This is a genomic window from Paenibacillus sp. AGC31 (assembly GCF_057334655.1).
On sequence record NZ_JBHFJH010000025.1, the window covers coordinates 1 to 215,313 of the forward strand.

The 215,313-nt window shown below is 47.2% G+C and carries 186 protein-coding genes, 17 tRNA genes, 1 rRNA gene, 1 pseudogene and 3 riboswitches; of the genes and pseudogenes, 142 read left to right on the forward strand and 63 right to left on the reverse strand.

Annotated features, from left to right (window positions below; genetic code table 11):
* From rrf to ACE04G_RS10245, 18 genes are all read left to right on the forward strand, one after another.
* Positions 1–94 (forward strand): 5S ribosomal RNA (gene rrf / locus ACE04G_RS10160); the annotation flags it as partial.
* Between the two features lie 59 nt (positions 95–153).
* Positions 154–227, forward strand: a tRNA-Ile gene (locus ACE04G_RS10165).
* A 33-nt stretch (positions 228–260) separates the two neighbouring features.
* Positions 261–336, forward strand: a tRNA-Ala gene (locus tag ACE04G_RS10170).
* Between the two features lies 1 nt (position 337).
* A tRNA-Asn gene (locus ACE04G_RS10175) sits at positions 338–413 on the forward strand.
* A gap of 3 nt (positions 414–416) precedes the next feature.
* Positions 417–508 (forward strand) — tRNA-Ser (locus ACE04G_RS10180).
* Positions 509–525: 17 nt separating this feature from the next.
* Positions 526–597, forward strand: a tRNA-Glu gene (locus tag ACE04G_RS10185).
* A gap of 6 nt (positions 598–603) precedes the next feature.
* A tRNA-Val gene (locus tag ACE04G_RS10190) sits at positions 604–679 on the forward strand.
* Positions 680–696: 17 nt separating this feature from the next.
* A tRNA-Met gene (locus ACE04G_RS10195) sits at positions 697–770 on the forward strand.
* 27 nt (positions 771–797) lie between these two features.
* Positions 798–875 (forward strand) — tRNA-Asp (locus tag ACE04G_RS10200).
* Between the two features lie 22 nt (positions 876–897).
* Positions 898–973 (forward strand) — tRNA-Thr (locus tag ACE04G_RS10205).
* A gap of 97 nt (positions 974–1,070) precedes the next feature.
* Positions 1,071–1,146, forward strand: a tRNA-His gene (locus ACE04G_RS10210).
* Between the two features lie 11 nt (positions 1,147–1,157).
* Positions 1,158–1,232 (forward strand) — tRNA-Gln (locus tag ACE04G_RS10215).
* A gap of 9 nt (positions 1,233–1,241) precedes the next feature.
* Positions 1,242–1,317 (forward strand) — tRNA-Lys (locus ACE04G_RS10220).
* Between the two features lie 9 nt (positions 1,318–1,326).
* A tRNA-Leu gene (locus ACE04G_RS10225) sits at positions 1,327–1,413 on the forward strand.
* Positions 1,414–1,421: 8 nt separating this feature from the next.
* Positions 1,422–1,496, forward strand: a tRNA-Gly gene (locus tag ACE04G_RS10230).
* A 6-nt stretch (positions 1,497–1,502) separates the two neighbouring features.
* Positions 1,503–1,579: transfer RNA gene (locus tag ACE04G_RS10235), tRNA-Arg, on the forward strand.
* A gap of 15 nt (positions 1,580–1,594) precedes the next feature.
* Positions 1,595–1,668, forward strand: a tRNA-Pro gene (locus ACE04G_RS10240).
* Positions 1,669–1,680: 12 nt separating this feature from the next.
* Positions 1,681–1,751, forward strand: a tRNA-Gly gene (locus tag ACE04G_RS10245).
* 383 nt (positions 1,752–2,134) lie between these two features.
* On the opposite strand, the gene ACE04G_RS10250 is transcribed toward ACE04G_RS10245, so the two are convergent.
* Complete coding sequence (locus ACE04G_RS10250) at positions 2,135–3,184, reverse strand: ABC transporter substrate-binding protein (RefSeq protein WP_449004289.1); 1,050 nt, start codon at positions 3,182–3,184, stop codon at positions 2,135–2,137.
* 95 nt (positions 3,185–3,279) lie between these two features.
* A complete protein-coding gene (locus tag ACE04G_RS10255; protein ID WP_339306514.1) occupies positions 3,280–4,962 on the reverse strand; it encodes a helix-turn-helix domain-containing protein in 1,683 nt (560 codons plus the stop codon).
* A 147-nt stretch (positions 4,963–5,109) separates the two neighbouring features.
* Between ACE04G_RS10255 and ACE04G_RS10260 the strand changes: the two genes are divergently transcribed.
* Positions 5,110–5,535, forward strand: a complete 426-nt coding sequence (locus ACE04G_RS10260) for a hypothetical protein (protein ID WP_339306516.1) — start codon at positions 5,110–5,112, stop codon at positions 5,533–5,535.
* A 249-nt stretch (positions 5,536–5,784) separates the two neighbouring features.
* Here the strand turns inward: ACE04G_RS10260 and ACE04G_RS10265 are convergent, their stop codons facing one another.
* Both ACE04G_RS10265 and ACE04G_RS10270 read right to left on the reverse strand, forming a co-directional pair.
* Positions 5,785–6,645, reverse strand: coding sequence for a hypothetical protein (locus ACE04G_RS10265; RefSeq protein WP_449004290.1), 861 nt, complete (start codon positions 6,643–6,645; stop codon positions 5,785–5,787).
* 147 nt (positions 6,646–6,792) lie between these two features.
* On the reverse strand, positions 6,793–7,701 hold the full coding sequence (locus tag ACE04G_RS10270) for a LysR family transcriptional regulator (protein WP_076216600.1): 909 nt from the start codon (positions 7,699–7,701) through the stop codon (positions 6,793–6,795).
* A gap of 407 nt (positions 7,702–8,108) precedes the next feature.
* Between ACE04G_RS10270 and ACE04G_RS10275 the strand changes: the two genes are divergently transcribed.
* The 4 genes from ACE04G_RS10275 to ACE04G_RS10290 all read left to right on the forward strand — a co-directional run bounded on the left by ACE04G_RS10275 (position 8,109) and on the right by ACE04G_RS10290 (position 13,607).
* Complete coding sequence (locus tag ACE04G_RS10275) at positions 8,109–9,125, forward strand: ABC transporter ATP-binding protein (protein ID WP_221823770.1); 1,017 nt, start codon at positions 8,109–8,111, stop codon at positions 9,123–9,125.
* Positions 9,126–9,195: 70 nt separating this feature from the next.
* Positions 9,196–10,269, forward strand: a complete 1,074-nt coding sequence (locus ACE04G_RS10280; RefSeq protein WP_339306521.1) for an ABC transporter substrate-binding protein — start codon at positions 9,196–9,198, stop codon at positions 10,267–10,269.
* Between the two features lie 81 nt (positions 10,270–10,350).
* Positions 10,351–12,021 carry an ABC transporter permease gene (locus tag ACE04G_RS10285; RefSeq protein WP_221823952.1) on the forward strand — a complete coding sequence of 557 codons (1,671 nt, stop codon included), beginning with the start codon at positions 10,351–10,353 and terminating at the stop codon, positions 12,019–12,021.
* The gene (locus tag ACE04G_RS10290; RefSeq protein WP_405131223.1) at positions 12,018–13,607 is read left to right on the forward strand and encodes an MBL fold metallo-hydrolase; all 1,590 of its coding nucleotides are present in this window, start codon (positions 12,018–12,020) and stop codon (positions 13,605–13,607) included. Before ACE04G_RS10285 ends, ACE04G_RS10290 begins: the two co-directional genes overlap by 4 nt.
* A 76-nt stretch (positions 13,608–13,683) precedes the next feature.
* Here the strand turns inward: ACE04G_RS10290 and ACE04G_RS10295 are convergent, their stop codons facing one another.
* The 3 genes from ACE04G_RS10295 to ACE04G_RS10305 form a co-directional block, all read right to left on the reverse strand.
* Positions 13,684–14,244, reverse strand: a complete 561-nt coding sequence (locus tag ACE04G_RS10295) for a GerMN domain-containing protein (RefSeq protein ID WP_339181333.1) — start codon at positions 14,242–14,244, stop codon at positions 13,684–13,686.
* A 34-nt stretch (positions 14,245–14,278) separates the two neighbouring features.
* Complete coding sequence (locus ACE04G_RS10300) at positions 14,279–15,691, reverse strand: N-acetylmuramoyl-L-alanine amidase family protein (RefSeq protein WP_339181336.1); 1,413 nt, start codon at positions 15,689–15,691, stop codon at positions 14,279–14,281.
* Positions 15,692–15,947: 256 nt separating this feature from the next.
* The gene (locus ACE04G_RS10305; RefSeq protein ID WP_339306527.1) at positions 15,948–17,348 is read right to left on the reverse strand and encodes a serine hydrolase domain-containing protein; all 1,401 of its coding nucleotides are present in this window, start codon (positions 17,346–17,348) and stop codon (positions 15,948–15,950) included.
* 268 nt (positions 17,349–17,616) lie between these two features.
* On the opposite strand from ACE04G_RS10305, the gene ACE04G_RS10310 reads away from it, so the two are divergent.
* Both ACE04G_RS10310 and ACE04G_RS10315 read left to right on the forward strand, forming a co-directional pair.
* Complete coding sequence (locus ACE04G_RS10310; protein WP_449004291.1) at positions 17,617–19,590, forward strand: methyl-accepting chemotaxis protein; 1,974 nt, start codon at positions 17,617–17,619, stop codon at positions 19,588–19,590.
* Between the two features lie 219 nt (positions 19,591–19,809).
* Positions 19,810–21,006 carry a DUF2087 domain-containing protein gene (locus tag ACE04G_RS10315; RefSeq protein ID WP_449004292.1) on the forward strand — a complete coding sequence of 399 codons (1,197 nt, stop codon included), beginning with the start codon at positions 19,810–19,812 and terminating at the stop codon, positions 21,004–21,006.
* Between the two features lie 203 nt (positions 21,007–21,209).
* Here the strand turns inward: ACE04G_RS10315 and ACE04G_RS10320 are convergent, their stop codons facing one another.
* On the reverse strand, positions 21,210–23,210 hold the full coding sequence (locus ACE04G_RS10320) for a methyl-accepting chemotaxis protein (RefSeq protein ID WP_221823781.1): 2,001 nt from the start codon (positions 23,208–23,210) through the stop codon (positions 21,210–21,212).
* 373 nt (positions 23,211–23,583) lie between these two features.
* Here ACE04G_RS10320 and ACE04G_RS10325 point away from each other — a divergent pair, with 373 nt between their 5' ends.
* The 7 genes from ACE04G_RS10325 to ACE04G_RS10355 all read left to right on the forward strand — a co-directional run bounded on the left by ACE04G_RS10325 (position 23,584) and on the right by ACE04G_RS10355 (position 31,815).
* Positions 23,584–24,288, forward strand: coding sequence for an AzlC family ABC transporter permease (locus ACE04G_RS10325; protein WP_036616527.1), 705 nt, complete (start codon positions 23,584–23,586; stop codon positions 24,286–24,288).
* Positions 24,279–24,608 (forward strand): AzlD domain-containing protein, encoded by a 330-nt coding sequence (locus ACE04G_RS10330; RefSeq protein ID WP_339181346.1) that lies wholly within the window; start codon positions 24,279–24,281, stop codon positions 24,606–24,608. The genes ACE04G_RS10325 and ACE04G_RS10330 overlap by 10 nt, the downstream gene beginning before the upstream one ends.
* A gap of 109 nt (positions 24,609–24,717) precedes the next feature.
* Positions 24,718–25,515, forward strand: coding sequence for an NAD-dependent epimerase/dehydratase family protein (locus ACE04G_RS10335; protein ID WP_449004349.1), 798 nt, complete (start codon positions 24,718–24,720; stop codon positions 25,513–25,515).
* Between the two features lie 115 nt (positions 25,516–25,630).
* The gene (locus ACE04G_RS10340; RefSeq protein ID WP_449004293.1) at positions 25,631–26,287 is read left to right on the forward strand and encodes an SGNH/GDSL hydrolase family protein; all 657 of its coding nucleotides are present in this window, start codon (positions 25,631–25,633) and stop codon (positions 26,285–26,287) included.
* Positions 26,288–26,551: 264 nt separating this feature from the next.
* Positions 26,552–28,543 carry a heparinase II/III domain-containing protein gene (locus ACE04G_RS10345; protein WP_486094413.1) on the forward strand — a complete coding sequence of 664 codons (1,992 nt, stop codon included), beginning with the start codon at positions 26,552–26,554 and terminating at the stop codon, positions 28,541–28,543.
* On the forward strand, positions 28,536–30,488 hold the full coding sequence (locus ACE04G_RS10350; protein WP_449004295.1) for a glycosyl hydrolase: 1,953 nt from the start codon (positions 28,536–28,538) through the stop codon (positions 30,486–30,488). Before ACE04G_RS10345 ends, ACE04G_RS10350 begins: the two co-directional genes overlap by 8 nt.
* A 190-nt stretch (positions 30,489–30,678) precedes the next feature.
* Complete coding sequence (locus ACE04G_RS10355; protein WP_076216561.1) at positions 30,679–31,815, forward strand: glycoside hydrolase family 88 protein; 1,137 nt, start codon at positions 30,679–30,681, stop codon at positions 31,813–31,815.
* 323 nt (positions 31,816–32,138) lie between these two features.
* Here ACE04G_RS10355 and ACE04G_RS10360 read toward each other — a convergent pair whose 3' ends face one another.
* Complete coding sequence (locus ACE04G_RS10360) at positions 32,139–32,744, reverse strand: methyltransferase (protein ID WP_221823787.1); 606 nt, start codon at positions 32,742–32,744, stop codon at positions 32,139–32,141.
* A 211-nt stretch (positions 32,745–32,955) separates the two neighbouring features.
* On the opposite strand from ACE04G_RS10360, the gene ACE04G_RS10365 reads away from it, so the two are divergent.
* Positions 32,956–35,328: an Ig-like domain-containing protein gene (locus tag ACE04G_RS10365; protein ID WP_221823789.1), complete on the forward strand. Its 2,373-nt coding sequence runs from the start codon at positions 32,956–32,958 to the stop codon at positions 35,326–35,328.
* Between the two features lie 158 nt (positions 35,329–35,486).
* On the opposite strand, the gene chrA is transcribed toward ACE04G_RS10365, so the two are convergent.
* The 6 genes from chrA to ACE04G_RS10395 all read right to left on the reverse strand — a co-directional run bounded on the left by chrA (position 35,487) and on the right by ACE04G_RS10395 (position 39,699).
* Positions 35,487–36,032, reverse strand: coding sequence for a chromate efflux transporter ChrA (chrA, locus tag ACE04G_RS10370; protein WP_221823791.1), 546 nt, complete (start codon positions 36,030–36,032; stop codon positions 35,487–35,489).
* A gap of 2 nt (positions 36,033–36,034) precedes the next feature.
* Positions 36,035–36,622, reverse strand: a complete 588-nt coding sequence (chrB, locus tag ACE04G_RS10375) for a chromate efflux transporter ChrB (RefSeq protein WP_221823793.1) — start codon at positions 36,620–36,622, stop codon at positions 36,035–36,037.
* 12 nt (positions 36,623–36,634) lie between these two features.
* A complete protein-coding gene (gene chrS, locus ACE04G_RS10380) occupies positions 36,635–37,129 on the reverse strand; it encodes a chromate efflux transcriptional regulator ChrS (RefSeq protein ID WP_221823795.1) in 495 nt (164 codons plus the stop codon).
* Between the two features lie 270 nt (positions 37,130–37,399).
* Positions 37,400–38,515, reverse strand: a complete 1,116-nt coding sequence (locus ACE04G_RS10385; protein ID WP_221823797.1) for a PAS domain-containing sensor histidine kinase — start codon at positions 38,513–38,515, stop codon at positions 37,400–37,402.
* Complete coding sequence (locus ACE04G_RS10390; RefSeq protein WP_017691068.1) at positions 38,508–39,158, reverse strand: response regulator; 651 nt, start codon at positions 39,156–39,158, stop codon at positions 38,508–38,510. The genes ACE04G_RS10385 and ACE04G_RS10390 overlap by 8 nt, the downstream gene beginning before the upstream one ends.
* A 109-nt stretch (positions 39,159–39,267) precedes the next feature.
* Entirely contained in the window at positions 39,268–39,699 is a 432-nt protein-coding gene (locus ACE04G_RS10395) for a GAF domain-containing protein (RefSeq protein ID WP_221823799.1), read from the reverse strand.
* A gap of 376 nt (positions 39,700–40,075) precedes the next feature.
* Here ACE04G_RS10395 and ACE04G_RS10400 point away from each other — a divergent pair, with 376 nt between their 5' ends.
* Positions 40,076–40,852, forward strand: a complete 777-nt coding sequence (locus tag ACE04G_RS10400) for a Crp/Fnr family transcriptional regulator (protein ID WP_260632941.1) — start codon at positions 40,076–40,078, stop codon at positions 40,850–40,852.
* Between the two features lie 113 nt (positions 40,853–40,965).
* Here ACE04G_RS10400 and ACE04G_RS10405 read toward each other — a convergent pair whose 3' ends face one another.
* Together ACE04G_RS10405 and ACE04G_RS10410 are read right to left on the reverse strand one after the other, a co-directional pair.
* Positions 40,966–41,523, reverse strand: a complete 558-nt coding sequence (locus ACE04G_RS10405) for a GNAT family N-acetyltransferase (RefSeq protein WP_221823801.1) — start codon at positions 41,521–41,523, stop codon at positions 40,966–40,968.
* Between the two features lie 277 nt (positions 41,524–41,800).
* Positions 41,801–41,956 carry a hypothetical protein gene (locus tag ACE04G_RS10410; protein WP_017691064.1) on the reverse strand — a complete coding sequence of 52 codons (156 nt, stop codon included), beginning with the start codon at positions 41,954–41,956 and terminating at the stop codon, positions 41,801–41,803.
* 388 nt (positions 41,957–42,344) lie between these two features.
* Here ACE04G_RS10410 and ACE04G_RS10415 point away from each other — a divergent pair, with 388 nt between their 5' ends.
* From ACE04G_RS10415 to ACE04G_RS10430, 4 genes are all read left to right on the forward strand, one after another.
* Positions 42,345–43,859 (forward strand): DUF6359 domain-containing protein, encoded by a 1,515-nt coding sequence (locus ACE04G_RS10415; protein WP_260632945.1) that lies wholly within the window; start codon positions 42,345–42,347, stop codon positions 43,857–43,859.
* Between the two features lie 201 nt (positions 43,860–44,060).
* Positions 44,061–44,690 carry a sporulation-specific diadenylate cyclase CdaS gene (gene cdaS / locus ACE04G_RS10420; protein ID WP_221823805.1) on the forward strand — a complete coding sequence of 210 codons (630 nt, stop codon included), beginning with the start codon at positions 44,061–44,063 and terminating at the stop codon, positions 44,688–44,690.
* Positions 44,691–44,977: 287 nt separating this feature from the next.
* The gene (locus tag ACE04G_RS10425) at positions 44,978–46,084 is read left to right on the forward strand and encodes a Glu/Leu/Phe/Val family dehydrogenase (RefSeq protein WP_221823807.1); all 1,107 of its coding nucleotides are present in this window, start codon (positions 44,978–44,980) and stop codon (positions 46,082–46,084) included.
* A gap of 226 nt (positions 46,085–46,310) precedes the next feature.
* A complete protein-coding gene (locus tag ACE04G_RS10430) occupies positions 46,311–48,386 on the forward strand; it encodes a methyl-accepting chemotaxis protein (RefSeq protein WP_449004296.1) in 2,076 nt (691 codons plus the stop codon).
* A 154-nt stretch (positions 48,387–48,540) separates the two neighbouring features.
* Here ACE04G_RS10430 and ACE04G_RS10435 read toward each other — a convergent pair whose 3' ends face one another.
* Complete coding sequence (locus ACE04G_RS10435; protein WP_221823811.1) at positions 48,541–49,404, reverse strand: LysR family transcriptional regulator; 864 nt, start codon at positions 49,402–49,404, stop codon at positions 48,541–48,543.
* Between the two features lie 156 nt (positions 49,405–49,560).
* On the opposite strand from ACE04G_RS10435, the gene ACE04G_RS10440 reads away from it, so the two are divergent.
* A complete protein-coding gene (locus tag ACE04G_RS10440) occupies positions 49,561–50,625 on the forward strand; it encodes an alkene reductase (RefSeq protein WP_221823813.1) in 1,065 nt (354 codons plus the stop codon).
* A 46-nt stretch (positions 50,626–50,671) separates the two neighbouring features.
* Here the strand turns inward: ACE04G_RS10440 and ACE04G_RS10445 are convergent, their stop codons facing one another.
* Positions 50,672–51,958: an MFS transporter gene (locus ACE04G_RS10445; RefSeq protein WP_221823815.1), complete on the reverse strand. Its 1,287-nt coding sequence runs from the start codon at positions 51,956–51,958 to the stop codon at positions 50,672–50,674.
* 66 nt (positions 51,959–52,024) lie between these two features.
* Positions 52,025–53,266, reverse strand: coding sequence for an ATP-grasp domain-containing protein (locus ACE04G_RS10450; RefSeq protein WP_221823817.1), 1,242 nt, complete (start codon positions 53,264–53,266; stop codon positions 52,025–52,027).
* 217 nt (positions 53,267–53,483) lie between these two features.
* Between ACE04G_RS10450 and ACE04G_RS10455 the strand changes: the two genes are divergently transcribed.
* Positions 53,484–54,047, forward strand: a complete 564-nt coding sequence (locus tag ACE04G_RS10455) for a type 2 periplasmic-binding domain-containing protein (RefSeq protein WP_221823819.1) — start codon at positions 53,484–53,486, stop codon at positions 54,045–54,047.
* Positions 54,044–54,454, forward strand: coding sequence for a DUF2000 family protein (locus tag ACE04G_RS10460; protein ID WP_339306548.1), 411 nt, complete (start codon positions 54,044–54,046; stop codon positions 54,452–54,454). The genes ACE04G_RS10455 and ACE04G_RS10460 overlap by 4 nt, the downstream gene beginning before the upstream one ends.
* Before the next feature lie 111 nt (positions 54,455–54,565).
* On the opposite strand, the gene ACE04G_RS10465 is transcribed toward ACE04G_RS10460, so the two are convergent.
* Positions 54,566–55,774, reverse strand: coding sequence for an MFS transporter (locus tag ACE04G_RS10465; protein ID WP_221823821.1), 1,209 nt, complete (start codon positions 55,772–55,774; stop codon positions 54,566–54,568).
* Between the two features lie 305 nt (positions 55,775–56,079).
* On the opposite strand from ACE04G_RS10465, the gene ACE04G_RS10470 reads away from it, so the two are divergent.
* Entirely contained in the window at positions 56,080–56,655 is a 576-nt protein-coding gene (locus ACE04G_RS10470; protein WP_221823956.1) for a TetR/AcrR family transcriptional regulator, read from the forward strand.
* Positions 56,656–56,764: 109 nt separating this feature from the next.
* Here ACE04G_RS10470 and ACE04G_RS10475 read toward each other — a convergent pair whose 3' ends face one another.
* Positions 56,765–57,889, reverse strand: coding sequence for an LLM class flavin-dependent oxidoreductase (locus ACE04G_RS10475; RefSeq protein WP_449004297.1), 1,125 nt, complete (start codon positions 57,887–57,889; stop codon positions 56,765–56,767).
* A gap of 264 nt (positions 57,890–58,153) precedes the next feature.
* On the opposite strand from ACE04G_RS10475, the gene ACE04G_RS10480 reads away from it, so the two are divergent.
* From ACE04G_RS10480 to ACE04G_RS10525, 10 genes are all read left to right on the forward strand, one after another.
* Positions 58,154–59,545, forward strand: a complete 1,392-nt coding sequence (locus ACE04G_RS10480) for a helix-turn-helix domain-containing protein (RefSeq protein ID WP_449004298.1) — start codon at positions 58,154–58,156, stop codon at positions 59,543–59,545.
* 211 nt (positions 59,546–59,756) lie between these two features.
* A complete protein-coding gene (locus tag ACE04G_RS10485) occupies positions 59,757–60,281 on the forward strand; it encodes a pyruvate kinase (RefSeq protein ID WP_449004299.1) in 525 nt (174 codons plus the stop codon).
* Positions 60,282–60,593: 312 nt separating this feature from the next.
* Positions 60,594–60,782 carry an aspartyl-phosphate phosphatase Spo0E family protein gene (locus ACE04G_RS10490; RefSeq protein ID WP_036616818.1) on the forward strand — a complete coding sequence of 63 codons (189 nt, stop codon included), beginning with the start codon at positions 60,594–60,596 and terminating at the stop codon, positions 60,780–60,782.
* A gap of 241 nt (positions 60,783–61,023) precedes the next feature.
* Positions 61,024–62,847, forward strand: coding sequence for a sensor histidine kinase (locus ACE04G_RS10495; protein ID WP_449004300.1), 1,824 nt, complete (start codon positions 61,024–61,026; stop codon positions 62,845–62,847).
* A 5-nt stretch (positions 62,848–62,852) separates the two neighbouring features.
* Positions 62,853–63,620, forward strand: a complete 768-nt coding sequence (locus ACE04G_RS10500; protein ID WP_449004301.1) for a response regulator transcription factor — start codon at positions 62,853–62,855, stop codon at positions 63,618–63,620.
* Positions 63,621–63,723: 103 nt separating this feature from the next.
* Positions 63,724–65,019, forward strand: a complete 1,296-nt coding sequence (locus tag ACE04G_RS10505) for an ABC transporter substrate-binding protein (protein ID WP_449004302.1) — start codon at positions 63,724–63,726, stop codon at positions 65,017–65,019.
* A gap of 32 nt (positions 65,020–65,051) precedes the next feature.
* Entirely contained in the window at positions 65,052–65,762 is a 711-nt protein-coding gene (locus ACE04G_RS10510) for a hypothetical protein (protein WP_449004303.1), read from the forward strand.
* Between the two features lie 236 nt (positions 65,763–65,998).
* Positions 65,999–66,913 (forward strand): carbohydrate ABC transporter permease, encoded by a 915-nt coding sequence (locus ACE04G_RS10515; protein ID WP_449004304.1) that lies wholly within the window; start codon positions 65,999–66,001, stop codon positions 66,911–66,913.
* Positions 66,897–67,751, forward strand: a complete 855-nt coding sequence (locus ACE04G_RS10520; RefSeq protein ID WP_036616638.1) for a carbohydrate ABC transporter permease — start codon at positions 66,897–66,899, stop codon at positions 67,749–67,751. Before ACE04G_RS10515 ends, ACE04G_RS10520 begins: the two co-directional genes overlap by 17 nt.
* 59 nt (positions 67,752–67,810) lie before the next feature.
* A complete protein-coding gene (locus ACE04G_RS10525) occupies positions 67,811–69,148 on the forward strand; it encodes an FAD-dependent oxidoreductase (protein ID WP_449004350.1) in 1,338 nt (445 codons plus the stop codon).
* A 474-nt stretch (positions 69,149–69,622) separates the two neighbouring features.
* Here ACE04G_RS10525 and ACE04G_RS10530 read toward each other — a convergent pair whose 3' ends face one another.
* The 4 genes from ACE04G_RS10530 to ACE04G_RS10545 all read right to left on the reverse strand — a co-directional run bounded on the left by ACE04G_RS10530 (position 69,623) and on the right by ACE04G_RS10545 (position 72,807).
* Positions 69,623–70,273, reverse strand: a complete 651-nt coding sequence (locus tag ACE04G_RS10530; protein ID WP_339190173.1) for an amino acid ABC transporter permease — start codon at positions 70,271–70,273, stop codon at positions 69,623–69,625.
* A gap of 111 nt (positions 70,274–70,384) precedes the next feature.
* Positions 70,385–71,107 carry an amino acid ABC transporter permease gene (locus ACE04G_RS10535; RefSeq protein WP_449004305.1) on the reverse strand — a complete coding sequence of 241 codons (723 nt, stop codon included), beginning with the start codon at positions 71,105–71,107 and terminating at the stop codon, positions 70,385–70,387.
* A gap of 101 nt (positions 71,108–71,208) precedes the next feature.
* The gene (locus ACE04G_RS10540) at positions 71,209–72,039 is read right to left on the reverse strand and encodes a transporter substrate-binding domain-containing protein (RefSeq protein ID WP_047840395.1); all 831 of its coding nucleotides are present in this window, start codon (positions 72,037–72,039) and stop codon (positions 71,209–71,211) included.
* 39 nt (positions 72,040–72,078) lie between these two features.
* Positions 72,079–72,807 (reverse strand): amino acid ABC transporter ATP-binding protein, encoded by a 729-nt coding sequence (locus ACE04G_RS10545; RefSeq protein ID WP_051449904.1) that lies wholly within the window; start codon positions 72,805–72,807, stop codon positions 72,079–72,081.
* A gap of 487 nt (positions 72,808–73,294) precedes the next feature.
* Here ACE04G_RS10545 and ACE04G_RS10550 point away from each other — a divergent pair, with 487 nt between their 5' ends.
* On the forward strand, positions 73,295–74,908 hold the full coding sequence (locus ACE04G_RS10550; RefSeq protein WP_449004306.1) for a glycoside hydrolase family 28 protein: 1,614 nt from the start codon (positions 73,295–73,297) through the stop codon (positions 74,906–74,908).
* 152 nt (positions 74,909–75,060) lie between these two features.
* On the opposite strand, the gene ACE04G_RS10555 is transcribed toward ACE04G_RS10550, so the two are convergent.
* The gene (locus ACE04G_RS10555; RefSeq protein ID WP_449004307.1) at positions 75,061–75,912 is read right to left on the reverse strand and encodes an AraC family transcriptional regulator; all 852 of its coding nucleotides are present in this window, start codon (positions 75,910–75,912) and stop codon (positions 75,061–75,063) included.
* Between the two features lie 257 nt (positions 75,913–76,169).
* Between ACE04G_RS10555 and ACE04G_RS10560 the strand changes: the two genes are divergently transcribed.
* Positions 76,170–76,628 (forward strand): cupin domain-containing protein, encoded by a 459-nt coding sequence (locus ACE04G_RS10560; protein WP_076216501.1) that lies wholly within the window; start codon positions 76,170–76,172, stop codon positions 76,626–76,628.
* A gap of 152 nt (positions 76,629–76,780) precedes the next feature.
* Here ACE04G_RS10560 and ACE04G_RS10565 read toward each other — a convergent pair whose 3' ends face one another.
* The 3 genes from ACE04G_RS10565 to ACE04G_RS10575 all read right to left on the reverse strand — a co-directional run bounded on the left by ACE04G_RS10565 (position 76,781) and on the right by ACE04G_RS10575 (position 79,249).
* Complete coding sequence (locus tag ACE04G_RS10565) at positions 76,781–77,632, reverse strand: hypothetical protein (protein ID WP_449004308.1); 852 nt, start codon at positions 77,630–77,632, stop codon at positions 76,781–76,783.
* Positions 77,629–78,147: a sigma-70 family RNA polymerase sigma factor gene (locus ACE04G_RS10570; protein WP_405131248.1), complete on the reverse strand. Its 519-nt coding sequence runs from the start codon at positions 78,145–78,147 to the stop codon at positions 77,629–77,631. Before ACE04G_RS10570 ends, ACE04G_RS10565 begins: the two co-directional genes overlap by 4 nt.
* Positions 78,148–78,421: 274 nt before the next feature.
* Complete coding sequence (locus ACE04G_RS10575) at positions 78,422–79,249, reverse strand: aldo/keto reductase (RefSeq protein ID WP_221823867.1); 828 nt, start codon at positions 79,247–79,249, stop codon at positions 78,422–78,424.
* A gap of 333 nt (positions 79,250–79,582) precedes the next feature.
* Here ACE04G_RS10575 and ACE04G_RS10580 point away from each other — a divergent pair, with 333 nt between their 5' ends.
* The 4 genes from ACE04G_RS10580 to ACE04G_RS10595 all read left to right on the forward strand — a co-directional run bounded on the left by ACE04G_RS10580 (position 79,583) and on the right by ACE04G_RS10595 (position 83,154).
* Positions 79,583–80,839: a DUF445 domain-containing protein gene (locus ACE04G_RS10580; protein WP_449004309.1), complete on the forward strand. Its 1,257-nt coding sequence runs from the start codon at positions 79,583–79,585 to the stop codon at positions 80,837–80,839.
* Positions 80,840–81,192: 353 nt separating this feature from the next.
* Complete coding sequence (locus ACE04G_RS10585) at positions 81,193–81,474, forward strand: hypothetical protein (protein WP_100527832.1); 282 nt, start codon at positions 81,193–81,195, stop codon at positions 81,472–81,474.
* A gap of 15 nt (positions 81,475–81,489) precedes the next feature.
* Entirely contained in the window at positions 81,490–82,830 is a 1,341-nt protein-coding gene (locus ACE04G_RS10590) for a Tle-like phospholipase domain-containing protein (RefSeq protein ID WP_449004310.1), read from the forward strand.
* A gap of 45 nt (positions 82,831–82,875) precedes the next feature.
* Positions 82,876–83,154, forward strand: coding sequence for a hypothetical protein (locus ACE04G_RS10595; protein WP_237177562.1), 279 nt, complete (start codon positions 82,876–82,878; stop codon positions 83,152–83,154).
* A gap of 218 nt (positions 83,155–83,372) precedes the next feature.
* Here the strand turns inward: ACE04G_RS10595 and ACE04G_RS10600 are convergent, their stop codons facing one another.
* From ACE04G_RS10600 to ACE04G_RS10615, 4 genes are all read right to left on the reverse strand, one after another.
* Entirely contained in the window at positions 83,373–84,149 is a 777-nt protein-coding gene (locus ACE04G_RS10600; RefSeq protein WP_449004311.1) for a YcnI family copper-binding membrane protein, read from the reverse strand.
* 463 nt (positions 84,150–84,612) lie between these two features.
* Positions 84,613–86,328: a copper resistance CopC/CopD family protein gene (locus ACE04G_RS10605; protein WP_449004312.1), complete on the reverse strand. Its 1,716-nt coding sequence runs from the start codon at positions 86,326–86,328 to the stop codon at positions 84,613–84,615.
* A gap of 250 nt (positions 86,329–86,578) precedes the next feature.
* Entirely contained in the window at positions 86,579–87,235 is a 657-nt protein-coding gene (locus ACE04G_RS10610; protein WP_449004313.1) for a response regulator, read from the reverse strand.
* Position 87,236: 1 nt separating this feature from the next.
* Positions 87,237–88,067 (reverse strand): sensor histidine kinase, encoded by an 831-nt coding sequence (locus tag ACE04G_RS10615; RefSeq protein ID WP_221823874.1) that lies wholly within the window; start codon positions 88,065–88,067, stop codon positions 87,237–87,239.
* A gap of 304 nt (positions 88,068–88,371) precedes the next feature.
* Between ACE04G_RS10615 and ACE04G_RS10620 the strand changes: the two genes are divergently transcribed.
* Positions 88,372–88,539, forward strand: coding sequence for a hypothetical protein (locus tag ACE04G_RS10620; RefSeq protein ID WP_017691019.1), 168 nt, complete (start codon positions 88,372–88,374; stop codon positions 88,537–88,539).
* Positions 88,540–88,673: 134 nt separating this feature from the next.
* On the opposite strand, the gene ACE04G_RS10625 is transcribed toward ACE04G_RS10620, so the two are convergent.
* From ACE04G_RS10625 to ACE04G_RS10635, 3 genes are all read right to left on the reverse strand, one after another.
* Positions 88,674–90,506 (reverse strand): bifunctional diguanylate cyclase/phosphohydrolase, encoded by a 1,833-nt coding sequence (locus ACE04G_RS10625; protein ID WP_221823876.1) that lies wholly within the window; start codon positions 90,504–90,506, stop codon positions 88,674–88,676.
* A gap of 308 nt (positions 90,507–90,814) precedes the next feature.
* Entirely contained in the window at positions 90,815–91,405 is a 591-nt protein-coding gene (locus ACE04G_RS10630) for a DUF5317 domain-containing protein (protein ID WP_221823878.1), read from the reverse strand.
* 243 nt (positions 91,406–91,648) lie between these two features.
* Positions 91,649–93,070: a hypothetical protein gene (locus tag ACE04G_RS10635; protein WP_221823880.1), complete on the reverse strand. Its 1,422-nt coding sequence runs from the start codon at positions 93,068–93,070 to the stop codon at positions 91,649–91,651.
* Between the two features lie 276 nt (positions 93,071–93,346).
* Between ACE04G_RS10635 and ACE04G_RS10640 the strand changes: the two genes are divergently transcribed.
* The 7 genes from ACE04G_RS10640 (at position 93,347) to ACE04G_RS10670 (ending at position 100,440) form a co-directional block, all read left to right on the forward strand.
* Positions 93,347–94,378: a BMP family lipoprotein gene (locus tag ACE04G_RS10640; protein WP_221823881.1), complete on the forward strand. Its 1,032-nt coding sequence runs from the start codon at positions 93,347–93,349 to the stop codon at positions 94,376–94,378.
* Between the two features lie 293 nt (positions 94,379–94,671).
* Positions 94,672–96,171 (forward strand): ABC transporter ATP-binding protein, encoded by a 1,500-nt coding sequence (locus ACE04G_RS10645; protein ID WP_221823883.1) that lies wholly within the window; start codon positions 94,672–94,674, stop codon positions 96,169–96,171.
* The gene (locus tag ACE04G_RS10650; protein ID WP_221823884.1) at positions 96,168–97,235 is read left to right on the forward strand and encodes an ABC transporter permease; all 1,068 of its coding nucleotides are present in this window, start codon (positions 96,168–96,170) and stop codon (positions 97,233–97,235) included. Before ACE04G_RS10645 ends, ACE04G_RS10650 begins: the two co-directional genes overlap by 4 nt.
* Positions 97,219–98,142, forward strand: a complete 924-nt coding sequence (locus tag ACE04G_RS10655) for an ABC transporter permease (protein WP_017691011.1) — start codon at positions 97,219–97,221, stop codon at positions 98,140–98,142. The genes ACE04G_RS10650 and ACE04G_RS10655 overlap by 17 nt, the downstream gene beginning before the upstream one ends.
* A 47-nt stretch (positions 98,143–98,189) precedes the next feature.
* Positions 98,190–98,861 carry a sulfite oxidase-like oxidoreductase gene (locus ACE04G_RS10660; protein WP_221823885.1) on the forward strand — a complete coding sequence of 224 codons (672 nt, stop codon included), beginning with the start codon at positions 98,190–98,192 and terminating at the stop codon, positions 98,859–98,861.
* A 1-nt stretch (position 98,862) separates the two neighbouring features.
* Positions 98,863–99,621, forward strand: coding sequence for a nucleoside phosphorylase (locus tag ACE04G_RS10665; protein ID WP_221823886.1), 759 nt, complete (start codon positions 98,863–98,865; stop codon positions 99,619–99,621).
* Between the two features lie 207 nt (positions 99,622–99,828).
* Complete coding sequence (locus ACE04G_RS10670; RefSeq protein ID WP_221823887.1) at positions 99,829–100,440, forward strand: hypothetical protein; 612 nt, start codon at positions 99,829–99,831, stop codon at positions 100,438–100,440.
* 65 nt (positions 100,441–100,505) lie between these two features.
* On the opposite strand, the gene ACE04G_RS10675 is transcribed toward ACE04G_RS10670, so the two are convergent.
* A complete protein-coding gene (locus ACE04G_RS10675) occupies positions 100,506–100,691 on the reverse strand; it encodes a hypothetical protein (RefSeq protein ID WP_076319539.1) in 186 nt (61 codons plus the stop codon).
* Between the two features lie 135 nt (positions 100,692–100,826).
* Here ACE04G_RS10675 and ACE04G_RS10680 point away from each other — a divergent pair, with 135 nt between their 5' ends.
* From ACE04G_RS10680 to nfsA, 9 genes are all read left to right on the forward strand, one after another.
* A complete protein-coding gene (locus ACE04G_RS10680) occupies positions 100,827–101,114 on the forward strand; it encodes a hypothetical protein (protein ID WP_101314873.1) in 288 nt (95 codons plus the stop codon).
* Positions 101,115–101,218: 104 nt separating this feature from the next.
* Positions 101,219–101,404, forward strand: coding sequence for a hypothetical protein (locus ACE04G_RS10685; protein ID WP_017691007.1), 186 nt, complete (start codon positions 101,219–101,221; stop codon positions 101,402–101,404).
* 123 nt (positions 101,405–101,527) lie between these two features.
* Entirely contained in the window at positions 101,528–102,016 is a 489-nt protein-coding gene (locus ACE04G_RS10690; protein WP_486094422.1) for a GNAT family N-acetyltransferase, read from the forward strand.
* Between the two features lie 122 nt (positions 102,017–102,138).
* Positions 102,139–102,537, forward strand: a complete 399-nt coding sequence (locus ACE04G_RS10695) for a metal-sensitive transcriptional regulator (RefSeq protein ID WP_313771497.1) — start codon at positions 102,139–102,141, stop codon at positions 102,535–102,537.
* Between the two features lie 76 nt (positions 102,538–102,613).
* Positions 102,614–102,814 (forward strand): copper ion binding protein, encoded by a 201-nt coding sequence (locus tag ACE04G_RS10700; protein ID WP_221823889.1) that lies wholly within the window; start codon positions 102,614–102,616, stop codon positions 102,812–102,814.
* 223 nt (positions 102,815–103,037) lie between these two features.
* Entirely contained in the window at positions 103,038–105,515 is a 2,478-nt protein-coding gene (locus ACE04G_RS10705) for a heavy metal translocating P-type ATPase (RefSeq protein ID WP_449004351.1), read from the forward strand.
* Between the two features lie 351 nt (positions 105,516–105,866).
* On the forward strand, positions 105,867–107,027 hold the full coding sequence (locus ACE04G_RS10710; protein ID WP_221823891.1) for a YhgE/Pip domain-containing protein: 1,161 nt from the start codon (positions 105,867–105,869) through the stop codon (positions 107,025–107,027).
* 155 nt (positions 107,028–107,182) lie between these two features.
* On the forward strand, positions 107,183–107,782 hold the full coding sequence (locus ACE04G_RS10715) for a TetR family transcriptional regulator (protein ID WP_076216037.1): 600 nt from the start codon (positions 107,183–107,185) through the stop codon (positions 107,780–107,782).
* The gene (nfsA, locus tag ACE04G_RS10720) at positions 107,775–108,518 is read left to right on the forward strand and encodes an oxygen-insensitive NADPH nitroreductase (protein ID WP_221823893.1); all 744 of its coding nucleotides are present in this window, start codon (positions 107,775–107,777) and stop codon (positions 108,516–108,518) included. The genes ACE04G_RS10715 and nfsA overlap by 8 nt, the downstream gene beginning before the upstream one ends.
* Before the next feature lie 321 nt (positions 108,519–108,839).
* Here the strand turns inward: nfsA and ACE04G_RS10725 are convergent, their stop codons facing one another.
* The 5 genes from ACE04G_RS10725 to ACE04G_RS10745 form a co-directional block, all read right to left on the reverse strand.
* Positions 108,840–109,670 (reverse strand): TatD family hydrolase, encoded by an 831-nt coding sequence (locus ACE04G_RS10725; protein WP_221823895.1) that lies wholly within the window; start codon positions 109,668–109,670, stop codon positions 108,840–108,842.
* An 81-nt stretch (positions 109,671–109,751) separates the two neighbouring features.
* Positions 109,752–110,660: an ABC transporter ATP-binding protein gene (locus ACE04G_RS10730; RefSeq protein ID WP_221823897.1), complete on the reverse strand. Its 909-nt coding sequence runs from the start codon at positions 110,658–110,660 to the stop codon at positions 109,752–109,754.
* A gap of 37 nt (positions 110,661–110,697) precedes the next feature.
* Positions 110,698–111,456 carry an ABC transporter permease gene (locus ACE04G_RS10735; protein ID WP_221823899.1) on the reverse strand — a complete coding sequence of 253 codons (759 nt, stop codon included), beginning with the start codon at positions 111,454–111,456 and terminating at the stop codon, positions 110,698–110,700.
* On the reverse strand, positions 111,456–111,746 hold the full coding sequence (locus ACE04G_RS10740) for an MTH1187 family thiamine-binding protein (RefSeq protein WP_105601532.1): 291 nt from the start codon (positions 111,744–111,746) through the stop codon (positions 111,456–111,458). Before ACE04G_RS10740 ends, ACE04G_RS10735 begins: the two co-directional genes overlap by 1 nt.
* 254 nt (positions 111,747–112,000) lie before the next feature.
* Positions 112,001–113,041 carry an ABC transporter substrate-binding protein gene (locus ACE04G_RS10745; RefSeq protein ID WP_449004314.1) on the reverse strand — a complete coding sequence of 347 codons (1,041 nt, stop codon included), beginning with the start codon at positions 113,039–113,041 and terminating at the stop codon, positions 112,001–112,003.
* A 221-nt stretch (positions 113,042–113,262) separates the two neighbouring features.
* Positions 113,263–113,375: riboswitch (TPP riboswitch) on the reverse strand.
* A gap of 435 nt (positions 113,376–113,810) precedes the next feature.
* Between ACE04G_RS10745 and ACE04G_RS10750 the strand changes: the two genes are divergently transcribed.
* Positions 113,811–115,211 (forward strand): phospholipase D-like domain-containing protein, encoded by a 1,401-nt coding sequence (locus ACE04G_RS10750; protein WP_449004315.1) that lies wholly within the window; start codon positions 113,811–113,813, stop codon positions 115,209–115,211.
* Between the two features lie 137 nt (positions 115,212–115,348).
* Complete coding sequence (locus ACE04G_RS10755) at positions 115,349–115,849, forward strand: DUF2798 domain-containing protein (protein ID WP_445253531.1); 501 nt, start codon at positions 115,349–115,351, stop codon at positions 115,847–115,849.
* 420 nt (positions 115,850–116,269) lie between these two features.
* Here ACE04G_RS10755 and ACE04G_RS10760 read toward each other — a convergent pair whose 3' ends face one another.
* A complete protein-coding gene (locus ACE04G_RS10760; RefSeq protein WP_449004316.1) occupies positions 116,270–117,505 on the reverse strand; it encodes an MFS transporter in 1,236 nt (411 codons plus the stop codon).
* Positions 117,506–117,891: 386 nt separating this feature from the next.
* Between ACE04G_RS10760 and serS the strand changes: the two genes are divergently transcribed.
* The gene (serS, locus tag ACE04G_RS10765; protein WP_449004317.1) at positions 117,892–119,190 is read left to right on the forward strand and encodes a serine--tRNA ligase; all 1,299 of its coding nucleotides are present in this window, start codon (positions 117,892–117,894) and stop codon (positions 119,188–119,190) included.
* Between the two features lie 224 nt (positions 119,191–119,414).
* Here serS and ACE04G_RS10770 read toward each other — a convergent pair whose 3' ends face one another.
* Positions 119,415–119,618, reverse strand: coding sequence for a hypothetical protein (locus tag ACE04G_RS10770; RefSeq protein ID WP_076253873.1), 204 nt, complete (start codon positions 119,616–119,618; stop codon positions 119,415–119,417).
* 166 nt (positions 119,619–119,784) lie between these two features.
* Between ACE04G_RS10770 and ACE04G_RS10775 the strand changes: the two genes are divergently transcribed.
* From ACE04G_RS10775 to sdaAA, 29 genes are all read left to right on the forward strand, one after another.
* Positions 119,785–120,891, forward strand: a complete 1,107-nt coding sequence (locus ACE04G_RS10775; protein ID WP_339306598.1) for an Ig-like domain-containing protein — start codon at positions 119,785–119,787, stop codon at positions 120,889–120,891.
* Between the two features lie 376 nt (positions 120,892–121,267).
* The gene (locus ACE04G_RS10780) at positions 121,268–121,819 is read left to right on the forward strand and encodes a GrpB family protein (RefSeq protein ID WP_221823915.1); all 552 of its coding nucleotides are present in this window, start codon (positions 121,268–121,270) and stop codon (positions 121,817–121,819) included.
* A 4-nt stretch (positions 121,820–121,823) separates the two neighbouring features.
* Positions 121,824–122,231, forward strand: coding sequence for a ribosomal maturation YjgA family protein (locus tag ACE04G_RS10785; protein ID WP_221823917.1), 408 nt, complete (start codon positions 121,824–121,826; stop codon positions 122,229–122,231).
* A gap of 28 nt (positions 122,232–122,259) precedes the next feature.
* On the forward strand, positions 122,260–122,817 hold the full coding sequence (locus ACE04G_RS10790) for a GNAT family N-acetyltransferase (RefSeq protein WP_221823919.1): 558 nt from the start codon (positions 122,260–122,262) through the stop codon (positions 122,815–122,817).
* 52 nt (positions 122,818–122,869) lie between these two features.
* On the forward strand, positions 122,870–123,199 hold the full coding sequence (locus ACE04G_RS10795; protein ID WP_221823921.1) for a DUF952 domain-containing protein: 330 nt from the start codon (positions 122,870–122,872) through the stop codon (positions 123,197–123,199).
* Between the two features lie 68 nt (positions 123,200–123,267).
* Positions 123,268–123,858, forward strand: a complete 591-nt coding sequence (locus ACE04G_RS10800; protein WP_221823923.1) for a DUF1572 family protein — start codon at positions 123,268–123,270, stop codon at positions 123,856–123,858.
* Positions 123,855–124,445, forward strand: coding sequence for a histidine phosphatase family protein (locus ACE04G_RS10805; RefSeq protein WP_221823925.1), 591 nt, complete (start codon positions 123,855–123,857; stop codon positions 124,443–124,445). The genes ACE04G_RS10800 and ACE04G_RS10805 overlap by 4 nt, the downstream gene beginning before the upstream one ends.
* A gap of 3 nt (positions 124,446–124,448) precedes the next feature.
* Entirely contained in the window at positions 124,449–125,282 is an 834-nt protein-coding gene (locus tag ACE04G_RS10810) for a DUF2785 domain-containing protein (RefSeq protein WP_339306602.1), read from the forward strand.
* Positions 125,283–125,327: 45 nt separating this feature from the next.
* On the forward strand, positions 125,328–126,044 hold the full coding sequence (gene pxpB, locus ACE04G_RS10815) for a 5-oxoprolinase subunit PxpB (RefSeq protein ID WP_449004318.1): 717 nt from the start codon (positions 125,328–125,330) through the stop codon (positions 126,042–126,044).
* Positions 126,041–127,072: a 5-oxoprolinase subunit C family protein gene (locus ACE04G_RS10820; protein WP_449004319.1), complete on the forward strand. Its 1,032-nt coding sequence runs from the start codon at positions 126,041–126,043 to the stop codon at positions 127,070–127,072. The genes pxpB and ACE04G_RS10820 overlap by 4 nt, the downstream gene beginning before the upstream one ends.
* Positions 127,072–127,845 carry a LamB/YcsF family protein gene (locus ACE04G_RS10825; RefSeq protein ID WP_449004320.1) on the forward strand — a complete coding sequence of 258 codons (774 nt, stop codon included), beginning with the start codon at positions 127,072–127,074 and terminating at the stop codon, positions 127,843–127,845. Before ACE04G_RS10820 ends, ACE04G_RS10825 begins: the two co-directional genes overlap by 1 nt.
* Positions 127,846–127,933: 88 nt before the next feature.
* Positions 127,934–128,392: an NUDIX domain-containing protein gene (locus ACE04G_RS10830; RefSeq protein ID WP_449004321.1), complete on the forward strand. Its 459-nt coding sequence runs from the start codon at positions 127,934–127,936 to the stop codon at positions 128,390–128,392.
* 648 nt (positions 128,393–129,040) lie between these two features.
* A complete protein-coding gene (locus ACE04G_RS10835) occupies positions 129,041–129,457 on the forward strand; it encodes a pyridoxamine 5'-phosphate oxidase family protein (protein WP_074093246.1) in 417 nt (138 codons plus the stop codon).
* A gap of 477 nt (positions 129,458–129,934) precedes the next feature.
* Entirely contained in the window at positions 129,935–132,208 is a 2,274-nt protein-coding gene (locus tag ACE04G_RS10840) for a bifunctional 2',3'-cyclic-nucleotide 2'-phosphodiesterase/3'-nucleotidase (RefSeq protein WP_449004322.1), read from the forward strand.
* Positions 132,209–132,419: 211 nt separating this feature from the next.
* Complete coding sequence (locus tag ACE04G_RS10845; protein ID WP_449004323.1) at positions 132,420–133,478, forward strand: EAL domain-containing protein; 1,059 nt, start codon at positions 132,420–132,422, stop codon at positions 133,476–133,478.
* A gap of 173 nt (positions 133,479–133,651) precedes the next feature.
* Positions 133,652–135,739 carry a methyl-accepting chemotaxis protein gene (locus tag ACE04G_RS10850; protein ID WP_449004324.1) on the forward strand — a complete coding sequence of 696 codons (2,088 nt, stop codon included), beginning with the start codon at positions 133,652–133,654 and terminating at the stop codon, positions 135,737–135,739.
* A 151-nt stretch (positions 135,740–135,890) separates the two neighbouring features.
* A complete protein-coding gene (locus ACE04G_RS10855) occupies positions 135,891–137,183 on the forward strand; it encodes an arsenic transporter (RefSeq protein WP_339306608.1) in 1,293 nt (430 codons plus the stop codon).
* Positions 137,184–137,417: 234 nt separating this feature from the next.
* Positions 137,418–137,639, forward strand: a complete 222-nt coding sequence (locus tag ACE04G_RS10860) for a hypothetical protein (protein ID WP_339306610.1) — start codon at positions 137,418–137,420, stop codon at positions 137,637–137,639.
* A 237-nt stretch (positions 137,640–137,876) separates the two neighbouring features.
* Positions 137,877–138,803, forward strand: coding sequence for a phosphate ABC transporter substrate-binding protein PstS family protein (locus ACE04G_RS10865; RefSeq protein WP_237177637.1), 927 nt, complete (start codon positions 137,877–137,879; stop codon positions 138,801–138,803).
* 115 nt (positions 138,804–138,918) lie between these two features.
* On the forward strand, positions 138,919–139,854 hold the full coding sequence (pstC, locus tag ACE04G_RS10870) for a phosphate ABC transporter permease subunit PstC (protein WP_017690972.1): 936 nt from the start codon (positions 138,919–138,921) through the stop codon (positions 139,852–139,854).
* Positions 139,855–139,856: 2 nt separating this feature from the next.
* Positions 139,857–140,744: a phosphate ABC transporter permease PstA gene (pstA, locus tag ACE04G_RS10875; protein ID WP_026081329.1), complete on the forward strand. Its 888-nt coding sequence runs from the start codon at positions 139,857–139,859 to the stop codon at positions 140,742–140,744.
* Positions 140,745–140,756: 12 nt separating this feature from the next.
* Positions 140,757–141,512, forward strand: coding sequence for a phosphate ABC transporter ATP-binding protein PstB (gene pstB / locus ACE04G_RS10880; RefSeq protein ID WP_145152038.1), 756 nt, complete (start codon positions 140,757–140,759; stop codon positions 141,510–141,512).
* 194 nt (positions 141,513–141,706) lie between these two features.
* A complete protein-coding gene (locus tag ACE04G_RS10885; RefSeq protein WP_449004352.1) occupies positions 141,707–142,723 on the forward strand; it encodes a phosphotransferase enzyme family protein in 1,017 nt (338 codons plus the stop codon).
* A gap of 192 nt (positions 142,724–142,915) precedes the next feature.
* The gene (locus tag ACE04G_RS10890; RefSeq protein WP_047840351.1) at positions 142,916–143,626 is read left to right on the forward strand and encodes a response regulator transcription factor; all 711 of its coding nucleotides are present in this window, start codon (positions 142,916–142,918) and stop codon (positions 143,624–143,626) included.
* Entirely contained in the window at positions 143,623–145,113 is a 1,491-nt protein-coding gene (locus ACE04G_RS10895; RefSeq protein WP_221823948.1) for a sensor histidine kinase, read from the forward strand. Before ACE04G_RS10890 ends, ACE04G_RS10895 begins: the two co-directional genes overlap by 4 nt.
* Position 145,114: 1 nt before the next feature.
* A complete protein-coding gene (locus ACE04G_RS10900; RefSeq protein ID WP_486094424.1) occupies positions 145,115–146,209 on the forward strand; it encodes a LolA family protein in 1,095 nt (364 codons plus the stop codon).
* A gap of 178 nt (positions 146,210–146,387) precedes the next feature.
* On the forward strand, positions 146,388–148,262 hold the full coding sequence (locus ACE04G_RS10905; RefSeq protein ID WP_449004326.1) for a collagen-like triple helix repeat-containing protein: 1,875 nt from the start codon (positions 146,388–146,390) through the stop codon (positions 148,260–148,262).
* Between the two features lie 135 nt (positions 148,263–148,397).
* Positions 148,398–148,522, forward strand: a riboswitch (glycine riboswitch).
* Positions 148,523–148,526: 4 nt separating this feature from the next.
* A riboswitch (glycine riboswitch) is annotated at positions 148,527–148,662 on the forward strand.
* Positions 148,663–148,800: 138 nt separating this feature from the next.
* Positions 148,801–149,490 carry an L-serine ammonia-lyase, iron-sulfur-dependent subunit beta gene (sdaAB, locus tag ACE04G_RS10910; RefSeq protein WP_036607511.1) on the forward strand — a complete coding sequence of 230 codons (690 nt, stop codon included), beginning with the start codon at positions 148,801–148,803 and terminating at the stop codon, positions 149,488–149,490.
* Positions 149,480–150,457, forward strand: a complete 978-nt coding sequence (gene sdaAA / locus ACE04G_RS10915) for an L-serine ammonia-lyase, iron-sulfur-dependent, subunit alpha (RefSeq protein WP_449004327.1) — start codon at positions 149,480–149,482, stop codon at positions 150,455–150,457. The genes sdaAB and sdaAA overlap by 11 nt, the downstream gene beginning before the upstream one ends.
* Positions 150,458–150,638: 181 nt before the next feature.
* Here sdaAA and ACE04G_RS10920 read toward each other — a convergent pair whose 3' ends face one another.
* Entirely contained in the window at positions 150,639–152,399 is a 1,761-nt protein-coding gene (locus ACE04G_RS10920; protein ID WP_449004328.1) for an alpha-glycosidase, read from the reverse strand.
* Between the two features lie 228 nt (positions 152,400–152,627).
* Between ACE04G_RS10920 and ACE04G_RS10925 the strand changes: the two genes are divergently transcribed.
* The 6 genes from ACE04G_RS10925 to ACE04G_RS10950 all read left to right on the forward strand — a co-directional run bounded on the left by ACE04G_RS10925 (position 152,628) and on the right by ACE04G_RS10950 (position 160,654).
* On the forward strand, positions 152,628–153,311 hold the full coding sequence (locus tag ACE04G_RS10925; protein ID WP_339298980.1) for a response regulator transcription factor: 684 nt from the start codon (positions 152,628–152,630) through the stop codon (positions 153,309–153,311).
* 44 nt (positions 153,312–153,355) lie between these two features.
* The gene (locus ACE04G_RS10930) at positions 153,356–154,867 is read left to right on the forward strand and encodes a HAMP domain-containing sensor histidine kinase (protein ID WP_449004329.1); all 1,512 of its coding nucleotides are present in this window, start codon (positions 153,356–153,358) and stop codon (positions 154,865–154,867) included.
* A gap of 85 nt (positions 154,868–154,952) precedes the next feature.
* On the forward strand, positions 154,953–155,867 hold the full coding sequence (locus ACE04G_RS10935; RefSeq protein ID WP_036672188.1) for an ABC transporter ATP-binding protein: 915 nt from the start codon (positions 154,953–154,955) through the stop codon (positions 155,865–155,867).
* A complete protein-coding gene (locus ACE04G_RS10940) occupies positions 155,864–156,580 on the forward strand; it encodes an ABC transporter permease (RefSeq protein WP_047840344.1) in 717 nt (238 codons plus the stop codon). Before ACE04G_RS10935 ends, ACE04G_RS10940 begins: the two co-directional genes overlap by 4 nt.
* A gap of 1 nt (position 156,581) precedes the next feature.
* Positions 156,582–157,316, forward strand: a complete 735-nt coding sequence (locus tag ACE04G_RS10945) for an ABC transporter permease (protein ID WP_339181512.1) — start codon at positions 156,582–156,584, stop codon at positions 157,314–157,316.
* Positions 157,317–157,945: 629 nt separating this feature from the next.
* Entirely contained in the window at positions 157,946–160,654 is a 2,709-nt protein-coding gene (locus ACE04G_RS10950; RefSeq protein WP_449004330.1) for a PAS domain-containing hybrid sensor histidine kinase/response regulator, read from the forward strand.
* Positions 160,655–160,791: 137 nt separating this feature from the next.
* Here ACE04G_RS10950 and ACE04G_RS10955 read toward each other — a convergent pair whose 3' ends face one another.
* Complete coding sequence (locus ACE04G_RS10955) at positions 160,792–161,745, reverse strand: L-lactate dehydrogenase (RefSeq protein ID WP_449004331.1); 954 nt, start codon at positions 161,743–161,745, stop codon at positions 160,792–160,794.
* Positions 161,746–162,291: 546 nt separating this feature from the next.
* Between ACE04G_RS10955 and ACE04G_RS10960 the strand changes: the two genes are divergently transcribed.
* Together ACE04G_RS10960 and ACE04G_RS10965 are read left to right on the forward strand one after the other, a co-directional pair.
* Positions 162,292–162,978: a MerR family transcriptional regulator gene (locus tag ACE04G_RS10960; protein WP_449004332.1), complete on the forward strand. Its 687-nt coding sequence runs from the start codon at positions 162,292–162,294 to the stop codon at positions 162,976–162,978.
* Between the two features lie 135 nt (positions 162,979–163,113).
* The gene (locus ACE04G_RS10965) at positions 163,114–163,935 is read left to right on the forward strand and encodes a serine/threonine protein kinase (RefSeq protein WP_449004333.1); all 822 of its coding nucleotides are present in this window, start codon (positions 163,114–163,116) and stop codon (positions 163,933–163,935) included.
* A gap of 216 nt (positions 163,936–164,151) precedes the next feature.
* Here ACE04G_RS10965 and ACE04G_RS10970 read toward each other — a convergent pair whose 3' ends face one another.
* Positions 164,152–164,361, reverse strand: a complete 210-nt coding sequence (locus ACE04G_RS10970; protein ID WP_449004334.1) for a hypothetical protein — start codon at positions 164,359–164,361, stop codon at positions 164,152–164,154.
* Positions 164,362–164,568: 207 nt separating this feature from the next.
* On the opposite strand from ACE04G_RS10970, the gene map reads away from it, so the two are divergent.
* On the forward strand, positions 164,569–165,315 hold the full coding sequence (gene map / locus ACE04G_RS10975; protein ID WP_449004335.1) for a type I methionyl aminopeptidase: 747 nt from the start codon (positions 164,569–164,571) through the stop codon (positions 165,313–165,315).
* 174 nt (positions 165,316–165,489) lie between these two features.
* Positions 165,490–166,503: an NADP-dependent oxidoreductase gene (locus ACE04G_RS10980; protein ID WP_076215938.1), complete on the forward strand. Its 1,014-nt coding sequence runs from the start codon at positions 165,490–165,492 to the stop codon at positions 166,501–166,503.
* Positions 166,504–166,624: 121 nt separating this feature from the next.
* Here ACE04G_RS10980 and ACE04G_RS10985 read toward each other — a convergent pair whose 3' ends face one another.
* Positions 166,625–167,110, reverse strand: a complete 486-nt coding sequence (locus ACE04G_RS10985) for a CcdC family protein (protein ID WP_179088578.1) — start codon at positions 167,108–167,110, stop codon at positions 166,625–166,627.
* Positions 167,111–167,331: 221 nt separating this feature from the next.
* Between ACE04G_RS10985 and ACE04G_RS10990 the strand changes: the two genes are divergently transcribed.
* Positions 167,332–168,621, forward strand: coding sequence for a glycosyltransferase family 2 protein (locus tag ACE04G_RS10990; protein ID WP_449004336.1), 1,290 nt, complete (start codon positions 167,332–167,334; stop codon positions 168,619–168,621).
* Between the two features lie 33 nt (positions 168,622–168,654).
* A complete protein-coding gene (locus ACE04G_RS10995; RefSeq protein WP_221823733.1) occupies positions 168,655–169,785 on the forward strand; it encodes a hypothetical protein in 1,131 nt (376 codons plus the stop codon).
* A gap of 777 nt (positions 169,786–170,562) precedes the next feature.
* Here ACE04G_RS10995 and ACE04G_RS11000 read toward each other — a convergent pair.
* Positions 170,563–171,135 carry a TetR/AcrR family transcriptional regulator gene (locus ACE04G_RS11000; protein ID WP_221823731.1) on the reverse strand — a complete coding sequence of 191 codons (573 nt, stop codon included), beginning with the start codon at positions 171,133–171,135 and terminating at the stop codon, positions 170,563–170,565.
* On the reverse strand, positions 171,132–171,863 hold the full coding sequence (locus ACE04G_RS11005) for an MBL fold metallo-hydrolase (RefSeq protein WP_221823729.1): 732 nt from the start codon (positions 171,861–171,863) through the stop codon (positions 171,132–171,134). The genes ACE04G_RS11000 and ACE04G_RS11005 overlap by 4 nt, the downstream gene beginning before the upstream one ends.
* Before the next feature lie 430 nt (positions 171,864–172,293).
* Between ACE04G_RS11005 and ACE04G_RS11010 the strand changes: the two genes are divergently transcribed.
* The 3 genes from ACE04G_RS11010 (at position 172,294) to ACE04G_RS11020 (ending at position 173,649) form a co-directional block, all read left to right on the forward strand.
* Positions 172,294–172,758 (forward strand): RrF2 family transcriptional regulator, encoded by a 465-nt coding sequence (locus ACE04G_RS11010; protein WP_076215926.1) that lies wholly within the window; start codon positions 172,294–172,296, stop codon positions 172,756–172,758.
* Between the two features lie 65 nt (positions 172,759–172,823).
* Positions 172,824–172,955 carry a hypothetical protein gene (locus tag ACE04G_RS11015; RefSeq protein WP_260632933.1) on the forward strand — a complete coding sequence of 44 codons (132 nt, stop codon included), beginning with the start codon at positions 172,824–172,826 and terminating at the stop codon, positions 172,953–172,955.
* 67 nt (positions 172,956–173,022) lie between these two features.
* The gene (locus tag ACE04G_RS11020) at positions 173,023–173,649 is read left to right on the forward strand and encodes a nitroreductase family protein (RefSeq protein ID WP_076215923.1); all 627 of its coding nucleotides are present in this window, start codon (positions 173,023–173,025) and stop codon (positions 173,647–173,649) included.
* A 127-nt stretch (positions 173,650–173,776) separates the two neighbouring features.
* On the opposite strand, the gene ACE04G_RS11025 is transcribed toward ACE04G_RS11020, so the two are convergent.
* The gene (locus ACE04G_RS11025) at positions 173,777–174,460 is read right to left on the reverse strand and encodes an S-layer homology domain-containing protein (protein ID WP_221823728.1); all 684 of its coding nucleotides are present in this window, start codon (positions 174,458–174,460) and stop codon (positions 173,777–173,779) included.
* Positions 174,461–174,605: 145 nt separating this feature from the next.
* Positions 174,606–175,466 (reverse strand): AraC family transcriptional regulator, encoded by an 861-nt coding sequence (locus ACE04G_RS11030; RefSeq protein ID WP_221823726.1) that lies wholly within the window; start codon positions 175,464–175,466, stop codon positions 174,606–174,608.
* 240 nt (positions 175,467–175,706) lie between these two features.
* On the opposite strand from ACE04G_RS11030, the gene ACE04G_RS11035 reads away from it, so the two are divergent.
* From ACE04G_RS11035 to ACE04G_RS11065, 7 genes are all read left to right on the forward strand, one after another.
* Positions 175,707–176,762, forward strand: a complete 1,056-nt coding sequence (locus tag ACE04G_RS11035) for a lactonase family protein (RefSeq protein ID WP_221823724.1) — start codon at positions 175,707–175,709, stop codon at positions 176,760–176,762.
* Positions 176,763–177,046: 284 nt separating this feature from the next.
* The gene (locus ACE04G_RS11040) at positions 177,047–178,324 is read left to right on the forward strand and encodes a transcriptional regulator (protein ID WP_449004337.1); all 1,278 of its coding nucleotides are present in this window, start codon (positions 177,047–177,049) and stop codon (positions 178,322–178,324) included.
* A gap of 245 nt (positions 178,325–178,569) precedes the next feature.
* Complete coding sequence (locus ACE04G_RS11045) at positions 178,570–180,447, forward strand: rhamnogalacturonan lyase (protein WP_449004338.1); 1,878 nt, start codon at positions 178,570–178,572, stop codon at positions 180,445–180,447.
* 482 nt (positions 180,448–180,929) lie between these two features.
* On the forward strand, positions 180,930–182,009 hold the full coding sequence (locus ACE04G_RS11050) for a sulfate ABC transporter substrate-binding protein (RefSeq protein ID WP_449004339.1): 1,080 nt from the start codon (positions 180,930–180,932) through the stop codon (positions 182,007–182,009).
* A gap of 87 nt (positions 182,010–182,096) precedes the next feature.
* Positions 182,097–182,933, forward strand: a complete 837-nt coding sequence (cysT, locus tag ACE04G_RS11055; protein WP_017690928.1) for a sulfate ABC transporter permease subunit CysT — start codon at positions 182,097–182,099, stop codon at positions 182,931–182,933.
* A gap of 67 nt (positions 182,934–183,000) precedes the next feature.
* A complete protein-coding gene (gene cysW, locus ACE04G_RS11060) occupies positions 183,001–183,876 on the forward strand; it encodes a sulfate ABC transporter permease subunit CysW (RefSeq protein ID WP_449004340.1) in 876 nt (291 codons plus the stop codon).
* 156 nt (positions 183,877–184,032) lie between these two features.
* A complete protein-coding gene (locus tag ACE04G_RS11065) occupies positions 184,033–184,272 on the forward strand; it encodes a YezD family protein (protein ID WP_036607453.1) in 240 nt (79 codons plus the stop codon).
* Between the two features lie 98 nt (positions 184,273–184,370).
* On the opposite strand, the gene ACE04G_RS11070 is transcribed toward ACE04G_RS11065, so the two are convergent.
* Entirely contained in the window at positions 184,371–186,011 is a 1,641-nt protein-coding gene (locus ACE04G_RS11070) for an extracellular solute-binding protein (RefSeq protein WP_486094435.1), read from the reverse strand.
* A gap of 30 nt (positions 186,012–186,041) precedes the next feature.
* Positions 186,042–188,363, reverse strand: a complete 2,322-nt coding sequence (locus ACE04G_RS11075; RefSeq protein ID WP_221823714.1) for a helix-turn-helix domain-containing protein — start codon at positions 188,361–188,363, stop codon at positions 186,042–186,044.
* Positions 188,364–188,725: 362 nt separating this feature from the next.
* On the opposite strand from ACE04G_RS11075, the gene ACE04G_RS11080 reads away from it, so the two are divergent.
* Entirely contained in the window at positions 188,726–191,437 is a 2,712-nt protein-coding gene (locus ACE04G_RS11080; protein WP_260632932.1) for an S-layer homology domain-containing protein, read from the forward strand.
* Positions 191,438–192,064: 627 nt separating this feature from the next.
* Here the strand turns inward: ACE04G_RS11080 and ACE04G_RS11085 are convergent.
* Entirely contained in the window at positions 192,065–192,952 is an 888-nt protein-coding gene (locus ACE04G_RS11085) for a hypothetical protein (protein ID WP_221823710.1), read from the reverse strand.
* 111 nt (positions 192,953–193,063) lie between these two features.
* On the opposite strand from ACE04G_RS11085, the gene ACE04G_RS11090 reads away from it, so the two are divergent.
* The 5 genes from ACE04G_RS11090 to ACE04G_RS11110 all read left to right on the forward strand — a co-directional run bounded on the left by ACE04G_RS11090 (position 193,064) and on the right by ACE04G_RS11110 (position 199,349).
* Positions 193,064–193,492 (forward strand): GNAT family N-acetyltransferase, encoded by a 429-nt coding sequence (locus ACE04G_RS11090; RefSeq protein ID WP_237177682.1) that lies wholly within the window; start codon positions 193,064–193,066, stop codon positions 193,490–193,492.
* A 319-nt stretch (positions 193,493–193,811) separates the two neighbouring features.
* Positions 193,812–194,444 carry an NAD(P)-dependent oxidoreductase gene (locus tag ACE04G_RS11095; RefSeq protein ID WP_449004342.1) on the forward strand — a complete coding sequence of 211 codons (633 nt, stop codon included), beginning with the start codon at positions 193,812–193,814 and terminating at the stop codon, positions 194,442–194,444.
* 202 nt (positions 194,445–194,646) lie between these two features.
* Entirely contained in the window at positions 194,647–196,326 is a 1,680-nt protein-coding gene (locus tag ACE04G_RS11100) for an NAD(P)H-hydrate dehydratase (protein ID WP_449004343.1), read from the forward strand.
* Positions 196,327–196,827: 501 nt separating this feature from the next.
* Positions 196,828–197,886, forward strand: a complete 1,059-nt coding sequence (locus ACE04G_RS11105; RefSeq protein WP_449004344.1) for an SAVED domain-containing protein — start codon at positions 196,828–196,830, stop codon at positions 197,884–197,886.
* Between the two features lie 62 nt (positions 197,887–197,948).
* Positions 197,949–199,349, forward strand: coding sequence for a nucleotide-binding domain-containing protein (locus ACE04G_RS11110; RefSeq protein WP_449004353.1), 1,401 nt, complete (start codon positions 197,949–197,951; stop codon positions 199,347–199,349).
* Positions 199,350–199,903: 554 nt separating this feature from the next.
* On the opposite strand, the gene ACE04G_RS11115 is transcribed toward ACE04G_RS11110, so the two are convergent.
* Positions 199,904–201,514, reverse strand: coding sequence for a gamma-glutamyltransferase family protein (locus ACE04G_RS11115; protein WP_449004354.1), 1,611 nt, complete (start codon positions 201,512–201,514; stop codon positions 199,904–199,906).
* A gap of 124 nt (positions 201,515–201,638) precedes the next feature.
* Positions 201,639–202,538 (reverse strand): glucose 1-dehydrogenase, encoded by a 900-nt coding sequence (locus ACE04G_RS11120; protein WP_036607429.1) that lies wholly within the window; start codon positions 202,536–202,538, stop codon positions 201,639–201,641.
* A 154-nt stretch (positions 202,539–202,692) separates the two neighbouring features.
* On the opposite strand from ACE04G_RS11120, the gene fosB reads away from it, so the two are divergent.
* Together fosB and ACE04G_RS11130 are read left to right on the forward strand one after the other, a co-directional pair.
* Entirely contained in the window at positions 202,693–203,112 is a 420-nt protein-coding gene (gene fosB, locus ACE04G_RS11125) for a metallothiol transferase FosB (RefSeq protein WP_221823698.1), read from the forward strand.
* A gap of 140 nt (positions 203,113–203,252) precedes the next feature.
* Positions 203,253–205,064 (forward strand): S9 family peptidase, encoded by a 1,812-nt coding sequence (locus ACE04G_RS11130; protein ID WP_449004345.1) that lies wholly within the window; start codon positions 203,253–203,255, stop codon positions 205,062–205,064.
* Positions 205,065–205,248: 184 nt separating this feature from the next.
* Here the strand turns inward: ACE04G_RS11130 and ACE04G_RS11135 are convergent, their stop codons facing one another.
* Both ACE04G_RS11135 and ACE04G_RS11140 read right to left on the reverse strand, forming a co-directional pair.
* Positions 205,249–206,283, reverse strand: a complete 1,035-nt coding sequence (locus tag ACE04G_RS11135; RefSeq protein WP_405131302.1) for a phosphotransferase family protein — start codon at positions 206,281–206,283, stop codon at positions 205,249–205,251.
* Between the two features lie 21 nt (positions 206,284–206,304).
* Positions 206,305–207,279 carry an SMI1/KNR4 family protein gene (locus ACE04G_RS11140; RefSeq protein ID WP_221823692.1) on the reverse strand — a complete coding sequence of 325 codons (975 nt, stop codon included), beginning with the start codon at positions 207,277–207,279 and terminating at the stop codon, positions 206,305–206,307.
* A 192-nt stretch (positions 207,280–207,471) separates the two neighbouring features.
* Between ACE04G_RS11140 and ACE04G_RS11145 the strand changes: the two genes are divergently transcribed.
* Together ACE04G_RS11145 and ACE04G_RS11150 are read left to right on the forward strand one after the other, a co-directional pair.
* Complete coding sequence (locus ACE04G_RS11145) at positions 207,472–208,179, forward strand: helix-turn-helix domain-containing protein (protein WP_221823690.1); 708 nt, start codon at positions 207,472–207,474, stop codon at positions 208,177–208,179.
* Positions 208,154–208,531, forward strand: a complete 378-nt coding sequence (locus ACE04G_RS11150) for a toxin-antitoxin system TumE family protein (RefSeq protein WP_449004346.1) — start codon at positions 208,154–208,156, stop codon at positions 208,529–208,531. The genes ACE04G_RS11145 and ACE04G_RS11150 overlap by 26 nt, the downstream gene beginning before the upstream one ends.
* A 139-nt stretch (positions 208,532–208,670) precedes the next feature.
* Here ACE04G_RS11150 and ACE04G_RS11155 read toward each other — a convergent pair whose 3' ends face one another.
* Both ACE04G_RS11155 and ACE04G_RS11160 read right to left on the reverse strand, forming a co-directional pair.
* Positions 208,671–209,702 carry a ribonucleotide-diphosphate reductase subunit beta gene (locus ACE04G_RS11155; RefSeq protein WP_091018583.1) on the reverse strand — a complete coding sequence of 344 codons (1,032 nt, stop codon included), beginning with the start codon at positions 209,700–209,702 and terminating at the stop codon, positions 208,671–208,673.
* Positions 209,703–210,068: 366 nt separating this feature from the next.
* The gene (locus ACE04G_RS11160) at positions 210,069–212,387 is read right to left on the reverse strand and encodes a ribonucleoside-diphosphate reductase subunit alpha (RefSeq protein ID WP_221823685.1); all 2,319 of its coding nucleotides are present in this window, start codon (positions 212,385–212,387) and stop codon (positions 210,069–210,071) included.
* A 774-nt stretch (positions 212,388–213,161) separates the two neighbouring features.
* On the opposite strand from ACE04G_RS11160, the gene ACE04G_RS11165 reads away from it, so the two are divergent.
* Positions 213,162–213,488, forward strand: a complete 327-nt coding sequence (locus ACE04G_RS11165) for an MTH1187 family thiamine-binding protein (protein ID WP_221823684.1) — start codon at positions 213,162–213,164, stop codon at positions 213,486–213,488.
* Between the two features lie 135 nt (positions 213,489–213,623).
* Here ACE04G_RS11165 and ACE04G_RS11170 read toward each other — a convergent pair whose 3' ends face one another.
* Entirely contained in the window at positions 213,624–214,151 is a 528-nt protein-coding gene (locus tag ACE04G_RS11170; protein WP_221823682.1) for a stalk domain-containing protein, read from the reverse strand.
* 241 nt (positions 214,152–214,392) lie between these two features.
* Between ACE04G_RS11170 and ACE04G_RS11175 the strand changes: the two are divergent.
* Both ACE04G_RS11175 and ACE04G_RS11180 read left to right on the forward strand, forming a co-directional pair.
* Positions 214,393–214,563 (forward strand): annotated as a pseudogene (locus tag ACE04G_RS11175) (thiamine-binding protein); the annotation flags it as partial.
* A gap of 223 nt (positions 214,564–214,786) precedes the next feature.
* Positions 214,787–215,107, forward strand: a complete 321-nt coding sequence (locus ACE04G_RS11180) for a transposase (RefSeq protein ID WP_449004347.1) — start codon at positions 214,787–214,789, stop codon at positions 215,105–215,107.
* The last annotated feature ends 206 nt before the right edge of the window (positions 215,108–215,313 follow it).

Consider the following 215,313-nt stretch of genomic DNA (forward strand, 5'->3'; position numbering starts at 1 on the left):
TCCACACGTACCCATCCCGAACACGACCGTTAAGCCCTCTAGCGCCGATGGTACTTGGACCGCAGGGTCCTGGGAGAGTAGGACGCCGCCAAGCGATTTCCCTTTGGGGTATTTTTTTTGCCCCCCTTGCAAAGGAATAAGGGATATATATTAGGGCCCTTAGCTCAGTTGGTTAGAGCGCACCTCTGATAAGGGTGAGGCCGGTGGTTCGAGTCCACCAGGGCCCATAGCAAGACCACAACAAGAAATACACAGAGTATGGGGCCATAGCTCAGCTGGGAGAGCGCCTGCCTTGCAAGCAGGAGGTCAGCGGTTCGATCCCGCTTGGCTCCACCATTCCCTGATAGCTCAGTTGGTAGAGCACTCGACTGTTAATCGAGTTGTCACAGGTTCGAGCCCTGTTCGGGGAGCCATATGGAGAGGTGTCCGAGCTGGCCGAAGGAGCACGATTGGAAATCGTGTAGGCGTCACAAGCGTCTCGAGGGTTCGAATCCCTCTCTCTCCGCCAGATAATTTTTTTAGCACGGCCCGTTGGTCAAGGGGTTAAGACACCTCCCTTTCACGGAGGTAACAGGGGTTCGAATCCCCTACGGGTCATATTATGGAGGCTTAGCTCAGCTGGGAGAGCATCTGCCTTACAAGCAGAGGGTCGGGGGTTCGATCCCCTCAGCCTCCACCATATAAACTTTATAACGACGCGGGGTGGAGCAGCCCGGTAGCTCGTCGGGCTCATAACCCGAAGGCCGCAGGTTCAAATCCTGCCCCCGCAATTATACTTTCCTTTGAGAAAGTGATCTGGAACCGTGGTGTAGTTGGCCTAACATGCCTGCCTGTCACGCAGGAGATCGCGGGTTCGAATCCCGTCGGTTCCGCCATTTTTAATTAAATATACACCGTGCCGGTGTAGCTCAACTGGTAGAGCAACTGACTTGTAATCAGTAGGTTGGGGGTTCAAGTCCTCTCGCCGGCACCATTTTTAGTATTTACATCTGAATTTGTGATAGAATGTATATTATAGATGCAGTTGTTAATACTAAGATACTCTTAGTGGATGAATGGCTTACTCTATGGCGGTCGTGGCGAAGTGGTTAACGCACCGGTTTGTGGATCCGGCATTCGGGGGTTCAATTCCCCTCGATCGCCCCATGATTTTTTATTGGGGATTAGCCAAGCGGTAAGGCAACGGACTTTGACTCCGTCATGCATAGGTTCAAATCCTATATCCCCAGCCATTTCATTACGAGTCATTAGCTCAGTTGGTAGAGCACCTGACTTTTAATCAGGGTGTCGAAGGTTCGAGCCCTTCATGACTCACCATTATATTTTGCGGTCGTGGCGGAATTGGCAGACGCGCACGGTTCAGGTCCGTGTGGGCTAACCCCCGTGGAGGTTCGAGTCCTCTCGACCGCACCATATGTTTTGCGGAAGTGGCTCAGCGGTAGAGCATCGCCTTGCCAAGGCGAGGGTCGCGGGTTCGATTCCCGTCTTCCGCTCCAATATTTGCGCCCTTAGCTCAGCTGGATAGAGCGTTTGACTACGAATCAAAAGGCCGGGAGTTCGAATCTCTCAGGGCGCGCCATTTTCTCATAAGTATCGGGATGTAGCTCAGCTTGGTAGAGCACCTGGTTTGGGACCAGGGGGTCGCATGTTCAAATCGTGTCATCCCGATTTTTTTTATTTGCGGGTGTAGTTCAATGGTAGAACTTTAGCCTTCCAAGCTAATAGCGTGGGTTCGATTCCCATCACCCGCTTCCTAGTAACATATAGAAGAGCCTTTGCTTATAGCAAGGGCTTTTTTTGTGTTAAAAAGAATCAAGTGTGATCTATTTAAAATAGGGCCAATTGTCATTTGATTAAGGATGAAGCGGAAAAATATAAGGATTTCTTTATTGGATTTAATCCTGTACCTGTAGAGAAAGTGGCTAATACGTTTATCCAGAGTGCACTTGGGATCGAAACAGCCCAAAACTTTAAAATATATTAAAAGCCTGATGTGAATGAAGAATTAAAGAATTACTGGAATGAAGAATTGCTGAATGAGACCATTTGGAATATTAAATATAAAGGAGATTCACCGAAAATTCGGTGGATCTCCTTTTGTTTGTTGTGGATGAAACAGACGGTACGTTTACTATTATGGAGCAGGTAGTCCAAGAACTTCGAGCATTTCATTACGTTTGAGCGATTCGGCAATGGGGCCGTCAATAAGCCATTTCTTAGCATTGAGGACATAGACATGACCATTTTGGACAGCGGGTAGGCTTTTCCATACTTGGAGTTGCTGGATTTCGTTGAGTTCATCTTTTGTTTTTTGCAACGCTTCAGCTGACCCATCTGAGCTAATGGACACGATAAACAGATAGTCTGCTTTGATTTCAGGCAAAAGCTCAACCGAGATACTGGCATTCATCCGATCCGGATTCTCGGCCTCAAGTTTGGTAACGAGAGCGTCGGGAGTGAATCCAATTTCATAACCCGCTCCTACATAACTGGAAGCTGGGAATGGCGTGGATGGAATGGACGAGAAGAACAAACGCATATCTTTCTCTTCCAGGCGCAGGAATGCAGCTGTAGGTTGGGTCTTGGTGATATTCGCTGCGAGCTTCTGGGCTTCAGTTACCTGATCTTTATTTTTTTGTAAAAGCTGTTCAGCCCGCTCTTCAATATCCAGTGCAGTAGCTACCTGCACGATAGATTCCTGCCAATTACGGCGATCATAAGTGACCGTTGGCGCGATCTTCTCGAGTTGTTCGAGAATTTTGGCATCCAAACTGGCATTGGCAATAATGAGGTCCGGATTGGCGCTGACTACAGCTTCAAAATTGACATTTTCATTTATGGGTTCGATAGCCACGCCTTGGGTTTCAAGTTGCTCGTTCAGGTAATCTTGCCGGCCAATAGGTGTTGCAAGTACCAGTGGTACCTCCAAGGAGAGGAGAATATCCTCCATATTAATGGACACAATCCGTTCAGGATGTGCCGGGATTTCTTTGCTGCCATTGGCGCTCTTCACAGTCTTAGTAGCTGATTCAGTGGATGAGCCTCCATCTGTCCCCGCAGCTGATTTCACGCCATCCGCAGATTGCTTCGAAGTGCTTGCAGGTGTCTGTCCACACGCAACAAGTAACATGGCGAGTATGAACAGGATCCCCGTTATTTTGACATAATGCTGTTTGTACATCATAAATCCCCCTGTGTTTCTATTGATATTGATTCTCAGTACACTTTATATTGTAGCGGTCTCATGTTGGGGGAGACATAGCCTTCTGTGCTATCCGGTCATGGATTAATGTGCTGAGTTCCACCAAAAAGTTTGATTGTTTCATCGATGATCTGATCGTGGGCATACGGCGAATAATCCAACCACGGCATTTCATCTAGCAGATATACATACTGGTTTTTCACGGGCATCAAATCTTGCCATAGCTGAGTCTGTTGTAGTTTATGCCAGCGTTGCTGGGATTCTGAGTCCGGGTCCACAATCAGTAACATGCGATCTCCAACCATTTGAGGCAACTCCTGTTCATCCAGTGCACGATAGACTTGCCCTGGAAGCAGATCGTGTGAAGGGGACCCCCCCAGGTCGTTATATAGAACAGCGCCCCCATTGCGTCGCCCGTAGATTAACAGGTGGCCCATCATGATATGAATGATGGAGACCGTATCCTTACCTATAAGATGACTAAGCTGCTCTTTGGCATGGGCTACTTTGTCATCATACTGTTCCAACCATAGCTGAGCTTCTTGTTGCTGTCCCACAATGGAGGCAACTTGTACGAAGTGTTCCCGCCAGCTCAATCCTTTCCATGGGATAACGATGGTAGGAGCAATTCGCTGCAGCGTTCTTTTTAACGTATGGGCTTCGTACTCATTACAGAGTATGAGGTCCGGGCTCGCTTGCATCAACAACTCAACGTTGGTTTGCCAGATACGAGGATTCATTCGTTTGCTACGTCCCAGATGATAAGGGATATTGGAGAAAAAAAGATTCCTGTGTTGATCCCGTCGGTTATCGATTAATGCCGCATGGGGTATGATCTGTAATGCCAGCAGATGGCCGGTGGTTCCAAAGGAAAGGGCAGCGATTTTACTGCGTTTCTGCCGTTGATAGGTGGATGGAGACACGCCAACATATTTTTTGAATTTGCGACTAAAGTAAAACTCGTCCTGATAACCAACCTGTGAGGCGATATGTTTGATAGTCTGGCCGGGAACGAGCAGCATCTCTTTGGCCCTATCCATGCGGATACTATTCACATATTCCATGGGACTGATGCCAGTCCGGTTTTTGAATACCCTCGAATAGTGCCATACACTCATACCTGCCACTCCGGCAAGAACTTCCCGAGAAAGATGCTCAGCATATCCAAGCTCAATAAGTTCAAGCGTTTGATCCAAAGCAGAGGTGTGTTCGGAATCTCCTATTGCACTCTCTTTGGGAGGAGCATACACATGGGTCAACAATTCATGCATCAAAGTCTGAATACGAAATGGACGATTTTCTTGAGGTACAGAGATGCATTCATGGAGCTGTGAGGCAATTCTGGTACATTCCTGAAAAAGTTCGTGCGGTAACTCATCGGCATAAGCCGAACGAAGTAACCCTATTTGGTATACCTCCATTACAGTAGATCCAGAAGTGGTTTTGTTCATATCTGAAATGGGCTTTAACAGATCAAAATATATCGCGAGTCCCTGTAAAGGATGAACTTCATCCGTTGTATATTCTATCGCTGTTCCTGGCAGGATCAGATACATTTTGCCGAGTGTGGCATGATTCAGCCTGTGCCCAATACGAATATCGGCTTCACCGCCAGTACAGATGAGCAGAAGATGTGAGTCCGTTAATACGAATGGGGGAAGAAAAGACGCTTGATTGAGAACTTCGGATGTTTTGAATCTTGCATATAGGTCACGGGTATGGTCACCGTTAGATATCAGTGGAAAGACTTGCAAAGTCACCAGAATCCCTCCTTAACTTACAATAGTAACATTACATAGGATGTATTTGAGAATAATTATCAATTATCGCATATTGTCATTCAAATAAGAAGTCCATATGATAATATGAAATGATATACAGAAGAGAAAGCGAGGGGGGTATATAGAATGTGGTTTATACTTGGTTTTATTATCTTAGTTTCGATATTTGGTATTCGAACGACGAGTCGATCCAATAAACTAAAACAGCAGTTCGGATCAAGGTTACATGCAGTAGGGATTCATCAGTCAGGGCTTCCACAAGTTGCGGAAGGCAGGCGGGTGGATGTGCTGATAGGTAATGGGAACTTATATATTCAAAGTGGTCAGCAAACGTTTGAACTCTCATTAAGAAAAATCGGGAGTGCAGGATATCCAAAAAGAACAGGCAGCTCAAATTCGAGAAATTATCTCGTAATACACTACGAGATGAATGGTAGGGTACGTCCGATAGTATTAAGATTTATGAAGCCTGCGCACGCTAAAGCATTTCTATGGGAAATCGAGGGTCAGCTATTCACGCAAAACTCAAGTGATGGATTTATAAGACTGTAGAAATTCTGATCATTGAACCACGTAACCCTCCACTATAAATTGAATTGAAACAGGTTACCGAGTTGGAAAATAGCCAATACATATTTACCTTGATCCAAACCGTTGAGCGAATAACCAGTAAAATCTCAACTGATGTTAATCGTAGAATTACTTAAATAACAGATCATTTAATTCACTACGCAAAAACAAGCTCCTCTCCTACGATGTACGCAGGAAGAGGAGCTTGTTTTTTTAGCCAAGAGCTAGCGATTAATATCTTTCCAGAATGGTTTGTGTTTTCAAGCCATCAGCCGGAATCAGCCAGTTGTTGTTCTCCAGCAATTGCAGCAGTTGGGTACGCAGTCCGGATACGGCTACAGCATCATCAGTTTTGAACGAAACCTCTACGATATTCTCAATACCTGTACCTGCTGCGTCACGAATCGGCCATACTTCGAGTGTAAGCTCTTGACCATTCCATGTACCTTCATAACGTTGGAATGTGATTGGACCATATGCACGGGATTGAGTCAATTGCTGCTTGCCCCAGTTGGAGGAAGTCCAGCTTTTCAATTTGCCTGGAAGCTTGTCGAGTAACATGTTCAAGGCTTCTTGCTGCGAAGGAAGTTGGACTCCTGTCGCTTTGGTATCGACTTTTTTGGTATTGGAGAAGCTTAAGGTTTGTTTGCCATATCCCCAATCAATCTCAGCCTCGTAATTATCATCTGATTTATCAAAACCCTCTTGATTAGCCAGAGTCAGTGCTGCATTGATGTCGCCATTGATCACAGGGTAGCGTTTTTTATAAGTCAATTCGTAGTTATTCTTGTCATCTTTTTTGCGAAAACGTACGTTCCATCCTTGTTGATCCAATCCGAGCGCATTGGTATCGAAGTACTCCACGTTAATGTTTCTTGGCGTGGAACTCAGGCCGAGTGTCTGAATCACTTCACTGCGTGGAGTCCCATCTGTATTCAATACAAGCTCCGGCTTGGCCAGAAACTTCACTTCATAAGCAGGAACGGCATTGGCAGCAGCTGAAGCCTGGGATGCTCCCAGGAATGTCATTCCACTTCCCAATGTTACGATGCTCAGCATCAATGAGGCGGTTACCTTTTTCCACTTTTTCAAAACCAATCACTCTCCTAATCTGGATTAGCGTACAGACTCAACTTTATCGCCCGAGTATCTGAAAGCGATTAAAGGGAAGCGCGCATTGCGTTAACCCTGCATAGATTTGATGAATGGCAAACGATAGTTTATAGCGGATCAGGGCAATCAGCCATGGAAAATGGGGAAGCCATGACTCACCTCTCGCAGCACTTCTTTGAAACGGTTTACCTGAACGGAAGGGTGGCGGTCCTTGTTATGTACGGTGTATATATGGCGCGGTGCCTGCTCTCCCGGAATGGGAAGAACTTGAATGAGCCCGTGCTGTTCCTCCCACTGTACCGCCATCCGAGACATGAATGAGACATGCCCCCCGATTAACACGAGCTGTTTGATCGCTTCCAGGGAATCCATCTCCACGGTGCTCCGCAAACGAATGTCATGTTGCGTGAGCCATTGGTTGGTTAACCGTCTAGTACTGGATTCATCGCCATGTAGGGCAAAAGGAATCTGAGCAATATGATCAGGTGTTAATGCATCCTTCTGGGCCAACCCATGTTGTGGAGAACAGATCAATACCAGATCGTCTTCACACAGCGTCTCAGCTTGCAGGGCGGGTCCAACAAATGGCTCGGAAGAGATCACCCCCAGATCAATCTGATGCCGAATTAACATCTCGCGAATAACAGGTGATGGTTTGACGGATAGGACGATACGAATGCCCGGGAATTCCTGAGAAAAGGTATTGAGTATGGTGGGCAGCAAATATGTGGCCGGTACATAGCTTGCTCCAATGTGCAGGGTGCCCCGATAGAGACTGTCATATTCCTTCACTACCCGCCTTGCCTCTTGGGTCAGAGCATTGATTTTGACGGAATAGTGAAGCAAAGCCTGTCCGGCTTCGGTTAAAAAGGTCTTTCCACTGCGCGATTCGAATAATCGCACACCCATCTCTTCCTCCAATGACTTCATATGAAATGTAACGGTAGGTTGTTTGATCCCCAGTAACTCGGCCACGCTTGTCATGTGATGATGCTTGTCGATCAGCTCAACAATTTGTAATTTGATCAGATTCAATACCCTAACACTCCTCTCACTTCTACTAGCCCCAATATATAAGATGATCTAATGTTTTTCATAAAGACGGAGAGTACAGAACCAATCTGAAGAAGCGAAGCCAAAAGCTTTCTGGAAGAAAGCTGCTTCGGAAGCATAAGCTTCGCCTTTATCCCCGGATTTCTCCCTTCATAAAGGGAATATAAGAAATCTGGGGATAACAGCGATCGGAAGATGGTGCTGTAATCGGAGCGACAACATGAAAATTTATTTAGTTCACCTACTATAGATTTAATCTATGAACATCAACAGAATTCATCTAAAAAGTTAATTCCAATTTTACATACAAGACATACAACTCGCGAAAGCGGACGTTAGACTGAGAACAGTGCAAGAGATCAAGTAACAGAAGACAGGCAGGGATGCTTATGAAATTAGAGATAACGGGAATTCAAAAATCATTTAATCAAACACCCGCACTGCTGCCGACAGATCTAACGCTTGAACATGGAAAGTTCACGACCCTGCTCGGCCCATCGGGCTGTGGCAAAACAACATTGCTGCGCATGTTGGCCGGGCTGGAACAGCCGGACGCGGGGGAGATTCGGGCAGATGGTCAGTGTATCTACTCTGCGGCGAAGCGGATTGATATACCAACACACAAGCGTAATCTGGGCATGGTGTTTCAGGATTTTGCATTATGGCCGCATATGACCGTATACGAAAATGTAGCGTTTGGCCTGAAGGCCGGAAAACAGAAATCTGATCTGCGGCAAAAGGTGAACGAAGCACTTGGCATGGTTCGCCTGCAAGGCATGGAAGATCGATATCCTCATCAGTTGTCTGGTGGACAGCAGCAACGGGTTGCTTTTGCCAGAGCCGTAGCCGTCAGACCTGGTGTGATCCTGTTCGATGAGCCACTGAGTGCACTGGATGCTGTACTTCGGGAAGAGATGCGGATTGAGATGATGTCTTTGGTACGAGACATGGGACTGACTGCGCTGTACGTCACACATGATCAGATTGAAGCGATGTCGATGTCGGATGAGATTGTGGTGATGCAGAAGGGGCGGATATTGCAAAAGGGAAGCCCGGAAACGATCTACTCGGCGCCAAGTGATCCGTATGTCGCTTCGTTTATCGGAAAGTCCAACTGGCTCACGCCTAATCAATCGATGGTGCGACCAGAGCATGTCACCTGGAACAAAACAGGTCATGATGATCTGTGTTATCCGGGGACGGTACTTAGTGTCAGCTATGTAGGTGAGCGTTATGAAGTACGAGTGCAGATGGAAGGGCTGGGCGTATGGACAGCCTATATGAACCAAAGGGTGCGCGTCGGGGAGCGGGTGCAGCTCTATGTAACCCCTGAGCAGATATGCCGAATGGACGGTTATGACCACCCGAGTGTGAAGCAGAACGAAGCAATCGCAGTGGCATACTAAATTATTGAACGAGCACGCAGTTGGAAGCAGGAGTACACATTTTATAAGAAACCAAGGGAGATGGACGAATATGTTGGGTATGAAAACACGGAAAAAGAGCGCAATGCTGTTATTAACAGCGGTAATGAGTATCAGTTTGTTCGGATGTAGCACAGGGAACTCGACCACAGGCAACGCGGCACAACCTGCAGGTGAAGGAAACACAGCAGCGGCGGCGGAAACAACGAAACCGGCTGGCGGCAAGTTGGTATTGTACAGTGCTGGCCCACAGAAGCTGGCGGATAATATCGTGAGCGGATTTACAGACAAAACAGGGATCGAAGTTGAGATGTTCCAGGGAACGACAGGCAAAATTTTGGCTCGTATGGAAGCAGAGAAATCCAATCCGGTTGCAGACGTTGTGATCCTGGCCTCTTTACCTTCAGCACAGGCTCTGAAAGCCGATGGACTGACTATGCCATACCCTGAAGCAGCCAATGCAGACAAGCTGAACAAGGATTGGTCGGATGCAGAGGGCAACTATTTTAGCAGCAGTGCTTCTGCACTGGGTATTGTATATAACACCAAACTGGTATCTACACCACCAACAAGTTGGGCAGAGCTCGCAACGCCTGCGTGGAAAGATGCAGTGAACATTCCCGACCCTACATTATCAGGTTCAGCACTCGACTTCATCACAGGATACCTGAGTGTGAATGGTGAAAAAGGATGGGATCTGCTGAGTGCCTATAAAGCGAATGGTGTAGCGATGGCAGGCGCCAATCAGGAAGCATTGGATCCGGTCATTACGGGTGCTAAAAGCATCGTAGCGGCAGGTGTGGACTACATGGCGTATTCCTCCAAGGCAAAAGGCGAACCACTGGATATCGTATATCCTGAGGAAGGCACGGTAATCAGCCCAAGACCGGCAGCGATTCTGAAATCCAGCCCAAATGTAGAGAACGCCAAAGCGTTCATTGATTACCTGTTATCCGATGAAGCACAGAAGCTCGTTGCAGATGCCTATCTGATTCCGGGCCGTGAAGACATTGAAGCGACTAACCGTGCCAATGTGAAGGATATCCCACAACTCAAAGTGGATTGGAACTGGATGAGCGAACATGGCGAAGAGACAGCGGCGCGTTTTTCCGAGACTTTTAAATAATAGGATAGAGACAACTAGGCAAAAGGAATACCTGCTGTCTGTGGAAAGTCATGTGAGGTGAACGTAGTGAAACCTGTTGGAATGGACAACAACCGAATTTTTCGGAGAGTGGGCGTAATTCTGGCCCTCTTTCTGCTGACCATAAGCATTGGTGTGCCGCTCTTGCTGATCTTCTGGCAAAGTGTGTATCCGGACGGACAATGGGACTGGATGGCTCCGATTCGCACGATTACAGGTCATCATCTATCAGGTGTATTGTTGAACTCCGTCTGGCTTGGTATCTGCGTTGTAGCGGTAACCACGCTGCTGGCGCTGCCGCTGGCCTGGATGATGGCGAAGACTCGGATGGGCGAGCATCGCTGGGTGGATGTAATCCTGATGATTCCGTTCATGACCCCGCCGTATATCGGCTCGATGGGCTGGATTCTGTTTATGCAAAAAGGGGGATATCTCCAGCAATGGGTGCCCTCATCTGCGGGCTGGAGTGAGCTGTTCTTCAGCTTCTGGGGCATGGTGCTCATCATGAGCTTGCACCTGTTCCCGTTCTTGTATCTGCTGCTTCGAGATGCATTGATCCGCATCGGTGGCAATCTGGAAGAAGCGGGAGCCGTGCACGGTGCACGAGCAGGATACCGTTTCAGACGCATTATTTTACCCCTGTTGTTGTCGTCTTACGGCATGGGGATCATGTTGGTCTTTGTCAAAACGATTGCGGAATTCGGAACACCGGCAACCTTTGGGCGAAAGATTGGCTATTATGTCATGACCTCCGAAATTCATAAGTACATCTCCAGTTGGCCGATTGACTTCGGTAAGGCGACTTCGCTGGCATCGGTACTGCTATCCGTCTGTCTGGTGATGTGGTATATGCAGTCTGCCATGAGCCGGAAGTTCACGTATCGTCTGGTGGGTGGCAAAGGGCAACGTTCGAAGCGATATTCCCTTCGTGGCGGAGCAGGATGGTTGTGTGGGGCGTATCTTGCAATTCTGTTGATCCTGTCGATAGGTATCCCATATTTCTCCATCATTGCCGCTTCGACCATGAAGTTACGGGGATCGGGGATTGCTTTTGATAATCTGACCTTGGATCATTACAAGGAGCTGTTATCTTGGGGTTCGGTGAGTATGAAGGCGATCGGGAATAGTCTGGGATTATCCCTCGCGGCTTCAACCGTTGCTGTTATTATCGGTACTGGGTTTGCACTCGCGATCGGCAAATCATCTTCATTCATGCAGCGTGTGATTGACTTGTTCAGTCTGTTGCCTAATACAGTGCCGGGCATCGTGATGGTGGTGGGACTGATTCTGTTCTGGAACTCACCCTGGATGCCAGTCACGTTGTATAACACCTACGGCATGGTTGTGCTCACGTACGTTGTTCTCTTCTTGCCTTACACCGTGCAGTATGTAAAATCGAGCTTTACCCAGATTGACGGAACGTTGTTCCAGGCTGGGCAAGTGTTTGGCGGGAAGCCGCTGTATATTCTGCGGCGCATCCTGATCCCACTGATCCTGCCCGGCATGTTGGCGGGCTGGATGATGACCTTTACGATTGCAACAAGGGAACTGGTCGGATCGTTGTTGATTCTTCCACCGTCGATGCAGACGTCGGCTACGTATATTTTTGCGCAGTTTGAACAAGGTCAGGTATCACTTGGCATGGCGATGGCCGTTGTAACTGTAGGTATGACGGTGCTGATGCTGCTTGGAATCGAACTGCTGAATTCAAAGAGAAAGTGGAATGCATCATGATCAAACTGAACGTATGGGGCGGTGCAGGGGAACATGGACGTTCCGCCTATCTCCTGAGCGGGAGCCGGTTTCGCCTTTTGCTGGATTGTGGTGTGAAAAAAGAAGGCACAGGCCAGTATCCGCTTATTGACCCGGAGATTGTCCCGCAACTGGACGCGGTCCTGTTATCTCACGCCCATGAGGATCATTCGGTCGCCATCCCTTTGTTGTATAAGATGGGCTACCAGGGTGAAGTGTGGACGACGAGAGAGACGAGGGCGCAGCTGCGTACGTATTTTGCCAACTGGCGAAGGTTTGCAGAACGTGTCGGAGAGAAGCTCCCATACGATGAAGCAGATGAGCAGGCTATTCGTTATCGGTATCTGGAAGATGAGGTCGTATCCCAAACCTGGTTCCAACCGATTCCCGAAGTAAAAGTGATGTGGGGACGGAGTGGACATCTGGCTGGATCGGTGTGGTTTGGGGTTGAAATGGAAGGTAAGCGGATTTTCTATTCCGGGGACTACACGTCCGAATCAATGCTTTTACAGGAGGATTGTCCAGCGGAGTCGTTCTGGCAGAAAAGCATGCTTCGTGAGAATCCTGTGTCCGATGCTCCGAGCAGCGAGCGGTGGGGTACGGAGCAACTAATCGTTATAAACAGTGGGCAAAAGGCTGGAGAATTCATAACGTCACAAGATCAGACATCTGTTGCATCAGAAGCGTCGTCAAGAACACTTGTATCCATGGAGATACCCATGAAGCAGAGGAATTTCTCATCCAATGGAGCAGATGGAGCAGTCAGAGCAGGCAGAGCAAACGTAGCAGACGCTGCGCCAATATCTTCCGTCGGACTGGTGGATCTGGCAATCGTTGATGCGGCCTACGGTACGGACCAGGATACACAGGCCGACAAACTGGAACAGCTTGAACGAGCCATTCGCCAGACGATTGCTCAAGGTGGAAAGGTGCTCTTACCCATGCCTGTCGTAGGGCGTGGACAGGAGATCATACTGTGGGCACAGCAACAATTCCCGGCTATTCCAATCGTAGTGGAACAAGGGCTGGTGGACGGTATGAAGCAGCTTATGCATGTTCCGTATTGGTTGAGGGAGAAGGGAGAGCATGTCATCGGAAGTTCGTTGAAAGACGAAATCGATTGCTTTCTGACCGGACGAGGATGGGATCTACCTACAACCACCCAAGAGCGGGAACAACTGTTGGAACATCATGCTGCTTCGCTATGGTTCATTCCGGACGGCATGATGCAGTCCTCGCTTGCCCGTTGGTACTATAGTCAATTATCGGACAGGGAGGAGAATCTGATTCTGCTCACTGGGCATGTTGCTCATGATACATTTGCTGATAAGCTGCTACGGGTTCCTGAAAAGTATGGAGCATGTGAAGTGCGGAAAATACGTTATAAAGTGCATCAGGGCTGGAAGGATGTTGAACGGATGCTGCATCAGGTTCCAGCAAGACATACGGTCCTTGTACATGCTGACCGGGCAGAGACGGACCGATTAAAAGAAGGTTTGCTCAGAAATAGCCCGTCACCGGGAACAGTTATACATTCACTGTCTGCTGGTGACGAGCTATATGTGTGAATAGTGCATGAATCGAATTGATGCGTCAGATTGGAACGTCCCTGGGGACGTTCTTTTTCCATTGTTGTTTGATCAGTTAGGATTCGCGATGAATGGGGTGTTCCAGTTCGGCATGACCCATCAAACTATCAACGGCTTCACCGTCCACCAGTATATCCAGGCTCTTCACTTCATCAAACTGAAACATCGTTGTTGTTAAAGCTTCCAATGCGAGCATTTCTCCACTGGTACCGAGATTGGCTTCAGCGGGGATATGAACATCCAAAGTCACCGTACCCTCAGCATATTGGACAGAGAGCAGTTCCACCTGCTCCCAGAGGGAAACAAGATCTGAATCGGTGTTCGTTTGCAACGCTGCGAATGTTTTTTCATATTTTTCGGAATCATCCTTGTATTCAATTTTCTGTTCTGTTTTCTCCAGCTCAAGGACCTGAGAATCTGCCAAATATACATCGATGACTTGTGTATTCATTGTGCCCAGATCCACCTCCGGTTCGGATGGGTTTGGTGACTGCGCCTGTCCTCCCTGAACAGCAGGTTCATTCGAACCGGATTCGTTCACTGGCTTCTGGGCACATCCAACTCCGATAAGGATCAAGCATGTTAATATAAGTGCACAACCTAGCTTCTTATTCAAAAAATCACTTCCTTCATCTGATTTATTTGATGATTTATAGGCCCAAATACTCCTTGATTCCATCGGCTATCGCTTGAGCGGCTTTCGTCTGAACAACTTCGGACGACATCAGTTCTTCATCGAGCACATTACTTAAGAATCCCACTTCCAAAAGCACTGCAGGCATGGTCGTGTCTCGGATTACTTCCAAGTTGCCATTTTTCACACCACGATCTCTGAGACCCATGGCTTTCACCAAACGTTGATGAATGATATTGGCTAATTCCTTGCTGTTACTGCGTTGATAATAATATGTCTCCGTACCTGTCGCTTGGGGGGCAGACTTCACACTATTGCCGTGGATAGATACGAATACATCCGCATTTAATTGATTGGCGAGTTGAACACGCTCAGGGCGGGTCGGATAGGTATCACCTTCACGAGTCATCACCAATTCGATATTGGGCTCATTGAGCAACAGGGCTTGTACTTTGTGAGCCAATGCCAGGTTGTATTCTTTTTCGGGTTTGTTCGTGATGCTGATCGTCCCCGGGTCACTGCCACCGTGTCCTGGATCGATCACAACGACCTTGCGTCCTGAATCGCCTACTGGAGTGACAGGAGCAGGTGCGATGTTGTCTCCCGCAACATTCAGATCAATAATCAGTTTGTCGGCAATCACATTCTGGCTGTACTGGACATCCATCACATTATTCAATTCTACGACAATTCGAACTTGTCCTGGATCTCGTTTGAAAAGCGAATATCTCACTTCCGTCACATTGGGATAACCGCTCACATCCAACTTGCCATTGAGTCCTTGATCCAGTGGTTGGGAGATATCACCAAAGGTGGCTCCAGGCAAGTCCACAACCAGACGATCAGGGTACTTGAGGGTCGTTACTACCGGCTGAACGGTCCCATCCGTGGATAAGACGAGCTGATTGTTGGCAAATTGGATATCGGTAACCTGAGCGACAGAAGAGGAGTCCCCTTTCCCTGAACTGTTGCCAGGGTCGACAGCAGGTTCTTTGCTGGTGTTTGTTAAGTATACGATCTTGTCTTGATTGTTCCATTTTACCGTAAGCCCCATTTGTTCACTGACAAATCGAATGGGCACCACCAGCGTTTTATTCAAAATTTGCGGTGCTGTGTTCAAGGTGACCTGCTTGTCAGCAACCATGGCTTGTTTTTGGTCCACGGTTAGAGAGATGATCTGTTGATCTTGCTGGATTTTTACAGTGTGTGCTTGCTGGTTCCAATCGACTTTGAATTTCAAATTTTCGGCAACGACACGAATCGGGATCATCACGTTTTTATTGATAATCTTCACCTGTACATCATTTGGGAGGACTAATTCCTCTCCATCCATAAAGATTTTCGACGTGCTTGCAGCGGCATTTCCCTGATGAGGGAGCAAAACGAGTAAGAACAGGCTCAAAAACAGTAGTAAAATGGTTTTCTTCATTATGCACCTCGACTAGTATTAGATCTATAGCTTACTTCCAAAATATACCTATATAGTATGAACGGTAAAAATGTAAAAATGTTTCTTTTTTGATCTTAAATTATCTAATTTATTTATAGATGAGCACGTATTCTTTTGGACATTGATGGGATTTCTAGTAGATGTATGTATTCGAAGTCGGAATTGAGGATGTATCTAGAACAAAGAGACGATCCTGTTGAAGGACCGTCTCCAATTACTCTTTATGACAATAAAATTATTGCAATTGCAGTGCTTTGGCTGTTTTTGCCTCAACTTCATCCAAAAGTGAAGTCATGTCCATACCTGCGTGGTTGCCGAGCAGGATAATCGTGATATCATCGGACAGATTACGTGAAAAAGCTGTGGCAAACCCGCCGCCACTCCCGTTATGGAAGACGGTACGATTCGTGCCGTTTTCTTTAAGAATCCAGGCGTAGCCGTAGTTCTTATCGGAATAAGGCTCATACATCTGCTCAATCGTATCCTGGCTTAGAATCTGGTCTGTATAAAGCGCACGATCCCATTTCAGCATATCGTCCACCGTGGAATAGATGGTTCCTGACCCGGATTGAGACACATAGTAAGGCGCAGTTACCCATGCGTTATTTTTTTGAACAAAACCACTAATGGTATGCACTTTACGGGAAGCCTCTCCTGAATTTTTCATGCCAAGCGGTTTCAGTATCGTCTGTTGCACGTAATCGGCATAACTCATGCCAGATACCTGTTCAACGACATATGCAAGCAAAACATAACCGCTGTTGCTGTACAGATAGGCACTCCCCGGTTCAAACTTCAGCGTTTTGTGACGAATCTCTTCTACCGTCTCTTCCATAGAAGTTCCTTCACCCCGACCAAATGCGGATGGCAGACCTGAAGTCTGGGATAACAGCATATGAAGCGTGATCTGATCTCCCTTCGGTATACCAGAGATATACTTGGAGATTGGATCTTGCACATTAATCTTACCATTCTCCACGAGACTCAGAATGGACGCGGCCGTTAAGGATTTGCTTAGTGATGCGATTCGTGTCTTCTGATCCGGGCGATTCAGCGTCTGTTCATCGGCAAGTCCGTAGCCTTGCTTTAGAAGTACTTCACCATCGCGGGCGATCAGAGCCATACCTGGATAGTTGATCTCGCGCAGATATGTATCCACGCTGGCAACCTCGCTATTCAGCAAGCTGACTTGATCAGTGACCATATTTACACTCATCTGCCCCGTGGCTGTGCGTTGGACCTTGATGTCTGCCTTGATTGCATTAGCCATTGCCCGGACAGGTACCATCAACGTACCGTTAACGGTACGTGAATTCACACCTGTAGCCAGATCGACCTTATTTACTTTAATGGAATTGCTGCCAGCCTGATGGATCAGCTTGTCTCTGCCAATGGTAATGGTAGCCGTCTTGGTACGATTATCCCATTTCAACGTGCCTTTAACCGATGTGGCCACATCCCGCAGTGGAACAAACGTTGAACCTTTGATTATAAGTGGTGCGTTCTTCCAGGATTGTTGCTCACCATTCACTTCAATGTGAACTGCTTGCGTTGCCTGCGCTGCGGATGCCGTAATACCAGATTGTCCCAGAATCGGTCCTGTGCACAGGATGAGCGCTAACAGAATGCGGAACATGGATGAATATACTGTGGAAATACGTTGTCTTTCATTTGACTTGCGTAAGATTTGAATCCTCTCCTTCCAATCGTTTCATGAATAACCAGCTTATGAGCATTGTAAACGATCTCGGGTAGAGGGTCAAAACGATGAAGCGGATATAATCCATAACATCTGATCAGATCATTTAAATTAAATTTGTACTAATTTAGTATCTATACATAATATTTTTACAGCGATTGTCCGATAAAAGGATGGGTGAAGATTATGATGGGGGATAGTTAAAATGAAGAAAAGGATTCGAAATTGGTTTACTTTAACCGTAAAAAAACGCCTGATTGCTGCATTGCTCCTGTTCCTGATAGTACCGAGCATTACCGTGGGATGGTTGTCTTATCAAAAAGCTGCTGATCAGGTTAAAATGGAGATTATTCGTTCCGCACAGGCCAAAACAGAAATGCTTAGTCTGCAGATAAATCAAATGCTCGATATGGAGAAGGATAACGCAGCTCAGATGGCTGCGGGTATGACTTCAAACGATATTATTACTAAATCCCCTGCACTGCAAAGGCAGATGGATCGGATGTCTCAGAATCATAAGGAACTGGGTGTACTTACTGCAGGTGCTGAAGATGGCAGCTGGATGAAGTCCCCTGAATCCGAGGAACAGAATTATGATCCTCGAGAACGTTCATGGTATACGATGGGCATGTCCCAGGATGAACCGGTAATCTCGGATACGTTTCAGTCGGCTTCGACGGGCGAATGGGTTGTGACCGCAGCGGTCAAGCTGGCTGACGGCAAAGGGGTATTCGGAGCCAATGTCAGTCTCAATCATCTGAAAGAATCCGTTGATCAGATACGTATTGGTAAAGAGGGAAAACTGTACATGCTGGATAACGGGGGTAAATTCCTGTTCCACTACAATATTGAATCCGGTACACAGTCGGATGAAAGCTACATTAATGAGATGTATACGAAGGAAAGTGGAACGCTGAAGTATACATATGATGGTCGCGAAGTGGAAGCTGTGTATTTTACTAATCCGGTGACAGGTTGGAAAATTGTTGGTGAGATGGTTCCTTCGGAAGCAACGGAAGCTGTAATGCCTATTTTGATCCGTTCAATTACGATTGTGGCATCTGCATTGGTTATTGGGTTGATTCTGCTTATATTCATTATCCGCAGCATTCACCGGCCATTGCTGCAGTTAACGCAGGCAGCATCCAAAGTAAGCGCTGGGGACCTCACCGTTCGGGTAGGTTTACAGCGGCGGGATGAGTTCGGACAGCTCGGGGAAAGCTTCGACACGATGACGACTTCCCTGCGTAGTGTGCTTGGAGAGGTGCATGATACGTCCAGCCAGCTGGCGGCATCTTCTGAAGAACTGATGGCAAGTTCCGAGCAGACATCCAAAGCCACGGAACAGGTGGCAGAACTGATGCAGGATGCAGCAGCGGGAACTAATTTGCAGAACAATAGTCTTGCTGCTACAGGCCAACTCGTGGGCGAAATGTCCATTGGAGTGAAAGAAATCTCATCAAGTGCTGAAGAAACCGCTCGTATCGCTCTGGATGCTTCCACGAAGTCGGAAGCGGGCATGGTTACCGTGGAAGAAGCGGTTACCCATATTCAGCAGGTGAATGACGAGAGCAAAGCCATGTCTGTGGTCATTGAGGATCTACGCGCGAAAAATGAAGAGATTCTTGTGATTGTGGCCGAGATTACGGCCATTGCCAAGCAGACGAACATTCTTGCTTTGAATGCATCCATTGAAGCTTCAAGAGCTGGCGAGCAAGGGCGCGGATTCGCGGTTGTAGCCAACGAAGTGAAGACACTGGCTCACAGTTCAGGCGCTTCAGCCGAGAGGATCAATGAGCTTATGCATGAGATGCAGGAGAAAACCAATGCGGTACAATCCACTTTTGCCCGTACGGGAGAAGGCATGGTGAAGAGTTCGCAGATGGTTACAGAAGCGGGCGAAGCATTCAATAACATTCGTACTGCGGTACAGTTGGTGGCTGCACAAGCTGGAGAAGTATCCACGGCTTCCCGTCAAATTGATGGTGGCATGAGTCATGTCAACAAGGCAGTAAGTGATACCATGGTTCTGTCGGACAGAATTGCCTCTGGAACGGAAGATGGATCAGCGGCGGCTCAAGAGCAGTTGGCTACAATGGAAGAGGTTGCAGCTTCTTCGGCAGCATTGTCACGTATGGCTGAAGATCTGCAAAGCATGATTGAACGTTTTAAGTTGTAACAGGTATTGAGATGAGACTGCAGGGTTGCGACCCTGCGGTCTTTTTTCTGTTGAACAAAGGGGTATCCGTTGTGTCTTCAAACACAGTATCCTTTTCCATTATGTTGACATGTTATAAACTAAATTATATTATATCTATAAATGAACAAACAAAAATATAATATGTTTGATTAATATACGTTTGGAATGACCATAACAATGATAAAAAGGAGCTTTTACATGAAATCATCGGAATCCTGGTTGCAAACAGCTTCATTGGAAGAGATCAAGCGTGGTTATACGGAGGAGGGTCCCGCCTATATATGTGTCTGCTGCGGATACAGGACGGAAGCCGGGATTATCTATCCTGAAGAAGGAGTGCTCTATGAGGCAGCCCGTTATATGCGAGTGCATATTGAAAAGGTTCATGGATCGGTATTTGAATATTTGCTGGAGCTGGATAAAAGCGTAACCGGATTGTCTGATGTCCAGCGTGGATTGCTGGCCCAGTTTCATGAAGGAAAGAAGGATGCTGAAGTACAAAAGGCCCTTGGTATCGGGAGTGCCTCCACGATTCGGAATCATCGGTTTGTATTAAAGGAAAAGGAACGGCAGGCCAAAATATTCCTGGCATTAATGGAACTTCTCAAAAGTAAGGATACCCAGGCTCCAGCCGAATGGGTGTCACCGGTGACAAGACATGGACATACAATCCATCGTGATTCATTTGATATCACAGAACAGGATCGGGAAAAGGTGCTAAACAAGTATTTTCCAGAGGGTACTGGCGGTCGGCTGACGACGTTTCATATGCAGCAAAAGCATAAATATATTGTGCTCACCGAAATTGCCAAACGATTCGAGACAGAGCGCAAATATTCCGAGAAACAGGTCAATGAGCTGCTGAAGGAAGTTCATGATGATTACGTGGAAGTACGGAGGTATCTCGTCGACTATGGTTTGCTGGAACGTGAGCCAGACGGCAGTCAGTATTGGCTGGGAAGCCACGCAGATCAACAGAGCGCCGAAGTTGGAAAACCGGAGCGCAAAGCAAAGGGGGAGCAGGAGAAGATGGATCGTCGCAAAGAATTACAGGAACAGGCCAAAGAAGTCAAGACGGAAGCGGGCGTCTACCAGATTCGGAATGAACGTAACGGAAAAGTTTATATCGACAGCACACTTAACCTGAAAACCATTAACGGACAACGGTTTATGTTACAGATGGGTAGCCATCTGAATCGAAGATTGCAGGCTGAATGGAATAAATATGGAGAGAATGCGTTTGTGATCGAGGTGCTGGAGACATTGAAACAAGACGATAACCCGTATAACGATTCCAAAGATGCACTCGCCAAATGTCTGAATCGCTGGTTTGAACAGTTAGAGCCCTACGGAGATCAAGGATACCACGGAGATAAAAAGCAATCTGCTGAATAGGAGGGATATTTCCTTTCTAGAATTCCCGTTCCTTATAACTCAAATATAACCCAAAAGCCCCTTTGCCAATATGATGGCAAAGGGGCTTTTGGTACTACAGACTACTTAATTTTATAAGTCGAACTAATCGTTTGCACGATAACAGCGATTGGAAGGTTATTCTGTCATCGTAGTGTTAGTGTAAACAATCTTTAGTTCAACGACTACAGCTTGAATTGTTCCACCAGCTTCTGCAGCTTGTGAGCCAGATGGGCAAGTGAATCAGCAGAGGATGATATCTCCTGCATGGAAGCCACTTGCTCCTCCGTAGCAGCAGAGATGTTCTCCGTTCCATCGGCATTGGTTTCAGATATCGCGTGGATCTGATCAATGGATTGCACCACTTCTGCTGTACTTGCAGACATCTGTTGTGAGGCGGCTGCAATGTTCTCAAGCTGATGATTAACGACCCCGACAGCCTCACTAATCTGGGCAAAAGCTTCATCTGCAAACTGAACGGCACGAATGCCGTTGCTTACATCCTGTTGCCCGATCTGTACACTGTGATTGGCCATTGAAATCTCCTGTTGAATCGCTCCGACCATCTCTACAATCTTCTGGCCGGACAGGCTGGATTGTTCCGCGAGCTTGCGGACTTCGCTGGCAACAACGGAGAAGCCACGTCCATGCTCACCTGCACGTGCTGCTTCTATAGAAGCATTGAGAGCAAGCAAATTGGTCTGTGCAGCGATATCTGTAATGACAGATACCATCTCACCAATGGATGTGGAATGCTGTTCAAGTCGTCCGGCAGTATCTGCCATACCTTGCACAAAGCGACTGACGGAACTCATCTCGGATACGGCCGTCTGCATGGTAGCATTCCCTTTATCCGCGAGCTCACTTGCTTGCATGGCAGCTTCGGATACTTGCTGTGTGCTGTTCGTTACCTGTCCCACACCTCCAGCAAGCTCATTCATCTGCAGTGCCGTATGTTTCAGGCTGCTTGCTTGTTTCTCAAGTCCAGCTGCGGATTCTTCTGTGATCAAGGCGACTTGCTCAGTTGCTTTGGTTGTCTCGGATGAATTGACTGCCAATTGTGTGGATGAGGCGGTTAATTCATCAGCCGTGTGTCGCACGTCCTGAATAACGGTTCGCAGGGATTCGCTCATCTTATTGAAGCTGGTGCTCAGCTTGCCGAATTCATCCTGTCCTAATACCGCAACCTCGATAGTCAGATTACCATTACTAATTTCGTCAGATGCCTTCACCAAGCGGTTCAGTGGTTTGGTGATGGATTGCACAATCCAGAAAATAATGATGGAGCTTACCGCAATTGCAATCGCTACAACAATAAGTGTGGTGTATAGGATCGGACGGACAGATGCTGTCACTTCCCCACTGTCGATGACACCAACCACGGTCCAGCCCGTCGTTTCATTGGTAGAGAAAAAGGCGTGTTCCTGGTTTCCATTTAGTGTATAGGTCAGACTTCCGTTTTTCTGTGCAAAAATATCTTTATAGGGTGCCATGGTTCCTTCGGTCCCCGGTTTCTCGGTAGGATGTACAATGATTTTATTGGCATTATCAATGATATAGATATAACCCTTCTCGCCGATCTTCGTGGAGTTAACCGTCTTCGAGAGGGCTTCAAGCGACAGGCTGACAGAGACGACACCATGGCCATCCGCTGAGGTCTGAGCTACCGAAGCAACAACATTGCCGGTATTGCTTGATAAGTAGGGGGTGATTACGGTAGGGACATCTTTGTTCTGCGTAGCAGCCTGATACCACGGGCGTTCGCGCGGGTCATATCCTTCTTTGTTCACCGCAGTTACAGGGGAGTTAATATACACGCCCTGATCGGTACCGATGGAGGCAAGTTCCACGTCATCATGTGTTTCCTTATACGCGTCGAGCAAGGTACGGATGGTATCTGTTTCGTCACCCTGATTGGGTCCGACATTGCCTGCATCCAGCTGACTTGCCAGGAAATCAACATTTTTGCGTGTTGCACCAATGATCTGGTCAATGGTCTGGTTGAGCACAGTAACACTACTGATCGCGTTCTCATACATTTTCTCTTCAACCTTGGCATCGGCTGTTTGGAACGAGATAATGCCAAGACTAATGGTTGGAATGAGCAATACAATGGCAAATGACAAAATCAGTTTCTCTCTCATCTGCATTGTTCTTTTGACCCCTTGTTTACGAATTTTTTTCATACACATTCCCCCTCTGTGTAACCCATCCCCATGTCTAGTGGACAAGCCCATCTGATAAAAGATATTCATTCCATCCTTTCCAGAAGTTTCTGGTGCTATCGTATGACAAATTTCGCGTTTATTCAACATGATTTATGAGTTATGCGAAAATATTTTTCGATTTTGTAGGTATTTAGGATTACATCTGTTCTATAAAAAGTAATCTGTCTCTCCCTTAGTGCACATCTTGTGGTATATTTCTGAATTAATGTGGTACGAAAAATGCACCTGAATTAATACTCATCCATATATATCGGTTTATGGGGACAGAAATTGGAGAGGGGTTGTACGGCAGTTGGACCAAAGTACACTACAGATATCTGGACAGGAGAACATGGAAGAGGTCCAGGATCAGGCTACATTCATGCAGGGGGTCAAAGATTGTATCCCAACCCTGCTTGGTTATTTAAGTATTGGCTTTGCGGCGGGTGTCATTGAAATGACCGCAGGTCTGAGTCTGGCGGAAACAGCTCTGCTCAGCCTGATTTTATATGCAGGATCGGCTCAGTTCATTGCAGCAGGCATGCTCGCATCGAATGGGTCAGCAGTAGCAATCATGTTCACCATATTTTTTGTGAATCTTCGCCATTTGCTGCTCAGTGCAGCTGTATCACCATATTTTCGGCATCTGACCCCGCTTAAAAATATGTGGATTGGTTCATTGCTTACCGATGAATCTTTTGGCGTCGCGATGACACGTGCAATTGGCAGGGAAAGGCTGAGTGAACGCTGGATGCACGGTCTGAATATTACCGCATATCTGAACTGGTTCGTGGCTAATATGGCTGGAGCGTACTTTGGACGCTGGATCACCAATCCGGAACGACTGGGTCTCGATTATGCTCTGCCAGCCATGTTTATTGGACTAGTTGTACTCCAGTTGGTGCATCGCAAAAACAAAAAAATACACATTAATGTGGCGATTATCGCCGTTGTCTGTGTAATCTTCGCCAGCATGGCTTCACTTGGCAGTATGAGTGTCATTGTGGCTGCGGTCATTGCGGCAACGATGGGAGTGTTCATGGAACGATGGAAGTAAGATGGGATGTATTCTGGATTATTATGGGTTCGGCACTGTTAACATTTATCCCGCGTGTACTGCCACTGATGCTGTTCAGCAAGATACAGATTCCAATGTGGTTGTTACGCTGGCTGGAGTATGTACCTGTAGCGGTCATGGCAGCGCTAATTGGTCAGGAACTGTTCATGTCAGACAACCAGTTAGTGCCGATTACGCACAATGCAGCTCTGTGGGCATCCCTGCCTACGGTTGCAGTGGCTATCTGGACACGCAGTCTGCTTGGAACCGTATTGGTTGGTATTGTGGCTATGATGATACTGCGATATTGGATTGGATAGTTGCAGGTTGTATTGTAAAATCCGGTAATTCCTTCGCCTGATCGGTTAATACTGTTCTATAGAGGATAGATAACCTATCTAAGCGAAGGGAGCTGGATTCATGAGTGAACTGAAGCGAAAACTGTTAATTACGGGAGCTGCCGGAGTCATTGGTCGCAGTCTGCTGGAGGGGCTGAGAGCCAAGGGTGCGTATGACATCGTTGCAGCTGATCTGCGTGAAGACGAGGAAGCTGGCATTGTAGCCATGGATGTGACCGATGGGGAACACCTGAAGGAACTAATGCAGGGGGTTCACACCGTTCTGCACATTGCATGGGCTAAGGATGAGGAAGATTTTCTGGGCAAAGTTCTGCCGATCAACGTAACCGGAGCCTACCATGTGTATGAAGCTGCACGGTTAAACGGTGTTCAGCGGGTGATTTTTGCAAGTTCCAACCATGCGACAGGCTTCTATCCTACAGGTGAGGATATTGAAGTGGATGACCCGTACCGGCCGGACAGCTTCTATGGACTTAGCAAATGTTATATTGAACTGCTGGGACGTTATTACGTTGACAAATATGACCTGTCCTCATTCAACATTCGGATTGGAAACTTCTCAGGTGATACATACCCGCACTCGGAGCGCTCGGCTCATATTTGGATATCACCAAGGGACATGGTCCAGCTCGCTGAGTGCTGTATTGAAGCCGATTCAGATATGAAGTATCTGAATCTGTACGGGACTTCAGCGAATACAGATAATTACTATGATATTGGCTATCTGGCGCAGAAGATTGGATACCGCCCACAGGATGATGCAGCCGAGTTGTGGGAAGAGGCAAAGCTTAGAGGCGTACCTGATAAACAGGACGAGACAGCCTATCAGGGCGGAGGCCATGTGGAGAAAGAACCAAAAGATTCATAAGATGGCGACACTCAGTGATGAAAACGCTATTTTCTATTGTGGCCGAAAGGGATAAAATGGAGACTGAGGTGTTCAGTGTTTCCATTTTGCACAAGAGGAAGGAACGATTTCAATCATGAGTACTAGTCCATCCGTTATATTGTTTCAGGGAGACTCGATTACAGATGGGGGAAGATCACGCAATGATGATCCGAATCATTTTCTCGGACACGGATATGCGTATCTGATCTCCAGCAAACTGGGTATGGAACTGGCGGGCAAGCAAAAGACCTTCTATAACAGAGGCATCAGCGGGGATCGGGCATCCGATCTGTACGCACGCTGGAATGAGGATACCATTAGTCTAAAACCGGATCTGATCAGCATCCTGATTGGGGTTAATGATGCCTGGCGCACGATGAATGGTGAACCTAGCGGAGTAACGGATCGTTTCGGACGGGCGTATCGCCATTTGGTCGAAGAAACTCGGGAAGTGATGCCGGATACGGGACTGATTTTGATGGAGCCGTTTATTCTGAGAACCGGAGCGACCGCGGAGAAATGGGAAGCCTGGGAAGAGCATATTGGTCAGTATCAGAAGCTGGCGCAAGGTCTCTCTGAAGAATTCGGAGCTGTGTGGGTACCATTGCAGCAAACGTTCAATGATGCTCTGAAGCAGGCGGACGCAGCATACTGGTTGTGGGATGGCGTGCATCCAACCGCAGCAGGTCATGAGCTGATTGCACGTCAGTGGTTATCTGTTGTGCAAAATTCTCCACTTGCGATTGTGTAACAACAACGGAACAGTTGTGATATGGGCAGTTGGAATGGGTATTCAGGATTAAGATAGCCATAAAAGCCTGTGGTGACAGGCAGAATGTAACGGAGAACCTGACAAAGGTTCTTCGTTTTTTTGTGTTGGGAAGGAGAAGGAAGTAACGTCGTGGAAAGAGTTTTAATGGATAATTCTTCAAAAGTGCTATCATATCCGGTAAAATGAAATCGATTACATTATAATGTGGGTATGACAATCCATTAACGAAGAGTGGTGAATCCAGTGGAAGATTCCATTCATGAAGTCGAAAATGAAAATATCAACCAACGTGGAACTGAGAACAGAGTATGGGGTTCCTTAAGTGCCGACAGACTCTTGGAGAAGTTATCCCGGCCTGAATTGGCTACCTTATACACAGACTTGAAGGCTTACGGTGAACGTGCCTTGAATGAACCCATGCCTTCCTTGTCATTCCGTTTATATCGACAGTTCAGCGATACGGGTGAGCGGAAAGGCTATGAGGAGGCTTATTTCGATCGAAGGGGCAGGCTGGCTGCTGTGGCGATGCTCGCATTGGACCTGTCTAGGCCGAATGCAATGCAAGTGTTGGAAGATATGTTGTGGGACATATGTGGTGAGTATACGTGGTGTTTGACAGCGCATCTGGGTACGGGAGAAGTCGATCAGGTAGATGGAAACATCGATCTGTTCGCCGCAGAGACGGTACATATGTTGGCCGAAGTTGTAACGATTCACGCCGAGCGCCTGGATCGCCTTGTCATAGAGCGTATCAGATTCGAAGCCGAGCGGCGAATCTTCACTCCGCTTTACCGGGATCAACGGAAGTTCCACTGGCAGACAGCGGATCACAACTGGTCGGCAGTCTGTGGTGGCTGCTGTGGCATGGCTGCATTGTTGCTGTTGGAAGATGAGCCAACACTACGGGAATCGATCTGCCAAACAGTCAGTTGTATGGACGCCTTCCTGAGCGGTTATGGCGAGGATGGCGGCTGTGCCGAAGGCATTGGATATTGGGTATATGGCTTCGGTTATTTCACCTATTATGCCGAGATGCTTCGTGAGTACAGTAAGGGCGAACTAGATCTGCTGACGGGTTCCAAAATAACAGCCATCGCAGCCTTCCCGCTGCGAGTGCATCTGTCGGGCGGCACATATGTGAATTATTCGGACAGTGCCGAGAAGGAAGAGATCCCTTCCGGATTGCTTTCCCTGCTCGCGTCCCGGGTTGGGTTGCAGGTGGATTTGCCACTTCATATTCCACTGTTTACCGAAGATCCCTGTCATCGCTGGGCTCATCTATTGCGGAACGTGATGTGGAGCGACCCGAAAATGTATGGTGATGAAGGTGCCTCTTCACAGGCTGAACGGGGATTTATTTTTCAAAATTTGGGTTGGATGATTGCAAAAGGCTCGCTTGATTCTCCAGATACAAAACGTACAAACGGCGGACCTCTTCATGTGGCTATTTCCGTTAAAGGTGGACATAACGATGAACCTCACAACCATAATGATCTGGGGCAGTTCATTATCCATTGCGGTGGTGAGAATATTCTGTGTGATCCAGGAGCAGGGTTGTATACCCAAGCGTATTTTGCACCAGACAGAGAGCAGTTGTTACACATCTCGTCATCCGGGCATAACGTTCCGCTCATTGAAGGCCAGGAGCAAAGTTCGGGCCGACAAGCGCAAGCCCATGTGTTAGAGGCAAAGCTGGCAGAGGGTGGCGGTGAGCTGAATACAACATTGGATCTGACATCCGCTTACTCTGGAGCTGCTTCACTGGCTCGTTATACGCGCCAATTTCATTGGAAGATGGCTTCTGGCGGTAGCAGGAATGGAGCAGAATTGCATCTGATTGACCATTTTCATTGGAAGAGCAGGATGGTGTCTTCGGCAGAACGATTCTCTTCGGTGGACGATTCAGATGCAGGATGTTCGAGTGTTGTGGAGCGATGGATGAGCAGAGTACAACCTGAGGTGGTGAAGAGCGGTAATCTTCGCTGGCAAGGTGTACATGGAATGGTTCATATGACGTATGATGCGGACCAGTGGCAGGTCTTCACGGAGGCTATGAAAACAGTTGATCATGACAATGTTCCAGTCACATTCTATCGGACGTCACTATCATGGATAGGTGTGATTGATGAGACGGATGTTCGGATAGAAAGTTCTAATCCGCTTGAAACGGTATGTGAGGTGCGCTTCATTATTGAACCGAAAATGGGAGAAACCGAGGTGAGCATGCGTGAGTAAATATACATCTGCGTCCACGTATCCATGGAAAGATGAACTCGAACGTTACCGTACATTGGCAGAACAAGCGGGCCCTGCTCCGGCAGACGGCTGGAATCGGGAGCGCAAGTTGGCACTTGTTGAAAGTGTTGTTCGTGCTTACACACCATATCAGGACAGTCAGGGTTCAATTATCGACCCGTTCTCGGGTGTGGAGAGATATTATGCTACACCAGCCTATGCGATGGCGGCAGCAGTTCTGGTTGACTCGGGGCGTACAGGTCTGCTTGATTCCGCAGCGGCAGCCCTGTCACAGAGCATTGATGCCGTGGTGAAAGGTAGCGTACCTGACAATCATCCTGATTTTTATCCAGTGCTCATGATGCGAGCTTACATGTTGTTGAAGTCATATCTGCCGGAACAAGCAAAGATCTGGGCTGAGGCACTCAAAACGATCAGTCCTGAACAGGATTATGTATTTACGATGAGCAAGATGAACAATCCAAATCGCATGATTAACTGGAACGCTATCATGATCTCTGGCGAATATCTGCGGTGGCGTGAACAGCTGGCAAGTGAGGATACAACTTGGATGGATCGTTATCTGGAAGCCTATCATCTGCCACGGTTTACGGCACTTGGGTTGTATCAGGATGGACCGCTGGACCGTCCGAATTGTCCATTTTCCTATGATATTGCCACCCGGTATCACCTTGGGGTGATGCTTGAAGCTGGTTACGAGGGAACTACTGCCGATACGTTACGTGAGCAGCTGCGCCATGGTGCCTTCAGCTCGTTACTGTCGCTCTCGCCGCTAGGTGAGATTCCACCACGTGGTCGCAGCTCCCAGCATCAGTGGAATGAAGCTGCCGCAGCTTATGTATGTTCTACACATGCAACGCAGGCTCTGGAGGCGGGAGATCCGGTGATGGCGGGTGCTTTTGCACGTGCGGCCAATCGGTGTTTTGCTGCTGTTGAGCGCTGGAAGATGGATGATGGACGCTTGAAAATTGTACGCAATGAATACGCGCCAGAAGATCGGCATGGATATGAAATCTATACCAACCATACCTGTTACAACCTGTGGACTGCGGCAGCGCTGGCTCACGCTTGTCTGAGTGATCCGGGAGACGATGTGAGCGAAGTGTACCTTCCTTCCGAGTTAGGCAGCAGGGTATTGCAGACCGATGGGTGGTTCGAAACCGTGATTGCTTCCATACCTGGTCAGCAACTGGTATTACACACGGCGATGAATGACCCGTATACGATCCCTGGTTTGGTACGGATTCAGCAGATGAGGTTACCTGGTCTGATTGGCCCGTCCGCCGCCAGCCATGTGCAGGCTGGATTCACGGAATTTGTCGAAGGGGCGGTCCGACCGCTCAGCTACTGTCCTGCGTGGAAGACACTAGATGGGGTATGGCATAGCCTTGCAGAGGGGATTCCATCCGGTGATGCATATGATCGGGATGTTGGATTGGACCCTGCACAGGGAGGAGGGTCCATTGTGTACGAGAAGGTGGACCATGGTACGCGGAATAAAGTAGAGAAGCATCTGGTGGAAAAAGCGTCAGAAGATGGTGTGAATGCCTTGGAGAATTCTTTTGCCGTGACATGGGTCGGTCCATTACCCGGAATTGAAACATTGCGTACTCATTATGTGCAACAGGCAGACTTGCTGACCATAACGTATGAATTCGAAGGTGAGATCGCGGCAGCAGGGGCACTCATTCCGTTGATGTTCCATGATGGCCGTGAACAGGCGGTAATTACCCATACGGATCATAGCGTGCGAACGGAGTATCGGGGGGCCTATGTAGAATCTACAGCGCTGGATCAGGGGGCCAATATTCATCTGGAAGAGCAGGCCGTGGCCTCCCGTAATGGGTTGCTGAAGGAAGCACGGATTGAAGTGAACGGAGCACGTAGGTTGTCATTTGCAATCCGATTGGGCGAGGTTAACTGAAGGTGTTCAGGTTGAGGATCATTAGATCTCTGAACATCTCGAATGATAGTTAAAAGTGTTATTCGTGGATGATTAGTGATATTTAACTGATAGCTATTGCAGTTATGGCATACGACGCTATAGATAAGTTGAGGATGAGCTGGAGCATCAAGCATAGATGTCTGGTATTGAATCGAGGAGGGATATGTTCATGAACACATCAACGTCGGTAAAATGGCTCGAGGAAGCGTGGCAACAGGGGGCTGCCAAGACAATTCGGAATGCAAAGCGGATCAAGGATACTTTTCCACACATTGCACCGCAAGGGACATATGACCGGAATGATCCGGAATGGTGGACAGCAGGTTTCTGGCCTGGATTATTATGGCTGGTCTATGGGGATGCGCCGGAAAGTGAAGCGGCGGCTTCGCTACATCGCATTGCCGAAAGCTGTGAGCGGCAACTGGAGGGTTGTCTACGTGATCCCGAATCGGTGGATCACGATCTGGGGTTCATCTGGCTGCTTAGTGGCGTAGCCAACTACCGCCAGACGGGCAGCATGGATGGACGGCGGCGTGGCATGCTTGCCGCCAACCTGCTCGCTGCCCGTTTCCACGTGCGCGGTGAGTTCATCCGCGCCTGGAATTTCAGCTCGTCAGCAATGGATACGCGCGGCGTAGCCATCATTGACAGCATGATGAACCTGCCGCTGCTCTATTGGGCATCCGAGCAGAGCGGCGATCCTCGCTTCCGCTGGCTGGCGGAAGCACATGCGGACACCGTGGCGCGCGAATTCATCCGCGCTGACGGGTCCATCTGCCACGTGGTGGAGTTTGATCCACACACGGGGCAGAAGCTGCGAGAGCATGGCGGACAGGGCCATGCTCCAGGTTCCGCCTGGGCGCGGGGCACCGCCTGGGCGTTGCACGGGTTTGCGCTGTCTTTCCGGTATACGGGCGAAGCCCGATATCTGGAGACAGCGGAGCGTGCGGCCGATTTCTTCCTCGCCATGCTTGGCGAAGAGATCGTGCCGGTGTGGGATTTCCGCGCACCTGCGGAGCATCAGGTGGCGTGGGACTCGTCCGCTGCGGCGATTGCCGCGAGCGGGTTGCTTGAGCTGGCGAAGCTGTCGCCACGCGGTGAAACCTATGCTGCCGCGGGAGAGCGTATTGTCCGCGGGTTGCATGAGCATTATAGCTCCGGCGACTCGGCAGCGGAAGAAGGTCTGATCATGCAGGGAACGGTGCATTACCCGGAAGGGCGAGGGTTGAATGTGCCGATTATATACGGCGATTATTTCTATATGGAAGCGCTGGCGAAGCTGCGTGGACATGCGGGGTTATTTTAAAAGAAGAATCGAGAACTACGGGCTGGAAGAACTGAAGGTGAGAACAGATTAGTAAGGTCGTAGTGTTATGAGTCTTCGAGTTGTTAGCAAACCATCATCACCTGTCCGCATAAGGCTGTCTCCAGTATTAGGAACGATATTCCTACTATTGGAGACGGAGTACACCTAAGTTTGAGCTTTGAATAGACGAATCAAGGTGAGCGGACAGGCGGATGGTTTACATAATCGAAGGAAGACAAAAGAATATCTGGCATATGAATATTCATTCTTACAGGTCCAGTTGGGGTGCAGACTTAGCTATGCTTTACTGAAAGAATCGATTTTCACTTCGAAGGCGTACGTCTCAGAATGACAAAGTCGGCAGAAGATTGATCTGGATAGCGCTGCGGAATAATCTCATGAACTTTGAAATCAGGGTAGTCGAAGAGATATTCAAACAGATTACGGTCCTGGATTGTATCAATCCCCGGGTTGCCGTTTTCTTTCAAGCGGGTGTAAAGCACCACCCATGCTGTTGAGGAGTGCAGAATATCATAGAGGGTGTTGCGAAAATCCGTTTCATCCGTGATGTGATATAACACATCCAGACAGACCGTCAGATCGGCTTGCAGGAAACCATGGTTAATCCATAGGCCTGGTGTATACAGCATGAAGCTCTTGGATGAATCCTTGGCAAATTGGGCAGCACAACGCTTTACTGAAGAAGCCGCTACATCCACGCCCAGGTAGTCCTCATAATTCATGTATTGCAACTGGTTGCCATCTCCACATCCAAACTCAATGACACGATGAATCCCTTCACGTTGAATCAGTCCGTTTACGACCTCGGCCTTGAATTCAGCCAAAACCCCGTATGAACCCCTGCCAGAAGTTTCACCCGAACGATATGTTTTCTCCCAATACCCGATGTAATCAAAAGGCTGACTCATTATGTTTCCTCCAATCCTGTTAAAAGAAGTTCAAGACAGTCAATATACATAGGTATGCGCTATATTCGCAGGTATGATCGGTTGAAACAGGAATAGAAGATAAATTAACTTCCATAGAATTCCCTGAAAATTTCCTGAAAGTCTAAACATCTGGAAAGGACTTGCCGACATTAAAGATAAGGAAAAAAATGATGATAATCGGGGGGAAATGATGTTAAAGCCAAGATTGACCAAGTACATGGTGATGATGCTGGTGTTGATGCTGAGTATTTCCAACGTAGGCTTGGCCGCTGCGGCAGACAAAGAACTGTCCAAAATTGTGGTTTCCAAGAATGAGATGTCGCTCGAAGTTGGTGATTCTGGGTCTGTTACGGTGACAGGGGTATATTCAGATAATACCTCGGCTAATGTAACGATTAGTACAACCTGGAGTAGCGAAGATACTTCGATAGCAACTGTATATAATGGTGCAATCACGGCCAAAAAGGAAGGTAAAGCGACGATTACCGCAGCTTACCAGGGTCAGAGTCAGACCGTTCAAGTGAAAGTGACGAAGAAGGTCAAAGCCCTTTCGAAAAACGTGCAAAGTCTGGATTTGCGCACGGGAGATACAAAAGAAATTATTTTGACAGCAACGTATAGTGACAATGAAACAAATAATGCAGCAGCAAGTACTGCAGAATGGTCTACCAGTGATGAGAAGGTTGCTACCGTTGTGAATGGTAAAGTGACTGGACAAAGTGCGGGTACGGCCGTTATCACAGCCAAAGTTGGCAGCCAAAGCGTGACGGTGGATGTTAACGTTGAAGTGGTTAAACGTGTAGATGTAGATAAACAACAAGTTAATCTGTTGTTGAACAAAAGTGAAAGTGTGAAAGTGACGGCTACGTATCCAGATGGCACAACCAAAGATGTAACCGATCTGGCGGAGTGGACATCCAGCAATGAGAAGGTTGCAGACGTACTCAAAGGCGAAATTACAGGATACTCGGCAGGTTCTGCCAAGATCACAGCCAAATACGGTACGAAATCAGTATCCGTTGACGTGGATGTAGATCTGACCAGCAAGCTGAGTGTGGAGAAACAAAGTATTTTCTTCCGTTTGAGCGACACAACTAAAACGGCTAATGTCGTTGTAACGGCTTCTTATCCAAACAGCAGCGATGTGAATGTAACGGATCAAGCAACATGGACATCCAGCAACGAGAAGGTTGCAACGGTATTCAAGGGACAGATCACAGCCATTAGTGCAGGTTCAACAACGATCAAAGCCACTTATAGTGGCAAAACCGTAGAAGTTGCTGTGGATGTAGATACGGCAAGATATTTGGATATCAAAGATGTAGATGACAAACTCGCCATGAGTGTTACGGGTGATAACAAGTCTAAAAAATTGGTAGCCAATGCAGAGTATATTGATGCAAGTAAAGAAGATGTAACTTCCAAAGCAACATGGACTTCAAGCAATGCAGATGTTGTATATGTATCCAACGGCGATCTGATTGCATACAAATCCGGTACGGCTACGATTACTGTAGCTTATGGCGGTAAAACGGTTAAATTCACAGTGAATGTAGACGTAGCAGACAAGTATGAGATGGATAAGAAAAAAGCATCAGTAGCTGTTGGTGGAACGACTTCTGCCAAAGTACTGGCTTTGTATGGTGAAACATCCAAGGATATATCCGAAGATGCAACCTGGAGCAGCAGCAGCGACAAAATCGCTGAGGTAGATAGCAAAGGGGTTATCACAGGTGTTGCCACAGGTAAGGCAACCATCACAGCGAAGATTGAAGGTAAAACACTTACTCTGCCTGTTGAAGTAGGTATGGCTAGTGGACTGGAAGCAGATGTGAACTTCGTTGTTCTGTCTGCCAAAGAAACTCAGACGATCCTTCTAACAGGTACTGATGAGGACGGCAACACGCTGGATGTAACATCCGAAGCAACTTGGAAATCCAGCAATGCACGTGTAGCGGATGTGAAAAAAGGCGTGATCACGGGTAACAGCAGTGGTAAAGCCAACATCACAGCCGAATATGGCTCCAAAAAAGTGACTATCCAAGTTGAAGTGGATGTCATCACACGTATTGAAGCTTCCGAGCCGGTTCTTTCCCTGAAATCAGGCGATACAGCTGATTTGACGGTAACTGCCTTCTTGAGCGACGGTAGCGAGCGTGATGTTTCTGACAAAGCTGAATGGAAAACGAACAGCTACAAAGTAGCTCAAGTGACCAAAGGTAAAGTCAAAGCTACAGGTTCAGGTAAAGCCAAAATCACAGCAAAATACGGTAGCAAGTCTGTAACCATTGCTGTAGATGTGGATACACTGAAATATTTGCAGACGGATAAAGTAACGTTGACCATGAAACCTGGTGAAAAGGTAACCGTGGCTGCAACTGCAACGTATGCCGATGGCAGTGAAGCTAATGTATCCAAGCCGGCTCTCTGGAAATCTTCCCGTATTGCAACAGCATCGGTGAAAGATGGAATTATTCAGGCGAACGGCAAAGGTAAAGCAACAATTACGGTGACATTTGCAGGTGTGAAAACAAAAGTAACGGTAGTGGTTGAAGCGAAGTAATTGCTTTTTCAAATGTGAGTTGAAACGCGCAAATAAAAACGGTGATGCCAGCGAATAACTGGTATCACCGTTTTTGGTCTATAAACTAGAACGTGTCTCCAAGCGCTAACGAATCTGAAACGTCTTATTAAGGGATCGTTCCCTGTACGTTTGTATAACTACATCGTGTGAGACAGTACCAGCGCACCATAGGCAAAAGCGATCACGATCAGAATGGCTGGATGCAGCTTGGTCTTGGTCATGACCCAGAGCGAGATGCCTGCTATGATTAACGTCTGCCAGATGCCGATGGAATCAGTGGATAGCTGCCCGAATTCCCATGTAAGCAGAATCATGAGTACAGCGATAACAGGTTGCACGAGTAGGGTCATGCCTTTGACTTTGGGTGACGTGCGATGTTTGTTCAACAGACGAAGTAATATAATAAGTGCGGTTGCGGAAGGGACGATTGTAGCAAAACTTGCGATAAATGCCCCAAACCAGCCTGCCACGTGGTACCCGACAAATGCAGCAATTTTGGTTGCAATCGGGCCAGGAAGGGCGTTACCAATCGCTAGTACATCCCCAAATTGCTCTGTAGTCATCCAATGGTAGTGGTTCACAATCTCTTCCTGCATGAGCGGAATGGAGGCCGGACCACCCCCATATCCCAAGATGTTTGCTACGAAAAATCCCCAAAATAATTCCCACCAAGTCTGGAGCATCCTTAGGACACCTCCTTATCGGACTTGCCTTTGGATTTGAAGCGCTGTACTAGCTCCAGATGGAAGACACCATATCCAAGGAAAACCGCGATCACAATCCCCGGATGGATATCCAGTAGCTGCAACAGTACAAAGGCAATTACGCCGAATAGGGCGGCAAAAACTTTGCCGAGTCCCTTCCAGGCTTTCATGGCAAACTCATAAGCCATCATGCCCAGCATGACAAAAATGACCGGCCGCACGGCGGCTACCATGCCTGCTACCACTTTCGACTCGCGGAGTGCGTACATGGAACCGAGCAGAGCAATAATGGCAATACTGGTCGGTAAGATGTGAGCGAGTACGGACACAATCGCGCCCAGTACACCTTTGGTTTTGTATCCCAGATATGCGGCCATCTTGGTCGCAATAGGACCGGGCAGGGCATTAGCGATAGCCAAAATCTCGCCGAACTCCTCATCACTGACCCATTTGTAACGCGTAACAGCTTCATAACGGATCAATGGAATAACCGAAGGTCCACCGCCATATCCGAGAATTCCGGTTCGGACCATTCCGATGACGAGACCTTTGTAATCTTTCCAACCCATGCTGATTTCCTCCTAGAGTCTCATGCCCATCCGGCTTTTATAACGTTTCAACAACAGCTGTGATTCCACTTTGACGATGCCTGGCATCTTATATAGCTTCTCGAGCAAGAACTGCTCCATCTCTTCCATATCCGCAAAAATACCGTGCATGTGCAGGGTACTCGGGCCTGTCATATGATAGAGGCTAGTGACGGCCGGTTCTTCGTCCAGTTTCTCCGCGACTTCATCCAGGAAGGGCGGTTCAACATCGACATTGAAAAAGGCCGAGACCTGGAGCCCAACTTTGCCAGGGTTGATCACAACGGTGAAGCGTTCGATGATTCCTTTTTCGGATAACGCATTAATGCGCGCCTGGACTGCTACACGTGACAATCCGATCTGTGTCCCCAGATCCGTATAGGATATTCGGCTGTTGTGGTGAAGCGCGGCGATGATTTTGCGATCCATCTCGTCCAGATTGTACATTTGCGGAATTTCTCCTCCTTTGGAGGAGTGTTTCTCTGACATGTTGATCATCCTTTTCCTTCGCTATATGAAATGAACAATGAAATTTTACTAATCATACAATGTGTATGTGGCATTCATAGTTTAATGACGAATCGTAACTGGAGTCAATCTATTTATCATGATTATTGAATTTAACCGATTTTGAGCCTTCATTTTGTCATTTCGACCAATCGGAAATAAAAAGACCACTCGCACAGTCCAATAGCGAGCAGCCGTTAAATAATAGATAAGCTGGAGTAAAGCGCAAAGTGTGATACGAAGCATGACCGGTTATCCCTGTGCTGTCTTGGGCAGTAAAAGGGTAACGGTTGTCCCTTCGCCAGGCTCGGAAGACACTCTTAACGTTCCTCCTGCGCCACGGGCACGCTCTTCCATACTGAACAATCCAACACCATTGCCAGCGGTTACTTCGCTGAATCCCGCGCCATGGTCTTCAATAATAACCATCGTCATGTCCTCAACATCTTCAATAGTAACACGTGCCTCGGCAACATCGGCATACTTCGCGACATTGGTTAAGGCTTCCTGAATAATCCGGTAGATGGCTATCTCCCGATTCATCTCCAATCGTTTGCGCAAATTACATTCCAGATCAACTTCGATTCCGTAGTGACGGGTGTAATTCTCGATATACGTACGAATCGCCGGAACAACACCCAGGTCATCCAGAACGGATGGTCTCAGCTCCCATGCCATACCGCGTACATCTTCCATGATACCCGTGACCTGCTTACGAAGTGCTTCAACCCCGGGTTGTGGCTGGTCTGCCAGCAGTCGGTCCATCTGAATCACCAGAGAGAAGAGACTCTGTCCAATCCCGTCATGCAGTTCACGCGAGATCCGGCGTCGTTCCTCTTCCTGAATATTCATCACTTGGGACATCATCTTTTGCAATTCGGCTTCGACGGATTTCAGCTTGGTGACCTCACTACGTACAGCCAGATATTGATATGGCTCGCCGTCGTTATCAAGGAAAGGCACGATGGTGGTGTTCACCCAATAATGACTGCCATCTCTGGCACGATTGAGAATTTCCCCGTTCCATACCTTACCTGAGGATATCGTGTCCCACAGGTTTTTCATAAAGCTTTTGCCATGGTATCCGGAGTTAATGATTCGATGATCCTTACCGATCAGTTCCTCCCGCTCATACTGCGAGATTTCACAGAATTTATCATTCACATATTGGATTTTTCCTTTGCGGTCCGTGAGGGCAACGATGGAGGACTCATCCAGAGCAAACTTTAGATCACTCAGTTGATGCAGGGAACCCTTCAATCTGCTGCGGAATTCATTATCCGTAATGTGATTATCGATTTCGTTCAGCAGGAGGCGTACGGGCTGGTCTGCGAGTCCACTTAATCTGTTCTTGCGTGCACTACTCAAAGTTCAGCAACCCCTTTTTCATGGCGAACTTCACCAGTTCCGGTCGTGTACGCAGGCCAAGTTTCTCCATCAGATTACTTTTGTGGGATTCGACCGTTTTGACACTGATGATCAGATGTTCGGCGATTTCCTTGTTGGCGTAACCTTTGGCAATCCAGGACAAAATCTCTTTCTCCCGCTCGGATAACGTGTCATACGGTCCGGCGTTTTCCTGTTTGGCTTTGTCCAGGTATTCACTCATCAGCCGCTTGGTCGCACTTGGGTACAGATAGGCGCTACCTTCTGCTACGGAACGAATCGCGGCAAGCAATTCTTCATGCGGTGCACTTTTGAGGATATATCCGGATGCTCCCGCGTGGATGGCGCGGAACAGATATTCTTCATCGTCATGCATGGTCAGTATCAAAATGGAGACATCCGGCATCAATTTCTTCAATTCAGCGGTAGCGGTCAGACCGTCTTTGCCTGGCGGCATGCTGAAATCCATCAAGACCACATCTGGTTTCAACTCTTGAGCCTTGGCAATGGCTTCATCGCCATCTGCGGCATCTCCAACGATATGTATATCATTCTTTCCTTCAAGTAAGGCGATCAGCCCGGAACGCACGACAACATGGTCGTCTACAACTAATAGTTGAATCACATGATTTCCCCCTGTCCGCTTCCTTAGTTCTATCTATATCATAACAAAAAAAGAAGCCATTCAGAGCTTTAATCTCCGAATAACTTCTCTCACTCTCCAGTTCAAACTATTATCCAAACACCTTCGGCTGAAGATGTAGAGCGATTTGCTCCGTCTGCCGGATCATATCGGGGGAGAAGGTGCAAGGCAGTCTGCTGCCAACGAGCAGCACGGCGCCAGGCACGCTTCCTTCCTGGAACACAGGTACCGCTATGGCACATACCAGCCGCTCAGCGAGCATTAACGGGCAACGACCGGGTGTATGCTCCCCGGTGGATTGTGCATCAGATCGGGTTGTGCGTCCAGTCCGAAGGGCTGTGCCCACCAGATCTTGTCCGGGGCGCATTTCCATGCGTTTCACCCGTTCATTACTAGCCCCAGAGGTATACTTCCAGCGTAGCATCGTCCCGTTCAGACAGGCAAGTCCACAGAAGTCGCTGTATGTGTTCAGGCGCAGGCCGTCGATCATCTCCTGAATGCCAGATGGCAGTTCATCATGCATGAGAGGACACTTCCTTTTCCGAAATTATAAGGTACGTAACGTTTAATTATTATCATTAACCTTTGAACAGGATCATCTTAAAGTAAGGGTATTACAATGTTAGTTCTATTGTAGACCCATTCTCGTACGTTGTAATTCAGGGAAAACCCCTATTTCCGTTCCGTAATCTACTGAACTTGGGCAGTAGAGGACTCTTGACTCAGGTACACCAAGGGATTGAAGAAATGCGAAGGATGAGGCATATCGGTGAAATGTGACTTTTCTCACAGCAAATTCAGGGAGTTTCTTGTCAATGATCAGGTAATCCCCCGATAACCCTGAAGCTACTTTCGCGATATGATGTATACATAAGGAATCACCGAGGGGGACGAAGGTAATGGGTACAGTATTTGTGGAAAGAACAACCCAAAGAACAGAGCAGAAACAAACGGAGGCAGGCAAAATGACACGAGAAACAGGCGGAATCCTTTCGTTCGTTACACCTGAGCAATGGGACCTGATTGAAGCGAAAATGCAACCCAAACGGGTAAAGTCGGGGTATAGTCTCTTTCTCGAAGGCGATGAAGCCGGATATCTGTACTACATTCGTTCGGGACGAGTGAAAATGACCAAGTCGACGGAGGATGGGAAGGAAATTATTTTATCCATTCAGCAAAGCGGCGATCTCATCGGTGAATTCGGCGGCATCGGCGGATTTAATCATAGCTACAGTGCAGAGATGGCGGAAAAAGGGGAGCTGGCGATTATCTCGCTTAGCGATCTGGAAAGCATACTCAGCAAACATGGCGACCTTGCCTTGAAATTCTTGCAATGGATGGCGCTGTCGCAGCGGATTACCCAGTCGAGATTCCGTGATTTGTTGCTCTATGGCAAGGCGGGTGCGCTCGCTTCGACACTGATCCGTGCCAGCAATTCGTATGGCAGGGTGACACCGGATGGTATTGTGCTGGACATGAAGCTGAACCATACCGATCTTGCTGAGATGATTGGAGCGACCCGAGAGAGCGTAACGCGGATGCTGGGGGCATGGAAGGAACAAGGTACGCTGGATATGATGGACGGAAAACTGATGATTCGGGATCTGGCAGCCTTGCGTTGCATGTGCGGATGTCCGACATTCCCAAGTTGCCCCGTAGAGTTGTGCCGGTTGTAACATAGCTTGTTCCGGGGGTGTATCTCCATTGGCGATTGGGGTCGTTACGGAGAATAATAAAAAGAGCTGACATCCGTATAATCGGTGTCAGCTTTTTTGATGTATGCGGAAAATTACATATGTAGAATTGGATCTCCATTGGCCGTGCCATATTCACTGGAGAGAATCGAATAGAGCACCGAGTCATGAAAGGAACCTTTGTAGAACCAGTGCTCGCGTAATAGCCCTTCTCGCTGCATGCCGATCTTCTTCATGACATTCTCCGAAGCTGTGTTGTGCGGACGGCATTTGGCGTAAATCCGGTGCATGCCCAGTTCATTGAAACCAAAACCTATTAGAGCACGGGCTGCTTCGGCGGCATAACCTTTTCCTTGATAGGCGGGATTAAGGACGTAACCGATCTCTGCATTGGTTTTCTCCATCACGTGAATACCTACTCCACCAAGGAGAGTTCCATCACTTTTCAAACATATCGCCAGTTCAAAGCCTTCTCGTGGTTGTGTCTGCTGCATGTCCAACACAAACTGCACGTATGCTCGCGTATCTTCTTCCGTATTCGGTCCCCATGCCGTATGCTGAGTAACTTCTGTCATGGATGTGTAGCTATGTATACTTTTCCAGTCTGTTTCCAGAATATCCCTGATGATGAGTCGTTCGGTCTCCAATTGCATCGTTGTTCCCCTCCTATATAAATTGAACTAAAGAATATTACACTTGCCACTCCGATGACAGAACAACCTTCCGATCGCTGTTATCCCAGATTTATTGGATTCCCGTTTTCAAAGGAGAAAATCCGGGAATAAAGGCGAACGCTCCGCTTCTTCAGGTTATTTCTGTCCTCTCCGTTTCTCGTGTAAATGTTTAGTTCAATTATATAATAAAACAAAAATAGCCCAATAACCGATTCATGTAAAGAATGGGTTATGAGCTATGTAAGTATAAGGCATATTATTGTGGTTGTTTACATTGAACTGCGGGATAAGTATACGCCAGCTTACGGATAATTTCCTTTTGCCATCTCGTATCACCCAGGTTGGTTGCCAGGTTCAGAAGATCCAAATAATCGTCAAGCTGCAGATCAGCCTTTTGCAGAGTTGTATTCATTCGATGTTCGTTCCCCTTATCTATAAATTCGTAAAATCATATGCAGTAGAAAGTTACAAAGAGACAAGTTCAAGAATGATAATCATTATCACGTTTATATATTCATTATGCAATGAACGCTGGCAAAATGCAATCCCAAGTCCGCATCGAATTTAACTTTTTTCTGAAAATAGGCTCATTAAAATGTAATTCTAATGATCATCAGTATGGGCCAATAGACTCAACTTCTAAACTTTTTCAATAATTTTACAAAAAGAAAGAGGAATTCAGCATATGAACCATTAAATTAAAAGGAGGATAACCATTATCAGGTAATTTGGAGGAGGAGAAAGGGAATATGAAGAAGGCGTTATGGCAGCACTGGATCGGGGCATTCCTGGTCTTTATCATGATGGCAACCGCACTGCTGGGGCCGGGTTCGCAAAGTCCGGTACAAGCTGCAGCACCACTTACGGTATCTCAGGCCATCGCTGCCCAGAGCGGTGGAGGAACAGCAACGGTTGAAGGAATCATTGTTGGACATGCTACCGGGTCACTTACCGCGAAGTTTACATCTCCGTACGCCAATGATTTTAATGTTCTGATTGCAGATTCAGCGTCAGAGCGAACTAACGCCAGATTATTGGATGTACAGATTCCCTCATCTTTCCGTTCGCAATATGGATTGGCGTCCAATCCCAGTCTTGTAGGCAAAAAGATTATCGTAACCGGAACCCTCGGTGCCTACAACAGCTATGCAGGAGTCAAAAACCCAACGTCCATCACACTTTCCTCCGGAACAACCAATCCTGATCCAGAACCGAACCCGGGTACAACACTACCGGACGGTACCGGCAAGAAAGTATTATTTGATAATACCCACGCCCAGACAGCAGGTGCTGCCGACTGGATTATTGACGGGGCATTTTCGGATTTTGCCAATGGTTTGCGAAACGCAGGCTTTGCCGTGGATCAGCTGGAACGCAGCATCCCGTATACATTTGGTGAGCAAGCCATCACCTATAATAAATTGAAAGACTACCACGTCTTTGTCATTGGCGAAGCCAACGTGCCGTTCAAAGCGACTGAACAGGCTGCGCTGGTGCAGTACGTGCAGAACGGAGGGAGTATTTTCTTCATCTCCGACCACTATAATGCAGACCGCAACAAAAACCGCTGGGATTCTTCCGAAGTATTCAACGGTTATCGCCGCGGTGCTTTCCTGAATCCGGCCAAAGGCATGTCTTCGGCTGAAGCGGGATCACCAGCAATGCAGAGTGTGACGAGTTCAGACTGGCTCGCGACGAACTTTGGTGTCCGTTTCCGCTACAATGCCCTTGGAGATGTAAATGCATCGGATATCGTTGCACCAGCACAATCCTTCGGCATTACGGCTGGTGTTAATTCTGTAGCCATGCATGCGGGATCGACCGTTGCGATTATAGACCCGAACAAGGCCAAAGGTTTGGTGTATGTACCAAGTGGTGTGTCCAAGTGGGGCAATGCCGTGGATCAGGGCGTATATAACGGTGGTGGACGAGCTGAAGGAGCCTATGCTGCCATTGCAAAGGTTGGTGCAGGCAAAGCCGCATTTATCGGCGACTCTTCACCTGTGGAAGATGCGACTCCGAAATATTTGCGTGAAGAGACCGGTGCTACCAAGAAGACCTATGATGGATTCAAAGAAGTGGATGATGCAACGTTCCTTGTGAATACCGTGAAATGGCTCGCGGTCAAAGAGAGCTACACCAGTCTGGCACAAGTGCCAGGACTGACATTGGATACGGCAACAAGCCTGCTTCCTATCGAAGCTCCGGCCGCATCAACCGAGCCGCAACTTGAGCCATGGGCTGCACCAGCGGCAGGGTACAAATGGTATGATCCGACTACATTTAAGACAGGTTCATACGGCAAAGCGCAATAAGTAAAGTAGACAAACATCAAATCATTATGCGAATAGGGTCTGACCGTGAGTTTTGCGGACAGGCTCTTTTTTTGCTTGTTATATTAGTTACAATCACGACTATAGAGCCTTGCTGCCACTGCATAAATATCTGCTCCGGAGGGGAAGGTATGGGTACTAATGATGCGGCGTGAAGCTCAACCCAACCAGAGGAGGCGGTGAATGATGACTCAACAAGGAGACTGTGACAGTTCCTCAATGAGGCAGAAGCTCAAGGCAGATCTGCATCGTGTGGCGGATCGAATGAACATGACGTTATCCCGTTTTGACAATGACAGTGTCTGTCTGCTGGGGCAATTTGCAGAGATTCGAGCGGAGATTAAACAGATCGAGGTGCTCGCCTCTTCGTTTTATCTGGATTGTTATCTGTCGCCCTTTACCGAGAAGTTTGCCGAATTAACATCGAGCGTACAGCATCTATCTGACCGGAGATATGGGGCGTTAATTGTGATTGAACGGGAGATTCCGTTGGAGTCGATCATTCACTCAGGCGTGACTGTGGATGCAAGAGTAACGCATGCATTGCTGGAATCGCTGTTTATTCCCGGTGCGCCACTTCATGACGGGGCTGTGCTGATTCGTGGTAATCAGATTGTATCTGCTGGTAATGTGCTGCCGTTGTCGCAAGCGGAAGTGCATGAACGTAAAATAGGCACCCGTCATCGGGCTGCGCTGGGACTCAGTGAATTGACGGACGCCGTAGTGTTGGTTGTCTCCGAAGAGACGGGACAGGCTTCATTTGCGGTGGATGGCGATTTGCATCCCATTAATGTGGTTGAGACGCTATCTTAAATGTGAACGATCAAGTGGCTTACTTGGCACGATTGAGTTAATGCAGTTGAGGGAAGTGTACCTTTCTCCTGTAAGGGAGAGAGGTTTTTCTATTGATAGACGATAAAATTATAATCTGAAATTCGACAGCTTTGCTCCCGCCATATGAGAAACATCGATCAATGCTTCTCTGACATTGCGATGTGATTTTGCACAAACTGGGTATTCATGGGTACAATAGAGGATGGTCAATGAATAGAGAACAATGCGATTGGATCGCAAAAATGGTTGGAGGAGACGGTTAGCACATGAGTTGGTTTGAAGCAATGGAGCAACACGATTATGAGGAACTGGTTCTGTGCCAGGATCGAAATTCAGGGTTAAAAGCAATTATCGCCATACACGACACAACACTCGGCCCTGCGCTGGGAGGCACACGGATGTGGACTTACGCTTCAGAAGAAGCAGCCATTGAAGATGCCCTACGCCTTGCCCGTGGTATGACATATAAGAATGCAGTATCCGGCCTCAATCTGGGCGGTGGCAAAACCGTCATTATTGGAGACCCGCGGCGTGACAAAAATGAAGCGATGTTTCGGGCTTTTGGCCGATACATTCAAGGCTTAAACGGACGTTATATCACGGCCGAAGATGTAGGTACGACGGAAGAGGATATGAACCTGATCTATCAGGAAACCGATTATGTGACAGGCATCTCGGCGAGTTATGGTTCATCCGGTAATCCATCACCTGCAACGGCTTGGGGTGTATATCGGGGGATCAAGGCAGCAGCCAAAGAAGCATTTGGTACCGATCTGCTTGAGGGTAAAAGGATAGCGGTCCAAGGTGTCGGCAATGTGGCGATGCATCTGTGCAAATATCTGTATGAGGAAGGTGCACATCTGATCGTTACGGATATCCATAAGGACTCGGTGAAACAGGCCGTGGACCGCTTCGGCGGAACAGCAGTTGATCCTGCAGACATCACGGGTGTGGAGTGTGATATCTATGCACCATGTGCGCTCGGTGGCACGATTAATGACGATACACTCAAAACGCTCAAGGCGAAGGTCGTAGCGGGCTGTGCCAATAATCAGCTGCTGGAGACCCGTCATGGGGATCAGCTCTATGATATGGGCATCGTATATGCGCCTGACTATGTTATCAATGCAGGCGGCGTAATTAATATCGCAGATGAGCTGAACGGTTACAACGCGGATCGGGCGTGGGGCAAGATCGGAGAGATCTATTCCAATCTGGAGAAAATATTCGAAAGCTCACGTACCGAGGGCATCGCTACCTATGTTGCCGCAGATCGTCTGGCTGAGCGGCGGATTGAGCAGATGAAGAATACGCGCAGCACATTCCTGCAAAATGGTCATCACGCGCTGAGTTCCCGGAGATTGCGCAAGTAATCATAATCCAATCATATAATTTGAAAACTGTCTGTTAGGATCGGCAAACCTACTCCAAAATTGGATGTTGTCGATCTGACAGGCAGTTTTTTGTGCACTGTCAGAACATAACAAAGAAAAACAGTGGCAATATCTCCCTAATTGATCAATTTCACTATGCTTTTTTCCGATAATGTATTTACATCGTTCAGATGGAGATGGTTCAGGGAAGCGGGGAGAAGTGGGAATGGGAAAAACGGGGGAAAAGCAAGGAATAGGGTATAAGATCAAAAATATGTCGCTTAAGATCAAGCTGCCGATCATGATCAGTGTATTGGTTGTTCTGGTTCTGCTCGGTGCAACGACCACAAGTTATATGATTTCATCTGATGTTGTGGTCAGGAAAAGCAAGGATGAGATTAATGTGATGGCTGACCGCCTTGGGGAAGGGCTTTGGACAGCGATGCAGCTTCAGCAACAGATGAGTCATGCGATATCTGTACATAACACGTTCAAAGAACTCTTGGAGTTGCGTGGTACCAATGAAATGCCAGATGACACCTTTTTCACAGATGAGAATCCTTACTTCAATACAGCGAATACGATTCTCACCGACAGTATATCCGACACGGTAGGCACCAAGCCGGACTTGTTCGTGTTTGACAAGGAAGGAACTATGGTGGCGGGAACCATGCCGGAAGTCATTGGACAGTCACGGGGAGATCGGGAATATTTTAAGGAGTCCATACAGGGGAAATCCTTCATCAGTGACGCAGTTGTCTCTAAGACTGGCAAGAAGCTCATTATTGTATTCTCGCAGCCCATCACCGATGAACAGGGTAATATACTGGGTGTGTTCGCCATGTCGGTGGACAGCAGCTTTTTCCTGGGGCAACTGGGAGACATTAAAATCAATGCCCAAGGCAGAGTTGAAGTGCTGAGCCGAAGTGGCATTATCATGTTCGACTCACTGGACCCTTCGGTTGTGGGACAGACACTTGCGGAAGACAAGGAAGCTATGGAACTTATAAATGTCAAGGCAACGGACGAAGTGAAAATCACTTCGATGGATCGAGATGATATCTACTACCGTGTTAATCAGATTCCTGACGCAGATCTCTCCGTGGTGATTATGGACGATTATGATGATATCAAACGTCCATTAGAGGATATGCAGCGCCAGGTGGTTATCGTGACCTTGATCGGAATTGCTCTGGCTATTGGCGTAGGACTATTGATCTCTCGTAGTATTACGAGACCTATTGTTCGTCTGATCGGGCTGTTCCAACAGCTTGCTCAAGGGAATCTGACCGTCAAGGCCAATGGTAGATATAACAGTGAATTCAAGGATCTGGCAGAGAGCTTCAATGGCATGGTGGAGCAGAACCGAAACCTGATTACCGATATGAATAGTTCGATCCATGTTCTTCAAGCCAGCACTCAGGAGCTGGAGGAAACATCCAGACAGACAGCAAGATCCATTGATGAGACATCGGCGACGTCCATGGGCATCGCGAAGGCGATGGAGGCCCAATCCGAAGATACCGAGCAGATTGCAGGCAAATTCAACAGCTTCGGCGATAAAGTGGCTGCCATGAACAGCAGCGCCCAGGATGTAAAGGCGAGAGCAGATGAGATCGAAACGGTATTCCACAACGGGAATGAAGTCGTCAATGAATTGATGCGTATTAATGAGGTGAACGAACGGGAAGTCGAGAAAATCTCGGAGATTACGGTCAAACTTCAAACGAGTTCGGGCAGTATTAGTCAGATCACGGAAGCCATCAGCCAGATTGCCAAGCAGACCAATCTGCTTGCATTGAATGCTTCCATCGAAGCATCCCGGGCTGGAGAACATGGCAGAGGATTTGCAGTTGTAGCTGAGGAGATCCGCAATCTGGCAGAGCAGAGTTCCCGCCAGTCCAAGGAAATCTCCAGCATCATTGAGCAGAATCTGGCCGATGTAGCCGAGAACAACCAAAGTGTTGCAGAGATTCATACCATCTCCTCCAGACAGGATGAGCTTGTCTTGCAGACTCGTCAAGCGTTCGATGTGATTCTGGAGAAGGTAACGGTTATCAATCGACAAATTGCCACGATGGCAGGACAGATGCAAGAGATGTTGCAGAACAAGGATGACGTACTGGAGTCAGCCCACAGTTTGTCCGCTTCAGGGGAGCAGGTATCTGCTTCGGTTGAAGAGGTAACGGCAACCATGATGGAGCAGTCTTCAACGGTGCAGCAGTTGGCGAACATGGTCGATACGATCGATCAATTGACGCAAAAACTGGCCGAATCGGGTGCACGGTTCAAGGTGGAGTAAGGGTTAATTGAATAGCTATAGAGGGAAGGAAGGCAAAAGGCACTCTGTATGAGTGCCTTTTGCTTTGTTTTTTAGGGTCTCGATCAATGGGCTCTGGTCCATTTAGTGATCAAGAAGATCAGCAGTTGGAAGAGGGGGTGCTAAGTTACCTATATCAGAACGTAATGCACTTCTGGTTCAGCAGTTTCACGAATTGATCGAGCGCACTGCTGACATAACGACCCTCACCGCGAACAAAGGTGGTTGTAGTATGTGTGAATCGCTCGGCTAAGTCGAATACAGAGAAATGATCTGGTCTTTTGTGAATAACATTGCACGGCATAATGGTAAAAGCAATTCCAGACTCCACACAGCTGAGCAGGTTTTCCATCGTACTCACTTCGATGATATTACGAGCGGACAGCCCCTCTTCCTGCAAAAATTCTTCGGTCATTTCACGATAAGGGCAGCCCTCGGGGAAAACGACCCACGATACTTGGCACAGACTTTTGGGTGGTGTGTCCATCTGTTTGGATATGATATGCACCGTGTCTTGCATCTCGTATTCCACTTTCAGTCCTTCCTTCACACAAGCCCCGCTGATAAAGGCACCGTCAATCTCATCGTCCTGTATTTTCTTGCGCAGTACTTTGGGTGAAGTAGCGTTGACGAGTGAGATGGACACCTTCGGGTAGGTTATTTGATATTCATTCAGAATCTCCATAAAGCGGCTGGATGCCGCCGTTTCCACAATGCCGATTTTCAGCGTGCCGGAAGGCTCACCGGGATCGGTCATATCCTGCTTCAGATCATATAAAAGGTTATGAATCTGTGTGGCGTACTGGACGAACTGCTCTCCTTTGGAGGTCAGCACAACGCCTTTGGGAAATCGGTTGAACAGCTGTATTTGATATTCCTGCTCCAGTTTTTTGATGCGTGTGGTGACATTGGATTGCGCGTAATTCAGTTCTTTGGCGGCCTGTGAGATTTTGCCTGAACGCGCCACCGCGAGAACAATATCGATATCGGAAAGTTCCATGCTGTATCCTCCTGAACGTGGGTTACCTTCAATTAATTCGGCAGATGGCGATGTTAGGTATCTCTCTGAGAGATACAACTATATATTTCAATCATTTTACGATATATCGGAGCCGCCGTACAATATCCTTAATAACGAAGAGAGTAGGGATATGACATGGATAACAGGATTACACGTTCAACAACATTATTAAGCCCGGTAACGATTCATAAGTGGCAATTAAGGAACCGAATTGTGATGGCACCGTTGACCCGGGGATTTGCTGATGATCAGGAGGGGACGGTAACGGATGAGATGGTGGCGTATTATGAGCAGCGTGCGCGGGATGGCGTGGGACTGATTATTACCGAGGGCATTAACCCGAATCTGGCAGGCAAAGGCACTTATGGCATCCCCGGCTTATATACAGATGAACAGACGACTTCTTGGAAAAGGGTAACGAATGCTGTTCACAGACATGGCGGCACCATTATTGCTCAACTGTGGCATGTCGGCAGGTTGTCGCACTCCGATCTGATCGGAACCGCTCCACTTGCACCTTCCAGCCTTGCGGCAGAGGGAAGAGTGCATAAGCTGCATAAACCGTATCAGGTTCCTCAAGCGATGAGTACACAGGATATAGCGGATACGATTCAGCATTTTCAGACGGCAGCCCGCAATGCGGTTCTGGCGGGGTTTGACGGGATTGAGCTGCATGCTGCGCATGGGTATCTGATCGACCAGTTTATCAATGAGAAGACCAACCACAGAACAGATGAATATGGAGGAGATACTGAGGGTAGATTGCGGTTCCTGCGGGATATTATTGTGGCTGTGAAAAAAGAGATCCCTGTGGATCGCATATCGGTACGATTTTCCGAGAAAAAGGATGATGATGCATCCTATGCTTGGGCAGACAAAGCTGGAATGATTGATGCATATCTGAACTTGTTCCGCGAGACGGGAATTACGATCTTGCATCCCTCAACAGACCATTATGTGAAAGCATGGGAAGGGGAGCAGACCTTTCACGAGTGGGTTCGAAGTCGGTGGGATGGAATCATCATTGGTGTGGGGGATTTGGATGTTCAGACCGCGGAGCACGCGATTGGTAAGGGAAGCGTAGATCTGGCTGCGTTCGGCAGACCGTTTATTGCCAATCCAGATCTAGTACAGAGATTGCATACGGGTCAGCAATTGATTGAGTATGATGCGAATGCACATTTGCCTATTTTGGTGTGAAAATAAAGTGAAAAAAAGGGCAGAATAGGCTGCCCTGCCCTGAGTTTCAGATACTTTTTGAGTGATCCAGCGGTTTCATTTCGTTTCTTCTTGTTGAGCTTTTTTCGATATACCAGAGAATGATCATAGACAACGCATAGAACAGACTGACAGCCAGAATAATGATCCATACACTTTCCATGTCCATGCTTTTGATGAAAATGCCTGTCAAATATGGACTAAGTGTATAACCCAGGCAACCTACGAATAACAGCAAGCCATTGAACCGCCCCTGATGTGTGTCGGGTACACGCGAAGCAATATACAGATTGATATTGGTCTGCACGAGAATCTCTCCAATAGTCCACAGCACCGTGGATAAGGCGACGATGGAAAAATGGGGGAAGGTTCCGAGCAGGTTCAAGGCTCCAAATCCGATTCCATAGAAGAGTGCGCCTGTAGCTATGGAGTTTAGGGCAGTTAATTTGCGTGTAGCGGACAGGATCACGGTGGTAAGAATAATGACGCTAATGGCATTGATGGTCATGACAGAGCCGTAATAGGCTGCCCCGTTCTCGCCAAACGAGTGATTCATCTGGAGTGGGAGGCTAAATGAGTATTGCATATAGATAAAATAGTTAAGAAATGACACAACGATGAAAAAGGCAACGAGTGGATTTTTCAGCAGTAGTCTGAATAACGGCGAAGGCGATTGGCTCGATCGTTGTTGTTCTTGTTGTTGTCCAGCATGTTCGCTGTTTGTTGATGCCAATTCCTTGCGTGTGCCGATCTTAACCTGGTTGATGATGATAAAGGTAGATATCAGAAACACGGTACCGATACTTATAAAGACAATGTTGACGTGATCCTTGATAAAAAAACCGGCGATCAGTGGTCCGATGGCTATACCCAGATTGGCCCCCAGATACATGAGGGAAAAGGCGGACTTTCGCTCTTTCTCCTCCGTACACAGTTGAATAATCAGTGCATTATAAGCAGGTCGGGTAATACTGATGAAAAACATGACTGCAATCAGAAGATAACCAACGGTAATGGTGCCTGACCAAAAAGAGCAGCTTATAATCATGATGGCAGACAACAGTTGCCCGATGACAATAATTGTTTTTTTGCCTATAACATCGCTTAAATAGCCGCCGAGAAGTACACCGGGTCCGCTAATCAGGGCTGCCATGGACACAAAGATCCCTGCACTGACCACATTCATGCCCATCTGTAACGTAAGCACCAAGGTAATCAGGGAGAATACAAAATCTCCCGTGCTGTTAATCGTTCTGGCTAAACAGAGATAATAGATATCGCGGCTCAGACCCGCGTAGGTTTTGAATAAAGACAATAATTCCAGCCCTCCCCAAGATAACCGTCACTCCAGACCAAAAACAGTGAGGATGATCCGTACAACTTATACGGTTTCAGCAACCGTCACTTCAATCTTGAAACGATCGTACATATCCAGCAGGGTTTGACGCAATTCCTCGAACGAATCACCCTCCACGATAGCATAGCCTGATCGGGTCATGGTATCGTTGACGTCCCCGGCGCGCTGCCCCACTTGATAGGATACATTGAACTCAATGATGCCAGGGATATCCGCATAATTCTCTATCCCGGATATGTGTTGAATTACCCCTGCGCGTGATGGGAAGCAGATCATGCCTGTGAATTTATGACTCGTCTCCTGTTGCTTAAATTCATATATTCCAACTTCCAGATCAGTGACGGCTTCGAAGAAATCAACGCCATGGGTGTTCTTGATACAAGGAGGCATAACATGTGATCCCCCGATTCTTGCACCAATTTCTCCAAACACCACTTCTCCTTCCGGAGTCAGAAAAAGTTCGGCATGTGTTACGGATTGATTGATACCCAAGGCAGCAATGACCTGTTCATTGAGTTCTTTGATGTGATGGATAAAATCAGCTTCCGTGCCTTCAGGGAACGTAATACTGGCCGGAGGTTTCTGCTTCGTCGCAATATCCAGGCAGTTATACAGATATTGGGAAACAGATGCAAATACAACTTTGCCCTTGGACACAATGGAATCACAATGAAACTCCGTACCGTGGATGAATTCCTCCAGCAAATCCTTTTGCTGTGCTTGTCTTGTATGGTGAAGATAATGCACCAGTTCATCCATGCTGGACAATTTGAACGTATTGATACTTCCATATCCGCTGAGTGGTTTCACAATAATCGGGAAGCCGTGTACAGCAGTGAAACGAATATAGTCCTGTTCATGTAGAGCAATGGCAATTTGGGATGTCCGAATTCCGCGTTGATGCAGCATTTGTTTCATGATCCATTTATTGCGAACAGCCTCAGCCTGATTGCGCTGCATACCGGGGATCCCGAACTCGGAACGGAACTGACCACCGATCTCAATCGCATTCTCACCCGGCGTTAACAGAGCAGAGATGGAATGGGATTCTCGGATCTGCATCATATGCTCCCGGATGGCATCTACGGACTCCAGATGATCGACATATCTAATTTCATCAAAGAATTCCCTGAGGACCTCATCATGATGCAAATTATGCCGTTCAATAATCAGAATTTTTTTGTGATCCGCCAATTTCTGCAAAGGTTTAACGAAGTTTAATCCGGTTGGAAGCCTGAAATCAGATATGTATACAATGGTTTTCATACGTTCTCGTATATCCCCTTTCAACAAAATACTAAAAATAGTAAAAATTCATTTCATAACATTATAGCTCAATATTTTCCACTTTGAATACACCTTTTGGTTAAAAATATGAACCAAAATACATATTTATGTTGCGTTAAAGTGTTAATTGACAATAGGAATTTTTTGGTATACGATCTTTAGCGGATTAGAAACAAAAAGGAGGAAATAGAAATAAATGGAGATTGTTAAAGAGAAATATGCCATACTGGGAACGCTGGGAGACGATGAAGGATTTCTGACTTGCAGCATGCATATCGCGAAGAAATTAGGCAACTCGGAACGTATCAAGCCATACCCTGAATTTGAAGCGGCTGCGGAAGACTTGAGATCAGGGATCATATCCTGCTTGCTGGTCCCCGGGGCGTATCCCAAGCTCAACAGCTTCATCATGGATTCTGAACTAGCGGTGTCTGAGAGCTTTGTGGAGAAAATTCCTGCGCTGGTTCTATCCGGCTTCCATGCGGTATGTCCCGATCAGATCGATATTATCTATCATCATCCAGCAACCACATACTTGTTAACTGAACTTGATACAACCTATAAAGAGAACAGCACCGTATCGTCCAACCCTGAAGCTTGCAGGAAGGTCATGCACAACACGGAGAAGTCCATTGCGCTCACGAATCAGCTATGCGCTGATCATTACGGGCTTGTGACCTACAAAGTATTGCGCGAGGGAATCAATATGCCATGGGTATGTTTTACACAAAATACACAGAGGGTGAATACAGTCATATGAAAAGAATTGCTATTATACTGGATAAAAATCTGGAACCTGGCGCCGCCGCTAATGTGGCTGCCCTGTTAATGGGACAAGCAGCCCTGAATGAGCCGGAGTTATATTCTGATCAACCTGTGCTGGATCATAGCGGCGTTCAGCATGCCGGCATCCGATATAGCACTGTCATTCTGAAGGCCGGGGAGAATCAACTGATCAATCTGGCCAAACTCTGTTCAGATGACAGCGGGGGACTGAGCCATGTTGTTTTTTCACAGACAGGCCAGTCGCTCAACAATGCCTTTGAACAATATGCAGTTGAGATTGCTTCGATGGAATTGGAAGTTACCAAAGTGGTAGGTGTCATTGTATGGGGCGAGGATGATCAAGTTAGGGCAGCGACCAAAAAATTCAGTGTGATGAAATAAGGGAAAAGGGCAGAAGCTGATCTTAGAGATCACTCTGCCCTTCTTTACATATGAAAGAATCGTTATAGAGGTTGTTCAAGGTACTGAAAACCGACCTTTTTGAACACGCACTTATAGATGATTGCTGATAACGGCAGCTTTCTTTTCGGTTAAGTAGTATACGAGTGCCAGCAAAGGCATCACCAGACCAATCAGAGTGGTGAGACTCCAACCCCCATGCGCATAAGACCAGCTGCCAAGTGATGATCCAATCGCGCCTCCGATAAAAAAGATCGACATGAAGATCCCGTTTACCCGTCCTCTTGCTTCACTTAATGAATAGATAATACGCTGCCCCAGCACCAGATTACCCGAGACCGCCATGTCGAGCGTGATGGCAACGATCACAAGAAGTACAAGGGTAGCGGTAGAGTGACCCTGGAACAGATAGGCGAGCCCAAAAGAACCAGCCGCGATAACCATGGCGAGTCCGGTTAATATGCGGGTAAAGCCTTTATCCGCCCATCTTCCGGCAATCGGTGCTGCAACGGCGCCTCCGACGCCAGCCAATGCAAACCATGCAATTCCTTGCTGGGACATGCCATACTCATTGGCGAGCTGCATGGGAACTGTAGTCCAGAACAAGCTGAAGGCGCCAAACAGGCTGGCCTGATAGAGGGCTCGGCGGCGGAGCATGGGAAATGTTTTTAACAGGGAACCTAATGACAGGATTAATTGTCCATACTTCATCGCCGGTTGGGGCTGACGTGCAGGAAGTGCGCGTGACAGGAGCAAGGTTAACAATACGATAATGATTGCGGAGAAAACAAAGACCGCTTGCCAGCCGAGCAGACTCGTAATAAAACTTGCGACAGGGCGAGCCAGCATAATGCCCAGCAGCAGGCCACTCATCACATTACCGACCACCCGTCCGCGTTGCTCCTCCGAAGTGAGGTAGGTGGCGTAGGGAACCAGAATCTGTGCAACGACGGAACCAATACCGATGAAGAGGGAAGCAGCCAGAAATAATATGGCATTGGGAGAGAAGGCGGCGGCAATCAATGCAACGACCAGAATGATGAGGAAAAAAGTGATCAGCCGCTTATTCTCCAGAATGTCACTGAGCGGTACGATGAACAGCAGGCCAATTACGTAACCGATCTGTGTTAACGTCACAATCAGTCCGGCAGCAGCAGAGGAAAGCCCTGTTGTCATGCTGATCGGTCCTATAACCGTCTGAGCATAGTACAAGTTTGCCGCAAGTAGCCCGCATGCCGCGGCCAAAAGTAAAATCAACCAGCTTGGAACCGGGGTTGTCTTCACATCGTTTTGCAAATGCATGATTATCATCCTCCAATTTTTATGTTAATGATCCTTAGTGCCCTAATGGTTCCACTCAAACCATGACCGATCAGGCGTCCAAACCTTTGCGGTACTTTTATGGATTCACTAATTACTAAACGCTTCGTTTACTAATTACAGACATATAATAAACTAAACGTTTAGTATTGTAAATAGGCGATAGGAATTTTTGTATTTCGAAGTAAGGTAAGAACGAAATTGTTTAATGTATCGGTGTTTTAGTATAATGAACGTACAGTTTTTATGTATTAGAGATGCATTTGTTACACCAAGGAGGGCTTATGATGACAGCCAAAAGAGGGCGTCCCCGTAATGTGGAAACCCAGAATGCAATTCTTGCAGCTTCCTATGAATTATTATTGGAACACGGCTTCGGAGCGGTTACGATCGAAAAAATTGCTGAACGTGCTAAGGTGAGTAAAGCAACGATATATAAATGGTGGCCCAATAAAGGAGCTGTCATTATGGATGGGTACATGTCTGCGGCAACCGCAAGATTGCCTGTACCGGATACAGGATCGGTATTTGAGGATGTGCGCATTCATGCGAGCAATCTGGTTGATTTTTTGATCAGCCGGGAAGGAAAAGTGATCACACAAATTGTTGGAGAGGGTCAGTCTGATCCAGGTCTAGCAGAAGAATACCGAACCAGATACATCCAACCTCGTCGGCGTGAAGCGTGGGGAATTTTTGAAAAAGGTGTAGAACGGGGAGAGTTGAAAAAGGATTGTGACATCGGACTGTGCATAGACCTCGTCTATGGAGCGATGTTCTATCGCATGTTGGTAACTGGCGAACCGTTAGATACTGAATTCGTGCAGCGTTCGTTGGTTTCCTTGTTTGAAGGTATTAAATCTTGATCATAGAGAAGGACATGTTGGGGGAGGGAGAGGGCGATTCACAAGTATCGCCCTGGGTGTGGGTGCAAAAGGCTTGTGGATGAATGGAGAATGTGTGGAGAATTGAGAACTACACCTGGAAGATCGGTGAGATGGCTGGGGGCCATGAATCAGGAGAATGCGATGTGGAAGTGGGAAGAGACTGGTTCAAGAGCGGGGGTTCATTCCATACCGAACTGGGCAGTTCGCGGCGTAATACAGGGGCAACTTCCTTGGCAAAACGCTCTACTTGCTCCAACTGCTCGCTATGCGTCAGTCCATCTACGCTGATGCTCAGCACCTGATGTCCGTAAGCGGCATGATAGTCCAGAATTTTCTCAATGACCTGCTCCGAACTGCCGATTAACGCGGGACCTCGTGCAATGTTATCTTCCAGATTGGTAAAGGGCGACTGGTTATGTTGTGCGGCAGCGGTGGCATGGAACGCTTCATAATATGGCTTATAGCGGCGAATGGCTTCTTCACCCGTATCCGCAAGATAGAGGCTGCCGGCACCAGAGCCAATCACTGCTTGCTGCGAATCATGACCATAATAATCGAGGCGCTCCCGATAATGATCAATTAACGCTTTATATTTGGCTTGCGGGTGAAAAGAATTCGACGTGAAGAGCGGCTCGCCATATTTGGCAGCGAGTTCGGTCGAGACCGTGCTGGACGCGCTACCATGCCAGATCGGGATGGATTGCTGAAGCGGCCTGGGCCACGTGGTCACTCCCTCAAGCGGAGGGCGATACGTTCCCTGCCAGGTTACATTTTCTTCAGACCACAGCCGTTTTAGCAGATGGTAGCGTTCATCGAGTGAGTCCCATTGTTCCTCTTCGCTTATGCCAAACAGCGGATAGTGCCGAGGGTCATTGCCTTTCCCGATGATCATCTCCAGCCGTCCGCCCGATAATTGATCCAACGTGGCATAATCCTCGGCAACCCGGACTGGATCAAGTATACTAAGAACAGTGACGGTGGTTAGTAACCGAATGCGTGTGGTTGCTGCGGCTATTGCGGTTAATACGACAGGTGGCGAGGAAGATAGAAAAGGCGCACCGTGTCGTTCACCGATTCCATAGGCATCGAAACCCAGTCGTTCAGCCAGCTTTGCCTGCTCTAATATATTGTGGAATTTCTGCTGAGTTGTCAGAGCTTCCCCGGTAACGGCATTAGGCAGATTCATCATGAGACTAAACAAGGCAAATTTCATCTGACCTTCTCCTCGAACTGAATTGATAGTATCTGTGTCGTATAATCCTATTGAAATAGTGGGATATGTAAGTTGGATTAAATGTATCACGTTCTCACGGATTCTTCTAATGGATTTTTTCTATAAGCAGGAACAGCAAAGCCTCCTTGCATAAATGTGAAGGAAATTGCCACGATTTTTATTGACCGCTGTAAAATTTAGGATTAAAATTGTGCATATCATATAAATTCAAAATTATGGATTTTCATTGTGGAGGTGGGATACATGGAACCTACAACTACGATACGCTCATATATTGAGGACTACATCAGGAAACAGGGGTACACCCTGCAGTATTTTGCCGATATATCGGGAGTTAACGCTGGAACGCTTAGCGCAATTATTAAGGGGACTCGGCCCATCGCTATGGCGCAACTGGATCTGATTACCCAAGGCATGAAGCTGGAAGAGGGGTATTTCTACGAGATTTATGGGGCTGAATGTTTCGTGGAATCAGCACCTCATTGGAGGAGACTGGAACCATTCCTGCAACGCTGTGCTGAATTGGACAAGCTGGAATGTATTCATAAGGTTATCCAGGAAGTGACGGATGATCGCTCGTATATCTCGGAGTTGTTCGAGATGGCGGAAGGCATGCTTGAACGTGGACAGACGAAGGCTGCACGGATGTTGTACGAATGTGTGGCGGAGTGTGAGAAATATCAACACTCGGAACGTCTGGCTCTGTGCCAGTATCGCATCTTCACGTTATCTCTCGGTCAGGACCAGCATGAGAATCTTCGTGCAGCCGTACATTTTGAACCATTTATTAATCGGCTGGATGAGGAACGGCAGTTGGATGCGATAAAAGACCTGGCGAATACATACTTGGCTCTAAGATACTGGGACAAAGTATTCGAGCTGGCTGAAGATCTGGAGCAGAAAACTAACTTTCTTAACTCTTATAAAAAAAGAAAATCGGAAACTCAAAGGATTAGCACTTATCCTACCTTCGTATACTCCGCGTATTCCAATTTGCTGAGGGCAGCAGCATGTGATGGACGAGAAGAATATCCTGAAGCTCTTCACTATACAGAAGCATATTCAAAATTAACTCGAATTGATAATCCAAGTGACGAGGAACTTAAGTTTATTGATAAGTTTAATGGATGGGCACAGGTCAACAATTATCTATATCGCCTTATGATGGGGGATAAAGATGTAATCCATCCGTATGTTCAGTACATTGAGAAAGACGAAGCTGAAATTTTGCCTGCGTTGGTCAAAATAATGGAAGCAGCTAACAATCACGATATGGATGTTGATTTTGTTCTCGATAAATTTGATCCATATATAATGATGTATTCTAATACTTATGGTTATGTTGGTAGTTATAATGAACTTATAACCAACGGCAGATACATTCAATTTCTTAAAGAATTAACCATCTATCAACTAGACAAAGGCAGATTTGAGCAAGGGTTTCAGCATTTATTACATTGTCTAGCTTCAGCTAAAAATATGAAAAGCGAATCTGTGGTTATACAATGTGTAGGCTTATTTGAGAGATTTAGAGATAGAGCTTCAACTGAAATGAAGAACAAGTATAGAAACTTAATTGAGGAGGTTTATAGTAATTATGAGAAAAAAAGCAGCTTTGATAGTAGTTTTGTTTAGTGCTGTTTTATTGTTTACACTGTATCCTCAGCCTAGTGCAGGCACTCCAGTGTTATATAGTACACATACACATGGTGGTGGCGGAGTGTAGTAGGTTCAGGAGTGAAGTATAAGAGTTTGAAATGGTTTATTTCCTATTCGGAAGTAAGCCTTTTTGTATTGATAACGTAGTTGAAAATTCTATTATCCATAACGAAAAGGGGATTTATCATTGCAGATTGATATTCAGAAGCTTTACGACAAATATATAACGTTGAACATCCCTAATCCATTCACTTTAGAGCAAATTCATGATCGACTAACCAAGGAATACTACGCTGAGAAGGTGGATTTAGAAGAGTTTTCCGACTTACGCAACGACCCATATGCCGGATTTGATCAGGCGGTTGCAGCTTATGTATTTAAGGATGAGAGGGGAACCAAGCAATTAATTAGCCTGAACAAGGATGAAGATATCCATGAGCCACTGGAATTCGCATGGATAATCAATTCCACTGTGCGAGGATTTTCTCTTCTATTAACTCTTGAAATCGATGTGTTTTATGGGATGGAAGAGAGTGAGATGACTCTTGGCAATCAATGTTTTGAGGAATATCTGATCCTACTCTATTTAACAGGTTACATTGAGTTTGAGAATGACTCCTTCATTAATCCATTGCGTGCTCGTTATCGAGAGGGCTACAGACTTCGTTATTTTGGTATGCAGAACGGTGATGAAAATTACCTATACAAATAGATTACTTTTCGATAAATTTATTAACTATTCTCGCGAGAGAAAGGTGCAAGAGATACTTAGGGTAAAATGGATAATATGTCCATAACGCACTTTAACGGTAAAGGATTCGCGTATTCTCGAATACGATATGTAGACATGTTATAATTTTCTTTGCCCACATCTTGTAGAAAAGAAGAGACGTCAACTCTCTATGCAAATTGCTTGATGTTGAAAGTATCTCTATGTAAATAAATATTTTATTCTGCAAAGGAATATAATATGAATTTTTTGGCAATGTATCCTAAAATGTTATACAAAGAGGGGGTGCATGCTGTGAGTGAACCGGTACAGATCACAGATAAAATCGAACGGAACAGGCAAGAGTTAAGTCGTTTGGCGGAGAATCATGGCATGCAGGACAACAAAGTCCTCCGACAGTCCATGGTACTGGACGAGCTTATTAATGAATATAATCGATTCAAATATAAAAGCCATCTCAGGAACAGACAACCGATTGCATAATGCAGTCGGTTTTTTTGTCTAAATAGTGTTCTATAGAAATAGCGTAGTCGACTGTAGCGATACAGTCGGCTTTTTGGCGTTCACCCTGAAACCTATGCGGATAACTTGAAATTCCGTACCAATTCCAGGATTGGCAGGATAGCGGATGATCATTAAAACTGGATATGATGGCCCCAGTTATATCCAGATTGATCTGTGAAGGGGGCTCATACAATGATCGGAGAGGGAGGGATGAACGGAAATGATGGACAAGGTACACAGTTATTTCGGGAAAAACGTAAACCTGCGCACCAAGTTGCTCCTGTTGTTCCTGGCGCTGACGTTGCTGCCGCTAAGTTTGCAGGGAGTGATGAACTACAAGCATTTCTCGCAGACGATGGATCGCAAGACCGAACACTTCACCATTGATATGGTTCGCCAGATTAACGCCAATCTGAATCGGCTGCTGAAGGACTTTGAGCGGTTGTCGCTCTTGCCGCTTTACGATCAGATGGTGCTTGGCATTCTGGACAAATACAACGCTTCAATGGGGTCGGGTACATGGGCGAGGTCTGAGGATTATCTGAAAATGAAGCTTTACACATCGGGTCAAGCTTATGACCGGCCAGAGATTCGGGGAATTCATCTGATCAGCAACAGCGGCATTTTGTTCTCCAATCTCGATTCGCTGGCGGTCAAGCCGGTATGGGACAGCAGGCAGGATGATTGGTTTGCAGAGCTTGAAGATTCGGAAGGGACATGGCGCCTGCTTCCTCCGCATCATCCCAGCTATTACACGGGTGGTCAGCAAGAAACGTATATATCGGTGGGCAGAGTGCTTCGAGATCCGGGTACGCTCCAGCGACTGGGTTACATTCTGATTGACATCCGTTTGGAGGCCTTCGGTCAACTGTTATCCAATCTGAATTATGAGCAAGATGCAAGCCTGATGATTGTAGACAGCAAACAGCGTCTGCTGTTCGAACGGACCTCGACCGGAGGAATGTCTGCGTACGACCAGTTGCTAATGCAGGGACAGCTTCAAAGCTATGCAGGAAACCAAAAAGTTGTTCTGGATGGGCAGCCCTATCTCTATGTACAACACCATTCCAGCTATTCTGGGCTTTCGGTGATCAGTCTTACACCTATTGCCGTGATTCAAAAGGAGTCGGGTGAGATGCTCACCTTTACAATATGGTTCGCAGTGTTATGTATGGCGGGTATAGCGATTCTGGCGGTTCTGTTATCCTATCGTATCACCCGGCCGCTGATTCGACTGAAGCACCACATGATTCGGGTGGAGCAGGGAGATTTTAGCCAGCGTGTAGCACACTTCAGCAGTGATGAATTCGGACAGATTAGCCGGGGTTTTAACCGAATGATGGAAGAGATTCATCGACTGTTCAATGAGGTGTTTCTGCTGGGCATTCAAGAGCGGGAGGCAGAGTTGTCAGCGTTGCAAAGCCAGATGAATCCCCATTTTATATACAACACGCTGGAGTCCATTAACATGATGGCCATTCGTCAGAAGCATGCTGAGGTATCGGACATGGTGACGGCGCTTGGCAAGTTGCTGCGCTATACGATTGATAAGGTGGACCGGATGGTCCCACTTGGGGAAGAACTTGCTTTTGTACAATCCTATGTACGCATTCAGCAGGTACGTTACGACGGCAAGTTAGAGATTATCTATGACATTGAAGAAGCAATAACGGAGTATTTGATTCCCAAGCTGGTACTGCAACCGCTGGTGGAGAATGCAGTCTACCATGGCATTGAAGGGCAGGAAAATGGAGGAGTAATCTGGGTATCTGCCTTGAAATTCGACCACGAACTGCTGATTAGCGTGCGAGACAACGGTAAGGGTATGGCTCAGACAAAGATTGACGAGTTAAATGAGTCCATATCAAAACAGCCTTCCAATGAGGCATTACGTTGCCATGCCGGTGACAGTTTGGGGCTTAACAACATTGCTCAGAGGCTTCGCCTCATGTATGGAGAAGGCGGCAGCCTAAGCATTGATGGAAGTCCCGGGCAGGGACTGGTGGTCACGATATCCATTCAACTTCTACCGAAAGGGGATTGAAGCGCATGTATAAAGTATTGCTTGTAGAGGATGAGACGGTCATCCGTCAGGGACTGAGGGAGTTGATCGTACAAGTGTCTTCTCAGTTTCAGGTAACGGGCGAAGCGTCGAACGGTACCGAGGCGCTGGATTTTCTGAGATGTGAGGTGCCGGACGTGCTAATCACGGATATCCGCATGCGTGAAATGGACGGATTAACTTTGGTAAGCAAAGCCAGAGACATGTACCCTGAATTGTTAATGCTCATCATTAGTGGCTACGGCGAGTTTGAATATGCACGCAGAGCGATGGAGTTTGGGGTGTTGAACTACCTGTTGAAGCCAATCGATCGTTATGAACTGGCATTATCCATACAAAAGATTCAATTGCTGCTGGATCGCAGATACGGTATAACAACTCTTTCTATCCCTGAGCCATCTGGGAAAACAGAACACGCTGGCGGAGATACACGGAAGATTATCCGAGATGTGAAGGAGCACATCAAGCAACATCCCGATGGAGATCTGCGACTTCAGACGATAGCAGATCTTGTTAACTTGAACCCTACTTATTTAAGCCAGTTGTTCAAGAATGAAATAGGCATCAATTATTCCGAATACATCACGGAGGCACGTATGGAGCGGGCCAAGTGGTTGCTGATCAACACGGGTCTCAAAGTCTATGATGTGGCACGGTTATCCGGGCATCAGAGCCCCAAACACTTCATGCTGGTGTTCAAGCAGCAGGTGGGATGGACCGCAGGAGAATATCGAGACCGATTCAGTATCTCTTGAAAAACCATACCATTTCTGTAGTTGACGTGATTTATGAGGGAACGATGCTTTCGTTATACTTTGGTTGCACATGTATACCACGACGTCCATAAGGGGGATTTCCATGAAAAAAGCAGGACTGATACTGGTGTTTGTACTCATGATGATGGCTTCAATCGCGTGCACAGGCTCCAATTCCAGCAGTGAACCTGACAGTACGGGCGGGGAGAATGGTGAGGTCGAGCTTAAGTTCATGATGTGGGGCAATCAGGCGCATATGGATGTATACAACAAGTTGATCGATGACTTCACAAAGGAAAATCCAGGCATCAAAGTAACGATGGAATCCGTACCTTTCGCAGAATACCAGCAAAAAATTTCGGTGCTTGCCGCCGGAGGCTCCCTTCCCGATCTCGCCTGGGTATCGGAGCGAATGGTGCCACAATTCAAGTCCAACCATATTCTGGCCGATGTATCCGAGTTCAAGGATGATGCACAGTTTAAGCTGGATGATTATATTCCAAGTACATTGGATTTGTTCCGTGATGGTGATCAACTGCTGGGGCTACCTTTCTCTACACCTCCGGTGGTCATGTTTTACAATAAAACGCTGTTTGACCAAGCCGGTCTGACTGATCCAAACTCACTTGCCACCCAAGGAAAATGGACATGGGAACAGTTCGAAGAGTCCGCCAAAGCCATTACCAGCAAGGATGCGACCAACCGAGTCTATGGTGCCAACTTTTTTCGCGACTGGAAGACCTGGGCGGTGCTTTCCTCCTACTCCTGGTCCAATGGAAGCGGTCCATTCGACGAAGGCATGACAACGTTCACCTGGAACGATGCCTATGGCGTACAGACCTTTGAATTGCTGGAACGCATGATGTTCACCGATGAATCACACCCGAAGGCAGGCGAACAGGTCAGCTTTGATGCGGGCAATGTGGGCATGTTCTTTGATAATTACAGCTATGTTTCCAAAGCAAGGGAGATTACGGATTTTGAATGGAGCATCGCTCCCATGCCTTCCGGCTCTCAAGGCAGTGTGCCGATGCTGGGGCAGGCCGGATATGCCATGCTCAACGACAGCAAACATCCAGAGGAAACGAAGAAACTGTTGAAGTATTTTGCCAGTGAGCAGGGGATTCAGGCGACAGCCACCTACTTTGTGCCTCCGCGTACCTCTGTTCTGAACTCAGATGCATTCATTCTTCAGCCGAATAATCCGAGCAAAGAGCATATCGTGCAGGCGGTCATTGATGAAATGCCAAAAGCGCGCTTAATCCCCGGTCATATCCGTTGGCAGGATATTGACAATGCGGTATTGCAGGGATTTGACCGACTGTTTGCCCGGACGGCGACAGCTGAGGATAACCTGAAACAGATGCAGGAAGAGATCCAAAGTGTGTTGCAACCCTAGATCATTCGATGAGAAAGAGGAGGAGAGGGAGGATGGGCAAATTCAAAGAATTACTTGAGCGGAAACCGCTGTCGCTGGTGGTCAGCCTGCCAGAGAACGATCTATCTTTGGCCCGGGCAGCCATGGAAGAGGGCGCTGATGCACTGAAGGTGCATTATAATGTCGGTCATCGCGCCAGCGGGAATCATTTTGGTCCATTAGACATGTATGCCGAGGTGTTTCGGGCGATCCGCAGTGAGTTTGGTGGTCCGCTTGGGGTCGTACCTTCTGGCAGTATTGATGGAGCAAGGCGAGAGGATGTGGAGAGGCTTTCCGGGCTGGGTTTTGATTTCTATTCCATCTATGCACATCACTTGCCTTCCTTCATGTTGAATGACTTGGGGCTGGACCCAACGTTTGCGATCAATGAGGAATACGATGCTTCCCTCGTAACATCAGCAGCGCACTTCGGCTTCACCGCTCTGGAGGCATCCATTGTACCTGGAAAAGAATATGGTGCACCGCTCAGCTTCGCGGATGTGCTTAAGTATCGCCGTCTGGTCTTGCAAGCCCAGGTACCAGTATTGGTTCCTTCCCAGCGAAAGCTGGTGCCGGAGGATGTTCGGGTGCTGCGCGATACCGGGGTAAAGGCAATTATGCTTGGGGCGGTCGTGACAGGCAACACGGAGGAACAGCTGCGAAGGGCTGTGAATGGGTTTCGCAATGCGGTGGACAGTCTGAACCGTCCGGATTATATAAGTTGAACTAAAGAATATTTACACTTGCCACTCCGATGCCAGAACAACCTTCCGATCGCTGTTATCCCCAGATTTTTTTTGAATCCCATATATAAAGGGAAAATCCGGGGATAAAGGCGACCACTTCGCTTCTTCAGGTTTTTTCTGTCCTCTACGTTCTTGTGTAAATGTATAGTTCACCTTATATAGAATCGTCGCAGAGTTCAGCTTCGGAGGAAATTGGATTAAAAGGGGGGGCCTGATTGACCCATTCACGCAAGCGCAAAAGAGGGGGGCCGCTCGCCAGAGAGGCCCAGATCGCAGGTTGGCTGTTTGTATCGCCGATGGTGCTTGGGTTTACCCTGCTGCTGTTATTTCCCATGGGTCTCGCGTTATACATGAGCCTGACCGATTGGCCGCTGCTGGGGGATCATCATTTTATTGGATTGGAGAATTACCGGAATATTATGACAGACGCGATGTTCTGGAAAGTGCTTGCCAATACGGTCTATTTCACAGTGGGGCTGGTGCCGCTTAATATTGTGCTCGCCCTGCTGCTCGCGTTGTTATTGTCCAGAAATCTGCGGGGCATCGGAATTTTCCGAACAGCGATCTTTGTTCCGGTCATGACCTCGTTGATCGTATGGGCCATCGTGTGGAAGCTGATGTATGCGACAGAGTCGGGATTGATTAATCAGCTTCTGTTGATGGCCGGCATTAAGGGTCCGGCCTGGCTTTACAATCAGGATCTGGCGATGCCTGCGGTGATTGTGACAAGTGTGCTGAAAAATGTCGGTCTGAATATGGTACTGTTCATTGCAGCCATTCAGCAGGTACCGCGTTCACTGTATGAAGCAGCAACATTAGACGGGGCGGGTAAAAGGGGAACCTTCTTTCACGTCACGCTGCCCATGATCACGCCAACGGTGTTTCTGACTGTAGTCATGACCGTGATTGGTTCACTCAAAGTATTCGGGCAGATCTATGTGATGACACAGGGCGGGCCGAGCAACAGCACCAAGGTATTGGTTTATTATATCTGGGAAAAAGCATTCAAATTATTTCAGTTTGGCTATGCTTCTGCTCTGGCATATGTACTGTTCTTGATCGTGCTAATTCTGACGCTGCTGCAATGGCAGCTCCGAAAGAGGTGGGTATTCAATGAAGGCGATGCCTAGTCCTTCGGGGCGGAAGATAGGAAGTACTCTGGGGACGTATTTGTTGCTGACTCTGATCTCGCTCATTATGATTGTGCCATTTATCTGGATGATATCGACATCATTCAAGGAACCCCAGAGCATATTCACCTATCCACCGCAGTGGATACCGGATACTTTCCGATTTCAGAACTACATCGATGTCTTTCGATTGATTCCGTTTCACCGTTTTTATTGGAACAGTATCTACATTTCTGCGTTGGTTGTGCTGGGAACGGTATTCTTTGCATCTCTCGCCGGTTATGCATTCGCCAAAATCCCGTTTAAGGGACGGAATGTGGTATTTCTCATTCTGCTAAGTGCGATGATGATTCCCCATGAGGTGACGGCCATACCGATGTTTCTGTTCATGCGGCAACTGGGGTGGATTGATACCCATCTCCCGCTGATTTTACTGCCGATCTTTGGTGCGGGTGGTGTGTTTGGCATCTTTGTGATGCGGCAGTTCTTCATTACGGTGCCAACGGAACTGGAAGAAGCGGCGATGATTGATGGTTGCAACCGATTCCGGATATATGCGCGAATTATGCTGCCCATTGCCAAGCCGGGTATGGCTACGCTGACGATCTTCACGTTTGTGACGATCTGGAATGAGTTTTTTGATCCGTTAATCTTCATTAACTCGCGTGATCTAATGACGCTGCCGCTTGGATTATCCCTGTTTACAGATGAAGTGGGTACAGCCTGGCAATATCTGATGAGTGCCACCGTCATGGCAACCTTGCCACTGCTTATTGTTTTTTTCCTGGCACAGCGGCGCTTCATTGAGGGGGTTGCCATGACGGGATTGAAAGAGTAAGCCTTGCAATACGTGCAATAGAATGGAAGGAGGGACAACATTTGCGTGAACGGATGAGCATGAAAAGGGAAGAGGCAGATGTCGTTATTGTGGGAGGGGGCCCTGCGGGTATAGCGGCAGCCATTGCGGCTGGACGGCAGGGGATACGAACAGTGCTGGTGGAGCGATATGGATTCGTGGGCGGGATGTCAACTGCCGCTATGGTCTATCCCTGGATGACTTTCCATACGGAGCGCGGTGAGCAGGTCATTAAAGGTATTGCGCAGGAGATTGTGGATCGTTTGCAGGCGCGTGGCGGCTCTCCGGGGCATCTGCGCGATACGGTTGGATTTGTGCATACCGTCACGCCTTACCATCCAGCCATCTTTCAGGTGGTTGCGGCAGAGATGTTGCGGGAGGCAGGTGTCCGGCTTCTGTTGCACAGTTTTGTGGACGAGGTGGTCGTTGTAGAGGATCGGGTGGAAGCGGTGCGAGTGACCAACAAGTCTGGAAGAACGGAGTTCCAGGCGAACGTATTCGTGGATTCAAGCGGGGATGCGGATCTGGGTTATCTTGCGGGTGCTTCTGTGGCAAAGGGACGAGACAGCGACCATCAGTCACAGCCAATGACCATGAAATTCCGTATGCGTGGTGTGGATCTTGGACAAGTGAAACAATACATGCTGGAGCACCCGGAGGATTTCTATGCCAAGACCCCCTTCTCGGAGCTGGACAGCATTCCGTTAACCGGGGTAAGCGGCTTCTACTCCCAGTGGAAAAAAGCAGGTGTGCCGATTAATCGCGACCAGGTATTATTTTTTACCGGACCGGCAGAGGATGAAGTGCTGATTAATTGTACGCGGGTGCAGGGACTTGATGCGACGGATGCCGAGGATCTGACCTCTGCGGAACAGGAAGGACGGAAGCAGGTGCTGATGATCGCTGAGTTTTTGCAGCGTGATGTGCCTGGATTCGAACGGGCTTCGATCTCGGCAGTAGCACCGCAGATTGGTATTCGTGAATCGAGACGGATCATTGGACATTACGCTTTGACCCAGGCGGATGTGGTTGCAGGGCGAAAGTTTGACGATGTGATCGCTAGAAGCGGTTACCCGATTGATATTCATGACCCTTCGGGTCAAGGCGTTGTGGCTGCCTTTATAGAGGGAGATGGGGCGTACGATATTCCGTATCGCTGTCTGATCTCTCGCAATATCCGCAATCTGCTGGCGGCAGGACGCTGCATCTCCACCACACATGAGGCGCATGCAACGACAAGGTTGACTCCAAGCTGTATGGCTACCGGGGAGGCCGCGGGAACAGCGGCTGCACTAACAGTGAAGATGAAGCTGGACCCGGTGGAACTGCCGATCGAGCTGTTACAGGCGGAATTACGTCGCAACGGAGCAGCGATCTAGCAGATGAGAGCTGATTGTGGACGAATTGGGCGATCGGGTGAATCATTAATAGTGGGAGTGGGTGTTTATTTAATTCGCGGTGGCGTACGTTTTAACGAACCTGAGACGTCTAATTCAGGAATATAAGCTGAAATGAAAAATGTAACGAATCTCAGTGAAGTTATTTTACTCAAAACCCTGTAATAGGGGGTAAAAGCGGGGTAAATCGGAAGAATAGAGCGTCTACGATTCGTTAGATTAGAAAATGTCCCGAAAAAGGCTAAATAAGCTTCCTTCAGTTCGTTAGAAATTGGTGGGAAGCTCGTGAATTGAATGATGAGCATAATTGTAGCCCCAAAGACTCCAAATCCACTGCATAGCATAGGTGAATTTAGAGTTTTTGGGGCGTTCTCATTCTTTTCATTTATTAGATTCTTTCCTTCGAGTCTATTCCTTCATGTTTCGTATTCTTTCATGACTTATTCCCTCTGATTATCAATTCATCCGTGCCTCAAGTCGCCTTGCGACAATGGACAGCGCGTAGTTGATGGCAAAATACAATACGGCTGCGAGCAGCAGGGCCGGGATAATGTAATCGAAACTTTGACCGCCAAGGATCTGCACGTTGTGCATCAGCTCCGGCAGAGAGATGATGATCGCCAGTGAAGTATCCTTCAGGAGTGAGATGAACTGGCTGACCATCGGCGGGGACATGCGGCGTAGCGCCTGTGGCATGATGATGCCACCGAGGGTCTGCATGTAGCTCAAGCCCGAGGAGCGGGCAGCTTCCACCTGACCGCGCTCAACGGACTTCAGACCGCTACGGACGATCTCGGCAATCATCGCGCCTTCAAACAGACTCAGTCCAACGACCGTGGACCAGAAGACGGACATTTTAATCCCGAGCTGTGGAAGTACCATGTGAATGAAGAAAATGATGAGCAACAGTGGCAGATTCCGGATCGTATCCACGATCACTGCCACGATCTGTGACAGAACAGGGATACGGGTAAACCGGATCGTACCCAGCACAGTGCCAAGCACAAAGCTGAATATAATGGATAGCCCTGCTACCTGCAGGGTAATCAGGAATCCTTGAAGCAGGAAACGAAGGTTGGGCCACGCATAGGCCCCGCTAAAGTCCATATTTTATTAGCCTCCTTCTGTATGCAGGAATGGAATATTGAAGATCAATAGATGGGGCATGGACAAGCCAATATATTTCCCGAAAAATCTGCGCAGGGACAAGTCAATCTGTTACATGGTGACCTGACCTGCCGGTTTGTTCTTTTTCGGTTTGCCCTTCGTGTTGCGCGCCTCTGCATCGCTCTGTCCAAACCTGCGCTCCATATAATGCACCAGAAAGCTGAGTGGTAGTGTCAGCACCAGATAGAACAGCGCAACAATGGTGTACACACTTAGCGGCTGGAATGTATCCGAGTTAACCAGGTCGGCAAAATACATAAGATCCATACCGGCGACAACGGCAAGAATGGATGAGTTTTTGACCAAATTGATGAACTGGTTGCCGATGGACGGCAACACAATTTTGATGGCCTGGGGCAGAATGATCAGGTTCATGGCCTGTACATAGGACAAGCCGGAGGACCTTGCTGCTTCCAGTTGTCCACGCGGCACCGTCTGAATGCCCGCTCGGATTGCTTCGGCAATGAAAGCGGCGGTGTAGATAGTCAGACCCAGAGTGCCGGAGACAAACCCATCCAGCGAGATGCCTAGTGCAGGCAGTCCAAGATAGAAGAAAAACACAACCAACAGCAATGGGATGTTTCGGATAAATTCCACAAAAGCGGTGCCGATCCAGTTCAGCGGTTTCACAGGGGATATCCGAAAGATAGCCAGGATCGCGCCAAGGATAAAGCTGCCAATGAGAGCCATAATGCTCACTTGAATGGTATTCAGGAACCCTTCCAGAAAACGATCCGAGTGTCGCATTAGTACGCTGAAATCCAATGTGCCCATATAGGCGAAGCCTCCGTTCTCCAGATGTAGAAACGGCGATTACGTCTGCTCATGCTTCGCATCCAGCAGACGAATTCGCCGCTTACCTATCTTAATTCGGGTTACTCGGGCTTCGCGCCCAGCCATTTCTCATGTAATGTGTCATATTCCCCGCTATCTTTCATGCTTTTGAGCAGCGTGTTGACTTCCTCCACGAAGGCAGTGTCGCCTTTGCGAATGGCCATACCATAAGGTTCGCTTGTGAAATTGCCACCAACCAATTGGAAGCTGTTATCCGTCTGTTGCATGCCGATGAGGATGATGTTATCTGTGGTCAGCGCTTCGCCTTTACCTGCTTTGAGAGCAGTGAATGCATCCTGATAGTTATCGAATTCAAGCACCTCAGCATCCGGGGCTTTCTCGCGAATATTCTGAGCGGATGTGGAACCTTTCACCGCGAGTACTTTCACTCCGCTGAGGCTTTCCAAGCCGGTAATTGCACTGTCATTTTTCACCAGCAGGGACTGCCCTGCTTCAAAATAAACATCACTGAAATCTACCTGTTCCTTACGCTCATCCGTAATCGTCATTGTGGCGATGATGATGTCGATATCTCCATTTTGCAGCATGGGAATACGCGTCTTGGAAGTGACCTCTTTCAGTTCGACCTTTGTCTCATCTCCAAGGATCTGTTTGGCGAGTGCCTTGGCGATATCAATATCGAACCCTTCAACGTTGCCACTTGCGGGATCTTTCAAGCCAAACAACTTCGTATCGTATTTCACACCGGCAATGAGCTTGCCGCGTTCCTTAATCCGCTCAATTGTGCCTTTCGCCTCGGCGTCACCACCACCGCTCGCTGAAGGTGTATCTGTACCTGTACTACAACCTGACAATACAAGGGAGAGAATGAGGACAAGCATAAATGATGGCCATTTCAATAATTTCTTCATGAATAAAGACCCCTTTCAAAATGGAATATTGGATTATTCTCAATGATGAATCAGACGGCTCAGGAATTGCTGTGCTCGTTCTTCTCTGGGGTTGTCAAAAAATTCAGCAGCGTTGGCCTCTTCAACAATTCGGCCTTCGTCCATGAAGATGACCCGGTCCGCAACTTCGCGGGCGAATCCCATCTCATGGGTAACGACGACCATGGTCATGCCATTATGGGCAAGGGAACGCATAACATCGAGGACTTCCCCGATCATCTCGGGATCGAGTGCGGAGGTAGGTTCATCAAAAAGCATGATTTTGGGCTCCATGGCGAGTCCTCTGGCGATGGCTACCCGTTGTTGCTGTCCACCGGACAACTGGGAGGGATAACTGTCTGCTTTGTCGGCAATGCCCACTCGGGTCAGATACTTCATTGCTGTTGCGGCTGCTTGTTCTTTGGGTTGTTTGCGCACCTTCATGGGTGCAAGGGTAATGTTATCGATGACTTTTTTGTGAGGATACAGATTGAAGTGTTGAAATACCATGCCGATGTCACGGCGGAAGAGGTTAATGTCCACCTTTTTCTGATGTAGAGGAATCCCACTGACGACAAGTTCACCTTCGGTAATGGTCTCCAGGCGGTTAATACAGCGGAGTAATGTGCTTTTGCCGGAGCCGGAAGGTCCGATAATGACGACGACCTCTCCTTCTTCAATGTGAAGATGGATATCCTTGAGGACATGAAAATGACCGAAATGCTTCTGGACACCCCTAAATTCAATCAAGAGTACACCCCATCCTTTCTGCAACGTCTGTGTGTAAAAGGGATAATAAGGAATAAATTGAAACTAGTTATTTAATCATACATAGTCATCCTGCTTATGGCAATTGGTTTGTGATAAAACATGACATAAGTAATGGGTAACCTAGGGCTATAGCCAGAAAATATGTTATATATCTGTCATGTTATTAATTCCCTTGTGACGAATCCTGACAGAAAAATGAATCTATTCTCCTAGTTGTTTTCCAACCTTTGTAATAGTTGTATAGAGTATACTGGAAGTGATGTTTGATTTATGACTCTGATTAACAAAACAAATAGCATCAAGTTCCACGTGTACATGGCAAGAAAGCTCAACCCTACACGTCATGCCATTGATATGATGGAGTGAGAGAGTGTCCGTTTGAACGTAAGTAAAGAAAGTAAAAGCGATATATTGATCATTGATCCCATAACAATTCCATTACATGTAGAGAGGATGATTCTGCACGATGAATACATATCACTCCCCAATGTCGACAGGAGCAGGTGCCCAGTCCGATGTTCGAGCTTATGAAGCCAATTTGCCTGTCATCCCTGCTCAGGATTTTCAGCTTACAGACTATGGAGCTGTTGGAGACGGCGTAACAGATAATACGGAGATGTTCCGACTTGCCATCGCTTCATGTGCTGAAGCAGGAGGTGGAAGAATCGTAATTCCTGCCGGGGTATGGCTCACAGGCCCAATTGTAATGCGCAGCCGGATTGAGCTACATGTGGAAGCAGGGGCACTGGTTACATTTAGCCGAGATTTTGATCAATACCCATTAATTGCATCAAGCTTCGAAGGCTGGCAGGTGGTACGTTGCCAATCCCCAATCGATGGTGATCAACTGGAGGATATTGCGATTACTGGTGAGGGGATATGGGATGGGGGCGGGGAGGCATGGCGTCCGGTGAAACGCTCCAAAATGACCACTTCACAATGGAACCAATTGGTCGCTTCCGGTGGTGTTGTAGAGCAATCCGGTGGGGATGAAGAAATCTGGTGGCCTACCACAGCTGCACTTGAAGGCGGCACCATTGCGAATCGATTGCATCAGGAGCAGGTAAGTGATACCGCTGCCTATGAAGAAGTCAGAGACTTTTTGCGCCCCAACATGGTCAGTTTACGGAGATGCAAACGGGTATTGCTGGACGGTCCAACGTTCCAGAACTCACCTGCATGGAATCTGCACCCCTGGGCATCTGAGCATGTCACCATTCGTAACGTGAGTGTGCGGAATCCGTGGTTTTCTCAGAATGGAGATGGGCTGGACATTGAATCCTGTCGTCATGTGGTGGTGGAGAAGAGTATATTCGATGTCGGTGATGATGCGATCTGTCTAAAATCAGGCAAGGACGCCGAAGGCCGTGAGCTTGGCCTGCCATCGGAGTACATCACCATTCGGGATTGCACGGTGTATCACGGTCATGGCGGGTTTGTCATTGGCAGTGAAATGTCCGGTGGTGTGCGGCATGTGCGAGTATCGGATTGTACGTTTATCGGAACGGACATTGGACTTCGCTTCAAAAGCGCACGTGGGCGCGGCGGAGTGGTCGAGGACATTCAGATTGAGCGCATATATATGAAAGATATCATTATGGAAGCCATCTCGTTTTCCTTTTTCTATGCAAATCAGGAAGGCTCTGCCCGGGGCAGTGATCTGTCTCAGGAGATTAGCGAAGAGACGCCAGTGTTCCGGGATATTCGAATATCGGATGTGGTCTGTGCCGGTGCCGACACTGCATTGCTTGTGAGTGGATTGCCAGAACTGCCTTTGGATGGGGTGATCATCCAGCGTTACAGCGTGCAAGCTCGCAGTGGTATCCAATGTGCTCATGCGAAACATCTGCATATCGCTGAATTGCAGGCGCAGATCACCGAAGGTCCGCTGGTTCATTTGCACCAGTGCAAAGGGGCAGAGTTAGAGAGCATTCAGGGCAAAGGCGCAGATGGCCGACTTCTGATGGTGACAGGACACGAATCCGCAGGCATTGTCTGCCGAGAAGGTGATGCCGATACAGAAGGTCGCCAGATCTCTGTTGGTCCCGAGGTACGAAGTGGTGTGATCATTCGCAGGTAAAAGTTATGTAATAAGGTTTATACAAGTTGGTCAAACTCAGCCGCAGTGGCGTAGCCATAGATCCAGTAATCGTGGTGCTTCACGATATAAGGGATGCGTAATCTCTGGAGCAAGGCCACCCACTCGGCTTTTATATGAAGTTATCGGATGATCTACCGGTGTTCCTTGCGATAGCGCAGCGGTGTTGTACCGGTAACCTGTTTGAATGTTTTGTTAAAATGAGCCGTATGCTCAAATCCTACCTTCTCTGCGATCATTTGTACACGCTCTTGTGTGGAAAGCAGTCTTCGCTGTGCTTCCCGGATACGAACAACACGCAAGTATTCGCTGAACCGAAACCCCGTAAATCGGCTGAACATCCGGCTCAGATAGGATGGGCTGATATAAAAACGATTGGCTGCACCCTCCAGCGTAAGTGGTTCGGTATAGTTTTTATTCACATAAGTGACAATTTCACTGATTTTGTCCTGCATCGGATGCAAGGGGCCGGGGCATGACTGCCGGATGTTCTCCTCTACCCGATGAATACGGATCAAAAGTTGGGCAAGCAGACTTCTTACGGCGATCTCATAGTGAGGGCGTCGCTCTTTGCATTCTTGCAGCATCTGCCACAATATACGCTCCATCTCGGGCTGTTCCGCTTCAGGCAGGCGAAGGAGTCTTGAACAATTAAAAGGCAGCAGACCACATATGCCAAGTTCCATCCCCGTTGCAAAAGCAGGCGAAAAACCGATTAATATCCGTTCGAAGCCGGGAATACTTCCTTTGGAGGTGGTATGTACATCGTGTGGATTAATCAGAATGAAATCACCCTTGCGGGCGGACAGAATCTGACCATTCATGGAATAGACTCGTTCACCTTCAAGCAAGTAATACAGTTCGTAGAATGGATGAGCGTGAGGTTGTGGCATACCATTCCCATCATGTCTTCGCATATGTTCAATGGTAAATGAATGTTCACCGATTCGGTATTTGGGTCCAATCCGATCCTCTATGAGACTCATGGTACAGCTCCCCTCTGCTTCACGGATTAACAGCGATATCCATATCATAACGGAAAATCCATCTTTTTGTAAACGCTATCATTGGAAATGAAATATTTCTTTAATCCTATCGTTAAAAACCGAGAGAACGAATCTGGCATGGCCCATATGTACTGTCAAGGTGACAAAACTTGAATGATGTTTTAGAGTAGGGGGAGAGAGGCGAAACTCTGGTTAAGGAGTGTCTCCAATATGATTTGGAAGGAAGGAAACAGGTTATGACGACACATGAATTATCGCCATTGGTTGCTGCGCTCAATATGCAGCCTCACGTTGAAGGCGGTTGGTATAAGGAAGAATGGAAGGCATCTTATCAGATTCCACAGTCCGTTCTGCCGGATACATACTCCGGCCCACGATTCTCGGCAAGTTCCACATATTTCCTGCTGCATGCACATGAAATCTCCGAGTGGCATACGGTTCTGTCCGATGAACTTTGGTTGTGGCACAGCGGTAGTCCGGTTGAACTGAAGCTGGGCGGCAACGGGGAGAACCCGGAGAACGAGGAAGTTCTTGTTCTGGGGATGGATATTGCTGCGGGGCAATCACCACAGGTGCTCGTTCCTGCCGGCGTATGGCAGACAGCGCGTCCACTGGGCGATGAGCCTGTACTGGTAACTTGCGTAGTAGCGCCAGGTTTCCACTTTGATGATTTCAAGCTGGTATCCAAAGGCTAAGTATAACTTTTATCACGAAATCCCGATCCAGGTGCATAGGCATCCGAATCGGGATTTTTTTGGATTGCGCGTATTAAGTATGCTAAGGTCTGTACCCAGTTCAGGGATAGATCATTCCCTTTTGAATAAGCATCACTTTTGGCAATAACTGATCACTTGGGATTCTCGTTACTCATCCAGCTGTCCACATAAAACTCCTCATGATAATCCGGTTGCTGAGCGAGTTCTTTAAGCTTCTGTTCAGCTTCTTCAGCGGTAAGATATTCTCCAATAACTGCTGTAAACTCACCAGTGGACGTTTTGAGGAAAGAGATGTCCTTATCCGAATAGGATTCTTTAATTATACCCATTGATTCTCCAAAAGGCATTGATTCTGTGCGGAGAGAGTATACTTTCCAAGGTGTGACCGGTTTGCCGTCGGAAGTCAGTTTCACTTCCAGGTATCCAGGGTTCTTGAATTCCGTTACGGCATACTGTACCCCTTCTTTTAGTACAACTACGAATCCGACGGAAGAGTCGTCTAAAATCATGGAACCATAAACATCTTTCACTAAAGGCTGGGTCATGAAGTCTGCTTTGACTTTCTCTATATCCATGTAACGTGCACCGCTAAAAGTGAAGAGGATACGATTCGGTGCTTCTTTGTGTACCACATTATAATGGGGTGCATCATTAGTCTGAGCTTGCTCGTCAGTGCTAAAATTGATTTTAAGCGTATTTTCGGTTGCTTCCGATCCCACAGTTACTCCATCGGTAATCTTGCCGCCATCGCCGAATTGAAGTACCTGAACAATCGTTCCGACCACAGGTATTTTGGACATGGCGTTTGCTACGGAAGGGATGTTCACCACGAAGAGAAAAGCAGCACATGCCGCTATGACTGAAGCATAACGAATCATTCGAGATGAACTCTTGCGAGCAGCAACTCTTTTCTGGGCATGATGAATAACATCAGTAAGTTGAGCAGGGATTTCAATATTTTCGTAACGATCTTTTCCTGTCATACGTTCTCAACCTCTCCTTCAATCAAATAAATTTTTAATTTTTTGATAATACGATAGAATTTGGACTTAACTGTATTTTCCGGTATGGAGAGCACTTCAGCCATCTCTCGAAAAGGAAGATTCACAAAGAATTTTAATATAATATAGGCTCTTTCCTCGGGGATAAGCCGGTCCAGTGCGTCATATAGATCCATTTTTTCTTCTAGCGACGCCCCTCGCTCTGGAGCCACAAACTCCTGCACATGATCCTCCATATAGGTCACTCGCTGGTTACGTCGAATATGATCTATCGCTGTGTTAATCACAATTCGTGACATCCAGGAATCAAAATAAGTCATGGACTCCATCTTTCCATAAGCGATGAACCCTTTGTAGACCGCTTCGGATACGATATCCAGCGCTTCTTGTTCATTTTTAACATAGCAGTATGCCAGTCGATATAATTTATTTTGAATCTCTGTTATTTTTTCGCTGAACTGTTCTTCTTTTGTCTTTTTATGGTTCAGTCTAATCACTCCTGATCCCCCCTGATCAACCTAAATATTCAAGTCACCGCTTGTTCCAGGCCTGGATTCTATAGAAGTGCTTGAGTTCGCTTGACACTCGTTAGACTGATGAGGAGAAGAAATAGTTCTAAACGGTCAAAAAAACTTTTTTCTTTTGACCCTGAATAGGATAAAGAGCCTCGCCTCCATTCTTAACAACGAATAGTTTACCTATAACATCACATACCAAAACACCCGCTCTTCCAAGATCGAAGGCGGGTGTAATCGAATTCATCTGCTTATATTAGAAGTTAAAGTTATCTGGATCAGAACCAAAGCGTTTGTTCTCGTTCAGGCCGTTAATCTGCTCTATTTCTTCCGAAGTTAACTCAAAATCGTAGAGGTCGGCGTTCGCGCGAATACGCTCAGGGGTGACGGATTTCGGTATGGTCACGATGCCGTTCTGCAGATCCCAGCGCAAAATCACTTGTGCGGGGGACTTGCTGTATTTGGCGGCGATGTCCTTCAGCAACGGATGATCCATCAGATGACCTTGTCCGAGCGGAGACCAGGCTTCAATCTGAATCTGATGTTTGTTGCAGTACTCACGAAGCTCTGACTGAATCAATAGTGGGTGAAGCTCTACCTGGTTAACTGCCGGTTTGATCGTGGCATCAATCATCAAGTCTTCCAGATGGTGAATCTGGAAGTTGCTCACACCGATCGCCCGGATGCGTCCTTCTTTATGGAGTTTCTCCAGCGCTCTCCATGTATCTTTGTACTTGCCCTTAACCGGCCAGTGGATGAGATAGAGATCCAGGTACTCCAGTTCAAGTCGTTCCATGCTGGCTTCAAAGGCAGCTAGCGTGGATTCATATCCCTGATCGCTATTCCATACTTTCGTGGTAATGAACAGATCCTCACGAGCTACTCCAGATTCACGAATACCCTGAGCGACACCTGTTTCGTTGTTATACGCTTTGGCTGTGTCGATGCTGCGATAACCAGCTTGAATGGCTGTTTTGACAGCATGAACGACTTCGTCTCCGTCTTTAACTTTGAATACCCCAAAACCCAGCCATGGCATTTTGACTCCGTTATAGAGCGTGGTTGTGTCCTGCACGTGTTTCATGGTCCGAAATTCCTCCTCTTATTGATTCATTGTTCCACTATGTAATTACCCTGCTGTTCAGCAGCCAATCGATATCGAAGGGCCGTCTTGAATGATTATACTAAACTCTTCCTTGTATTGGAAAAGGGAGCGATCCATTTTACGAAACAAACGCCGCTATTATCCTTTTTCTTCAACCAGAGGTTTGGTTTTGACGCTTGTGGGTGATAAGATGAAGTATACGAAACATGGAAGTCAAGACTTTGTAATTGGAGGGTTTACATAAGAACAGACGAAGTACGGGATCGGGTACAGACCGGACCGTACGATTAACGATAAAGGAGCAAGAATACAATGGCTAAACCTAAACAAACCAAAAAAGCAGCTGCCTGGTCTCTCGTAGTGATGGGAGCAGGATTTGCTGCATCCTTGCCGTTCCAGGGCGCTCCTGTGGGCAAGTTGCTGGTAGGATCATTTGAAGCGGGACTCGTGGGTGGACTTGCGGACTGGTTCGCCGTTACCGCATTATTCCGTCACCCGCTTGGCATTCCCATTCCACACACGGCATTGTTGCCGAAAAATCGGGATAAAATGACGGAAGGTCTGGTCTCCGCAGTAGAGAATAACTTGCTCAACAAAGACAGCATTACCGAGAAAATTGCAGATTTCAAAGCAGCAGAGACGGTGCTCGATACGTTCACACGTGAGCTTCACAGTGATGGGATCAAAATCATGATTGATACGCTCTGCAAACGAATTCTGGCGGGTCTGCCGTTAGAGCAGATTGCTCCGCTCGTAGCACGTGAGATCAAGTCACAAGCGGGCGCCTTTGATCTGGGTCCGATTCTGGAACGGGCTGCCCACCAGATGACGGAGCGGGGTTATGACGCCAAAGCGTTGGACTACGGACTGAAGCAAGCCGAGGAGTGGCTGGTTAAACCCGAGACGATCATGTTTTTGGGTGAAAGCGGCATGAAAGCCATTAGTGGCATTCAGATGAACGGATTGATGCAGTTTGCGATGAATGCGTTCCTGGGTTATATGAACGAGGAGCGTCTGGGTGGCATTTTACAAGGATATCTCTTCGATCGGGTAGAGGATATGAAACGTGAAGGCAGTGCTCTAAGGTACAAGGTGCTTGATGTGGTACGTACCCAGACGGTGCGTCTGGCAATGAGCGAGGCTATGCAAGATGGAATCAACAATTGGAAGAACAATATGCTGGAGGGCTGGAACGCAGAGGAAACGGTGCTGAACAAACTCACCGAACTGAGAGACAAGGCGCTCGCCGCGATGGAAGATGGACAGTATGTAGATACGTATGCACTGCCTGCCATTGAGCGGGTATTGGTTGATCTGCGGGCAGATGACGAGTTGATGACAGGCATGAATGCCAAGATTATAAATGGCGTCACAACACTGCTGGAGAAAAACCATTCCAAAATCGGTAAACTGGTACGCGAAAATGTGGACAAAATGGACAATGCCACTTTGGTTTCGATGATTGAGGATAAGGTTGGACAGGATCTGCAATGGATTCGGATCAACGGAGCCGTTACCGGATTCGTTATCGGGATTGCGCTGACTGCGCTGCAGATGGCATTGGCATAACAGTAAATCATGCAAAAGGAGGGCCGCTCTTTCAAGGAGCAGGCTCTTTTTGTCGTGTATGGGAAAATTATGATGTACTTGATGCAAGAATTAGGAAAGTGGGTAATGTACACCAAAGTGTTCTATTTGAATCATATAGGAAGAAAGTTACATGAAAACGATTCTGTTAGCCGATATGGCTCATGTTGATTTTGTACTATGATGCAGGTAACAGATGAATAGGGTGTACTTCACATATAGTGAATGCCTCGATTCTATCATGAGGGGGGATCCGTATTAAACGTGCAGGATGGTTGAAGGGTTTGTTCACACTAATGATGGTGTTTACTATATTTTTGGGAGGTTGTCAGAACATGAATGCAAGTGAGAAGGAAGCTCTATACCAAGAAGCTGAAGCAACCGTAATTCAGCACTTCAAGCAGAAGTTTGAACTGGATGTTGTAATTACAAGCAAAGAGTTGTTGCCGGAAATGGCAGTGTCCCAGATTGGGCTGAAAGGGCATGTGAAAGATCATGAAGATCAGAGCTTTGGCATTTCGTACGACTACAAAAAGAAAGTAACCAAGAACCTGGTCATTAGCCCTGAGATTGAGGAAGTGATGATGGCCAAGGGACATAATCCATACGACAAATAAAGGGAGGTGTAGTTATTGAGTAACGGGTCCAATATTGATGATGAAACGTATAAAACGATGTCTGATCTAGCCTACCAGGATCAAAAGGCTGGAGACAAATTAACGGAACTTCCCGGATGGGAGGTCCTTGAGGGGACGGAAAGCAATAAATTTTCCGGTTTTGATGCTGTAACATTTTATAATCCCGAGACCAAGGAAGCTGTCATTGCTTATCGTGGTACAGAAGGAAGTGCATCCTTGGATCGCTCTGTACCTGACTTTGTCATGGATGGCCGCATTGGGGGCGGAGAATTGATTCGTAAGGGCCAGCAGGAGGCCGGGAATTTTGTCAATAATCTTACGCCGGATTGGCTCGACAAAGGGGTCGAAGGTGTCAAGGACTTCACGGGGATATCCAAAGTGGAGGACTGGGCTGGTGACAGGGTAAGAGATGTGGAGAACTGGACGGGTGATCGCGTAAAGGATATTGAAAAAACCGTTTCCCCTACAGGCTGGGCCAATCAGATGTATCAATCCGAAGACTACGCAAATCACATGCAGAACAAGCATAAGGATCTGAATTTCTCGATGACCGGACATTCCTTGGGCGGGGGAAATGCACAATATGCGTCTGCTTATACAGGAATTCCAGCCGTGACATTTAGTGCACCATCTGTAATGGGTAATTTGACGCCAGAAATGCGGCGCCGGGCTGAAGCGGGTGCATTTGACGGGCAGGTTGTGAACTATGCCAATCCCAGTGATCTGGTAGCCAGCGGAACGCTGGGAGGATATGACCGGCATGTGGGATCGACCTATTACATCAACTCCGATTATGACTCGGCGAATGACGGCGTGAGTATTATCGATAAAGCCAAGAACTCATTTGGCGGGGAAAACTATCACAGTCTGGATCAATATGATTTCAAAAATGGTTACATATCCAATGATCTGTACGATCCGATTACTGGAGAGAGAATTCGCTATTCACCACGCCTTATGGATCACATGGGACCGTTGAGCAAGAACTTAGGTCCGTTACGTTCCAAGTCTGGTGGCGGTGGAGGTATGGCTTCGGCTGCTGCGGCTTCAGGTCTGATTCAGGTAACGCCGGAAGAACTGAAAAGTGTCGCTTCGCGGTGGAAGCAAAATGCACAACAATGCAATGCTGAGCTAAACCAGGTACGAAGCCGCATGGCTCAATACCTGCATACAAGCCGCAGTCGCAGGCTGGAGCCGATTGTCACCCAACTGGACGCGTCAATTCAAGAACTTAGCACATGGCATATGAAACATACCAGTCAGTTCCTGAACTTTATTGATGAGAAAGCAGATGCTTTCCGGCAGGCGGACGAGAGTCCGGTTCATTTTAATTAGGAACCAGGTTGGTTAATGTCGATATCACGTACATGGGGGAGGGGAATGCAAGTGGGTGGACAATTGCTGGTGGAATTGAATGATCTTCGAATCGCGGAAAAAGAACTGACACAGCTGCTTGCCCGTCTGCAAGCCGATGAACAGGAAGCGAGGGCGTTATACAGTCGCCTGAACGATTGGAAAGGCCAGTCTGCTGACCATACAAGGCAGCAGATTGAAGAGTTTTTTGCGGGCCTGTCCAGACGTATTCAATCCATTGAACAGCAGAAGAAAAGCTTGCTGCAATACATTGAGATCATGATCCAGACGGATCAGGAACGCTAAAAAGGGGTAAGGCTGATGCCATATTGCGGATGGCAATCAGCTTGGATAAGAGTGTGACCGTGGAGCAGCATGATTAGTTCTAAACCACGGGAACATGGGTAGCCAATCAAGATGATGATAGCTAAAAAGCCTATGGCATACCGGGTTTGATCCCGGTGCCATAGGCTTCTTTGTTATCTGAATTTTTCTCAGGTTTTCGTAAATCTGTGAGTTAGTTCTTAACGTTTTTTGCGGCGTGTAGCCAACGCGATTCCCAAGAAGGACAGAATCAGAGCCAGAATGGATACGATCAACGTTGCTTGTTGAAGCTTCAGCGTACCCGGGTCTGTATCCGTGTTGCTTGGCTCACCTGTAACGGTGTCATTGAGTGCATCGCCCAGGGTGGTGTCATCGTTATCTTTGCTATCGTCGGTAGCTGCATTATCCCCAGTGGCGCCTTCTGTACCTGCACTATCGTGTCCATCGTTGGCATGACCTCCACCTGCCGCAGCATTACCAGCAGCAGCCGGATCTTCGCTAATCGTTGTGATACTGTGCGGGTTGGCATCACTTGGTTGGCCTGTCCATTCTACGATGCTGCCATCGCTGTAGTATTGGAATGCATCCCAAGCTACTTCACTTTCCGCCTTAGGGTTCTGTGCAACGAAGTTGAACTGCTGGAATTGTCCTGCCAGAATTCCCTCGTTATCGCCGTCAATCTCCCACGTAATTGATGTTACTTCATTGGAATCGTTCTTCTCTGTAGTGATTTTCCAGCCTGCCAGTGGTTGATATTGCTTGAATGCAACACCTTTCGGAACTTTCATGGTAATTTTGGTCGTAGGCAGTTCTTTCTCGGATGGAATCTTAATCGTGTACGTCTGCCATGCGCTTGTCTGTGCAACGGATGGGCTAACGGTAACGTGAGCGCTCGCGAATCCGGCGAATAACATGAATGCTGCGGTACCTGTTGCGATAGTGGATGTTAGTTTGGAAATCCATGATGTTTTCTTCAAAATAAATAACCCCTTTCAGTTCTTATCATATATGATGCGGCCCATTCTCTTAAATGAGTGTCTACGTTCTGCAAAGGCACCGTTCGGTTACGAATGGTTCTTTCGATTACCGTTATTCCCGATTTTTTTGATTCAACTATATAAATTGAACTAAAGATGGTTTACACATGCACTCCGATGACAGAATAACCTTCCAATCGCTGTTATCCCCAGATTTTTTGATTCCCTTTTCTTAAGGAGAAAATCTGGTGATAAAGGCGAACGCTTCGCTTTTTCAGGTTTTTTCTGTCCTCTCCGTTTCAGTGTAAATAATAGTTCAATTTATATAGTAATAAGTTGAAATCCGGGAATAAAGGCGAGTGCTTCGCTTCTCCAGAATCAATTTCGTATCCTTCACTACATTTGCAGTTTGTAGAAACACTAATTTTAGATTGGGTCACTTTTCAATTTAAACGTTGTGTAACTATGGCTTGGCGGTATCAATCTCAAATTCGGCATCCAGTGCATCCAGCGTTTTGGTCAGGAGATGTACCTTGATATTCCAACGTCCAGGCATGGAGATGTAATCTTCAGCCTTGTACACACCAGTATCATTTTTCGGAATGGTGATCTCATAGATTCCCATATCCATGTCCAGATGTGTGAGTGACAGGGTGATCTGTTCCAGATCATTAATGATACTGCCATCTGCACGTTTCACATCGACTTCAAATTGGTTCTCTCCCGTTACATTGGGACTCACCTGAAGTGTGATCGACGAGCCGTCTTCTGTAGTCTTTGTTTCCTGATACGGACCGACCGCAGCGGGTTGTCCTGGAGACAGATGTGTCAGTACGGCAGCAAGAGCGAGAATCACAGCACCAGTAGCAAGCTCGGCTTTCAGGCTGCCGGATAATCTGCTTCCCGTTGCTGCTCTTGCCAATCTGGAATGACGCCATGCAAAGAGAACCATCACAATCAGCAGGACGATCTTGCCGATCAGGACAAGGCCATAGGCTGTAGTGAACAGGGAGGTTAGCACGGGGGCAGGCAGAATAATCAGACTGCTGTATATCCCAGTAGCAACCAGAGCGGCTACGGCGCCAATCCCCCAGGCGGTAAACCTGCGAATAGCAACCCAGTAAACTTCTCCTCGTACCTTCGAAGGCAGCTTGTCTGCCAGTGGGGGCAGACATATCGCCATGGCGGTTAGTGCGCCAATCCAGAAAGCGGCACCAATCAGATGTATGAAATCCATAGCAATCGCGAGAGCACGTTGATCCGCCGCAGCCGGATGTCCCGTCATGGCATGCGAGAACAGCCATCCAAGCACGAGCACGAGTGATCCGTAAGAAGACCAGATGCGAGCACGGATGGATCGATCACGATCATATCCGGAGAGAATCGTGACGGCCAGCAGCATTACAATGAGTATCTGTAACATCCAGATCTGACCAAAGGATGTCAGCTTGAGCGCACTTCCGATCAGTGCCCAGCTTAGTTCGTTCAGAGCCACACCAGATTCATATAACGTATTCAGTGGCAGGCTGACCAGAGCGGCAAAGGAAGCAGCAGCGTAGCTGATCCATAACAATCTGTAGCTACCCGGAACGTCCATAGGTTCTCTTGTCATGGATGTCGGTGCAATTCGCAGCAGCAAGAATGCAAGTGTCCCCAGAATGACAGACAATCCGAGATACTGAATCCAGTCTGTCAGGGAAACGATCCATTTCAGCGGTCCACCTGTTGAACCGGAACCGGATGTAAGATCACTCAGTCCGGCAGGAGAACCGGATGGTTCACCGATGTGGAAAACATATGCCCCTTGGATGGGGTGCCCATCGGCAGATACAGCTTTCCAGTTAACGGCATAAGTCCCGTTCCCGAGTCCAGCCTGAAGGCCAGTCTCCAGAATATGAGGGCGATTCACATCAATCTGTACATTTCCATCGTCTGCCTGATTGCCGTCAGGTCCGGTAATTTTGATATCATAAAAGGCCGTCTGCAAGGATTCGTTGAACTCCATCGTCAGCCGCTCCGGAGCAGCTACGAGGATCTCATTTTCTCCTGGCGAAGCCTTAACAATATAAGCATGGGCAGATGCCCACTGTGGCATAACAAGGCAGCATACGAGCAACAGGCAGGTGACCAATGCCCAGTGCCGTTTGCCCCATTTCAGGGTAAAGCGTGTAAAAATCAAAAAATCATCACCCTCAGGTTATAGATTTGTAGTCATTCATGGTCCTTTAAGCACAATCTAACCCATTATAACTTTGTCCAAAATGACTGCGTATGACTACATTGGGCTATAAAAAAACGATTTGGTCTACATAAATGTGACAAAAGCATGAATGTGTACGTTGCAGAACAACATCTCGTCTCGTGTTACAAATCTCATATAGGTATGTGTTACGTTCGTGCTACCATTCACATATCACTACGAAACTGCGCTATTTGCGAAGTTTACGTCCCGCAAGCCCGCTCTCTAGCGCATAGCGGGTGAGTTGTACCCGGTTTTCAAGCTGGAGCTTCTGCAAAATGTTTTTGAGATGATTCTTCACGGTCTGGTCTGAAATACCGAGTTGATCGGCGATCTCCCGATTGGTATATCCCGCGGATACCCATTGCAGAATCTCAAGTTCCCGCGCTGTTAGCGGGTTATCTTGCATATCTTCACTGCGTGGTGCGGGAAACTCCTGCAAAATCCGGTAGGCCAGTTCCTTACTGAGCGGTGCGTCGTCACTGACGATGGCGCGCAGGTATTCAAGCCAGGTGGAAGGCGTTAGATTTTTGAGCAAATAGCCTTGAGCGCCTTGTTTCAATGCTTCGAACAGAAAGGTCACATCATCCGATACAGTCACCATAACAACAATAACATAAGGGAATTGCAGCTTGATCTGACGGGTGGCTTCCAGCCCATCCATGCCCGGCATCTGCACGTCCATCAGGATCAGGTCGGGCATCCATTGCCCGGTGAGCTCCAGCGCTTCCTGTCCATTCGAAGCTGTACCAATCACTTCAAACAGGCTGTCCTCGGATAAAATGCTACAGATCGCTTCACGCGCATGCGCATGATCATCAACAACCAATACACGTACATGTTCCATATTAAGTATGCTCCTTTCCTATCGTCATTCGGGTATGCCCTGATCTTGAATCGAGGGTAAAAGACCACCCCATCTCGGCAGCACGCTCTTTCGTAATTCGCAGTCCGTACCGATCCTTCAGATGAAGAGGATCTCCAGGTAGTCCATTCCCATTATCCTGAATATAAATGAACCAGGCAATTGGGTTACCTTCCGCGTGAACCTGAACGCGGGTAGCCTGCGCATGTTTGCGTACATTCAGTAAACCCTCCCGGATACAAGCGAGCAGTTCCACTTGTTCCTTGGCAGAGAACGTTACACCCTTGAGGTCCCAATGAATCTGTGCACCAGGTACCGTTTCCTTGACGAGCACTTCAACCTGCGCATGCAGTGAAATAATTTCTGATGTTACCGTAGAGGAAGGAACAAAACGCAACTGGGCGATAGCTTGCCTTACATATGTATTGACTTCATGCACGGTTTTTTGAATCTCCTGGATCTCATGCTCATGTCCGCTGCCTGCCAGACTACGGCCTGCTTTATCAGTCTTCACTGAGAGCAGGAAAAGAGACTGAGATATGCCGTCGTGAAGTTCCCGTGCCAATTGGTCACGAGCTTCCAGAGCTGCTTTCGCTGCACGTTCCTGCTCCAGAGCAGCCCTGGCACCTTCGAGCATGTGGAACAATCGGCTGAGCAGTGTCACGCTGACGAGATAAACAATGACGGGTGTTAACCAGTTCCCGGCGTCCATCGAAAGGTATGGCATCAGAAACTGATGGCGAATATATTCCCAGATGCCAACCGTGAAAGTGGGGATCAGCAGAATCATCCATTTAATTTGTTTATAGGACATGAATGCAGAACTCCTTTGATCTAGGATTAGCTTAATTAGGTACTTTATTTATATAGGGATGGGACCATTATAACGCAAGCTTGTCCAAGACCCTAGTCTGTGTCTTTGGAGAAAGCTGGGGAGGATCAGGGAGTATTTAAAAGGATATCTAAGAATGACAAGGGGTGAAATGTTGTCACGCTAGGTGAGGGTTGGTGTGACCAGCTGAGGAAGGCTGAGTCCGTTTTCCCTATCGGAGAAGGTCCTCTATACTTATATAGAACGTGAATTCATTACAAAACATGTTAAGGAGTGAAGCAACAACATGAGTCAAGAAGTATTGGAACGTCGCAGTGAATTGCTCAAAAAGAACATTCACCAGATGCTTGTTCAAGACAATCAGCACGGTATCAGTCGCCAAGACAACATGTTTTTGCAGCAGATGATTAAAGAGCTGCATCAGACCTCACATGAACTGAATACCAAATCTTAATGTAGAATCTGCACGAGAATGAAGTTGTCTGGTGTACGATTCATTCCATGAAAATGAAAATGGCGCTATCTCCGATCAGACCGGGGATAGCGCTTTGACTTGTTTAGGGGCTTATAGAAGAAGCTCCGTTCATCTTACTGCAACTGTTGCTGAGCGGTTCTTTTCTCAATATATTGAATGAACAACTCGGCAAGCTCCGGATCGAACTGTGAACCCGAACATGCGCGTAGCTCCCGAATCGCTTCTTCCACGTTCTTGGTTTCCTGATATGGCCGCTCTGTCGTCATGGCATCAAAGGAGTCAATCACGGTCAGCATCCGGCAGAGCCGGGGAATCTCGTTACCCTTCAGGCCGTAAGGATAGCCTTTGCCATCATAGCGTTCGTGGTGAAGTTCAATATACGGAATCAGATCGGCGAAGCGATCGTTGGTGATCACCATTTTTTTGCCCCAAGTGACATGTCCTTTGATCGTTTCCCATTCTTCTGCAGTGAGCTTGTCCTTTTTGTTCAGAATGGACCAAGGAATCTCCAGTTTGCCGATGTCATGAATCAGTGCTCCCAGCACGAAACGACGTTTTTCCGCATTGTCCAGTGCAAGCAATTCACTGATATCCAGGGCATATTTGTAGACCCGTTTGGAATGTTTAAAAGTATCCATATCCTTGTATCTGAACAGATTGAGCTGCTGCTCAATGTCACGAACGTCCTGTACCAGATCAATCTCGTGTTCCATGCCATCATTGCTACCGTGGCGGTGCACGTTATTCTTGCCCTGTTTCTTCGCATAATACAGTGCTTTATCCGCCTGATCCACGAGCTGGGATTTGTTATACATATCCACCTGATAGGGCGCGACGCCAGCAGAGAAGGAGAGACAACCGTGTGGAAACACTTCAACACCTTCAAACGGCGTGTCGTTCAGTTGTTTACGAAGCTTGTTCATGAACCTGTAGGATTCGTCCAGTTCCATGCCTGGCATGAGCAAAGTAAACTCTTCCCCTCCATAACGAAAGGCGGTAACAGGTGTGCCTTCCGTCTTGCGCATCAGAAAATCTCCCAGCAGGGCCAGCAGACTGTCGCCTTGTAGATGGCCAAACCGATCGTTATACTTTTTGAAATCATCAATATCAATAAGCCCCAGACAGAGCGGTGTTCCTTGCGTACGAGCGGTAGTCAGTTCATTTTCCAGCATACTTTCAAAATAACTATGGTTGAACAGACCTGTGCGTTGATCCGTGTTAGCTTTCTCCTCGATGGTCTGATACATGACAAACAATTGCTTGAATGCATGGGAGAGCAGAATACTGAGACTCAGATACAACAACAGACCGAGCACGCCATTGTGTACAACCAGAATCGTCAGGACAAGCGCCAGAATCAGCGTACATAAATAAACCAGCAGGGATTCGGTAACGAATGCCCGCTTCATCTGCTGTAATGCATCCTTTGTTGAGAAATGAAAGAATAAGCCAAGTGTAATCGTGTTGATGATGAAGTAGGCTGCGAGTGCTGCAAAATAAGGAATCAGGTTATAACCGTCCAGAGTTCCCGATTGCCCGCCAGTCCACTCAAACACGGCAGCTGCTCCCGTAATCATGAGACTGTAGATGCTGAAATTGACAATATGTTTCCACCAGGTAAGCTTGCGCTCTTTGATTAACAGGATGATGGAGACAGGAAGCAGCACAGATAAACTGAAAGCTCCGCCAAACATAAATATACAGGCAAGGTATACCGATGAATCCATGGATTGCTGATTGCCTTTGGGTGGAATCTGGAACGTGAAATAATCCAGAATTAACGCCGCACCCAGCATGGTGTAGACCATAACCCAATCCGCCGTGGTTAGATGAAGATAAGACCACTTGTTCATGTACAGAAAAACACCGATCCCGGTAAAACTAAGCAAAATAACATACAGACTGCTTCGATCTGCCTTATGGATAAGGTTACGAATAAAGTTCATAAAAAATCTCCTGCTTGGGTTTAGTCTACTCTTGATGTGTATATAATTGGTGTTTTGTATATGGATATACTATATAGATGTATAACATACCAAGTTGCCTGCCAAAAATCCAGAAAGAAAAAACAGGCCGCTGGCAGCCTGTTTGTCTTGTTTGGCGGTATGGATACTAGCCGCCCAGCTTGTATCCCGAAGTTAACGCTACAACGACAGAAGCCACGATGATTGCGTTGATGACAATGCGGGAATATTTCATACCTTCAAATTTTTTCATGGAGAAGACCTCCCTTCCTTGGAGTCTACCTGTTTCTTCAAGCCTGATGAGTTTTAGCAGGTTGTACAGCCTTTTTGTCCCGATTCACCATCATGTATTGGATAAAAAGGAATATGCCAACGTTCATGACCACATCACCGATACTGATCACCTGAGTCCGTGGATAAGGGCTGGAGAGTGGGATGATATCACCGAGAAAAGGCAGATTTGTAGATGCATCCATCATAAAATGCTTCGATACGGCGCCGCCTTCCCTGAGCATGTCTACATAATAGGGACCCAGTACAGCGGAGGCTTCCACAGAAACAGGCATGCGCCCACCATTTACAGCCATAACGGCAAAATTGAGAAATACCCCAATCCAGATGAGCATGAACCCGGTATGGTGTCTGTTGAGCCACAGGAAAGCGAGCCCTGTAATGTAAACGGCAGCAAAGAGATATCCATTAATGGATGCCACCCATTCGAATCGTTCCTGGAGATAGAAAATAAAGAACTGGATTAGTAACAATACAGGGAAAATCCAGCCGCTTCGCAGTTTGAGTGTTGCAAACTGGTTGAGCCCATGCCGCAACCCGCCCCGAAAAAATCCAACGATTAAGCCTAGTAGAATACCGTCATATACCATGGAGTAACTCCTGTTCGTGCGGAGATATGCAATATGATTGCGTGTTTGTGTACATATAGGATTCGACCTTATATTGGTAATTCCTGCATGAGGAAAATGATTTTGTAGAAGAAATTTGCAAAATGCTGAACAAAAAACCGCCTTTACGAATCTAGGGGTCGAAACCCCTGTAAAATTCGGTAAAGGACGGCTGCTTATGGTGCCAAAATACGAGCTTTAATTCGGTTGGAGACGGAATTTATTTTATTCGGATCCACCGTTCAGATAGTTGAAGAAAGGCTGGTCCACCCAGAAGTCATACGTTGTAATGTCCGCATCAGGTGCCAACTTCAGGAAACCTTCACGAATGGATTTGGCATTCTCTTTCAGAGAGAAGGACTGAGCATAGTAATTGCCAAGCGCGATCTTATTATTGGAAATGACAGGATAGTTCGCCAATGCAGTTGGTGAATAATACAGCGGTTGCCACCAGGAACTGAGAATCAATGGAGATGTACTGTCACTGTTCTTTTTGGCATATTTCAGCACAATGTCGTTGAAGCGGACTTTGTCTGCCACATTGTTGAACTCGAACTGAATATCATATTCCTTCGCAGAAGCAATATAGTTGCCGTTCTCGATCTGTGTCACTTTATAATCAGGTGTTTCCTTCGGCTCGCCCCATTCCTTCAAATAAATGAAGGCAGATGTCTTCGGCTGGAATTGTACATCAGCATCAATACCTTCGCTACGCAACAAACCAACCAACTGTACAGCATGTTGAATATTATCGTGGCCATAGGTAAGTGTCAGTTCATCGATAAAGTTGGAATCAAAGCGGCTATCCTTCAGATTATAACCTGTTACGAGATCATCTCGCAGGGCCTGATCCACAATCTTTCTCAGCTCAGGTGACTCGATCAGATCCGCTGTGCGATATGCAGCGTATAGTTTGGAATAGATGTCCGCATCGCCGGAACGCCCAATCTCATGTTTGTATTTCCCTTGACTGACCAGTACGCGTCCAAGCAAAGTATTAGCGAAATCTTTACTTGCTACGCCACCTTTAAGGAGAGCGGGGTATAGGCTTTCGGGAATCAGGCCTGTATCGATCGCCGCAGCCAGTTCCTGTGCGGCTTGTCCCTGAACACGGTTCGGGCTAATGCCAACTTTGGCAAGCGCTTTGGCTGTTTTCTCTGCAGGATATGTATAAGCCAGTTCCTTGAATCCGGCTGCTTTCACCGCGATGAAGACCGCTGCATAAGTGCTCAGATGATCCTTGGCACGTACTTCTGTACCGGTAAGAACCCCATTATTGTATAAGGATACGGCAGCATCATATGAAGAATCACCAGAAGACAGATCGGTAAAGACTGGAGCTTTGGCTTCAATGTCACTTGCTTGAGTTGCTTCCGTGATGGCTGCAATGGCTTGAATGAAATCACCTTTGGTAATCTGTTGCGGCAATTGAATGTTGTATTTCGCTTGCAAGAATTGAGCAAAATCCGCTGCGCTTTCCGTATAAGCGCCTGGCGCCTGAGCTACCGGTCCTTTGACACTTTGTGATGTGGTTGGTTTAGCCGGAGTTGCAGATGCTGCAGAAGCGGAAGCGGGCAAGCTTAGGCTGCCGAGTGTTACCGGAGCGGCGAGTAGAGCCGCCAGTGTGATCTGGGTGATTTTTTTCAAATGAATAGCCTCCTTAAAATGGGTTGGAAAATAATTAGCTTTGGGTTATAATTCTGACAATTCCTATCAGAATAGAATAATTGGATTGACTTTAGCACGGAGACGCGCTGGATGTCAACGAAAAAAAGCTTGATACAGAACGGTTTCCAAAGCTTGGTAGAAAGTGAATTGTCAATTATATTCTATTTGAGTGTATACGCTCAAAGATTTATTGACAAGGATCGACAGTATCCGCTAGGATAAGAAAAAAGAATGTTGAAAAGGGGTATTTTCAAAATGAAAAGAGGTTTATCGTTCGTCTTATCGATCATCATGTTGGCTATTTTGTTAGCAGCTTGTGGAAATTCGGCTTCCAAAGACGAACAATCCGCCCAAGGCAGTGATTCTGAGAAATCTCTTCGGATGGCCCTCGTACTTCCCGAAAAAATAGGGGTTAACCCTTTCTTTGTACAGATGGATGAAGGCTTCAAAAAAGCAGGTGAAGAATTCAAAGTAGACACCAAGACGATTGAATCGACAGACCCGGCAGCATTTGAACAAAATCTGCGTGCAGCGGTTGCCGAGAATTATGATCTGATTATTACAGCAACTTTCCAGGCAGAAGATGCATTGAAGAAAGTCGCTGCAGAAAATCCGGACAAGTCCTTTGCAATTGTAGATACAACCGTTGATCTTCCTAACGTTCGTAGCGTTGGTTTCCGTGAATATGAAGGGGCGTACCTGCTCGGTGCAGCTGCTGGATTGTCCACCAAAACAGACAAACTCGGCATGATCGCAGCAATGGATGTACCATTGATCAAGAAATATACGGAAGGTTTCAAAGCTGGATTGGAATCCGTGAATCCGGATGCAGAATTCCTCGTGAACTATGTAGGTGGATTTAATGACCCGGCCAAAGCCAAAGAATTGGCGCTGGTGCAATTCGGCAAAGGCGCTGACTTCATCGCTGGCGCATCCGCTGTAGGTGATCTCGGCGTGTTCGAAGCAGCCAAGGAAAAAGGATTCTACACATCAGGTCAGGATACGGACCGTACAGTTGAAGACCCGGAACATATCGTATTGTCTCAATTGAAGTCAACCGATACGGTTGCTTATGAGACCGTGAAAGATTTTGTAGAAGGCAACTTCAAAGCAGGTGCAGTAAACTACGGTTTGAAAGAAGACGGTGTAGGCCTGACTTACGTTACACGTGATAGCGAATCTCCATTGAATGCTTTCGTCGGACAAGAAGTGATCGACAAGGTTAAAGCAATCAAGGATGATATCGTATCCGGCAAAATTGTAGTCAAAGATCCATTGCAACAATAGTTTTGAATGTTCTTTTCAATGAATGAGTGATGGAAATGATCAGCCGGCTGCCCGATCAGGCAGCCGGTTTTGCTGCTATTAAATGACCAGTATATGTTCAACTTATCGTTTACACGATAACGAAGAGGACAGAAATAACCTGAAGAAGCGAAGTGTTCGCATTTATCCCCGGATTTTCCCGTGTCAAAAGGGAATCAAAAAATCTGGGGATAACGGCGATCGGAAGGTTGTTCTGTCATCGTAGTGGCGTGTGTAACCTTTTTAAGTTGAATTGAGGGGAGCGAACGCGAGATATGCTGTTGGAGATGGAGCAGATTACGAAGAAGTACGGTGGCTTCACCGCTAACCGTGACATCCGTTTTAATTTGCGTGAGGGAGAGATTCATGCCCTGGTAGGTGAGAATGGGGCCGGTAAAACAACCTTGATGCGTATGCTGTACGGTATGGAACAGCCCACGTCAGGCACAATCAAAGTCCGCGGACGTGAGGTGAGCTTTGCCACGCCGTCCCAGGCGATGGCAAGTGGCATCGGCATGGTGCATCAGCATTTCATGCTGTTCCCTTCCTTTACGGTGGCGGAGAACATCGTGATCGGACGCGAACCGGCTAAGGCAGGCGCATTTGACCGCAAAAAAGCAGCGGCTCAAGTAAACGAGCTTGGCAGAAAATATGGTATGCCGGTCGACCCGTGGAAAAAAGTGTCCGAGTGCCCGCTTGGCATGCAGCAGCGTGTTGAAATTCTCAAGGTGCTGCATCAGGGCGCAGACATCATTATATTGGACGAACCTTCGGCGGTATTGACACCACTTGAAGTGAAAGAACTGCTGGCGAACATGAAATCTCTCGCCAAGCTGGGCAAAACCTTTGTACTGATCACGCACAAGCTGCAAGAAGTCATGGATGTAGCCGACCGGATCACGGTGCTTCGGGATGGTCAGGTGACAGGTACGTTGGAAGCCAAAGATACACATGTGGAAGAATTGTCCCGTCTGATGGTTGGTCGTGAACTTGTGCGTATGGACAAGCAGCCATCGGTTCCAGCGGAAGCGGTGCTTCAGGTGGAAGGGGTTAATCTGTCCGGAGCGAAGGATCGTTCGGCGCTCAAGGAGATTCATATGGAGGTTCGAAAAGGTGAGGTCGTTGGCATAGCGGGTATCTCGGGTAACGGCCAGTCGGAACTGATTCAGGTCATTGCCGGACTGCGTAAGGCGGATAGTGGTCGCGTCTTGCTCTCCGGGCAGGATACAACCAACTGGCCTGTACGGCGCATCCGGGAGCATGGACTTGCTCATATCCCGGAAGATCGTTACATGTGGGGAGCGGCCAAGGATGCGAGTGTTCGCGAGAACGGGCTAATGGGACACCATCATCGCTTGCAGTCACGCGGCATTATCAAAGCCAAAGCAGCAAGAACAATGGTAGAGAGTTGGATCCAACAGTTCAGCATCAAGACAGGTTCTGCGGAGACCAAGGCACAGTTTCTGTCCGGAGGAAACTTGCAGAAGCTGATTGCCGCTCGTGAATTTGCACAGGATACACCGTTTCTGATTGCAGCCGAACCAACACGTGGTGTGGATATCGGAGCGATGGAGACGATTCATGCCGAATTGCTGCGCAAGCGTAGCGAGGGTGCGGGTATTCTACTCATTTCATCAGAGTTGTCCGAAATTTTGCAATTATCTGATCGGATTATTGTCATGTATGAAGGTGAGATTGCGGGAGAATTGAGAGCAGAGGAAGCGACTGAGGAACAGATCAGCTTGTTAATGGCAGGAGGGAAAGAGCGGATATGAATCGGGTAAAAGAAACACTTCGCGGACTCGTGCAGCCGCTGCTTGCCGTATTCATCGGTCTGATTGCAGGGGCTGTGGCGATTCTGATCGTTGGCGGTAATGTGGTGGATACGTATGCGGAGATGTGGAAAGGGGCCTTCGGCAACTTCTACTTCTTCACGAATACGTTGGCTCGTTCCACACCAATTATCTTGGCAGGGCTTGGCGTAGCATTGGCATTCCGTGCCGGATTCTTCAATATGGGAGCGGAAGGCCAGATGATTCTTGGCGGGCTTAGTGCCGCGCTCACGGCGCTCTATCTGCCAGGCCCAGGCTGGTTTGTGTGTATTGCTGCGATAATGGCAGGTATTCTTGCCGGGGGAATCTGGTCCCTGTTTGCAGGGTGGCTGGATGCGCGTTTCGGCATGAATCTGTTGATCACAACCTTACTACTTAACTATATTGCCATTTATTTCGGGGGCTACATGGTCTCCTATCCATTCAAGGACACTACAGGATCTGCTGCGATGGCTCAGACACCCATGATTGACCAGAGTATCTGGTTGCCAAAGTTGTTCCAGGGCATGGGGCTGCATGCAGGCTTCATTATTGCCATTGTAGCAGCTATTCTGATCTACTGGTTCACACATAAAACGGTGACTGGTTATGAAATCCGCATGCTCGGCAGCAACCCGTCCTTTGCAACCTACGGTGGTGTTCGACGCATTCGCATGATGATGCTGTCCATGGTCATCAGTGGCGGACTAGCTGGACTTGCAGGTGCGGGGGAAGTGCTTGGTACACAGTACCGTTTCCTTGATGGCTCGCTGTCATCGGCAAGTTACGCATGGAGCGGCATTATGGCAACGCTGCTTGCCCGCTCACATCCACTCGGTACTGCTGTGGCAGCTATTTTGCTGGCTGCGTTACAGACAGGTGCCATGGGGATGGAACGGAACACGGATGTACCGCTGGAAGTTGGCAGTGTCATCCAGGCTGTATTGACGTTATTTGTATCAGCTCAGATCGGTTATTCATTCCTGAAGCGGAGAAAGGAGAAAAAGTCCAATGCAACAACTGTTTGATGCAGCCATGTTTGGCTCAACCTTGCGGATTATGACTCCAATCCTGCTTGCAGCGCTCGGTGGGGCTTTGTGTTCTCGTGTCGGTCTGTTCAACGTCGGTCTTGAAGGACTGGTTCTGATCGGTGCGTTCTCCGCGATTGTTGGTAATTATCTGTTTGGCAATGTGCTGCTGGCTGTACTCTTTTCCATTATAATTGTGATGTTATTCTCAGCGCTCTTTGCCTTTATAAGCATTAATCTGAAGGCCAACGCCATCGTGGTCGGGATCTCGCTCAACTTCCTGGCTGCAGGGGTGACGACCTTTGCACTGCGTGCGATTTTTGATGTGAAAGGTGCATACTACGACAAAGACATGGTGGGACTTCCCAAGTGGGATATTCCATTGATTAAGGACATTCCGTGGGTGGGCGATGTAATATCGGGACATAGTCCGCTAGTCTACCTCGGCATTGTGCTCGTGATTGCATTGCAATTTTATCTGTTCAAAAGTGTATCCGGCTTCCGCCTGCGCTCCGTCGGTGAGAACCCAATTGCAGCGCAGAGCATCGGGATCAAGGTACGCGGCATCCAGTATGGTGCCGTTCTGATGTGCGGTGTGTTGTGTGCTCTGGCTGGAGCACAGTTGTCGCTCGGTCAGGTAACGATGTTTACGGAAGGCATGACTGCTGGTCGTGGCTTTATCGCGCTGGTGGCAACGATGCTGGGGCAAGCGAATCCGCTTGGTGTGATGGGCTCCAGTGTACTGTTTGGCTTCATGGAAGCATTAAGTATTCGTCTGCAAGGATTCTCCCTGCCAACCCATTTCACATTGATGCTGCCGTATATTGTAACGCTTGTCGCGATGTTCTTTTTCAAAGACCGTACCTATGCACAGGATGCACTGAAAGCGGGCGGAAGCTCGCGTTAATTCCTGAATGTCTATGTTAGAGACAGTAAAAGAAGGAGGAATTCCACTTGCATAACAAGGCTGAACGTTTGAAAAAAAGTAAAACCCCGGCACCCAAAACAGGTTACGATCACGGAGATCGGCTGCCGCCAGGACAGATGCTGACGGAGAAATTCCCGATTCTGCATGAAGGGGAAGTGCCGGAATATGACCTGTCCACTTGGGACTTGAAGGTATTCGGCGAAGTGGAAGAGGAGAAGGTGTTCTCCCTAGCTGAGTTGCAGGCGATGCCACAGGTGAACACGGTGAGTGATATTCACTGTGTTACCCGTTGGTCGAAATTTGATACGCCGTGGGAAGGTATTCGCTTTTCCGATTTTGTGAAGCTTCTTGGGGTTAAGCCGGAGGCAAAATACGTCATGATCCATGCGGATCATGATTATGAGACAAATGTACCGCTTGAAGAATTGATGCATGATGATGTATTACTTGCATTCAAATATAACGGTGAGCCACTAACACCCAAGCATGGTTTTCCACTGCGTATGGTTGTGCCACAACTTTACTTCTGGAAGAGTGCCAAGTGGATACGTGGTCTTGAGTTTATGACAGAAGATCGGAACGGATTCTGGGAAGTGAATGGTTTCCACCATTTTGCCGATCCGTTCAAGGAACAACGCTTCTCCGGTGAAGATCTGCCGATTCCGGAAGACGAGTGGACGAAGAAGGAGTTTGATTAAGATGTTAATGCCTATTTTGCAGATTCATTCGGAAGACATGCCGGCATACGCCATCGTCTGTGGTGATCCGGCACGTGCGGAGAAGATTTCCAACAAGCTGGAGCAGGCGAGAGAACTGGCGTTCAGTCGGGAGTATCGTACATTTGTTGGATTGTATGAAGGGGTACAGATCGCTGTGGTCAGCCACGGTGTAGGTTCACCAGGAGCAGCTGTGTGTTTCGAGGAATTGATTCGCGCGGGTGTAACAACTCTGATTCGTGTAGGTACAGCTGGGTCGTATACAGCCGATTATCCGGCAGGCAGTGTGATAGTGAGTACAGCAGCCGTTCGTACGGACGGGTTGACTCGCCAACTGGTGCCGGAAGGTTTTCCAGCGGTAGCGGACATTGGGGTGACACAAGCGTTGATCGAAGCTGCTGGTGAGCAAGAAAGCGCGGATGCTGCAAGCTTTGCAGGTAAAGTGGGCGTAGGTATCACCGTAACGCTGGATGCGTTCTTTGCAGGCGTGGAAGAGATTCCACACCGCAAGTATAAGCAGGCTGGAGCACTTGCAGCTGAGATGGAAATTGCAGCGCTCTATATTGTCAGCACCTTGCGTGGCGCGCGTGCTGGAGCCATTGTCGCGATCGATGGATTCGCGGACAGCGACCTGGCTGCCGAGTATGATCCACATACGGATGCGGTTGGACAAGCGGTGGAGCGTGAGATTAATGCAGCGCTACGCGCACTTGCCACGCTTGCTCGCCAGGATCAGGCATAGGTTGGTTAAGGCAAGTATGCATTTTTGCTCAGTGTTACAAGCAAACCGGTAGATGATGTCCATTTGAGGTGGACAATATAAAAAGGGCGTCCCGTAAGGTCACGAATTTGACCCAGGGGGCGTCTTTTCCTTTTTAAGAGGGGGATGCAGGTACAGTAGCGAATTGTATTTGCATGGCATGTCATTAAATTAGGAGAGTGATTAAATATGGGCTGGAGTGAATTACGTGAAATTCCTAATGAATACAGCGATGAGGTACAGCGGATTGATGAGCAACTTTTGAAACTGGTTGCAGCCAGAAAGGACATAACCGGAGCAGTCCAATACCAACCCCCTCAAAATACCATCGATGAATGGGTGAGCTTACTGGATATGAAGGAGGAAGATATCCGATATGTTCTCCGTAGCGTGCAACCGATGCCGCAAAGACACTACTTTCCAAGTGAACCTCTTCAATTGACGAGTGTGGTGCCGATTATGAAGAAAATGATCAAAGATTCGTGTGAGTATATGATCACGCATTCAATGCAATATGAAGGCGAAAGCCTCGTTTATGTGGAGATTCAATATAAGGGGAATGAAGCTGAGCGTATACAAATGGTTCCACATTTGGCTCTGGAAATATTCAGCGAACAGAGACATATCACCATGAGACATGGCAGTCGTGGAGGAGGTGGGGAGACGCAAATTAGTTTCCGAGTGGTTCCTGCTCTTCCTTCTTCTCTGGAAAACGTTCGATTCTCCTTGATTCCCTCAATACCAGAGATGGAATACAAAGTAGAGGAAATCATTTTGGATAAACAGGTTGATTTCGATTAACGGGTAACAGGATATATCATGAAAAATGACGTATGGATAATGCGCATGTACTAAGGGCGCAAAACCTATACGTCATTATGTTTATCTGGGTAAATAACACCTTGTTCTTTCTCAAATTCTTCAATATGTTGTTCAATAAGATACTCAATTTGCATTGCAATAGATCGTTTGTTTTTGTCCGCAATCACTTTAATTTTCTCAAAATTCTTTTCTCGCAGCCTAAGTGTAAAGACTCTTTTATCTGTAGCCATGAAATAAAATCTCCTCAAAAAGTAATGTTCATATTGTATCATTACAAAATAATTCAATATACAATCATATTGACATCTAAGTGATGTCACTCTAATATTTATATTCATAGTGACGTCACTTTTTTGGAGGGGAACATGGAGGACTTCGAAGAAATATTTAACCAGTTCAAAGCTCTTCGTATGGAGAGTATCGGAAATCTTGTGATTTATAATTCAAAAGAATATAAAAGATTGAGTCAAGAAAGTGATCGTTTGTTTATGGAGCTGTGTGAATATGTTAAGCCAGAGGGGATGGCTTTATTTTTGGACTATTGTAATGTAATAACCCTTCTTCAGGGTACAGCAGAGTCAGTAATGTACGAGCAAGGGTTTAGAGATGGATTTAGCTTAATAAAGTTAATGTTTAATTCAAATAACACATAACTTGGGGATCGCATGTCCCTCGCGGAGAATGATAAAGCAAAAAATGGGTAAGTTATATAAAGGAACATCATATTGAAGATAAACACATAAGGGAGGATTCTACGATGACACAGAACAATCAACCTCAGGACGAGGCGGAAATTCGCAACAAGCTGGATGAAGACGGGGATTCCTTGATGGAGAAAAAGAAGATTTTGAGCGGAGTAGACATTGAACCGCAGGCGGACGAATGGGCAGCGAAGCCATCACCTGTTGCTTTTAATGAAGGAAATGCTTCTTCGAAAAAATAAACAACATGAGCATCCTACGGGCTTGATGGAATGAAGATAAATGTAGCGAAGCAGGTACCCTTATGGTATCTGCTTTTTGGTTGTATAATAATGTAAAATTCAGCAGACGAAAGAGTGATGGGGATGATTACAGGTAAGAATAACATCAGAATGGCAGAAATGAGGGACTACCCTGGCGTGTCATTGTTGATGGATGAGCTGCACCAGATGCATGTTGAGGCGCGGCCGGATCTGTATAGAGCGTTAGAGACCAGAATGGAGGAAAAGGAGTTCACCGAACTGCTGGAAACGGACAAGCGTTACCTATATGTTGCCGAGTCTTCCGAAACGGGTTTGATTCTGGGTTACGGGAGTGCTCAGTTAAGTTTAATTCAGGATAACCCATTGATGGTGGATCGCAAGATGTTGTACATCCATGAACTTGTAGTGGATAACAAACATCGGGGCCAAGGAACAGGCAAACAGTTACTAGAAGCATTCATCGAGCTAGGGAGAGAGCTTCAGGCAGACAGCGTGGAATTATCCGTGTCGACGTTTAACTCTGGGGCACAGGCTTTCTATGAACAGATGGGTCTGGTCGTCCGCAGCAGCAGGATGGAGTATACCTTGTAAGATGCATCGCTCTATTTAATTAGGAAGGATTCATCCATTTTTATCAAAATATCAGAATAGTCTTGAATACCCCCATGGGGTATGTTACTCTTAGAAAAGAACGAAAGAAAAGGGGTGTTCAGATGGAACATCAGAGCCATCCCGAGGAACCTATGCAATCCTCCATTTCAGATTCAACGGAAGCTTCGGTTACAGTTCAAGAAGCGGCATCCTGTCATGCCGAGGGCAGTGATGGGAAGCATGTGCGCAAGAGTCACCATTCGCAGGAGATGAAGAGTAACCTGGTCTCTCGTTTGAACCGTGTGGAAGGTCAGATTCGCGGGATCAAAGGATTGATCGAAAAGGATACGTACTGTGATGATGTACTGACGCAGATTGCGGCGGCTCAGTCTGCTCTTAATTCAGTGGGCAAACTTTTGCTTGAAGGCCATATGAAGAGCTGTATCGTTGAGCGTATTCAGGCTGGTGAACATGAGGTTGTGGATGAACTGCTGGTTACGATGCGGAAGTTAATGAAGTAAGGAAGTTAATGAAGTAAGCTAAATCAATTCAACTATTTAATTTATCATTTTAATATACCCCAAGGAGGAATTTACAATGTCTAATGTTACGTTGAACGTTACTGGAATGTCCTGCAATCACTGCGTGAAATCAGTTGAAGAAGCTGTGAAGAATGCCGGTGCGAGTGGTAAGGTTGATCTGGCAGCGGGAACAGTAGCGGTGGAATATGATGAGCAGAAAGTGAACGTGGATCAGATCAAAGCTGCGATTGAAGATCAGGGATACGATGTAGTCTAACGGGATCACAGGCTTAAACCGAACATGCTCATGGGCACAAAGAGGGCAAACCCCTTTTCCCACGAGTCAGGTTTAAGCCTAATTTTCTGTCTGGTATATACCCCTGAGGGGTATGTTGATAAGAGATACAATAAATTGAATCGATATGAAAGGAGCTGACATGATGGATAACTCAACGAATAAACCGATGGATGGATCATCTGAACCCACCCCAATACCACCTATGGCAGAAGCACCAGGGCTGAAGGCAACACTGCACATCACGGGGATGACCTGTGCTGCCTGTTCGACGCGAGTAGAGAAGGGATTGTCCCGCATGGAAGGTGTGCATCAGGCCAATGTGAACCTTGCCATCGAACAGGCAACCGTATCTTATGATCCGAAGACAACTAACGTGAACGCGTTGCGGGATAAAGTAGAGGCGCTTGGCTACGGTACGGTGTCCGAATCGGTTGATCTGAACATCACCGGTATGACGTGTGCTGCCTGTTCTGCCCGGATTGAAAAAGGACTTTCCCGACTACCGGGGGTATCTCAGGCGAATGTGAATCTGGCGCTGGAAACAGGGCATATCGAATATGCGGCTGGCACATTGAAACCTTCGGATATTACCGCCAAGATCAAGCAGATGGGCTATGGTGCCGAACTGCAATTGACGCAAGAAGAGACCACATCGGTTCGTGAACGTGAGCTGCAACGCAAAAAGTGGAAATGGATGATATCTGCGTTGTTATCGATTCCTTTACTGTGGGCAATGGTGGGGCATTTCTCGTTCACATCCGGAATCTATGTCCCAGATCTGTTCATGAACCCTTGGTTCCAGCTGATTCTGGCAACGCCAGTACAGTTCGTGATTGGATGGCAGTTCTATGTGGGGGCGTACAAAGCCCTACGTAACCGCAGTGCCAATATGGACGTTCTCGTCGCATTGGGTACCAGTGCAGCGTTTTTCTACAGTCTCTATCTGACGTTATCCAGTGGGTACTTACCTTCAACAACCATGGATCATGGGGCTATGGGAACGAGTACAGCCGCCATGCCTTCGGTAGAACTCTATTATGAGACAAGTGCAATTCTGATTACGTTAATTTTACTTGGAAAATGGTTCGAAGCTGTGGCGAAAGGTCGCTCTTCACAAGCTATTAAAGGTTTGATTGAACTGGCTCCACGTGAAGCTCGTGTCATCCGGGACGGACAGGAAGTGATGGTTCCTGCCGCATATGTTGCGGTGGGTGACTTGGTTCTGGTGAAGCCGGGGGACAGTATCCCGGTGGATGGTATCGTTGAAGAAGGGCAATCCTCAGTAGATGAATCCATGCTTAGTGGAGAGAGCCTTCCCGTGGATAAAAAACCGGGAGATGCTGTTACAGGTGCTACGTTGAACAAAAATGGGGTATTACGGCTGCGTGCGACCCGAGTGGGCTCGGACACGGCTTTGTCTCAAATCATCAAAGTAGTCGAGCAAGCTCAGGGTTCCAAAGCACCAATCCAGCGGATTGCAGATGTCATTTCAGGCATATTTGTACCCATTGTTGTCGGCATAGCCGCGCTGACATTCTTGATCTGGTATCTGTTTGCAAGTCCAGGTGACTTCGCTGGTTCCCTTGAAAAAGCGATTGCCGTGCTCGTCATTGCTTGTCCATGTGCACTAGGGCTGGCAACGCCGACTTCTGTCATGGCTGGATCAGGACGTGCGGCTGAATATGGCATTCTGTTCAAGGGCGGCGAACATCTGGAGTCGGCACAACAGATTCAGTCCGTGGTGCTCGACAAAACAGGTACAGTAACTCAAGGTAAACCGGTCCTTACCGATGTAATCACGGCTCCGAATTGGACGGAATCCGATCTGCTTGAGCGAGTGGGAGCGGCCGAACAGAGTTCCGAGCATCCGCTGGCAGAGGCAATTGTTGCAGGTATTCGTGCCAAGGGCCTGGAGCTAACCCCAACAGAGAAGTTTGAGAACATACCGGGATACGGCGTGCGAGCTTCAGCAAAAGGGCAGGAGATTCTGGTCGGCACACGTCGTTTGCTTGCAGATGCGAAGGTGAATGTCTCTGAGGAAACCGTTCAGCAGATGAACCGTTTGGAGGAACAAGGGCGTACAGCGATGCTGGTAGCGGTGGATGGTCAGTGGGCAGGGATCGTGGCTGTGGCTGATACCATCAAGGATACCTCTCGCGAAGCCATTGGGCGTCTTCAGGCGATGGGGATTGATGTCATCATGATCACGGGAGACAATGAGCGAACAGCTCGCGCTGTAGCAGAACAGGCAGGGATCGGTAAAGTGCTGGCTGAGGTGCTGCCGGAAGGTAAAGCTGCGGAAGTGAAGAAACTTCAGGAGAGTGGCCTGAAAGTTGCGATGGTAGGTGACGGCATTAATGATGCTCCGGCACTTGCTACTGCTGATATTGGGATGGCCATCGGAACAGGAACAGATGTAGCGATGGAAGCGGCGGATATTACGTTGATGCGTGGTGATCTGAACAGCATTGCAGATGCCATTGAGATGAGCCGGCGCACGATGGGGAACATCAAACAAAACCTGTTCTGGGCACTCGGATACAACGTTATTGGTATTCCCATTGCGGCAGTTGGCTTCTTGGCTCCATGGCTGGCAGGGGCGGCGATGGCGTTCAGCTCCGTGTCGGTTGTCCTGAATTCCCTACGTCTGCAACGCATGAAGCTGAAGAGAAATGACTGACTGACCTTTGTTTGGAGATATATTCAACGCCTTATTGTCAATGAAGTGAGGATGAATAAATGCGCGGTCCGCTGTGACGGACCGTGTTTTTTGTTGAGAAAAATACAGTTGAGTCGCCAGAAAGTAAGCCTGAATCGTTGATATAGATGTTCTTTTCTACGGAGAAAGGATAGCATAATGCACCTTTGTGAAAATGGATCGATTGTATTCATGAATAAAGCTTACGTTTTCTGAATTTTTCAAAAATGAGTTGACAATATGGACATATTCACATAAAATTTAAACGATCGTTTGATTCAAACAACTGTTTAAATCAAATTAGAACTATTTGAGTAATGGAGGACACCTTTTATGTTACAGGCTTTACGTACATTGTTTAAAAAACCGCCAGTGATTGTAGGGATCGTAACAGCACTTATGTTCCAAGTGATCTTTAGCGTGATCTGGATGACCGCATATTCTGGAGTAAATGACCGTGCGAAAGAATTGACGGTTGCGATTGTTAATGAGGACGGCGAAATGTCCAAAGGAATTGCGGATTCGCTCGCAGGAACACTGCCTTTTCATACCGTATCCAATCTGAGTGCGGCTGAAGCGTTGGATCAGCTGAATCATCACCAAGTACACATGGTGCTGGATATCCCGGCTGGATTTAACGAATTGCTTCAGACGGCTGGCTCAACCGCCGAGATTAAATACACCATTAATGAAGCGAACCCGGTTACGATCAAAAGCATGATGCAAGGTGTATCACAAAGTGTGACAAACACAATTAACAAACAAGCTACAGCACAAGGGGTACAGACGGTGTTGACCGCTTCAGGTGCGCCTGCCGATCAGGCTGCTGAAGCCGCGACAAACCTGACTACCCGAGTGGAAGGAACGACAACGTCCATCAACCCGGTTAACGGGATGAATAATCAGATGGTGCCGATGATGATGGTACTGGCTTCCTATGTAGGTGCCATGATCATGGGGATGAACCTCCAGACAGCCATGGGTATGCTGTCATCTACCTATTCCCGATTGACTTTGTTTGGCGCGAGAGTAGTCATTAACGTGGGTTCTGCATTGGTCGTTTCCCTGCTGGGATCATCATTGATCGTGGCACTGGGAGGACAGATTGCACAAGGATTCGTTGCATTCTGGTTGTTCCAGGCGCTCTTCCTGTGCACGTTCATGTTCTTCTCCCAGTTCTTCCTGATCTGCTTCGGACCAGCGGGAAGTCTGTTCAACATCATCTCACTGTCCTTGCAACTGGTATCCTCCGGTGCTATGGTACCGCGTGAATTGCTGAACAGCTTCTATAGCGGCATTGGGCAGTACCTGCCTGCAACATACGCCGTTCAGGGTATTCTGAGCGTGCAGTTGGGAGGCCCAGGAGTTCAGTCTGCTGTAGGTTCCATCGTGATTGTACTGTTGGTTGCCGTTGCGTTGTCATTGGTCGTGACGTTGTTGAAAAAACAACGCATGCCAGCTATGGCTCCAAGCCCGGCTCAGGCAAACAACTAATACAGCAGATGTATACCATTGCTTCATAGATAGGACAAGCACCCCGATGATTTTCATCGGGGTGCTTGGTGTAATATAATAGACAGATACAGTACCTGACTACAGCCCTTGAGCTGAAGCGGATGAAATGAACGGATAAGAGGGAGCGGGACGGAATGACTGAACCGGAATTGGATATCAAAACGAGGATATTGCTTGCAGCCAAGAAGCTTTTTGCACAGCAGGGGTATGACGGGACGAGTGTTCGTCAAATCTGTGATGAGGCGGGTGCGAACGTGTCACTGGTCTCATACCATTTTGGCGGCAAAGAAAAGGTGTTCGAAGCCTTATTTGAGCATTTTTTCCCTGGGCATATGATGAACTCGCTGGCGGAAGAATCCATGTCCTCGCCTGTGGAAGGCATCCGACGAATTATTGGTGAAGTTGTGAAGTTCACGATGACGGATCGGGAGATGAGCGATATTGTGCAGCTTGAAATTACACTTCGTACACATCGCACAGCTACCGTATTTCGTTTTCTGGACCCCGTCTGGACTCGAGTTAAGGAACTTCTGCAAGAAGGAAAAGACCAGGGATTGTTTCAGATTGAGTCCGTAACTTATGCGATGCTTCAGGTAATGGGTGTGGCCTTGGCACACAAACGGGCCAAGAATTCACGGTTTGGCTTTGAATATCAGGATATGAATACAGACGAACTCGCTGAGCAGACAATTGAGTTCGTACTTCGAGGATTGGGAGTGAACAGCCATGAATGAAACCATTGAGTTAATGATGAAACACCGCTCTGTACGCAAATTCAAGCCTGACCCGGTGAGTGATGAGCAGCTTGCAGCCATCGTAGCAGCGGGTCAGATGGCTTCTTCTTCAAGTAGTGTACAAGCCTATACCGTCATTGCTGTGACTGACATAGAGCAGAAATCCAAGCTGGCTGAATTGGCAGGCAATCAGGCCTACGTCAATGAATGTCCGGTGTTTCTCGTATGGTGTGCTGATCTGTATCGGCTGAGTGATGCTGCGAAACGTCATCTTCCTGAAAAGGAATCGTATGCTGATTCAACAGAGAATTTCATGGTAGCCACGATTGATGCTGCTCTGGCTTCCCAGAATGCCGCTCTTGCAGCGGAGTCACTAGGATTCGGAATCGTATATATTGGGGGGCTTCGTACCCGGATTGAGGAAGTAGCTGAGTTGCTGGATTTGCCGGAAGGAGTATATCCGGTGTATGGCATGTGCATTGGTGTTGCAGATCAGGAAACGGGAATTCGGCCGCGTCTGCCGCTGGATGCAATCCTGCATCATAATCGTTATAATGCCGAGCAGAGCATCAAAGGTGTTGAGCAGTATGATGAGACAACGACGGCGTACATGAAAGAACGGACTAACGGTGAACGAACGACTCCATGGTCCGAACTGATGGCGAAGCGCCTGACTGAGCCGACACGGTTGCAAGTGAGACCGTTCCTGGAAGGCAAAGGATTCTTGAAGCGTTAAGTTGAACTGAAGGTAGTTACACTTGCCACTCCGATGACAGAACAACCTTCCGATCGCTGTTATCCCCAGATTTTTTGATCCAATTTTTGTGAAGGTGAAAATCTAGTGATAGCGTATGCTTCCGAAGTAGCTTTCTTTCAGAAAGCTTTTAGACGACCGCTCTGCTTCCTCAGGTTATTTCTGTCCTCTACGTTCCTGTGTAAAAATTTAGTTCAACTGATATATAATAGTAGACTAGAAGTCAGTCGGGGCGAAGCCGACTGGCTTCTTTGTGTTGTGCTGGCAGGACAAGCGATAGTACTTGCTGTTACCTGATTGTACTCAAGTTAAGCCATAGAAACGCTTTGTGTTCTGATAAAAGAGCCGGGCGGCCCGCTCGGTTCCCATGCCGGTGATCTCACTCCATGCCTGGATGACCTGTCTGGTCATGGCAGGGTGTGTCATTCGTCCCTGAAATGGTCCTTCGAAGGGCCAAGGTCCGTCGGTCTCGGCCATGACTTGTTCCGATGGATATTGCCGGGCGAGTTCACGAATCTCTTCTTCGTAATGAATATCTGGCGTGAAAGAGATGAAATAGCCATTATCAGCCATACGCCTTATGGTTTCGCGAGAACCCTTGAACCAGTGGAAATGGGCGCGTCGGAACTGATTTTGCTCCAGCAAATCACAGACGATATCCGCATCTTCGTATACCGCATGAAGGACAAGTGGTTTGTTGTGCTTTTTGGCGAGCTGGATGAAACGTTCAAGCAACTCGATATACCCGCTCTGATCGAAGCGCTGCCCTGCCTGCTCCGCTTCCTGACGGTTGTAATAGGGGAGGCCGACTTCTCCTATGGCTGTAGCTTGTCCAATATGCTTCTCGATCCATTGGAAGAACAGGTCCATTTCTACAACGGACGGCAGTTCCTGTTCTGGATGGAAACCGAAGGCTGGATAGATGTTACGTGGATGTTGTTTTGCAAGCTCCAGATTGGCCTGGGAAGAAGCGAGATTCATGGACACGGCGATGACTGCCTCGACTTGTTGAGACGGGAAAGATAGCAGCATCTCGCGTTGTTCGTCAGGGGTATACTGATCGAAGTGAATATGAGCATCAATTAATGGTGCAAAAGCTTGAGAATGCACGAGGGAATTCCTCCTTGTGGTCATTTATATTCTAACTATGTTACGCAGAATTTCTTGTAGTGGATCACCCATTAAAGGAAAATAATAACTTAAAAACCCGCGCTATTATGATAGGCGGGCTTTCTGCTGTTCTTCTCGCATCCACTGTGCAATCTGCCGTTTACGCTCCAGAAAAGCGGATTCCTCCGTAATTTCTTCTCGTCTTGGGCGATCAAAAGGAACATGTACCTCGTGCAACACCGTTGCAGGTCGGTTGGATAATACATAGACCCGATCCGCTAGCAGCAATGCTTCTTCGATATTATGGGTGATGAACAGCACCGAGCGGCGGTTCTGTTCCCAGATATCGAGCAGCCAGCGCTGCATGTCGCTGCGTGTCAGTGCATCCAGCGCGCTGAAAGGTTCGTCCAGCAGCATGAGTTCCTGCGGACTGAGCAGGGCGCGCAAAAATGCCGCACGCTGCTGCATTCCGCCCGACAGCATATGAGGATAGGCTTGCTCGAACCCGGCAAGACCCACGCTGCTTAACCACTTACGAGCTTCTGCAAGTGCTTCGTTCCGAGGGGGAGCGCTTGAAGCTACTTCTCCAGCAAGCAGTACATTATCTTCAATGGTACGCCAAGGGAAAAGGGCGGGCTGTTGGGGCATATAACTTATCTTGCCACGCTGTCCCGTTACATTCTGACCGTTCATAAGCACTTGGCCTTCCTGTGGCTTCAGCAGACCGCCGATGATATGGAACAGAGTGCTTTTGCCACAGCCAGAAGGTCCAACGATAGCAACAAACTCGCCTTGCTCCACAGTCAGGGACAGGCCGTTCAGAACCGGTAGCTTGCTGCGCCGTTCACGGAATGATGCATGAACATTAACAACGTCCAGTGCAGGTGGAACCGGAGCAGGAGTCGTGTTGGCAGGTCGATCAGGCGTAGCCGAGTTAAACTTTTCACCGTGCGTTGGCTCTATTACACTTGCTCCTCGTCCAGGCTGGACTTGTTCATCCTGTTGTCGATTCATATGGTCATCACTTCCTATATACAGATTACATGCTTTACTACCGCTTCTGTGGCCGCCAGCGCACGAGCAGCCTCTCCAGCAGGGCAATGAACAGGAAGAGCAGCAAGCTGAGCGCGACAATAATCATGATCGCCACGAATAAGCGGTCCGTACGATAAGCCGACTTTTGCAGCATCATATAATAACCAATACCCTTGTCTGCACCAATCCATTCGGCAATGATGGCACCCATCACGCTATAGGTAGCGGCGATTTTGACACCGGAGAACACGGATGGCAGCGCATGGGGGAGCTCCAGCTTCCAGAAGAAATGATGACGTTTCGCACCAGCCATGCGCATATAGTTCATCATGGCCGCGTCAGTACGGGTCAAGCCGTCCATAGCCGCCACCGCAACGGGGAAGAAACAGACCAGGATGATCGTAATCAGCTTGGGCAGCAGCCCGAATCCGAACCAGATTAACAGGAGCGGCGCGAGCGCGATGGTCGGGATATTTTGACTAAGAATAAGTAGAGGGTACAGGGCTGACTTGAGAAAAGGGACCAAATGCAGCACCATCGCAATCAGTAATCCAACCGCTGTTCCAGCGGCGAATCCGATAAGCGTTAACTGAATGGTTGCGGAAGCGTGCATGCCAAGCCGTTCGGCCTGAGTTGCTGCTTCGCGGGCGATATCGGACGGTGCAGGCAGCATCCATTTCTCAATATGGAAGAGGGAGACGGCTCCCTGCCATATCGCTATAAAGAGAATAACCGCCACAATGGGCGGCCATACACTTTTGAAATAGGCATGCATTAGCGATACTTCTCCGTCAGGGTATCCATGCTGAAGCCAGTAGGGCTATGGGCGATTTTGATCTGGGAGATGATGCTTGGGCTGCCAGCCTCCACGAGTACCTCGTGCATTTTACGGACAACCTCCAGCAGTTCCTCCAGTTCCCCCTCCATCGTGGTGTCGAGCGGGTTCACCTGATATTTCAGGCCGGATTGCTGAATAACTTCAATGGCACGATCTACGTAAGGGTAAGAGTTCTCGCCATTTGGCGTTTTCGGAATAACTTGAATGCTAAGCAGTGTGCTTGCCATGAGAGATCACGGCTCCTTTCGTGTTAAATTGCATGAAATTGAACCAGGTTTACACTTATCACTCCGATTGCAGTACCCTCTTACGATCACTGTTATCCCCGGATTTCTTTAATGAATTCTAATGGAGGAAATCCGGGATAGCGTATGCTTCCGATGCAGCTTTCTTTCAGAAAGCTTTTAGGTGAGCGCTTCGCTTCTTCAGATGGGTTCTGCACTCTTCGTTCTTGTGTAAAAAAGTTAAACTTAAGCAATTTTTATTGGGGTAAAAACTCGTTTGTATATGCCTTGCTCACATCGATCTGTTCATCCAGCAGTTTTTTGCTAAACATCCAGTCAGTGTAGTTTTGCCACACTTCCTGTTTTTGTTCTCCCCAGCGCGGGGCGTCATCTGTGTACTTTGGACTAAGCCATTTCTGGCTTGCCAGCACCAATTCCTTATCCAGATCCGGTACAGCCTTGATCAGAATGTTGGCTGCGTCTTCGGGATGATCAATTGCGTATTGATACCCTTCGGAGGTGGCTTTCAGGAATGCTTTCACCAACTCAGGGTCGTTTTGGATCGTTTGCTCGTTGGTTACGAGGACAGGCGTGTAGTAATCCAATGCTTCTGAATAATCCTTCACATATAACATGTTGATCGGTTCCCCGCGCAGTTCGGCTTCAATGCCTGTCCAGGCGTAGAAAATCCACGCGAAATCAATATCCCGTTTCACTGCGGTGAAAAAGTCAGCGTCACCCATGTTAATGTTTTTCACTTTCGATACATCGGCTCCGTCGCCTTCCATAATGGATTGCATCACGGCTTCTTCCACAGGGGAACCCCAACCGCCATAGGTTTTACCCTCAAAATCTTTCGGTGATTTGATATTCCGATTCGCCGGAGCGGCGAACCCGGATGTATTATGCTGAATAACTGCTGCAATGGAGACGAGAGGAACACCCTGTGTGCGGGCTTGAGTTACACTCTCCTGATAACTTACGCCAAACGGTACTTCATTGGAGGCAACCATCGTATCTGCGCCACCGGCACCTGGTTGTACAATCTCCACGTTCAAGCCTTCGGCCTTGTAAAAACCTTGATCTACAGCTGCATACAGGCCGGTATGATTCGTATTTGGTGTCCAGTCGAGCACCACTTTAATATCTTTCAGGGCGGCAGTGTCACCTTCGTTGCTGCTTTCCGTATTTGTGTTGCCGTTCTGCCCAGCTGGGGCAGCTTCTTTGCCACCACATGCGGCTACAGTCACCATAAGCACGCATAAGAGCAACAATCCCATCGTTTTACGCCATTTCATCTGTGGTTCTCTCCTTCGGTATGTCCGGCCGATTGGCACGGGGTACTCCTTGGCTTCATATCCAATCATCTTGCATAAATCGACAGATTTATACCAGTTGAGATCTGGATAACGTCACTTTTTTTAGCTCTCTGGCTATATAAAAGAACATTAAAAAAGCGCCCCGTATTCCGGGACGCGTGCAGGCGTTAGAGAGGTGGCGTTCAGCCATAGGGCTGTGCCATTTCGATATACTCCGGTTCCTACGCTGGCATGATCCAGATCAGGTCTAAGGGTTAGTATCTTGGTGGGATACACTCTCAGCCGGCCAATTCCGACTCCCCTGGGAAACTATGAAGTTACGGGCATTACTAGGTGTAATTATAGGCCAGCGGGTGGAACGTGTCCAGTCAGGAACTGGATGGGGACACGTATGAACTTATCAAACAGGCCGTTATACATATGTATATCAGCCTGTTTAGATGTGTTATTTTCAATAATTATCGTGGCGAATCATATAAGGAAATCTGGCTGAGTGCAAAAGCATCGGATAGTGGGCCATAGCCTCAGTGCTGAGGATCTGGAAGGTTTTCAACAAAAACTTGGATCAAATCCGATGTTTGATATCTCGTCGCATCAGGGCTGCTTTCCCTATTTCAGTGATCAGCTCTTGATCGATTGACCTTGACCGGAGACGCTTGCTTCATTTAAACAACATAATTTAGATACAAAAGGAGATAGTACTGCTATACAAATAATTACTTTTTACATAAAAATGGGGGCGTACTGAATGATCCTTAAAACCATATTCGCAATTATTCTGTCCTATTGTGTCTACGTTTTTTTCACAGCTTACCTTTTATTTTTGGTTCCGTCTCCATCTACTATTGAAAATACGGATATGCAAAAATTGTTAACCGCAGGAAGTACGACAGATCGCGTACTGCTCTTGGAGGACGGCTTTCAATCCGGTCAGGTGAGAATCCAGACCATTCGAGAGGCAAAAACAAGCATCGACCTGGCTTATTACTCCATCCAAAAAGGAAAAACATCTCAACTCTTTTTTGCTGCTTTATTCGATGCAGCTGATCGGGGTGTTCATGTTCGAATCATTTTAGACGGGATTTTTCACAACATGCGCGGAGAATTGCGTGATATTCCTAATGCCATTGCAGCTCACCCCAATGTGGAGTTAAGGTATTATGAACCACTCAACATAGTTATGCCATGGACATGGCATAACCGTCTGCATGACAAGATCTTTCTTGTCGACAACACATATGGCATCATTGGCGGCCAAAATATTGGTGATAGATACATGGCATTGCAACCCAAAAAAGACTATGTATTCGATCGGGATGTCCTTGTTTACAATCCAAACCATAATACGAACAGCACAGTTGTTGAAATGAAAAAATATATAGATCTGTTATGGGAACATCCATTCACCAAACCAGAAAAACATGCCAAACGTCAACATCATGCAAAGGGGTTAAAAGAGCTGGCTCGGCTGGCTCAGTTATATAAAAAAGCTCGGGCTCAGAGCGATCCTTTTGTTAAAGTGTTGCCGAAGGAATGGGCTCAAGAGGCTCTTCGTTCCGACCACGTCGCTTTCATTCACAATCCAATCCAAAGGCTGTATAAAGACCCGATCATGTGGAGAGCATTTGTTCATTTCGCCAATCAAGCAAAGTCGAAGGTGTACCTTCAGACGCCATATGCCATTCCTACCAAGAAAATGAAGAAAGCCGTACATCTGTCGATGAATCCAAAAGCAGAATGGGTCATGGTAACCAATTCAATCCAGCAGACCCCTAACCCTTTGGCTTTCGCGGGATACTTAAGCTCTAAGAAACGGTTGCTTGATACCAATCTGGCCATTTATGAATACCAAGGCCCTTATTCCATACACGGCAAATCATTTGTCATGGATGATTACCTCAGCATGGTTGGTTCGTATAACCTTGATCCCAGATCCGCCTTTCTAAATACCGAATCTGCTGTGGTCATTTCTGGTTCTGCATTCGCCAACGAACTAACAGAAGCTATGGATATCAAACGTACACATAGTACACGTGTGAATAAAGGTGAGCATCCAGCAGAATCTGCGAATCAGAAAGGCTCTGTGTTCAAACGAATGGCAATCACAGCTTTATCCAAACTGTCTTTTCTCTGGAGATTTCTGTTGTAGAGAAGAACCAGCTAATAGATATAGCTACTTTTACAAATTTTAATTTGGAAAAATCACAACTGTTCACAGAATGTTCACTTATGTGGAGGGTTTCCTCATCTCTATAATTACGAAGGTAAACAGAGAGGATGAGAGAATTGCCAACAAGCAAGAAGGAGCAAATTATTTTCGGATTAATGATGTGTACAGGAATGGTTGTCGTCATGATGACATTCAATTTATGGCACAGTGGGTTACTCGGTAAGATGTCCCCGCTTGAGATACTGCTTCAATTCATATTATGTTTTGTCATCGCGTTTCTGGTGGAGTCTTTCATTGTTGGCCCTGTGGCGAGAAAGATTGCTTTTTCCTTGCCCTTTGACAAGTCCAACAAAATTCTGGGTGTGCTAGCCATGTCATTTTTTATGGTGATTGGCATGGTTCTGGTCATGTCCTTGTATGGGATGGTTTCAGCATATTTCGCTGATCAATTAAGTGGGTCATCCGTATTCCGTACGTATCTCCATACCATTGCTCGTAACTTCAGCCTGGCGCTGCCATATCAATTGATCATTTTGGGACCCCTCGTCCGATATGTATTCGGTAAATTCATCAAAGGCAATGGCCCTGTAGTGCCTGTCGTTAACAAAAGTGTTTGATTCGGTTGGTCATAAGTATTTCCTGGGCAATCTTGTGCAAATGAATAGATCGTATTCTCACCTGTAATGAAAGGTGATCTGAGGCAAAGATAGGCTACCTTCCACCACAATTACAGCGCTAACGAATCGAGAACATCTTATTAGGCCAGTTTTTAGGGAACGAAAAATCTAACGAATCTCAGCGGCGTTATTATGCTAAGAAATTGCAAGGAGACCTTGAATTGAAGATAATTATCTATAATAACGTCTCTAGGATTCGTTAGATTTCAAATATCCTAAAATGCAGATAAATAGCGTGTGCTAGGTTCTTTATACAAAGTAAAGCTACAAAAAAATGCCCACCGTCAGGTTATGACAGTAGACATTTCGATTTCTTTAATAGGTATTTCTAATCCTCAGGACTGGATCGAAACATAACTGTTAAGTCGCAGAATTCGCTATATGTTTGTTCTGCCATTGATACGTGATTACGCTAATGACAAGCAGGCCAACTGCAAAGATGGCAAGCATCCATGCAGACTGATTAACCGCCAGATGATCAAGACTCCATCCTGTAGTCAAAGGCAGAATGGCACCGCCAACCCCACCTGAGGCAATCAAAATGCTGGGTGTGGATTCTTCTGTTCCGGGCAGCAGTTTACTGGCGAAGACAAGGGCAATGGAGAAAATGCCTGACATCGCAAGTCCAAGCAGCAAGATGATGAGAAACGCAGACCAGATTTGGTTTGTAAATGGAAATACCATTAACAAAAGAACAGATGCAAGACAACTGTACAGAACATAGACGCGGTATTGGAATTTCTCTGCGATATATCCGGCGAAGAGTCGTCCCACGGACATGGCAATCCAGAAACAGGTGACACTAAGCGCTGCTCCGGCTTCCTTCATGTTCATTTTCTCAATCAGGATCGCCGGCATGAAGTTCGCAAGACTCATCTCTGTGCCAACATAGAGGAAGAAGAACAGGACGAATAATACCAGAAGAGTCCTGTTACGGCCACGATAGGTTGGACTGGATGTACTTGCAGATGGGGGATGCATCTCACCCGATGTCCCAGCAGTGTGGGCATGTACTGAACCGTTATTAGAACTACGTCGCTCCAGAAACTTATCGAGTTCACCGAATGATCCTTTTGCCCAGAAAACAAAGGTCAGCGCTGCGCAGATCGCAACAACGAGAAAGGAAAGGCGCCAGTACCCGGCAGCAATCAGACCACTGGCAATGAGCGGCATGACCATCGCTCCGATCCCGAATAACACTTCCAGTCGACTCATGGCAACGGCTGTATTGTCTTTGATTGCAGCGATGATAATGGTTCCAATAACAGCTTCAACCATTCCGAATCCAAAGCCGGCTGCGGGTGCGATGACGAACATCCAACCCCACGGTGGCAACAGCATGTAGGATAATTCTGTGATACAGAGCAACGTTGTGGCGATTAACAGGCCTCCCCGTTTACCAAAGCGTCTGTTCAGCCATGGAGATAACAATACACCACCGAGGAATCCGGCAAATTGAGCAAAGATCAGCGTTCCGCCTTGGCTATAATCTTTGCCATAATGTTCAAGTGCAACCGGCAGAATGGAACCGAGCACAACGTGGGCAAGTCCAATCAGGAAATAGGACAGACATCCGATCCAAAGTAATTTTTTCATAAAGAACTCCTTCTACTTATATACATAAATTGAGGATCACAATAAAGCGCAATCTTGAAGACAAAGTCTATCATAACAGTACATGTTAAGTTGTGCCATGAATTCCTGATCGATACAGAAGGTTGCAATTAGGTCCGGCGTTCGTATATACTGAGACCAACAATTACAGATCGGACCATGCCGTTGAAGAGCATCCAACTCGGAGGCGTTTTCGCCAGGGGAGCGATATTTCCCAAGTTAACCGGAACCGCCCGTTATCGCGGACCAAGAGGCTGGAAGCAGGATATCCTGATTCAGCAAGTTGGGTGGCACCGCGAGCAGAGCGCTCCTCGTCCCAAGGGATGAGGGCGCTCTTTGTATTTTTACAGCCAAAGGAGACGGTGACCATGTTGGAAATGAAGTGGATTCGTGCACATGCAGAAGAGGTTCAGGCCGCAGCAGACGGGAAAAAAATCAAGATCAACATTCGCACATTGTTAGAGCGGGATGAAGAACGTAGAGCACTTTTGCAGGAAATTGAAGAAGGTCGCAGGTTGCGCAATACGTTATCTGCTGATATTGGCAAGCTAATGCAAGCGGGGAATAGGGAACAGGCCGAGGGTTTGCGCGCTCAGGTGAAACAGCTCAATGAACAGTTGGAACAGGTGGAAGCGAAGCTTGCCCCTGTGCAGGAGGAAGTAACCAAGCTGCAATGGCTGGTACCCAATATCGTATCCCCGGATACCCCCAATGGCTCGTCGGATGCAGATAATGTAGAACTGCGACGTGTGGGAGAGGTGCCAACGTTCGAGTATAACACCAAAGATCACGTGGAACTTGGGGAGTTGCATGATCTCATCGATATTCCTCGTGGAGTTAAGATTGGCGGTACACGAAGTTATGTATTAAAAGGTGCTGGCCTGTTATTACATCGGGCAGTACAGCAATTTGCGCTTGATCTGCTGCTGAAGCATGGGTTTACACCGATGGAAGTACCGCTGATGGTCAGGGAGGACGCACTGGTGAACACCGGATTCTTCCCAACGGGTCGAGATCAGGTCTATGAACTCCAAGGGGAGAACAAGTGGCTGGTGGGCACTTCTGAAGTGCCGCTTGTTTCGTATTATGCGGATGAGATTGTCGATGTTCAAGAGCCTGTGAAGCTGGCCGCGGTATCGACGTGTTTCCGCAGTGAAGTTGGCTCCGGCGGACGTGATGTACGCGGATTGTATCGTGTGCACCAATTTGCCAAAGTTGAGCAGGTCATTCTCTGTGCCCCTGATGCGGAAGAATCGGAACGCATGCTGCAAGAGATTACGGGACACGCTGAGGAATTATTGCAATTACTTGAACTTCCTTATCGTGTTGTCGCTGTATGTACCGGAGATATGTCGCAGAAAACGTACAAACAGTATGACATCGAGACTTGGATGCCAAGCCGCGGTGCATATGGAGAAACGCATTCGTCGTCGAATCTGCATGATTTTCAGGCGCGCCGTTCGAATATTCGGTGCATGGATGCCGAAGGCAAGTTGGCCTATTGTCACACGCTCAATAATACGGCGGTAGCATCGCCGCGTATCCTGATACCGTTGCTTGAGAATCATCAGCAGGAGGATGGAAGTATTCACATTCCGGCAGCCCTGCGGCCCTATATGGGCGGTGCCGAGAGCTTGATTTTGCCAGAGCAGGATGAAGTGAAGTAGAGAGGTTAGGTAACGTTTTAGGAATTCAAAAAGGGGATGTTCCACACGTCATGTTGCATGTGACGATGGAACATCCCCTTTTAAACTGAAATAGAGTATTTAACGATCTGTTCTCCTAATAATTTGTACTTAATTTAACTGAGTGCTGGACCTAAGATATGGCTTACTTCTTTGATTAGAAATTTCTTCGTTTATGTAAGTAAGTAAAAATTATTTCTTAAATGCTAACGCAGCTTCCATTCACGCTCGTTAATGATTTCAATTTGTCCAGATTCAAGGGCTTTTTTGAAACGATTGCGGGCTGTTTTCATCAATAGAACCATTTCGTCTTCAGGACGAATCTTGGTGGATGTCGAAGTGACGATAGCTTTCATACGTTTACGGTTATTTTTAGGTGAAACCATATCAAGCAAATTCTTTTCGATCATACATATCCCACCCCATTTTTTAGTATTACGCGACCTTCCCATATTATACAATGAAAATCATGAATTGTTCCAAGATTCCCACTTATGTTATTCAACTTTATGCAATTCGTATCCGATATAATATAATAGAAGTAAAATATTGGATTATGGGAGTTGGAAATTAAAAATGAATAGAATCAAACTGGCGCTTCGAGGCACGCTCGCTCTAATTATGGCATTAACAATACTGGTCCCTTCGTTGGCCTTGGCGGCTACTGGTGACGTGACATCGATTGAAATAACCAATAGCAGCCCGCAGAAAATGAGTGTCTCCGAAACAGCTGCACTTCAGGTGATGGCAACGGTTGAAGGTTTTGATAACAAGCAGGATGTTACCCAAGGCGTGACTTGGTCCACCAGTAATGCAGCAGTCGCGACGATGGTGAAAGGCAAAGTCAAGGCTGTGGCCGCGGGCGAAGCGACGATTTTTGCAGAAGTAGACGGGGCTAAAGCCCAATTGGTTGTGCAAGTGCAGGAGAAGATCAAAAGCATCAAAGCTTCACCGAAATCCTACAGTTTTGTTAAAGGCAGTGAAAGCACCCTTCCGAAAGTAAGCATTACACGTGCGAATGGCAAGGAAGAGGATGTGACTTCTGAGATTGTGTGGTCCGTATCCACTTCTTCGGCTGTCCTGGAAAACGGTAAAATCAAAGGCGTTACACCCGGCAGAGTATTGCTGCAAGGCAAGTACGGAACAACGATTGTGAAAGTCCCGGTTGCTGTGACGGACGAGATTACCAAAGTTGAGGTTACTCCTGCCACAATGCAGCTGAACATCAAGAAGTCCAAGGCGTTGAAGGTCATCGGCACCTACGCGAATGGCAAAACCATTAACCTTTCGAAACAAGTGATATGGACCTCTTCCAACACAAATGTAGCTATCGTGAAAAATGGAGCCGTTAAGACGCTGACAGAAGGACAAGCAACCTTGACAGGAACTTATCAAAATCAGACAATAAAGGCAGAGGTTACCGTTGTACCTTTGCTCAAAAAGTTGATTACAGGCCAGAAAAAACTTGTTTTGTCCCCACAGGGAAGTACAACGCTGAGTCTGATGGCCCAGTATGATACGGGCAAAACCACTGTTGTGACCAACAGTGCGGTGTGGAGCAGCACAAAGCCGGGCGTAGCGACAGTAACAAATGGCAAGATCGTGGCTGTAGGCAAAGGTAAAACGTCTATCACGGCCAAGTGGGGCAACAAAAAAGTGACGATCCCTGTGACAGTAAAATAAATATTTATATAATGAAGTGCTTTGCATCAATTCAAAGATAAAATCAGTACATGACACGTTAAAATCATCAAGGTAACAGACAACCAAGGGGCGTAGACATACGCTCCTTTTTTGGATATATAGAAATATGTATCTGAAATGCCTTCTGCTTTAACAACTATATAAGGGGATTGGATGGGATGAATATGAAAGCTTCGATTATAAGCTCAGACGCTAACTCTAGTGATCTGACTTACCTGAAATATCTTCTTTTATCCCTAAGTTCCATACTTACATTTCAACGGAGCACTACGATTGAGCGCATGAAGCAAAGCACCTATGAAAAATACAGAGAAGGTTACCATTTAAAATGTCATGGTGAAGAGGAGGTACCTGAATGAAAGATTCAATGCAACCTGAGAACTGGCCTGCCTGGGCGACAGAGTTGGTAGAGATTGCTCCGGCCAACCCCAATTGGGACGCACAGGCTCAGGAAGAAATCAAGCAACTCAAACGTCTTCTACAGCAGTATAATATCCATTCATTCGAACATATCGGAAGCACATCCATTCCCGGATTACCCGCCAAACCCATTATTGATCTGATGGCAGAGGTACAGTCATGGGACGACATGAATCTGATTGCGGATCAGCTGAATCCGTTAGGCTGGAACTATGTTCCGCCTGAATTGGATGGACGGGAGTACAGACGATTCTGGGTCAGGGTTAAGGATGGCAAGAGAGCTGTACACCTTCATCTTATGCGCCCGGGAGAAGAACGCTGGGATCGTCAAATTCGGTTTCGGGATGTGCTGAGAAAACGCCCAGATCTGGTGGAAGCTTACGCCGTCCTGAAGACAAAGCTTGCTGATGAGAACAAGGAAGATAGGGAATCGTATACCGCTGCCAAAACGCAATTTATTTTACAAGTGCTTGATGAAGGCGTGTGATTGATTGAAAAGCGTACATATCAAAGACAGGCTGATCTATTTCTTCGCAGTCATGATGACCATGGCGGCAGGACTCGCATCCAGACACTTTGGTGAACGATTGCCGGGTTGGGTGCATGAACATTTCGGAGATGCATGTTGGGCGGGCATGATTTATTTCGGGGTACGCATGGTGTGGCCTCGTCGCAGCTTGGTATGGGCGATGTGTTTGAGCTGTGTATTCAGCTGGATGATTGAGTTCTCACAGTTGATTCAGACGCCTTGGCTGATTGAGATACGCTCAACCGTATTAGGTGCTCTTATTTTGGGACATGGGTTTCTGGTGATCGATCTGATTCGATATACGGTTGGTATTCTGTGCATGGTTATGATAGATCGTTATTTCCTGAGAAATAAGATGGCTGGATCATGAACTCAAGTGAATCATGGAGGGGTGCTGTATGAATGTAGAAAAACTTTTTGACGAATCGCCCGAATTCGAAACACAGCGTTTAAAGCTGAGGCGGCTTGCGATGGATGATCTCGATGAATATTATGCATTTGCCTCTGATCCGCGAGTAAGTCAGCAAAGCTTGTGGAACTGCCATGAGACGGTGGAGGATTCAATTCAATATATTCAGCGGGTACTGGATAATTATGAACGGCAAACAGTACATATCTGGGGTTTTGTTTTAAAGGAAACAGGGACCTTGATCGGGAGAGGTGGCATTTTTCATTTCAATGAACCCATGCAGAGTGCTGAACTGGGATACGCGATAGCCAGCAGTCACTGGGGGAAGGGTCTCGCAGCAGAAGCGATGCAACCCATCGTGGATTATTGCTTTCGGGAACTGGACTGCAATCGGCTGGAGGGGAAATGTAATGCAGGCAACATAGGCTCTGCACGCGTAATGGAGAAGCTGGGCATGTCGTACGAAGGTTTGCTACGCAAACAGTTAAAGATCAAAGGTGTATTTACGGATCAAAAATTGTACTCCCGTATCCGGGATGATCTATAATACTTCCAATGAACACATAGGGTACATCGCAGAAATTGAAGGAGGCGGAATCATGATCTATAGTATTATTTCCCGTTCGTTGTGGGAGCAAGTGTCAAAGGGGAGTGAGTATGCACCAGATAGCCTGGAGACGGACGGATTCATTCATTGCTCCACCAAGGAACAGATCCCATGGGTAGCCGGGCAATATTATGCAGGCCGCACGGATCTGTTATTACTCAGTATTGATGAGAAGGCGTTAAAGCCTGAGCTGGTATATGAGGATCTCTACGAATTGAATGAACTATTTCCACATATCTATGGAGAACTCAATCTGGATGCGGTTCGTAAAGCCATTCCATTTGAACCGAATGCAGACGGCACATTCTCATTTCCTGAATAAATAACATGTGACGCTTCTGTTTGAACATGATCCATGGACAACATGCTTTTCCGAAGGGTGGTTAACGGATGGATATGAATCAAGTTTTTCTGGAGACGGCGGAGAAACAATTCTTGTATTACAAGCAGCTCGGAGAAAAAGCCATGGCACAACTGGAGTCCGAGCAATTGTTTCATTCCTGGAATGAAGACGCAAACAGCATTGCGGTAATCGTAAAACATCTATGGGGCAATATGCTGTCCCGTTGGACGGGTGTACTGACAACAGATGGTGAGAAACCGTGGCGTGAACGGGACGCCGAGTTCGTGAATGATATTTCTTCCCGGGAAGAGTTGCTCTCCAAATGGGAGGAAGGCTGGAATTGTCTACTCGAATCCATTCGTTCGTTTACCCCGGAACAATTGTCTCATATCATATATATTCGGAATGAAGGTCATACCGTCATGGAGGCTATTATTCGTCAATTGGCGCATTATCCGTATCATGTTGGGCAGATTGTATTTGCCGCGAAAATGCTTAAAGAAACAGCTTGGGACAGTCTCTCCATTCCGAGAAACGGCTCTTCTCAATATAATGGCGGCAAATTTGCCAAGCCGAAGGCACGTAAACATTTTACAGAAGATGAACTTCATATAGAAAAAGGTGAGGAACAACAATGACTCAAATTGCATTGATCCGCCATGGAAGCACAGCGTGGAATAAGGAAAAACGTTCGCAGGGACAGACGGATAATCCGCTGGATCAGGATGGCAGGGAACAGGCAGTATTGCTTGCTGCGAGACTGGCCGAAGAATCCTGGGATGCCATCTATGCAAGTGACTTGGAACGTGCAAGTGAGACGGCTCGCATCATTGGTGATCGCTTGGGCATTCAGGAGATACATCTGGACCCTAGACTTCGCGAGATGGGCGGAGGACAGGTCGAAGGAACAACGGAAGAGGAACGGTTAGCCAAGTGGGGAGCGGACTGGGGTACCCTGGATCTGGGACGTGAGCTTGCAGATGCAGGGACTGTTCGAGGCAGTGCGGTGCTTGAAGATATTGTACAGCAGCACCCCGATGGAAGAGTGATCGTTGTCAGTCATGGTGCCGTTCTACGGAATACACTGCGAGGTCTGGTGCCTGAACTGGATATCAGCGTGAAGTTGTCCAACACATCTATTACCCGGATTGCCAAGAATGAGAATGCATGGCAATGCGAGCTGTACAATTGCAGCTTGCATTTGGATTCGTCCAGGGAGTCTTAATAGATGGATGCTCTGACGTTAAAACAAAAATTACAGCATATTCAGTCGTCTAATCATTCCATTGATCACGAGAAACAGCCTTACGAATTGTCACTGCATATGATGAAGCATATTGGTAGTACTGACCCTGTCCTGCGGGATGAATTGATCTATGTTACGTTTGCAACCTGGATTGGACAGGGTGTATTTTCGGAAGAGCAGCTAAGGCATGTGTTACAGTTGGCGCTGGACGATCAGCACCTGTTCTATGGGATCGGAGAGCAGGGAATGGATAGTGTGTTTACGCGGACGTTCTCCGTATTATTACTGCCTCCAATTCTGAATGTGGATCGTCAGCGACCTTTCCTGGACAGAGAGGATATCGCAGGGATTCATCATCGGTTGACTAAATATCTGGAACGTGAAAAAGATGTTCGTGGCTACGCCGATAACAAGGGCTGGGCGCACGCCCCCGCACACGCGGCGGATGCGGTTGAAGATCTGGCACAGTCGCCATATCTGGAGCGAACGGATCTGCTGGAACTTCTGCACGCACTCGCTGTAAAAATAACGGAATCAAGTGTGGTTTACATCCATGATGAAGATCAGCGAATAGCGCATGCTGTAATTACCATTCTTCGTCGCAATCTGTTGGAGCCAAAGGATATTACGGTGTGGATCGATTCTCTTCATCAAGAAGACCAGGCGGAGGACAGATCACTTCTGGAAACCAGTCATAGGAACCTGAATGTGCGTCTGTTTTTACAGACACTCTATATTGCGATACGAACAGAAGAAGATGAACCTTTTCCGGCGGTTTGTTCACTGGTATTGCAGGCATTGGAGAGAGAAAAGTAACGGGATACTAGATATATGGATGTGGGGAAAAGGAGGAGATGGCGCATGACCAAACAGCCGTATTCATGGACCGAGGAGGTCCTATCTCCGCTGAGTGAGACAGCAGTTATCATCCATTGCGGGGATCAATTGTCTGATGCTGTGCAGCGCAGAGTGATGTCTGTATGTGCTTTGCTGGAAAAAAGCACTTTGCCAGCCATGATCGAATGGGTGCCTTCATATACGTCCGTTACAGTATTTTATGATCCGTTCATCTCCCCGTACCCCGAGTTATGCCGGATTCTGCTTCAGCAGTTGAATCAAATGAAGGAATCCGTACAAGACAAGTCCAGAACGGTCACGATTCCCGTATGTTATGGTGGCGAGTGGGGGCCTGATCTGGACTACGTTGCCAGTGAACATGGACTGACCGCAGAGGACGTTATTGCGATTCATACATCCGGGGATTATCTCGTACATATGATTGGATTTGCACCAGGTTTTCCGTATCTCGGCGGGTTGTCTGAACAGATTGCTACGCCCAGACGGGCAACGCCAAGGCTTCGGGTTGAGGCGGGTACAGTAGGTATCGGTGGCAAACAGACGGGAATCTATCCGGTGGACACACCCGGAGGATGGCAATGTATTGGACGAACGCCACTCCGGTTGTTTCGGCCGGAAGAGAACGTACCGAGTATGCTGGCAGCAGGTGATCGGGTTCGATTTGAACAGATAACGATGCAGGACTATCTGGCGTTGAAGCGGAAGGAGGGCGAACGATGAGTATTGAAGTGATTCGCCCTGGTCTGTTATCTACCGTTCAGGATGAAGGCAGAACCGGTTATCGCCGGTATGGTATTCATCCTGGCGGGGTCATGGACACCTTTGCAGCCAGAGCAGCCAATATGCTTGTGGGCAACTCCCGACATGCGGCAGTGCTGGAGATGACGATGACGGGGCCAGAGCTTCGATTTCAGGAGAGTCAACTTATCTCATTATGTGGAGCCGATCTGACGGCAACGGTGGATCATCTGCCTGTACCTTTGTGGCGTCCTGTGTTGGTGCGGGCTGGAAGTGTACTGAAATTTGGCCCATGTCGTCATGGTTTGCGTGGATATCTGGCGATTGCGGGTGGAATAGCTGTGCCTGAAGTGATGGGTAGTCGAAGTACTTACCTTAAGACAGGTCTTGGCGGTATGGATGGGCGAGCCTTGCGCGTGGGCGATCTGTTATCCAATGGTGAACCTTCTGCCGAAGCGCGAATATGGATGCAGCGTATGGAGCAGCAGGTAAAGGAGAGTGAGCGGGACTACCGAATATTGGCGCCTGCGTGGTTTTTATCTGAACGTGAAAGACCTGACTATTATGGGCAACCTGTTATTCGTGTGATGGAGAGCAAGGATAGTTCGCTGTTCAGCCAAGAGAGTCTTGCACAATTCTATGCGGAAAAATACGTGATTTCTCCACAATCCGATCGGATGGGCTATCGCTTGCAAGGCTCCAGACTGGAGCTGGATCAGCCCCTGGATCGGCTGTCTGAAGCCGTTACCTATGGCACGGTGCAGGTGCCACCGGATGGTCAGCCCATCATCTTGATGGCAGATCATCAGACGATTGGAGGTTATCCTGTCATTGCACAGGTAGCTCGGGTGGATATGCCAATCCTGGCTCAGGCTAGGCCAGGAACCCAAATTTCTTTTAAAAAGATTACGCATGATCAAGCCGGACAGTTGTATATGGAACAGGAAATCAATATGCAACTCATAGATAAGCTGATACGCAGAAGAATGGCAGGAATGGGGGGCGCTTAATGAATACCTCGAAAACCTTGGATATCAATTGTGATCTGGGCGAAAGTTATGGTATATATCGCACGCTATCGGACGAGGCCATTCTACCCTTGATTACATCAGCCAATATTGCCTGTGGATTTCATGCAGGAGACCCGGCTACAATGCGGCTGACGGTAGAGAGGGCATTGGAGCATCAGGTGGCAATTGGAGCCCACCCCGGGTTGCCGGATTTGCAAGGGTTTGGCAGAAGACGTATGGACATTACGTCACAGGAAGCATATGACATGGTGGTGTATCAGATCGGTGCGCTGGATGCCTTTGTCCGGGCAAGTGGAGGGCGAATGCATCACGTAAAACCGCATGGAGCTTTATACAATATGGCCGCAGAAGATATGAAGCTTGCTGAAGCCATCGCCGAGGCGATCTATCAAGTACAGCCTGATCTGTATCTGTATGGTCTGGCGGGCAGTGAGTTGATTCACGCCGCGGATCGCATCGGTCTGCGCAGTGTGAGCGAGGTGTTTGCAGATCGAACCTATGGGGCGGATGGTAAGCTAACCCCTCGCAGCCAAGCTGGGGCCCTCATTGAAGAATCGGGACAAGCGATTGCTCAAGTGCTTCGGATGGTGAAAGATGGAGTAGTTGTATCCACGGATGGTACATTGGTTCCCATCAAGGCAGAGACGGTCTGTATCCACGGTGACGGAGCAAACGCTCTCGCATTTGCTCAAGAGATTCGTCGTGTGTTGGAATCGGAAGGCATTAAGTTATCCCCGCATACCACGGGATGATATGCCTGTTCAGTAGAAAACAGTAGTTTTATCAGGTTGTTCGAATTGAACTTTGAAATTTTGGAATGACAAGGAGTGAATGAACAGAATGAAACCCATACGCAACTCGGCAAAGGCTGTCATTGTGCAGGATGGACGATTGCTGGTCATCCGGCTGGAAGACCAATATGGTACCGCTTATGTGTTCCCAGGTGGAGGACAGGAGAAAGGTGAAGAACTCAGGGATGCGGTCGCGCGCGAATGTCTGGAGGAGATTGGTCAGGCCGTGAACGTGGGAGAGCTGTTACATATCCGGGAGTATATCGGTAAAAATCATGAATTCGCCGAGTGGGATGCAGATATCCACCAGGTTGAATTTTATTTTGCGTGCAGCCTGATAGATCCGGAGGCAAGCGTTTTTGAAGGCTCCAATCCAGACGACCACCAAGTATCCGTGGAATGGATTGCACTTGAAGAGCTGTCCCAGATTCGTTTATATCCAAAAACGATTGGCGAATTGCTTCTTAAATCAGGCGCTTCATCAATCTATCTGGGAGATCTGAATTAAACCAGCCAAGAAGAAATATCGTGCTAACCCCTTTATGTAAACATTTTTATAAAGAACTTTTCCAATTTTGTCACGTTAGCGTATCGGTTCATGGATTCACCATAGGTGAGGTGGGTACACTATAAGTACAGGCTTATTACAAAAGCATTTGCATTAAGCTGTCTCTAGTAATAAGGGATTAATGAACTGTCATTAAACACAAAGAGATAGTAACAACTACACTTCTCTTGTACTTTTTATTATTCACCCTTAATTGGAAGAACGGTAGACGTAGTGGAGGGGACGGAATCGATTCTGAGGAAGCGAAGTGTCTGCTGGCATCCTGGATTTTCACTTGTATATCCATTGAATTAAACATTTACACGATAACGGAGAGGACAGAAGAAACCTGAAAAAGCGAAGCGGTCGCCTTTATCACCGGATTTTCCCCTTGAGAAAAGGGAATCAAAAAAATCTGGGGATAACAGCGATTGGAAGGTTATTCTGTCATCGTAGTGTCAGTGTAAATTGTCTTTAATCCAATGTATACGAGGAAGAGATCAGGATCAATCATTGAGAGATAACAGCGATCAAAAGAACGATCCGTACCCGCAACGGCCTTCTACATAGTCCTTCCAATATTCCCCCAAACCGAAAGGAGCACTTCCCATGAACCAGACTGAATTGGAACAAAACATTGTAAAAGCATTGGAAAACAACCCTTTTTGCAGCTTCTCCACTGTGGAGAATGGTAAACCGAAATCCCGCTATATGGCGCTTTTCAACGATGGACTGAACATTCATCTGGCAACGAACCGCCGTACACACAAAGTAGAGGAACTGGAGAATAATCCGAATGTTAGCCTGCTACTTGGTTATGAGGCTGGTGGCTCCAAAGAAGTGGTTGAGATCGAAGGAACCTGTGAAGTGACAAAGAACGAAGGCTTGCGCGAGCAAGTGTGGAACGACGAACTGAAGGCGTGGTTCGATGGACCTAATGATCCAAACTATGTCATTCTGGACATCACCCCGACTCGTATTGAATATACAGGGAAAGATCATGAACATCATGTGTGGGAACAATAATCCGAATATGAACATAACCTCTGCAAAGTAGCGTCCTTATGCGAAAATACGCGCAGAGTTTAATCCAACCGTGAAAGCCATTAAGGTTTCACGGTTTTTGGTATGGATGAATAACGATGAATTGGATATACATGTAAGACATATGTAATATACGTATTTTAAAGATAATAAGCACTATATACCTACTAAAATGTTGAAAAAAATGTCGAAATCACGCATGATAATGTAAAACCGCCTAGGTATGTGCGGGTAATGTAAAAAATAATGCTTTTCAATGACTGAACATTGCGTTATGATTTGGAATGTAAACGACAAGCACAGACTTAAATAGATGTTCATGTGAGATAAACTTACCTGAAATTCCGATGCATGTCATCAGAGCGTCAGTACGCACAACCCATGAAATCTATCTTTTTTCTGCGCTCTTCGTTTGCCCATTAATGCATGATTCAATGTACATAACCGGGAGGGGTTATTTTGAAAACGAGTAAAAAAGTATTATCAAGCCTGACTGCCGCTTTGGTTGCATTAAACGTGCTTGCGGTGTTTCCGGTACCAGTATCGGCTGCGGATGCTGCCAAAGTTAAACTGCGGATCATGGAGACAACAGATATTCATGACAATCTGATTAACTACGACTATTATTCCGACAAAGAGACAGACCAGTATGGACTCGCCAAAACAGCGACACTGATCAAAAAAGCGCGTGATGAAGCCAAGAACAGCTTGCTGTTTGACAATGGTGATCTGATTCAGGGTAACCCGCTGGGAGACTATGTTGCGAAGATTGATCCACTGAAAAAGGGTGAGACTCACCCTGTATATAAAGCGATGAATCTGCTCGATTATGATGCAGGTAACATCGGTAACCATGAATTCAACTATGGTCTGGACTTCCTGGACATGACGCTGGAGGGAGCAAACTTCCCTTACATTAATGCCAATGTCTATGTAGACGATGGTGATGATGATGAGACAAATGACAAGAACTATTTCACACCGTATGAGATTTTGGATAAAAAGGTAACGGATGAGACTGGCAAAGAACATACGATCAAAGTGGGTGTGATCGGATTTGTACCGCCACAAATCATGCAGTGGGACAGCGCTAACCTTGAAGGCAAAGTAATCGCCAAGGATATTATTGCTACCGCGAAAAAATTCATTCCAAAAATGAAAGCCGAAGGTGCCGACATTATTGTAGCCATCCCTCACTCCGGATTTGAGGATATCCCTCAAACGGATCTGATGGAGAACTCCGTATTGTACCTGAGCCAGGTAGAAGGCATTAATGCCATTCTGTTTGGACATGCTCACAAAGTATTCCCAAGTGCTGATTTTGCCGGCAAAAAAGGGGTAGACCTTGAGAAAGGGACAATCAATGGCGTTCCTGCTGTAGAGCCAGGATTCTGGGGGGATCACCTGGGGATTATTGATCTGGATCTAGAACAAGTGGATGGCAAATGGAAAGTGGTCGATTCCAAAACGGAAGCACGCCCAATCTATGACACAGCGGGCAAAAAACCATTGGTAGATGCGGATCAGGACATCATTGATGCGGTTCATGAAGAGCATGAAGGTACATTGGAGTATGTTCGTGGCCCGGTCGGCGAAACGACTGCACCTATCAACAGCTTCTTCGCTCTGGTACAGGATGATCCATCCATTCAGATCGTAACGAATGCACAGAAATGGTATGTCGAAAAACATATGCAAGGTACGGAATATGAGAAAATCCCTGTATTGTCCGCAGGTGCACCATTCAAAGCCGGTGGACGTTCAGGCGCTTCGTATTACACGAATATCCCTAAAGGCACCATTGCCATCAAAAACGTTGCTGACCTGTACGTGTATCCAAATACGGTACATGCTGTAATGGTTAACGGCGCAGAACTGAAAGAGTGGCTGGAATGGTCTGCAGGCCAGTTCAACCAGATCGACCCGGCTAAAGGTGGACAACAACAATTGATCAACAACGACTTCCCGACGTACAACTTCGATGTTATCGATGGTGTAACGTATCAGATCGATGTGACACAACCAGCCAAGTATGACGGTAAAGCAACCGTTGTTAATGCATCCGCAAGCCGGATCAAGGATCTGAGCTTTAACGGTAAACCGATTGACCCAGCGCAAAAATTCATCGTAGCGACGAATAACTACCGTGCTTCTTCGTCCAAGCTGGCTAACCCGGACGGTAAACGTATCGTTCTGGCTGCACCGGATGAGAACCGTCAAGTGATCATCGACTATATCCGTGAGAATAAAACAATTAACCCAACCGCTGACGGCAACTGGTCCCTGGCACCAATTAAACCATCTGCTGGGTTAACCGCAGCAGCACTTAACGACCTTGAAGTGGTATTTGCTTCTTCCCCGGATGCAAAAGATCTGGTTGAAGCAAACCCGGCGATGTCTTTCATCGGTACAAATGATGATGGTTTTGCTGAATACGGCATGAAATTGACTGGAGAAGCAACAACAACTCCGAAACCAGGTACGGAGCCTGCTCCTACGCCTACAAAGCCAACTAAACCTACAGAGCCGACTACTCCAACCAAACCAACGACCAAGCCACAGCCTGAGAAACCAGCTGGCGGCAAAGTGGTATATGTGGTGAAAAAAGGCGATAACTTGTACCGCATCGGTTTGAAATATGGTGTAGACTGGCGCAAGCTTGCGACAGCTAACAAAATCTCAGATGTACACAACCTGAAAGTTGGACAGAAAATCGTGATTCCCGCTTCTTAAAGTTTAATAAGTTGAGGGAGACCGACAGTCATCAGACTGTCGGTCTTTTTTTCTGCAAATTTGAATATATTGTTTCAAGAACCGTCATACAGGAAGTCATCAAAACAGTAGAGATTAATTTTAAGACCCATGATATAATATTTACAAACTTTGGGTATATACAAGTGAAATCTAATGGACATGGAATCTAAATTGGCAAGGGGGGTCCTACATGAATTGCAGTGGCTGCAGTCCAATCTATCCTATAGAGGGCCAAGGTACCTTGTACTTGCGTCCCATTTCCCCCGCTTTGCTTGAAGCGCTACAAACGCCGGGAAGACTTATCGAGACGTCGGATGACATGATGTGGATGCATTTTTCGAATCTGGAGACGGTTCAGAGCTTAATAGAAAAGATCGGCGAAATGGATCCGACATTACGTGATTCCCTAACTGTTCAGATTATGCCTATATACGAACAGGCTAATGAAGAAAGCTGGATTAGTCTAACCATGCAGGAGTCCCGTTTCAAGCATGCGGAGCTGGTTTCCATTATTCTGGAGCATCAATTCAGCAGTCATATGCAACCCATCGTTGATGCATCAGAGCAGATTATCGGATATGAGTTTTTGCTTCGTCCTGCTGAGAATGGAAAATCCTTCAGTTCCTATGAATTATTTGAAGTGGCGCGTGAGACTGGACTGCATTCTTTTCTGGATCGATTGGCACGTATTACTGCTATTGAGACCAGTGCCATTTTTCTGCCGCATGGTGTCAAACGCTTCGTAAATTTCCTGCCTTCCTCCATATACAATCCCGAATATTGTCTGACACATACGTTTGAAGCGATTGAACGCCTTTCGCTGGACCCTAAAGATTTTGTGTTTGAAGTCGTGGAAACAGAGCAGATTCAGCATATGCCCATCTTGCAGCAAATATTTGAGGTGTATCGCTCCCGTGGAATGTCTGTTGCACTGGATGATGTGGGTGCCGGATATTCAACAATAGAGTTGATGAATCGGTTAGAACCGGATTTTGTCAAAATAGATCGAAGTCTTATTGACCGTTGTGATCAGGATTCGACCAAACAAGAGAAAATTCTTCACATTGTTGAGATGTCGAGTCGATTTGGTGGGCAAGTCCTTGCCGAGGGGATCGAACGGATGGAAGAGTTTGAATTCTGTCGTTCCATAGGTATTGAGCTTGCACAGGGCTACTATTTTGGTAAACCCTCGGCACAACCGCCAGGCGGTCCGTACTGCAATACTTCATCTAATTCATGTAATAATTAGTAACCTGTACCTTGTACAAGTCGCTTCTGATCAGAGGTGGCTTGTTTGGCGTGCCTGCACATTTTTCTCTCAAATAAAAACCTTCATATAGCCGATATATAAGATAAGCCTTTTAGATTGATCCATACATACAAAGAAAGAGGGCACTTTTACATTTTGAGGGGGAGAAAGACATGAGTGAAACTCAGGATAATAAACCAATGAAAGCAGCTAAACCTGCCAAAGCAAAACATAATCAAAATAAAAAGAAAAAAAAGAAAGGTTTTGTCTGGAATATAAGGAACAAACTATTGGTCTCCTTCCTGGCCGTACTGCTTCTGCCAAGCTTGGCAATCGGCTTGATCACACTAACGATGGCTGAAGATGGCGTACAAGGACAATTAGTGGATAGTGCCATGCAAAGTGTGAGCACTGCCAATACCATTGTAGAAAGCCAAGTGAAATACAAGATTCATGACATTAACTATTTCGCGGATGCCCTTGATCCGAACTTGGTCAAAGGAGAGAACGATAGTCCCGAGCTTCAGTTGAAGCTGGAGCAATACCTGGGCTTGCATCCCGATGCCATGAATATTTTTGTAGGAACAACAGACGGAGTCATGGTTCGAGGTAAACCAACAGCGAGCAGCACACGGGGAGATGCATACGATCCTAGGGAGCGGGAGTGGTACAAACTAGCGATGGAAAAGCCAGGTACAGCTGTTGTATCCGCTGTGTCTGTTAATACCGATGGTGTTGCAGTTGTGTTTATCTCCAAAACATTAAAGGACCAATCCGGTGTTGTCGGTTTGTCTCTCGACCTGACAGACCTGCAAGAACAGGCATCCATTAAGGTGGGCAAAGAAGGCTACGTCATTATTATGGATGCAAACAAAAACTATGTTGTATCCCCTGTAGCAGATGCAGGTACGCCGGAAACGAGCGGCTTGCTGGATGAAATGTATGAAGGTCCAGAAGGTCAATTCGATTACGTGTACAACGATCAGCCGAAGATGATGATTTTTTCAACAAATGAAGCAACAGGCTGGAAAATTGCCGGCACGATGCTCAAGAGTGAAGTAACTAATGCAAGTAAGGATATTCGCATGGCCACATTTATTGTTATTCTGGCGGCTACGTTCCTTACACTCCTCTTTATTATATGGTTTACACGCTCCATGCTGCGTCCAATTAAACGACTGCAGGAATCTGCCAGAGCCGTGAGCAAAGGTGACTTGACCGTGAAAATGGAAACAGGGCGTAAAGATGAAGTCGGAGAACTGGCGAAGTATTTTGAACGTATGGTCGATAACCTGCGGATGATGATTCTGGGCGTACAGGAAACGACAGAGCAGGTATCTGCTTCTTCTCAAGAGTTGTCTGCCAGTGCAGAACAAACTACCAAAGCGATTGAACATTCAACACTGGCCATTCAGGAACTGGCTGAAGGTGCAGAGCAGCAGGTAAACAGCGTGAAAGACGGATCGGGACAGATGAGCCGAATGGCAGAAGATGTTCGAATGATGTCGGAGCGTGTACAATCGATTACGGCAAATATGCGGCATACGTCCGGAGCGGCTTCATCTGGGAATGAGGCAGCAGGACAGGCTGTGGAGCAGATGAACAGTATCCAGGAAACGGTGGAGCAGCTGGGGACGGTGGTTCAATCTCTGAATGCCCGTTCCGTTGAGATTGGTAGCATGGTTGATGTCATTGCATCCATCTCCAAACAAACGAACTTGCTCGCATTAAATGCTTCTATTGAAGCGGCAAGAGCGGGGGATGCGGGTCGTGGGTTTGCAGTTGTAGCTGGTGAGGTACGTAAACTGGCAGAAGAATCCGGAAGTTCGGCAGCGCAGATCGGTGAGGTGGTTCATAATATCCGTCAGGACATGGATGCCGCTCTGATCGCCATGAATGCAGCACAGACTCGGGTGGGAGAAGGAATTCAGGCTGTGAATACGTCAGGACAATCCTTTGCTCAGATTCGGGAGGCGGTGGAAGATGCTGTTCATACATTGGATGACTTGTCCGCAACAACAAAGCAACTGGAGAGTGGTGCATCCCACGTTGCCAAGGCGATGAGTGATATTTCGAATGTGACCCAGGAATCGGCTGCGAATACAGAATCCGTGTCGGCATCTTCGCAAGAACAACTGGCATCGGTAGAAGAGATTGCATCATCCTCGGCACATCTGAATAGCATGGCGGAACAATTACAAGGATTGCTTGGCATGTTCAAGATGGTGGAGGACACACCGAAGGATAAGGGCAAAGAATAAAATCTAACATTGGAACGCCATAATTCACCACATCTTTTATAATAGAAGAAAATAAAGATAGACAATGTTCCTGTTGCCCTGTATAAATATATCGTCTGGTTATTCCGCGCATATAAATAATATATTGATACAGGGTACAGCAGGAGGCTCTATGGTATACGTAGCAATACTGATTTTTGTAGTGACGATCACCTTGGTGATCTGGCAACCTCGTGGATTGGGTATCGGTTGGACTGCCTCTGGTGGGGCATTACTTGCCCTATTGTGTGGAGTCGTCAGCTTAAACGATGCCTCGGATGTGGCATCCATTGTATGGAATGCAACGCTGGCTTTTGTCGGCATTATTATGATTTCTCTCATTCTCGACGAGACGGGTTTCTTCGAATGGGCTGCGCTTCATATGGCGAGGCTGGCTGGAGGAGACGGTCGCAGACTGTTTTTCTACTCCATTCTGTTGGGAGCCGCGGTGTCTGCTCTGTTCGCGAATGACGGTGCCGCGCTTATTCTGACGCCAATTGTGCTGGCAATGGTGCGTGCATTGAAGTTTGATGAGCGTATGGTGCTGGCTTTTGTGATGGCGAGTGGGTTTATCGCCGATACCACGTCGTTACCGCTGGTCGTCAGCAATCTGGTTAACATTGTATCGGCCGATTTCTTTGGTATCACCTTTGTGGAGTATGCGGTACGCATGGTTGTACCCAATCTGTTCTCAATCGTAGCGAGTACGGGGATGTTGTTTTTGTTCTATCGCAAAAGCATCCCCCTTCGCTACGACATCTCCGCTGCACGTGACCCGAAGGAAGCGATACGTGATCCACGGATGTTCCGAATCGCCTGGTTCATGCTTGGGCTGTTGTTGGTTGCCTATGCATCCAGTGAGTTTCTGCCGATTCCCGTGTCGGTTATCGTTGGCTCCGTTGCGTTGCTGTTCGCTTTATTGGCACGCAAGAGCGAGGCTGTTGATCTGAAACGGGTAATCAAGGAAGCGCCATGGTCGATTGTGGTGTTCTCCGTGGGCATGTATATCGTCGTATATGGACTGCGTAATGCAGGGTTAACGGATCATCTGAGCCGCTGGCTGGATGCCATAGCAGAGCATGGTTTGCTGGCTGCTTCGCTCGGGATGGGAATTATCGCTGCTGTATTATCATCGGTGATGAACAACCTGCCGACCGTGTTGATTAACCTGCTAGCCATCCAGGGCGCACATACCGAAGGTATCATTCAAGAAGCATTGATCTATGCCAATGTCATTGGTTCCGACCTGGGTCCCAAAATGACCCCGATTGGATCACTTGCCACATTGCTGTGGCTGCACGTGTTATCCCGCAAAGGTGTGAAGATCACATGGGGGTATTATTTCAAAGCAGGTATCATCCTGACGATCCCGACAATGTTAATTACCCTGGCCGGGTTGGCATTGTGGTTATGGATTCTAGGTTAGCAAATTAGATTTTACATTGAGTATGAATAAGATAATCTGTTGTAATGTAAAAGGCTGCTCTCACAGCTGGTGCTACGCACTGGCAGCGAGGCAGTTTTTTTATTTCCTGCTTTTGTAACTTCTATAGAAGAAACAGATTTTCTTGCTCTATCAAAGAATCAACAAAGCATTTACATAAGGCCAGCCCACTATAGGGCTGGCCTTCTTTGCCTACTTCCCAGGCAGGAGATTGAGATGCCTGAGATTCAACGAGCACTGACACAGCGAAGGGAAACCGCGATCGTAGTGGAGGGGACGGTATCGATTCTGAAGAAGCGAAGCGTTCGCCTTTGTATCCGAATTTCAACAATTAAGATTATTGATCAAAGAAATTTGGAGACAACAGCGATCAGAAGAACGATCCGTAACCGGAACGGCCACTCAGGGTATCAGCTTACTTCATATATCTATAAGTAAATTTTTTTCATGGAAATCTGGACACAATACGGATTAAAACAACGTCCATTCCCATAGCGACCACTTCAGCGCCAGATTGAATCCCAGATATTTCAAAATGCTGCCGATATTTTTAACATTGCGTTTACAAAACACTGATTTTAAGATGACATACTGAAACTACAATGAGTAAAGAGTTGATGGTGAACAAACAAATTCACAAAACGCCATCACTACATTGGGGGAGGAAAACAAAACATGTTTAAAAAGTTGCCGTTTATTTTGATGACCTTAACGTTCGTACTGGTTCTCGCAGCATGCGGATCGAAAAATGACGCTGGTACAGAGGGTGCCGCAAGCAATGGATCAGGAGAAGCTGCTACTGAGCTTAGCGGTAACATTCTGGCAGTCGGATCGACAGCATTGCTACCTCTGGTTGAACAAGCTGGACAGAAATTTATGGCAGTTGATGAATATAAGAACGTAACGGTTCAAGTTCAAGGTGGCGGTAGTGGTACTGGTTTGACACAAGTATCTGACGGACAAGCTACAATCGGTAACTCTGATGTATTTGCAGAAGAGAAACTGGAGGACGAAGCCAAAGTAAAAGAATTGGTTGACCATCAAGTAGCAGTAGTAGCTATGGCGCCAGTTAGCAACAAAGATGCAGGTGTAGAAGATTTGACGAAGCAACAACTGGTCGACATCTTCTCCGGTAAAGTAACGAACTGGAAAGACGTTGGCGGCGCGGATAAAGCAATTGTTATTGTAAACCGTCCGAGCAGTTCCGGTACTCGTGCAACTTTCGAGAAGTATGCATTGGGTGCAAAAATGGGTGATATCCAAGGTTCGATTCAAGAAGATTCTTCTGGTAACGTAAAAAAATTGGTATCTGAAACGCCAGGTGCTATTGGTTACCTCGCCTTGTCTTACTTGGATGACAGCTTGCAAGTATTGAAATACGAAGGTGTAGAAGCAACAGTTGAGAACGTAGAAGCAGGAACTTATCCAGTATGGGCTTACGAGCACATGTACACAAAAGGTGAGCCTGATGCAGCAACAAAAGCATTCTTGGACTACATCTTGAGTGACGAAATTCAACAAAACGACGTGACAGAACTTGGATACATTCCAATGTCAGGTATGAAAGTAAAACGCGATGCAGCAGGTAATGTGGTTCAGTAATCTTTGAACTTGCGCATACAGCGAAAGAGGCGGACTTAGGTCCCGCCTCTTTACGCGGTTTGCTCTAAAATAATCCCATATTTTGCATTAATTCTACTATAGAAGGATGGTTGTTATGGAACAGACCGAAGGGGGAACGGTAATGAATAACAAGTTGAAACCGCGCCGGCCCTTAAAAGAGAAACATTATTGGGAAGAGTGGACGGGACGGATCTATACGTCGATTTGTGTCGTTTTCCTGATCGTTGTCATGTTTTCCATTGTTTATTTTGTAGCGTCCAAGGGACTATCGACATTTTTCCAAAATGGAATAAGCATCAGCGAATTCCTTGGTGGAAAAACGTGGAATCCGACCGGAGAACCTGCGTTCTACGGGGCATTACCGTTCATCACAGGTTCTTTCATTACAACCTTGCTTGCAGCATTGATCGCAAGTCCGCTTGGCCTGTGTGCAGCGCTATTCATGACAGAGATTGTTCCGGGTAAAGGCAAAAAGATCTTGCAGCCTGCGATTGAACTCTTGTCCGGAATTCCATCCGTTGTATACGGATTTATCGGTCTGAGTGTCATCGTACCTTTGCTTCGCAGTATCTTTGGTGGAACAGGCGTCGGGATTGCAGCCGGATGTCTTGTTCTCGCTGTAATGATTCTCCCTACGGTGACAAGTATTATGGCAGATGCCTTGTCCGCGTTGCCAAAAGGATTGCGTGAATCCTCCTACGCACTGGGTGCCACTCGCTGGCAAACCATCTACCGTGTCATTATTCCAACCACTTTGCCAGCTTTGTTGACAGGTGTCGTTTTGGGTATGGCCCGTGCTTTTGGTGAGGCTCTTGCTGTACAGATGGTTATCGGTAATGCACCGCATGTTCCAACATCCTTGCTCGAATCAGCTTCAACATTAACAAGTGTAATTACACTCAGCATGGGTAACACCACGATGGGTTCTGTTCATAACAATGCACTGTGGAGTATGGCGCTTGTCCTGTTGGTGATGACATTTGTCTTCGTCATTCTGGTTCGCCTGCTTGAAAGGAGAAACCGGGTATGAAAATGAAGGCAAAGACGGTAGATAAAATTGCAACATCCGTTATCGTTGTACTGGCCCTGTTCATTGTTATTCTATTGCTCGGTCTGCTTGGCTTCATCATGTATAGAGGCATTGGGCATATTAGCTGGAACTTCCTGACAAGCGCACCACAGTTGCTTAAGGGTGGCGGCGGGATTGGTCCACAGCTCTTCAACTCCGTATTCTTGCTTGTCCTGACCTTGATTGTTACCATTCCACTCGGATGGGGTGGCGGGATTTACATGGCGGAATACGCCAAGCCAGGCAAGATTACCAGCTTCATTCGTCTGGTCGTTGAAGTATTGTCATCATTCCCGTCCATCGTTATCGGTTTGTTTGGTCTCTTGCTGTTAGTAAATCAATTTGGTCTTGGTTTCTCCCTAATCTCGGGTGCCTTGGCTCTGGCGATCTTTAACTTGCCACTGATGGTACGGACAACGGAGCAGGCCTTCCGGGCCGTTCCGAAGGAACAGAAGGAAGCAGGTCTGGCGCTTGGACTGTCCAAGTGGAAGATTATCACTTCGATTCTGTTGCCTGTGGCATTGCCGAGCTTGATTACGGGTACGATCCTGGCATCGGGCCGGATCTTCGGTGAAGCAGCCGCGCTGATGTTCACCGCAGGTATGAGTAGTCCACCATTGGACTTTACAGATTGGAATCCCACGAGTCCAAGATCACCGCTTAATCCTTTCCGTCCGGCAGAGACACTTGCTGTCCATATCTGGAAAGTGAACAGTGAAGGTATTGGGCCAGATTCCAAAGAAGTGGCAGCAGGGGCATCCGCCGTGCTTGTCATTCTCGTGCTGGCGTTCAATCTAAGTGCACGCTGGATCGGTCGGGTTGTATTCCGCCGCATGACAGCTTCGAAATAAGGAGGAACCAACATGGCCATACCTTTTGGTACGGAACAGTTAAGCATATATTATGGACATTTCCAGGCGGTCAAGCAGATTAGCCTGACGTTTCCTGAAGCAAGCGTAACGGCTCTTATTGGGCCGTCTGGTTGCGGTAAATCCACGTTCCTCCGGTCACTCAACCGGATGAACGACGAGATTGCCGGTTCCCGTACAGAGGGACATATCTGGATGGACGGGAACGATCTGAATGAGCCTGGAACCGATGTAATCAAGCTTCGCCAGAAGATTGGCATGGTGTGGCAGAAGCCGAACCCTTTTCATAAGTCCATCTACAACAATATCGCGTTTGGCCCCCGCTACCGTGGTACGAAGAGTAAGAAGGCACTGGATGAAATTGTGGAAAAAAGCTTGCGTCGTGCTGCGCTCTGGGACGAAGTAAAAGACAGACTGCATGAATCAGCTCTGTCTCTCTCTGGCGGACAACAGCAGCGCCTATGTATCGCTCGCGCTTTGTCTGTTGAACCACAGATCCTGCTGCTCGATGAGCCGGCATCTGCACTTGACCCGGTATCTACGGGTAAAGTTGAAGAGTTGATTACGGAGCTCAAGAAGGAGCTGCGGATTGTTATTGTTACCCATAACATGCAGCAGGCGGCACGCATCTCGGATTACACGGCTTATTTCTATCTGGGAAGCATGGTTGAGCACGGGGATACAGAGCATATTTTCACGAACCCGGACAATCGTCTGACGCAAGAATACATTATGGGTCGTTTCGGTTAATTGGATCATGGAGTGTAACATAGAGTAATAGACAGAGAAATTAAGAAATAATAAAGACAAAAGAAAGCACAATGCCTGGACGGTTGTTCGGGGGTTGTGCTTTTTTAATTTTATTTTGGAAGAATTTGCTGTATATAAAGCAACCATGCTACGATATTTAGTAATAGGAGAACGTTTACATTACTTTGAAGGAGATGTTGATCATCGCTACAGATCAGATGTCTTACGACCATATGGCAGCTCAGATTATACAGAACTACACTATTGAGAAACCTGTCGTATCTTATATTCGCCACAATGAGAATCTGACGTATCATGTCGTCGATGAAGCAAGCGGGCAGAAGTATCTGCTACGTATCCATCAAGCCGCATATGCAAGTATGACAGGCATTCAGCATACACTTCCTGCGCTGGAGGCAGAGATGAATCTACTTCATGAGTTAAATGAAACGACAGCATTGCGCGTGCAGCATCCGGTACGGAATGTATCGGGAGAGTGGGTAACGGTATGGACAAGTGAGGCAGGGAAAGAAATCTGCTGTACAGTACTGGAGTGGATTGAGGGAAGGGACATCCAGCAGGGAGAACGCCTGACAACAGAACAGATCTATGATCTTGGGGTACAATTGCAGATGCTTCATCAATATGGGCGTGAGCAGGATCAGACAGATCGAACAAAGGTACGGCCGGCATATGGCAATGCCCACGAGAACTTGGTCATGCTCGGGCAGTTAGAGGAAGGCGTCCGACTGGGGATTTTTACAACGGAAGACTTTGATCTGCTTCGAGAAACGTTCGAGAACATTAATGAACAACTGGCAACGTACCCGCAGCATGCGGAGACATGGGGGATCATTCATGGGGATATTACTCGCAACAATCTGCTGATAACGGAGCAGGGCATATCCATGATTGATTTTTGTCTACACGGTTATGGTTATTATCTTTTCGATGCCGGAGGGGCAGCACTTATGTTCAATCGGGAGGAACGTGACATATTCCTATCCGGTTATACCCAACAGATCGCACCACTGACGGATCGTGATATTCGATTGATGGAAGGGTTCATGTTGATCTTTACACTGGGTTATTATGCCTTTCAGATGGCGAACGAGTCGAGGCACGAATGGATGAAAGATCGCATGCCGAAGCTGTGCAGCAAGTATTGTAGACCCTATGTACAGAACGAGAGCATCTTCTATGAGTTATGAGGTGTTTCCTTTTCTAGGAGCTATAACTTAGGATTAAGATTGTGAATTTTACTTGGGCGTCCTGAACAATCGGGGTGCTCTTTTTGCATGCATTAGATAACGATCTTAATGGACATTTATGAAGAAAGTATAAACTCTGAGGAGAGTCAACTTTTCTTAGCTACAATATAGTCATGGGAGGATGAAGCAGCGATGAGAGACAGCGAGAATATATTGCTGGTGGAGGATGATCCGGAGATTGCCCGTATTTTGAGAGATCATCTACGTCATGAGGGATATGGGGTAACTTGGGCATCAAGCGGTTTGGAGAGCTGGGAAGACTTTAGGGAGGGAACCTATCAATTAGTCTTGTTGGATCTGATGCTGCCGGAAATGGATGGGTTCACGGTATGCAAAAACATTAGACTGATCAGCGATGTTCCGCTGCTCATGATGAGTGCTCGAATCGAGGAAGAGAGCAAAGTCAGGGGGCTTGGGCTGGGAGCTGACGATTATATTACGAAGCCCTTCAGTCTAACGGAACTTACAGCTCGCATTAAATCTCATCTGAATAGGTACCGCAGATATCAGGGCGTAGAGCCGGATTCAACAGATAGACAGTATAACGATGGGTTATCGATTGATTATTTGAATCAGCGCGCACAGGTTCATGGAGAACATGTGGCACTAACCAACAAGGAATGGGCTTTGCTCATACTGCTTGCTTCTCATCCTGGCCGGGTGTTTACCAAGGCGGAACTGTATGAACATGTCTGGAGTCAGCCAGAGGCGGGGAACTCGAGTACAGTCACAGTTCATGTGAAGAGCCTTCGGGCCAAGCTTGGTGACGAGCCCCATCATCCACGCTGGATTCAGACGGTGTGGGGCAGTGGTTACCGGTTCGTGGGGGAGCCTGAGGAATGAAGTTGAAGTACTGGTTAATGCTTGCCTTCCTCATTGTAATGTTGCTGCCTGTCGCTGCTGGGTGGGCGCTGTACTCCCTGTATAACTATTACAATGATCAGCGTGCCGTAACGGAATATGTAGAGTTGTCCAGACAATTGGCTCCTATTGAACTGGCTTTATCTGACCCGGGACTGTACCAGCTGCACTCGCCTGATGCTTTCGCTGCACTCTCCGAATTGGAGAATGGTCGGGTGAACTTTGATCTGTATTTACCAACAGGGATTCGGGTGTACACATCAGGGGGGAGTACATGGTCTGCTGGAGCTTACACCGTTGGGGGGGCGGAGCTGTATCGTAATTTGTACAACTTACAGATTCGTCATCGTACATTCTCGTTGAAGAAACCCGTATGGGAAAAAGGTGAGTTGGTGGGCATTTACGAAATCGTTATGCTGCGTGGAGATTGGCTGGAAGGCATATCCTTGCGGACTACCTGGGTCATGAGTCTCGCTGCTACTTTCTTTATCCTGTTATACGGAACAGTGCTGTGGCTACTATCCCGAAAGCTCTTTCGGCCGATGAAATATCTTATAGAACGAATGGAAGCTTTTGCACGGGGAGAGGCTTCTACGGATGTGGTACCTGTTCGTCATGATGAAATGGGCATCTTGCTCCAACAGTTTGATGCAATGCAAGACAAGATCAGACATACTCAGGCCGATGTGGAGAGGGAGCAAAAAGAAAAAGAGCTCATGATCGCCTCGTTATCCCATGATCTGAAAACACCGTTGATGTCCATTAGTGCCTATACGGAAGTACTTAACGGTGATCGTCAACTGAAACGCCTTGAAAGGCAGGAATATCAGGATGTGCTGCTCGGAAATGTGGAGCGGATGAAACAGATGATTAGTGAACTTGAGATGTATACGGCGCTGGGTTCCAGTGAATCGGAGATGGCCATGGTTAAGGTGGAAGGTGAAGAGTTTTTTGATATGCTGCTTGGGAGCTATGAGGGACTTGCCGAGCGTGGTCAGATTGACGTGAAGATGGATGTCCGCACAGATCAACTGTACCGAGTTCATCCCGAACAACTGATGCGCCTGACAGATAATCTGATAAATAATGCACTACGCCACACAAGGACGAACGGTGTAATGGGACTAGGGGTTATTGCTTCAGATTGGGAGCTTCCTGAATGGATTATTCCTTCGCTTAGAGCTGAATTGGATAACTACAGGGCGGGAGCAACATTGATCATAGTACAAAACGAAGGTCCTGCTATTCCTGAAGAACAGCTCATTCGTATCTTCGAACCCTATGTTCAACACCAGAATCAGGAGGAGAAGACGTATGCAGGTGGTTCGGGATTGGGATTGAGTATAGCCAAACGGGTTGCAATAAAGCACGGAGGGGATATGCGCATGTGGTCATACGAAGGATATGGAACGCTGGCAGCATGCCGATTGCCTGAACATGGAGAATGTAAACGCAGAGAGGGTGGATAAGATGATGAAAAAAGGATGGATGATGCTGGGTACTGCTGTGTTGGCAGGCGCCCTGCTTGGAGGTTGCGCGGAGAGGGATATGCTGGCTATGTCAGGAGATGAGATGATTGAGAAGGTTGTCTCAGCAGAAACAGAACCCGCCTCGTATTATGCAGAAGGTGTGATGAAGATATGGGCGGATGACAAGCTGACTAACACGATGCAAATTAAGGAATGGGTAGATGGTGAAACCGGACGAAAGCGCACGGAAACATCAGAGAATGGCAATGTCAGTTACGCAGTTAATGATGGAAAGAAGATTATCATATATGAAAAAGAAACAGGGGCAGCATATTCCATGGATGCATCATCCGTGTCACAACAACCTAATCAAACCCAGAAGCAAATATTGCTCGATCAACTAGAGCGGTTACGTACTACGCATGATGTGAATATGATGGGACAGGAGAAACTTCATGGACAGGACGTCATTCATATTGAATTGACACCAAAAGAAGAAGGCGCATTCTCCATATCTTCAGAGTATTGGGTAGATCCCAAAACGTGGATGATTGTCAAAGTAAACAGCGCGTATGGGGATGGAAAATCAGAAATGGTCTATGATCCGATTCAGTATGACCCTGAATTCACAAAGGATACTTTCGTAATTGACATCCCTAAGGAGGTCGATGTGAAGGACTTGAACGATATGATGCAGAATTCCGAAGTGAGCCTAGAGGAAGCGGAAGAAGCGTTGGAACAGCCGTTCCTACAGGACATGAGTGGAGAATTCGAACTATCACGGATCGAAATGTCTACATTGCACGGTGAGCTGAGCAGAGATGAAGTAACCTTGTATTATGTAAGTAACGACAAGGTAGAAGTCAGCCTGACGGTATTCAAGATGCCAGAAGAAAATGTGGACGATACACTAATGCCGGATGAAGCCAAGATTAAGGTTCGTAACACCGAGGGTTCATATATGAAGAGCATTCGGAACATATCATGGAGTGAGAATGGCTTGCGGTACTCTATCATGGGTGAAAACGAAGGATGGACAAAGGCAAAGCTGCAAGCTTGGGCGGAAGAACTGACCCTTCCCAAACCGTCTAGATGAGCTAAAGAATAATAATAAGGTTGCCGCAGAAACGAAGCGGCAGCTTTTTTTGTATATTCTCCTTTTGATGTGGTGGATATCTGGCAAGAGGGCAACTTCACGTTTACAGTTCAATATGCATATTTATAGAAGACAATCTTGATTTGGTGATGGAGGCAGGAGAAGGGGGCATCGCTGGATGGCTGTTTTATCAACAGGGCCAATTGAAAATAATATAGTGGTGGGAAGCGGTGAGCGTCCTACACAGAGAATTACAGTGAAATTAGACAATTGGAGTCTCACTAGTTTCTCTACCGTTCTGGTTCAAGGCTATTATTTGAATGGGGTTCGCACACTATACGTTGAGGAATTGTTTAATGTTTTGCCTAACCAGGTTATAACAAAAGACTATTATGCAGATTTGGATGCATTTGAGTTTATATTTATCACAGGTGATGATACGGAGGATGAAGTTCAGATTTCCGTATGGGGGAAAAACGAGAACGGTCAACTGGTAACGGCACATCGTTTGGTGTCTGAGGAATTGTTAGGAGCGTACCCTGGTCTAGTCGGGGTAACGGGTGCGACTGGAGCCACGGGGACAGCAGGGGTTGCGGGAACAACTGGTCCTACAGGGGTTACAGGCGTTACAGGACTGACAGGAGTTACTGGTCCTCCTGGAGGAACTACGGGATCGACGGGAGAGACCGGTGTCACTGGGACCACAGGAGAGACAGGGTCTACTGGAGCCACGGGAGTTACCGGGAGCACGGGAGGGACAGGGGCGACCGGAGTCACTGGAGATACATGGGCGACGGGAGTAACTGGAGTTACCGGAGTAACTGGAGATACGGGTGCGACAGGACTTGCAGGAACGACAGGAGTCACTGGTGTTACAGGCGCAACGGGAGTAACAGGAGAGACCGGAGTTACTGGAGATACGGGTGCAACAGGCGTTACAGGAACGACCGGAGATACTGGGTCTACAGGTGCAACGGGAGTAACGGGTGCGACCGGAGCTACTGGAGATACAGGTGCCACAGGCGTAACGGGTGCGACCGGAGCTACTGGTGCTACGGGTGCAACGGGAGTTACGGGAAACACGGGAGTTACTGGGGTTACAGGCGCGACAGGCGTAACGGGTGCGACCGGAGTAACTGGAGATACGAGTGCAACAGGCGTAACGGGGACGACCGGAGTCACTGGAGATACGGGGGCAACAGGCGTTACAGGAACGACGGGATTCACTGGTGTTACAGGAGCGACAGGACTGACGGGAGCGACCGGAGTCACTGGTGTTACAGGAGTGACCGGACTGACGGGGACGACGGGAGTCACTGGTGTTACAGGAGCAACAGGACTGACGGGAACGACGGGAGTCACTGGTGTTACAGGAGCGACCGGACTGACGGGAACGACGGGAGTCACAGGGGTTACAGGTGCGACAGGTGCGACGGGAACAACCGGGACGGCTGGTGTAACGGGAGCAACGGGAGCGACCGGAGTCACTGGGGCTACAGGTGCGACAGGCGTGACGGGAACAACCGGGACGGCCGGAGTAACGGGAGCAACGGGAACGACCGGAGTCACTGGGGCTACAGGCGTGACGGGAGCAACCGGGACTGCCGGAGTAACAGGAGCAACGGGTGCTACGGGATCAACTGCAGCTTCGGCTCCGGCAGACTCTTCCTTGTTTGCTGATAGCCAGACCACGGCGTTGGGTCTTTCATTAGTAGCTGAAACGACGATTCAGACACTTAATGTACCTGTAGTGGCAGGTCAACGCGTGAAAATCGATAATAGTACACAAGTAGCAATAGTTGTAGGGTCTAACTGGAGTATTGCGTATAACATTAATCTGAGACGTAACGGAGTTTTAATTAATCAATTGCAACTCTCACGAACCGGTAATGCTGCCGGCACGTTAAGGTTTCTTTCCTCCAACACTTACGTGGATACTGCCCCGGCTACAACGACTAACGCATACACGATAAGTATCCAATTTACAACCACTACAAGCGTCACTAGTGCCTCAGCGGAAGTGAGAAATCTGAATGCTATTCGTTTCAGTTAAAATAGACATCGAACTTATGATAATTACACGTTACTTTTGTTGACATATATGATATTGTACATTACTCTATGGGTATACTTGATCAAAAATTTAGAAATGTACCAATTCGAATCGAATTAAAATAAATACAGCGGATGATAACGAGCGGGAGAGACCTGGGTTAGCCGAGCACAATGGCTAGTGTTCAGGCACCGAAGGAGCAAGCTGCTGCGCACCCGGCGCAGTGGTTAATCTCTCAGGTAAATGTACCATCGTTGGACGCAACTCTGGAGAGTGCGCGAATTGCGCCACCCAAGGGGTATATGATCAGTCAGACCGGTGAACTTGTCTGTAATCGCAGGCAATGCAACTTGTCGTGAGACACTGCTGATCGTGAAACTCTCAGGTATCGAGGACAGAGAGAGGGCCTAAGGCCTTCTTCTGTCCTTTTTTGATGTCATCATATCTAAATAAGGGACATTGTGGATGAAACTCCGGGATCAAAATGACGAATACATTTTACAAATATGAATCATGATTAATAATGGAGGGTTACAAGGTGCGATTTAAAGATGTTTTCTCAATTATTGGTCCGTCGATGACGGGGCCTTCAAGTTCACATACAGCTGGTGCGGCAAGGTTAGGAAGAATTGCTCGTCAGTGGCTGGGATGTACGCCAGATCGTGCCCGGCTGACGTTATACGGTTCATTCGCTGATACGTATCAGGGGCACGGAACAGATCTGGCACTGATCGGCGGTCTGCTGGATTATGTCACAGACGATCCGCGTATCCCGGATGCAGAACAATACGCAGAGGAAGCGGGCATGGAGGTTGAGTTTTATACAAGTGGCCTGCCTGCTCCTCATCCAAATACGGTCAAAATTGAGTTGTGGCATGGAGAACGTGCCTGCTCCTTAATCGGTGCATCCATTGGTGGTGGAAGCGTATCCGTGCATTCGATGAATGATTTTCGTGTTCAGATTAGTGGTGAGTTTCCAACACTCGTTCTGCGGCATGCGGATAAAGCGGGCGTACTCGCGTCAGTGACGTCCACGATCAGTTCATCCGGGGTTAACATCGGGTATATGCAGGTGGACCGGAAAGCCCGTGATGGCGAAGCACTTACCGCGATGGAAATGGATGGTGTGCCTAATCCTGATATGCTCAAGCGTCTAAAAGAGCTGGACCATGTGCTGGACATTCGTGTTATAGATTTGAAGAGAGGAGTTGATTCGGATGCGGTTTAAACATTTGCACGAACTGAATACGATCTGTACAGCAGAATCCAAAACCATTGCTCAGCTGATGATCGAGGAGCAGGTTCAGGAGACCAATACACCGGAAGCGGATGTTGTGAAGCAGATGTCTGAATATTATCAGGTGATGAAGGAAGCGGTACGCAAAGGGTTAACGGAAGATACAACATCACGCAGTGGGTTAACGGGTGGAGACGGTAAAAAAATGGCCGAGTACATTCGCAAGGGTGAGACTTGTTCAGGAGATGCTTCCGCACTTGCCATGGCGTATGCCCTGTGTGTATCTGAAGTGAATGCTTCCATGGGTCGGATCGTGGCAACACCAACAGCCGGTTCCTGCGGCATCATCCCCGGTGTGTTTATTAGCTCACAGGATCGATTTGGATGGACGGACGAACATTTAGTGAACGGGTTGTTCTGTGCGGGAGCGATTGGTTATGTTATTGCCAACAATTCATTTATCTCCGGTGCCGAAGGTGGCTGTCAGGCGGAAGTGGGTTCCGCTATTGGCATGGCTGCGGGTGCCATGGTTGAACTGCGTGGAGGTACACCGGAACAGGTCGTTCATGCCGTTGGTTTGGCGTTAAAAAATACACTGGGCCTTATCTGCGATCCGGTCGCAGGCCTCGTTGAAATCCCGTGCATCGTCCGTAATGGACTGGGTGCAGTCACGGCGCTGGCTGCGGCTGACATGGCCCTGGCCGGAGTGCGTAGTGCCATTCCGTCAGATGAAGTCATCGACGTTATGCTGGAAGTAGGTAGTGCGATGCCGAGCCGTCACCGGGAAACAGCCCAAGGCGGACTGGCTCAGACGCCAACCGGCCGCAAAATGATGCAAAAGCTGGCTAAACCAAAGGCAAAGCGTGCAGAGCCTGAGCCGGAGTCGAAGCCAGCAGATTCTGACACAACTACAAGTGGGGCGGACAATGCTCAAGTGGACAAGGATACTCAGGTTTAAGCTGAACCGGGACCACCTATATATAAATCAGTGACATTATTATGTATAACGGCGAATACAAAAATACAAAAACAAGCGTCCGCGAACCCGAATCCGGGTTATGCAGGACGCTTGTTTTATGCTGCAGATGAAGCGAAGATAGGCTACTTAGATGTGGCTCAGACGTATGTGTATTATAACTCTAGTCCTGGCTCACAGCCGTACTTAATACGGCATATCCATACGCGGGCAGTTCAATGGAGAGTACGCCATCTTCCTTGGCGGTACGATGGTTTCCGCCGAATAACTCGGTCCATTCCTCGTCACCGGCCTCCAGCTCGACAATAGCCGTCTCTTCTGATCGATTGAACAGAACCAGAATTCGTTCCTCCTTACTTTGCCGCTCCAATACCAGTTGGCTGCCATCGGGACGAGCCTGCAGAAAACGGACGGTGCCTTCTGCACGCAGGGCAGGATGAGCATGACGCAAGGAGATCAGTTTCTGATAAAAGTCGAACAACTCTCGGTCCTGCTTCGCTTCATCCCATTCCATGCATTTACGGCAGCCCGGATCATGTTCACCGTCCATGCCAATCTCGTCTCCGTAATAGATGCATGGCGCACCCATGTAACTGAACTGGAATAACGCAGCCAGCTTCATCTTGCGCTGGTCGCCTTCACACAGCGTGAGCAGCCGCGGGGTATCATGGCTGTCGAGCAAGTTAAACGCCACTTCGCTGGTCTGGAGCGGATAACGGGATAACTGTCGCCCGATGGAGTTTGCGAATTGTTCGGCGTGCATTGTATTTTTCACAAAGAAAGCATTCACGGCATCGGTAAACGGATAGTTCATGGATGCATCGAACTGGTCACCTTGCAGCCAGGAAGAAGACTCGTTCCATACTTCGCCCAGAATGTAGGCATCCGGATTAGCCGCTTTGACTACACGGCGGAAATCACGCCAGAATGCATCGTCCACTTCGTCTGCCACATCCAGCCGCCATCCGTCCGCACCCACTTCCTTGATCCAATACTCGGCAACCTCCAGCAGATAGGCCTTCACCTCGGCATTCTCCGTATTGAGCTTTGGCATATGCGCTTCGAATCCGAAGGTCTCATACGTTGGAATGCCATCCTTCACGTCCAGCGGGTATTCGTGTACATGGAACCAGTCCTTGTATTTGGATTGTTCTCCGTTCTTCTGCACATCCACAAACGGCGCAAATGTCTTCCCGGAATGGTTGAACACAGCATCCAGAAGTACGCGAATTCCACGTGCATGGCACAGCTCGACCAGTCTTTTCACGGTGTCTGCGTCACCAAAGTGCCGGTCTACCCGCAGATAGTCCTCGGTATCGTATTTGTGATTGGTGGTGGCTTCGAAGATGGGTGTGAAGTAGATCGCATTAATGCCAAGATCGCTGATGTAATCCAGATGGTCGATCACGCCCTGAAGGTCACCGCCGAAGAAATTGAAAGGTGTTGGCTCACCGCCCCACGGCTCTACCTTTTCCGGACTAATATCCGGGTTGCCGTTGGCGAATCGTTCGGGAAAAATCTGATAGAACACCGCATCCTTAACCCACGCAGGGGTTGTGAATACAGCTCCGGCATGAATATAAGGGAACTGGAACATACGACCCGGATCGTCCGGTTCTTCTTCCTGGAAGCCCGTCTCGGTCATCCAGATCTGTTCGTCTCCGTTTCTGAGCAGAAAAGAGTATTTCAGTCGGTGGTAGGGAGGCTTCACCTCACCCTCGTAATAATCGAACATGGAGTCAGAGGTGAACTTTGTTAAAGGAACCAGCGCTTTGGTTGCATCCCACGAATATTTATCCCCGGTCAGGGCATGTACCTCGGTCAGATCATTCTTTTTGGCACGCAAACGCAGATGGATTGTATCTTGGTCATAGGCATAGGCCCAGTTTCGTTTCGGTTGATGATAGATGGCTTCCAGCAGCATAATGAATTTCCTCCCGTCAGGTGTGGATATAGTATGTACTTGGTAGACTTGATTAATATGACATTCCCCACGTTAATGAATACGCTATAATTAGAATGTGTGGTAACGTAAAGGACTTCAACATTGTTTCAACAAGACATGAATCCATATGTTATAGACAGCTTTTATCATGATGATGCTCAGATATATCATTAACCCAATGGGGGCAGAAAGGAAACGAATATTCGGATGAAAACCAAACTGTTATATATTGAAGATGATACGGAAATTGCGACTTGGGTCAGAGCCGATCTGGAGGAGCGCGGTTATGAGGTGGTATGGCTCGGCAGTGGTGAAGGTGCAGCGGAGGCTGCTGTCGGTTGCTCACTCATTATTCTGGATGTCATGCTGCCCGGGCTGGATGGATTTACGGTGGGCCAGCGACTGAAAAAAGAGCATCCCGCGGTACCGATTGTCATGCTCTCGGCCAGAACGTCCATTGACGACAAGTTGCACGGTCTTGATTTTGCCGATGACTATGTGACCAAACCATTTCACCCCGATGAACTGGCTGCCCGGATTGAAGTGCAACTGCGGAAGGCGGGAACTGCGGTCTCATCGGATACAGCCCTGAAGCTGGATCATCTCTCCATCTATGAGAAGGACAACCGGATAGTGAATGAGGAGACGGGAAATGAGATTATTTTATCGGGAAAACAGTTCCACATCTTCGCCTACCTGCTACGACATATGGGCATGATTCGAACGAAAGAGCAGATTTATGAAGCCGTCTGGAATGAGCCCTATCTGGATGGGGACAAAACTTTAATGGTACATATTCGACATCTACGCGAAAAGCTGGAGCTTGATCCGGCCAATCCTGTAGTTATTCAGACGGTCCGCGGTGTGGGATATCGTGTGAAGAAGCCATGATCCGCTGGTTCAGCAAACGGAAGATCATGAAGGGAGAACGAAGCATGGATCAAAAGCAATCCGGGGGGCGCAAGCTTCGCTTTGGGCGCTCCTTGATGTCCAGATACATCCTCCTGATCTTGGCGGCTGTATTATTTGTGCCCGTTGTGCTTCCGATCATATCCGTTATATATATTGTTGTAGTGAATAACACGGACACAAATAAGAACCGAGCTGCACCTTACGGTGATGTTACCCGGATCAGTAACCTCTGGTCACGTGAAGCGAGGAACCTGGATGGTGCTTCGGATGAAGAGATCAAGGCCCGGTTGGAGCAATTACATGGCTCGTATCCCAAATCTTCCATGTATCGTGTGAATGTGAGCGGTGAAACCCTCTTTATTCTTGGGGGTGAAGATGTAACACTTCTGAAATCCACGTCGCCGGATGGTAGGACAGACACGACATTGAGATGGTCACTGGATTCCGGGCAAACGGCAGAGACTCATATTCCATCCTTATGGAATGTAAACAATACAGTGCAATTCATGAAAGAAGCTTCCTTTCGCGATCCACTGACCGTAGTTGCATATATTGGCGGAGATGAGCAGGACAAAGGACAGGGATTCATCATCATTGAAGTGCCGCGGTCACTTCTGCAAATGAATCAGAGTAACTGGCCGATGGAACTTTTGTATCTTGGTATCGTAATGACCCTCATCTTTCTGATCTTCATCATTATGTCGATTCTCTTCTTCGCACGGATTCGCAAACGACTTATTCGTTTGCAGACGGCCATGATGACCACAGGCAAGGAAGGCCTCCCGCTTCCGGTAGATATCCGACGGTCAGACGAGATCGGTCAACTGGAGGAATCCTTCAATCAGATGGTTCATCAACTATCCGACAGCCGCCACCGTGAACGCGAGGAAGAACAATTGCGCAAACGTCTCATTGCGGGGCTTTCCCACGATCTGCGTACCCCGTTAACGGTGATTCGTGGACATATGCATGCTTTGCACAAGGAAGAGCTGAGCGAGCAAGGGGACCGTTCACTACATCGCATGGAAGCAAAGATGGAGGACCTCGGCGGGCTCATTGACAACATGTTATCCTACAATTTGCTCACAAGTGGGAAATATACACTGAAGCTGGAAGAGAAAGATATACTGCGGATCGTCAGGGAAACGGCGGCTGCCTGGTACCCGGTCTGGGAGAAAGAACAATTTGAGATTGATATTGACCTGCCAGAGGAACCGCTGATCTGGCAAATGGATGAACAGGGCATGCGCCGTATTCTTGATAATTTGTTCCAAAACGTGATCCGTCATGCCGCCAGCGGGAAATATATTGGTATATCAACTCAGGAGATTCAGGGTGAGACGGCCATCGTTATTCAGGATCGGGGTCCGGGAATGCAACCGAATTCCGACACCAAAGGCACAGGTCTAGGTTTATCCATTGTAGACCTGTTGATTCGTGAGATGGGTCTGCGCAAGCGGGTAGACAGTTCCGATACGGGTGTCCAGACATATATCTACAGTGGTAAGGGAAACAGGGAAACAACAAACCGCTGAAATAGCTTTTTTAAACTAAACTTAAACTAGAGACTACTTTGGCTTTAACCTTGGAAGGTTACGATAGTTCCGAGGTGATCATACAGTGAGTGAAAATATTATTCAAACAGCGAATTTATGGAAAACATACCGGGACCGTGCAGCGGTCCGTGAACTTGATCTGCATATTAAAAAGGGAGATATCTACGGCTTCCTCGGTCCCAACGGTGCCGGCAAAACAACAACGATTCGCATGCTTCTCGGCTTGATTAAACCAACCAAAGGCGTGATCCGTGTCTTCGACAAGGACATCCGCAAGGATCGCATGGATATTTTGCGCCGTGTGGGTTCCTTGGTCGAATACCCATCCTATTACGGACATCTGAACGCAGTAGAGAATCTGGAAACTTTGCGCCGCATCATCAATGTACCCAAATCAAGAATTGCTGAAGTGCTGTCCATTGTAGATCTGACCAAGGATGCCAAACGTTCAGTGAAGGGGTATTCCCTTGGGATGAAGCAACGTCTGGGTATTGCCAGCGCTTTGCTGGGTGAACCGGAGCTGCTGATTCTGGACGAACCAACGAATGGACTTGATCCTGCCGGTATTCAGGAGATTCGGGAACTGATCAAACGCATGCCTCTGGAACATGGCATTACCGTTCTGGTTTCCAGCCACTTGCTGAGTGAAGTCGAACAGATGGCAAGTCGTGTTGGTATAATCCGTGAAGGGAAGATGGTGCTCCAGGATACTATCGCAAGTCTGCATAGTCAGACGGGCAGCTCTATCCGGTTAACGGTTTCCGAGCCGGAAGAGGCTATGAAGCTGGCGAGAGAACAGGGACAATTTGGTCAGCAGCAAGGTTCTGCGTTAACGTTCCCTTATATGGATAACAGTTCAGTGGCACTGCTTGTGCGCCGATTAATTGAGCAGGATCATGATGTGTATCGTGTAGAGGAACAACGTCAGTCGCTGGAAGATCTGTTCATGCGGGTCATTGGCGAGGGGGCTTCCATATGACCGGGCGTGCATTATCGTCAGACTGGCTCAAGATTCGGGGGAAAGGGATCTGGTTTCTTGTTTTTCTGGCCCCTCTTGGATTGACAGCGATGCAGGCGCTTAATTTTGGCTTACGGCTGGACTATCTGAAAGAGCAGTATGCAGATAACCTGTGGGGCGGATTATTGGGCAATGTGGTTGTCTTTGTGCCCTTGTCTCTGATGCTGGGAGCAACCATTCTCAGCTCCATGATCGCTAATGTTGAGCATGAACAGGGATCGTGGAAACAGTTGCTCGCGATGCCCATTCCCAGACCAGCCGTGTATTTAGCCAAGTTCCTGCTTGCTTGTGTGCTGCTGGTGATCTCCTGCCTGCTGCTAACCGCAGGAATTGTGGGTCTGGGTCTGATCCTCGGATTCCATGCCAGCGAAATACCTTGGACACATGCGATCAAGCTGGGGCTATTGCCTTTAGCTGGTGCACTTCCGGTGTTGTCACTGGAGTTGTGGCTCACGATGGTTAACAAGAATCAGGCGCTTCCCGTCACCCTGGGCATCGTTCTCGCGATAACGGGTATGTTCTCACTCAGTATCTCACCGAGCTTTCCGCTCGCATGGGCACAGATGGCCTGGAATGGGCCTAATCCATACCTGTATGCAGGCATGGGGGCAGGTCTGGGGTTATTAATCCTGTTGCTGGGTATGGTGCATTTTAGCCGGAAGGATGTGGCCTGATATGAGCTTTGCGACAACGTACTTCCGAATCTTGTCCGCTGAACGATTGAAAATGAGCAAATCGCCCATATGGCTCCTGATTCTGCTGAGTCCACTCATTGCGCTGCTCATCGGACTGTTGTCCACTCCATCGGGAAATTGGCAGGTATTGATGACTACGATGGTTTTCCTGCACGGATTGTTATTGTTACCGATGCTCACTGGCGTGTTTACGTCCTTTGTCTGCCGTTTCGAACATGCAGGTGGAGGGTGGAAGCAGATGCTAGTTTTGCCGCTCACACGTTCAGGTGTATATGCAGGTAAACTGACGATTGTACTCATGCTTCTGGCGGGTACGCAAGTATTGTTGCTGATGTCCATTCTGCTGGCAGGCATGATTCACGGCATTACGATGCCAGTACCTTGGGGATTCTTGGTAGGCAAACTACTGCTTGGGTTGCTGGCCTGTGTACCCTTGGCTGCCCTGCAGATGTTCGTTTCATTGGTGTGGAGCAGCTTTGCCGCACCGCTCGCACTGAATTTTGCACTGACCATACCGAATATTCTCATTGTAAACTCGGCGACATATGGGCCGTATTATCCATGGGCACAACCGATGATTCTGATGACACCCGTGGACGGCGGAGGTTTCGGAGCCTACAACGTGCCACTGATGACGATGCTGGCGGTTGTTGGAGGCAGTGCTGTTATTTTTATTGGAATCGGCATGATGTATTTTGCGAAAAAAGAAATCTGAATAATTCGTTACACACTTGGTTATCGTAGATCAAAATCCTCTTAAAGCAAAACATGCAAACTCCATTGTATGTAGGCTTCAGGAGGATTTTTTCTAATGTCTGACCCACCCATCATGAATGGTCAACTCGCTAACGAATCTGAGGAGTCTTAATCAAGGATTTGAAGTGATCTCAGAAATCTAAGGAACCTGAGACATGTTATATCCAATGAAACAACTGATTGCAGCGTTTATGACAGGAGATTATGGGGATTAACGTGTCTGATGTTCTTTAAAATTTACAAAGGGCGCATGGACGCCAAATAAGATGTCCTGAGTTCTTTAGAAAATCGTTTAGTCACAGCTGACTTGAAATTGAACTTCAAGCTTGTTAGAGGCTTACTTGATCCTTATAAATTGTCTGCCTTTGAAGACACCTCCTGAGTAATATCAAAATTCCAAGTATTACCTCACACATCATGTGAATTGAATCATAGATTGTAAGCAAAATGAGACGAGAATCTGGTAAAATAAAAAAAACTGTTTCTAGGTTGGCTTACATGGTTATTCGAGGGTAGGCCTATTTCTAAGGAACTAAAAAGATTCCTGTTGTTAGATGTAGATATCGGCTGAGAAAAGAGGGGTAAGCCTTGGATGTTAATAAAACGGAAACCCTGAAGCGCATTATTTCTGAGGGAAGTTCTTACCAATCACTGTTTTTTAACCATCCGGATGCCATTTATGTAATGGATATCCGTGGAAACTATATTGATGCTAATCCCTCGGTAGAGCGGATATCAGGGTATACACTGGATGACTTGATTCGTATGAATCAGAGTGAGATCTGTCCTCCGGACAGTGAAAATTCACGCAAAGAATATATTAAAGAGGTACTGGCTGGACGTTCAGTCAGTAATCCCATTACTTTTTATCATAAAGATGGTTCCCTGAAACAGGCAGAGATAACGTATGTGCCTATCACAGAGAGTGATGAAGTTGTCGGCATATACGGCATTGCCAAAGATGTTACCGATATCCTAAAAGTGCAACGTGAGCTTAAGGAGGCACAGGAGAAATATCAGGTGCTGGCTGACCACGCACAAGATCTGATTACAACTTGTGCTAAGGATGGCGAGTTGTTATACGTCTCCCCTTCCGTGTACACCTTACTGGGTTATAAGCCGGAGGAAGTCATAGGAAAGTCCTTCAAGGATTATTGTTATCCGGGAGATTATCCGGACCCTATGGATCTCTCCAAGATCGGCAATGGCTGCAAGATGCGTGTGTTGCACAAGAAGGGACATTATATCTGGATGGAGACATTGGCGAAACCTGTGGCTGGAGAGCGTGGCAAGAGTGTCCAGATTGTCAGCATCAGCAGGGATATTACTCAGCATAAGGATGCAGACAGACGTCTTCGGGAAAGCCGTCAGCGATACAGATCGCTGTTCGAACATAATCCGGCGGCGGTGTATTCATTGAATCTGGATGGCAAATATAGTGCGGTGAACAGCAAGCTGGTCCAAATGCTGGATGTTCCGCGCAATAAGCTTATTGGCAAATCGTTTTTGTCCAATCTGGATAAATGTGAAGTTCAACACGGTCAAACGAACTTTGACAAGGTTAAGCAAGGCGATCCGCAATATTATGAGACCCGAATCGTCAATTCAAGTGGTCGGAAGATCGAAGTATCTGTTACGAATGTGCCCATTATTGTGGATAAGGAAATGGTAGGTGTCTATGGGATCGTGTCCGATATTACCGAGCGCAAGGAATATACGGAACGGATTCAGGAGCTTAGCAAGCAACATGAGTTGATTCTCAACACGGTTACGGAAGGAATATATGGTTTGGATGCGGATGGCATCACCATGTTTATGAATCCTGCAGCAGCTTCGATGTTCGGTTATGAGGCGAAAGAATTCATTGGCAAAAACTCACATCCTATTATCCATCACACCCGTGCAGACGGAAGTCATTTCCCAAAAGAAGAGTGCCCGATTCACATGACTGTGTTGGATGGACAGAGACGTTCAATCAAAGAAGATGTATTCTGGCGTAAAGATGGCAGCAGCTTTCTGGTGCAATATCAGGTGACGCCAATTATTGAACAGGGACAGATTCAGGGCGCGGTGGTTGTGTTCAATGATGTGACTGGCGAACGTGAAATTGTACGTGCTAAAGAAACAGCTGAGCTGGCAGCTCAGGCCAAGTCAGAATTTCTGTCGATGGTTAGCCATGAGATCCGTACACCGATGAACGGGATCGTGGGGATGACAGAATTGTTGATCGGTACCGATTTATCGGAAGAACAGCGTGAATATGCCGAGATTATTCGAGACAGCGGTGATGCTCTGCTGAACATCCTTAATGATATTCTGGACTTCAGTAAGCTGGAGTCCGGGAAAATGGCACTGGCTTATGAACCATTTGCATTACGCAAGATGCTGGAACAGGTTGCCGAACTGTTTAAACCGCGTGCAGATGAGAAACATCTGGAAATCAGGTATCGTCTCAATCCAAGCATCCCTGAATTCATGGTCGGTGACGCCTTACGTATACGGCAGATTCTGGTGAACTTGGTTGGTAATGCACTTAAGTTCACGGATCAGGGAAGCATTGATGTTACCGTGGATATTATTAAGGGCAGAAAGCCTGAAGACAGCGTTCTTGATTTTGCGGTGCAAGACACGGGAATTGGCATCCCGGCTGACAAGCTGGATCAGTTGTTTCAGTCCTTCTCTCAACTACATCCGGTCATTAACCGGAAGTATGGTGGTACTGGACTGGGACTGGTCATCTCCAAGCGACTCGTAGAGATCATGGGAGGCAGTATCAGTGTCGAGAGTATAGAAGCGGAAGGCTCAACCTTCCGGTTTGCTGTTCCTGCGGCGAGTGTAGATGCTTCAGCTGAACAGACAGCAAGTCAGTTCCATCATGATCGTACACGTCAGAGTGATAAGGTCGCCATGCGTATTCTGGTGGCGGAGGATCACCCGGTAAACCGGAAAATTTTGCGAGAATATCTGGAGAAGCTCGGATATCAGGCAGATGTGTGTACTAATGGTGTGGAGGCAATTGATGCCATCTCTCAGAATGCTTATGATATTGTCCTGATGGATATTCATATGCCTGTGATGGATGGATTAAAGGCAACAGACCTGTTACACCGCTTAATTCCACAAGATCGCATACCTCCAATCATCGCAGTTACAGGTAATGCCAAACGTGAAGATAAGGAAGCTTGTCTGGAGATTGGTATGCGTGATTTTATTAGCAAACCGGTTATGCTGAGTGAGTTGAAGCGGGTGTTACAGCAATGGGGGCCAAGGGACGAACCTCAACTTGCACCGAATTGAACAACTACTCGATTGTGAAAATAATAAACGCAAACATGCCAATAAGACTCCTCGCATGGAGTGTTATTGGCATGTTTGCGTGGACAGGCTTTTGAAGTTGAGCAGAAAGCATATGAAGTGATCTGTATACGAATGAGTTATGCCAATGTCAGGCGATTAATGTTACCAGATAATATTTCACAGGAGTTGTTGAATTTCTCACGTTCCGTTGCATCCAGATTCAATTCGATAATCTCTTGAATACCATTGCCACCGATGATTGCAGGAACACCGACGCAAACGTTGTGTTGCTCATACTCTCCGTCCAGAATAGCCGATACGGCGATGATCTTGTGTTCGTCATTGAGGATGGAACGAGTGATGTGCGCGAGGGCATTGCCGATTCCGAATTGGGTAGAACCTTTACGGGTAAAGATCTCCCAGCCGGCATCCTTTGTTTTGCGTGCAATATCGTCCAGATCCAGATGTTTGAAGCGTTCCTTGTGCTGATCCATGATGTGCATAATCGGTTTGCCACCGATGGTCACATGCGACCAGGCCACGAACTGGGATTCTCCATGCTCCCCGAGAGCATAACCGTGCACACTGCGTGGGTCGATGGAGAAGACTTCAGACAGCAGCGTTTTGAGCCTTGAAGAGTCAATAGACGTCCCTGTGCCGATGACATGCTCCCTCGGAAGACCAGATAATTTCCATACCATATAAGTTACTATGTCAACCGGATTGGCAGCGACGACAAAAATCCCGTTAAATCCACTGTTCATGATCGGGACCACGATGTCTTTGGTAATCGATTCCGCTTCCCCCAGAATATCCAGCCTTGTCTGTCCTGGCTTGGGATTCGCCCCGGCAGTTAAGACAATAACATCCATATTGCCACAATCGGCGTACGTGCCTGCATATACCTTGGTGCGGTTATGTGTGAAGTCCATACAATGGGAAAAATCCAATGCCTGTGCTACAGCACGGTCATACGTCCGGTCCACCATCATAATTTCCCTGCATATCGATTGATTAATCATGGAATACGCACAACTCGAACCGACAAGACCCGCCCCAATCACCGCTACTTTGCCTGATTTGCCTAACACTGCCGTTCAGCCCCCATTTAGATTGATATTTAACCCGTTACTCATGCGTCCTATGTTAAGTATAGTCCTTTATTTTATGCTGAAATGTACTTCTACGTTACATAAGATAACACATGAAAAAGCTGTACAGCAATGATATCCGCTATCGCGGGAGCGTATTGGAGTAAAGGAGTTAACAAAATTGACATGAATAATTCATGATCATATGATTTGACGGCGTTTGCACCTGTGTCATTCGACATGACAGCATTCATGCTTGTTGTCGGATTGGGGGTTATTTGTGCGGATCATATACCTGACAAAACTTCTTAGGAATCCGCAGAAACAGAACAAAACCGCCAAAGGGATCTGCTGAGAAGCTGACGAATACATACGAACAAGCAAGAGATAAGCATACTTGATCCATGAGACAGGTTGCCCCGATCCGATGACGGTTCCAAAAAGGAACGCTGAAGCCATAATGTTTTTATTCAAGAATCCATTTCATAACTCACTAAAGGTATTATGAAATGGATTCCCAAAAGACTTCATTCCGGGAGGGAATTAATGATGATTGAAGAAGCAGGAGCAACGACGGAAACGGCCAAGAGCCTGGGCATAGGTGCCAGTACTCTTCGTAAATATGCGGCGGCACTGGAAGAACAGGGATACCGGTTCGAACGGTCCGCCAACAAATCCAGACTATTCAAGTCCGACGACATCGAGTGCATTGAACGCCTGATGACTGAACTCAGGGAGCATAATCTCCCCCTGGCTGATGCTGTGGTGACTGTATTGGCTCCAGAAGTACCTGTAGCTGCAGTAGAAGTAGATGTACCGGTGGTGGGAATTGAAGGTCTGTCAGAGACGGAATGTGCAGCGACAGTCATGTCATCCGTATTCCCTGAAGAACCTGAAATAATGGGTAATCTGAGATCCTATGAAGGTCTGGGCCAACTGGTAAGTGAGGTGACTTATGGTGCTGTAGAACAACAGCAGGATGATCGGGTACAGCTGCTGCAACAGCGGGTCGATGAACTGGAGCTGACCCTTCAGCATCTGGCTGATACACATATGGCGCTCCAGGAACAGATGGAGAAACAGCGCCTGTGGATGAATGAGAAGCTGGAGGAAGAGCGGGATCGTGAACTCGTGACCAATCTGCGCAGTTTCCAGGGAAGAAAACGCAAACCCAAAGGAATATCCCTGCGTATGTTGTTCGGGTTCCTGCCCAAGAAGCATAAGGAAGCTTGAGCAACAGGCATTTACCCATCGTGATTTTACAGTATTGGCCTGATATAATAAGCTCCATACAACATGAAGACTGGCAACCGACTGCTCAGTATAGATAAAGACTGAGTGGATTAGGAAGCTGGCGTGGGAGGATCTGTGGAGCTGCGACGAAGTTGGCAAAGAGTGCTCGGATTATGGATGGATCGTCCTCGGCGGGAAGGCATGACCATTGCTGAGCGTTATACAATACAGGAATTACTGGGTATGGGGAGCTATGGGCTGACATACCTGTGTACAGATGATCAGAACGGCAGGGAAGTGGCGTTGAAGGAATCCAAGCCTAGCAAGGGCAGACTCTCTGCGCACCTGTTGGAGCGGGAGGCGGACGTGATGAGACGTCTTCATCATCCGGCGATCCCTGAACTGTTGGATGTGTTCACATCCGGGAGACGAAGTTATATCGTCACCGAGTATATTCGTGGACAGACGCTGGAAGATTGCATATTTGAGCAAGGTCTTCGATATACGGAGCGGGAATGTCTGGAATTGGCAGGTCAACTGCTGGCTCCGGTGGCTCATGTGCATGAGCAGGGATATATTCATGGAGATGTGCGGATTCCCAATGTTATTTTACGTGAAGGGACGGTGCATCTGATTGACTTTGGCCTGGCAAGACGCTTGGGGGAGCCGTTGTTGCCGGAGCTGAAGCGACGTATGCGTGAAGTCCCTGAGCCTGAAGATGAACGGGCTACACCGGATCATGATTTGCAGGATATCGGCCACTTTCTTCTCTTTCTGCTGTATTCGGCTTATGAGCCAGATAAGGGCCGTGAACCCGCCAGCTGGCAGGAGGAACTGAAGCTTACGCCGGAATTGCACCAGATGCTGGAGCGACTCCTTGGACTCCGTCCAGGTTATGAGGGTGGGGCGACAGAGTTACAGGCAGAGATTGAGAATGTGTTGCTGAGATTACAATGAAATAAGCTCTGTAGGCGGACCTATACTAGTTATCCGTGACCTCTTCGTATGATACCTGTAGGGGTCTTTTTCCTTTTTGCTATATAGAAACAATAAAGGGGTGTTCTGCTGGCCGTAAGTACGGCTGGCGAACAACCCTTTATTACATTTTCATTTATTGTAGCGTCTAATAAGCTGGTGTGATCATTGCTCTTTAAAAGCAGTCGTGTTAGCAGCTTAGTTGGAGCTGTATTTTCTGCTTTTGTAATACCCGGAGCCACTGCGGCTGTCCCGGTATTTCACATCTGAAGAAGAATAGCGCTTGTAGGAACGCTTGCCTGAGGAACTGCTGTGACGTTTATATGAGCGCCTGTCCGAGGAGCTGTAACGTTTGCGGTGAGATGAAGATTTGGAATCGATAAGTTTGCCGATAATCTTTTTGAACATGAGCTTTCACCCTTTCGACTTCAACTGTTTTAAGCATATACGTGGCTAGATCAGAAGGGGTTTCGATTTTTTCATGGATAATTGTATTCATTGGACAGGAGCTTGGCGTATAATAGGATGTTGCTGATTGCACGGAATTTTTTATTTTGAGTGTTTAGCGTTACAATAGAGGACAGGATAAGATTTTAACGGACAGGAGTAGTTATTATGATTACATTGAAGACCAAAGAACAGATTGAATATATGAAAAAAGCCGGAGAAATTCTCGCCGCATGCCATAGAGAAATTGCAAAGATGATTCGTCCAGGCATTACGACACAGGAGATCGACCAGTTTGCAGAAGCTTTTATGAAGAAAAATGGCGCTACGCCGGAACAAAAGGGATATAACGGATACCAATATGCGACATGTGCGTCGATTAATGATGTGATCTGTCACGGGTTTCCGGGAAAATATGCACTGAAAGACGGCGATATCGTTACAATCGACATGGTGGTTAATCTAAATGGCTGGCTGGCGGATTCGGCTTGGTCATATGCCGTAGGTGAAGTGACTCCGGAAGCACAACATCTGCTGGATGTAACCAAAAACTCTCTGTACAAAGGCATTGAACTTGCCGTGGTGGGCAACCGGATCGGAGATATCTCCAATGCGATTCAAGTGTATGCAGAAGGTGAAGGCCTATCGGTTGTGCGTGAGTTTATCGGACACGGCATTGGTGAGAAGATGCATGAGGAACCACAAGTCCCTCACTACGGTCCGCCTCATCGGGGTCCGCGTCTCAAGGAAGGCATGGTTATTACGATCGAACCGATGCTGAATATTGGTACGTTCCGAAGTAAGCTGGATTCAGATGGATGGACTGCTCGTACTTTGGATGGAAGTCTGTCTGCCCAGTATGAACATACGATTGCGATTACGGCGGATGGTCCAGTGATTTTGACAGCACAATAATAGCCAAAAGCAGCTACAATGTGACGATATTTGCATATTTCAAGGCGGCCCACGTTTGTGATCCGCCTGTTTCGGTTTAAACTATTAAGAAGTGATAACACAGAGCCAGTGGTAAGTGATCTCAGCTGACAAGGGTTAACCTTGTGTCCACTTGGCAACAAGGAGGTAATTTTGGTGTCTTTAAATAAACAGATCGTACTTGCGTCTCGTCCCGAAGGTGCCCCTTCCAGAGAGAATTTTAACTTCATTGATGCACCTCTTCCTGAACCGGAAGCTGGGCAAGTTCTGGTACGTACATTATATTTGTCGGTCGATCCGTATATGCGGGGCCGCATGAAAGATACAAAATCCTATGCTGCACCGTACGCGTTAAATGAAGTGATCAAGGGTGGAGCCATTGGACAGGTTGTGGAATCTTCGGAACCCAATCTGCGCAAAGGAGATCTCGTATCCGGTATGTGGGGCTGGCAGCAATATGCCGCAGTGAATACGGCTGATCTGTCGCTGATTGATACGGAAGAAGCACCAATCACGGCTTACCTGGGTGCGCTGGGCCTGACGGGTCTGACGGCTTATTTTGGTATGGAGGACATCGGCAAACCGAAGGACGGCGAAACGGTCGTTGTATCGGGAGCAGCCGGAGCGGTAGGCATGATTGCAGGTCAGATTGGTAAAATTGTGGGAGCACGCGTGGTTGGTATTGCAGGCTCTGATGAGAAATGTGCTTATTTGAAAGAAAAGCTGGGCTTCGACGTGGTGTTGAATTACAAGAAGGAGCAGGATATGTCAGCAGCCATTGAACGGGCTTGCCCGGATGGTGTAGATGTCTACTTTGACAATGTTGGCGGTGACATCTCGGATGCAGTCTTGCGCCACATCAATCGGAATGCACGTATTCCGTTATGCGGTCAGATCTCGTCCTATAATCTGGAGAAGCCGGATATCGGGATGCGACCACAGACATTGCTGTTAACAAATACAGCATTAATGAAAGGTTTCCTGCTGGGTGACTATACGAAATCCTTCAAGGAAGGCCGCGCCAAGTTGGCGAAATGGATCAAGGAAGGTCATATCCAGTATGAAGAAAACATTGTGGACGGGTTCGAACAGACGCCGGAAGCATTCATGGGTCTCTTCTCGGGAGATAATCTGGGCAAGCAACTGGTTAAGGTTGCAGATCCTGAATAGATATCGAATGGTTTACATGTACAAATTAGGTTGAAAACGAAAAGACACGTTCTGCACACCGAGGGTGCAGCAGAACGTGTCTTTTTTATCTGTAAATCTGTGCGTGGTCTGCGTATGATGACTAGTGTTCGGCGACCAGCACTTCTTTGTAGTGTTTGTACATATATACACGCCAGCGTACAATCATGCCAAAAGCCAGCAGGAAGAACAATCCGCCCGTTTGCGGAATACTTACATATCGCTGAATGACTTCATGCAGGATCAGGCGTACGGCCAACAGTCCAAGCAAGATAAAAGCAAAGCTGCGAGAACGTGTGGCAAAAATTTCTTCACCTACTCGTTCAAACCGTGTACTGCGAATGAGGGGATAGGAGAAAAGGAACCAGCCCACCAGAAACGCAATGAATGCCCAGAGTAGAGGAACATGAGTTGCCGGTACAACAAACATGAGAAATCCTGTGCTCATGCCGAGCGGAGGAATAAGGATTTTGCGAATGGTCACCGGTCTGTGACTGGCTTTCATGCGGATGAAGATGGCAAGCAGTGCCATGACGAGCATGCCCACGGTTGCTCCGATTTGCAGGTAGTACGGACTGATTTGAGCCACGTAGAACTCCCTCTTTCTGGAATAATATGTTATCCGGTGATCCGGAACTCAGTACGAATTGCCGGAATTTTCAGTTCCTATTATATCACAAACGCAGAAAGCCGATAGAAAGCTTAGTGTATCATATACCCGATATGTATTCACAGGGTGTATTTGAAAATTTTGTATTATTGTGCCCGTTGTAAGGCCGTTTATTCGATTAAGGGGAAATCATGCAATGATTGGACAACAATGGATGTATATCAAGCTTATCGGTTCACATCAATAGTGAGAATACGATCGTACAGCGAATTGATTGTCTGCTGGATATTCAGTATGCACGCTATGAGGTTCTCATCATTAATGATGGATCAGAGGATGGAACAATGCGGCGTCTAAAAGAAACCTATGATCTGATGCCCATTCGGAGTAAAGTTCATTATTCGGGACTCGGCCAGGAGACAGCTCAGATTAAATGTGTCTACCAATCCAGGTTACATCATCGTCTGGTTGTGATCGACAAGGCGTATGGTGGACGAATGGACTCCCTGAATGCAGGCCTGAATATCTCGCAATATCCTTATATCGCCTCTGTTGGACCCTGGACAGTTCTGGAACGGGATGCATTGGTGAAGATTATGAAACCCTTTATGGATGCTCTCCCCGGAGAAGAGGTTGTTGCTTGTAGTGGACGAGTAGATCTCATGGCCCCCAGAAATACGAATCATACAGATTTAACGTATAACAGCACAAGGCCTACGGACAGTACGTTGTATGTAATGCAGACCATTGAATACGTGCGTGCTTTTTTGATTGGTGGTGTGGGACTTGTTCGTTACAATATTAATGTGCTTTTATTTACGTCTGAAGTATTTGGTGTATTCAAAAAAAACCGGGTGATGGAAGTTGGCGGTTACAAGCGCGATGACCAGGTCGCTCACATGGAACTGGTCATGCGGTTGCAGAAACATATGAAGCGAACTCGGGAACGTGGTCGTATTATATACATTCCCGATCCGATCTGCAGGGTAGAAGTGCCCGGTACATGGCGTCAGCTGTGCAGACAACGTATCGGTTGGCACATGCAGCTTGCAAGCAGTCTATGGGCCCAGCGGAGCATGATCTTCAATCCGGCCTATGGCTGGATGGGGATGGTATCCATCCTCGTATTTTATTCTGATCGAATTGTTGGGCCCTTTGATGGAACTGGGAGTGATTTTGCTGTTCATCTCAGGCATAGGGCTACAGTTGGTGGATATCAACCTATGCATCATTCTCGTTCTGCTGCTGACGCTCTATGGTTCACTGTTGTCCGCAGGTATGGTAATGTTCGAAGTATGGTGTTCACGCAAAGCGTATACGTCCAGCGCAGTGACGCGTCTGTTATTGTAAGCTTGTTCGGAGACGTTCTGGTTCAGACCGCTGAACAATATATTCCGCATGTTTGGCATTTTGCAGGCTATGGGATTGAGGAAGGAAAAGGAGAAGGAAATCAGGAATGGATTGGGGTAATCTATCGGCAATCCTGGTAATACCTTGGAACAGAGCAAGGAGGAAGACGCTTAATGAAAAAAAGTTACAGGCCAGCCACGATGTGGACGCTGGCTTGTTTTACAGTGGTATCGGTGGTGCTGGTTGTCCCCTGGATTATGTGGCAATCCCAGGCCCCGGTTCCGCTTAACATCATGATTATTGACAAGAGCAGACCTGACCAGTCCTATCAGGGGCACAAGGGATTGGTCTGGCTGCTGAATCAGCAGAAGATCGTACAGCAAACAGGGGAACACTATTCCTATGAAGAGGATTATTACGGTTATGATCTTCAGGACGGGCTTCCTCGGATGAAGCGATTGTTGCCTGATGAGGTGACGGACACGGATCTGATCTATCTGACGGCGAATCGAAGTAGTCTGTCTGCACAAAAGAATGAACGGAAGCAAGACGAAATCTATGAAGAATTAACAATATATGATGTGCAGAAGATTCGCGAGGCTGCGTATAAAGGCGTGACGATTGTTGCCGAATACAGTGCATTGGCGAATACGGCTTCCAAGATGACAAGAGAGCAGCTATACCCCATCTTGGGTGTGGACAGCAGTGGATGGCAGGGGAAATCGGTATCTAATCTGCAAAGTATACAAGAAGTACCCCGCTGGGTTAGGGCGCACTATGAGCAGCAGGAGAAGAAGAAATGGCATTATCGCGGAGCGGGTATGCTGCTGATCCATATGGATGGACAGGTCATGGTACTGGAGAAAGGTCCGGATGTGAAGACAGGCAATATACAGATTGCATTTACACCGGAAGGCAGCGATTGGAGCGGTATAACCCAGGATATACATTACAATGGCTGGTTCGATATCATTGTGCCGCAACAGAAGAATTCCATACTGGCCTGGTATAAGACGGATCTTACGGAGACAGGCGAGCAGAAGCTGGTGGATGCAGGAATTCCTGCGGAATTTGCTGCCCTTGTCCGCTACGACGACTATAATCGGTCATATTACATGGCAGGGTCATTCGGAGAGATGAAGCATTATTCCTTCTGGCGCCGAATCCGGGGTTGGGAGGTCGTCCGGTCCAAACTTACGCCAGATCAAAAAGGTATCCCGGACATGTTCTACTGGAAGGTGTACGTGCCCGTGATGAAGCATATTTTGAAAGAAGTGCAGGATGGACGGCAGCAATGGCCATAGATAGGCTATCGAGAACCGTTTCGATGGAAAGAGGGAAGCCAAAGTCCATTCCAGCCTTCGAGAGGAACGAGAGATGTACATAATAGAGAAGTGCGTCGTTGTGAGTGGCAAAAGTGTAATTGAGAGACAGGGCGAATCAAGTAAGGATCAGATTGCCAAGTGAAATGGGATTGGGACTGGGGAGAACGATACGTTTCAGACTCTTACCACTGAACAACGGGAGTTGTAGCTAGATCCTCAACAAGAATCATCCCGCTGCGGCGTAGATGCAGTGTGATCTATAAAGATTCGTATTAGAACAAGTACTAAAACAAGCACTAAAGTGTGCATCACGATCAGGGTAAGCTCCGTATCGGGAATCGTCTCAATGTGTGCACTGAACGGTAGCTTGATCTATACATGAATAGTATTAAAGCTTGTACTAGTATGTGCATCACGATCAGAGTAAGATCCTTATCTAGCCGTGTCCCGCTATGATGAGTGGACGAGTGTCTATGACATCGTGATCTGAAGCACTGTATGTAGCACGTTCTAACGAACTCAGCGCATCTTATTTGGCCTAATTTGGGTACGTTGGTAAATGTAACGAATCACAGACACGTTAAATGAACACAAGCCGATGAAAGATGAATTCAAAGTGGATGTTAATTTGCTAAAAGTCATCGGCGTAACTATAACATTATTACTGTCCAATCTATGGGATGTACCAGTACACCGCAATGAAAAAGGACTGCAGATCCTCTGCAGTCCTTTTTCATGATGCAATGCGTGCCTCAACTAGTCCTGATGAAGATGCCGGAGTCCGTGCAGGAAGGCGGATATGGTCAGACGCAGACTTTCGTCTGGATCAAAGTTCATGCCGAAGCCGCCCTGTGCCTCAATGGAGGCAAATCCATGGCAGAGGCTGCGCAAACCACGAACGGCGTGCAATGCTTCCGCTTCGGTGAGCGGGTAGGGCTGCAAGCTGTACAGCAGCAACTCCAGCGTAGCTGTGCTGGCCGCGGCGAGCTGTGGCTCCTCGCGATCCGGGGCATGAAATGAGGCTTCGTACAGCCCGGGGTGCTCGCGGACGAAGCCAATGTATGCCGCAGCGATGGCCTGGATGGCATCATCGCCAGTGCGGTCAGCGATAGCCGCGGTTAATGCGCGGCTAAGCTGTTGTACGGACATCAGCGCCATTTCCTGGCGAAGCCCGGGAAGTCCGCTGATGTGGTTGTAGAGCGACGGCGAGCGCACATCCAGCCGCTGTGCCAACGCGGCGAGTGTCAGCGCCTGAAAGCCGTCGCTGTCAGCAAGCTGGGCGGCGGCGCTGAGCAGAGCGCCGCGATCCAGCCCTTGCCGGGGGCTCACAGATGCCCCCCGGCAAGGCCGAGCCGCTGCTGTGCATCAGCGGCTGCCGCGCGCATGGCGGCCGCGGGCTGGCGCAGCATCCGTCCGTGGCCTACCGCCAGCACGGACGGTTCCAGCTCCGCCAGGCGCTTCGCGCTGGTCAGAGCCGCTTCGCGGTTCCACGTCGCCAGCGCGGGGAACGGGAAGAGCGGGCGCATGCGGCCGGATACGGCAAGGCCGCCTTGCAGCTGGTACGCGTCGCCAGCGATGAGCACGCGGCTGCGCGCATCCATGAAGGACATATGCCCCGGCGTATGTCCTGGTGAGGCAATGGCGACCAGTGAACCAATCTGGTCACCGTCATCCAGCAAGTGGTTTGGCTGGGTGCGCACCGCTTTGGGCTTAGGCACGCCGCCGCGTACCGGGGTTTGTGGCTCACCGGGAAGAAGGGAAGTATCACCCGCCAATAACCGGGCATCCCGTCTGGAGATGAAGACCTCGGCTTGGGGCAGTGCCTCTTTGAGACGATCCAATGCACCAATATGGTCGCTATGCGCGTGAGTCAGAATGATCTTGGTAATGGGCTTTCCAAGGGACTGGGCAGTTGCCAAAATCCCCTTAAGACTGACCGGTATTCCGGCATCAATCAGCGTTAATCCATCTTCCTCTTCAATCAGGTATACGTTCACAGGGAAAAGTCTTGGGAAAAACGTAACTTGAACGACATCAAATTCTCGGGTAATACGCATCGTTAAACCCTCCTTAAAACTAATGGTATTAGTATCATAACTAATGACATTAGTTTTATCAATACCTATTGTTCATTTTATTCAAATAAAAAAAATTTAAAATAATGATGCACTTTACAAAAAAAGCGTTTTCAAATTGAGGATTACCGATTATAATAATCACGTAAGCCCTTTCATATGTCTATCTTATTGGAGCCCTTCGCGTAGCGAAAGGCTCACTTTTTTGTTCTTTTTGGATAAAAATGAAGACAGGATGTTCATCCTAGCTTAATTGTGTTGATGAGCTGTAAGTATTGGTATAACAGGAAAAATCACGTTTGATCTCCATTCGGGATGAAAGTTGACAAACATAACTGTTATTCATATAATGACAGTTATACTTACCTTGGGTTGGAGTTCATCGGTGTTGTAAGCCGGGAAGGAGTAAGTTATGAACAGCGAATTTACCATAGCGGTGCATTGTCTTGTTTTTCTGTCGATGAGAAATGAGTGTATGGCCAATAGTGAAGATTTGTCCCAGAGTGTGGGTACACACCCGGCCAGAGTCCGTAAGGTACTTAGTGTTCTGCGCAAACATGGTTACCTGACGACGAAGGAAGGTGCTCATGGTGGGTACTTGCTTAGCCGTCCAAGTGAAGAGATCAAGCTGGGAGAATTGTACAGACTGGTAGCTGGTGGTTCACTCGGTCCCAACTGGTGCTCAGGGGAGTCCGGTTCATCGTGCGTAGTATCTTCCAATATGCAGGATGTGATGGGGAACATATATAACGGAGGCGAAGAGGCGCTCAGCGCTTATTTTGACCGTATATCCATTCAGGATGTGAAAGAGCGCATAGGTCATGGGGAAGCGATAACCCTGTCGCTGAATGGATTGCCTGCAAAGGAGAAGTCCTGACGGAGTCCACAACGAATGGTCCTTCATGACATGGCCTTGGTTGAGTCAGGCATGGTGGACAAGTTATGGCATTGGCGTGTGCTCCGGTGAAAGATCCATTGATGTTCTCAGGCGATTCCGGGCATAACGTGAACACAGATGGGGAGAGATTATCTGCGCTGATGTTATTTTCGGAAGGCAAATCCTTGGGAGAGTAGTATTCTTCAAGATTACCTTGCGAAAGTAAAGAAGTATAAACAAACTAGATTCTGGGGAGTGGAACACATGTCAGGCATTGAAAAAAATGAAACACTTCGCGTTATTAGCGAACGCCATGCTGTCAAAAAGTACGAAAAAGGTTTTGAATTGCCTGAAGCTGATCTCAATGCGATTCTGACAGCAGCAGCGGAAGCACCATCTTCATGGAACCTGCAACACTGGAGATTCCTCGTAATTGAATCTGAAGCAGACAAAGCGAAATTGCTGCCAGTTGCTTACGGTCAAAGTCAGATCGTGGAAAGTTCGGTTACGATTGCTGTTCTTGGAGATTTGGAAGCAAACCGAAACACCGTAATCTACGATCAAGCTGTTGAGGCAGGCGCACTGACTGCTGAGGTTCGTGACGCATTGGTTGGACAGATCAACGGTGCTTACCAAAGCCCGCAAATCGCTCGCGATGAAGCGATCCGCAATGCATCTTTTGCTTCCCAAAATATTATGCTTGCTGCACGCTCCCTGGGTTACGATACATGTCCAATCGGTGGATATAATCCACAAAAACTGATCGAAACATTCAACATTCCTGCACGATTTGTGCCAACGTTGTTGATTACTGTAGGTAAAGCTGCACAGCCAGCTCGCCCGTCAGGACGTTTACCGTTGTCTGAGGTTGTTGTTAAAGGTTCTTTCTAAGTTAGAAAGTTAAATCTGATGATTGCATCAGTGATATAGGTATAAATAACGGTATAATACAAACGGCCGCACTTTCCTGTTGAGGGAAGGTGCGGCTGTTTGGCATACTGCTTCCACCAAGGAAATATTACTCCTCAGGTGTTTCCGGGATTTGTGGTGCATGGAACGATTCCATGTACTCGATTGCGTTATACATCATCACTGCTGCTTCGGCACGAGTAATCGTTTGTTTGGGATTGAAGTTGCCGTCGGCATCCAGTTGATTGATTTTGAGAACGAGTGAACGCTGAATGGCACCTTGATACTCTGGCGTAAGTTCCTGTTCGTCGGTAATGTCCACAGGTTTGATATTAATCATCGGCAGACCGCCTTTGGCCTCGATGCCTTGCATCAGAAACAGTGTGAATTGTTCACGAGTAAGCGGTTTGGACGGATCGATATCCTGTGACATCTGAATGCCATTATATTGTGCACGGATAAATGCATCACTGTACCATACGCCATCTTTTACATGAGAGAAGTGATCACTTGGCAGCGGCTGTTTGATAAAACGAATCGTGTCCAGATTCAGATTCAGGCCGTCCGCAATCAGTTGAATGCCCTGAGCGGTATTTAACTCCAGTTCAGGTTTGAACAAGCTGTCGCTCACGCCTTTGATGAATCCATCCTGATGGAGAGATTCAATTTTGTCTGCTCCTGCGATACCTTGAATATCCGTGAATTGGGCTTGCGCAGCGTTGATCGGGCCTGCACTCAGAGACAGCGTGAGCAGAGCTCCCGCAGTTAATGTAGCAAGTATATTTTTTTTCATGAAAGGTGCGCCTCACTTTTCCAGGGATGATCCCTTTATATAAAAGTTATTTGCCCCTATAGACGACCCTTCTGTTCAAAAAGTTGCTGGAATTTTCCAACGGAATTCATAATCATTCAGAAGGGGCTAAGTGAAGACACTGCCTTTAACCTTTGGATTTATTTCGATAATCCGTGGGTGAACGTCCCATCATTTTGCTGAACAGACGGGAGAAGTAGTAAGGGTCCTTGAATCCAAGCTCGGAACTGATCTGCTTCACGGTCCAATCGGTAAAATCCAGATAGCGGCAGGAATGCTGAATCTTAAGCCGCAGGAAATAATCGATGGGCGAATGCCCCGTAGCTTGCTTGAATAACTGAGAGTAATGAGGGACAGACAGCCGCGCGTGTGCCGCGAGTTCCTTGAGCGTGATTCCATTCTCCAGGTGCTCCAGCATATATTGAACGGATTGTTCAGCCGCCCGTTTGCTGCTCACGATCCCACCATCTGTCCCTGTCGTCTCCGGTCCATAAGCCAGCATACCAAGCATATAACCGATAATCTGGGAGGCATACGTCATCGTCTGTATGGAGTAACCCGTCTCTAACGCGCCGTAACATTCATGGAACAGCTCAAGCCATTTCTGAGCCTTGGCCGGTGGCATGGTAGTAATATGATGAGTTAACAAGGGTTCTATGTAGGATAAAGCGTGTTCCCCGCGCAGATGAATCCAGAAGATGCTCCATGGTTCAGCTGCGTTGGCACCATACACATGAGGGACATGTGCAGGTAATATAACGAGGTTTCCCGGGTTGACATCATATGTCTTGCTGCCATCCATCGTATACCAGCCTGTGCCTTGGACACAGTACATCAGAATGTGTGATTCACAACCATCGGGACGGTCACGGTAATGATGTTCCGCTTCGTGAAAGTAACCGATATCGGTTACGTATAATCCGGACGTGACCGGATAAGCTGCGGTTTCTTGCAGCAGGGCGTCCGGAAGCACAATGAGTTTTTGCATACGAAATCCGTCAGATTTACGCTGTAGGGGTGGTCTGTTGTTAGGTCTCATACTTTGTATTATGGTGAGAGGGGGTAAGGGAGTCAATGACAGATATGAGAGTGCACACCGGGGTTGTTATCGATTTAGAAAGCCACGTTATAGGACAGGAAGTGAAGCAGTTGCCCGTGAATTGGGTAAGTACATACCAGTGAGAAGAATCAGAACAGTGAATATATAGGATAAGGGAGAGATATAGTTATGGAACCAGTCACAACTCAGGAAACGTTTTTCTATACAGGTACGTATGCGTCAGCGGATGAACCCGGAATATTCCTATGTGCGTTGAATGCGGATACAGGAGAGATGCGAATCGTCAATCACATGGATGGTGTGGATAATCCGTCTTATCTGGCGCTATGCCCGGATGGAAACTGTCTGTATGTGGCGAGTGAGAAGGACGAGGGAGAGGTACTGGTCTATCGGAGAGATGCGGCAACGAGTGAGCTGCACCTGATGGATAGAAAACAGACCAGAGGAGCTTCTCCATGTTATGTGTCTGTCTCCACGGATGGTCAGTGGGTGTTCTCATCCAACTATAGCAGCGGCAGTGTCAATGTATTCCCGGTTGGCGATCAGGGGACGCTTGGTGAGATGAGTGCATGGGTGGAGCACACGGGAAGTGGAATCAACGAAGAACGCCAGGAAGGGCCGCATGCACACTCCATTCAACCAGATCCGTCCGGGCAGTATGCTGTCGTATGTGATCTCGGTCTGGATCAGATCATTGTGTATCGGTTGGAAGAGGGACGTCTGGTTACCCATCGTGAGATGGATCAACCACCAGGCGCAGGGCCAAGGCATCTTGTGTTCCATCCCAACTCGAAGTGGGCATATGTAATCAACGAATTGAACAACACGGTTACGGCATTCCTGTACGATGAGCGCAGAGGGGAGTTCACTACGGTACAGCACATTTCCACACTTCCAGAAGGGCATAAAGGAGAGGGGACAGCTGCGGACATCCGTGTATCTCCATGTGGACGCTTCCTGTATGCATCCAATCGGGGAGATGACAGCATCGTGCTCTATCATATTGACCAAGAGAGCGGTAAGTTGGAAGCCGTAGAGTGGACGTCCACGATTGGGCAGACACCGCGTAACTTTAATATTTTGCCAGGTGGGATTCTGGTTGTGGCGAATCAGGACAGCAATAACCTCGTAGGTTTCCAGATCAGTGAAGAAGACGGACGCCTGACGCATAACGGGTTCAAGCTGGAACTGCCTCGTCCGGTATGTATTGCGCCTGTGGTGTAAAAGTGGTCTATAAGCTGTGAAATCATGGAGAAACACATGGTTTTACAGCTTTTTTAGTCTTTTTATGCGAATAACTTGAAAATAGTGGCAATTATCACATTTTTTTATTGACCATCGTTTGAACGTTCATTATGATCAGGATATATAGGGATAAAACCTAAAATCTGGATGTTGCACGAAGGGTGGTGCTTTCCTTGATACCTGCAAATTCAATTCGGGAGCAATTAACCCAGTATATCGATAAGAACAGCATGACGCTCTCCCGATTCTCGGAAGTATCTGGCATGAATACAGGCACAATTAGTCGTATTTTACATGGAAATCGTCCCATATCCGTGAGTCAGTTGATTGCGATATCATCAGGAATGGGCGTGGCAGCAGATCATTTTTTTGCCGACTATGTGGAAGAATGTTTTGCTTATTCCGTATCCATGCGGCGGATCAGACCGTTTATTCTCCGAAGTGCGGAGTTGAATCGGCTGGACTGCATTGAGCAGATTCTTTATCGGCTACTGGACGACCTGGATTATGCGACAGAACTATTTGAGATGGCTGAACAATTATTTGAACAAAATCAGCGGTCTGCGGCGGCGTTGTTATATAAGAGTGTGAGTGAAGTTGAGAAATATCAGCATTCCGAACGGCTTGCGATGTGTCAGTATCGCATGTTTCTAATTGGACAAGGTGAGAACCTGGAGGAAAATCTAAGGATGGCTATCTTGTTCGAGCCCTATGTTGACCGGTTGGATGAGGGATACCAACTTGAAGCCTTCAAAGATCTAATTCATGTTTTTGGCTCGGTAAATAAATGGAGCGAAGTTAAAAATTTTGCTGACAAGATGTTACAGTTAGCCAAAATTCAATATAATACAATTAACATTTCGGAACGACAAAATCAGGAGTGGAAACTAACAGTGCGGCCACTTTACTTTTATATACTATATGCTTGGTTGATTCAGTCGACGGTATTTGAGGAGCAGGGAGACTATGACAAAGCATTAGAACTTGTGGGGCTTTATGCAAGTGGACAGAGCTGGGTGCGGGAGGACGATGATGAGTCTCGACGTGTGCTGAAGCAATTCGAAGAATGGGCAATGGCTAATAAGTATCTCTATCAGATGTTATCTGGAGATATAAATGTTGTTAACGAATATGCAAATTACATCACACAATACCCGGATGAGATATTTTTGGCATTACGTTACATTATCCAGGCAACGAATAAGTTTAACTGGAATATTGATGATATTTTAGAGCGTTTCTCGGATTACATTCCTTTACGTACATACAAGACTGAATTTGGACAATACAATTCTTCAATGATGGATCAAAATTATGCAAAACTTCTAGGGGAATTGGCGATATACTATTTAAACCACAATCGCGATGTTGCAATAATTCGAATTTTAGAAGGATTGAACTTTTCAATTCAAAAAAATAATGATCTCAATTTCATTAAATATGTAGTGGCTTTTCTTGAAAAAAGCTTTAGCAGTGAAAATTTTGAAGACAAGGAAAAGCTTAAATTGATAATTAATGAAATGCAGCGAATTAATGCTTAATAACAAGTACTTTAGTTCTGAATCTATTTAGCATATTTAGCATTATGATTACATTGTAATATACTTTACGAAGCTGAAGGAGAAATCCGTTGGCTTTTTTCATGTAGCAACCATTCAATTACTAAATTAGACCTATAGATGGAATTATATGTTTAATTTAAAATGAATATATTAAAGCGCTTACATAAAAAGATGGCGCTACAAGGGCATCGGGCTTACCAATACAATTGGGGAGGCAATTGTTTATGGGAAATCGATCATCATTGTGGAAGCGCACATTACGTACAGCGGGAGTATCCCTGCTGAGTTCCGCGTTACTGATTACTTCGCTTGGCCTTGGCAACACGCCGGTAACACATGCAGCGGGTCCGAGGCAGATGGAATATCTGGATCGCGGTGTGGTGGCTGTGAAGACCGGGACAGGTGTGTTTGTCAGTTGGCGGCTTCTGGGAACGGAAGGTTCGAATGTATCGTTTAACGTCTATCGGGATGGAACCAAGGTCAACGCTACGCCCATAACAAACAGCACCAACCATCAGGATGCAAGCGGGACAAGCAGTTCCAAATATACGGTTCGCGCTGTCGTCAGTGGAACGGAGCAGGCTGCTTCAGCGGCAGCAAGCGTATGGGGCAATAACTATCTATCTGTACCGCTCAGTGTACCCGCAGGCGGGACAACGCCCGATGGAGTAGCCTACACCTACAGTGCCAACGATGCCAGTGCAGGTGACCTGGATGGTGATGGTGAGTATGAATTGATTGTGAAGTGGGACCCTTCCAACTCCAAGGATAACTCCCAGAGCGGTTATACCGGAGAAGTGTTTATCGATGCCTACAAATTAAACGGAACACGCCTCTGGCGTATTAGTCTGGGCAAAAATATCCGTGCCGGCGCTCACTACACCCAGTTCATGGTCTATGATCTCGACGGTGATGGCAAAGCCGAAGTTGCGATGAAAACAGCCGATGGCACCAAGGATGGCACTGGCGTGGTCATCGGGGATGCAAGCAAGGATTACCGCAATTCAAGCGGTTATGTGTTGTCTGGTCCTGAATTCCTGACGGTCTTCAATGGACAGACTGGCAAAGCGCTCTCCACGGTGAACTACGAACCGGCGCGTGGCAATGTATCCAGTTGGGGGGATAACTACGGCAATCGGGTGGACCGATTCCTTGCCGCCATTGCTTATCTGGATGGAGAGCGCCCGAGTCTGGTCATGGCGCGTGGGTACTACACCCGCACAGTGCTGGTGGCTTATAACTGGCGGAATGGACAGCTGACAAAACAATGGACATTTGATTCCAATACCTCCGGTAACTCGGGCTATGCCGGGCAGGGGAATCATAATCTGAGTGTGGCGGACGTAGACGGAGATGGGAAAGACGAGATCGTCTATGGTGCCATGGCGGTGGATGACAACGGCAAAGGATTGTACACGACAGGACTTCATCATGGCGATGCCATGCATTTGAGTGACCTCGACCCGGATCGCCCTGGACTTGAGGTATTTCAGGTTCATGAGACGCCATCCAATGCCGGAGTGGAGTTCCGGGATGCAGGTACAGGCCAGTTAATCTGGGGAGTCAAAACAACGAAGGATATTGGACGCGGCATGGCAGCAGATATTGATCCAAGATATAAAGGCGCTGAAGTATGGGCAGACGGCAGTCTGTATACGGCCAAAGGGCAGAAACTCGGGACAACTCTGCCGTCCTCCACGAATTTTGGGATCTGGTGGGATGGGGATCTGCTTCGTGAACTGCTGGACAGCAACCGAATCGACAAGTGGAATTATGCCAACAGCACAACGATGAACCTGCTCACCGCTTCCGGCGTATCTTCCAATAACGGAACCAAGTCTACGCCGAATCTGCAGGCCGATCTGTTCGGGGACTGGAGAGAAGAAGTGGTATGGCGGACGAATGACAGCTCAGCACTGCGGATCTATACCACAACAGCAGTTACGGACAAACGCATCTATACGCTGATGCATGATCCGGTGTACCGACTTGGCGTCGCTTGGCAAAATGTAGCCTACAATCAACCGCCACAGACTGGTTTTTATCTGGGAGAAGGCATGAGCACACCACCGGTACCCAATATTCGGTATGCGGGCAGATGAGAATGGACAACGTGTAGCCGTCCATTACCGATTAGGTTTACAATAGCCAGCGAAGTATGGGATTCGCTGAAGGGAACAACGGACGCTGGTTCGTTGTTCCTCTTTTTTTTGCCAATAGCCCAGAAATACGGTGAAAATCGGAAAAAACGTTTGACAGGTATATAGACTGCCTTTATTATACGTATATAACTTACTAAACAGGTAGGAATAATAAAAATGAATCTGTTTTCATTGTGAAAACGATCATTTTACAGACAGATGCAACCATGCAACCTGAACAGAATAACGTTCTCACCGTATAGACGGAGGAACACCGCAGCGCATCCTTTTCAGATGGAGCATGCACGGCCTTAAGCCGGCATGACTTTATGGGGAGAAGTGCGCGGGGGTTCCTCCGTCTTCTTGTTTTTATATGGGGCGTTACATCCTGTTCAGCCGGCCTGAGGTAGTCATGCAGATCTATATCGGGGGAGTGTTATTTCATGAAAAAGAGAATTCACAAGGGTATTCTGGTTGGTCTGGCACTGGTGTTAACAGGAGTTCTGGCAGCATGCGGTTCGGATAGCGGCGGGTCCAGTGCGGTAGGAACATCAGGGGGAGCGGAAGGCGGCACAGAAGGGGCCAAGGCCATCGAACTGCTGAATGTTTCCTATGATCCAACGCGGGAACTCTATGAGCAATATAACAAAGCGTTTGCGGCGCATTGGTTGAAAGAGAAAGGCCAGGAAGTAACCATCAAGCAATCCCACGGGGGATCGGGCAAACAGAGCCGTTCTGTTATTGACGGACTGGATGCGGACGTGGTGACACTGGCATTGGGATACGATATTGATGCGATTGAAGATAAAGGTCTGATTAATGAAGGTTGGCAGGACAAATACGAGCATAACAGCTCTCCGTATACCTCTACGATTGTATTTCTTGTACGTAAAGGCAATCCAAAAGGCATCAAGGACTGGGATGATCTGATCAAAGGGGATACCCAAGTCATCACCCCGAATCCCAAAACGTCCGGCGGGGCACGTTGGAACTATTTGGCGGCATGGGGATATGCCCTTAAGCACAATAACAATGATGAAGAGAAAGCGAAGGCATTTGTTGGTGAATTGTTCAAGCATGCGCCTGTACTGGATTCGGGGGCTCGCGGATCTACGACAACGTTTGTTGAACGTGGCCTCGGTGATGTGCTGCTTGCTTGGGAAAATGAAGCTTTCCTATCCGTAAAAGAGCTGGGCCCGGACAAATTCGATATTGTCGTGCCTTCGGTTAGTATCTTGGCTGAACCACCGGTTGCGATTGTGGACAAAAATGCAGACAAAAAAGGAAGCCGCGACGTGGCGGATGCCTATCTGAAATATTTGTACAGTGAAGAAGGACAGACAATTGCTGCTGAAAATTATTACCGCCCAACGCTGGACAGCGTGGAGGAAAAATTCAAAGATCAGTTCCCGGCACTTGAGCTGTTCACGTTGAAAGATGTATTCGGTACATGGCGGGATACCCAGGCCAAACATTTCAATGACGGTGGTATCTTCGACCAGATCTATGTTCCAGGCAGCTAAGGTTGCTCTGTTCAATGAACAACCGATCAATCGCGCTGTGAGCGGCCAACCAGCCTTACCGGCTGAAGGCAGAGAGGATGAACGTGCATGAGCAAGGTGATGGTGGCGCGGAGACGCACATTGCCGGGATTTGGATTAACGATGGGTTACAGTGTGTTCTACCTGAGCCTGGTTGTACTTATTCCACTGGCTGCGCTGTTGTTTAACTCCACAGGGCTGACGTGGGCAACCATGATTGAGGTTGCGACCAATCCCAGGGTGCTGGCTTCCTTTCAGGTCAGCTTCCTGACCGCAGGTGCAGCGGCACTGATTGATCTCGTACTGGGACTACTCCTGGCATGGGTGCTTGTTCGGTATGAATTCCCTGGCAAAAGGCTGTTTGATGCGGTCATTGATCTGCCTTTTGCCTTGCCGACAGCGGTAGCAGGGGTTGCTCTTACGGCGATCTATGCCGGCAATGGCTGGATTGGGCAGTTTGTAGAGCCTTTGGGCATCAAGCTCGCCTATTCACAGGCCGGGATTACGCTGGCGCTGATGTTTATCGGAATTCCGTTTGTAGTTCGCACGGTGCAACCGGTGTTGGAGGAGCTGGAGGCAGAAGTGGAAGAGGCGGCTGCCACACTTGGAGCAGGAAGATGGCGGATATTCCGCACGATTCTGCTGCCGGATCTGATTCCACCGCTGCTGACGGGTTTTGCTCTGGCATTTGCCCGGGGCATTGGCGAATATGGCTCGGTTGTATTTATCTCAGGCAATATGCCGATGAAAACGGAGATTGCTCCCTTGCTGATCATGGCCAAGCTGGAGCAGTTCGATTATGCAGGGGCTACAGCTGTAGCTTTGCTGCTGCTTCTTGTTTCTTTTATCCTGCTGTTGATCATTAATTCTTTGCAGCGCTGGAGCCGGAAGGCGGGCAGAGCATGACGATGAAACATGATGGAGTATGGATACAATCAGATGTCACTCACCCAAACCAAAGGAGGTGCAGCATATGGCGGGTTCCGTCCCACTGAGCCCTGTTCCACCCGTAAAGACCGGGCGTGGAACTAATCGTGCAACAACGGAAGCTCCATGGGTCAAATGGTTGTTGATTGGACTGGCAAGCCTGGTACTCATCTGGCTCCTTATTTTACCACTGGCCATTGTGCTCATGGAGGCGTTGAAGCAGGGCTGGGGTGTGTACATCGCGGCTCTTACCGAGCCGGATGCCATGTCTGCACTGAAACTCACGTTATTGGTTGCGGCGATTACCGTGCCGCTGAATACGATATTTGGTGTGGCCGCCGCATGGGTCATTACCAAGTTCCAGTTCAAGGGCAAAGGACTCATGATTACCCTGATTGATCTTCCCTTTTCCATTTCGCCTGTGGTGGGCGGGTTGATCTTTGTATTGGTCTTTGGTTCGAATGGGTGGTTAGGGCCGTGGCTGTCCGAACATGATTTCAAAATCATTTTTGCGCTGCCAGGCATTGTGATTGCAACGCTGTTTATTACCTTCCCCTTCGTAGCGAGGGAGCTGATTCCACTCATGGAGGACCAGGGAACCCGGGAAGAGGAAGCGGCGGTTACACTAGGGGCTTCCGGGTGGCGAATCTTCTGGAGTGTAACCTTGCCCAACATTAAATGGGGACTGCTATACGGCATTATTCTGTGTAATGCCCGTGCTATGGGCGAGTTCGGAGCTGTATCTGTGGTGTCCGGGCATATCCGCGGAGAGACCAATACGTTACCACTTCATGTCGAGATTTTGTATAACGAATATCAATTCTCGGCTTCGTTTGCCGTAGCTTCACTGCTCCTGATTCTGGCTCTTGCCACGTTGCTGCTCAAGAGCTGGCTTGGACACAAAGCCGTTTCAGAAAAGTGATTATGAGAAGAAGAAAATACAGATTGACAGCTACTGGAAGCCCTGCTAATGTATAAACCAAGTATATAGGTTGGATAAGAATGATTTATAAATCCGTTGGCTGATAGCGTACTTAGGAATATGGCGGGCAATAGCCCGAGAAGAGGAGGCAGCTCTATGGCTAAGCCGTTAAAAGTGGATGAGGTATGGTTGGACCGAATTGCCGGACAGCTGAATGACATGGAGTTTGGTTCATTGCACATCGTAGTGCACGAAGGACAGATTGTGCAGATGGAGCGGACCGAACGCAAGCGTTTTGAGAACACTCCCTCAGGCAGCGCCTCCAAATCCGGAAGCACGGCACGAAGCAGTTCAGCCCGTTCACTACGCGGATCCAATGCGAGTGCGAAGGGATAGCGAGTGACATGGCGTCAGGAATCGAGGATGGGTGCATAGGAACACAAAGGTATACTTTTCAGAAACTCATGGGAAATGCATGTTCCAAATCATCCTATCTATTGTGCGCGACTTGTCTCCATATGCTCCTTATACCAATGATTCGCTTCAAGCAGCAACTGTTGCCCACCTGCATCCATGAATTCTTCCACAAAGGTATCGAAATACCCCACAGGCTGATCGCCAGTGATGATGGAGATGTACGCTCTGTCTCTCATGCGAATCAATTCAGATGAATATTGAATCAGGGCAGGGGTTGCAACCTCCAGGCGATTATAGATACCATTCTCCGTCAACCCTGCAGATGCAGCCCACTGTTCACGTTTATCCGAGGGTGTACCTGGAACCGTCATGCCTATACTTGAGCCGATCCTATTAATATAATTCTCCATTCTGTTGTATGGGTAAAGTAAATGGAACGAGTTTGAATCTTCAGCGCTCCAATTCCAGTGTTTTCCTGGAAGGCCATACTCCATTTTGATCTGCTCCTCCGGATCGGGGTTGGCACTTACATAATCGAGTATCTCCAGAATTTTCTCCAGTTTTCCCGGCTCCTTCGCAGCCTCAGCACCTATAGCCATAAAATTCATCAGCAGATTGTTCCCTTTTGAACCGCTATGTCCATCAGGACCAATAACAGGAGAACCAAATACAACTTCTGCAGTTGCGCTCTTCTGTAACAGCTCATTAACATTGAACGAGGCTCTCACTGGGGTTTCTTGACCATTTTCATTAAGGACACTGTAGTCTCCCTCTTGATTCCAATGATAATAGTTACCCATCGAGGTCATCCCAATTTTTCCATTAATAAAAGCATGGGATAGATGTTTATAGCCGCCTTTATTTTCGCCGGTTATGAACTCAGGGTCGATAATCCCGTCCCGATACCACTTTTGCATATAAGTCAGGGCTTTTTTCATCTCAGGCTCCAAAGCACCGATCACAAGTTGGTTGTTTTTTTCATTAAAATACAGCTGCTCGGTGAAAACGGATTGTCCAAAAGCGCCAAACACGACATTTAAGCCCTCTCTGGATAGGCCATACGTATCCTGTTTACCATTTCCGTCCGGATCATCTTTGGCAAAAGCATACATAACCGTTTCAAATTCATCTAATGTCTTCGGAACCTCCAGACCAAGCTGCTTAAGCCAGTCCTCTCGGTATACAACAGGAGTTCGATAGATATTGGTCTGATTAATGGCCGGAATTCCATATAAGGAGCCGTTTATTTTTCCATACTCTAGGTAACGTGAATCATAATCGCGAATTCGCTGCACGATATTTGGCGCATATTGTTCAAGGACTTCCGGGGAGATTTCCGCTAAGACCCCTTGCATTTGATACTTAAGCAGATCATGCGGTTGTCTGATTCGGAACAGATCGGGTATTTTACCTTGAGCAAGCTCCAGGTCCAGCAGTTCCTCGTACCGCTTGTTCTCAAGGTTCCACACCTCCAGATCGACATCAAACTGATCCTCAATATATGCAATCATCTCCGCGTCCTCAGGAACAGCAATATTTTGATGCATGGTCCAGGATATCGTATATTGAGGAGCTGTATCCTTCTCAGAGCTTGCTAGATGGTCTTGCTGTTGCACTTGTGCTGTTTCTCTTCCTAAAAGGGTACACCCACTTGTAAATAAGAGAAGGAGGAGCATTGCGGAATATAGCCATAGCTTTCTTGACAGGTTAAGGTTCATAGCAGCTCCTTTCCTGATTTTTAATTGATCCTATATAGACCCCTGTTCCATTAGACTGCGCATGAAGTTTTTTGGTGTACAGCCGTGAATTTCTTTGAACTTCTTAATGAAATAAGCAGGGGTACGGTAACCGACCGAACTTGCGACCTGCTCAACTGTAATTTCGCGTTGTGTCATGAGTTCCCGTGCGCGTTCCATTCTCTGATTCGTAACATATTCGGAATAAACAATCCCGGTTTCTTCCTTGAAAAGTTTACTGAGATATTTAGGGCTGATGAATACTTGCTCTGAGACATGATCCAGCGTGAGATCGCCCGATAAGTGCTCGTGAATATAGGCTTTGACAGCCGAGATGGTATCCACACTTCGTACCTCGCTGCGCTTCTCCATCTGCATCACAAATTCGGTCACGAGATGAATCATCCATTCCGAATAGCGGTTGATATTGTAGAACAATGAAAGTTGCTTGTACATATTCAATGAACTCGCCTCGGCGGGTTGCAGGCGCACCTGATTAATACACTCCGCGTAAATAGATACCGTTTTTAATAATATGATACGGCTGTATTCGGCGGAATAGGGGCCTTCCTTTATTGTCGCGACCAATTTCTGAATGGCCTCAACCGTACCTTGCACATCCCGAGTCTGCAATTTCTTTTCAAAGTTGACGAGGTATGACTCCGGAATTTCCAAACTGCTGGCTTCCCTGTTCAGAAGATCAAGATCCTGAATGGCAGACTGCTCGGGAAAGAAGTAGCTGTAGCGAATCAGGATATTCGCCTGATGATAGCTTGTGTGAATCTTCGTGAAGTGTTCTACCCATCCGCCTAACGATAGTACAAATTCCAGGCCAAATCTGCTGCTCGCCTCAGCGTGAATAAAGTCCACAATGTGATCAGAGAGCGGTTCTTCGGGTTGGTTGGTACAGATGATTACTGCTATTTTGTGATCCTGCAATTCCTCTGCCAGTAGTTGAGTTTCATCCATTTCTGTGAGCTCCAGTTGCTGGATCATCGTATACAACGTATGCTGCAACTGTCGTGGCTGCAGATCCTTCCACTTCTCATTGACGGGGTCAATGACGATGCAACGGAAGCGAGAGTAAGCCATTGAAATGTGAACAGACTGGAGCTGTTCTGAAAGTTCCTCGGGTGTAAATCGATTATTTAACATATTAAGCATGATACTATGCTTAATCATTCTGTGATTGGCCTGTAAGGTTTCTTCAAGACTATCAACTTTATTGGACAGACTGTTAAACGTTGTATCGATGAACCGATATTCGTCTTGCTTTAAGCTGGTTGGGCTGTCCATCCGGCTCTTGATGTTATTCATGATTCGCTTAAGAGGACTATAGTTGGCCCTGGTAAAAATGGAGGACATCACGATCCCAACTGCGACAGCCAACAAGCCAAGAAAAACCGAAATTTCTTTTAAGCTATCCAATTTATAATAGAAGCTTTCATTAGGTGTGGTTGTGTATATTCTCCATGCATTTCCTTTAAATTGATCTTGGGTGACGACATGAGAGTCATAGTTAAATACAGGTGCGAAGCTCTCATCTGAAGAATGATAGGCAAGGAGCGACTGCGTTAGATTCTCCTCCGTGGAGCTGCCTATCAACGTTTTGTCCGCGGCAGATATGACGGTTCCGTCCTGATCGATGATTAATGTATTTGCATAGTCAGCAGGGATCATATTTTTAATGATCTGACTGATCGCTGATTCTTTGATATCAATCGCAATCATGGCCTTACTGTCTTGTCCAGACGATTGAAACGGGTAACTATGGACATAGGAAATTAGATGACTCATATTGCCCTGTTCCCGTGATTCGATATAAGCATCCTGAGGCACCATGCGAGTCTTCATCCATAAGGAGCTTTCTGGAGTCTCTTTCATCGCAGCAATCCAATCCGTCGTATGATCCACACTCGAAGGCGTGTCCTCATAGAGCAATAGCCCATATACAGATGAGACGATGAAGTGGTTCCTCGTATCGTACACATGAATAGCTTCAATGAGATCCGAATAATTTTGCACCATATTTTTGAGGGACTGTTCGATGTCCAAGATTTTGCTATGGTTTCCTTTTAAGCTATCTAAATCGATACTTGCTGCGTTACCGAGTGCCAGGGACAGATAGACCTGATTCACCTTCTGGATCACGGAGCTCTCAATAGTATTGACGGTGCTTTTCAGCGAAAGTTGATTATTGATTCGAATCTCTTTGCTGTATTGATGGGAGAAGAAAAGGTATAGAATGGAGCCGAAAAGAAGCGCAATGACAAGAACGACTGCAAGGTAGGAAAGAACCATTTTGGATCTCACAGATTGAAATGGCTTATGCATTCTTTTTCCCCCTTCATGTCTCTTTTCTAAACAACTTCATCATTATATAGCAGGCCGAGGACTAGAAATCATGTTGATCGAAATTTAACAAACTCCCACTCCATAATTTACTTTCAGTTAATAAAGCGTTTACAAAAGTAGGTATTTTAATTGATAAAGTAGTATCTAACTCCATTTTCTTGGCATATAAGCTCCGAAACGTACGATTTTGATATAAAACGGAATTTGTTCTATAGATGCGAAACGCTCCCTAATGCTACAGTAACGGCAGATCAGACATCTGTATAGAGTCTTTCTTACTCATTTGCAGATGCAGAAGCAAAAAAATAATTTACCATAACGGGAGCGTGTATTTGCAAGCCATGAGAAAACCACTTAAAAAGTCACTGGCATTACTTCTAATGTTGTCTATGGTAGGTCCGACATTTGCAGAGAAGAGTTTTGCAGCCGATCAGAAGATTCAGTTCTCTGATATTAAGGGACACTGGGCGGAAGCAAATATTCAAGCATGGGGTGATGAAGGATTAATTCGAGGTTACCTGGATCATTCCTTCAAACCAAATACGTATATTACCAGAGCAGAATTTATGAATTTGGTAAACGGTGCTTTTGGATATTCCGGACAAGCTAAAATTACCTTTAACGATGTGTCTGAGAGTGCATGGTATTACGAAGCAATTTCTATTGCAAATGCGAATGGATATATAGATGGATACACCGATGGCACAATGAAGCCGCAAGATCCGATTACCCGTCAAGAAGCAGCTAAAGTGATCGCTGGCATTTTGAACTTGGAGTTAAATGAAACAGCAGCGAATGTATTTAGCGATTCATCGTCTATTGCGGCGTGGAGCAAGGGAGCGGTAGGTGGAGCGGCAGCAGCGAAAATTATCGCTGGTTATGCAGATGGAAGCTTCAAACCGCTTAATTCCATTACTCGTGCCGAAGCGGTGTCTGCGCTCGTTAAGGCTGTGGAAACAGATGCTACTACAGCTGCCAAACCAGCTAAGCCAAAAGGAACGGCAACCGTGCTGAATGTTAACCCCCCAGCAGATGAAGCTCGGTTGTCCGCCGTGAAGCACGGAGCCAATGCTGGAGACGACACCTTGAAAAATATTGCGGAAACCAATCCATTTATTGATATTTTGGACGGTTTTGATCAAGTATGGTCCATGAACCAAGCGGATTGGAGAGATGGAACAGCGGCAACCAAAATTGGAGCTGACGGAAAAAATGCAAAGTATGGAGATGGACCGTCCCCTTATTATGACGGATTTAAAAATGACCCAACCGTAGCCGTCGCTGATCAGAAAACATATGCAAATGAAGAGATCCGAAACAAAGCGACTTGGGAAGCCAATATCAAATATGTCGAAAAGGTCACGCAAAACCGCACGGGTGAAGAGGCTTTGGCAGCCTACTATGATGACCAAAGAGATAAGATCTATAGCGTGATGGAGGGCTTTGGTCCGTTGGCTAACACGTATGTAGATATCATCAAGCCAAAGACCAACGTTGAACGAACGGTGGACGAGATGAATGTGGTATTGACCGAAGAAACAGTGGAAGATGAAAGCCAAGGTATTGGAGATTGGGATGAAAAAACGGAGCTTTCAGACTTGGTTAATTTGGTTGATCTGGTTCGATTCAAAATTCCTGCCTCATCTAATCCCTCTAAATATTTCTACTCTTCCCCAAGACCGTGGAGAATGAATTCCAATGGAGAAGTGAAAGAAGTTGTTGACAGCAAAGGATTGCCTGTATGGGAAACCATGGGCGAAGGTGAGAAAAAAGAAGTACCTTTGGCTTCAGGCGGCACCAAATCTACAGGAGAAAAACATTACCAGCAATACGAAACCAACGTTAAGCTTATTCCTGCCTTAAGTTATGTCAAACGAATCGCTGAGGATGGAAGAGGAAAAGATGGCGGATTTCCGAGCGGACATACCAGTGCAGCTTACTTATCCGTATTTCCTTTGGCATACGCTACACCAGAACGATTCGCTGAATTGTTAACGAGAGCAGCTCAGTTGGGAGAGAATCGAGTCGTAACGGGGATGCACTCGCCGCTTGATGTTATAGGAGGAAGAATACAATCCACAGCCATGGCTGCATATGCACTTAATCAGGCTGAGAACAAAGATGTGTTAGAGAAAGGTTATGAGAATGCCGGAGAAGTATTTGGAGCTGCAGCCAAGGAAAAAAATATGAGTCTGTATGAGTATGCACACACCGTAACTGAGGATTACACGTTCAAGAGTGCTTATGATGAACACAAATGGGAAGATCATGATGCCAATAAAGCCTTCTATAGAGAAAAGATGACTTACGGTCTACCACAAACCGGAACCAAAGGTTTGGCTCCAGTTGTACCGCAAGGAGCAGAAGTCCTGTTGGAAACGCGTCAACCGTATTTAACAGATGAGCAACGCAGACAAGTGTTGTATACAACATCCATTGACTCTGGATATCCTGTACTGGATGAATCCAAGGGCTGGGGTAGAATTGATCTGGTCACGGCTGCGGATGGATACGGTGCATTCTTGAACAATGTAACTGTGGATATGGACGCTTCCAAAGGGCGCTTTAATGCAGAAGACTGGTGGAGAAATGATATTACCGGTAGTGGAATGCTTACGAAAAAAGGAACAGGAACCCTTACATTGACAGGGAAAAATAGCTACACTGGCGGAACATTACTGCAAGCAGGAACGCTGGTAGCCGAATCTGAAACTGCTTTTGGTACAGGTGATCTGTATGTAGAAAATGGAACAGTTGTCGTTGATGTCGACGGCGCACTCAACTTAAATAGAAACTTTACCATGGATAACAGTACGTTGGAATTGGTAGTGACTGATAACAACAGTCAGCTGAATGTCGGCAGAAAGCTCTATATTGATGGAGGAAGTCTCAAACTCGACTTGTCCAAGCATAAGATTGAAGGTTCCAAAGATATTACGTTAATCACGGCTAATGGAATCACAGGTGAATTCGACAGTGTAACGGCAGATGGTTATGACGTGACTGTCACGTACGAAAAGGGCCGCGTCATTGCACATGTTGTAGCCAAATAAGTGAAGTAATTATCCATGATATAAAGTGACTAAAGTATGTTACACATGCCACTTCGATGACAGAATAACCTTCCGATCATTCTTCGCAAGACAAAATTAGTAATATAGAAAAGGGCTGAAGCTACAATGTAGTTTCAGCCCTTTTTGCGTACAGACTTGCAGAATTTAAAGCGTGTCTTCAAACTTACTGAAAGCCGACGCTTACATGAACGGGTCCAGAGTAGGGAAGCATGCTGCATACTCTGCATACTGAATGTACGAGCTAGCGATCAGGATGTCGCAAAGGCGATTCTCCTATTTTCTTCTATTAATGAAAATTTTCGCTTTGTACGAGAGGGACACGAGGTTGTCCTCTCAGTGCGCTTGGAACAGAGCATGAGCAGGGAGTGAGCGCTAACGAATCTGAGACACGTTATATCGAAATGTACGGCGTTTTAGAGCGTTTTTATCGAGCGATTTTGGGAAATAACGTGTCTGAGGTTCTTTACAATTTTGGGACACTGACATCCATCATCGTATAACATGCCGAGTAAGGAGACATGACCTGATCAGTGAAAATCCAGCGAGGGAGGACCGAGTCTCCTATCTATCTAAGTTTAATCATACGGAAGCGGCTGGATGCGTAGGTTATTCTTCGGTGTTGGTACCAGATGTACGACGTGTATTCCCTTCCAGTTCCGTAGAGACTTGCTTTGTTGGTTCCAGATCCGTATGTCCTGCGTAGGGGCGATCACTTCGAGAGCGTGTCCCAGTCAACCCGAAACCAGAAGTAAATATAATCAGCTGTAATCCAAGGGCGTAGGGCGCAGCAGCAGGTCCAATCAGATGGAGCAAGGAGCATAGTGCGATCAGCAAGGAGAGCATTTTGGTTACTGTACTTGACCTATCGCGTCGTGGGCTGGCCCAGAGCAGGTAACCATATATTATGGTGATCATCAGGGAAATCGCGCGAATCCATGGCAAGATGCTGTCCCATGAGTCCACAGGGACGTCCAACATTCGCTGACGAAATACCAGATCTGTAATCAGAAACCCTGTGGCCGCCAGTGCGGCTGGTTCGGCTATGGGCCGAAGGATGGTCCAGACCGCTGTGCCCCAATGATCTGCATAAGTCTCCCGGCTGAGTTCATCCGATAATACGGTGCATTCCCGTTCCAGTGCTCTGTGCATCAGGCCAAGTCGGGCAGAATCATGATCCTTAATACAGTCACGGATCTGGTCCTGTAGCTGAGGGGATAGGTAAGATGCAGCTTTGCAGGCTAACATTGCTGTTATCAGATCGTCATGTTCGTGTTCCGATCGTTCATAATTCCGATTTTCCTGGATGGTAAGTTGTCCCAAGAGGGCTGTACTTATGTATAATGTATCTCGTATCCTTCTCATTCGCCTTTCGTGGCTGCGGCGAACTTCAGTGGCAGACCATATGTATATCCCCAGAAGCAAAGCCATGACTCCAAACAGCACAGCCACAGTGCCTGGGCGCGATGTTAGATCTTCAATCCAACGTTGAAACACACTTGTTCCTCCTTTGCACCAACTTCACGTATCATGAAACACGCTTCACGTAAGCTTTCTCTCACTATTACACAGGAAGTAGATGAATTCAAGCAGAAAGGGGCACAATTCATGGATCATGTGAATATTGAACACACACCACCCGCAGCGGTGGAGTATCTTGCCTTGCGGCAGATTGCCGGCCTTAGTGCAATGAGCAGGGAAGGGGCGGAGATTGGATTACCGAATAGCCTGTTTGCCGTATGTCTGCGTGAAGAGGATATGCTGATAGGCATGGGGCGAGTGATTGGAGATGGAGGTTGTTTCTTTCAGGTCGTCGATATTGCTGTACACCCGGATGTTCAGGGAATGGGGTATGGAAGACTGATCATGAGCGAGATTATGAATTATCTGCGTGAAGCAGTACCTGCCCGTGGTCTGGTCAGTCTGCTGGCGGATGTTCCGGCTGATCGCCTGTATGCTCAATTTGGATTTGAATACACCAGCCCAAAATCGGAGGGTATGTGGTGGAGGCAGGGAGAAGAAGGACCGACTACCTAGCGGAACGAAAACTGAAATTTTAAGATAAGAATAGACTTATGTCGTATGAAATTATCTTAGTATAGCCGCATTTAGCGGCTTTTTTCATGATTCGTGTTGAGTGTTGGCGGAGAGAGGGGATACTTAAGAGTGTCGGTGCTTTTTCCGCTAGTTGAAGTAAAGATTATTTTTCTACATATAAGCTGTAAGAGATAGGTTTACAAGTTGTTCACATCCGGTTTAAGATGGCGTGAGCCGTTTAAGGTATATAACAATAGGATTAAGTATTAAAATAACGGTAAGTTGATGAGATGATATCTACAGAAAAGAGGGAATTCATATGAAAGTAACCATTTTTGGAGCAACCGGAGCGATTGGCAAGACGATACTGTGGGAGCTGATGGATCGTGGGCATGAAGTGACAGCGGTGGTGCGTGATCCGTCGAAGATTGAGATGGTACATGAGCGTTTGCGTGTAGAACAGGGAGATCTGCTTAACCCGGATCAGGTGGCTGATTTTGCAGCAGGACAAGAAGTGGTAGTGAGTGCGTATGGACCGAAGTTTGGAGAAGAAGAAGAAATGCTGGAAGTCACACGCTCATTAATTGAAGGTGTGCGCCGTGCAAAAGCAGGACGTCTGGTTGTGGTTGGTGGAGCGGGAAGTTTGCTAACCGAATCCGGTGATATGCTGATGGATACGCCGGGATTTCCGGAGGAAGTCAAACCACTGGCAAGAGCACATGCAGAAGCATATGACCTGATTGAAGCATCAGGTATTCACTGGACCTACATGAGCCCTGCTGCGACAATCACAACAGGACGTCGGACAGGCCAATTCCGGGTTGGCATGAACCGTGTGATTACGGATGATATCGGGGAAAGCTCGATTTCGGTTGGTGATTTTGCAGCGGCTTTGGTGGATGAACTGGACGATCCGCAATTTATCCAAGCTCGGTTTACGGTAGGTTATTAAGCGTAGACATGCTTTGGAATGGATGATTTAATCTGAAGGTCTCGTATACGGGATTAATAGAGCTTCCAATGATGCATGGAGCGCATCGTGGTAACTATATGAGGTTAAGGGAAAGATAGAGATACACATACAGGATGCAGCGTTTAGTGTGAAGTTGTTGCTTTTAGGTATGAGATGAGCTTGTCACGGGGAGGGATGAACATTGTTTATCGTAACCGCTGAACAGATGAGAGCTGTGGACGAGCATACCATTCATCAGCTCGGTATTCCGGCAGCAAGTCTGATGGAGAATGCAGGACGAGCCATTGCTGAGGAAGTGATCAAGCTGTGCCGGGAAGGGCAGGCAGAAGGCAGGCTTGCGGATTCAGTGCGGCTTGGCTATAACAGCAAGACAGATGCGAGGCGGGCACACACCGGGCCCGGCGATCGGCAAGGGTATGGTGGCGACATCATCGCCGATCCGGCGCTGGTGATGGAGCGCCCGGGAGATCAGCAGTGGTACATGCTGATCGGCAAGGGCAATAATGGCGGCGATGGGCTGGTGGCCGCGCGCCATTTGGTTGAAGCGGGGCTTGGCGTGACATTGGTCTACGCCGATGCTCCTGATGCACTGCGGGGCGAAGCCGCAATGCAACGGGATGCCGCCGCGAAGCTTGGCATCCCTGCTCTTGTCCACGGGCGCGAAGCCGTGGACTTCAGCCGGTGCACAGGCATCGTGGATGCGCTGTTGGGCACCGGCTCGAGGGGAGCGCCGCGGGGAGCTTACGCGGCGCTGATCGAGGCGGCGAACGACAGCGGCAAGCCGGTCGTGTCCGCTGATGTGCCAAGCGGGCTGGACGCCGACACCGGAGAGGTGTACGAGCCCTGCATTCAAGCCCGGGTGACCGTATGCCTCGCGCTGCTTAAGCGTGGGCTGGTGCAGTACCCGGGTGCTTCTGCCGCCGGGCGCATCGTGGTGCGCGCCATCGGCATTCCCGCGCGGCTTGCGCCAGAGCATGGCCTCTCGGTCCGTCTGCTGACGGACGAGGTGCTGCGCGGTGCGCTGCGCGTGGATACAGGCCGTCTCCGGGCACCGGACGGCCACAAGGGCACCTACGGCCATGTGTTGCTGGCCGCAGGAAGTCTGCCGATGAGCGGCGCAGGCCTGCTCTCGGCCAAGGCCGCGCTGCGCGCAGGCTGCGGGCTCGCCACATGGGCGCTGCCCGCGGCACTGCTGCCGCATGTCATCGGCACCGTGCCCGAGCTCATGCTTGCTGCCGCCTCCGATGGCGACAGCGGCGAATGGAACGCGGCTTCCGCCGAAGCCGTGCTGCGTCTCGCGGAGAGCCGCGACGTGCTCGCGACCGGCCCAGGCCTCGGCCGCTTCCAGGGCGACACAGACTGGCTGCGCCGTCTGTGGCAACATACGGATCGTCCGCTGATCATCGACGCGGACGCCCTCAACATGCTGGCAGACGCTGGCCCACATGGGCCTCGCGACTGGATCCAGCGAAGTGCGGCGACAATCCTGACGCCGCACCCTGGCGAGATGGGCCGACTGCTGGGCATGTCGACCCAGGAAGTGCAGCGTGACCGCATTGGACACGCTGCAAAATACGCCCGCGAGCAGGGCGTGACCCTTGTGCTCAAGGGAGCACGAACGGTCATCGCAACGCCATCCGGCGAGGCGTACATCAACACCACCGGGCACGCCGGCATGGCAACGGGCGGTGCCGGGGACGTATTGACCGGCATCATCGCCGGTCTGCTTGCCCAAGGGCTCAGCGCGGAGCAAGCCGCCGCGTTCGGCGTATATCTCCACGGACTGTCCGCCGAACGAGCAGCACTGCTGCGCGGTGACCCGTCGTCCCTGCTGGCCGGAGACATTATCGACGCACTGTGAGGATGGAGTTTCCGATCTGGTTTTCTTACAGAAAACTTCTAGCTCCGCTTCCTTAAATTCTTTCTGTCCTCTCGGTTTCGTGTACATGTTTAGTTCAATTTATATACATTCATATCGCTGATACGAAATAAATTCATAGATGAAACAACGATTAGCCATTGAAAAGGGGAGCTCTGTTATAGTCATGACGGAAGCTCCCCTTTATTGTTTGTATGTTCACACTGCCGATCCTAGCTCGCATCTAACCTGCCTATAATCTGCATCTAAACTACATCCGACCTACGTCCGTTCCGAATTCTCCCGACATCCTGCCTACAGAAACAGTCACATAACAGGTGGAGATTAATTTATATAAGTTCAAACTTTCTTAAAACCAATATTGACCTTTACGTAAATAGCACAATCTTCTGGAACACACGTTCTATTTGTGTTATGGTGAAATGGTATATTATACCTATACTGATGTCAGCACTATTTAATCGTTGAATGAGGTGTGTTGTAATGTTAATAATTGTTAAATTAGTTGCTGCTGCTGTCTTCATTGCTTCTATTGTAGTTGTAATTGTTTCACTTATTAAAAAAAATAAGGAAGGTGCAATGTCTACAACGCTAATCACTGCTGGTCTTGGAATTATCAATGGTTCCTTTGGTACATTCAGTGATAAATTTTTTGCAGCGTTGATACAGCAGCAATCAGAAACAAACTATGTTCAATTAGCTGTAGGGTGTGCAATTTTTTTAGGAGGACTTTACTCTAGTCGTTATGTTAGAAATAAGCTCTATATTCTAAATATTAATGGATACAGAGATTACCGAATTGAAGACCATCAAAATGACTTAGGGTTAAGTCCTTTCGAATTCAAAGAGAATACCATTGATTTCATCAGGCTATTTAAGCGAGGTCCAACTCAACAAAATTTTGATGATATTTACGAAGAAATAAAACAGAAAATTGATGCATTTAAACGAGAAAGTGTTGATGTAAAACGAGCATATACGGGGATTGCGCCAATACCTTTTATATTGCTAGCAGGAAGACATTTCGGCGGTGATGGAATAAATGAACATTTCGAATTGAGAAAGGGCAACAACAACACCTATTATCGTTTGAAATCGAACAAAAAGTGGAAGTTCTTTGCAACAAAATATCCCGCCCTTCACTTAACGATGCCAAATCTAAATCAAACGGTCACAGAAATTGTTTTAACTGTCGGGCTTACTTCAAAGATTACTGCATCCCAAGCTGAGCAATTTTCGTGCCCTATTGTTGATTTATCATTAGATAATCCTATGGATAATGCCATCTTATTTAAAGAGCAATTGAGTGAGTATAACAATCAGATTTATAAATTACTCATCCAACTCAGTAGCGATTATTCCAATCTTCAAAAAATACACCTTCTTTATTCTGGTCAAAGTTGCCTCATTTTCGAATTAGGTAAAGTAATCAGCGATACAAGAATGGCTGAAATTATTAGTTACCAATTTGAGAGGCAACAAACTCCGAATTACCCATGGGGGATTACTTTAAATGGCACACAAACTGGAACATTAACATAATAATGTCATTTGATCATATTTAATCTAAAATTAACTAAATCGGTGATAGAAAGTGAGTGGCTATGTACAATCTTGATAGCAAGTTTAAAACTTTTTACGGTACTCATGTAATTCTTCCGTTAATTGATAAAAACAACCTCTACGCCAAGAAAAATTTAAATGTGACCCGATTAAAAGATGGGCTGGTTGAATACAACGAAGAAAACGGAACAAATTACACCCTAGCTGAGGAACCTGTAGTACAAGGAAGTGTGGCAATGTCTACGGTTATTCAAAATGATAGTAATGAATATGACATTGATGTCGCACTTGTATTTGAAAAGGATGACCTGCCTTCTGGGCCCATTGCAACTAAAAATCTGATCGTGAACGCACTTAAAAGAAAAACTAAACAATTTAGAATAGAACCGGAAGCGAAGACCAATTGTGTTCGAATTTCTTATGCAGATGGATATCACGTCGATTTTGCAATCTATCGAAGATATAAAGACAATGATGAAGATGACGTATACCAATACGAACATTGTGGTAGTATATGGCGTAAACGTGATCCTCGCGCCATTACTCAATGGTTCAATAAAGAGAATAAAGACAAAGATTATAAAATCAGAGATATTGTAAGATTAATAAAGATGTTCTCTAAATCGAGACTATCTTGGGCAAACATGCCGGGTGGATTGATCCAAAGTGTATTGGTTGTGGAGAAGTTTGAATCGTCTGAACGTATGGACGAAAGATTCTACAAGACGATGATAGCTGTTAGAGACCGTTTAAAAGATAATAAAGAAGTTGATAACCCTACAGACCCGTTAAGTAGTTTAAAGCTGGTTAACAAAGATAGTATTAAAATAAACAATTTATACAACCGTCTAAACAATAAAATTTCCAAATTGGATGTATTATTTGATTCCAACTGCACTTGGAATCAGGCAGTTGAAGCATGGGGTGAATTTTTCAATCATGACTACTGGAACGGATTGGTTAAAGATGAAACAGTGAGTAAATCACTGGCGGCAATATCAGAAACCGTTGTTTATTTCCGAGGCGTTGAAGAATACTACGATTTCCAAGATTCTGAAGAATTCATTGAAGATTTTTTTCCGATAAGCACTCAAACTCATTACACTATGGAATTAGATTGTAAGGTTTCTAAAGAAGGGCAACCTACAACTAGATGGTTAAGTAACATACTTAGTAGACATGAGATCCTTTTGCCTGGTCATGAACTTAATTTTGTTGCTCGAACTAATGTTCCACAACCATATCAAGTATATTGGAAAGTAATGAATAAGGGTCCATTCGCAAAAAGAGAAAACAACATTAGGGGACAAATAGTACGAACAGACAAACTCACCCATTTTGAAGTAACCTCTTTTAAGGGTGATCATTATGTAGAATGTTATATTGTCAAAAATGGAATGTGTGTCGTAAAACGGAGAGTCAAAGTGCCTATTCGTGTATAATAATAAAAAGCAGGGTAGGTGTATTTCAAAATACACCTACCCTGCTTTTTATTATTCTGAGAATGAACTTTGCATATCACAACCTCTCACCAGCCATAATTTTCAATGCTGAATCAAATTCTAATTTCATTTTTTCATCTATGTTATTGAGTTCATAACCCTCTGGAATATTAGCTTAACTTCCTCCAAATGGTTTCAAGAACATGTACTTTAGCAGATGGGAGAATGGAACATCCATGTAGTTCCATAACGTACGAACATTTTTTTCGGAAGCAGCAAGGGTTACAATTTCAATTTTTGAAATTAGACTTCTCAAAATTTTATTTGTTCAATTTCCACATCTAAATAATTCAATCGATCAAGTTTTTTCTTTGATCAAAAAGGTGCCTAAATAACTACAGTCTGTTGTTTACTGATGTTTAAAGTCTAATAAGACAAAAAGACACAACAGAGAACACATGAATCATCTCTGTTGTGTCTTTGAAATGAACTAGCGGATATGAGAAGCGGGTCGTGATATCCGTACTTGTCCTTATAAATGAATTTTCATGAGTTTACCAAGCCGCAATCGAGCCATCCGCTCGGGTTTCCGTACCCCCGCATAATACGCCATTGTCCGGGTTGCGCCAGATGATCTGACCGCGTCCAAACTGGGATGGATCGAGCGCCACTTGAATATCATGTCCTTTGCGGGCGAGTGCCTGTGCAATGTGCTGCGGGAAACACGGTTCCACAAGAATGGTTTTGCCCTTCGTCCACTGCCAGCGTGGAGAATCCAGTGCGGCCTGTGGGTTCAGGTGATAATCGATCGTATTCATGACCACCTGCACATGACCCTGCGGCTGCATGAAACCGCCCATGACACCGAATGGCCCAACCGCTTCACTGCCGCGGGTGAGAAACCCCGGAATGATCGTGTGATACGTTCGTTTGCCTGGCTCCAAGGCATTTGCATGATTCGGGTCCAGTGAGAAATTATGTCCGCGATTCTGCAAAGCAATGCCTGTCCCCGGAACAACCAATCCAGACCCGAAGCCCATATAGTTACTCTGGATAAAGGAAACCATGTTACCTTCACCGTCCGCCGTAGCCAGATAGACTGTTCCACTTGCACGTGGATCACCTGCCTCAGGTGCACGTGCGATATCACCAATGAGTTTGCGCCGTTCTTCCGCGTATGCCTCGGATAGCAGTTCCTCCACCGTCACACCCATTTTGCGTTCTTCAGTAATATATTTCTCCCCATCGGCAAATGCCAGCTTCATGGCTTCCAGTTGTTGATGATACGCCAGAACGGATTCTTTCTCGTCGAACTCGTAACCTTTCAACAGATTAAGCGCCGCGAGAGCAATCAATCCTTGTCCATTCGGCGGAATCTCCCATACATCGTAACCACGATAGGAGACGGAGATGGGATCAACCCACTCGGGCTGGAAAGCCTTTAGATCTTCGCGAGTCAGATAACCACCGTGTTCTGCCATAAAGGAATGAATACGTTCAGCCAGTTCTCCTTCGTAAAAGTCTCGCGCTTCGCTCTCGCCAATCTGGCGCAAAGTCGCCGCATGATCCGGCGAGCGCCACATCTCTCCAGCTGCGGGAACACGCCCGCCTGGAGCAAATGTCTCAAACCACGCACGCCCTGCCTCCGCATCGCCCTGGCGTGCATAGATCTCGGCTGCCCTTGCCCAGTGGCGGGCCAGCCCAGGCGCAAGCGGATAACCTTCCTCCGCGTAGCGGATGGCCGGTTCCAGCGCTTCCGCCAGCATGAGCCGCCCAAAACGGCGGCTCAACTCAGCCCAACCCGCCGGTGCGCCAGGCACCGTCACCGGAACAACCCCAAGCTTCGGCATCTCCGTATAGCCTGCCGCTTGAAGCGCCTCAATGGATATGCCCTGAGGCGCAGGGCCGCTGGCATTCAGGCCATGCAGTTTGCCCTCGGTCCATACGAGGGCAAAAGCATCGCCTCCAATGCCATTAGACGTGGGCTCCAGCACCGTGAGTGCTGCCGCAGTTGCAATGGCGGCATCAATGGCATTGCCGCCTTTTTTCAATACATCGAGCCCAGCTTGTGCAGCTAGTGGCTGTGACGTCGCGACCATGCCTTGTTTCGCATACACAGGCACGCGGTAAGAGGGGTACGGTTGGTAGAGTGGATCGAAGTTCATCAGGTTGTTCAGCTCCTTGTCGCAAGATGTCAGGCTCCGGTATAACCGGATCATACTTCTAACCCTCTTCGTAACGGGATAACCGATATCCTGCCACACCTGCCAAATCCAACCTGACATCAGCCTATGTCGTTACCATATCGCCGCCATTCACATGAATGCATTCACCTGTGACGTAGGATGAGTCGCGGGAAGCGAGATAAACATAGGCTGCCGCCAGTTCGTAAGGCTGACCAGCCCGACCCATAGGCGTATCTGTTCCAAATACCTGTACATCCTCAGCGGAGAAACTGGCAGGGATGAGCGGTGTCCAGATGGGTCCCGGAGCGACAGAATTCACACGGATTCCCTGTGCAGCTAGCGATTGGGCGAGTACACGAGTCAGCGATACGACGGCTCCTTTGGTAGAAGAGTAGTCGATCAGTTGGGTATTGCCTTTATATGCCGTAATGGAAGCCGTATTAATGATGGAGGCACCTCTGCACAGATGGGGGAGAGCGGCCTGAATCAGAAAGAAATAGGCGAACACATTGGTCTGAAAGGTGTGATACAGCTGTTCTTCTGTAATATCAACGATACTTGGCTGCACATACTGTACGCCATGATTGTTGACCAGAATATCGATCTTCCCGTACGTTTCCATGGTTGTGCGGATGACGGCTTCACAGTTTTTCTTTAAGCGGAGATCAATCTCGATTAAGAGACAGCGCTGTCCCAGTTCTTCGATCCGTTCACGAGTCCTTTCGGCATCTGTCCGTTCATATAGATAAGCAATGACGATATCCGCACCTTCCTTGGCAAAAGCGATGGCGGCCGCCCGGCCGATTCCACTGTCACCACCCGTAATAATGGCAACTTTACCTTGGAGTTTACAGCTGCCGATATAGGCAGGATCTTCACTAATTGGTTCAGGCACCATCAGGGTTTCCAGACCGGGTTGCTGGTCCTGATGCTGGGGTGGAAATGCCAGTTTTTGCTCCTTGCATACCGTTTTCTCACCATAAAAAGGATAGACAGGATTCATTCGCTTTACATCCTCCTCGAACGTTCATTGATACGGATAACCTATGCATTCGCCCAGAAGAAGGTGCGGGAGGAAGCAGCACGGTTGTTTTTATTGCACAGAATATACCATAATAAGGATAGATCCTTAAATCGATGGAGGTGTCAGGAGCCACATGAATATTCAAGGAATTAATCATTTGTGCTTTTCCGTATCCAATCTGGAGCGGGCCATTACCTTTTATGAGCAGGCTCTCGGTGCCCGAATTCAGGTGAAAGGACGCAAACTGGCTTATTTTGAGCTTGCCGGTGTGTGGATTGCCCTGAATCAGGAGGATGTTATTCGCAACTATACGGAACGAACCTATACCCATATTGCATTTACCGTTACAGAAGAGGAGTTCGACGCGTCTGTGCAGCAGCTGCGAGCAGCGGGTGCTGACATTCTTCCCGGAAGGCCAAGAGATCCGCGGGATGCATTATCTGTATATTTCACCGATCCGGATGGTCATCTGTTCGAACTGCATACAGGTACGATGAAGCAAAGGCTGGATTATTATCGCGAAGACAAGGCTCATATGACCTTTTATCCGTGAGTTCATGTACAAATTGATAAAGTCTGGAATTATAACTCACATATCTATTGTTTAAACATTGGCATTACCTATAATATGGACAAAAGGTACCTTAATTTACCAATGTTAAATTCGTTGGTTCAATTCCAAGGAGGTTTGTCATGATTCAGTTCCCTAAACCGGATGTCGAGCAATATTTTCAGACGTACCGTATTTCGCACTTTGCCGTATCGGCAGACGAGAAACGTTTGTTCATGGACAGCAACCTGAACGGTCAGCCGAATATTTGGGCGATGGATTTGCCTGGAGGATACCCGTATCCTTTAACGTACTTGAATCAGAGCAGTCAATTTATCAAAGCAGACCCGCAAGGACGTCATCTGCTTACCGCGTTTGATCGGGATGGAGATGAGAACTATCATCTGTATGCACTTCCGCCCGAGGGTGGTGTCCCACTGCCTGTGGTTCCGGCAGAACCTAATGATCGCTGTTATTTCGCTGATTTGTCCGAGGATGGACAACGTCTCTATTATGTCACCAGCGCGGGTAATCCGAATTATCTGAATTCACGCCGCATCGATCTGGAGACAGGAGAAGATGAACTGTTATACAGTGGAGAAGAGGTTACGAGCAGCCTGGTGGCTGTAAGTCCTGACGAGAAGAGTTATGTCATTTTAAAAATGTACTCCAATACGTATCAGACGGCGCATCTGTATCGTAACAATGAAGAAATGGTGATCCTGCCAGCTTCAGAACGTCATAGTCAGGTATCCGATCTGATATTTGCAGATGATAATCGTCTTCTGTTCATTACCAATGATGACTCCGCATACGCTTATGTGGCTGAGTACCGTATTGATACCTGCGAATTCCGTTTATTGTGCCGAATCGAAGGGGAAGATGTGGAGTTTATCCGCTGGCATCAGGCTTCCGAGACCTTATATTTCTGGACACTTACAGGGCCGGAGAATCGTATGTACGTATTGGGCAAAAATGCCGATGAGCCTCGGCGCATAGAGATGCCACTGGATACGATAGAGCAGGTGAACGTTACGAAGGCTGGCAATGTGTATATCCTTGGACGTGGAGCGATCCAACCGCATAACATTTATCGCAAAATAGCAGGTGCTGAGTCCTGGGAGCCGCTGACTGCCAATCGGGTAACCGGACTGGACCCAAGTGATCTCGTGTACCCTGACGTTATTCGGTATAACTCCTACGACGGACTGGAGATCGAAGCTCTCTTGTTCAAAGCAAAGCCAGAGCAGGCCAATGGCTACACCGTATTTTGGCCTCATGGTGGGCCGCAAGCATCCGAAGCGAAGTTTTTTCGGCCGATGTTCCAGATGATGCTCGCTCAGGGCTATCATGTCTTTGCACCGAATTTCCGGGGCAGTACCGGATATGGTGCGGAATTCGTCAAGATGGTTGAGCGTGATTGGGGTGAGGGTCCAAGGCTGGACTGTGTTACCGGGATCAACTGGTTGTTCGATCAGGGAATCACCTCGCCAGAACGGTTGTTTGTGGTAGGGGGAAGTTATGGGGGATATATGACCCTGTTATTGGCAGGTCGCCATCCGGAGCTGTTCCGGGCTGCGGTCGATATTTTTGGGCCAAGTAACCTGTTCACATTCCTGGAATCCGTGCCGGAAGACTGGAAGCCGATGATGGATAACTGGCTGGGTGATCCGGTCCGTGACCGCGAACGTTTAACGAAGGATTCACCGATTACGTATCTCGATCAGATGGTGAATCCAATGCTGGTCATTCAGGGTGCTAATGATCCAAGGGTCGTGAAGGCCGAATCTGATCAGATCGTGGCTGCGCTCCAGTCCAAGGGAATGGATGTGGAATACATCGTTCTGGACGATGAGGGCCACGGATTCTCCAGAAAGGCAAATGAGATTCTCGTATACCGCCGGATGTTGGAGTTTTTGCAGAAACATCAGGAGTCACATGTCGCACAAGCTTAAGTTGAGAGATTCCATCGTTGACTGAAATATAGTCAGATGACAAAAACCGCCAGAGATCAAGGATGATCTCTGGCGGTTTTATGCGTGAGCCCGGATGTTGGGCGACATATATGGAACGATACATACGTTAGTTTGGAAGATCGCTATCCATTGAGCGACCTGTCCAAACCTACTAATTAATCTACTAATCTAGCAATGCGACAATTGAATTAATGGACTGCTGCGCCCACTGTGCAAAAGACAGATCGGCTGCCCATGTCACTTGTCCAGTCGCTTTGGCTTCCCCCCACCATAAGATACGTTGATAGAGCAGATGCATGCTGAGACGTGTGCGGAAGTGTTGGCATTTCTCTTCATCTGCTGCACAGACCAGATCCCGGTAGCAGCGAAGGAACTGTGCGGCCAGTTCTGGTTGACCCTCACGAACATACCTGGTGGATATTTTGGTTAGGTCGGCTGTGCCATCTCCGAAGTAGGCGGTTGTAAAATCGAACAAACCACTAATCTGCCACCCTGAAGAACGGTCATTCGGATTTTGAATCAAAATATTCTCGACCTTGAAGTCTCCCATGACAAAACATGGAACAGCTTTGGACCGAAATGCCGGTTCAGCATTTTTGAATTGCTCGTCCACCCACTGAACATCTTCATCCGTAATCACCGAGTACTGTTCAGCATCATGTAACCAGTGACGAATGGTCCCGTACAACCAGTCCAGATAATCGCCTGCAAAGGAAACAATCTGCTGCGCTACAGGATCATATTCCCCGGCATCGGGCACCTTCCAGCGGTGCAGTTCAGCCAAAGTATGGGCAAACATACAGGCGATCTCTTCCTGATCTTGCTGTGACAGTGAAGCCTGGAATGCTGGATCATACAGGTGATTCCCGGGCAGGCGCGGCATTATGGCATAACTCCAGCCTAGCAGATGGGTATCTTCATGTAATAAATATGGATCAGGGACAGGAATGGACGTATGTTTTGCCAGTTGTTCTACAAAGAACCTTTCTTCCTGTAACTGTCCTGCATATAAAGGATTGCCTTTCAGAATATATTCTCCACGGGAAGAGCGAATGAGCAGTGTCTGACCCATAACACCTTTATCTGTTCGTCGATAATCTTCAAGGGTTCCCAGGTCAAGCTCATTCAGCGCATCCTGCAATGAAACTGCGGCCACTTCGCCAAGTTGATTGGAACCAAAATATATACGGGTTGTCATATGGCCGGACCCTCCTGGATATTAGTCCTCATTCTCTTCGTCAGACAGGTCATACGTATCCTCATCGACCAATCCACGGATGAAAGCTTCAAAATTCGGCGCAAGATATGTAATCTCATAATCATTTTCCTGATCTACATGAACGACACAAGGTTCACCTTCAGGGCCGCAGAAGCGATAATCCAGCATAACGACATCATGACCAGCGGATGGACAATCACAGATCACAATCCCCAGGTCGGGGTATCCCCAATCCTCGATCATGAACCGACTTCCCAGCTCACCAGCGAGTGCGTATGTTTTATCGTGTCCGATTCCCATAATGCTTGAAATGGCAATGTGATCCTCAGCCCAGGAAGTCGCTTCTTGGGTGGGAAATACAGTGAGCGCAGGGATACCGCCGTTTTGCGTATTCATCAGTTGAATATAGGAGGCAGGGAGCTTGTAACCCAATTCGTGTTCAATCGAAACAATCGTGGCTTCGTCAAAGGGAGCCGACACATGGTTGTCCCGTGCATAATCACTCTGTTTCCAGAATGTCCCTGGGTCGTAGGTTCCTGAAGCAGCACGAAGATGGTTCAACGTGCCACGCTGCTCCCATTCTGTTACTTGTTCTTCATGGCGTTGTCGATCCCGCCGCATCTTCTCAGCGAAAGGTCGAATCTGACTTAGAAATTCAAGGGTTGATTCATCATGTGGCTGAAGTTCGTTAGCTCTCTCAAAAGCCAGTAGTGCCTGTTCATAACTCGCTATATGACAGTATGCATAACCCAAGCGGTATTGCCAGAGCGGGTCGTTTACCCCTTGCTCCTCGACAGACAACAGTTGTTGAATGGCTTTGTGACAACGTGCATCATTGTTATAGGCTCTGGCGAGTTGACCAATCAGATCATAATCCCGCTCTGAGACGGGGATACGTTCAATATGTTCAATAATGAGACTGAATTGGTCCTGCTCATGCCACAAATTAATTTGTTCCAGCAGTTCTTTTTCCATGAATAGGCCTCACTTCCGTAGGAGGGGTATGAATCTCTTTCATTATATAATAAGTGCGTGTTGGTTGGAGAATGTATAAATCAAGATCTTCGTAGCATACTGTTTAAGTATACTTTAAGTTGTGTTTAACTTTGTTTAAGTGATATGTTGAAAGTTAAACTTTACTATCCTATACTAGGAGTGTGAGGTGAGATGGATATGGGAATTACAAGAGTTGAAAAGAATATATTTAGTCAGAACACAGATGAGATTGCTTCTGAGTTAGTTCAGAGCTTGAGCAATACGGATAATAGCATTTTACTGTTCAAAGTGCTGGCACTTGCAGTCAAGAATAATACTGAATTTGTTCGTAGCCTGGATGAATCTATCTTTGAAGATGCTGATATCTTTAGAGAAAAGTATGTTACTCTTCTCAAACATGCGTTAAGTCAAGCAGTGAATGTACCGACAGGAATTACAGACAGTGGTGTTCCTTCTATTGAAGCTGTACGTTCTTATACTCCTAAAGAATTATCTGTATTTTTTGGAGTGAGTATTACGACGATTTTTAACTGGATTGATCAAGGCCGTTTTATGGGGATTCAAAGAGCCGGGTCCAACAAACATAATCTCATCCCAGACGATACTACATATGTGTATGGATCAGGTAAAAGAACGACGATTAAAGAGATTGTGACTATGTGGAAAAAGGAAGAGGCAGGACGCCAATCCACAATAGAAGTCAGTGACCTGGATTACCACACGGGGCAAATTGCCTTATACGAAGATAAATACAAAGGGGAATTCGAACGGACACTCGGAACTAAATTGAATTTAACACCTGAAGAAGAAACCGATGCACAAGTTTGGAAACACCATTTGGGGAGGCAGCATCTTGGCTTTAAAGATACCGAAAAGTAATTTTCGTTTTATTGAGAATGATTTTTCAGATATTATTATGGAGATTCGAGATGGTGACCAGGGTCTTCCAAGCAGCACTAGAACTATTCGTAAAACAATTGTCTTTAATGATTTATCGAAGATGTACTGTGTAGAGGAGATAGATCGAAACGGGGGATTCATCGAGTTATATTGGTATGATTGGTATGATGATCAAAAGGAGTTGGTTATGAAATTCCATGCTCACTATCATCCTGATGAAACACCCGCTAATATCACGATGTATGACCCGTTTCATATTCATACGGCAAATGAAAGAAGATTGAATAATGAAAAATTTCAAGAATTATATACGATTCTTGAGTTTATTTGATTAAGAAATATCTCTATTAAATTATAATAGTTCAACGCTGATATAATGTTTGTACATACGAATTAAACAACACTCCCTGAACTTAGGCATGATAGCCACAGTTCAGGGAGTGTTGTTTTTATTTATAGTCTATTCTTTATTACAAATCGTCAAATCCGTTATCGTCGCCAACTTTACCGTAGTTACGGGATTTAGCTTCGAAGAAGTCGGTTTTGGTTGCATTCAATGCTTCATCGGAGAATGGTTTGATCCAAGGCATGCAGTTTACATCCACACCTTCATATGCTTTTTCCATCCCCATCAGACGCAGACGTTTGTTGGCGATGTACTTGATGTAATCTTCCAACTCGTTCAGGTCAATACCGCGCACGTTGCTGAGTGTGTAATGTGCCCAGTTGGTTTCAAGTTCAACAGCACGATGGATTGTTTTGTATACATAGTCCATGTTCTCAGGTGTGTTCAGTTCAGGGAAGTCTACCAGCAACTGTTTGTACACTTCAGCGAAGAAGTAACAGTGTTGGTTTTCATCCCGCTGGATATACGAGATCATCTGGCTGGTTGCCATCATTTTCTGGTCACGGGCCAGATTGTAGAAGAAGGCAAACGTACTATAGAAGAAGATACCTTCGAGTACCAGATCGGCTACCATAGCCTGGAAGAACGTCTGTGGAGACGGCTCATCCCGGAATGTTTGGTAGATGTCTGCGATGAAACGGTTACGGTCAAGCAGGACTGGATCATGTTTCCAGTATTCAAAAATTTCCTTTTGCTCCCGATCAGATACGATCGAAGACAGGACGTAGGAATACGATTGGTTATGAACGACTTCCTGTTGTCCGATAATGGCCGAGATCGCTTCGAGTGAAGAATCGGTAAAGTAACGTTTTACGTCACCAACAAACATCGTCTGCATGGAATCAAGTACCGCGAGCAGAGAGATGTTGATTTTAAACGTACGTTGCTCTTCCTCGTCCAGTTGAGCAAACTGGGAAGCATCTTTGGACATTGGAATCTCGTCTGCGATCCAGTGGTTGAGCAGCAATACTTTGTACAATTTGTACATATGAGGCATGCGAATGTCGTTCCAGTTCAGGATACCGGAGCATTCACCTTCAATAATACGTGTTGATTGGTTAGGGGCTTCGGTGTTGAAAATTTTCTGTACTTGCATTGTTCCGTTCACTCCTTGAATGAATTTACACTGTATAACTACGATGACAGAACAACCTTCCGATCGCTGTTATCCCCTGATTTTTTTGGTTCCCTCTTTCAAAGGGAAAAATCCGGTGATAAAGGCGAGCGCTCCGCTTCTTCAGCTTCTTTCTGTCCTCTTCGTTATCGTGTAATCATTAATTCTTTTATATATTAGGGTTGTATAATGTGGCATCTATATCAACATCTTGCGATGCTGTGATCGTGTTTTAGGCAAAAAAGAACCAGGGCAACGCCATTTTGCAATCAAAACAGGATGCCCTGGTGGTCACCTCGAATCTAGTATATCTTCTCTATCATGGATAAAGCGTAAATTGCGCAAAAATCAAGATTCTTCAATTGTTAATGCCCGGCTACGAACATAATAAGTTGATTTCATGCCGGCTCTCCAGGCGTGCAGATGCAATTCCAGGAATTCTGTTGCTTTAATATCTGGTCGAACGTAGAAGTTGAAACTTTGTCCCTGATCGACGTGGCGCTGACGGGCAGCCGCCATATTAATGGAAGCATGTTGATCCACCTGAAACGCCGTTTGGTAATAAGGACTTGTTTTTTCGGACAGATCCGGAGCTGGATTGGCAATTTTGTAAGTTGTTTTCTCTTCATAAGATAACAGCTCATAGAGCGGATCAATACTAGCCGTTGAACCAGCAATAATGGACGTGGAACCGTTAGGTGCAATGGCGAACAACCAGGCATTACGTACACCGTTTTGTCGTACTTCGGCTTGCAGTTCTTTCCACTGTTCGGTTGTCACGAATTCGCCTACGCGCTCACCTGATGTGTACTCGCGTTGGTCGAAGTAATGACCACTTTCCCAATCGGAACCTTTGAATTTCGGATAATGTCCTTTTTCCTTGGACAGCTCCATACTGGATTTCACGAGCAGGTAGTTAATTTTTTCATACAGATTATCGTTATACGTTACAGCTTCTTCAGACTCCCAATGAATGCCTTCGAGAGCAAGCAGGTGATGTAGTCCGAATGTTCCCAGACCGACTGCACGATATTGGCTGTTGGTATATTGGGCTTGCAACACTTCAATGTTGTTAATGTCGATAACATTGTCTAGCATGCGCACCTGAATCGGAACGAGACGCTCCAATACATTATGAGGTATAGCACGTGCCAGATGGATGGAGTTCAGGTTGCAGACAACAAAGTCGCCAGGCACTTTGGAAATCACGATGCGAGTTTGTCCATCCTTGGTTACGAGTTCTTCCTTTTCAATTACAGTAGCAGACTGGTTCTGCATAATTTCGGTACACAGGTTGGAGGAGTATACCATACCGTGTGCACGGTTAGGATTCGAGCGGTTAACCGTATCCCGGTAGAACATGTATGGCGTACCTGTCTCCAGTTGGGATTTCAGTACTCGCTTCATGATGTCAATCGCCTGTACTGTAATCCGGGACAGCAGTGGGTGATTCACTGCTTCTTCGTATTTATCACGGAACGCACCTGCACCAAAGGACTCATCATAGAAATCTTCCAGTCCGAGTGCACGACCATTCTCGTCCTTCCAGCCCATCACTTTCTTTGTTTCGTGTGGACAGAACAAGCTCCATTCGCCGCGGCTGGATACCCGTTCCATGAACAAGTCAGGCAGACAGATGCCGTGGAATACGTCATGCGCACGCATACGCTCGTCACCGTTGTTCAGCTTCAGATCGAGGAAGGCCAGAATGTCTTTGTGGAAGACGTCCAGATATACAGCAATGGCACCTTTACGCGTACCGAGCTGGTCTACGCTGACCGCTGTATTGTTCAGTTGGCGAATCCAAGGGATTACACCGGAACTTGTATTTTGGTGACCACGGATATCCGAACCACGAGCTCTGACTTTGCCGAGGTAAACGCCGATGCCGCCACCCATTTTGCTCAGACGAGCTACATCCGTGTTGGAATCAAAGATACCTTCGAGTGAGTCGTCCACCGTATCAATGAAGCAGCTGGAAAGTTGACCGGCTACTTTTTTACCTGCATTGGACATCGTAGGAGTAGCTGCGGTCATGTACATGTTGCTCATTGCCCAGTATGCTTCCTTGACGAGATCCATACGTTTCTCGGCAGGCTCTTGGTGCATTAGGAACATGGCGATAACCATATAACGCTCTTGCGGCAATTCCATTACTTTTCCATCAAAATCGTGTGCGAGGTAACGTTCTGCCAGTGTGAGCAAGCCGATGTAATCGAAAAGCAGATCGTTGCGGTAGTCAATGCACTCAGCAAGTTCATCGATCTGTTCTTTGGTGTAACATTCCAGCAATTCTTCGCGGTAGATACCTTTTTTCACGAGATCTACAAGAAGAGGATGGAATGCGCCATAAGGCTCGTCCGGGTAAGACTTGTATCTGCGGTTGGTAGCCGCTTTTTTGTAAAGGGAAGTGAGCAGGGAGCGCGCCGCTGCAAATTTCCAATTAGGCTCCTCTTTGGTTACCAGTTCCAGTGCGCTCATGATAAAAGCGTTGCTGATTTCGTCTCCGGTAACTTCATCACGGCGGAGCTTGCTGTTTACCCCACGTACCAGACGTTCCTTGTCCAGCATTTCCAGTCCTTCCAGAGTACGGTCGGCATATACCGAGATGCGCATATCATCAAAGGCAAGCTGGCGGTTGTTCGGCTTGGTCACAACTTGTGGCATGAATATTCCTCGCTTTCGCATGTTTAAGAGATAAATTGGAGAAATTCTTTATATAAAGAATTGAGTGTTGTCTTACGGTGAGAGTAAGGTAAAGGTTGCTTTTGGCAGACTGAAACGGCGGTGACAAGTTCATGTCTTAAATCGCTCAACTTGAGGAGCACAAAACAGCACAATGCAGAACATACTCATATAAAAAGCATTCTCCCCGCCTCGCGGCTGAAAATGCCCATGGATGCTCTGGCTTCCTTACTGTCTTAGAGGTTCAGAATATCGACAGAAAAGGGTGCTTATGTAAGCTTTTGTCTATTGCAGATGTGTCTGTAGTTTGAGGATACCGGATGCAGTCCAAACAGCCCCGTTAACCTCCATGTCAACTCTGTTTCGAGAAAGCGATTTACACCTACAGGGACGTGCCTTTGGAGGTGATTTCATCCTGTTTTTCGCGAGAATGCAGAAGGTGACTAATAGAAGCGGAGAAATCTAGTGTTACTACATTTTGTAGCTGTCAACATACTGTAACCCAACATATTGTGTTTGTAAAGTGGGCAGAACCAGTAAAACGTAATTCCGAGTATACCATTTAAGCCAGGAATCCGCAAAGGAAAAGGACTGGAAGATTTGAAGATTTATCAAAAAAAAATTTTGAACAATTTGAATGACGTCTTCACGTCAGTTTGAATTGTAACGCATTCAACTGGTAGAATAAAAATAGTCAAAAATCGACTAAAATTAGCGGCAGCGGTTGTTCACGGGGCCCTTAGGAGGCGGAGCAAAATGGCAATAGCAGAAGTGACTGTAATTCCAATTGGAACGGGTACAACCAGTCTAAGCAGTTATGTGGCGGATATGCAAAAGGTATTGGAACATCAACGGGGCATTACATATCAGTTAACTTCCATGAGCACCATTATTGAGGGACCGCTTAACGAGATCTTTACAGCAATTGCGGCTCTACATGAAGCGCCGTTTTTGTCAGGAGCTCAGCGTGTTTCCACATCCGTCAAAATTGACGACCGTCGTGATAAACCGGACGCCTCAAGTATACAGAAGTTACAATCGGTTCAGGATAAACTGACATCACATCAGGCAAGCCCCAATTAATAACTAATCATTGTTCTAGAAGAGAAGCAAATTCTTCATATATCAGAAATGGAACTATCGATATTTTTACGACAAAGAAAAATAAAACAATCCTCGTTGAAATTCTCTCACCGAGGATTGTTTTGTTTTATTAGACTATTGGATCAAACCAGCTTTTTTTAGATCTCCACGATTCAGAACTAGGGAACCCTGTAATTTTTTGTAACGGATTGTTTTACCTGAGGGATCCGCGACAACTTTTTCCTCGTTTTCCTTAAGACCATTGGCGTTGACACTAAGGATGGTTTTTAGATTTTTTGAGACGTTGTAAACATCCGCCGAATCTCCTTTTAGAGCAACTTTATATCCATTAGATGCGGATAGATCAATCAGGCTAATCCAATCGGCTTGTGATTGACTCTTCGCAGAAAACTCAATGGAACGGGACGCACTGGTGTAATTAACTTCATAGCCAAGGATCTTGGCAACTTCACGAAGTTGTAAATACGTATTGCCCTTATAAAGCAATTGATCTGACGTAACAGTTTTGGACTGACCGTTAACAATAACTTTAAAGTTTGCCAAAGTTGCTTGAACTTTTTGTGAGGTAGCAGCCACAGCCATTGAAGAAGAACCAACCAACATCCCTATAGATAAAGCAACAAAAACCTTTTTCATTTTCATCTTGATCATCAACTCCTATGTAAATGTATTATACCTGAGAATAATACCCTAATTAGGAAGCGTTGACACGGGCGGAAACTATTATTTTTTTGCTTCTTACGACTCATAATTTTGCTGAACCACTGATAATTTGAACAATTAGTATGGAATTATAATAAGGATGAATTAATTCAGTCTAAAATCACCAATTTTGAATATGAATAGGGGCTAGGCAATAATAGTGAAGACACACATAACGAGATCTTTTACAGCAATTGCGGCTCTGCATGAAGCGCCGTTTTTGTCAGGAGCTCAGCGTGTTTCCACATCCGTCAAAATTGACGACCGTCGTGATAAACCGGATGCCTCAAGTATACAGAAGTTACAATCGGTTCAGGATAAACTGACATCACCTCAGGCACATCCGAATTAATGGTTTAGTGTAAACATCCGTATATTCGGTTATTCGGTATGTTATAAGTCATTAATTAAAGGTTAGATTGTGTCTGTCTGTGTAGTTAACGTGAATTTCTGACATCTATAAACCGAAAGAAATAAAAAGACCAGCTTAATGGTATTATCCCCTTTAAGTAGACACTTGAAAAAGCCTTCATGTTATCATGAGGGTTCAAGTGACACTTGGAGGGGATATTTTTATGGCAAAAAAAGGACAAACATTTCAGACGTATACCGAAGAATTTAAATTGAATGCGGTTAGATCCTATGTCGAAGGGTCTTCAAGTTATAAAGTGGTAGCTGAACGCAAAGGAATTCGAAACTGTTCACAACTGAAGGTGTGGGTGAAAAAGTGGAAAAACGGGGAATCGTTCGATGAGCGAAAAAACAATGTTCCGAATCCAATGAAAGGACGTCCCCGTACTGCCTTTAGCAGTGTAGAAGAAGAACGTGACTACCTTCAAGCACAGGTGGATTATTTAAAAAAGCGGTATCCAAATCTAGTAAAGGAGAAGCGCTGAGCCAACGGGAGAACTACGATATCATAGACGAATTGCGCTGCTCGCATAGCATTACACGCCTATTATCGATTACAGGAATACCCCGTTCCAGTTATTACAAATGGCGAGCAACACAGCCGCAGCGAGACGCAAGACAAGACCGTGATCGTGAGATCAAAGAACACATGATGGCTATTCATTTTGCAAACCGAGAGTTTGGTTATCCT

Bases quoted from the DNA above. Each gene is read 5' to 3' on its own strand.
- ACE04G_RS10435 (WP_221823811.1), bottom strand. From the start codon at position 49,404: ATGGAACTTTCCGATATCGATATTGTTCTCGCGGTGGCGCGTTCAGGC.
- chrB (WP_221823793.1), bottom strand. From the start codon at position 36,622: ATGGGTTGGAAAGATTACAAAGGTCTCGTCATCGGAATGGTCCGAACC.
- ACE04G_RS11050 (WP_449004339.1), top strand. From the start codon at position 180,930: ATGAAAAAGAGAATTCACAAGGGTATTCTGGTTGGTCTGGCACTGGTG.
- ACE04G_RS10775 (WP_339306598.1), top strand. From the start codon at position 119,785: ATGAATAGAATCAAACTGGCGCTTCGAGGCACGCTCGCTCTAATTATG.
- ACE04G_RS10995 (WP_221823733.1), top strand. From the start codon at position 168,655: ATGAAAAAAAGTTACAGGCCAGCCACGATGTGGACGCTGGCTTGTTTT.
- ACE04G_RS10920 (WP_449004328.1), bottom strand. From the start codon at position 152,399: ATGCTGCTGGAAGCCATCTATCATCAACCGAAACGAAACTGGGCCTAT.
- ACE04G_RS11030 (WP_221823726.1), bottom strand. From the start codon at position 175,466: ATGCAAAAACTCATTGTGCTTCCGGACGCCCTGCTGCAAGAAACCGCA.
- ACE04G_RS11040 (WP_449004337.1), top strand. From the start codon at position 177,047: ATGAATACAGGCACAATTAGTCGTATTTTACATGGAAATCGTCCCATA.
- ACE04G_RS10805 (WP_221823925.1), top strand. From the start codon at position 123,855: ATGACTCAAATTGCATTGATCCGCCATGGAAGCACAGCGTGGAATAAG.
- ACE04G_RS10745 (WP_449004314.1), bottom strand. From the start codon at position 113,041: ATGAAATGGCGTAAAACGATGGGATTGTTGCTCTTATGCGTGCTTATG.
- ACE04G_RS11130 (WP_449004345.1), top strand. From the start codon at position 203,253: ATGATTCAGTTCCCTAAACCGGATGTCGAGCAATATTTTCAGACGTAC.
- ACE04G_RS10690 (WP_486094422.1), top strand. From the start codon at position 101,528: ATGATTACAGGTAAGAATAACATCAGAATGGCAGAAATGAGGGACTAC.
- ACE04G_RS10835 (WP_074093246.1), top strand. From the start codon at position 129,041: ATGAACCAGACTGAATTGGAACAAAACATTGTAAAAGCATTGGAAAAC.
- map (WP_449004335.1), top strand. From the start codon at position 164,569: ATGATTACATTGAAGACCAAAGAACAGATTGAATATATGAAAAAAGCC.
- ACE04G_RS11170 (WP_221823682.1), bottom strand. From the start codon at position 214,151: ATGAAAATGAAAAAGGTTTTTGTTGCTTTATCTATAGGGATGTTGGTT.
- ACE04G_RS10640 (WP_221823881.1), top strand. From the start codon at position 93,347: ATGAAAAGAGGTTTATCGTTCGTCTTATCGATCATCATGTTGGCTATT.
- pstC (WP_017690972.1), top strand. From the start codon at position 138,919: ATGGAACAGACCGAAGGGGGAACGGTAATGAATAACAAGTTGAAACCG.
- ACE04G_RS10665 (WP_221823886.1), top strand. From the start codon at position 98,863: ATGTTAATGCCTATTTTGCAGATTCATTCGGAAGACATGCCGGCATAC.
- ACE04G_RS10670 (WP_221823887.1), top strand. From the start codon at position 99,829: ATGGGCTGGAGTGAATTACGTGAAATTCCTAATGAATACAGCGATGAG.
- ACE04G_RS10305 (WP_339306527.1), bottom strand. From the start codon at position 17,348: ATGTTCCGCATTCTGTTAGCGCTCATCCTGTGCACAGGACCGATTCTG.
- ACE04G_RS10495 (WP_449004300.1), top strand. From the start codon at position 61,024: ATGATGGACAAGGTACACAGTTATTTCGGGAAAAACGTAAACCTGCGC.
- ACE04G_RS10465 (WP_221823821.1), bottom strand. From the start codon at position 55,774: ATGCATTTGCAAAACGATGTGAAGACAACCCCGGTTCCAAGCTGGTTG.
- ACE04G_RS10400 (WP_260632941.1), top strand. From the start codon at position 40,076: ATGGGTACAGTATTTGTGGAAAGAACAACCCAAAGAACAGAGCAGAAA.
- ACE04G_RS11045 (WP_449004338.1), top strand. From the start codon at position 178,570: ATGGGAAATCGATCATCATTGTGGAAGCGCACATTACGTACAGCGGGA.
- ACE04G_RS10290 (WP_405131223.1), top strand. From the start codon at position 12,018: ATGATCAAACTGAACGTATGGGGCGGTGCAGGGGAACATGGACGTTCC.
- ACE04G_RS10675 (WP_076319539.1), bottom strand. From the start codon at position 100,691: ATGGCTACAGATAAAAGAGTCTTTACACTTAGGCTGCGAGAAAAGAAT.
- ACE04G_RS10450 (WP_221823817.1), bottom strand. From the start codon at position 53,266: ATGAAAACCATTGTATACATATCTGATTTCAGGCTTCCAACCGGATTA.
- chrS (WP_221823795.1), bottom strand. From the start codon at position 37,129: ATGTCAGAGAAACACTCCTCCAAAGGAGGAGAAATTCCGCAAATGTAC.
- ACE04G_RS10895 (WP_221823948.1), top strand. From the start codon at position 143,623: ATGAAGTTGAAGTACTGGTTAATGCTTGCCTTCCTCATTGTAATGTTG.
- ACE04G_RS10430 (WP_449004296.1), top strand. From the start codon at position 46,311: ATGGGAAAAACGGGGGAAAAGCAAGGAATAGGGTATAAGATCAAAAAT.
- ACE04G_RS10540 (WP_047840395.1), bottom strand. From the start codon at position 72,039: ATGAAGAAATTATTGAAATGGCCATCATTTATGCTTGTCCTCATTCTC.
- ACE04G_RS10940 (WP_047840344.1), top strand. From the start codon at position 155,864: ATGACCGGGCGTGCATTATCGTCAGACTGGCTCAAGATTCGGGGGAAA.
- ACE04G_RS10740 (WP_105601532.1), bottom strand. From the start codon at position 111,746: ATGGCAAGCACACTGCTTAGCATTCAAGTTATTCCGAAAACGCCAAAT.
- ACE04G_RS10655 (WP_017691011.1), top strand. From the start codon at position 97,219: ATGCAACAACTGTTTGATGCAGCCATGTTTGGCTCAACCTTGCGGATT.
- ACE04G_RS10790 (WP_221823919.1), top strand. From the start codon at position 122,260: ATGAATGTAGAAAAACTTTTTGACGAATCGCCCGAATTCGAAACACAG.
- ACE04G_RS11110 (WP_449004353.1), top strand. From the start codon at position 197,949: ATGTACAATCTTGATAGCAAGTTTAAAACTTTTTACGGTACTCATGTA.
- ACE04G_RS10905 (WP_449004326.1), top strand. From the start codon at position 146,388: ATGGCTGTTTTATCAACAGGGCCAATTGAAAATAATATAGTGGTGGGA.
- ACE04G_RS10425 (WP_221823807.1), top strand. From the start codon at position 44,978: ATGAGTTGGTTTGAAGCAATGGAGCAACACGATTATGAGGAACTGGTT.
- ACE04G_RS10480 (WP_449004298.1), top strand. From the start codon at position 58,154: ATGGAACCTACAACTACGATACGCTCATATATTGAGGACTACATCAGG.
- ACE04G_RS10970 (WP_449004334.1), bottom strand. From the start codon at position 164,361: ATGTTCAAAAAGATTATCGGCAAACTTATCGATTCCAAATCTTCATCT.
- ACE04G_RS10890 (WP_047840351.1), top strand. From the start codon at position 142,916: ATGAGAGACAGCGAGAATATATTGCTGGTGGAGGATGATCCGGAGATT.
- ACE04G_RS11070 (WP_486094435.1), bottom strand. From the start codon at position 186,011: ATGAACCTTAACCTGTCAAGAAAGCTATGGCTATATTCCGCAATGCTC.
- ACE04G_RS11090 (WP_237177682.1), top strand. From the start codon at position 193,064: ATGGATCATGTGAATATTGAACACACACCACCCGCAGCGGTGGAGTAT.
- ACE04G_RS10695 (WP_313771497.1), top strand. From the start codon at position 102,139: ATGGAACATCAGAGCCATCCCGAGGAACCTATGCAATCCTCCATTTCA.
- ACE04G_RS10315 (WP_449004292.1), top strand. From the start codon at position 19,810: ATGAAATCATCGGAATCCTGGTTGCAAACAGCTTCATTGGAAGAGATC.
- ACE04G_RS11010 (WP_076215926.1), top strand. From the start codon at position 172,294: ATGAACAGCGAATTTACCATAGCGGTGCATTGTCTTGTTTTTCTGTCG.
- pstA (WP_026081329.1), top strand. From the start codon at position 139,857: ATGAAGGCAAAGACGGTAGATAAAATTGCAACATCCGTTATCGTTGTA.
- ACE04G_RS10500 (WP_449004301.1), top strand. From the start codon at position 62,853: ATGTATAAAGTATTGCTTGTAGAGGATGAGACGGTCATCCGTCAGGGA.
- ACE04G_RS10330 (WP_339181346.1), top strand. From the start codon at position 24,279: ATGGAAGTAAGATGGGATGTATTCTGGATTATTATGGGTTCGGCACTG.
- ACE04G_RS10260 (WP_339306516.1), top strand. From the start codon at position 5,110: ATGTGGTTTATACTTGGTTTTATTATCTTAGTTTCGATATTTGGTATT.
- ACE04G_RS10825 (WP_449004320.1), top strand. From the start codon at position 127,072: ATGAATACCTCGAAAACCTTGGATATCAATTGTGATCTGGGCGAAAGT.
- ACE04G_RS10845 (WP_449004323.1), top strand. From the start codon at position 132,420: ATGAATTGCAGTGGCTGCAGTCCAATCTATCCTATAGAGGGCCAAGGT.
- ACE04G_RS11080 (WP_260632932.1), top strand. From the start codon at position 188,726: ATGAGAAAACCACTTAAAAAGTCACTGGCATTACTTCTAATGTTGTCT.
- ACE04G_RS10460 (WP_339306548.1), top strand. From the start codon at position 54,044: ATGAAAAGAATTGCTATTATACTGGATAAAAATCTGGAACCTGGCGCC.
- ACE04G_RS11065 (WP_036607453.1), top strand. From the start codon at position 184,033: ATGGCTAAGCCGTTAAAAGTGGATGAGGTATGGTTGGACCGAATTGCC.
- chrA (WP_221823791.1), bottom strand. From the start codon at position 36,032: ATGCTCCAGACTTGGTGGGAATTATTTTGGGGATTTTTCGTAGCAAAC.
- ACE04G_RS10360 (WP_221823787.1), bottom strand. From the start codon at position 32,744: ATGAGTCAGCCTTTTGATTACATCGGGTATTGGGAGAAAACATATCGT.
- ACE04G_RS11035 (WP_221823724.1), top strand. From the start codon at position 175,707: ATGGAACCAGTCACAACTCAGGAAACGTTTTTCTATACAGGTACGTAT.
- ACE04G_RS10395 (WP_221823799.1), bottom strand. From the start codon at position 39,699: ATGCATGATGAACTGCCATCTGGCATTCAGGAGATGATCGACGGCCTG.
- ACE04G_RS10810 (WP_339306602.1), top strand. From the start codon at position 124,449: ATGGATGCTCTGACGTTAAAACAAAAATTACAGCATATTCAGTCGTCT.
- ACE04G_RS10960 (WP_449004332.1), top strand. From the start codon at position 162,292: ATGATGATTGAAGAAGCAGGAGCAACGACGGAAACGGCCAAGAGCCTG.
- fosB (WP_221823698.1), top strand. From the start codon at position 202,693: ATGAATATTCAAGGAATTAATCATTTGTGCTTTTCCGTATCCAATCTG.
- serS (WP_449004317.1), top strand. From the start codon at position 117,892: ATGTTGGAAATGAAGTGGATTCGTGCACATGCAGAAGAGGTTCAGGCC.
- ACE04G_RS10930 (WP_449004329.1), top strand. From the start codon at position 153,356: ATGGATCAAAAGCAATCCGGGGGGCGCAAGCTTCGCTTTGGGCGCTCC.
- ACE04G_RS10575 (WP_221823867.1), bottom strand. From the start codon at position 79,249: ATGAAACACGTGCAGGACACAACCACGCTCTATAACGGAGTCAAAATG.
- ACE04G_RS10710 (WP_221823891.1), top strand. From the start codon at position 105,867: ATGTTACAGGCTTTACGTACATTGTTTAAAAAACCGCCAGTGATTGTA.
- ACE04G_RS10750 (WP_449004315.1), top strand. From the start codon at position 113,811: ATGATCCTTAAAACCATATTCGCAATTATTCTGTCCTATTGTGTCTAC.
- ACE04G_RS11015 (WP_260632933.1), top strand. From the start codon at position 172,824: ATGGCATTGGCGTGTGCTCCGGTGAAAGATCCATTGATGTTCTCAGGC.
- ACE04G_RS10680 (WP_101314873.1), top strand. From the start codon at position 100,827: ATGGAGGACTTCGAAGAAATATTTAACCAGTTCAAAGCTCTTCGTATG.
- ACE04G_RS10830 (WP_449004321.1), top strand. From the start codon at position 127,934: ATGAAACCCATACGCAACTCGGCAAAGGCTGTCATTGTGCAGGATGGA.
- ACE04G_RS10860 (WP_339306610.1), top strand. From the start codon at position 137,418: ATGCCTGAGATTCAACGAGCACTGACACAGCGAAGGGAAACCGCGATC.
- pstB (WP_145152038.1), top strand. From the start codon at position 140,757: ATGGCCATACCTTTTGGTACGGAACAGTTAAGCATATATTATGGACAT.
- ACE04G_RS10580 (WP_449004309.1), top strand. From the start codon at position 79,583: ATGGCTAAACCTAAACAAACCAAAAAAGCAGCTGCCTGGTCTCTCGTA.
- ACE04G_RS10780 (WP_221823915.1), top strand. From the start codon at position 121,268: ATGAAAGATTCAATGCAACCTGAGAACTGGCCTGCCTGGGCGACAGAG.
- ACE04G_RS10530 (WP_339190173.1), bottom strand. From the start codon at position 70,273: ATGGACTTTAGCGGGGCCTATGCGTGGCCCAACCTTCGTTTCCTGCTT.
- ACE04G_RS10820 (WP_449004319.1), top strand. From the start codon at position 126,041: ATGAGTATTGAAGTGATTCGCCCTGGTCTGTTATCTACCGTTCAGGAT.
- ACE04G_RS10325 (WP_036616527.1), top strand. From the start codon at position 23,584: ATGGAAGAGGTCCAGGATCAGGCTACATTCATGCAGGGGGTCAAAGAT.
- pxpB (WP_449004318.1), top strand. From the start codon at position 125,328: ATGACCAAACAGCCGTATTCATGGACCGAGGAGGTCCTATCTCCGCTG.
- ACE04G_RS10535 (WP_449004305.1), bottom strand. From the start codon at position 71,107: ATGGGCACATTGGATTTCAGCGTACTAATGCGACACTCGGATCGTTTT.
- ACE04G_RS10625 (WP_221823876.1), bottom strand. From the start codon at position 90,506: ATGAACTTTATTCGTAACCTTATCCATAAGGCAGATCGAAGCAGTCTG.
- ACE04G_RS10770 (WP_076253873.1), bottom strand. From the start codon at position 119,618: ATGATCGAAAAGAATTTGCTTGATATGGTTTCACCTAAAAATAACCGT.
- cdaS (WP_221823805.1), top strand. From the start codon at position 44,061: ATGATGACTCAACAAGGAGACTGTGACAGTTCCTCAATGAGGCAGAAG.
- ACE04G_RS10610 (WP_449004313.1), bottom strand. From the start codon at position 87,235: ATGGAACATGTACGTGTATTGGTTGTTGATGATCATGCGCATGCGCGT.
- ACE04G_RS10620 (WP_017691019.1), top strand. From the start codon at position 88,372: ATGAGTCAAGAAGTATTGGAACGTCGCAGTGAATTGCTCAAAAAGAAC.
- ACE04G_RS11105 (WP_449004344.1), top strand. From the start codon at position 196,828: ATGTTAATAATTGTTAAATTAGTTGCTGCTGCTGTCTTCATTGCTTCT.
- ACE04G_RS10900 (WP_486094424.1), top strand. From the start codon at position 145,115: ATGATGAAAAAAGGATGGATGATGCTGGGTACTGCTGTGTTGGCAGGC.
- ACE04G_RS10300 (WP_339181336.1), bottom strand. From the start codon at position 15,691: ATGAAGAAAACCATTTTACTACTGTTTTTGAGCCTGTTCTTACTCGTT.
- ACE04G_RS10470 (WP_221823956.1), top strand. From the start codon at position 56,080: ATGACAGCCAAAAGAGGGCGTCCCCGTAATGTGGAAACCCAGAATGCA.
- ACE04G_RS10560 (WP_076216501.1), top strand. From the start codon at position 76,170: ATGACGACACATGAATTATCGCCATTGGTTGCTGCGCTCAATATGCAG.
- ACE04G_RS10885 (WP_449004352.1), top strand. From the start codon at position 141,707: ATGTTGATCATCGCTACAGATCAGATGTCTTACGACCATATGGCAGCT.
- ACE04G_RS10310 (WP_449004291.1), top strand. From the start codon at position 17,617: ATGAAGAAAAGGATTCGAAATTGGTTTACTTTAACCGTAAAAAAACGC.
- ACE04G_RS11145 (WP_221823690.1), top strand. From the start codon at position 207,472: ATGGATATGGGAATTACAAGAGTTGAAAAGAATATATTTAGTCAGAAC.
- ACE04G_RS10795 (WP_221823921.1), top strand. From the start codon at position 122,870: ATGATCTATAGTATTATTTCCCGTTCGTTGTGGGAGCAAGTGTCAAAG.
- ACE04G_RS10285 (WP_221823952.1), top strand. From the start codon at position 10,351: ATGGACAACAACCGAATTTTTCGGAGAGTGGGCGTAATTCTGGCCCTC.
- ACE04G_RS10250 (WP_449004289.1), bottom strand. From the start codon at position 3,184: ATGATGTACAAACAGCATTATGTCAAAATAACGGGGATCCTGTTCATA.
- ACE04G_RS10685 (WP_017691007.1), top strand. From the start codon at position 101,219: ATGACACAGAACAATCAACCTCAGGACGAGGCGGAAATTCGCAACAAG.
- ACE04G_RS11165 (WP_221823684.1), top strand. From the start codon at position 213,162: ATGGCAATAGCAGAAGTGACTGTAATTCCAATTGGAACGGGTACAACC.
- ACE04G_RS11005 (WP_221823729.1), bottom strand. From the start codon at position 171,863: ATGCGTATTACCCGAGAATTTGATGTCGTTCAAGTTACGTTTTTCCCA.
- ACE04G_RS10320 (WP_221823781.1), bottom strand. From the start codon at position 23,210: ATGAAAAAAATTCGTAAACAAGGGGTCAAAAGAACAATGCAGATGAGA.
- cysT (WP_017690928.1), top strand. From the start codon at position 182,097: ATGAGCAAGGTGATGGTGGCGCGGAGACGCACATTGCCGGGATTTGGA.
- sdaAA (WP_449004327.1), top strand. From the start codon at position 149,480: ATGCGGTTTAAACATTTGCACGAACTGAATACGATCTGTACAGCAGAA.
- ACE04G_RS10850 (WP_449004324.1), top strand. From the start codon at position 133,652: ATGAGTGAAACTCAGGATAATAAACCAATGAAAGCAGCTAAACCTGCC.
- ACE04G_RS10510 (WP_449004303.1), top strand. From the start codon at position 65,052: ATGGGCAAATTCAAAGAATTACTTGAGCGGAAACCGCTGTCGCTGGTG.
- ACE04G_RS10520 (WP_036616638.1), top strand. From the start codon at position 66,897: ATGAAGGCGATGCCTAGTCCTTCGGGGCGGAAGATAGGAAGTACTCTG.
- ACE04G_RS10275 (WP_221823770.1), top strand. From the start codon at position 8,109: ATGAAATTAGAGATAACGGGAATTCAAAAATCATTTAATCAAACACCC.
- ACE04G_RS10715 (WP_076216037.1), top strand. From the start codon at position 107,183: ATGACTGAACCGGAATTGGATATCAAAACGAGGATATTGCTTGCAGCC.
- ACE04G_RS10440 (WP_221823813.1), top strand. From the start codon at position 49,561: ATGGATAACAGGATTACACGTTCAACAACATTATTAAGCCCGGTAACG.
- ACE04G_RS10475 (WP_449004297.1), bottom strand. From the start codon at position 57,889: ATGAAATTTGCCTTGTTTAGTCTCATGATGAATCTGCCTAATGCCGTT.
- ACE04G_RS10735 (WP_221823899.1), bottom strand. From the start codon at position 111,456: ATGCATGCCTATTTCAAAAGTGTATGGCCGCCCATTGTGGCGGTTATT.
- ACE04G_RS10340 (WP_449004293.1), top strand. From the start codon at position 25,631: ATGAGTACTAGTCCATCCGTTATATTGTTTCAGGGAGACTCGATTACA.
- ACE04G_RS10410 (WP_017691064.1), bottom strand. From the start codon at position 41,956: ATGAATACAACTCTGCAAAAGGCTGATCTGCAGCTTGACGATTATTTG.
- ACE04G_RS10455 (WP_221823819.1), top strand. From the start codon at position 53,484: ATGGAGATTGTTAAAGAGAAATATGCCATACTGGGAACGCTGGGAGAC.
- ACE04G_RS10645 (WP_221823883.1), top strand. From the start codon at position 94,672: ATGCTGTTGGAGATGGAGCAGATTACGAAGAAGTACGGTGGCTTCACC.
- ACE04G_RS10585 (WP_100527832.1), top strand. From the start codon at position 81,193: ATGAATGCAAGTGAGAAGGAAGCTCTATACCAAGAAGCTGAAGCAACC.
- ACE04G_RS10565 (WP_449004308.1), bottom strand. From the start codon at position 77,632: ATGACAGGAAAAGATCGTTACGAAAATATTGAAATCCCTGCTCAACTT.
- ACE04G_RS10730 (WP_221823897.1), bottom strand. From the start codon at position 110,660: ATGAATCGACAACAGGATGAACAAGTCCAGCCTGGACGAGGAGCAAGT.
- ACE04G_RS11020 (WP_076215923.1), top strand. From the start codon at position 173,023: ATGTCAGGCATTGAAAAAAATGAAACACTTCGCGTTATTAGCGAACGC.
- ACE04G_RS10595 (WP_237177562.1), top strand. From the start codon at position 82,876: ATGCAAGTGGGTGGACAATTGCTGGTGGAATTGAATGATCTTCGAATC.
- ACE04G_RS10630 (WP_221823878.1), bottom strand. From the start codon at position 91,405: ATGGTATATGACGGTATTCTACTAGGCTTAATCGTTGGATTTTTTCGG.
- ACE04G_RS10415 (WP_260632945.1), top strand. From the start codon at position 42,345: ATGATGGCAACCGCACTGCTGGGGCCGGGTTCGCAAAGTCCGGTACAA.
- ACE04G_RS11180 (WP_449004347.1), top strand. From the start codon at position 214,787: ATGGCAAAAAAAGGACAAACATTTCAGACGTATACCGAAGAATTTAAA.
- ACE04G_RS10800 (WP_221823923.1), top strand. From the start codon at position 123,268: ATGGATATGAATCAAGTTTTTCTGGAGACGGCGGAGAAACAATTCTTG.
- ACE04G_RS10615 (WP_221823874.1), bottom strand. From the start codon at position 88,067: ATGTCCTATAAACAAATTAAATGGATGATTCTGCTGATCCCCACTTTC.
- ACE04G_RS10505 (WP_449004302.1), top strand. From the start codon at position 63,724: ATGAAAAAAGCAGGACTGATACTGGTGTTTGTACTCATGATGATGGCT.
- ACE04G_RS10525 (WP_449004350.1), top strand. From the start codon at position 67,811: ATGAAAAGGGAAGAGGCAGATGTCGTTATTGTGGGAGGGGGCCCTGCG.
- ACE04G_RS10355 (WP_076216561.1), top strand. From the start codon at position 30,679: ATGAACACATCAACGTCGGTAAAATGGCTCGAGGAAGCGTGGCAACAG.
- cysW (WP_449004340.1), top strand. From the start codon at position 183,001: ATGGCGGGTTCCGTCCCACTGAGCCCTGTTCCACCCGTAAAGACCGGG.
- ACE04G_RS11120 (WP_036607429.1), bottom strand. From the start codon at position 202,538: ATGAATCCTGTCTATCCTTTTTATGGTGAGAAAACGGTATGCAAGGAG.
- ACE04G_RS10555 (WP_449004307.1), bottom strand. From the start codon at position 75,912: ATGAGTCTCATAGAGGATCGGATTGGACCCAAATACCGAATCGGTGAA.
- nfsA (WP_221823893.1), top strand. From the start codon at position 107,775: ATGAATGAAACCATTGAGTTAATGATGAAACACCGCTCTGTACGCAAA.
- ACE04G_RS11075 (WP_221823714.1), bottom strand. From the start codon at position 188,363: ATGCATAAGCCATTTCAATCTGTGAGATCCAAAATGGTTCTTTCCTAC.
- ACE04G_RS10365 (WP_221823789.1), top strand. From the start codon at position 32,956: ATGTTAAAGCCAAGATTGACCAAGTACATGGTGATGATGCTGGTGTTG.
- ACE04G_RS11135 (WP_405131302.1), bottom strand. From the start codon at position 206,283: ATGACAACCCGTATATATTTTGGTTCCAATCAACTTGGCGAAGTGGCC.
- ACE04G_RS11160 (WP_221823685.1), bottom strand. From the start codon at position 212,387: ATGCCACAAGTTGTGACCAAGCCGAACAACCGCCAGCTTGCCTTTGAT.
- ACE04G_RS10705 (WP_449004351.1), top strand. From the start codon at position 103,038: ATGGCAGAAGCACCAGGGCTGAAGGCAACACTGCACATCACGGGGATG.
- ACE04G_RS10865 (WP_237177637.1), top strand. From the start codon at position 137,877: ATGTTTAAAAAGTTGCCGTTTATTTTGATGACCTTAACGTTCGTACTG.
- ACE04G_RS11115 (WP_449004354.1), bottom strand. From the start codon at position 201,514: ATGAACTTCGATCCACTCTACCAACCGTACCCCTCTTACCGCGTGCCT.
- ACE04G_RS10700 (WP_221823889.1), top strand. From the start codon at position 102,614: ATGTCTAATGTTACGTTGAACGTTACTGGAATGTCCTGCAATCACTGC.
- ACE04G_RS11140 (WP_221823692.1), bottom strand. From the start codon at position 207,279: ATGGAAAAAGAACTGCTGGAACAAATTAATTTGTGGCATGAGCAGGAC.
- ACE04G_RS10405 (WP_221823801.1), bottom strand. From the start codon at position 41,523: ATGCAATTGGAGACCGAACGACTCATCATCAGGGATATTCTGGAAACA.
- ACE04G_RS10650 (WP_221823884.1), top strand. From the start codon at position 96,168: ATGAATCGGGTAAAAGAAACACTTCGCGGACTCGTGCAGCCGCTGCTT.
- ACE04G_RS10725 (WP_221823895.1), bottom strand. From the start codon at position 109,670: ATGACCACAAGGAGGAATTCCCTCGTGCATTCTCAAGCTTTTGCACCA.
- ACE04G_RS11155 (WP_091018583.1), bottom strand. From the start codon at position 209,702: ATGCAAGTACAGAAAATTTTCAACACCGAAGCCCCTAACCAATCAACA.
- ACE04G_RS11025 (WP_221823728.1), bottom strand. From the start codon at position 174,460: ATGAAAAAAAATATACTTGCTACATTAACTGCGGGAGCTCTGCTCACG.
- ACE04G_RS11095 (WP_449004342.1), top strand. From the start codon at position 193,812: ATGAAAGTAACCATTTTTGGAGCAACCGGAGCGATTGGCAAGACGATA.
- ACE04G_RS10855 (WP_339306608.1), top strand. From the start codon at position 135,891: ATGGTATACGTAGCAATACTGATTTTTGTAGTGACGATCACCTTGGTG.
- ACE04G_RS10280 (WP_339306521.1), top strand. From the start codon at position 9,196: ATGTTGGGTATGAAAACACGGAAAAAGAGCGCAATGCTGTTATTAACA.
- ACE04G_RS10925 (WP_339298980.1), top strand. From the start codon at position 152,628: ATGAAAACCAAACTGTTATATATTGAAGATGATACGGAAATTGCGACT.
- ACE04G_RS10760 (WP_449004316.1), bottom strand. From the start codon at position 117,505: ATGAAAAAATTACTTTGGATCGGATGTCTGTCCTATTTCCTGATTGGA.
- ACE04G_RS10945 (WP_339181512.1), top strand. From the start codon at position 156,582: ATGAGCTTTGCGACAACGTACTTCCGAATCTTGTCCGCTGAACGATTG.
- ACE04G_RS10550 (WP_449004306.1), top strand. From the start codon at position 73,295: ATGAATACATATCACTCCCCAATGTCGACAGGAGCAGGTGCCCAGTCC.